This window comes from Tsukamurella conjunctivitidis (assembly GCF_007858475.1).
Classification (GTDB): Bacteria; Actinomycetota; Actinomycetes; order Mycobacteriales; family Mycobacteriaceae; genus Tsukamurella; species Tsukamurella conjunctivitidis.
Genome location: NZ_VIGX01000002.1, coordinates 110670 through 328883 on the forward strand (window position 1 = coordinate 110670; position 218214 = coordinate 328883).

General features: G+C 71.2%; 242 protein-coding genes, 4 tRNA genes and 1 pseudogene (2 of these 247 running past the window's edge). 162 read left to right on the forward strand and 85 right to left on the reverse strand.

Annotation, left to right across the window (positions count from 1 at the left end; translation table 11 throughout):
* From folP to FK530_RS04380, 13 genes are all read left to right on the forward strand, one after another.
* On the forward strand, positions 1-214 hold the 3' end of the coding sequence (gene folP, locus FK530_RS04320) for a dihydropteroate synthase (protein WP_146486293.1). 596 nt of this gene lie to the left of the window's left edge; the window shows 214 of its 810 coding nt (coding positions 597-810); its start codon lies beyond the left edge, outside the window; it ends in the stop codon at positions 212-214.
* Entirely contained in the window at positions 214-594 is a 381-nt protein-coding gene (gene folB, locus FK530_RS04325) for a dihydroneopterin aldolase (protein WP_146485751.1), read from the forward strand. The genes folP and folB overlap by 1 nt, the downstream gene beginning before the upstream one ends.
* Positions 591-1085, forward strand: a complete 495-nt coding sequence (gene folK, locus FK530_RS04330; RefSeq protein ID WP_146485752.1) for a 2-amino-4-hydroxy-6-hydroxymethyldihydropteridine diphosphokinase — start codon at positions 591-593, stop codon at positions 1083-1085. The genes folB and folK overlap by 4 nt, the downstream gene beginning before the upstream one ends.
* Complete coding sequence (locus tag FK530_RS04335; protein ID WP_146485753.1) at positions 1082-1609, forward strand: DUF3180 domain-containing protein; 528 nt, start codon at positions 1082-1084, stop codon at positions 1607-1609. Before folK ends, FK530_RS04335 begins: the two co-directional genes overlap by 4 nt.
* 117 nt (positions 1610-1726) lie before the next feature.
* Positions 1727-2914 (forward strand): DUF6779 domain-containing protein, encoded by a 1188-nt coding sequence (locus FK530_RS04340; RefSeq protein ID WP_146485754.1) that lies wholly within the window; start codon positions 1727-1729, stop codon positions 2912-2914.
* Positions 2915-3025: 111 nt separating this feature from the next.
* Positions 3026-3988 (forward strand): Rossmann-like and DUF2520 domain-containing protein, encoded by a 963-nt coding sequence (locus FK530_RS04345; protein ID WP_146485755.1) that lies wholly within the window; start codon positions 3026-3028, stop codon positions 3986-3988.
* The gene (gene panC, locus FK530_RS04350) at positions 3985-4917 is read left to right on the forward strand and encodes a pantoate--beta-alanine ligase (RefSeq protein ID WP_146485756.1); all 933 of its coding nucleotides are present in this window, start codon (positions 3985-3987) and stop codon (positions 4915-4917) included. Before FK530_RS04345 ends, panC begins: the two co-directional genes overlap by 4 nt.
* Complete coding sequence (panD, locus tag FK530_RS04355; protein WP_146485757.1) at positions 4917-5324, forward strand: aspartate 1-decarboxylase; 408 nt, start codon at positions 4917-4919, stop codon at positions 5322-5324. The genes panC and panD overlap by 1 nt, the downstream gene beginning before the upstream one ends.
* Complete coding sequence (locus FK530_RS04360; protein ID WP_146485758.1) at positions 5324-6157, forward strand: type III pantothenate kinase; 834 nt, start codon at positions 5324-5326, stop codon at positions 6155-6157. The genes panD and FK530_RS04360 overlap by 1 nt, the downstream gene beginning before the upstream one ends.
* 158 nt (positions 6158-6315) lie before the next feature.
* Positions 6316-6690: a rhodanese-like domain-containing protein gene (locus tag FK530_RS04365; protein WP_146485759.1), complete on the forward strand. Its 375-nt coding sequence runs from the start codon at positions 6316-6318 to the stop codon at positions 6688-6690.
* Positions 6691-6825: 135 nt separating this feature from the next.
* Complete coding sequence (locus FK530_RS04370) at positions 6826-8592, forward strand: lysine--tRNA ligase (protein ID WP_231706495.1); 1767 nt, start codon at positions 6826-6828, stop codon at positions 8590-8592.
* Between the two features lie 186 nt (positions 8593-8778).
* Complete coding sequence (locus FK530_RS04375) at positions 8779-9123, forward strand: histone-like nucleoid-structuring protein Lsr2 (RefSeq protein WP_146485760.1); 345 nt, start codon at positions 8779-8781, stop codon at positions 9121-9123.
* A 287-nt stretch (positions 9124-9410) separates the two neighbouring features.
* Positions 9411-11987, forward strand: a complete 2577-nt coding sequence (locus tag FK530_RS04380) for an ATP-dependent Clp protease ATP-binding subunit (protein ID WP_146485761.1) — start codon at positions 9411-9413, stop codon at positions 11985-11987.
* A 33-nt stretch (positions 11988-12020) separates the two neighbouring features.
* On the opposite strand, the gene FK530_RS26570 is transcribed toward FK530_RS04380, so the two are convergent.
* Positions 12021-12353, reverse strand: coding sequence for a potassium channel family protein (locus FK530_RS26570; RefSeq protein ID WP_231706527.1), 333 nt, complete (start codon positions 12351-12353; stop codon positions 12021-12023).
* Positions 12296-12676, reverse strand: coding sequence for a hypothetical protein (locus FK530_RS26575; RefSeq protein ID WP_231706531.1), 381 nt, complete (start codon positions 12674-12676; stop codon positions 12296-12298). Before FK530_RS26575 ends, FK530_RS26570 begins: the two co-directional genes overlap by 58 nt.
* A 161-nt stretch (positions 12677-12837) precedes the next feature.
* On the opposite strand from FK530_RS26575, the gene FK530_RS04390 reads away from it, so the two are divergent.
* The 3 genes from FK530_RS04390 (at position 12838) to hsaB (ending at position 14891) form a co-directional block, all read left to right on the forward strand.
* Positions 12838-13371, forward strand: a complete 534-nt coding sequence (locus FK530_RS04390) for a hypothetical protein (RefSeq protein ID WP_146485762.1) — start codon at positions 12838-12840, stop codon at positions 13369-13371.
* 52 nt (positions 13372-13423) lie between these two features.
* Positions 13424-14212 (forward strand): phytanoyl-CoA dioxygenase family protein, encoded by a 789-nt coding sequence (locus tag FK530_RS04395; RefSeq protein WP_205124174.1) that lies wholly within the window; start codon positions 13424-13426, stop codon positions 14210-14212.
* 127 nt (positions 14213-14339) lie between these two features.
* The gene (gene hsaB, locus FK530_RS04400) at positions 14340-14891 is read left to right on the forward strand and encodes a 3-hydroxy-9,10-secoandrosta-1,3,5(10)-triene-9,17-dione monooxygenase reductase subunit (RefSeq protein ID WP_146485764.1); all 552 of its coding nucleotides are present in this window, start codon (positions 14340-14342) and stop codon (positions 14889-14891) included.
* A 110-nt stretch (positions 14892-15001) separates the two neighbouring features.
* Here hsaB and FK530_RS04405 read toward each other — a convergent pair whose 3' ends face one another.
* Positions 15002-15307: a hypothetical protein gene (locus tag FK530_RS04405; protein ID WP_223120484.1), complete on the reverse strand. Its 306-nt coding sequence runs from the start codon at positions 15305-15307 to the stop codon at positions 15002-15004.
* A 62-nt stretch (positions 15308-15369) separates the two neighbouring features.
* The gene (locus FK530_RS04410; protein WP_146485766.1) at positions 15370-15705 is read right to left on the reverse strand and encodes an antibiotic biosynthesis monooxygenase family protein; all 336 of its coding nucleotides are present in this window, start codon (positions 15703-15705) and stop codon (positions 15370-15372) included.
* A gap of 41 nt (positions 15706-15746) precedes the next feature.
* Between FK530_RS04410 and FK530_RS04415 the strand changes: the two genes are divergently transcribed.
* The 4 genes from FK530_RS04415 to FK530_RS04430 all read left to right on the forward strand — a co-directional run bounded on the left by FK530_RS04415 (position 15747) and on the right by FK530_RS04430 (position 18960).
* Positions 15747-16517, forward strand: coding sequence for an alpha/beta fold hydrolase (locus FK530_RS04415; RefSeq protein ID WP_146485767.1), 771 nt, complete (start codon positions 15747-15749; stop codon positions 16515-16517).
* 2 nt (positions 16518-16519) lie between these two features.
* Positions 16520-17347 (forward strand): Fpg/Nei family DNA glycosylase, encoded by an 828-nt coding sequence (locus FK530_RS04420; RefSeq protein ID WP_146485768.1) that lies wholly within the window; start codon positions 16520-16522, stop codon positions 17345-17347.
* A gap of 76 nt (positions 17348-17423) precedes the next feature.
* Positions 17424-18359, forward strand: coding sequence for an SDR family oxidoreductase (locus tag FK530_RS04425; protein ID WP_146485769.1), 936 nt, complete (start codon positions 17424-17426; stop codon positions 18357-18359).
* A 34-nt stretch (positions 18360-18393) separates the two neighbouring features.
* Positions 18394-18960, forward strand: a complete 567-nt coding sequence (locus FK530_RS04430; protein WP_146485770.1) for a TetR/AcrR family transcriptional regulator — start codon at positions 18394-18396, stop codon at positions 18958-18960.
* A 12-nt stretch (positions 18961-18972) separates the two neighbouring features.
* On the opposite strand, the gene FK530_RS04435 is transcribed toward FK530_RS04430, so the two are convergent.
* Genes FK530_RS04435 through FK530_RS04450 form a run of 4 tightly spaced genes read right to left on the reverse strand, consistent with a single transcriptional unit; the run spans position 18973 to position 22455 of the window.
* Entirely contained in the window at positions 18973-19680 is a 708-nt protein-coding gene (locus tag FK530_RS04435; RefSeq protein WP_146485771.1) for a DsbA family oxidoreductase, read from the reverse strand.
* A 37-nt stretch (positions 19681-19717) separates the two neighbouring features.
* The gene (locus FK530_RS04440) at positions 19718-20557 is read right to left on the reverse strand and encodes an SDR family NAD(P)-dependent oxidoreductase (protein WP_146485772.1); all 840 of its coding nucleotides are present in this window, start codon (positions 20555-20557) and stop codon (positions 19718-19720) included.
* 10 nt (positions 20558-20567) lie between these two features.
* A complete protein-coding gene (locus tag FK530_RS04445; protein WP_146485773.1) occupies positions 20568-21497 on the reverse strand; it encodes an oxygenase MpaB family protein in 930 nt (309 codons plus the stop codon).
* A 46-nt stretch (positions 21498-21543) separates the two neighbouring features.
* Complete coding sequence (locus FK530_RS04450; RefSeq protein WP_231706496.1) at positions 21544-22455, reverse strand: iron-sulfur binding domain-containing protein; 912 nt, start codon at positions 22453-22455, stop codon at positions 21544-21546.
* A gap of 18 nt (positions 22456-22473) precedes the next feature.
* Between FK530_RS04450 and FK530_RS04455 the strand changes: the two genes are divergently transcribed.
* Positions 22474-23127 carry a carbonic anhydrase gene (locus FK530_RS04455; RefSeq protein WP_146485775.1) on the forward strand — a complete coding sequence of 218 codons (654 nt, stop codon included), beginning with the start codon at positions 22474-22476 and terminating at the stop codon, positions 23125-23127.
* Between the two features lie 69 nt (positions 23128-23196).
* Positions 23197-24012 (forward strand): BsuPI-related putative proteinase inhibitor, encoded by an 816-nt coding sequence (locus FK530_RS04460; RefSeq protein ID WP_146485776.1) that lies wholly within the window; start codon positions 23197-23199, stop codon positions 24010-24012.
* Between the two features lie 33 nt (positions 24013-24045).
* On the opposite strand, the gene disA is transcribed toward FK530_RS04460, so the two are convergent.
* From disA to FK530_RS04475, 3 genes are read right to left on the reverse strand one after another with little or no spacing between them, the layout of a single operon-like run.
* Complete coding sequence (gene disA, locus FK530_RS04465; RefSeq protein WP_146485777.1) at positions 24046-25119, reverse strand: DNA integrity scanning diadenylate cyclase DisA; 1074 nt, start codon at positions 25117-25119, stop codon at positions 24046-24048.
* Between the two features lie 16 nt (positions 25120-25135).
* A complete protein-coding gene (radA, locus tag FK530_RS04470; protein WP_146485778.1) occupies positions 25136-26533 on the reverse strand; it encodes a DNA repair protein RadA in 1398 nt (465 codons plus the stop codon).
* Between the two features lie 15 nt (positions 26534-26548).
* Positions 26549-27139 carry a copper chaperone PCu(A)C domain-containing protein gene (locus FK530_RS04475; RefSeq protein ID WP_146485779.1) on the reverse strand — a complete coding sequence of 197 codons (591 nt, stop codon included), beginning with the start codon at positions 27137-27139 and terminating at the stop codon, positions 26549-26551.
* Positions 27140-27421: 282 nt separating this feature from the next.
* On the opposite strand from FK530_RS04475, the gene FK530_RS04480 reads away from it, so the two are divergent.
* Genes FK530_RS04480 through ispF form a run of 3 tightly spaced genes read left to right on the forward strand, consistent with a single transcriptional unit; the run spans position 27422 to position 29039 of the window.
* Positions 27422-27910, forward strand: coding sequence for a CarD family transcriptional regulator (locus FK530_RS04480; protein WP_146485780.1), 489 nt, complete (start codon positions 27422-27424; stop codon positions 27908-27910).
* A complete protein-coding gene (gene ispD / locus FK530_RS04485) occupies positions 27907-28569 on the forward strand; it encodes a 2-C-methyl-D-erythritol 4-phosphate cytidylyltransferase (protein ID WP_146485781.1) in 663 nt (220 codons plus the stop codon). Before FK530_RS04480 ends, ispD begins: the two co-directional genes overlap by 4 nt.
* Entirely contained in the window at positions 28566-29039 is a 474-nt protein-coding gene (gene ispF, locus FK530_RS04490) for a 2-C-methyl-D-erythritol 2,4-cyclodiphosphate synthase (RefSeq protein ID WP_146485782.1), read from the forward strand. The genes ispD and ispF overlap by 4 nt, the downstream gene beginning before the upstream one ends.
* A gap of 138 nt (positions 29040-29177) precedes the next feature.
* Here ispF and FK530_RS04495 read toward each other — a convergent pair whose 3' ends face one another.
* The 3 genes from FK530_RS04495 to rarD form a co-directional block, all read right to left on the reverse strand.
* Positions 29178-29564, reverse strand: a complete 387-nt coding sequence (locus FK530_RS04495; RefSeq protein ID WP_231706497.1) for a hypothetical protein — start codon at positions 29562-29564, stop codon at positions 29178-29180.
* 161 nt (positions 29565-29725) lie between these two features.
* Positions 29726-30223: a hypothetical protein gene (locus tag FK530_RS04500; protein WP_146485783.1), complete on the reverse strand. Its 498-nt coding sequence runs from the start codon at positions 30221-30223 to the stop codon at positions 29726-29728.
* Positions 30224-30405: 182 nt separating this feature from the next.
* Positions 30406-31329 carry an EamA family transporter RarD gene (gene rarD, locus FK530_RS04505; RefSeq protein WP_146485784.1) on the reverse strand — a complete coding sequence of 308 codons (924 nt, stop codon included), beginning with the start codon at positions 31327-31329 and terminating at the stop codon, positions 30406-30408.
* A gap of 85 nt (positions 31330-31414) precedes the next feature.
* On the opposite strand from rarD, the gene cysS reads away from it, so the two are divergent.
* Genes cysS through FK530_RS04520 form a run of 3 tightly spaced genes read left to right on the forward strand, consistent with a single transcriptional unit; the run spans position 31415 to position 34438 of the window.
* The gene (gene cysS, locus FK530_RS04510; RefSeq protein ID WP_146485785.1) at positions 31415-32809 is read left to right on the forward strand and encodes a cysteine--tRNA ligase; all 1395 of its coding nucleotides are present in this window, start codon (positions 31415-31417) and stop codon (positions 32807-32809) included.
* 11 nt (positions 32810-32820) lie between these two features.
* A complete protein-coding gene (gene rlmB / locus FK530_RS04515) occupies positions 32821-33786 on the forward strand; it encodes a 23S rRNA (guanosine(2251)-2'-O)-methyltransferase RlmB (protein WP_146485786.1) in 966 nt (321 codons plus the stop codon).
* Between the two features lie 25 nt (positions 33787-33811).
* Positions 33812-34438 (forward strand): TetR/AcrR family transcriptional regulator, encoded by a 627-nt coding sequence (locus FK530_RS04520; RefSeq protein WP_146485787.1) that lies wholly within the window; start codon positions 33812-33814, stop codon positions 34436-34438.
* On the opposite strand, the gene FK530_RS04525 is transcribed toward FK530_RS04520, so the two are convergent.
* From FK530_RS04525 to FK530_RS04545, 5 genes are all read right to left on the reverse strand, one after another.
* On the reverse strand, positions 34435-35199 hold the full coding sequence (locus FK530_RS04525) for a LamB/YcsF family protein (protein ID WP_146485788.1): 765 nt from the start codon (positions 35197-35199) through the stop codon (positions 34435-34437). The genes FK530_RS04520 and FK530_RS04525 overlap by 4 nt on opposite strands.
* Positions 35196-36095, reverse strand: coding sequence for a metal ABC transporter permease (locus FK530_RS04530; RefSeq protein WP_146485789.1), 900 nt, complete (start codon positions 36093-36095; stop codon positions 35196-35198). Before FK530_RS04530 ends, FK530_RS04525 begins: the two co-directional genes overlap by 4 nt.
* Positions 36095-36847 carry a metal ABC transporter ATP-binding protein gene (locus FK530_RS04535; RefSeq protein ID WP_146485790.1) on the reverse strand — a complete coding sequence of 251 codons (753 nt, stop codon included), beginning with the start codon at positions 36845-36847 and terminating at the stop codon, positions 36095-36097. The genes FK530_RS04530 and FK530_RS04535 overlap by 1 nt, the downstream gene beginning before the upstream one ends.
* Positions 36844-37740: a metal ABC transporter solute-binding protein, Zn/Mn family gene (locus tag FK530_RS04540; RefSeq protein WP_146485791.1), complete on the reverse strand. Its 897-nt coding sequence runs from the start codon at positions 37738-37740 to the stop codon at positions 36844-36846. Before FK530_RS04540 ends, FK530_RS04535 begins: the two co-directional genes overlap by 4 nt.
* Positions 37741-37849: 109 nt before the next feature.
* Positions 37850-38260 carry a nuclear transport factor 2 family protein gene (locus tag FK530_RS04545; protein WP_146485792.1) on the reverse strand — a complete coding sequence of 137 codons (411 nt, stop codon included), beginning with the start codon at positions 38258-38260 and terminating at the stop codon, positions 37850-37852.
* Positions 38261-38329: 69 nt separating this feature from the next.
* Between FK530_RS04545 and FK530_RS04550 the strand changes: the two genes are divergently transcribed.
* Entirely contained in the window at positions 38330-38887 is a 558-nt protein-coding gene (locus FK530_RS04550; RefSeq protein ID WP_146485793.1) for a PadR family transcriptional regulator, read from the forward strand.
* 78 nt (positions 38888-38965) lie between these two features.
* Positions 38966-39778: a hypothetical protein gene (locus tag FK530_RS04555; protein ID WP_146485794.1), complete on the forward strand. Its 813-nt coding sequence runs from the start codon at positions 38966-38968 to the stop codon at positions 39776-39778.
* A 46-nt stretch (positions 39779-39824) separates the two neighbouring features.
* Here the strand turns inward: FK530_RS04555 and FK530_RS04560 are convergent, their stop codons facing one another.
* Positions 39825-40796, reverse strand: a complete 972-nt coding sequence (locus FK530_RS04560; protein ID WP_146485795.1) for a pirin family protein — start codon at positions 40794-40796, stop codon at positions 39825-39827.
* 175 nt (positions 40797-40971) lie between these two features.
* Here FK530_RS04560 and FK530_RS04565 point away from each other — a divergent pair, with 175 nt between their 5' ends.
* From FK530_RS04565 to FK530_RS04580, 4 genes are read left to right on the forward strand one after another with little or no spacing between them, the layout of a single operon-like run.
* Positions 40972-41571 (forward strand): SMI1/KNR4 family protein, encoded by a 600-nt coding sequence (locus tag FK530_RS04565; RefSeq protein ID WP_146485796.1) that lies wholly within the window; start codon positions 40972-40974, stop codon positions 41569-41571.
* Positions 41572-41587: 16 nt separating this feature from the next.
* Positions 41588-42442, forward strand: a complete 855-nt coding sequence (locus FK530_RS04570; RefSeq protein ID WP_146485797.1) for an alpha/beta fold hydrolase — start codon at positions 41588-41590, stop codon at positions 42440-42442.
* A gap of 10 nt (positions 42443-42452) precedes the next feature.
* Positions 42453-43766: a D-inositol-3-phosphate glycosyltransferase gene (gene mshA / locus FK530_RS04575; protein WP_146485798.1), complete on the forward strand. Its 1314-nt coding sequence runs from the start codon at positions 42453-42455 to the stop codon at positions 43764-43766.
* Positions 43763-44308 (forward strand): type III secretion system chaperone family protein, encoded by a 546-nt coding sequence (locus FK530_RS04580; protein ID WP_146485799.1) that lies wholly within the window; start codon positions 43763-43765, stop codon positions 44306-44308. Before mshA ends, FK530_RS04580 begins: the two co-directional genes overlap by 4 nt.
* Here the strand turns inward: FK530_RS04580 and FK530_RS04585 are convergent.
* Positions 44223-45725 carry an MFS transporter gene (locus FK530_RS04585; protein ID WP_231706498.1) on the reverse strand — a complete coding sequence of 501 codons (1503 nt, stop codon included), beginning with the start codon at positions 45723-45725 and terminating at the stop codon, positions 44223-44225. The two genes, FK530_RS04580 and FK530_RS04585, sit on opposite strands and share 86 nt — an antisense overlap.
* Positions 45726-45820: 95 nt before the next feature.
* On the opposite strand from FK530_RS04585, the gene FK530_RS04590 reads away from it, so the two are divergent.
* Genes FK530_RS04590 through nagB form a run of 3 tightly spaced genes read left to right on the forward strand, consistent with a single transcriptional unit; the run spans position 45821 to position 47756 of the window.
* On the forward strand, positions 45821-46414 hold the full coding sequence (locus FK530_RS04590) for a hypothetical protein (protein ID WP_146485800.1): 594 nt from the start codon (positions 45821-45823) through the stop codon (positions 46412-46414).
* A complete protein-coding gene (locus FK530_RS04595) occupies positions 46411-46923 on the forward strand; it encodes a hypothetical protein (RefSeq protein ID WP_146485801.1) in 513 nt (170 codons plus the stop codon). Before FK530_RS04590 ends, FK530_RS04595 begins: the two co-directional genes overlap by 4 nt.
* A 53-nt stretch (positions 46924-46976) precedes the next feature.
* Positions 46977-47756, forward strand: a complete 780-nt coding sequence (gene nagB / locus FK530_RS04600; protein WP_146485802.1) for a glucosamine-6-phosphate deaminase — start codon at positions 46977-46979, stop codon at positions 47754-47756.
* Here the strand turns inward: nagB and FK530_RS04605 are convergent.
* A complete protein-coding gene (locus FK530_RS04605) occupies positions 47753-48412 on the reverse strand; it encodes a TetR/AcrR family transcriptional regulator (protein ID WP_146485803.1) in 660 nt (219 codons plus the stop codon). The two genes, nagB and FK530_RS04605, sit on opposite strands and share 4 nt — an antisense overlap.
* 60 nt (positions 48413-48472) lie before the next feature.
* Between FK530_RS04605 and FK530_RS04610 the strand changes: the two genes are divergently transcribed.
* Positions 48473-49855 carry an MFS transporter gene (locus FK530_RS04610; protein WP_146485804.1) on the forward strand — a complete coding sequence of 461 codons (1383 nt, stop codon included), beginning with the start codon at positions 48473-48475 and terminating at the stop codon, positions 49853-49855.
* Between the two features lie 9 nt (positions 49856-49864).
* Positions 49865-50980: a YbfB/YjiJ family MFS transporter gene (locus tag FK530_RS04615; RefSeq protein WP_146485805.1), complete on the forward strand. Its 1116-nt coding sequence runs from the start codon at positions 49865-49867 to the stop codon at positions 50978-50980.
* A 6-nt stretch (positions 50981-50986) separates the two neighbouring features.
* On the opposite strand, the gene FK530_RS04620 is transcribed toward FK530_RS04615, so the two are convergent.
* The 4 genes from FK530_RS04620 to FK530_RS04635 form a co-directional block, all read right to left on the reverse strand.
* On the reverse strand, positions 50987-51385 hold the full coding sequence (locus FK530_RS04620) for a hypothetical protein (RefSeq protein ID WP_146485806.1): 399 nt from the start codon (positions 51383-51385) through the stop codon (positions 50987-50989).
* Positions 51386-51496: 111 nt separating this feature from the next.
* The gene (locus FK530_RS04625; RefSeq protein WP_146485807.1) at positions 51497-52495 is read right to left on the reverse strand and encodes an aldo/keto reductase; all 999 of its coding nucleotides are present in this window, start codon (positions 52493-52495) and stop codon (positions 51497-51499) included.
* Positions 52496-52999 (reverse strand): MerR family transcriptional regulator, encoded by a 504-nt coding sequence (locus FK530_RS04630; protein ID WP_146485808.1) that lies wholly within the window; start codon positions 52997-52999, stop codon positions 52496-52498. It abuts the gene before it with no gap.
* Positions 53000-53084: 85 nt separating this feature from the next.
* On the reverse strand, positions 53085-53582 hold the full coding sequence (locus FK530_RS04635; protein ID WP_146485809.1) for a mycothiol transferase: 498 nt from the start codon (positions 53580-53582) through the stop codon (positions 53085-53087).
* 5 nt (positions 53583-53587) lie between these two features.
* Here FK530_RS04635 and FK530_RS04640 point away from each other — a divergent pair, with 5 nt between their 5' ends.
* The gene (locus tag FK530_RS04640; RefSeq protein WP_146485810.1) at positions 53588-55486 is read left to right on the forward strand and encodes an HNH endonuclease signature motif containing protein; all 1899 of its coding nucleotides are present in this window, start codon (positions 53588-53590) and stop codon (positions 55484-55486) included.
* Positions 55487-55507: 21 nt separating this feature from the next.
* Here FK530_RS04640 and FK530_RS04645 read toward each other — a convergent pair whose 3' ends face one another.
* Positions 55508-56308 (reverse strand): ABC transporter ATP-binding protein, encoded by an 801-nt coding sequence (locus FK530_RS04645; protein ID WP_146485811.1) that lies wholly within the window; start codon positions 56306-56308, stop codon positions 55508-55510.
* A gap of 35 nt (positions 56309-56343) precedes the next feature.
* Between FK530_RS04645 and FK530_RS04650 the strand changes: the two genes are divergently transcribed.
* A complete protein-coding gene (locus tag FK530_RS04650; protein WP_146485812.1) occupies positions 56344-57102 on the forward strand; it encodes a methyltransferase domain-containing protein in 759 nt (252 codons plus the stop codon).
* A gap of 4 nt (positions 57103-57106) precedes the next feature.
* Here the strand turns inward: FK530_RS04650 and FK530_RS04655 are convergent, their stop codons facing one another.
* Positions 57107-58012: a LysR family transcriptional regulator gene (locus FK530_RS04655; RefSeq protein WP_146485813.1), complete on the reverse strand. Its 906-nt coding sequence runs from the start codon at positions 58010-58012 to the stop codon at positions 57107-57109.
* 29 nt (positions 58013-58041) lie between these two features.
* On the opposite strand from FK530_RS04655, the gene FK530_RS04660 reads away from it, so the two are divergent.
* Entirely contained in the window at positions 58042-59310 is a 1269-nt protein-coding gene (locus FK530_RS04660; RefSeq protein ID WP_146485814.1) for an MFS transporter, read from the forward strand.
* A 14-nt stretch (positions 59311-59324) separates the two neighbouring features.
* Positions 59325-60101 (forward strand): LLM class F420-dependent oxidoreductase, encoded by a 777-nt coding sequence (locus tag FK530_RS04665; protein ID WP_146485815.1) that lies wholly within the window; start codon positions 59325-59327, stop codon positions 60099-60101.
* On the opposite strand, the gene FK530_RS04670 is transcribed toward FK530_RS04665, so the two are convergent.
* Positions 60064-60933 carry a class I SAM-dependent methyltransferase gene (locus FK530_RS04670; RefSeq protein ID WP_146485816.1) on the reverse strand — a complete coding sequence of 290 codons (870 nt, stop codon included), beginning with the start codon at positions 60931-60933 and terminating at the stop codon, positions 60064-60066. The two genes, FK530_RS04665 and FK530_RS04670, sit on opposite strands and share 38 nt — an antisense overlap.
* A 63-nt stretch (positions 60934-60996) precedes the next feature.
* Here FK530_RS04670 and FK530_RS04675 point away from each other — a divergent pair, with 63 nt between their 5' ends.
* The 8 genes from FK530_RS04675 (at position 60997) to FK530_RS04710 (ending at position 67501) form a co-directional block, all read left to right on the forward strand.
* The gene (locus FK530_RS04675) at positions 60997-61566 is read left to right on the forward strand and encodes a TetR/AcrR family transcriptional regulator (RefSeq protein ID WP_146485817.1); all 570 of its coding nucleotides are present in this window, start codon (positions 60997-60999) and stop codon (positions 61564-61566) included.
* Positions 61563-62309 carry a phosphoglyceromutase gene (locus tag FK530_RS04680; protein ID WP_146485818.1) on the forward strand — a complete coding sequence of 249 codons (747 nt, stop codon included), beginning with the start codon at positions 61563-61565 and terminating at the stop codon, positions 62307-62309. Before FK530_RS04675 ends, FK530_RS04680 begins: the two co-directional genes overlap by 4 nt.
* Positions 62310-62406: 97 nt before the next feature.
* The gene (locus FK530_RS04685; protein WP_146485819.1) at positions 62407-62703 is read left to right on the forward strand and encodes a GNAT family N-acetyltransferase; all 297 of its coding nucleotides are present in this window, start codon (positions 62407-62409) and stop codon (positions 62701-62703) included.
* Between the two features lie 63 nt (positions 62704-62766).
* Positions 62767-63963: a sensor histidine kinase gene (locus FK530_RS04690; RefSeq protein ID WP_231706499.1), complete on the forward strand. Its 1197-nt coding sequence runs from the start codon at positions 62767-62769 to the stop codon at positions 63961-63963.
* Positions 63960-64649 carry a response regulator gene (locus FK530_RS04695; protein WP_068523801.1) on the forward strand — a complete coding sequence of 230 codons (690 nt, stop codon included), beginning with the start codon at positions 63960-63962 and terminating at the stop codon, positions 64647-64649. The genes FK530_RS04690 and FK530_RS04695 overlap by 4 nt, the downstream gene beginning before the upstream one ends.
* Before the next feature lie 129 nt (positions 64650-64778).
* On the forward strand, positions 64779-65504 hold the full coding sequence (locus FK530_RS04700) for a FadR/GntR family transcriptional regulator (protein WP_146485820.1): 726 nt from the start codon (positions 64779-64781) through the stop codon (positions 65502-65504).
* Positions 65501-66187: a sterol desaturase family protein gene (locus tag FK530_RS04705; RefSeq protein WP_146485821.1), complete on the forward strand. Its 687-nt coding sequence runs from the start codon at positions 65501-65503 to the stop codon at positions 66185-66187. Before FK530_RS04700 ends, FK530_RS04705 begins: the two co-directional genes overlap by 4 nt.
* Before the next feature lie 69 nt (positions 66188-66256).
* A complete protein-coding gene (locus tag FK530_RS04710) occupies positions 66257-67501 on the forward strand; it encodes a hypothetical protein (protein ID WP_500485383.1) in 1245 nt (414 codons plus the stop codon).
* Positions 67502-67517: 16 nt separating this feature from the next.
* Here FK530_RS04710 and FK530_RS04715 read toward each other — a convergent pair whose 3' ends face one another.
* On the reverse strand, positions 67518-68333 hold the full coding sequence (locus tag FK530_RS04715) for a DUF3109 family protein (RefSeq protein ID WP_146486297.1): 816 nt from the start codon (positions 68331-68333) through the stop codon (positions 67518-67520).
* Positions 68334-68381: 48 nt separating this feature from the next.
* Between FK530_RS04715 and FK530_RS04720 the strand changes: the two genes are divergently transcribed.
* The 9 genes from FK530_RS04720 (at position 68382) to FK530_RS04760 (ending at position 76178) form a co-directional block, all read left to right on the forward strand.
* Positions 68382-69341 (forward strand): Ppx/GppA family phosphatase, encoded by a 960-nt coding sequence (locus FK530_RS04720; protein ID WP_146485823.1) that lies wholly within the window; start codon positions 68382-68384, stop codon positions 69339-69341.
* Between the two features lie 161 nt (positions 69342-69502).
* Complete coding sequence (locus tag FK530_RS04725) at positions 69503-70729, forward strand: Rv0497 family membrane protein (RefSeq protein ID WP_146485824.1); 1227 nt, start codon at positions 69503-69505, stop codon at positions 70727-70729.
* 14 nt (positions 70730-70743) lie between these two features.
* Positions 70744-71595, forward strand: a complete 852-nt coding sequence (locus tag FK530_RS04730; RefSeq protein WP_146485825.1) for a sugar phosphate isomerase/epimerase family protein — start codon at positions 70744-70746, stop codon at positions 71593-71595.
* 40 nt (positions 71596-71635) lie between these two features.
* Entirely contained in the window at positions 71636-72460 is an 825-nt protein-coding gene (locus tag FK530_RS04735) for a thioesterase family protein (RefSeq protein ID WP_146485826.1), read from the forward strand.
* 42 nt (positions 72461-72502) lie between these two features.
* A complete protein-coding gene (proC, locus tag FK530_RS04740) occupies positions 72503-73312 on the forward strand; it encodes a pyrroline-5-carboxylate reductase (protein ID WP_146485827.1) in 810 nt (269 codons plus the stop codon).
* A gap of 128 nt (positions 73313-73440) precedes the next feature.
* Complete coding sequence (locus tag FK530_RS04745; RefSeq protein WP_068523814.1) at positions 73441-73686, forward strand: helix-turn-helix domain-containing protein; 246 nt, start codon at positions 73441-73443, stop codon at positions 73684-73686.
* Between the two features lie 160 nt (positions 73687-73846).
* Positions 73847-73948, forward strand: coding sequence for a 30S ribosomal protein bS22 (locus FK530_RS04750; RefSeq protein WP_003402602.1), 102 nt, complete (start codon positions 73847-73849; stop codon positions 73946-73948).
* Between the two features lie 75 nt (positions 73949-74023).
* Positions 74024-75106 carry an NAD-dependent epimerase/dehydratase family protein gene (locus FK530_RS04755; RefSeq protein ID WP_146485828.1) on the forward strand — a complete coding sequence of 361 codons (1083 nt, stop codon included), beginning with the start codon at positions 74024-74026 and terminating at the stop codon, positions 75104-75106.
* 4 nt (positions 75107-75110) lie between these two features.
* A complete protein-coding gene (locus FK530_RS04760; RefSeq protein WP_146485829.1) occupies positions 75111-76178 on the forward strand; it encodes a lysophospholipid acyltransferase family protein in 1068 nt (355 codons plus the stop codon).
* A gap of 89 nt (positions 76179-76267) precedes the next feature.
* On the opposite strand, the gene FK530_RS04765 is transcribed toward FK530_RS04760, so the two are convergent.
* A complete protein-coding gene (locus tag FK530_RS04765; RefSeq protein WP_146485830.1) occupies positions 76268-77155 on the reverse strand; it encodes an HAD family hydrolase in 888 nt (295 codons plus the stop codon).
* A gap of 88 nt (positions 77156-77243) precedes the next feature.
* Between FK530_RS04765 and FK530_RS04770 the strand changes: the two genes are divergently transcribed.
* The 7 genes from FK530_RS04770 (at position 77244) to mce1N (ending at position 83721) form a co-directional block, all read left to right on the forward strand.
* The gene (locus FK530_RS04770) at positions 77244-77501 is read left to right on the forward strand and encodes a glutaredoxin family protein (RefSeq protein ID WP_146485831.1); all 258 of its coding nucleotides are present in this window, start codon (positions 77244-77246) and stop codon (positions 77499-77501) included.
* Between the two features lie 147 nt (positions 77502-77648).
* Positions 77649-78986: a glutamyl-tRNA reductase gene (locus tag FK530_RS04775; protein ID WP_146485832.1), complete on the forward strand. Its 1338-nt coding sequence runs from the start codon at positions 77649-77651 to the stop codon at positions 78984-78986.
* 1 nt (position 78987) lies between these two features.
* Positions 78988-79929 carry a hydroxymethylbilane synthase gene (gene hemC, locus FK530_RS04780; RefSeq protein ID WP_146485833.1) on the forward strand — a complete coding sequence of 314 codons (942 nt, stop codon included), beginning with the start codon at positions 78988-78990 and terminating at the stop codon, positions 79927-79929.
* A 26-nt stretch (positions 79930-79955) separates the two neighbouring features.
* Complete coding sequence (locus tag FK530_RS04785; protein WP_223120486.1) at positions 79956-81668, forward strand: bifunctional uroporphyrinogen-III C-methyltransferase/uroporphyrinogen-III synthase; 1713 nt, start codon at positions 79956-79958, stop codon at positions 81666-81668.
* A 21-nt stretch (positions 81669-81689) separates the two neighbouring features.
* Positions 81690-82682 (forward strand): porphobilinogen synthase, encoded by a 993-nt coding sequence (gene hemB / locus FK530_RS04790; RefSeq protein ID WP_146485834.1) that lies wholly within the window; start codon positions 81690-81692, stop codon positions 82680-82682.
* On the forward strand, positions 82658-83251 hold the full coding sequence (locus FK530_RS04795) for a hypothetical protein (RefSeq protein ID WP_146485835.1): 594 nt from the start codon (positions 82658-82660) through the stop codon (positions 83249-83251). Before hemB ends, FK530_RS04795 begins: the two co-directional genes overlap by 25 nt.
* Positions 83248-83721 carry a transport-regulating membrane protein Mce1N gene (gene mce1N, locus FK530_RS04800; RefSeq protein ID WP_146485836.1) on the forward strand — a complete coding sequence of 158 codons (474 nt, stop codon included), beginning with the start codon at positions 83248-83250 and terminating at the stop codon, positions 83719-83721. The genes FK530_RS04795 and mce1N overlap by 4 nt, the downstream gene beginning before the upstream one ends.
* Positions 83722-83793: 72 nt before the next feature.
* Here the strand turns inward: mce1N and FK530_RS04805 are convergent, their stop codons facing one another.
* Together FK530_RS04805 and FK530_RS04810 are read right to left on the reverse strand one after the other, a co-directional pair.
* Positions 83794-84648 carry a type IV toxin-antitoxin system AbiEi family antitoxin domain-containing protein gene (locus FK530_RS04805; RefSeq protein ID WP_146485837.1) on the reverse strand — a complete coding sequence of 285 codons (855 nt, stop codon included), beginning with the start codon at positions 84646-84648 and terminating at the stop codon, positions 83794-83796.
* Between the two features lie 177 nt (positions 84649-84825).
* Positions 84826-85302 carry an NUDIX hydrolase gene (locus FK530_RS04810; RefSeq protein ID WP_146485838.1) on the reverse strand — a complete coding sequence of 159 codons (477 nt, stop codon included), beginning with the start codon at positions 85300-85302 and terminating at the stop codon, positions 84826-84828.
* A gap of 40 nt (positions 85303-85342) precedes the next feature.
* On the opposite strand from FK530_RS04810, the gene FK530_RS04815 reads away from it, so the two are divergent.
* The 11 genes from FK530_RS04815 (at position 85343) to FK530_RS04865 (ending at position 96117) form a co-directional block, all read left to right on the forward strand.
* Positions 85343-86467, forward strand: coding sequence for a serine hydrolase domain-containing protein (locus tag FK530_RS04815; RefSeq protein WP_205124175.1), 1125 nt, complete (start codon positions 85343-85345; stop codon positions 86465-86467).
* Between the two features lie 79 nt (positions 86468-86546).
* The gene (locus FK530_RS04820; RefSeq protein WP_146436241.1) at positions 86547-86753 is read left to right on the forward strand and encodes a heavy-metal-associated domain-containing protein; all 207 of its coding nucleotides are present in this window, start codon (positions 86547-86549) and stop codon (positions 86751-86753) included.
* A 48-nt stretch (positions 86754-86801) separates the two neighbouring features.
* On the forward strand, positions 86802-87425 hold the full coding sequence (locus FK530_RS04825; RefSeq protein ID WP_146485840.1) for a CYTH domain-containing protein: 624 nt from the start codon (positions 86802-86804) through the stop codon (positions 87423-87425).
* Positions 87422-88147, forward strand: coding sequence for a carbon-nitrogen hydrolase family protein (locus FK530_RS04830; protein ID WP_146485841.1), 726 nt, complete (start codon positions 87422-87424; stop codon positions 88145-88147). The genes FK530_RS04825 and FK530_RS04830 overlap by 4 nt, the downstream gene beginning before the upstream one ends.
* A gap of 106 nt (positions 88148-88253) precedes the next feature.
* Positions 88254-90419 (forward strand): MMPL family transporter, encoded by a 2166-nt coding sequence (locus FK530_RS04835; protein WP_146485842.1) that lies wholly within the window; start codon positions 88254-88256, stop codon positions 90417-90419.
* Between the two features lie 5 nt (positions 90420-90424).
* Complete coding sequence (locus FK530_RS04840) at positions 90425-91102, forward strand: TetR/AcrR family transcriptional regulator (RefSeq protein ID WP_146485843.1); 678 nt, start codon at positions 90425-90427, stop codon at positions 91100-91102.
* A gap of 150 nt (positions 91103-91252) precedes the next feature.
* Positions 91253-92665, forward strand: coding sequence for a purine-cytosine permease family protein (locus FK530_RS04845; RefSeq protein WP_146485844.1), 1413 nt, complete (start codon positions 91253-91255; stop codon positions 92663-92665).
* A gap of 89 nt (positions 92666-92754) precedes the next feature.
* Positions 92755-93750, forward strand: coding sequence for a methionine ABC transporter ATP-binding protein (locus FK530_RS04850; protein ID WP_146485845.1), 996 nt, complete (start codon positions 92755-92757; stop codon positions 93748-93750).
* Positions 93747-94457 (forward strand): methionine ABC transporter permease, encoded by a 711-nt coding sequence (locus FK530_RS04855; RefSeq protein WP_146485846.1) that lies wholly within the window; start codon positions 93747-93749, stop codon positions 94455-94457. The genes FK530_RS04850 and FK530_RS04855 overlap by 4 nt, the downstream gene beginning before the upstream one ends.
* Entirely contained in the window at positions 94454-95374 is a 921-nt protein-coding gene (locus tag FK530_RS04860) for a MetQ/NlpA family ABC transporter substrate-binding protein (RefSeq protein WP_146485847.1), read from the forward strand. Before FK530_RS04855 ends, FK530_RS04860 begins: the two co-directional genes overlap by 4 nt.
* Before the next feature lie 53 nt (positions 95375-95427).
* On the forward strand, positions 95428-96117 hold the full coding sequence (locus FK530_RS04865) for a hypothetical protein (RefSeq protein WP_146485848.1): 690 nt from the start codon (positions 95428-95430) through the stop codon (positions 96115-96117).
* A 27-nt stretch (positions 96118-96144) separates the two neighbouring features.
* Here the strand turns inward: FK530_RS04865 and FK530_RS04870 are convergent, their stop codons facing one another.
* Positions 96145-98118, reverse strand: coding sequence for an acyl-CoA dehydrogenase family protein (locus FK530_RS04870; protein WP_146485849.1), 1974 nt, complete (start codon positions 98116-98118; stop codon positions 96145-96147).
* A 51-nt stretch (positions 98119-98169) separates the two neighbouring features.
* Entirely contained in the window at positions 98170-98808 is a 639-nt protein-coding gene (locus tag FK530_RS04875; RefSeq protein ID WP_231706500.1) for a pyridoxamine 5'-phosphate oxidase family protein, read from the reverse strand.
* Positions 98809-98886: 78 nt separating this feature from the next.
* On the opposite strand from FK530_RS04875, the gene FK530_RS04880 reads away from it, so the two are divergent.
* On the forward strand, positions 98887-100272 hold the full coding sequence (locus tag FK530_RS04880; RefSeq protein ID WP_158645027.1) for an aminotransferase-like domain-containing protein: 1386 nt from the start codon (positions 98887-98889) through the stop codon (positions 100270-100272).
* Here FK530_RS04880 and FK530_RS04885 read toward each other — a convergent pair.
* Genes FK530_RS04885 through FK530_RS04895 form a run of 3 tightly spaced genes read right to left on the reverse strand, consistent with a single transcriptional unit; the run spans position 100258 to position 104698 of the window.
* Positions 100258-101781 carry a carboxylesterase/lipase family protein gene (locus tag FK530_RS04885; RefSeq protein WP_146485852.1) on the reverse strand — a complete coding sequence of 508 codons (1524 nt, stop codon included), beginning with the start codon at positions 101779-101781 and terminating at the stop codon, positions 100258-100260. The genes FK530_RS04880 and FK530_RS04885 overlap by 15 nt on opposite strands.
* Positions 101778-103274 (reverse strand): carboxylesterase/lipase family protein, encoded by a 1497-nt coding sequence (locus FK530_RS04890; protein WP_146485853.1) that lies wholly within the window; start codon positions 103272-103274, stop codon positions 101778-101780. Before FK530_RS04890 ends, FK530_RS04885 begins: the two co-directional genes overlap by 4 nt.
* A complete protein-coding gene (locus tag FK530_RS04895; protein WP_146485854.1) occupies positions 103271-104698 on the reverse strand; it encodes a WS/DGAT/MGAT family O-acyltransferase in 1428 nt (475 codons plus the stop codon). Before FK530_RS04895 ends, FK530_RS04890 begins: the two co-directional genes overlap by 4 nt.
* Before the next feature lie 201 nt (positions 104699-104899).
* Between FK530_RS04895 and hemL the strand changes: the two genes are divergently transcribed.
* The 6 genes from hemL to ccsB are packed head-to-tail and all read left to right on the forward strand — an operon-like array spanning position 104900 to position 110840.
* Complete coding sequence (gene hemL, locus FK530_RS04900) at positions 104900-106225, forward strand: glutamate-1-semialdehyde 2,1-aminomutase (protein WP_146485855.1); 1326 nt, start codon at positions 104900-104902, stop codon at positions 106223-106225.
* Between the two features lie 8 nt (positions 106226-106233).
* The gene (locus FK530_RS04905) at positions 106234-106875 is read left to right on the forward strand and encodes a histidine phosphatase family protein (RefSeq protein ID WP_146485856.1); all 642 of its coding nucleotides are present in this window, start codon (positions 106234-106236) and stop codon (positions 106873-106875) included.
* Complete coding sequence (locus FK530_RS04910) at positions 106872-107462, forward strand: TlpA disulfide reductase family protein (RefSeq protein WP_146485857.1); 591 nt, start codon at positions 106872-106874, stop codon at positions 107460-107462. The genes FK530_RS04905 and FK530_RS04910 overlap by 4 nt, the downstream gene beginning before the upstream one ends.
* Positions 107462-108247 (forward strand): cytochrome c biogenesis CcdA family protein, encoded by a 786-nt coding sequence (locus tag FK530_RS04915; RefSeq protein WP_146485858.1) that lies wholly within the window; start codon positions 107462-107464, stop codon positions 108245-108247. Before FK530_RS04910 ends, FK530_RS04915 begins: the two co-directional genes overlap by 1 nt.
* Positions 108247-109839, forward strand: a complete 1593-nt coding sequence (gene resB, locus FK530_RS04920) for a cytochrome c biogenesis protein ResB (protein ID WP_146485859.1) — start codon at positions 108247-108249, stop codon at positions 109837-109839. Before FK530_RS04915 ends, resB begins: the two co-directional genes overlap by 1 nt.
* Before the next feature lie 2 nt (positions 109840-109841).
* Positions 109842-110840, forward strand: a complete 999-nt coding sequence (gene ccsB, locus FK530_RS04925) for a c-type cytochrome biogenesis protein CcsB (RefSeq protein WP_191834165.1) — start codon at positions 109842-109844, stop codon at positions 110838-110840.
* 81 nt (positions 110841-110921) lie between these two features.
* Here the strand turns inward: ccsB and FK530_RS04930 are convergent, their stop codons facing one another.
* Positions 110922-111083 (reverse strand): BldC family transcriptional regulator, encoded by a 162-nt coding sequence (locus FK530_RS04930; protein ID WP_074850913.1) that lies wholly within the window; start codon positions 111081-111083, stop codon positions 110922-110924.
* A gap of 176 nt (positions 111084-111259) precedes the next feature.
* On the opposite strand from FK530_RS04930, the gene FK530_RS04935 reads away from it, so the two are divergent.
* Positions 111260-111559, forward strand: a complete 300-nt coding sequence (locus tag FK530_RS04935; protein WP_146485861.1) for a DUF4229 domain-containing protein — start codon at positions 111260-111262, stop codon at positions 111557-111559.
* Complete coding sequence (gene cds1 / locus FK530_RS04940) at positions 111556-112656, forward strand: L-cysteine desulfhydrase Cds1 (protein ID WP_146485862.1); 1101 nt, start codon at positions 111556-111558, stop codon at positions 112654-112656. The genes FK530_RS04935 and cds1 overlap by 4 nt, the downstream gene beginning before the upstream one ends.
* A 34-nt stretch (positions 112657-112690) precedes the next feature.
* On the opposite strand, the gene FK530_RS04945 is transcribed toward cds1, so the two are convergent.
* Positions 112691-113629 carry an SDR family oxidoreductase gene (locus FK530_RS04945; protein ID WP_146485863.1) on the reverse strand — a complete coding sequence of 313 codons (939 nt, stop codon included), beginning with the start codon at positions 113627-113629 and terminating at the stop codon, positions 112691-112693.
* 119 nt (positions 113630-113748) lie between these two features.
* Here FK530_RS04945 and FK530_RS04950 point away from each other — a divergent pair, with 119 nt between their 5' ends.
* A complete protein-coding gene (locus FK530_RS04950; protein WP_146485864.1) occupies positions 113749-114588 on the forward strand; it encodes a helix-turn-helix transcriptional regulator in 840 nt (279 codons plus the stop codon).
* Position 114589: 1 nt separating this feature from the next.
* Here FK530_RS04950 and FK530_RS04955 read toward each other — a convergent pair whose 3' ends face one another.
* The 7 genes from FK530_RS04955 to FK530_RS04985 all read right to left on the reverse strand — a co-directional run bounded on the left by FK530_RS04955 (position 114590) and on the right by FK530_RS04985 (position 120865).
* Positions 114590-115465, reverse strand: coding sequence for a 1,4-dihydroxy-2-naphthoate polyprenyltransferase (locus FK530_RS04955; RefSeq protein WP_146485865.1), 876 nt, complete (start codon positions 115463-115465; stop codon positions 114590-114592).
* 20 nt (positions 115466-115485) lie between these two features.
* Entirely contained in the window at positions 115486-117279 is a 1794-nt protein-coding gene (locus FK530_RS04960; protein ID WP_146485866.1) for an acyl-CoA dehydrogenase, read from the reverse strand.
* Between the two features lie 66 nt (positions 117280-117345).
* Entirely contained in the window at positions 117346-118494 is a 1149-nt protein-coding gene (menE, locus tag FK530_RS04965; RefSeq protein ID WP_146485867.1) for an o-succinylbenzoate--CoA ligase, read from the reverse strand.
* Positions 118491-118844 carry a DUF3349 domain-containing protein gene (locus FK530_RS04970; protein WP_146485868.1) on the reverse strand — a complete coding sequence of 118 codons (354 nt, stop codon included), beginning with the start codon at positions 118842-118844 and terminating at the stop codon, positions 118491-118493. Before FK530_RS04970 ends, menE begins: the two co-directional genes overlap by 4 nt.
* A gap of 136 nt (positions 118845-118980) precedes the next feature.
* Positions 118981-119292 carry a DUF3349 domain-containing protein gene (locus FK530_RS04975; RefSeq protein WP_146485869.1) on the reverse strand — a complete coding sequence of 104 codons (312 nt, stop codon included), beginning with the start codon at positions 119290-119292 and terminating at the stop codon, positions 118981-118983.
* A 7-nt stretch (positions 119293-119299) separates the two neighbouring features.
* The gene (locus FK530_RS04980; RefSeq protein WP_146485870.1) at positions 119300-119602 is read right to left on the reverse strand and encodes a hypothetical protein; all 303 of its coding nucleotides are present in this window, start codon (positions 119600-119602) and stop codon (positions 119300-119302) included.
* A 3-nt stretch (positions 119603-119605) separates the two neighbouring features.
* Positions 119606-120865 carry an inorganic phosphate transporter gene (locus tag FK530_RS04985; RefSeq protein ID WP_146485871.1) on the reverse strand — a complete coding sequence of 420 codons (1260 nt, stop codon included), beginning with the start codon at positions 120863-120865 and terminating at the stop codon, positions 119606-119608.
* 207 nt (positions 120866-121072) lie between these two features.
* On the opposite strand from FK530_RS04985, the gene FK530_RS04990 reads away from it, so the two are divergent.
* Positions 121073-122212, forward strand: coding sequence for a BTAD domain-containing putative transcriptional regulator (locus FK530_RS04990; RefSeq protein ID WP_146485872.1), 1140 nt, complete (start codon positions 121073-121075; stop codon positions 122210-122212).
* Between the two features lie 201 nt (positions 122213-122413).
* Entirely contained in the window at positions 122414-122758 is a 345-nt protein-coding gene (locus tag FK530_RS04995; protein WP_146485873.1) for a VOC family protein, read from the forward strand.
* Positions 122759-122765: 7 nt separating this feature from the next.
* On the opposite strand, the gene FK530_RS05000 is transcribed toward FK530_RS04995, so the two are convergent.
* The 4 genes from FK530_RS05000 to FK530_RS05015 all read right to left on the reverse strand — a co-directional run bounded on the left by FK530_RS05000 (position 122766) and on the right by FK530_RS05015 (position 125722).
* A complete protein-coding gene (locus FK530_RS05000) occupies positions 122766-123209 on the reverse strand; it encodes a hypothetical protein (RefSeq protein ID WP_146485874.1) in 444 nt (147 codons plus the stop codon).
* 227 nt (positions 123210-123436) lie between these two features.
* Positions 123437-124366: a hypothetical protein gene (locus tag FK530_RS05005; protein ID WP_231706501.1), complete on the reverse strand. Its 930-nt coding sequence runs from the start codon at positions 124364-124366 to the stop codon at positions 123437-123439.
* A complete protein-coding gene (locus FK530_RS05010; protein WP_146485875.1) occupies positions 124363-124791 on the reverse strand; it encodes an HIT family protein in 429 nt (142 codons plus the stop codon). Before FK530_RS05010 ends, FK530_RS05005 begins: the two co-directional genes overlap by 4 nt.
* 4 nt (positions 124792-124795) lie before the next feature.
* Positions 124796-125722, reverse strand: coding sequence for a 1,4-dihydroxy-2-naphthoyl-CoA synthase (locus tag FK530_RS05015; RefSeq protein WP_146485876.1), 927 nt, complete (start codon positions 125720-125722; stop codon positions 124796-124798).
* Positions 125723-125746: 24 nt separating this feature from the next.
* On the opposite strand from FK530_RS05015, the gene FK530_RS05020 reads away from it, so the two are divergent.
* A complete protein-coding gene (locus FK530_RS05020; protein WP_146485877.1) occupies positions 125747-126724 on the forward strand; it encodes an o-succinylbenzoate synthase in 978 nt (325 codons plus the stop codon).
* On the opposite strand, the gene FK530_RS05025 is transcribed toward FK530_RS05020, so the two are convergent.
* Positions 126725-127177: a hypothetical protein gene (locus FK530_RS05025; RefSeq protein WP_231706502.1), complete on the reverse strand. Its 453-nt coding sequence runs from the start codon at positions 127175-127177 to the stop codon at positions 126725-126727.
* A 107-nt stretch (positions 127178-127284) separates the two neighbouring features.
* Between FK530_RS05025 and FK530_RS05030 the strand changes: the two genes are divergently transcribed.
* Entirely contained in the window at positions 127285-127761 is a 477-nt protein-coding gene (locus FK530_RS05030) for a hypothetical protein (RefSeq protein WP_146485879.1), read from the forward strand.
* Between the two features lie 4 nt (positions 127762-127765).
* Here the strand turns inward: FK530_RS05030 and FK530_RS05035 are convergent, their stop codons facing one another.
* Complete coding sequence (locus tag FK530_RS05035) at positions 127766-128395, reverse strand: TetR/AcrR family transcriptional regulator (protein WP_158645028.1); 630 nt, start codon at positions 128393-128395, stop codon at positions 127766-127768.
* A gap of 108 nt (positions 128396-128503) precedes the next feature.
* Here FK530_RS05035 and FK530_RS05040 point away from each other — a divergent pair, with 108 nt between their 5' ends.
* On the forward strand, positions 128504-129949 hold the full coding sequence (locus FK530_RS05040) for an amidase (protein ID WP_146485881.1): 1446 nt from the start codon (positions 128504-128506) through the stop codon (positions 129947-129949).
* Position 129950: 1 nt separating this feature from the next.
* Here the strand turns inward: FK530_RS05040 and FK530_RS26260 are convergent, their stop codons facing one another.
* Positions 129951-130121, reverse strand: coding sequence for a DUF8730 family Cys-rich protein (locus FK530_RS26260; RefSeq protein WP_166443252.1), 171 nt, complete (start codon positions 130119-130121; stop codon positions 129951-129953).
* Between the two features lie 10 nt (positions 130122-130131).
* A complete protein-coding gene (locus FK530_RS05045) occupies positions 130132-130497 on the reverse strand; it encodes a carboxymuconolactone decarboxylase family protein (protein WP_146485882.1) in 366 nt (121 codons plus the stop codon).
* A gap of 166 nt (positions 130498-130663) precedes the next feature.
* On the opposite strand from FK530_RS05045, the gene FK530_RS05050 reads away from it, so the two are divergent.
* Both FK530_RS05050 and FK530_RS05055 read left to right on the forward strand, forming a co-directional pair.
* The gene (locus tag FK530_RS05050) at positions 130664-131056 is read left to right on the forward strand and encodes a DUF302 domain-containing protein (protein WP_146485883.1); all 393 of its coding nucleotides are present in this window, start codon (positions 130664-130666) and stop codon (positions 131054-131056) included.
* The gene (locus FK530_RS05055) at positions 131053-131313 is read left to right on the forward strand and encodes a metal-sensitive transcriptional regulator (protein WP_146485884.1); all 261 of its coding nucleotides are present in this window, start codon (positions 131053-131055) and stop codon (positions 131311-131313) included. Before FK530_RS05050 ends, FK530_RS05055 begins: the two co-directional genes overlap by 4 nt.
* A 30-nt stretch (positions 131314-131343) precedes the next feature.
* Here FK530_RS05055 and FK530_RS05060 read toward each other — a convergent pair whose 3' ends face one another.
* Together FK530_RS05060 and FK530_RS05065 are read right to left on the reverse strand one after the other, a co-directional pair.
* Complete coding sequence (locus FK530_RS05060) at positions 131344-132612, reverse strand: saccharopine dehydrogenase family protein (protein ID WP_146485885.1); 1269 nt, start codon at positions 132610-132612, stop codon at positions 131344-131346.
* A gap of 43 nt (positions 132613-132655) precedes the next feature.
* On the reverse strand, positions 132656-133735 hold the full coding sequence (locus FK530_RS05065) for an AbrB family transcriptional regulator (RefSeq protein ID WP_146485886.1): 1080 nt from the start codon (positions 133733-133735) through the stop codon (positions 132656-132658).
* A 74-nt stretch (positions 133736-133809) separates the two neighbouring features.
* Between FK530_RS05065 and FK530_RS05070 the strand changes: the two genes are divergently transcribed.
* Genes FK530_RS05070 through FK530_RS05100 form a run of 7 tightly spaced genes read left to right on the forward strand, consistent with a single transcriptional unit; the run spans position 133810 to position 140120 of the window.
* Positions 133810-134223 (forward strand): MarR family transcriptional regulator, encoded by a 414-nt coding sequence (locus tag FK530_RS05070; RefSeq protein ID WP_146485887.1) that lies wholly within the window; start codon positions 133810-133812, stop codon positions 134221-134223.
* A 21-nt stretch (positions 134224-134244) separates the two neighbouring features.
* Positions 134245-135900: a 2-succinyl-5-enolpyruvyl-6-hydroxy-3-cyclohexene-1-carboxylic-acid synthase gene (menD, locus tag FK530_RS05075; protein WP_146485888.1), complete on the forward strand. Its 1656-nt coding sequence runs from the start codon at positions 134245-134247 to the stop codon at positions 135898-135900.
* Complete coding sequence (locus tag FK530_RS05080; protein WP_146485889.1) at positions 135897-136349, forward strand: DUF3592 domain-containing protein; 453 nt, start codon at positions 135897-135899, stop codon at positions 136347-136349. The genes menD and FK530_RS05080 overlap by 4 nt, the downstream gene beginning before the upstream one ends.
* 38 nt (positions 136350-136387) lie before the next feature.
* Positions 136388-137539 carry a glycosyltransferase family 4 protein gene (locus FK530_RS05085; protein ID WP_146485890.1) on the forward strand — a complete coding sequence of 384 codons (1152 nt, stop codon included), beginning with the start codon at positions 136388-136390 and terminating at the stop codon, positions 137537-137539.
* A gap of 22 nt (positions 137540-137561) precedes the next feature.
* Positions 137562-138251 (forward strand): demethylmenaquinone methyltransferase, encoded by a 690-nt coding sequence (locus FK530_RS05090; protein ID WP_146485891.1) that lies wholly within the window; start codon positions 137562-137564, stop codon positions 138249-138251.
* A gap of 4 nt (positions 138252-138255) precedes the next feature.
* On the forward strand, positions 138256-139248 hold the full coding sequence (locus FK530_RS05095) for a polyprenyl synthetase family protein (protein WP_146485892.1): 993 nt from the start codon (positions 138256-138258) through the stop codon (positions 139246-139248).
* 11 nt (positions 139249-139259) lie between these two features.
* Positions 139260-140120, forward strand: a complete 861-nt coding sequence (locus tag FK530_RS05100) for a M48 family metalloprotease (protein WP_231706503.1) — start codon at positions 139260-139262, stop codon at positions 140118-140120.
* 174 nt (positions 140121-140294) lie between these two features.
* On the opposite strand, the gene FK530_RS05105 is transcribed toward FK530_RS05100, so the two are convergent.
* Positions 140295-140786 (reverse strand): YajQ family cyclic di-GMP-binding protein, encoded by a 492-nt coding sequence (locus FK530_RS05105; RefSeq protein WP_146485893.1) that lies wholly within the window; start codon positions 140784-140786, stop codon positions 140295-140297.
* 93 nt (positions 140787-140879) lie between these two features.
* On the opposite strand from FK530_RS05105, the gene FK530_RS05110 reads away from it, so the two are divergent.
* From FK530_RS05110 to rplA, 11 genes are all read left to right on the forward strand, one after another.
* Positions 140880-140961: transfer RNA gene (locus FK530_RS05110), tRNA-Tyr, on the forward strand.
* 136 nt (positions 140962-141097) lie between these two features.
* Positions 141098-141170 (forward strand) — tRNA-Thr (locus FK530_RS05115).
* Between the two features lie 32 nt (positions 141171-141202).
* Positions 141203-141276: transfer RNA gene (locus FK530_RS05120), tRNA-Met, on the forward strand.
* 34 nt (positions 141277-141310) lie between these two features.
* Positions 141311-141478, forward strand: a complete 168-nt coding sequence (gene rpmG, locus FK530_RS05125) for a 50S ribosomal protein L33 (protein ID WP_013125415.1) — start codon at positions 141311-141313, stop codon at positions 141476-141478.
* A gap of 94 nt (positions 141479-141572) precedes the next feature.
* The gene (gene hadA, locus FK530_RS05130) at positions 141573-142139 is read left to right on the forward strand and encodes a (3R)-hydroxyacyl-ACP dehydratase subunit HadA (RefSeq protein WP_146485894.1); all 567 of its coding nucleotides are present in this window, start codon (positions 141573-141575) and stop codon (positions 142137-142139) included.
* A complete protein-coding gene (hadB, locus tag FK530_RS05135) occupies positions 142126-142551 on the forward strand; it encodes a (3R)-hydroxyacyl-ACP dehydratase subunit HadB (protein WP_068523951.1) in 426 nt (141 codons plus the stop codon). Before hadA ends, hadB begins: the two co-directional genes overlap by 14 nt.
* Positions 142552-142697: 146 nt before the next feature.
* Positions 142698-142770 (forward strand) — tRNA-Trp (locus FK530_RS05140).
* 75 nt (positions 142771-142845) lie between these two features.
* Positions 142846-143235, forward strand: a complete 390-nt coding sequence (secE, locus tag FK530_RS05145) for a preprotein translocase subunit SecE (RefSeq protein ID WP_146485895.1) — start codon at positions 142846-142848, stop codon at positions 143233-143235.
* 42 nt (positions 143236-143277) lie between these two features.
* A complete protein-coding gene (gene nusG / locus FK530_RS05150; RefSeq protein WP_146485896.1) occupies positions 143278-144102 on the forward strand; it encodes a transcription termination/antitermination protein NusG in 825 nt (274 codons plus the stop codon).
* A 62-nt stretch (positions 144103-144164) separates the two neighbouring features.
* Complete coding sequence (rplK, locus tag FK530_RS05155; protein ID WP_068527852.1) at positions 144165-144596, forward strand: 50S ribosomal protein L11; 432 nt, start codon at positions 144165-144167, stop codon at positions 144594-144596.
* Positions 144597-144692: 96 nt separating this feature from the next.
* Positions 144693-145406 carry a 50S ribosomal protein L1 gene (gene rplA / locus FK530_RS05160; RefSeq protein WP_146485897.1) on the forward strand — a complete coding sequence of 238 codons (714 nt, stop codon included), beginning with the start codon at positions 144693-144695 and terminating at the stop codon, positions 145404-145406.
* Between the two features lie 72 nt (positions 145407-145478).
* Here the strand turns inward: rplA and FK530_RS05165 are convergent, their stop codons facing one another.
* A complete protein-coding gene (locus FK530_RS05165; protein WP_146485898.1) occupies positions 145479-145859 on the reverse strand; it encodes a DUF4190 domain-containing protein in 381 nt (126 codons plus the stop codon).
* 155 nt (positions 145860-146014) lie between these two features.
* On the opposite strand from FK530_RS05165, the gene FK530_RS05170 reads away from it, so the two are divergent.
* From FK530_RS05170 to FK530_RS05215, 10 genes and pseudogenes are all read left to right on the forward strand, one after another.
* Positions 146015-146833 (forward strand): DUF2786 domain-containing protein, encoded by an 819-nt coding sequence (locus FK530_RS05170; RefSeq protein ID WP_146485899.1) that lies wholly within the window; start codon positions 146015-146017, stop codon positions 146831-146833.
* Complete coding sequence (locus tag FK530_RS05175; RefSeq protein ID WP_146485900.1) at positions 146830-147555, forward strand: hypothetical protein; 726 nt, start codon at positions 146830-146832, stop codon at positions 147553-147555. The genes FK530_RS05170 and FK530_RS05175 overlap by 4 nt, the downstream gene beginning before the upstream one ends.
* The gene (locus FK530_RS05180; protein ID WP_146485901.1) at positions 147552-148475 is read left to right on the forward strand and encodes a hypothetical protein; all 924 of its coding nucleotides are present in this window, start codon (positions 147552-147554) and stop codon (positions 148473-148475) included. Before FK530_RS05175 ends, FK530_RS05180 begins: the two co-directional genes overlap by 4 nt.
* 5 nt (positions 148476-148480) lie before the next feature.
* Entirely contained in the window at positions 148481-148957 is a 477-nt protein-coding gene (locus FK530_RS05185) for a TIGR04338 family metallohydrolase (RefSeq protein WP_146486301.1), read from the forward strand.
* A 319-nt stretch (positions 148958-149276) separates the two neighbouring features.
* On the forward strand, positions 149277-149807 hold the full coding sequence (gene rplJ, locus FK530_RS05190) for a 50S ribosomal protein L10 (protein ID WP_146485902.1): 531 nt from the start codon (positions 149277-149279) through the stop codon (positions 149805-149807).
* Between the two features lie 99 nt (positions 149808-149906).
* On the forward strand, positions 149907-150299 hold the full coding sequence (gene rplL, locus FK530_RS05195; protein ID WP_146485903.1) for a 50S ribosomal protein L7/L12: 393 nt from the start codon (positions 149907-149909) through the stop codon (positions 150297-150299).
* 188 nt (positions 150300-150487) lie between these two features.
* Positions 150488-151651, forward strand: a complete 1164-nt coding sequence (locus FK530_RS05200; protein WP_146485904.1) for an ABC transporter ATP-binding protein — start codon at positions 150488-150490, stop codon at positions 151649-151651.
* A gap of 435 nt (positions 151652-152086) precedes the next feature.
* A pseudogene (gene rpoB, locus FK530_RS05205) lies at positions 152087-155637 on the forward strand (DNA-directed RNA polymerase subunit beta).
* Positions 155638-155667: 30 nt separating this feature from the next.
* Positions 155668-159624 carry a DNA-directed RNA polymerase subunit beta' gene (locus tag FK530_RS05210; protein ID WP_146485906.1) on the forward strand — a complete coding sequence of 1319 codons (3957 nt, stop codon included), beginning with the start codon at positions 155668-155670 and terminating at the stop codon, positions 159622-159624.
* 615 nt (positions 159625-160239) lie between these two features.
* A complete protein-coding gene (locus FK530_RS05215) occupies positions 160240-160662 on the forward strand; it encodes a DoxX family protein (protein ID WP_146485907.1) in 423 nt (140 codons plus the stop codon).
* Positions 160663-160679: 17 nt separating this feature from the next.
* Here the strand turns inward: FK530_RS05215 and FK530_RS05220 are convergent, their stop codons facing one another.
* The 3 genes from FK530_RS05220 to FK530_RS05230 all read right to left on the reverse strand — a co-directional run bounded on the left by FK530_RS05220 (position 160680) and on the right by FK530_RS05230 (position 162509).
* The gene (locus tag FK530_RS05220; protein WP_146485908.1) at positions 160680-161036 is read right to left on the reverse strand and encodes a GntR family transcriptional regulator; all 357 of its coding nucleotides are present in this window, start codon (positions 161034-161036) and stop codon (positions 160680-160682) included.
* The gene (locus FK530_RS05225) at positions 161033-161950 is read right to left on the reverse strand and encodes a hypothetical protein (protein WP_146485909.1); all 918 of its coding nucleotides are present in this window, start codon (positions 161948-161950) and stop codon (positions 161033-161035) included. Before FK530_RS05225 ends, FK530_RS05220 begins: the two co-directional genes overlap by 4 nt.
* Positions 161951-162134: 184 nt before the next feature.
* The gene (locus FK530_RS05230; protein ID WP_146485910.1) at positions 162135-162509 is read right to left on the reverse strand and encodes a YccF domain-containing protein; all 375 of its coding nucleotides are present in this window, start codon (positions 162507-162509) and stop codon (positions 162135-162137) included.
* 34 nt (positions 162510-162543) lie between these two features.
* Here FK530_RS05230 and FK530_RS05235 point away from each other — a divergent pair, with 34 nt between their 5' ends.
* Positions 162544-162879, forward strand: a complete 336-nt coding sequence (locus FK530_RS05235) for a hypothetical protein (protein ID WP_146485911.1) — start codon at positions 162544-162546, stop codon at positions 162877-162879.
* Positions 162880-162889: 10 nt separating this feature from the next.
* Here the strand turns inward: FK530_RS05235 and FK530_RS05240 are convergent, their stop codons facing one another.
* Complete coding sequence (locus FK530_RS05240; protein WP_146485912.1) at positions 162890-163735, reverse strand: amidohydrolase family protein; 846 nt, start codon at positions 163733-163735, stop codon at positions 162890-162892.
* Positions 163732-164058: an L-rhamnose mutarotase gene (locus tag FK530_RS05245; protein ID WP_205124176.1), complete on the reverse strand. Its 327-nt coding sequence runs from the start codon at positions 164056-164058 to the stop codon at positions 163732-163734. Before FK530_RS05245 ends, FK530_RS05240 begins: the two co-directional genes overlap by 4 nt.
* A gap of 189 nt (positions 164059-164247) precedes the next feature.
* Here FK530_RS05245 and FK530_RS05250 point away from each other — a divergent pair, with 189 nt between their 5' ends.
* Genes FK530_RS05250 through FK530_RS05270 form a run of 5 tightly spaced genes read left to right on the forward strand, consistent with a single transcriptional unit; the run spans position 164248 to position 168874 of the window.
* Positions 164248-165099: a fumarylacetoacetate hydrolase family protein gene (locus FK530_RS05250; protein WP_146485913.1), complete on the forward strand. Its 852-nt coding sequence runs from the start codon at positions 164248-164250 to the stop codon at positions 165097-165099.
* A gap of 1 nt (position 165100) precedes the next feature.
* Positions 165101-166408 (forward strand): enolase C-terminal domain-like protein, encoded by a 1308-nt coding sequence (locus FK530_RS05255; RefSeq protein ID WP_146485914.1) that lies wholly within the window; start codon positions 165101-165103, stop codon positions 166406-166408.
* Positions 166405-167166: an SDR family NAD(P)-dependent oxidoreductase gene (locus tag FK530_RS05260; protein WP_146485915.1), complete on the forward strand. Its 762-nt coding sequence runs from the start codon at positions 166405-166407 to the stop codon at positions 167164-167166. Before FK530_RS05255 ends, FK530_RS05260 begins: the two co-directional genes overlap by 4 nt.
* 5 nt (positions 167167-167171) lie before the next feature.
* Positions 167172-168125 carry an aldo/keto reductase gene (locus FK530_RS05265; RefSeq protein ID WP_166443253.1) on the forward strand — a complete coding sequence of 318 codons (954 nt, stop codon included), beginning with the start codon at positions 167172-167174 and terminating at the stop codon, positions 168123-168125.
* Between the two features lie 35 nt (positions 168126-168160).
* Positions 168161-168874: a FadR/GntR family transcriptional regulator gene (locus FK530_RS05270; RefSeq protein ID WP_223120572.1), complete on the forward strand. Its 714-nt coding sequence runs from the start codon at positions 168161-168163 to the stop codon at positions 168872-168874.
* Here the strand turns inward: FK530_RS05270 and FK530_RS05275 are convergent.
* On the reverse strand, positions 168871-169803 hold the full coding sequence (locus FK530_RS05275; RefSeq protein WP_146485917.1) for a helix-turn-helix transcriptional regulator: 933 nt from the start codon (positions 169801-169803) through the stop codon (positions 168871-168873). The genes FK530_RS05270 and FK530_RS05275 overlap by 4 nt on opposite strands.
* 63 nt (positions 169804-169866) lie before the next feature.
* Between FK530_RS05275 and FK530_RS05280 the strand changes: the two genes are divergently transcribed.
* The 3 genes from FK530_RS05280 to FK530_RS05290 are packed head-to-tail and all read left to right on the forward strand — an operon-like array spanning position 169867 to position 171457.
* A complete protein-coding gene (locus FK530_RS05280) occupies positions 169867-170451 on the forward strand; it encodes a TIGR03086 family metal-binding protein (protein WP_146485918.1) in 585 nt (194 codons plus the stop codon).
* Positions 170448-171053, forward strand: a complete 606-nt coding sequence (locus FK530_RS05285) for a dienelactone hydrolase family protein (protein ID WP_146485919.1) — start codon at positions 170448-170450, stop codon at positions 171051-171053. The genes FK530_RS05280 and FK530_RS05285 overlap by 4 nt, the downstream gene beginning before the upstream one ends.
* A 29-nt stretch (positions 171054-171082) precedes the next feature.
* Positions 171083-171457 (forward strand): VOC family protein, encoded by a 375-nt coding sequence (locus FK530_RS05290; RefSeq protein ID WP_146485920.1) that lies wholly within the window; start codon positions 171083-171085, stop codon positions 171455-171457.
* Positions 171458-171648: 191 nt separating this feature from the next.
* On the opposite strand, the gene FK530_RS05295 is transcribed toward FK530_RS05290, so the two are convergent.
* Positions 171649-174888, reverse strand: coding sequence for a DEAD/DEAH box helicase (locus FK530_RS05295; RefSeq protein ID WP_146485921.1), 3240 nt, complete (start codon positions 174886-174888; stop codon positions 171649-171651).
* Between the two features lie 15 nt (positions 174889-174903).
* Entirely contained in the window at positions 174904-175845 is a 942-nt protein-coding gene (locus FK530_RS05300; protein WP_146485922.1) for a LysR family transcriptional regulator, read from the reverse strand.
* A gap of 121 nt (positions 175846-175966) precedes the next feature.
* Here FK530_RS05300 and FK530_RS05305 point away from each other — a divergent pair, with 121 nt between their 5' ends.
* The 3 genes from FK530_RS05305 to FK530_RS05315 all read left to right on the forward strand — a co-directional run bounded on the left by FK530_RS05305 (position 175967) and on the right by FK530_RS05315 (position 179698).
* Complete coding sequence (locus tag FK530_RS05305) at positions 175967-177340, forward strand: MFS transporter (protein WP_146485923.1); 1374 nt, start codon at positions 175967-175969, stop codon at positions 177338-177340.
* Between the two features lie 5 nt (positions 177341-177345).
* A complete protein-coding gene (locus FK530_RS05310; RefSeq protein ID WP_146486304.1) occupies positions 177346-178065 on the forward strand; it encodes a 3-hydroxybutyrate dehydrogenase in 720 nt (239 codons plus the stop codon).
* 172 nt (positions 178066-178237) lie between these two features.
* Positions 178238-179698 (forward strand): acyltransferase, encoded by a 1461-nt coding sequence (locus tag FK530_RS05315; protein WP_146485924.1) that lies wholly within the window; start codon positions 178238-178240, stop codon positions 179696-179698.
* Here FK530_RS05315 and mftR read toward each other — a convergent pair.
* On the reverse strand, positions 179695-180315 hold the full coding sequence (gene mftR / locus FK530_RS05320; RefSeq protein WP_146485925.1) for a mycofactocin system transcriptional regulator MftR: 621 nt from the start codon (positions 180313-180315) through the stop codon (positions 179695-179697). The genes FK530_RS05315 and mftR overlap by 4 nt on opposite strands.
* A gap of 152 nt (positions 180316-180467) precedes the next feature.
* Between mftR and mftA the strand changes: the two genes are divergently transcribed.
* Genes mftA through mftG form a run of 7 tightly spaced genes read left to right on the forward strand, consistent with a single transcriptional unit; the run spans position 180468 to position 186781 of the window.
* Complete coding sequence (gene mftA / locus FK530_RS05325) at positions 180468-180560, forward strand: mycofactocin precursor MftA (protein WP_114515824.1); 93 nt, start codon at positions 180468-180470, stop codon at positions 180558-180560.
* Positions 180560-180901, forward strand: a complete 342-nt coding sequence (mftB, locus tag FK530_RS05330) for a mycofactocin biosynthesis chaperone MftB (RefSeq protein ID WP_146485926.1) — start codon at positions 180560-180562, stop codon at positions 180899-180901. Before mftA ends, mftB begins: the two co-directional genes overlap by 1 nt.
* A gap of 5 nt (positions 180902-180906) precedes the next feature.
* Complete coding sequence (gene mftC / locus FK530_RS05335; RefSeq protein ID WP_146485927.1) at positions 180907-182145, forward strand: mycofactocin radical SAM maturase; 1239 nt, start codon at positions 180907-180909, stop codon at positions 182143-182145.
* An 18-nt stretch (positions 182146-182163) separates the two neighbouring features.
* A complete protein-coding gene (gene mftD / locus FK530_RS05340; protein ID WP_146485928.1) occupies positions 182164-183381 on the forward strand; it encodes a pre-mycofactocin synthase MftD in 1218 nt (405 codons plus the stop codon).
* A 1-nt stretch (position 183382) separates the two neighbouring features.
* Positions 183383-184099 (forward strand): mycofactocin biosynthesis peptidyl-dipeptidase MftE, encoded by a 717-nt coding sequence (mftE, locus tag FK530_RS05345; protein WP_146485929.1) that lies wholly within the window; start codon positions 183383-183385, stop codon positions 184097-184099.
* A complete protein-coding gene (gene mftF, locus FK530_RS05350; protein ID WP_146485930.1) occupies positions 184096-185508 on the forward strand; it encodes a mycofactocin biosynthesis glycosyltransferase MftF in 1413 nt (470 codons plus the stop codon). Before mftE ends, mftF begins: the two co-directional genes overlap by 4 nt.
* 1 nt (position 185509) lies before the next feature.
* Positions 185510-186781: a mycofactocin system GMC family oxidoreductase MftG gene (gene mftG, locus FK530_RS05355; RefSeq protein WP_146485931.1), complete on the forward strand. Its 1272-nt coding sequence runs from the start codon at positions 185510-185512 to the stop codon at positions 186779-186781.
* Between the two features lie 14 nt (positions 186782-186795).
* On the opposite strand, the gene FK530_RS05360 is transcribed toward mftG, so the two are convergent.
* The 3 genes from FK530_RS05360 to FK530_RS05370 are packed head-to-tail and all read right to left on the reverse strand — an operon-like array spanning position 186796 to position 189336.
* Positions 186796-188430: a dihydroxyacetone kinase family protein gene (locus FK530_RS05360; protein ID WP_146485932.1), complete on the reverse strand. Its 1635-nt coding sequence runs from the start codon at positions 188428-188430 to the stop codon at positions 186796-186798.
* A 10-nt stretch (positions 188431-188440) separates the two neighbouring features.
* Positions 188441-188872, reverse strand: a complete 432-nt coding sequence (locus FK530_RS05365; protein ID WP_146485933.1) for a SixA phosphatase family protein — start codon at positions 188870-188872, stop codon at positions 188441-188443.
* Between the two features lie 11 nt (positions 188873-188883).
* Positions 188884-189336: a SixA phosphatase family protein gene (locus FK530_RS05370; RefSeq protein ID WP_158645029.1), complete on the reverse strand. Its 453-nt coding sequence runs from the start codon at positions 189334-189336 to the stop codon at positions 188884-188886.
* A 40-nt stretch (positions 189337-189376) separates the two neighbouring features.
* Between FK530_RS05370 and FK530_RS05375 the strand changes: the two genes are divergently transcribed.
* From FK530_RS05375 to FK530_RS05385, 3 genes are read left to right on the forward strand one after another with little or no spacing between them, the layout of a single operon-like run.
* Positions 189377-189589: a hypothetical protein gene (locus FK530_RS05375; protein ID WP_146485935.1), complete on the forward strand. Its 213-nt coding sequence runs from the start codon at positions 189377-189379 to the stop codon at positions 189587-189589.
* Between the two features lie 2 nt (positions 189590-189591).
* Complete coding sequence (locus tag FK530_RS05380; protein ID WP_146485936.1) at positions 189592-189948, forward strand: RNA-binding S4 domain-containing protein; 357 nt, start codon at positions 189592-189594, stop codon at positions 189946-189948.
* Positions 189945-190484 (forward strand): GNAT family N-acetyltransferase, encoded by a 540-nt coding sequence (locus tag FK530_RS05385; RefSeq protein ID WP_146485937.1) that lies wholly within the window; start codon positions 189945-189947, stop codon positions 190482-190484. The genes FK530_RS05380 and FK530_RS05385 overlap by 4 nt, the downstream gene beginning before the upstream one ends.
* Here FK530_RS05385 and FK530_RS05390 read toward each other — a convergent pair.
* Genes FK530_RS05390 through FK530_RS05405 form a run of 4 tightly spaced genes read right to left on the reverse strand, consistent with a single transcriptional unit; the run spans position 190379 to position 193655 of the window.
* Complete coding sequence (locus tag FK530_RS05390) at positions 190379-192004, reverse strand: adenylate/guanylate cyclase domain-containing protein (RefSeq protein ID WP_146485938.1); 1626 nt, start codon at positions 192002-192004, stop codon at positions 190379-190381. The genes FK530_RS05385 and FK530_RS05390 overlap by 106 nt on opposite strands.
* A gap of 17 nt (positions 192005-192021) precedes the next feature.
* A complete protein-coding gene (locus FK530_RS05395) occupies positions 192022-192798 on the reverse strand; it encodes an enoyl-CoA hydratase (protein ID WP_146485939.1) in 777 nt (258 codons plus the stop codon).
* A gap of 15 nt (positions 192799-192813) precedes the next feature.
* On the reverse strand, positions 192814-193299 hold the full coding sequence (locus FK530_RS05400) for an SRPBCC family protein (protein WP_146485940.1): 486 nt from the start codon (positions 193297-193299) through the stop codon (positions 192814-192816).
* A complete protein-coding gene (locus FK530_RS05405) occupies positions 193296-193655 on the reverse strand; it encodes an ArsR/SmtB family transcription factor (protein WP_146485941.1) in 360 nt (119 codons plus the stop codon). The genes FK530_RS05400 and FK530_RS05405 overlap by 4 nt, the downstream gene beginning before the upstream one ends.
* Before the next feature lie 223 nt (positions 193656-193878).
* Here FK530_RS05405 and FK530_RS05410 point away from each other — a divergent pair, with 223 nt between their 5' ends.
* From FK530_RS05410 to FK530_RS05425, 4 genes are read left to right on the forward strand one after another with little or no spacing between them, the layout of a single operon-like run.
* On the forward strand, positions 193879-195315 hold the full coding sequence (locus FK530_RS05410; RefSeq protein WP_231706505.1) for an ABC transporter substrate-binding protein/permease: 1437 nt from the start codon (positions 193879-193881) through the stop codon (positions 195313-195315).
* Positions 195312-196067 (forward strand): amino acid ABC transporter ATP-binding protein, encoded by a 756-nt coding sequence (locus FK530_RS05415; RefSeq protein ID WP_146485942.1) that lies wholly within the window; start codon positions 195312-195314, stop codon positions 196065-196067. The genes FK530_RS05410 and FK530_RS05415 overlap by 4 nt, the downstream gene beginning before the upstream one ends.
* Positions 196068-196117: 50 nt before the next feature.
* On the forward strand, positions 196118-196750 hold the full coding sequence (locus FK530_RS05420) for an MSMEG_1061 family FMN-dependent PPOX-type flavoprotein (protein ID WP_146485944.1): 633 nt from the start codon (positions 196118-196120) through the stop codon (positions 196748-196750).
* A gap of 4 nt (positions 196751-196754) precedes the next feature.
* On the forward strand, positions 196755-197585 hold the full coding sequence (locus tag FK530_RS05425) for a PhzF family phenazine biosynthesis protein (RefSeq protein ID WP_146485946.1): 831 nt from the start codon (positions 196755-196757) through the stop codon (positions 197583-197585).
* Positions 197586-197595: 10 nt separating this feature from the next.
* On the opposite strand, the gene nagA is transcribed toward FK530_RS05425, so the two are convergent.
* A complete protein-coding gene (gene nagA / locus FK530_RS05430) occupies positions 197596-198744 on the reverse strand; it encodes an N-acetylglucosamine-6-phosphate deacetylase (protein ID WP_146486306.1) in 1149 nt (382 codons plus the stop codon).
* Between the two features lie 5 nt (positions 198745-198749).
* Entirely contained in the window at positions 198750-199985 is a 1236-nt protein-coding gene (locus FK530_RS05435) for a PTS transporter subunit EIIC (RefSeq protein ID WP_146485947.1), read from the reverse strand.
* 105 nt (positions 199986-200090) lie between these two features.
* Here FK530_RS05435 and FK530_RS05440 point away from each other — a divergent pair, with 105 nt between their 5' ends.
* The 4 genes from FK530_RS05440 (at position 200091) to FK530_RS26580 (ending at position 203031) form a co-directional block, all read left to right on the forward strand.
* Entirely contained in the window at positions 200091-200318 is a 228-nt protein-coding gene (locus tag FK530_RS05440) for a PTS sugar transporter subunit IIB (protein WP_146485949.1), read from the forward strand.
* Positions 200315-200770 carry a PTS sugar transporter subunit IIA gene (locus FK530_RS05445; RefSeq protein WP_146485951.1) on the forward strand — a complete coding sequence of 152 codons (456 nt, stop codon included), beginning with the start codon at positions 200315-200317 and terminating at the stop codon, positions 200768-200770. The genes FK530_RS05440 and FK530_RS05445 overlap by 4 nt, the downstream gene beginning before the upstream one ends.
* 159 nt (positions 200771-200929) lie before the next feature.
* The gene (locus FK530_RS05450; RefSeq protein WP_146485952.1) at positions 200930-202204 is read left to right on the forward strand and encodes a DUF445 domain-containing protein; all 1275 of its coding nucleotides are present in this window, start codon (positions 200930-200932) and stop codon (positions 202202-202204) included.
* A complete protein-coding gene (locus FK530_RS26580; protein ID WP_231706506.1) occupies positions 202201-203031 on the forward strand; it encodes an Abi-alpha family protein in 831 nt (276 codons plus the stop codon). The genes FK530_RS05450 and FK530_RS26580 overlap by 4 nt, the downstream gene beginning before the upstream one ends.
* A 92-nt stretch (positions 203032-203123) precedes the next feature.
* On the opposite strand, the gene FK530_RS05460 is transcribed toward FK530_RS26580, so the two are convergent.
* On the reverse strand, positions 203124-204344 hold the full coding sequence (locus FK530_RS05460; RefSeq protein ID WP_146485954.1) for a DUF418 domain-containing protein: 1221 nt from the start codon (positions 204342-204344) through the stop codon (positions 203124-203126).
* A gap of 53 nt (positions 204345-204397) precedes the next feature.
* Here FK530_RS05460 and FK530_RS05465 point away from each other — a divergent pair, with 53 nt between their 5' ends.
* On the forward strand, positions 204398-205105 hold the full coding sequence (locus tag FK530_RS05465; RefSeq protein ID WP_146485956.1) for a MerR family transcriptional regulator: 708 nt from the start codon (positions 204398-204400) through the stop codon (positions 205103-205105).
* 61 nt (positions 205106-205166) lie between these two features.
* The gene (locus tag FK530_RS05470) at positions 205167-206171 is read left to right on the forward strand and encodes an AurF N-oxygenase family protein (RefSeq protein WP_146485958.1); all 1005 of its coding nucleotides are present in this window, start codon (positions 205167-205169) and stop codon (positions 206169-206171) included.
* A 25-nt stretch (positions 206172-206196) separates the two neighbouring features.
* Here FK530_RS05470 and FK530_RS05475 read toward each other — a convergent pair whose 3' ends face one another.
* Positions 206197-206922 carry a GntR family transcriptional regulator gene (locus FK530_RS05475; RefSeq protein WP_146485959.1) on the reverse strand — a complete coding sequence of 242 codons (726 nt, stop codon included), beginning with the start codon at positions 206920-206922 and terminating at the stop codon, positions 206197-206199.
* A gap of 37 nt (positions 206923-206959) precedes the next feature.
* Positions 206960-207553: an alpha-ketoglutarate-dependent dioxygenase AlkB gene (locus FK530_RS05480; protein WP_146485961.1), complete on the reverse strand. Its 594-nt coding sequence runs from the start codon at positions 207551-207553 to the stop codon at positions 206960-206962.
* Positions 207554-207613: 60 nt separating this feature from the next.
* Here FK530_RS05480 and FK530_RS05485 point away from each other — a divergent pair, with 60 nt between their 5' ends.
* A complete protein-coding gene (locus tag FK530_RS05485; protein ID WP_146485963.1) occupies positions 207614-208600 on the forward strand; it encodes an LLM class F420-dependent oxidoreductase in 987 nt (328 codons plus the stop codon).
* Here FK530_RS05485 and FK530_RS05490 read toward each other — a convergent pair.
* Complete coding sequence (locus FK530_RS05490) at positions 208593-209762, reverse strand: pyridoxal phosphate-dependent aminotransferase (RefSeq protein WP_146485965.1); 1170 nt, start codon at positions 209760-209762, stop codon at positions 208593-208595. The two genes, FK530_RS05485 and FK530_RS05490, sit on opposite strands and share 8 nt — an antisense overlap.
* 38 nt (positions 209763-209800) lie before the next feature.
* Between FK530_RS05490 and FK530_RS05495 the strand changes: the two genes are divergently transcribed.
* Positions 209801-211129: a phytoene desaturase family protein gene (locus FK530_RS05495; protein ID WP_146485966.1), complete on the forward strand. Its 1329-nt coding sequence runs from the start codon at positions 209801-209803 to the stop codon at positions 211127-211129.
* Between the two features lies 1 nt (position 211130).
* Here FK530_RS05495 and FK530_RS26585 read toward each other — a convergent pair whose 3' ends face one another.
* Positions 211131-211517, reverse strand: a complete 387-nt coding sequence (locus tag FK530_RS26585) for a hypothetical protein (protein WP_223120593.1) — start codon at positions 211515-211517, stop codon at positions 211131-211133.
* A 164-nt stretch (positions 211518-211681) separates the two neighbouring features.
* On the opposite strand from FK530_RS26585, the gene FK530_RS05505 reads away from it, so the two are divergent.
* The 4 genes from FK530_RS05505 to FK530_RS05520 all read left to right on the forward strand — a co-directional run bounded on the left by FK530_RS05505 (position 211682) and on the right by FK530_RS05520 (position 215252).
* Positions 211682-211960 carry a hypothetical protein gene (locus FK530_RS05505; protein WP_146485968.1) on the forward strand — a complete coding sequence of 93 codons (279 nt, stop codon included), beginning with the start codon at positions 211682-211684 and terminating at the stop codon, positions 211958-211960.
* Between the two features lie 30 nt (positions 211961-211990).
* On the forward strand, positions 211991-212575 hold the full coding sequence (locus FK530_RS05510) for a TetR/AcrR family transcriptional regulator (protein ID WP_231706507.1): 585 nt from the start codon (positions 211991-211993) through the stop codon (positions 212573-212575).
* Complete coding sequence (locus FK530_RS05515) at positions 212572-213945, forward strand: MFS transporter (RefSeq protein ID WP_146485970.1); 1374 nt, start codon at positions 212572-212574, stop codon at positions 213943-213945. The genes FK530_RS05510 and FK530_RS05515 overlap by 4 nt, the downstream gene beginning before the upstream one ends.
* 86 nt (positions 213946-214031) lie before the next feature.
* Complete coding sequence (locus tag FK530_RS05520; protein ID WP_146485972.1) at positions 214032-215252, forward strand: HNH endonuclease; 1221 nt, start codon at positions 214032-214034, stop codon at positions 215250-215252.
* A gap of 4 nt (positions 215253-215256) precedes the next feature.
* On the opposite strand, the gene FK530_RS05525 is transcribed toward FK530_RS05520, so the two are convergent.
* A complete protein-coding gene (locus tag FK530_RS05525) occupies positions 215257-216924 on the reverse strand; it encodes a DNA repair helicase XPB (protein ID WP_146485973.1) in 1668 nt (555 codons plus the stop codon).
* Positions 216925-217097: 173 nt separating this feature from the next.
* Here FK530_RS05525 and FK530_RS05530 point away from each other — a divergent pair, with 173 nt between their 5' ends.
* Positions 217098-217586 carry a GNAT family N-acetyltransferase gene (locus tag FK530_RS05530; protein WP_205124177.1) on the forward strand — a complete coding sequence of 163 codons (489 nt, stop codon included), beginning with the start codon at positions 217098-217100 and terminating at the stop codon, positions 217584-217586.
* Positions 217587-217627: 41 nt separating this feature from the next.
* On the opposite strand, the gene FK530_RS05535 is transcribed toward FK530_RS05530, so the two are convergent.
* Positions 217628-217861, reverse strand: coding sequence for a hypothetical protein (locus FK530_RS05535; RefSeq protein WP_146485977.1), 234 nt, complete (start codon positions 217859-217861; stop codon positions 217628-217630).
* A 69-nt stretch (positions 217862-217930) separates the two neighbouring features.
* Positions 217931-218214, reverse strand: the end of a protein-coding gene (locus FK530_RS05540) for a YqeB family protein (RefSeq protein ID WP_146485979.1). It continues 400 nt past the right edge of the window; the window shows 284 of its 684 coding nt (coding positions 401-684); its start codon lies beyond the right edge, outside the window; it ends in the stop codon at positions 217931-217933.

The window sequence follows — 218214 nt, forward strand, 5'->3', positions numbered from 1 at the left end:
GGACACCGGCTTCCGGATCCTTGTCGGAGCCTCGCGCAAGCGCTTCCTCGGCGAACTCCTCGGCGGCCGCGAACCCGCGGGCCGCGAGGTGGCGACCGCGGCGGTCTCGGCGCTCGCGGCGCAGGCCGGGGTGTGGGGCGTGCGCGTGCACGACGTGCGGTCGACGGCGGACGCCATCGCCGTGACCGAGGCCTGGCGGAAGGGCGGTGCCTGATGGCGGACCGGATCGAACTCACGGGCCTGCGGGTGCGTGGGAACCACGGCGTCTTCGACCACGAGCGCCGCGACGGGCAGGAGTTCGTCGTCGATCTCGTGCTCTGGGTCGACTCGCGGCCCGCGGCGGCCTCCGACGACCTGAACGACACCGTCGACTACGGGGCCCTCGCGCAGCGCGCCCACGACATCGTCGCGGGGGAGCCGCGCAACCTCATCGAGACCGTCGCCGCGGAGATCGCCGACGAGATCGCCGCCGACGAGAAGGTGTACGCCGTGGAGGTCACGGTGCACAAGCCGTCCGCGCCCATCCCGCTGACGTTCGCCGACGTGGCCGTCATCGCGCGGCGCTCGCGGTCCGGCGCCCGGAGCGTGCAGTGAGCCGCGCGGTCCTGTCCCTCGGCGCCAACCTCGGCGCGGCGGACCTCGCCGTCCGCGCCGCGATCGACGCCCTCGGTCCCGCGCTGGTCCGCGCCTCGGCGCTGTACCGCACCCCGCCCTGGGGCGGGGTCGAGCAGGACGACTTCGTCAACGCCACCGTCCTGGTGGACGATCCGGCGCGCGACGCCGCGGGCTGGCTGGCGTTCGCCCGGGAGCGGGAGGCGCAGGCGCAGCGCGTCCGCGAGGTCCGCTGGGGCCCCCGCACGCTCGACGTCGACGTGATCGCCGTGTGGGAGGACGACGCCGGCGGACCCGTGTTCTCCGACGATCCCGAACTGACGCTGCCGCATCCCCGCGCGCACCAGCGGGCCTTCGTGCTCGTCCCCTGGCTCGACGCCGACCCCGCTGCGGAGCTGCCGGGGCGCGGCGCCGTCGCCGACCTACTGCGGGCCCTGCCCGCCGACGAGACCGCGGAGGTGACGCGCCTGTGAGCGGACCGTCGAACGACCCGAACCGGGAGCCTGAGGAGCCGGGCGGCCCGACCGTGCGCGCCACCGGCTGGATCGAGCTGGTGGTGATCGTGCTGGGCGTCGGGCTCGGCTCCTACCTGCTGGTGCGCAACGTGGTGCCGGTGGTCCCCGTGTGGGCGGGGGCGCTGCTCTACGGCGTCGCCGCGGCGGACCTGTACATCGCGCAGCTCGTGCGCTCGCGGCTGGCCCGGGGCGACGTCGGCTGGGGGCCGGGGCGGATCCACCCGATCGCCGTCGCCCGCGCCGTGGCGCTCGCCAAGGCGTCCGCGTATCTGGGTGCCGTCGCCCTGGGCTTCTTCGGCGGCATGCTCGTCTTCCTCCTCACCGAGGGCGCGAGCCTGACCGCGACCCACGCCGACCGGCCGGGCGCCTGGATCGGGGCCGCCGGGGCGATGCTGCTCCTGGCCGCCGCGCTGTGGCTGGAGCGGTGCTGCCGCACCCCCGACGATCCCGACGACCAGCCCGCCGACACATCGCCAGCCTGAGGAACCAGACCTCAGGTAAAAGGTAAGGTCGCGGATATGACGCAACCACCGATCCCGAGTTCACGAAAGCGTGTCCCGCGACGTTCCTCGGGGGCGGGTCAGTGGATGCTCGGTGCGGTGATCCTGCTATCGGTCCTCGGGACCGGCATGTGGGTGTTCTCGGAGGACCGCCGGTGGGGGCTGGTCTCGCTGATCCTGCTGGTGTGGGGGCTCGTGATCGCCGCCTTCCTCATCGCGCGCTACTCGCGCGACCTGCGCGCCGCCGAGTCGAAGGAGAGCGGCCTCAAGACCGTCTACGGGCTGCAGCTCGAGCGGGAGATCAGCGCGCGCCGCGAGTACGAGCTGCAGGTCGAGCGCGACGTGCGCGCCGAGCTCAAGGAGGAGTCGAACGAGGAGCTGACCGCCCTCAAGGCGGAGGTGCTCGCACTGCGCGCGAACCTCGAGGAGTTGCTCGGCCGCGACCTGGGCCCGTCGTACACCGAGCTCTACGCCGCCGCGGAGCAGCGCGCGCTGGACGCGCAGCGCGCCAAGTCCGTCTTCGAGGACGACGACCGGTTCCGCGCGCAGCAGGACTTCGCCGGCGTTCCCGAGCCCGATGCCGCCGTCGACGACTACTACGGCGCGGCGTCGGTCGCGGGCGAGCCGATCGACGAGGCGACGGTGACCGACGTCCCCGCCGCGCCCGGCCCGGCCGGTCCGTCGGTGCCCTCGGGCCCGTCGGGCGCCGACCGCCCGCAGGAGGAGTCGCCGACCACGGTCTTCCACGTCGTGACCGACGAGCCCCCGGCCGCACCCTCGGCGCCGGCCGCCACCGCGACCGAGGCCGATGCGCAGCCCCCCGTCGACGTGGAGCACGTCGACCACGTCGAGGGGGACGACGAGCCCTTCGTGCCGCTCGCGCCGCAGTCCGGATACCGCTCGCCGCTGCCGCCGCGCCCGTACACGCCGGACGCCCCGCCCAGCGCGCCCGCGGCGGGTGCGCCGTACTCCCCGTTCCAATCCGCACCCCCGCAGGCCCCGCAGTACCAGGGCCCGCAGGCGCCCGCCGCCGACTCCCAGGGAGCCCGGTACCCGGGTGCCGGGCATCAGGCCCAGCACCAGGGCCAGGGGCCGCAGGGCCGGCCGTGGGCGCAGGACCAGCAGCGGACCCCGCCGCAGCAGGCGCCGGAGGATCGGCAGGAGCAGCAGGTCGAGACCGGGCACGCCGGGCAGCACACCTCGGGCAGCACCGTCGCCGATCTCATCGCCCGGATGAACGCCGACACCGAGCGCTCCGGCGGCGGCCGTCGCCGCAAGCCGGAGTGATGATCTAGCTCACACGTCGTTGCCCGCGCGACCAGCACGGGCATAGCCTTTCGGTGACCGTCTGGTACCCGCGACGCGGGACTGGAACGACCCCCTGGGAGGCGTACGCCCATGCCCGAGTTCGCGGACTCGCCTGATGCTGTGGATCAGCTGGCGGGCATCCCCAATCCCCCCACCCCCGCGCGACTGTCCGTGGGCGTGATCTCCGCCGGCCGCGTCGGCACCGCCCTCGGCGCCGCCTTCGAACGGGCCGGCCACATCGTCACCGCGGCGTCCGCACCGTCGGACCGCTCCCGCAACCGAGCGGCGCACCGCCTGCCCGAGGCGCGCGTCGACGCCCCCGCGGTCGTCGCCGAGAAGGCGGAGCTGCTGCTCCTGGCCGTGCCGGACACGGAACTCCCCACCCTGGTCCATGCGCTCGCCGCCCGCGTGAACCCGTCGGCGATCGTGCTGCACACCTCCGGCGCGCTCGGTGTGGGCGTGCTCGCGCCGCTCGCCCGGCTCGGCTGCACCACCATCGCCTTCCACCCCGCCATGACCTTCGTCGACGATCCCGACGACACCGCCCGGCTCGCCGACTGCTGCGTCGGCATCACCGCCGCCGACGAGATCGGCCACGCCGTCGGCCAGGCCCTCGCGCTGGAGATCGGCGCCGAGCCCGTGCGGGTACCCGAATCCGCCCGGCCGCTGTACCACGCGGCGCTCGCGCACGGCGCGAACCACCTGGTCGCCCTCGTCGACGACGCCGTGGTCGCCCTGCGCGCGGCGTTGGCCGCCGGGGCGGGGCTCGACGATCCCGAGTTCCTGGGCGGCGGCTCCGCCGAATCGCTGGCCGAGCGGGTGCTCGCGCCCCTGGCCCGGGCCGCCCTCGAGAACGCCCTCGCCCGCGGACCGTCGGCCCTCACCGGCCCCGCCGCCCGCGGCGACACGGCGGCGGTGACCCGTCACCTGGCCGCGATCGACACCGTCGACCCGGCCATCACCGACGCCTACCGCGCCCAGTCCCGGCGCGCGGCCGCCCAGTCCGGAACCTCAGCCATGATCGACCCAGCCCTCGAGAAGGACAACCGATGAGCGCACCCACCCGCCCGTACACCCCCGGCCAACTGACGGTGCACCACGACCCGGCGCAGCTGACCAAGGTCACCACGGCCCTGAAGTCGACGGGACGGCAGATCGCCTTCGTGCCCACCATGGGCGCGCTCCACGCGGGCCACTTGGAGCTGGTGCACGCCGCCAAGCTGAACGGCGCCGTCGTCGTGGTGTCGATCTTCGTCAACCCGCTGCAGTTCGGCGCGAACGAGGATCTGGACGCCTACCCGCGCACCCTGGACGCGGACGTCGAGAAGCTCCGTGCCGCGGGGGTCGAGCTGGTCTTCGCGCCGTCGGCCGCGGACATGTACCCCAACGGCCCGCGCACGACGATCCAGCCCGGCCCCGCGGGCCTGGGCCTCGAGGCCGACAGCCGGCCGACGCACTTCGCGGGCATGCTGACCGTGGTGAACAAGCTGCTCAACATCGTCCGCCCGCACACGGCCTACTTCGGCGAGAAGGACTACCAGCAGCTCGTGCTGGTGCGGCAGATGGTCACCGATCTGAACATGGACGTCAAGATCGTCGGTGTCCCGACGGTCCGCGAGCCCGACGGCCTCGCGATGAGCTCGCGCAACGTGTACCTGTCGGAGGAGGAGCGGGAGGCCGCGACCGCATTGTCGGCGGCGCTGCTGGCCGGCGCGTACGCCGCGCAGGGCGGCGAGGCCGCGATCCTCGCCGCCGCGAACGACGTCCTCGCCTCCCGCCCGGGCATCCAGGTGCAGTACCTGGAGCTGCGTGCCCCCGACCTGGGCGTCGCGCCGGAGAAGGGCGACGGCCGGTTGCTGGTGGCCGCCAAGCTCGGCGACACCCGTCTGCTCGACAACGTGGGCATCGCCATCGGCACCGGATTCCTCGAGGAGCCGGGAGCGGAGCGAGCGGGCCTCGTCGACGGAGTGGAGGCCCAGTAATGCTGCGCACCATGATGACCAGCAAGATCCACCGCGCCACCGTCACCGAGGCGAACCTGCACTACGTCGGCTCGGTCACCGTCGACGCCGACCTGCTGGACGCCGCGAACCTCCTGGAGGGCGAGCAGGTCGCCATCGTCGACGTGACCAACGGCGCGCGACTGGAGACCTACACCATCGCCGGCGAGCGGGGGAGCGGCGTCATCGGGATCAACGGCGCCGCCGCGCATCTGGTGAACCCGGGCGACATCGTCATCCTCATCGCCTACGGCCAGCTGGACGAGCAGGAGCTGAAGACCTACGCGCCGAGCGTCGTCTTCGTGGACGCCGACAACCGGCCGGTCGAGCTCACCGCCGATGCGGCGCACGTGCCGGACGGCTACGGCCTGGTCACGGGGCGCGTCTAGTGCTGCTGGCGATCGACGCCGGCAACACCTCGGTCACGGTGGGGTTGTTCGCGTCCGCGGAGGGCGAGGACCTGCTCGGCACCTGGCGGCTGCGCAGCGACCCGCGGATGACCTCCGACGAGCTGGCGCTCATCCTGAACGGCTTCCTCACGGGCGCGGGCGTGGATCCCGCGGCGGTCACGGGCGTCAGCGTGCTGTCGACGGTGCCGGAGCTGTTGCGCTCGCTGCGCGCGGTGATGCCCCGCTACTACCCGGCGGCCGAGCACGTGATCCTCGAGCCGGGTGTGAAGACCGGGGTGCCGCTGCTCGTCGACAATCCGCGCGAAGTGGGCACCGACCGTGTCGCCAATGCGGCGGGCGCCTTCGAGCTGATCGGGCGCACGGCCGGGGCGCCCTGCGTCGTCGTCGATTTCGGCACGTCGACGCGGGTGGACGTGGTGAGCGCCAAGGGCGAGTTCCTCGGCGGCGCGATCGCCGCCGGCGTGGGGAGCGCGCTGGACGCGCTCGCCGAGCGGACCGTCGCGCTGCGCCGCGTGGAGCTCGTCGCGCCGCGGTCGGTGATCGGGAAGAACACCGTCGAGGCGCTGCAGTCGGGCATCATCTACGGCTTCGCGGGCATGGTGGACGCGCTCGTCGGCCGGGCGCTCGACGTGGTGCCCGGGGCCCGGGTGGTCGCGACGGGCGGCTTCGATGAGGGCATCGCCACCGAGTGCTCGACCGTGACCGACCGTCGCGCCGACCTCACACTGCAGGGGCTGCGGGCCGTGTACCTGCGGGAGTGCGCCAACCGGGCGCAGCGGGACAAGCGCGCACGGGATTCGCGTCACTCGTGATTCGAACCCTTGCCGCCGGCGGCGGCGGGGTGCTAGCTTCGCTGTCATGAGCCAGGTGCGCAGCTGCATGGAGTGTTGTCGGGTCCGCTAGGAACCCGACCCCCTTTCGCTGCCCGGACGCGCCCCATGGCGCTCCGCCTCCCTCCTGGAGATCCTCGATGCACCCCGTGCACTTCACCCCCGCCGCAGGCCAGATCGTCGTCGACGTGCGGGACCAGTCCGAACGCAACCGCGACGGCATCCTTCCCGGCGCCGTCGCCCTCGATGCGGCCGCCGTCGCCGCCAGGCTCGTTCCCGGCCTCCCGACCAGCCTCGCAGCGGCCGGCCCCGACGCGCAGTGGCTGCTGGTCAGCGGTAACGGCGCCACCGCCGCCGCGATCGCCACCCGCCTCCGGGACCGCGGCGTGCAGGCGTCGTCGGTCGACGGCGGTTTCCGCGCCCTCGCCCTGGGCATCGCGCCCGGCACGGGCCGGGCGGGCTCGTCCGAGGCCTACGAGCGGGCGCTGGCGCAGTTCGCCGCTCACGAGGCCTGAACCGCCCGTAGTGCCGAGCCCGCAGTAGTGCCGGTGCCGACGACGATCATGGACGGAGTGGTTCCGGCCCCCGCATCACCGATCCGGAGCGATCGGAGCCGGGCGGTAGGATCACCACCCGTGAATGCTGCGCCCGTGACTGCACCCCTGGACGACTGGGTCTCCCGCCTCGCGGATGAGGCCGTGGCCTTCGCCGAGCGGAACGGGACCCCGGTGAAGGTGGCGTCCGGCATCTCGCCGTCGGGCCCCATCCACTTGGGCAATCTCCGCGAGGTGATGGTTCCCCACCTCGTGGCCGACGAGCTGCGCCGCCGCGGTCTGCAGGTGGAGCACATCATCTCCTGGGACGACTTCGACCGGTTCCGCAAGGTGCCGAACGTGCCCGGCGTGGACGAGACGTGGTCGCAGCACATCGGTAAACCACTGACGCGCGTGCCGGCGCCGCACGGCTCGGACGCCGAGAACTGGGCCGAGCATTTCCGGCGTGAATTGCAGAGTGCGCTCGAAGAACTCGGCGTCGAGTACCGGGGTATCAGCCAGACGCAGATGTACACCAGTGGTGCGTACATCGATCAGGTGCTGCACGCGATGGCGCAGCGGGGGCGCATCGATTCCATCCTGGAGCGTTATCGGACGCTCGATCGCGGCGATTCGGCGCCGACGCAGGGAAATGCGGAAGAAACGGACGCGGACGCGGCCGATGCGGCTTCGGGCGCGGCGGAGGAAGCGGATGGATCGGGTGATTCCGGTTACTACCCGTACAAGCCCTACTGCTCCGTGTGCGGCACCGATTTCACCACGGTAACGGCGTACGACGACGAATCGACCGATCTCACCTACGTTTGCCGTTGCGGTCATACCGAAACGGTTGTTCTGCGCGAGCACACCGACGGAAAGCTCGTGTGGAAGGTCGATTGGCCCATGCGCTGGGCATTCGAGAAGATCACTTTCGAGCCCTCCGGTGTCGATCACCAATCCCCGGGGTCTTCGTTCGCCGTCGGCAAGGACGTGGCCCCGATCTTCGGCTGGAAGCGGCCGCTGGGCCCGATGTACGCCTTCGTCGGCATCCGCGGGATGGCGAAGATGTCGTCCTCGAAGGGCGGCGTGCCGACGGCCGCGGTCGCGCTGCGCTACCTCGAGCCGCCGCTGCTGCGCTGGCTCTACGGTCGCAAGAAGCCGAACCAGTCCTTCGACGTGGCGCTGGACGGTGAACTGCCCCGCACCTACGACGAGTGGGACGCGCTGGTCCGCAAGACGGCCGGCGACAAGGCGCAGCCCGGCGACATCGCCGCCTACGCGCGCGCCGCATCCGTGCTGGACACGGCGTCGCAGCAGGTGCGGCAGCTCCCGCTGACGCCGCGCCCGATGCCGTACAAGACGCTGGCCTCGGTGGTCGACATCACCACCGGCGACGACGAGCAGACCCTCCGCATCCTCGCTGCGCTGGAGCCCGACCGGCCGCTGGAGGAGCTGTCACCGCTGCGCCCGCGGCTCGATCGCGCCACCGCCTGGGTGGCCGAGCAGATGCCGGCGGAGGAGCGCACCGTCGTCCGGAGCGAGCCGGACACCGAGCTCCTGCGGTCCCTCACGGACGAGCAGCGGGAGGGCCTGCGGTTGCTGCTGGAGGGCTCCGGTGTGCCGGCACCGTCCGGCCTCGGCCGCCTCGAGGACGATTGGTCACTCGCCGGCATCACGCATCAGGTGTACGGCGTCGCCAAGGTGCAGCGCGGTATGGGAGCGGATCAGATCGTCAAGGGCGATAAGGAGCTGGCGGCGGCGCAGCGCGCATTCTTCGTGCTGCTCTACCGCTTGCTCGTCGGCAGTGATACCGGGCCCCGGTTGCCCACTCTCCTGCTCGCCGTCGGCGCGGACCGCGTGCGTTCACTGGTGCGCCCGGAGTAGAGGCGCGATGCGGGGAATTGCACGTCAACCGTGCGATTCGCCGGAATTGCGTCGCATCCGGACGCCCGCCGTTACCCGATCGCGACAATGATCCGCCGCGTTCGAATCGAATCAATGCCATTCGTGTGTATACACTCGATTTCGAACGACGCAATGGACCATTTACTTCGAGAAGGGGCCAATACTATGGCGCGCAAGGTCACCGTTACGCTGGTCGACGACGTGGACGATACGCAGACCGCTGACGAGACCGTGGAATTCGGCCTGGACGGCGTCACGTACGAGATCGACCTGTCGTCGAAGAACGCTGCGAAGCTGCGTGGCTCCCTCGAGGAATGGGTCGCGAACGCTCGTCGGGCCGGCGGTCGCAAGCGCGGCACGCGCGCTCTCGCCGCCCCTCGCGGTCGCACGCCGATCGACCGCTCGCAGAGCGCCGCGATCCGCGACTGGGCCCGCAAGTCCGGCATGAAGGTCAACGACCGCGGCCGGATCAGCCAGGACGTGATCGACGCGTACAACGCGGCGAACTGACCGCTCCTCGACCCCACCCCGGCGCACGATGCGCCGGGGTGGGGTCGTATCCGGGGCCGTTTCGCTCACGGCGGAACGGGGATCAAATCCCGCCGGGGGCGCGTTTGACCTGGTGTATCAGGAACGGAACGGAGGGCGACGGTGCCCGCGGGCCCCGACTGCGGGGCACTGCCGACACCACCGCTGACCGCTCCGAACTACAGTGAGAAGACGTTGATTGCAGACGGCTATCTGCGGGTCCGGCGCGAGCCGGTCCCCGAAGTAACCGGGATGTGAGGAAAATGGCCATGTTCGAGAGGTTCACCGACCGCGCTCGCCGCGTCGTCGTCCTGGCGCAAGAAGAAGCCAGGATGCTCAATCACAACTACATCGGCACCGAGCACATCCTCCTGGGCCTGATCCACGAGGGTGAGGGCGTGGCCGCCAAGGCCCTCGAGTCGCTCGGCATCTCCCTCGAGGGAGTGCGCAGCCAGGTCGAGGAGATCATCGGGCAGGGCCAGCAGGCCCCGTCGGGTCACATCCCCTTCACGCCGCGCGCCAAGAAGGTCCTGGAGCTCTCGCTGCGCGAGGCGCTGCAGCTCGGCCACAACTACATCGGCACCGAGCACATCCTGCTCGGCCTGATCCGCGAGGGCGAGGGCGTCGCCGCCCAGGTCCTGGTGAAGCTGGGCGCCGATCTCAACCGCGTGCGCCAGCAGGTCATCCAGCTGCTCTCCGGCTACCAGGGCAAGGAGGGCGGCGGCGAGCCGGCCGGCGCCGGGGCCCGGACGAGCGGCGGAGGCGAGGCGGGCACCCCGTCGACCTCCCTCGTGCTGGACCAGTTCGGCCGGAACCTGACCGCCGCCGCGGCGCAGGGCAAGCTGGACCCGGTCATCGGCCGGTCCAAGGAGATCGAGCGCATCATGCAGGTGCTCTCGCGGCGCACCAAGAACAACCCGGTGCTGATCGGTGAGCCCGGCGTCGGCAAGACCGCCGTCGTCGAGGGCCTGGCGCAGGCCATCGTGAACGGCAACGTCCCGGAGACGCTCAAGGACAAGCAGCTCTACACGCTGGACCTGGGCTCGCTGGTCGCCGGCTCGCGCTACCGCGGTGACTTCGAGGAGCGCCTGCGCAAGGTGCTCAAGGAGATCGATACCCGCGGCGACATCATCCTGTTCATCGACGAGCTGCACACGCTCGTCGGCGCGGGTGCCGCCGAGGGCGCGATCGACGCCGCGTCGATCCTCAAGCCGAAGCTGGCCCGCGGTGAGCTGCAGACCATCGGCGCGACCACCCTGGACGAGTACCGCAAGTACATCGAGAAGGACGCCGCCCTGGAGCGCCGCTTCCAGCCCGTCCAGGTGGGCGAGCCGAGCGTCGAGCACGCCATCGAGATCCTCAAGGGCCTGCGCGACCGGTACGAGGCGCACCACCGCATCTCCATCACGGACAGCGCGCTGGTCGCCGCCGCCACCCTGGCGGACCGGTACATCAACGACCGCTTCCTCCCGGACAAGGCGATCGACCTGATCGACGAGGCGGGCGCGCGCATGCGCATCCGCCGGATGACCGCGCCGCCGGACCTGCGCGCCTTCGACGACAAGATCGCCGATGCCCGCCGGGAGAAGGAGTCGGCGATCGACGAGCAGGACTTCGAGAAGGCCGCGTCGCTGCGCGACAAGGAGAAGCAGCTCATCGGCGAGCGCGCCGAGCGCGAGAAGCAGTGGCGCGCCGGCGACCTCGACGTCGTCGCGGAGGTCGACGAGGAGCAGATCGCCGAGGTCCTGGGCAACTGGACCGGCATCCCCGTCTTCAAGCTCACCGAGGAGGAGACCACCCGTCTGCTCCGCATGGAGGACGAGCTGCACAAGCGGATCATCGGCCAGGAGGACGCCGTCAAGGCGGTCTCGAAGGCGATCCGCCGTACGCGCGCCGGCCTGAAGGATCCGAAGCGCCCGTCGGGCTCGTTCATCTTCGCCGGCCCGTCCGGCGTCGGTAAGACCGAGCTGTCGAAGGCGCTGGCGAACTTCTTGTTCGGCGAGGACGACGCGCTCATCCAGATCGACATGGGCGAGTTCCACGACCGCTTCACCGCCTCGCGCCTGTTCGGTGCCCCTCCCGGGTACGTGGGCTACGAGGAGGGCGGACAGCTCACCGAGAAGGTGCGCCGCAAGCCCTTCTCCGTGGTGCTCTTCGACGAGATCGAGAAGGCGCACAGCGAGATCTACAACACGCTGCTGCAGGTTCTCGAGGACGGCCGCCTGACCGATGGTCAGGGTCGCACGGTCGACTTCAAGAACACGGTGCTGATCTTCACGTCGAACCTCGGTACGGGGGACATCTCGAAGGCGGTCGGCCTGGGCTTCACGTCCGGCGATTCCGACGGTGCCAACTACGACCGGATGAAGCAGAAGGTCAACGACGAGCTCAAGAAGCACTTCCGGCCCGAGTTCCTCAACCGCATCGACGACATCGTCGTCTTCCACCAGCTCACGCAGGATCAGATCATCGAGATGGTCGACCTCATGCTGAACCGCGTGGGCAATGCGCTGAAGAACAAGGACATGGGGCTCGAGGTCAGCGACCAGGCCAAGTCGCTGCTCGCGAAGCGCGGCTTCGACCCGGTCCTCGGTGCCCGGCCGCTGCGCCGCACCATCCAGCGGGAGATCGAGGACGCGCTGTCCGAGAAGATCCTGTTCGGTGAGATCGCCGCGGGCCAGATCGTCGCGGTCGACGTCGAGGGCTGGGACGGCGAGAGCAAGGGCGAGGACGCGAAGTTCACCTTCGTCGGCAAGCCCAAGCCGCCCACGGCCGATCTGGAGAAGAAGTCGGACGAGGCCCTGCCCGCTCTCGCGGGCGAGAAGACGTCCGGCGAGACCGCCTAGCGTTCGCTCGACGCCGGTCGGTTCGAGGAGCCGTCACCCTGCGGGGTGGCGGCTCTTCGCGTTCCCGGGTTGCGGGCCGGTCCGGTCCGCGGGCGACGGCGGCTCGGTGCCGGCGAGCCTGCCGATCTCCTCCCGCAGGGCGCGCACCTCGGCGGTCAGCTCGTCCACCTCGCGGTCGGTGCGCCGGGCGCTCGCGTCGACCGCTTTGAGCTGGTCGACGACCCAGCTGGTCGCAGTGCCGATCGCGAAGCTGATCAGGCCGATGCCGAAGACCATCAGGCACAGGGCGACGGCCCTGCCCTCGACCGTCACCGGATAGATGTCGCCGTAGCCGACCGTGGTGACGGTGACCGCGGCCCACCACAGGGCATCGCCGTAGCCCGTGACCTTCGTGTCCGGGGCGCCGCGCGGAGCGCGCGCAGCGGACGGAACGGCGGCAGCGCGATGGCGAGCAGATCGATCGGGTGGGTGCGCACGAACCGCCAGCGATCGGTGGAGAGCCGTACCCGGATCAGGTAGTCGGCGAGGAACGCCGCCCAGATCGCTATGTCGCTCCAGTCGACGAGGTGCCGAACGAGGGGCGTCGGGGCCACGTCGAGTACCTGCACCGCGTACACGGCGAGGAAACCGAGGGCCAGGGCGATCATCAACGGGTTCGTCCGGCGTTCCCAGACCTGCCTGCGCGTCACCGGCGAAAGGTACTCCGGGACGGCGGTTCCGCGCCGGAGAACCCGCCGCGCGCGAGGTGATGATTTGCAATACCATCGAATGATCGGATGAGAATGGGTGGTGGGCGGTGCACTGGAAGGTGCGGCGGTGCGCGTCGTGGGTGCTCCTCGCGCTGTGTTCGATGACGGTTTTCGCCACCATGGGCATCATCGTCGACGAGGACGACCTCGGCGGCTCCTCGTTCCTCGTGGGTGTACTCCTGTACCTCGCTGCGGCACTGCTGCACTGCCGCCGGCCGCGCCGGCTCGTGCCGCTCGTCGCGGGGTTCGGCGCGGGCTTCGCGGTGATGTTCCTGGTGATCCTCCTGGCGATCGCCATCGGCCCGCACCACGCCGGTTCGGGCGATCACTGGGGCTGGCGGGACGCCGCACTGGGGATCGGGATGACGCTGTTGATGTCCTTCGGAGCGCTGAACTGGTGCCTCGGCACGAACTCGCTGCGCCGGGCCGCGCGCTGGACCGCGATCCCCCTGCTCAGCGGTACCGCGGCGAGCGTGCTCCCGGTGCCGGTGATCCACGACAACGCGGCGGCCGTCGCGATGGGGGCCGCGCTCCTCGTCATCGTGCTCAGCGACGCCGTCCCCGAGCAGGTGTCGCACCGGCCCGCGCCGGTCGATGCGGGGCAGCCCGGCGGGGCCGACGCCGTGCCGCTGTGAAGGCACGGGAAACCGGTGGCGGCCGGACGGTGCGCGCTGCCAGGCTGGGGGCGTGGTGACCGAGGAGCAGGTGGAGGAGTTCGTCCGGGACGGCTTCGTCGCCGTCCGTGGCGCGTTCAGTGAGGCGACGGCTGCCGCGGCGCGCGACGTGCTGTGGGAGGAGCTCGCGTCCTACGGCCTGGACCGGGACGACCCGTCGACCTGGGACCGGCCGGTGATCCGCCTGGGCGAGCACGACGAGGCGCCGTTCCGGGAGGCGGCCGCGTCGCCGCTGCTGGCGGAGGCTGCGGATCGGCTGGCCGGGCCCGGCGGATGGGTGCCGCGGGTGTCGCTGGGTACGTTCCCCGTGCGCTTTCCGTGCGAGGACGGCCCGGGCGACGACGGCTGGCACCTCGATCCGAGCTTCCCCGGCGACCAGCCGGAGGCCTTCCTGCACTGGAGGATCAACGTGCGCAGCAAGGGCCGGGCTCTGCTCATGCTGTTCCTGTTCTCCGACATCGGCGTCGACGACGCCCCGACCCGGCTGCGCGTGGGCTCGCATCGCGCGATGGCGCCGCTGCTGCGGCCCTACGGCGACGAGGGGACGGAGATGGGTGCACTCATCCCGGAGTTCGCGCAGACCGCGCACCTTCCCGAGGCGGTCGCCACCGGCGCGGCCGGCGACGTCTACCTCTGCCACCCGTTCCTCGTGCACGCCTCGCAGGCGCTGCTGCCCGGGCCCGGGCGGGGCGCGCGGTTCCTCGCGCAGCCCGCGCTGCTGGGGCCGCCCGTCGACCTGGACCGCCCGGACGCGGAGCTCACCCCGGTCGCGCGCGCGATCGCGCTGGGCTGCCGCGGGTAAGGATCACGCCGAGCGCATCGGTGGCGCGGGGCGTCGGCCGTGCGCAGGCTCGGTGCACCCGGCCGCGTGCCGTGCCGGGCGGTGGTGGGGCGCGCACCGTCGGGGACGGCGGGAGTAGGTTGGCAGCATGACCGAGGCCGGATTCGACCAGCGCACGTTCCGACATGTGATGGGGCAGTTCTGCACCGGCGTCACGATCATCGCCACGTCGGACGTCGAGGAGAAGCCGGTCGGCTTCGCGTGCCAGTCCTTCGCCGCGCTGTCGCTGGACCCGCCGCTGGTCCTGTTCTGCCCGATGAAGACCTCGCGCACGTGGAAGCACATCGAGGCGTCCGGGAAGTTCGCCGTCTCGGTGCTGGGGCAGGAGCAGGAGTCGGTGAGCGCCGCCTTCGGTCGCTCGGTGGACGACAAGTTCGACGGCCTGCGGTGGACCCCGTCGCCGCTCGGCAATCCGACGATCGACGGCTCGCTGACGTGGATGGACTGCACCCTCGAGAACGTGCTCGACGGTGGCGATCACCACATCGCGATCGGGCGGGTGCACCACCTGGGCGACGTCGACGACGCGAAGCCGCTGCTGTTCTACCGCGGCGCCTACCTCTCGACGAACCATCCGCAGCAGCACCCCGCCGCCAGCCTCGAATCGTTCCTCACCTGGGACTCCGGCGCCTGGCTCTGACGGCTCCCGGCCTGAGCCGCGCCGCCTGCCGGTGTGAGGCGTGTATTGCCATGAGCAGCCATGCGTCACGCGTATGGCCTCGCAGAAGCTGCACACCGAGCTCTACGGCCCTACTGTCCGTAGGTGTACCGCAGGTCGGCGAAGACGAGGGTGCTGACCCGTCGGGCGACGTGGCGGGTGTACTGCGGCCCCGGGAGGGGTTCCGCGGCGTAGAGGACCCACTGCACGTCGGAGCCCCCGTCGCCGGGCTCGAGGGTGAAGATCACGCGCAGGTCCGGGCGGTCCGGCCATAGCGACGACCATTCGACGCGGGTCGCGTCGTCCAAGGAGAGCACGTGCGGGGCGACCTCGTCGTCCGTCAGGCGCAGCCAGTGCCGGACGGCGCGCGGACCCGGTGCGGCGAGGTCCCGGCACACGACGTGCGGCGGCGCCGGAAGGTTCCGGCGCCGCCTCGCGATCTCGTGCGCGTCCTGCCGAGCTACTGCGCGGCCTTCGCGGCGACGTCGAGGACGACCTCGAACTCGAGCAGGTCGGCGCCGCTGGCGACGGGCTTGCGCCCCTCGCCGCCGTTGGGGTCGCGCTGACCCGCGTGCGCCTCACGTGCCGGCCCGTCGCGCCAGGCGGCGAAGGACTCCTCCGACTCCCACTGGGTGACGACGAAGTAGCGGTCGTCGCCCTTTACGGGGCGTAGGAGCTGGAAGCCGAGGAAGCCGGGCGAGTTCTCCACGGCGTGCGCGCGCTGCGCGAACCGCTTCTCGAGCTCGGGGCCCGCGCCCTCGGGGACGTGGATGGCATTGATCTTCACTACCGACATGACCCGACGATACCGCCGCCCGACCGGGTAGGTTGGGCCGCGTGGATGAGTGTGTGGGCCTGAGAGATTGGGGAGGCCGGGACGGGGCTGCTCCGATCGTGCTGCTGCACGGCCTCATGGGCCGTGGGCGCACCTGGCGCCGCCAGATCCCGTGGCTGCGCCGCTACGGCCGGGTGTTCACCTTCGACGCCGAGTTCCATCGCGGTCCGGGGTTCTCCGTCCCGCCCGACGACATCACCACCGAGCGCTTCGTCGCCGACGTCGCCGAGATCCTCACCTGCCTCGACCAGGGGCCGGCCGTCCTGATCGGCCATTCCATGGGCGGGCTGCACGCCTGGTGCACCGCCGCGGAATACCCAGAACTGGTGCGTGCGCTCGTGGTCGAGGACATGTCGCCCGAGTTCACCGGCCAGTCCACCGACACCTGGGCGCCGTGGTTCGCGAGCTGGCCCGAGCGCTTCGCCTCGCAGGCGGAGTGCGAGGCGCTGTTCGGTCCCGTCGCCGGGCGCTACTTCTACGAGGCCTTCGACGACGGCGCCCTGCACGGCGAGCTCGACGTCTTCCGCGCCATCGCGGACCACTGGGGGCCGCGCGACCATTGGCCGCAGTGGCGCGCGGTCTCAGTCCCCACCCTCCTCATCGAGGCCGAGTTCACCGTCGTGCCGACGGGCGTGGGGGAGCGGATGGTGCGCTCGTTCGCGGGCCCGGACCTGCGCTACCTCAAGGTCGACGGTGCCGGCCACCTCGTCCACGACGACGCCCCCGGCGTGTACCGCGGCGCCGTCGAGGCCTTCCTCTCCGGTCTGGACTGACGGTGCCCGAGGGTGACACCGTCCACAACCTGGCGGACCGGCTCCGCCCGATCCTCGCCGGGAAGGTACTCACCGCCTGCGACATCCGGGTCCCGCGGTACGCCGCCGTCGACCTCACGGGCCGCACGGTCGGCGACGTCACCGCCCGCGGCAAGCACCTCCTCATGGCAGTGGAGGGCGCCGTGATCCACAGCCACCTGAAGATGGAGGGGCAGTGGCACGTGTACCGCCCCGGCGAGCGCTGGCGCAGGCCCGGGCACACGGCCCGCGCGGTGCTCGGCGTCGACGGTGCGCAGGTGGTCGGGTTCTCGCTCGGCACGCTCGAGGTCCTCAGCCCGGCCGAGGCCGACGCTGCGCTGGCCCGCCTCGGTCCCGACCCGCTCGGCCCGGACTGGGACGCCGACCGGGCTGCGTCGAACCTCGCGGCCGAGCCGGACCGCCCCGTCGGCCTGGCGCTACTGGACCAGCGGGTGCTGGCCGGCGTGGGCAACGTCTACCGCAACGAGCTCTGCTTCCTGCGCGGCGTCCATCCCGCGACGCCGGTCGGCGAGTGTGGCGATCCGCGGGACTGGGCCGACGAGGCCGCCCGGCTGCTGCGCGCCAACCTCGGACGGACGCGCCGGGTGACGACGGACGTCGACCGGAACGGTCTGCGCGCGCGGGGCGCCGGGAGCGCGGCGCGCGGGCCCGATCATTTCGTGTACGACCGCGTGCGCCGCCCCTGCCTGCGGTGCGGGACGGCGATCGTCGCGGGTTCCCTCGGCGGTGCGGCCGAGGCCGAGCGGGCGATCTGGTGGTGCCCGCGCTGTCAGGCCAGAGCGACTAACTAACTAGTTGGTTGACACTCGGCGGAGTTCCGGACTAATCTTCCAACTAACCAGTTAGTTGAATCTGAGGGAGAACGAGATGTACCAGGTCGGCGATCAGACGGGCACCACCTTCGTGGTCACCGGTTCGAACAGCGGAACGGGCAAGGAGGCGACGAAGCGCCTCGCGGCCGCGGGCGCGACCGTGATCATGGCGGTCCGCACGCCGGAGAAGGGGGAGAGCGCCCGGCGGGAGACCCTCGCGGAGGTACCCGGTGCGGACCTCAGCGTGCGCCGCCTCGACCTCGCGGACCTGGCCTCCGTGCGCGACTTCGTCGCGGGCATCGAGGCCGACGGCGTCGCGGTCGACGTGCTCGTCAACAACGCGGGTGTCATGGCTCCACCGCGACGGTTCGAGACCGCCGACGGCTTCGAGCTGCAGTTCGGCTCGAATTTCCTCGGTCCCTTCGCGCTGACGAATCTGCTGCTGCCCGTTCTGCTTCGATCGGAGTCGCCCCGCGTCACCACGATGAGCTCCGGCGTCGCGAACTTCGGGAAGATCGACTTCGCCGATCCCCAGTCGACGCGGCGCTATTCGCCGGCGCGCGCCTACGGCCAGTCCAAGCTCGCCGACCTGCTGTTCGCGAATCACCTGGCCGCCGAGAGTGATCGGCGCGGATGGGGCTTGCTCAGCGACGCCGCACACCCCGGCTACACGCACACCAACCTGCAGACCGCGGGCGCGAGCCTCGGCGGCAACGGCGTGCAGGAGTCGTCGATCACCCGCTTCGTCGGGCGCTTCCTGCCCTCGCAGCAGCCCGAGCAGGGCGCCGAGCCCCTGCTCTTCGCGGCCAGCGATCCGCAGGCGCGGAACGGCGAATACTACGGCCCGCAGGGACGATTCGGCCTCGTCGGCCCCGCGGGAATGTCGAAGAAGAACGCCCGGATGCGGGACGCCGACACCGCGGCGAAGCTGTGGCGCTACGCTGCCGAGGTGACCGGAACCGACCTGCCGAGCGATGCCGCCCGCGGCTAGGGGGCAGCGGACGCCCTCCGCCACAGGGCAGCGGATGCCCTCCATCAAAGGGCAGCGCGACGCTGCCGCGACCCGGGCCCGCCTGCTCGACGCCGCGACCGTCGAGTTCGCCGAGCACGGCCTCGCGGGGGCGCGCGTCGACCGCATCGCGGCGGCCGCGGAGGCCAACAAGCAGCTGATCTACGCCTACTTCGGGGGCAAGCGCCAGCTCTTCGACGCCGTCATCGAGTTCCGCGTCGCGGACCTCCTCGAAGCGGTGCCGTTCACGGCCGACGACCTGCCGGGCTACGCCGTGCGGCTGCGCGCGTTCAACCGCGCGCACCCCGAGCTGATGCGACTCGTCCTGTGGCACACCCTCGAATGCCCCGGCGAGCTCGTCGAGCTGGAGTTCACCTCCGGCTCGAACGCCAAGAAGGTCGCTGCGCTGCAGGCCGCGCAGGACGCCGGGACGGTCACCGCCGCGACGCCCGCGCCGACACTGCTCGTCGAGGTTCTCGCACTGGTCCACTGCGACGTGCTGACCGGGGGCAGCGAGGTCGCCGCGGCCGCCCTGGACGACGCGGCGCTCGCCGCCGCGGTGCGGAAGCTGATCGCGCCGTAGGCGGGGTGTACGTCAGTCGCGCGGCGGGAGCTCGCAGCCGTCGGGGCCGCACGCCTCGGCGTCGTCGCCGCCGACCACGGTCAGCGGCTCCTCGCCGCGGGCCCTGGTGAGCGCCTCGGTGAAGACCTCGGCCGGCTGTGCACCGGAGACGGCGTACTTGCCGTCGAAGACGAAGAACGGGACGCCGCCGATGCCGATCCGCTTCGCGGTCTCCTCGTCGGCGCGGACGGCGTCCGCGTAGGCGGACGGATCCTCGAGCACCGCGCGGGCCGCGGCACCGTCGAACCCGGCGGATTCGGCGATCGAGACGAGCCGGTCGCGGCTGCCGAACGCCGGCGCGGCCTCGGCGAAGTTCGCCGCGTAGAGCGCGTCGAGGAGCGCCTCCTGGCGGCCGAGCTCGAGGGCCCAGTGCAACAGGCGGTGCATGTCGAAGCTGTTGCCGCTGTCGCGGCCTTCCACCTGGTAGGGCAGGCCGAGCTGCTGCGCCTGCGCGCCCAGGCCGCGCTCGTTGGCGGCGGCCTGCGCCTCGCTGATGCCGTACTTCGCCGCGATCCGCGGGACCACGGGCTCCGAATCGCCGGCCGTCGGGTCCAGCTCGAACGAGCGGTGGATCACCTCGACCTCGTCGCGCTGCGGGAACGCGGCCAGCGCCTCCTCGAAGCGGGCCTTCCCGATGTAGCAGAAGGGGCAGTTGATATCGGTCCAGACGTCCACGCGCATGGTGGGTGCAACGCGCGCGGACGTCCGGCGATTCCCGTCAGAGCGGGTAGGAGACGCCCGTCAGCTTCTCGGAGACCGCCCACAGTTCGGCCCACTTGGCCCGGTCCTTGGAGGTCTTGGTGGTGGGGCACTTCCCGACCGGGCCGCGGGACTGGAAGAGCTGCGTCGGACCCCACCACGGGTGCGGATCGAGGTCGCGATCGGTGGCGGCCAGGACGAGCGCCTCCGCGGCCTTCTCGGGCGGATTCGAGAGCAGGCTCACCGCGGGGACGAGCACCTTGTCGAGCGGCGTCTCCGTGCGCGCGAACAGTCCGGTGGGCGAGACGCCGGGATGCACGTAGTACGCCTTCTTGTGCGACCCGGCGGCCTCGAACCGGCGCTGGAGCTCGCGTGCGAACATCATGTTCGCGAGCTTGCTCTGCCCGTAGGCCTCGGTGCGCAGGTACTTGCGGTGTTCGTAGTTCGGGTCGTCCATGCGCCAGCGGAAGTTCTGCCGGTGCGCGACCGACGAAACCGCGACGACGCGGTCCGTGATCCGGTCGAGGAGAAGCCCGGTGAGTGCGAAGTGACCGAGGTGGTTGACGCCGAACTGCATCTCGAAGCCCTGCTTCGTGCGCGTGAGCGGCACGTACATCAGTCCGGCGTTGTTGACGAGCACGTCGACCTCGCCCATCCGGTCCGCGAAGCCGCGCACCGAATCCAGGTCGGCGAGGTCGAGCTGCTCGACGGTCACATCGCCATCGATCCCGTCGGCGATGCGCTGCGCGCCCGCGACATCGCGGCACGCCATCACGACACGGCCGCCGGTGGCGGCGAGGCGGCGCGTCACGACCTCGCCGAGGCCTCCGTTCGCGCCGGTCACTACATAGGTTGTCATGCGGGCCAGCCTACGAGGCCGTGGCGGACCGCGCGCCGCGGCCGTACCGCTGCCGGGCCTCCGCGGGCGTGACGACGCCCGCTGGCTCGTCCGCCTGCGCGAAGTGGCGGCGCAGAATGCCGCCCGTCGTCGGCGCGACGAGGCCTCCCAGCCGGACGGTGCCCGCGGCGTGCTGGGCCGTCGCGGCTCGCACCGCCAGGCGCACGGCGAGCGGGTAGGTCGCGTCCAGCACCCCGGGCTGATCGAAGCCGCCCATCTCGCGCATCCACGCCGGCAGGGTCGCGATGGTGGCCGGTGCGATGAGTGAGCTGCCCAGGCGCAGCTTCAGCCCCCGGTCGCGGGTGCGGAGCAGGTAGTGCATGCCGGTGCGGGCCCGCTCGGTGAGCGCGAGCGTCGGCCGGACGCGGTCGAAGTACGCGCGCACCTCGTCGCGCGAGGAGGGCACGTCCGCCGGATCGCAGGTCTGCAGCTCGGCCGCCACGACGCAGTCGCGCCAGTACCGCGCCTCCTCGTCGGGGGAGAGCGGCCCGGGGCCGAACATCTCGTAGCACTTGAGCACCGAGTGCCAGCCGGTCACGTGGATCCACAGCTGCGAGGCGGGGTTGTTGGCGCTGTACCTCTTCCCCGTGACCGGCTCGATGCCGGTGGCCTTGCGGTGCACGTCCATCAGGTGCTCGGACGCCTGGATCGCGGTGCGCGAATCCGCCGTCGCCACGAGCAGGAAGTAGGCCAGCGTCCGGTCGAGCCGGCCGAACGGGTCGGTGTAGATCCCGGCCGAATCCGCGACCGCGGCGGTGAGATCGGGGTCGAAGTGTTCCAGCACCACCGAGCGCTGGAATCCGATGAGGGCGGTGGGCGAGGCCCACACCTTCCACGTGGGCGAGTCGGAACCGAAGAATCCCTGGTCCGTGACGCGCAGAGGGCCGTCTGAGAGCATCATGGCCCGAATCTATCACCAATTCCTACAGGTGTGAATAAAAATCTGGTCAGGCCTCACCCGCGAGCGCGAACCGACCGTCGTTCGTCTGCTCGATGAGGCCGTCGACCAGCAGGGAGTCCAGTGCGCGGTCCCGCTGCGCCGGGTCGCGTTCCCACGCCACGTCGAGCGCGGCGCGGGGGACGGCGCCGTCGGACCCGCGGAGGACGTCGAGGAGCCGGCCCCGCGCCTGCCGGTCCGTGCCCTCGTACTTCTGCACCTTCTTCGGCGCCACCGTGCCCGACGGGGCGCCGGCCGCGAGCCAGGCGCACTCCGCGTGGACCGGGCACTCGCCGCACCGCGGCGACCGTGCCGTGCAGACCAGCGCGCCCAGCTCCATCAGGCCCGCCGACAGGCGCGTCCGGCGGTCCGCGGGCACGGTGCTCAGGGCCGAGACGGCCGCCGCCAGGTCACGTTTCGCCGACGGGCTCGCCGCGTCCGACTCCCCGTCCGCCGCGCGGGCCAGGACCCGTCGGACGTTGATGTCGACCACGGGCACGTCCTGGCCGAAGGCGAAGCAGGCCACCGCCCGGGCGGTGTAGTCGCCCACGCCGGGCAACGACAGGAGCTCGTCGACGTCCGCGGGGACGACACCGTCGAACCGCTCGACGAGGGCCTGCGCGCACGCGTGCAGCCGCATCGCCCGGCGTGGGTAGCCGAGCTTGCCCCAGGCGCGCACGGCGTCGGCACCGGTGGCCGCGGCGAGATCCCCGGGCGTCGGCCAGCGCTCCATCCACGCGCGCCAGACGGGCTCCACCCGCACCACCGGCGTCTGCTGCAACATGACCTCGCTGACCAGGATCGCCCATGCGCCGACGGCGGGCGCGCGCCACGGGAGGTCGCGCTCCGCGGCGTCGAACCAGGCGAGGACCGGTGTGAAATCCGGGACAGAACCGCCTCTGGTGTCTCGCGTGACATGCACGACGTGCATTATGGACCCATGCCCACTTCGACTCCTCCCGGCGCCTGGCGCGCCCTCCGTGACGGCAACCGGCGCTTCGTCGAAGGCACCCCGGAACACCCCAACCAGGGCGCCAGCCGCGTCGCGGAACTGGCGAGCGGCCAGCAGCCCACTGCCGTGCTCTTCGGATGCGGCGACTCCCGCGTGGCGGCCGAGGTCATCTTCGATCAGGGGCTCGGCGACATGTTCGTGGTCCGCACCGCGGGGCACATCATCGACGCCGCGGTCCTCGGCTCCATCGAGTACGCGATCGAGGTGCTCAAGGTGCCGCTCATCGCGATCCTCGGGCACGACAGCTGCGGCGCCGTCGCCGCCACCGTGAACTCGATCGACACCGGCACCATGCCGCCCGGCTACATCCGCGACATCGTCGAGCGGCTCACGCCGTCGGTCCTGGCGGGCCGGCGCGAGGGGCTCTCCGACGTCAACGACATCACCGCGCAGCACGTCATGGAGACCAGCTGGCTGCTCATCGAGCGCTCGCGGATCATCGCCAAGGGCGTCGAGGAGGGCCGCGTCGCGATCGTCGGCCTCACGTACGAGCTGGCCGAGGGCAAGGTGCACCTCCGCGGTTCCGTGGGCGAGATCGGCGAGGCCGCCACGTCGCCCTTCCAGGCCGTCCGCCCGGAGTGATCCGTACCGATTCGTGACACGCCGCCGCAGGTCAGCGGCGTGAGCCCGGGGAAACGCTACCGTTGAAGCGTGCTTGAGCCCCATGGACCCCTGCCGCCCGAGATCTACTGGCGCCGCCGCGTGCTGGCCGCCGGCCTCGCGCTGTTCGCGGTGATCGTCGTGGTGCTCCTCATCGTCTTCGTCGGTGGCGGCAAGGACTCGTCGGAGAACGCGGCCGCCGCCTCGTCGAGCACGCCCGCGACCACGTCGGGCCTGCCCCCGTCGCAGGCGCCCGACGGTGCCGATCCCTCGGCCGGCAACAACGGGGCCGCCGGCGGCGCGGGCGGTGCGAGCGGATCCGGTGCGCCGCAGTCCGGCGCGGCCGGCTCGGGCGCCGCCTCGGCCTCCGCGAGTTCCTCGGGCGGCGGCGTCCCGACGCCCGGCGCCGTAGTCGCAGGCGGGCCGTGCCCCGACGCCAACATCTCCGTGGTCGTCGGCGCCGACAAGGCGACGTACGCGCTCGGCGAGCAGCCGACCTTCGAGGCGACCGTGACGAACGCCGGCCCGGTGCCGTGCGCACGCGACATCGGTTCCGGCCAGCAGCAGCTGATCGTGCTGACCCTCGACGGGAGCAAGCAGCTCTGGACCAACTTCGACTGCACGTTCCAGCCCGGCATCAAGAACGAGGTGCTGCAGCCCGGCCAGCAGCTGCGCTACAAGCTGCAGTGGGCCGGCACCACCTCCGCCCCGGGCTGCCAGGCCCAGCGCGTCCCGGTGGCGCCCGGCGCCTACCAGGTGGTGGCGCAGCTCGGCGCCAAGCGCAGTGCCCCGGTCACCTTCAACATCGTCCGCGCAGCGCCCACGCCGGAGGCCGGGGCCGACGCGGGGGCCGGCACCGGCAACTAGCCGCTGCTCAGAAGGGCGGCAACTAGCCGCTGCTCAGAAGCGCTCGACCGAGGCCTCGGCGAGGCGCGAGAGCCCCTCGCGGGCCTGCCGCGCACCGTCGGACCCGATGCCCGGGACGGCCTGCAGGTCGGCGGCGGAGGCCGCGAGCAGCGTCTGCAGCGAGCCGAACGTGCCGACCAGCGCCTCCACCTGGGAGGCGCGCAGCCGCGGGACCGAGCCGAGCAGCCGGTGGCCGCGGGGCGAGACGGGCTCGTCCTGCGCCTCGACCGTGCCCGAGAAGCCCAGGGCCGCAGCGATGGTGGTGGCGGCGAGCAGGTCGGCGTCGCTGAGCGCGTCGATGCGGACCACGGCGGCGTCCACGGTGTCGCCGTCGCCCAGGTAGTCACGGAGCACCGGTTCGCGCAGCGAGATCGATTCCCCCAGCAGGTCTTCCAGCTGCAGCGCGATCTGCCGGCCCGACGTGCCGAGCTCCAGCACGTGCTGTTCGATCTCGACGGCCAAGCGCCGCACCAGTTCCAGCCGTTGCACCACGTGCGCGACCTCGCGGACGGTGACCACGTCCTCGATCTCGGCGCGGGACAGGTGCGAGAGCACCTCGTCGAGGCGGTGGGCGTACCGCTCGAGCGTGGCGATCGCGAGGTTCGCGCGGGAGAGGATCGGCGCCGCGTCGTCGACCAGGTGTCGCACCCCGCCCACGTAGGCGTGGACGATCGACATCGACGCGCTCACCGAGATCACCGGGAAGCCCGTCTGCATCGCAGCCCGCTCGGCCGAGCGGTGCCGCGTGCCGGACTCCTGTGTGGGGATCGCGGGGTCGGGGACGAGCTGGACGTTCGCGCGCACGATCCGTGTGCCGTCGGTGGACAGGACCACCGCGCCGTCCATCTTCGCGAGCTCGCGCAGGCGCGTGGGGGCGAACTCGACGTCCAGGTGGAAGCCGCCGTCGCAGATCTTCTCGACCGTCTCGTCGTAGCCGAGCACGATGAGGGCGCCCGTGCGGCCGCGGAGGATCCGCTCGATCCCGTCGCGCAGCCCGGTGCCGGGAGCCACCCGTACCACCGTGTCGCGCAGCGGCGCGTTCCCGGCGAACGCGTCTTCGAGGTTCATAGCGGTAGGTTAACGCTCACTTCCTGCCGGTGGGCGCGAGGGAGCCCAGACGCAGTGCGTCGGCGAGAGTGGCCGCCTCGCCGATGTGAATGCCGTCGACCTTCAACCTCTGCCCGTCGGGCGAGGGCGGGACGATGGCGTGCGTGAAGCCGAGACGCGCCGCTTCCGCGAGCCGCCGCTCCAGCCCCGTCACGCGCCGCACCTCGCCCGCCAGCCCGACCTCGCCCAGCACGACGGTGTTGGGGCGCAGCGCCTTCTCGACAGCGCCGGACGCCACGGCCAACGCCAGCGCCAGGTCGGAGGCGGGCTCGGTGATCTTCATCCCGCCGACCGTCGCCGCGTAGACATCCTTCTGCGGCAGGTTCTCGATGCCGCCGTGCTTGGCCAGCACGGCGAGGATCATCGCGACCCGGGCGGAGTCCAGGCCGGAGACGGCCCGGCGGGGCGCGGGCAGGGGCGTGGGCGTCACGAGGGCCTGCAGCTCGCCCAGCATGGGCCGCTTGCCGTCCAGCCCGACGGTGACCGCCGTCCCGGCGGCGGCCTGGTCGCGGTGGTGCAGGAACAGGCCCGACGGGTCCGTGACCTCGACGATGCCGGACTCGCGCTGCTCGAAGCAGCCCACCTCGTCGGACGCGCCGAACCGGTTCTTGATGCCGCGGACCATGCGCAGCGTGGAGTGCTTGTCACCTTCGAAGCTGAGCACGACGTCGACGAGGTGCTCCAGCGATCGGGGACCGGCGACGGCGCCGTCCTTCGTGACGTGCCCGACGAGGATCACGGCGATGCCGGTGGCCTTCGCCAGCGAGGTGAGGGTGGTGGTGATGGCCCGGACCTGGGTGACGCCGCCGTGCACGCCGTCGACGCCGGACGCCGAGAGCGTCTGCACCGAGTCGACCACCATGAGGGTCGGAGCCACTTGCTCGACGTGGCCGAGCACCGTGCCCAGATCGGATTCGGCGGCGAGGTAGAGCTGGTCGGAGAGGGCGCCGGTGCGCTCGGCCCGCAGACGGACCTGGCCCGCGGACTCCTCACCCGTGACGTACAGCGACTTCCCGCGGCCCGTCGTGGCCCAGCGGTGCACGACCTCGAGCAGCAGTGTGGACTTGCCGACGCCGGGCTCGCCGGCCAACAGGATGACCGAGCCGGGGACGATGCCGCCGCCCAGGACCCGGTCCAGCTCGCCGATGCCGACGGGGAGTGCGCGCGTCGAATTCGGGTCGATCCTCGTGATGGGTACCGCGCGGGTCTTCGGGAGCGTCAGCCCGACGTTCGCCGCCGGCCCGGAGCCGGCGGCGAGGACGGGCGCGCCCTCCTCCATCGTGGACCAGGCGCCGCACGACGGGCAGCGTCCGACCCACTTGGCCACGGTGTGGCCGCACTCGGTGCAGGTGTACTGCACCTTGGCTTTTGCCATGGAGTGCCGAAGGGCCTAGTGGCCGCCGGCGCCCTCGCCGGCACCGTGCTCACCGGCGGTGGGGGTGATGCCGGCGGCGGAGGCCGACGCGGCACCCGCGTCGATCGGGACGTCGATCGGCAGCGAGCCGGCCTTCTCCAGGTGGAACCAGAGCTTGTTGGTGAGGCCGGGGCGCCAGGAGGCGTCGACGGGCACGGAGACCGTGAGGCGCGTGACGCCGGAGGCCTTGGTGTCGCTGCCCGCGGGGGCGCTGCCGTACAGCGAGCCGCTCGCGGTGAGCGTGGTGTCGCCGCTGATGGTGGCGAAGCGGCCCTTCTCGTCCGAGATGCCCTTGAGCTTGTCGGCCTGGTGCGGGTTCAGGTTGGTCAGCACGAAGGCGAGCTTGCCCTGGCTGCCCGACACCGGGTACAGCACGTGGACGTCGCTCAGCGTGATCTTCTGATCGACGAAGGTCTGGTTGGCGCCGTTGATCGCGGCCACCTGGTTCGCGGTCTGCGAGATCTGGCCCGAGCCGCAGGCGGACACCGAGAGCAGGGCGCCGGCGGCGAGCAGGGCGCCCGCGACGGTGGTGGCGGTGCGGCGGGTCGAGACGGTGCGTGCGGACACGGTTCCTCCAGTTTCCTCCCCGTGCGCGGCGACACCCGCGTGCGGACGGTGCTGAGTATGTCACCACGCAGCGTAGTAGAAGGCGTGTGGGCGCGTGCCGCCGGGCGGCAACTACGGCCCGAGTACTACGCACCGTCGTGCGCGCCGCCGGTTGCCGGAACCTGCGGAGAACATCCGCGGCTTCGTTTGTCAAGCCCAGGAGGAGTCCTGACCTGCGACGTTGCCTCGCAGCCCGAATTCGCCCCGTGTTATCCTGGTCATATCGAAAGGGGCAAGGATCAGATGATTTTCAAGGTCGGAGACACCGTTGTCTACCCCCATCACGGTGCCGCACTGATCGAAGCTATCGAGATCAAGACCATCGGTGGACGTGAGCGCGAGTACCTCGTGCTCAAGGTCGCACAGGGTGATCTGACGGTCAAGGTTCCCGCTGAGAACGCCGAGGTCGTCGGTGTTCGTGACGTGGTCGGGCAGGAGGGCCTGGACAAGGTCTTCCAGGTGCTGCGCGCGCCGCACACCGAGGAGCCCACGAACTGGTCGCGCCGGTACAAGGCGAACCTCGAGAAGCTCGCATCGGGCGATGTGAACAAGGTGGCCGAGGTCGTTCGCGACCTGTGGCGTCGTGAGCAGGACCGCGGCCTCTCGGCCGGCGAGAAGCGCATGCTGACCAAGGCGCGCCAGATCCTCGTGGGCGAGCTCGCGCTCGCCGAGGCGACGGACGACGGCAGCGCCGAGTCCCGTCTCGACGAGGCGCTGGCGGCGGCCTCCTGACCGTCGTCGCGCTGGTTCCCGCCGCTGGGCTGGGAACACGTCTGGGGTTGAACGTCCCCAAGGCCTTCGTGACTCTGCTGGACCGTTCACTGCTCGAAAGGGCAGTGGACGGTCTTTTCGCGTCCGGGGTCGTGGACGACGTCGTCGTGATGGTGCCGCCGGACATGATCGATCGGGCCCGAGAGCTGGTGCCGCGGGCGCGGGTCGTCGTGGGCGGGGCCGAGCGCACCGACTCGGTGCGGGCGGGCCTCGCCGCCGCGGGCGACGCGGAGCTGGTGCTGGTCCACGACGCCGCGCGGCCGTTGACGCCGGCGCCGATGATCGAGCGGGTCGTCGCCGCGCTCCGCGGCGGGGCGAGCGCGGTCATTCCCGTGCTGCCCGTCGCCGACACCGTCAAGCGCGTCGACGCGGACGGGATCGTCGAGGCCACCGTCGACCGCGCCGACCTGCGTGCCGTGCAGACGCCGCAGGGCTTCACGGCCGGGGCGCTGCGTGCGGCCTACGCCGCCGCGCCGGGCGAGCTCGCGACCGACGACGCCGGACTCGTGGAGCGCGCGGGCGGCACCGTCGTCACCGTCCCGGGCGACCCGCTCGCCATGAAGATCACCACCGCCTTCGACCTGCGGATCGCGCAGGTCCTCGCCGAGGAGACCGCATGATCGTGCCCCGCGTCGGCATCGGTACCGACGTCCATCCCTTCGAGGCCGGACGGCCCTGCTGGATGTTCGGCCTGCTGTTCGACGGTGACGGCTGCTCCGGTCACTCCGACGGGGACGTCGCCGTGCACGCCCTGTGCGACGCACTGCTCTCCGCGGGCGGCCTCGGCGATCTGGGCACCGTCTTCGGGGTGGGGCGCTCGGACAACGTCGGCATCACGGGGGCGGAGATGCTCACCCATGTGCGCGGCCTGCTCCACGAGGCGGGCCTCACCGTCGGCAACGCCGCGGTGCAGCTCATCGGCAACCGGCCCAAGGTCGGGCCGCGGCGCGCTGAGGCGCAGGAGGTGCTCAGCGAGCTGCTCGGCGCCCCGGTCTCCGTCTCCGCCACCACGACCGACGGCCTGGGGCTCACCGGCCGCGGCGAGGGCGTCGCCGCCATGGCGACGGCCCTGGTGTACGCCGCGGGCTGACTCGCCAGCGGGCGGGCGACTGCTGTGCCTGCCATGAGACCGCGGAACGCTGTAACCTGAAGTAGTCCGTTGCGCTGAGCTTCGGAAAGTGAACCCGAGACCCGTCCGGAATGGTCGTGGCGCTCGGGTTTTGCGCTCTCAGACGTCGATGACCGTGGTGATGGCGCATCGTCGCCTCCAATCGCCGCCTTTGGACCATGCCCACGCGACGGCGTCCGGAATCGCGAGCAGCGCCTCGTCGCGTGCTCGCTCGTGGCGATAGTCCAACCACGCCTTACTGCTTGCAGCGTGCGTCGCTTCGATCAACGTCTGCAGGTCGCGCCTGCGGAGAGTCTGGTCCAGCTCGAGGCACAGTCGGGTGTGCCCGTCACGGTGCAAGTCGTCGACCAGTCTTCGGAGGCAGTGCTCGCGGCGCGAGACCTCCGTGCGGCCGTCGGGTGGCGCTCGGTAGATGTGCAACGCAGGCGATATGTCACTGATGGTGCTCAGGATCTTTCGGCGCCGAGAATCCTTCTCTTGCTTCATATGAAGGCGAGGCTGACCGGGAAGTAGCAGTCCTCGAATCGCGCGTCTCGCAGGTGCGAGGTCCTGTGGTGCGAGGACGGCCGCGACAAGGAGGTAGTCCCTGTGCTTGGACTCGTCCACGAAAGCATGACCACCCGCCAGGCAGTCGGGGCGGACGGTGTTCAGCGCCACGAGCGCAGAGATCCCGGGCGCCGGTCGAAGGTGATCCATTGCCCGTCCCGTAGAGCCTCCATGAGAAGACCCGCCGCCTGAGCGCGCCACGTCGAGGCCTTGCGGTCGGGTGGTGCGGCCAGCAGGAGGGCCACCGGGTGGTCAGGATCGTCGGCGTAGGGTGCGAGGGCATCGCGCCAGGACGGGCCGCCCGCGTGCTCGGCGCGCCAGCAGGTGATCGACGCGGACAGCGTTGCGCCGAACGACGCCAGCACCGGCGGTGGGAAGCACTCCGCGAACCGGGCGCGAACCCCGGCGCTCACCGTGCGTCGCAGATGGGGCTTCGCTCCCCGGGCGTAGTCCGCCGCCGAGAGGGCTCCGCGGGCGACGGCCTCGGGTTGGTGCCCGAGGTGGATCCCGTTGCCCGTGGGGCAGGGATAGGTGTGGAGGTCGTTGAGTTGACGTAGCCGGGCGATCCGCCGCGCGGCCTTATGGGATGCGAACGCCACTTTCCCGCAGTCCGAGCAGGGGGCGGTGCCTCCCGGTGTGCGACCACCGGGCTCGGAGCGACGTCTGTTCCGCTTGTAGGTGGTCACCGTCGTCCTCCGCCCCGCGTGGGCACTCGCCCCGTCCGCCCATGGCGTCACCGTAGGGACGGGGTGTGACAGGTTCCGGCTCGAGTAGCTCGCTTCTACGCCGCGAGCCGTCCGGATCGCGCGCGACGCAGCGTGATCACGGTGTCGGCGGTGAGCAGGAGCAGTGCGATCCAGACGATGCCGAAGCCGATCCACCGCTCCGGCGAGACGTGCTCGCCGAGGAAGAGCACCGCACACAGCAATTGCATGACCGGCGTCGCGAACTGGATCAGCCCGACGGTCACGAGTGGGATCCGTCGCGCGGCCGCGGCGAAGAGCAGCAGCGGCACCGCGGTCGCGACGCCGGCGAACGCGAGCAGCGCGGCGTGGCCCGCGCCGTGCCGGGCGAAGTCCAGTCCGCCGCCCCAGAGCGCGATGCCCACCAGGACTACCGCGGCGATCGGCGCGAGGATCGCGGTCTCCAGCGTCAGGCCCTGCAGTGCGTTCAGGTGCGCGCCGACCTTGTTCTTCACCAGCCCGTAGAGGCCGAAGGAGAAGGCGAGCGCCAGGGCGGTCACCGGGAAGGTCCCCGCCACGACCGCGAGGTAGACGAACGCCAGGACACCGATGCCGACGGCGACCCATTGCAGCGGCCGCAGCCGCTCGCGCAACACGACGACGCCGAGCGCCACGGTGACCAGCGGATTGAGGAAGTAGCCGAGCGCCGCATCCGACGTGTGGCCCGACGTGACCGCCACGATGTAGACGATCCAGTTGGTCGAGATGAGCAGCGCAGCGATCGTCACTCCGGCCAGCAGCCGCGGCTGCCGCAGCACCGGCCGGATCCAGCCGAGGTCGCGGAGGATCACCAGCGCGGCGCCGCACAGCACCAGCGTCCAGAGGATGCGGTGGGCGAGGATCTCCCACGGCCCGGTGGGCCTCAGCGCGTCGAAGTACAGGGGGAACAGCCCCCAGAGCAGGTAGGCGGCGACGCCCATGGCGGTGCCGCGGGTCACCTCGGAGACGTCACGTTCGGCCACTGAATGATCCTACCTTTTTGGGTCCGCACCATCGAAGGCCCTGACCTGCGAGGTGCGCGCACCGCGACCCGTAGAATCAGTCGGCGTGACGCTGCGCCTTTACGACTCCCTGACCCGCGAGGTCCGTGACTTCGTGCCCCTCGTGGACGGCAAGGCGGGCATCTACCTCTGCGGCGCGACGGTCCAGGGCGTCCCGCACATCGGCCACATCCGCAGCGGCGTCGCCTTCGACGTGCTGCGGCGCTGGCTGATCGCCAAGGGGCTGGACGTGGCGTTCGTGCGCAACGTGACCGACATCGACGACAAGATCCTGCGCAAGGCCGCCGAGGCGGGCCGCCCCTGGTGGGAGTGGGCCGCGACGCACGAGCGCGAGTTCACCCGCGCCTACGACGCCCTGGGCGTACTGCCGCCCTCCGCGGAGCCGCGCGCGACCGGCTTCATCACCCAGATGGTCGACTACATGGAGCGGATGATCGCGCGCGGCCACGCCTACGCGGCCGCGGGTGACGTCTACTTCTCCGTGCGGAGCCTGCCGAGCTACGGCGAGCTGAGTCGGCAGAAGGTCGACGACGTGCAGCAGGGCGAGACGCTCGCCGAGGGTAAGCGGGACCCGCTGGACTTCACACTGTGGAAGGCCGCGAAGCCGGGCGAGCCGAGCTGGCCGTCGCCGTGGGGCCCCGGCCGGCCGGGCTGGCACCTCGAGTGCTCCGCGATGGCGACGAGCTACCTCGGCGCGCAGTTCGACATCCACTGCGGCGGCATGGACCTGGTCTTCCCGCACCACGAGAACGAGATCGCTCAGGCGCACGGGGCGGGCGACCCGTTCGCGAATTACTGGCTGCACAACGGCTGGGTCACGATGTCGGGCGAGAAGATGAGCAAGTCGCTCGGCAACGTCGTCGCGATCCCCAACCTGCTCACGCAGTACCGCGCCGTCGAGCTGCGGTACTACCTCGGTTCGGCGCACTACCGCTCGATGCAGGAGTACTCGGCGGGCGCGCTGGAGGAGGCCGTCACCGCGTACGGCCGGATCGAGGCCTTCGTGCAGCGCACCGTCGAGCGGGCGGGCGAGGTCCCGGTCGGCGACTGGACCGACGGTTTCGCCGCCGCGCTCGACGACGACCTCGGCGTACCGTCGGCGTTGGCGGAGGTGCACGGTGCCGTGCGGGCCGGCAACGCGGCACTCGAATCGGGTGATCTCGACGAGGCGCGGCGCCTGGCCGGCGCGGTGCGGGCGATGACGTCGATCCTCGGCGTCGACCCGCTGGACCCGCACTGGGTCACGGAGAACGCCGGCGACGGCCAGGCCGTGGACGCCCTCGGCGTGCTGGTGCAGGCCGAGCTCGAGCGGCGCGCCGCCGCGCGGGCGGAGAAGAACTGGGCGGAGGCCGACGCCTCGCGCGATCGGCTGCACGCCGCGGGCATCGAGGTCACCGACGGCGCCGACGGCTCCGCGTGGACACTGAAGAAGAACAAGTAGGAGGCGGACTGATGGCAGGCAATTCGCAGCGCCGCGGCGCGGTCCGCAAGGCGGGCACCAAGAAGGGGCAGGTCCAGGGGTCGGGCGGCGTGCGTCGCCGCGGGCTCGAGGGGCGCGGCGCGACGCCGGCCGCGAAGGACCGCCCGTACCACCCCGCGCACAAGAAGGCGCGGGCCGCGGCGAAGGCGGCGACCACGCCCCAGCGCCGGCCGAAGGTCGCCGGCCGCGCCGCCGACGACGGGCCCGAGTACGTCCTCGGCCGCAACCCGGTCGTCGAGTGCCTCCGCGCAGGCGTCCCGGCGACCGCCCTCTACGTCGCGATCGGCTCGCAGAACGACGAGCGGCTCACCGAGTCCGTGCAGATCGCGGCCGACACCGGCATCGCGATCCTCGAGGTGCAGCGCGGCGAGCTCGACCGGCTGAGCGACAACGGCTTGCACCAGGGCATCGCCCTGCAGATCCCGCCGTACAACTACGCGCACCCGGACGACCTGCTCGCCCGGGCGCAGGACCGCGGCGAGGCTCCGCTCATCGTCGCGTTGGACAACATCACCGACCCCCGCAACCTGGGTGCCGTGATCCGGTCGACGGCCGCGTTCGGCGGTCACGGCGTGGTCATCCCGGGCCGACGGTCCGCCGCGGTCACCGCCGTCACCTGGCGCACCTCCGCCGGGGCCGCGGCCCGCCTTCCCGTCGCGCAAGCGCCGAATCTCAATCGCGCGCTCGCCGACTACGCGGCCGCCGGCCTGCAGGTCGTGGGCCTCGATGCGGGCGGCGACGTGGACCTCGACGACTACCGCGCCGATACCGGCGTCGTCGTGGTCGTCGGGTCCGAGGGCAAGGGCCTGTCGCGACTGGTCCGCGAGAACTGCGACTCGATCCTCTCGATCCCCATCGCCTCGTCGGTCGAGTCGCTCAACGCCTCGGTCGCTGCGGGCGTGGTCCTGGCCGAGTTCGCACGACAGCGCCGTCAGTAAAGATCATCTGCGTTAGCCTGTATGGATGACCTCGCTCGAGGAACGCCAGGAGTCGCGGCGCCGGCAGATGCTCGACGCCGGGATCGCGCTCCTCGGTGGTCCGGAGGCGGGGGCGCTCGGCGTCCGCGCCGTCTGCCGCTCGACCGGCATCACGGAGCGGTACTTCTACGAGGCTTTCGGCACGCGTGACGGCTTCGCGCACGCCGTCTACGACGACATCGCCGGCCGCACCCAGGACGTCCTCGTACAGGGCGTGCGGCGGGCCTACGACGCCGCGGCCGCCGCTGAGGAGCCGGTGACGGCCGTCGCCGTGGCGGAGGCCGCAGTCGTCGCGTTCGTCGAGTTCGTGATCGACCGGCCCGACGTCGGGCGGATCCTGCTGCTCGCCCCCTACCGGGAGTCCGTGCTGGCCGAGCGTGGACTCGGCAGCATGCCCGCGTTCTTCGACGTGGTCGCCGCCGCCATGCCGGGCGTCGTCGACGGGACGACCCGGCGCCTGGTCGCGACGGGCCTGGTCGGAGCGCTGACCACGCTGTTCACCGAGTACATCGCGGGCAGGCTCGACGTCACGCGCCAGCAACTCGTCGACCACTGCGTGCGCCTGATCGCCACCGCGCCGGACCGGTTCGTCGACGAGCCGCGGACCGATTAGGCCGGGGCGGCGAACCGCGCCACGGTGACGCCGGCACCGTCGAGCACCGTGCGCAGGCGCAGCGCCACCGCGACCGCCGCCGGGTTGTCGCCGTGCACGCACACCGAATCCGGTTCGAGCGCCACCTCCGTACCGTCGATCGCCTCGACCGTGCCGTCGCCGACCATCCGCAGGACGCGGGCGGCGATCTCATCGGGGTCGTGCAGCACCGCGCCCTCGCGCGAGCGCGGGACGAGCGCACCGTCGGGCAGGTAGGCGCGGTCGGCGAAGGCCTCGCGCACCGCCCGCAGCCCGCGCTGGGCGGCGAGGCGGAGGAACGCGGAGCCGGGGAGTCCGAGGACCGGCAGGTCCGGCGCGGCGGCGAACACGCCCTCGACGACCGCCTCCGCCTGCACGGAATCAGCGACGATCCGGTTGTAAAGGGCGCCGTGCGGTTTCACGTAGTCGACGGTGCCGCCGACGCTCCGCGCGATCGCCTGCAGCGCGCCGATCTGGTAGATCACGTCGGCGGTGAGGTCCGCCGCCGGCACGTCGATCGAGCGCCGGCCGAAGCCGCGCAAGTCCGCGTAGCCGACCTGCGCGCCGATCGCGACGCCGCGGTCCACGGCCGCCGCGCAGGTCTCCCGCAGCGTCGTCGGGTCGCCGGCGTGGAAGCCGCACGCCACGTTCGCCGAGGTCACCACGTCGAGCAGTGCCGCATCGTCGCCGAGGCGCCAGGCGCCGAAGGACTCGCCGCAGTCGGCGTTGAGGTCGATTCTCACGACCTCGACGGTAGCGCGTGCCGGCAGTCGTGCGGCTCCTCGACCGGTGCGACGGTGCCGCGGCGGCCGCGCTGCCCGAGCAGGCGGCAGACCATGTAGATGAGGAACGAGATCGACGTGACGAAGACGGAGACCGGCAGCGCGGGCGCGAGCGACAGGATGATGCCGCCGACCGCGGAGACCAGCGCGAAGATCAGCGACAGCAGCGTCGCCTTGCCGGGGGAACTGGTGACCCGGGCCGCGGCGGCCGCCGGTGTGATCAGCAGCGACATGACCAGCAGCGCCCCGACGATCTGCACGCCCTGCGCGGCCGCGGCGCCCACGAGCATCGCGAACACCACCGACAGCGTCTTCACTGGCACGCCGTGCGCGGCGGCGACGTCCGGATCCGTGGAGAGGAACAGCAGCGGGCGGTAGATGAACGCGAGGATCAGCAGCACCACGACGGTGGTGATCGCCATGAGCGTCACGCCGCTCATCCCGACAGCCACGATCTGCCCCGTGAGCAGTGCGAACGCGGTGCCCTGCCGGCCCTCGTGCAGGGCGAGGAAGAGCACCGACAGGCCCAGGCCGAAGGCCATGATGACCCCGATCACGGAATCGCGTTCGCGGGCGTAGACGCCGAGCAGGCCGAAGAGCAGGCCCGCGACCAGCGCGCCGAGCAGCGCGCCCGAGCCGACGCTCCACCCCATGAGCAGCGCGAAGGCGGCGCCGGTCAGCGACAGCTCCGAGGTGCCGTGCACGCTGAAGGCCATCTGCCGCGAGACGATGAGAGGACCCATCACCCCGGCGAGCACGCCGAGCAGCGCCGCGGCGAGCAGCGCCTGCTGCACGAAGGGCTGCTGCAGCAGTTCCCAGGTGAGGGAGAAGTTCGTCAGGTTCTCGAGCCGGTCCATCATTCGCCTCCCACCACGACGAGCCGGTCGCGCACGTGCAGCACGTCGACGGGGGTGCGGTACAGCCGGGACAGCCGCTCCGAGGTCATCACCTCGGCCGTGGGGCCCACCTCGAACCGCCCGTCGACCAGGTAGAGCACGCGGTCGCAGTAGGGGAGCACGGGGTTGATCTCGTGGGTGACGAACAGCACGGCGGTGTCGTGCTCGCGCCGCCGGCGCTCGATCAGCGAGACCGCGAGCTGCTGATTGCCCGGGTCCAGCGAGAGCAGGGGCTCGTCGCAGAGCAGGATCGTCGGGTCCGAGGCCAGGGCCTGCGCGACGCGTAGCCGCTGCTGCTCACCGCCGGAGAGGGAGCCGATGGGGGCGTCGGCGAAGGCCTCCGCGTCCACCTGCCGCAGCGCCGCGTCGACGGCGGACCGTCGGGCACCGCGGTTCCGCAGGCCGAGGCCCCAGGCGGCGCCGTCGAAGCCGAGGCCGACCAGGTCGCGCCCGCGTAGGGGCACGGCACCGTCGAGCGCGCGCTGCTGGGGGATGTACCCGATCCGGCCGGTCACCTGCACGGTTCCGGCGGTCAGGTGGCTCTGGCCGAGCAGGATGCGCAGCAGCGAGGTCTTGCCGGCGCCGTTGGGGCCGAGAACCGCGACGAACTCGCCGGGCGCGATGTCGAGGTCGAGCCCGTCCCAGAGGGTGCGGTCGCCGTAGCTCAACCCGGCGTCCCGCAGGCGGATCACCGGGTCCGACGGTGCGCTCACGGGCGCGGCGCGAGTGCGTCGGACAGCGCCTTGACGTTGCCGGCCTGCCACGCGACGTAGTCGTCGACGCCCGCGGGCAGCGACTCGGTGACCTTCACGACGGGCACGCCGGCGGTCTCGGCCGTCTTCGCCAGTGCGGCGGTGACGGGGCTCTCGGTCTGAGAGTTGAGCACGACGGCGCGCACCTGCTTGCCGCTGACCAGCGCGTTCGCGGCGGCGATGTCGGCAGGGGCGGGGTCGGTGCCCGACTCGATGGCCGCCGTGTAGCGGGCCGGCGCGACGTCGTTCAGGCCCGCCAGCGAAAGCAGGTACCCGGCGACGGGTTCGGTGGCGGCGATCTTCACGCCCGGGTTCGCGTGGCCGATGGCGCGCGCCTGCGCGATGACGCCGTCGAGCTTCGTCCCGAACTCCTTCGCGCGGTTCTCGTAGCCCTCGCGGTGCGCGCCGTCCTTGTCGGACAGCGCCTTCGCGACGGCGGTCGCGACCTTCTGCATGGTGGGCAGGTCGTAGAAGACGTGCTCGTTCTCGCCCTGGGGTGCCTGCTGGGCGACCGCGTCGACCTTGGCCGCGGCGGCGCCCTCGGCGGCCTTCTCCATGTAGGCGTCGTAGTGGCCGCCGTTGTAGACGAGCACCGCGGCCTTCTTCACCTTGAGGGTGTCCTGCGCGGAGGGCTCGAACTCGTGCGGGTCGCCGGTGGGGTTCGCGAACAGGGAGGTCACGTCGGCGTCGCCGCCCGCGACGGCCTTCGCGATCGCGCCGTAGACGTCGGTGGACGCCACGACGGCGGGCTTGCCGTCGCCCGAGCCCGAGGAGTCCGTCCCGCACGCGGTGAGGGCGAGGGCCGCGACGGCGACGGCGCCGACGACCCGGGCGAGGCGATGGGGGTGGCGCACGGTCGAGCTCCTCTGACAGCAATGGGAATCGTTGTCATTTAGAGTAGCGGCGTCGTCCTACCACTGTCGAATAGGTGAATGCGCATGTATTGGCGCATTCGGGTCGGCGTCAAGCCCCGGCGCTCTCGGCCTGCGCGGCGGCGGTCGCCTCCTCGGCGATGGCGCCGAACTGCGCGCCCATGGCCGCGGAGAGCGCCTGGGCGGCGGAGAGCGGGCGCACCATGACCATGAAGTCGTCGATCTTGCCCTGGGCGTTCACGTGAATGAAGTCGCAGCCGGTGATCTTCTTGCCGTCCACTGCCGCCTCGAAGACCAGGGCGTGGTCGTCGCCGTCGTTGATCTCGCGCACGTAGCGGAAGTCCTCGAACACGCGCAGCACGCCGCGCAGGATCGCGGCGGTGATGTGCCGGCCCTCGTAGGGCTTGAAGGCGACGGGGCTGGTGAAGGTCACGTCGTCGGCGAGCAGGCCGTCGAAGGCGTCGGCGTCGCGGGCTTCGACGGCGGCACGGAACTCACGCATGACAACTCCTAGTAAATTTGTTGAGTAGGTAGCACGAGTATAGGCAACTAATTGAATAGAATGGAAGGCATGGCGCTGCGGCACGCGATCGAATCGACGCTCCTCGTGCTCGGGGAGGCCTCGGGCTACGACCTCTCCAAGGAGTTCGACGGCGCCCGCGCCAACTTCTGGGTGGCCACGCCGCAGCAGCTCTACCGCGAGCTGGACCGCATGGAGTCCGACGGTGCGATCGCCGCGCGGACCGTCGAACAGGAGAAGCGGCCCACCAAGCGCGTCTTCCGGCTCACCGATGCCGGGTGCGCTGAGCTCGCCGCGTTCACCGCGGCCGCGCCGCGCGCGACGGCGATCCGCGACGAGCTGATGGTGATGGTGCAGGCCGTCGAGGTCGGGGATCCGGCAGCGGTCGCCGGGGCCGTGCGCGCGCACCGCGCGACCTCGGCCGCGAAGCTCGCCTACTACGAGCGCATCGAGCGGACCTGGCTGGGCGGGCGCAGCCGCGACGAGCTCCTCGCCGACCGGCATCTGGGCGGGCCGTACCTCACCCTGCTCCGCGGCCTGCGCTTCGAGCGGGAGAACGTCGACTGGTGCGATCTCGCCCTGCCCGTCCTGGACGCGAGGATCGACTGACGCGCGGTTCCGCTATTCCGGCGTCGAACCGCCCGGGGTGTGTCACACTGCGACAAGCTTCTAGGGGAGGGGCTCGTCATGCAGGAGGACCGGGGACGACGCGCGCCCATCGTCGCGACGGCCGGAGGTGGGGCCGCGCTGTGCGCGCTCCTCGCCGTCTCGGCCTGCGGGGGCGGGGGCGCGACCACGACGACGGAGACGGTCACGGCGGCGCCGGCCGCGTCCTCGGCGGTGAACGCCCCGCCCGCGACGGGCGGCTCGAGCGCGTCGGCCGCAGCGCGGGCGATCGGCGAGGTGCCGGGCAGCGCCGGCGCCGCGAAGGCGTTGCGGCCCTGGCTCGCCGACGTCACCGCCAAGGACCTCGGCGCGCTCACGTCGAAGTGCTGGACCCAGCCGCCGAGCGTCATCGCGGAGATGTACGGCGACGCCGCGAAGATCACCGAGGCCGTGTCGAAGCCCGGTGTGCTGGGCCAATTCGGGCCGACCTGGAAGAGCGCGACCACGACCGTCCAGCTGCGCCCGAGCGAGGTCGCTTCGGCGTACGGCTGCCCCGACGTCTACGCCACCGGCGGCACCGTGCCGCTGGAGAAGGCGCGGTACGCCGTCGTGCGCTACCTGGGCCGGCATGTCGGAAAGCCCGTCGACGCCGCCGACGTCGAGGCGGACTACCCGCTGCTGTGCCAGGTGCGCAGCGGGACGCCGGACCTCTCCGAGGTCACCGGATTCGAGGCGAACCAGGTCGGGGCGCCCCGGGTGGTCCGGACCGAGTCGGCCACCGTGACCTCGGTGACCGCGCAGGTCGCGACCACGTCGGGCATCCGGAAGGCCGCCAACTTCACCCTCGACCAGGGGCCCAACGGCTACTGCATCCGGAACCTGACCATCCGCTGACGGGCGCGGCGCCGTGCCTGACGCCGCTCGACGTCCGGAACGCGGGTCAGCGCACGACGTGCGGCATCAGCGCGTCGGGCGGGATCACGCCGAACTTCCCGGCGTTGTAGTCCTCGAGCGCCTGGATCAGTTCGGCCTTGGTGTTCATCACGAACGGGCCGTACTGCACGACGGTCTCGCGGATCGGGCGCCCGCCCAGGATCAGCACCTCCATCGCGGGGCGGTGCGAGTCCTGCGATGCGTCGGCCGCGACGGTGATCCGGTCGCCCGGGCCGAGCTGTGCGAGCTGGCCCTGGTGGATCGGATGATTCGCCGGCCCGACGGTGCCGCGTCCGCTGAGCACGTAGACGAGCGCATTGAAGTCGCGGTTCCAGGGCAGCGAGGCCTCGGCGCCGGGAGCGATGGTCGCGTGCACGAAGTTGATCGGCGTCCGGGTGGAGCCGGGGCCGGCGTGGCCGTCGACCTCGCCCGCGACGATGCGGATCAGCGCGCCGCCGTCCGGTGTCGTCACGAGGGTGGTCTCGCCGCCCTCGAGGTTCTGGTAGGCGGGCGTCGTGAACTTCTCCGCGGCGGGCAGGTTCACCCACAGCTGGATGCCGTGGAAAGTGCCGCCGGATTCGACGAGCTCGGCCGGCGGGGTCTCGATGTGCAGGATGCCGGAGCCGGCGGTCATCCACTGGGTGGCGCCGTCCTGGATCAGTCCGCCGCCGCCGTGGCTGTCCTGGTGCTGGAACAGGCCGTCGATCATGTAGGTCACGGTCTCGAAGCCGCGGTGCGGGTGCCAGTTCGTGCCCTTGGGCTCGCCGGGCTCGTACTCGACCTCGCCCATCTGGTCCATGTGGATGAACGGGTCGAGGTCGCGCGGGTGCACCCCGGCGAAGGCGCGGACGACGGGAAAACCCTCGCCCTCGTGGCCGCGGGGGCCGGTGGTGATCCGCCGGACGGGGCGCTCCGTGTCCGACGGTGCCGCCGCGGCGATGCGGGGCAGGGTCAGGGTGTCTGCGGTGACGGCGGGCATGTCGTCCTCCTCGGGTGGCTGGTGACGCTGACACTACCATCAACCGGACTGCAGTCCGATTAATTCCTGGAACGCAACTCCGCCCACGATTCGATTTGACGAGACGGGATCGCCACGCGGACCGAAGGTCGCCGCTACTGTAGGTCGAATTAGAGGTCGAACAGAGGATGGCGTGGTGGAATCAGTTGTGGTGGAGGAACTGCGGGAGCTGATCGAAGCTCTGGCGTACGAGCGGGCGCGTACGGCGGAAGAAGAGGGTGAGTCGCTCGACGTCCATCTGCAGTACCAGGACGATGGCGACATCGTCGCGCGCGCCGTGCCCTTGCCTCCTGCGACGGAGTCGGAGATCGCCGAAGCGGAAAGGGCCCTCGGGCGTTCGTATCCCGCGGAGTACGCGGCACTCCTCTCCGTCGCCAACGGCTTCCCCGACTATCTCTTCGGAGAGGTGCTGCTCGGTACGGGCGGAGTCGGCACCGCGGGCGTCGCGGGGATCCCCGAGGGATATCCCGCAACGGTCTGGGGAATCGCGCGGGAGTACATCGATGAGTGGTACGAATCCCACGAGGGACCGCTGGAACACAGCCCCGTCGACCGGGCCGACTGCATCCCCCTCGTCTCCGACGACAACGCGTCTGGTGCGGTGTACGTCGTCGCGACCAGCGGCCCGGGCTGGGAGGGCGGCACCGTCGTCGGTATCAGTGGCGAAGGTATCGAGCGCTACGGGAGCATCCGCGAGTTCCTGCGCGCCCGACTCGCGTTGACGCGGGAGGCGTGACGCTACCCTCGAACTCGTGACTCGATCAGTGGGCTTGGCCGTCTCGTACGACGGCACGGAGATCTTCTACGTCGACTACGCGGAGGGGGCCGATCCGGCGAAGCCGGCGTTCCTGCTGGTCCACGGCTGGTCCGCGAGTTCGGACTCGTGGGGCGCGCCGTTCATCGGCGAGCTGACGGCCGCCGGGCACCGGGTGGTGGCGGTGGACAACCGCGGCCACGGGCGCAGCTCGGTCCCCGACTCCGACCACCCCTATTCGACGGAGCGCTTCGCCGACGACCTCGCCGTCGTCCGCCGCGACCTGGGCCTGACCGACGTCATCCTGGTCGGCTGGTCCTACGGCGGCCTGATCATCGCCGACCACCTCGCGACCCACGGCATCGAGGGGGTCCGCGCCGTCGGCCTCATCGGCGCGATCACGTCCATCGGCGGCTCCAAGGAGTCCGGCCCGTTCCCCGGCGGCGTCACCGGCGAGTCCATGAACGCCGCGCTGCCGGCCGCGCTGTCCGCGCACCCCGGCAAGGCCATCACCGCGCTGGCGAAGCTGCGCATGCTGCCGCACGGCTTCGACCAGGAGGCGCTGGGTCCGGTCGCCCAGCAGCAGTTCGGCATCGCGCTCTCCACGCCCCCCGCGGTGCGCGGCGGGCTGTTCCGGCGCACCGTCGACCACGACGCGGACCTGGCGCGCTGGACGTTCCCGGTGCTGGTCCAGCACGGAAAGGACGACGAGGTGGTGGCGCCGTCGACCGCGGAGCACCACGCGCGGATCCTGCCGAACGCGACGCTGTCCTGGTGGGACGGCGGCGGCCACGCGCCTTTCGTCGTGGACCCCGCCCGCAGTGCCCGCGAGCTCCTCGATCTGCGGGGTTAAGCTGGACGGCGTGCCTACTGGGAAGCTCGCGGCCCCCGTGCCGCGCCGGATCGCGGTGCTGTCGGTGCACACGTCGCCGCTGGCCCAGCCGGGCACCGGCGACGCGGGCGGCATGAACGTCTACATCTGGCAGACGTCCCTCGAGCTCGCGAAGCGCGGGATCGAGGTCGAGATCTTCACCCGCGCCACCGCCTCCTCGGACCAGCCGATCGTCGAGGCCGCGCCGGGCATCCGGGTACGCAACATCGTCGCGGGGCCCTTCGAGGGCCTGGACAAGACGGACCTGCCGGCGCAGCTGTGCGCGTTCGCGGCCGGAGTGCAGCGCGCCGAGGCCCGCGAGGAGCCCGGCTACTTCGACCTCATCCACTCGCACTACTGGCTGTCCGGCCAGGTCGGCTGGCTCGCCCGCGACCGCTGGGGCGTGCCGCTGGTGCACACGGCGCACACCCTCGCCGCCGTGAAGAACGACGCCCTCGCCATCGGCGACACCGCGGAGCCCCAGGCCCGCCTCATCGGCGAGCAGCAGGTCTCCGACGAGGCCGACCGGCTCATCGTCAACACCGAGGTCGAAGCCGGCCAGCTCGCTCGGATCCACGACGTGTCGCCCGACCGCATCGACGTCGTCTACCCGGGCGCCGACCTGAACACCTACGCCCCCGGCGACGGCTCGGCCGCTCGTCGTGAGCTCGGCATCGCACCCGACGAGATCGTGCTCACCTTCGTGGGCCGGATCCAGCCGCACAAGGCGCCCGACCTGCTGCTCCGCGCCGCCGCGCCGCTGATCACGGCGCACCCCGAGCGCCGCATCCGACTGCTGGTGATCGGCGGACCGTCGGGGACGGGCCTGGAGCGGCCCGACGCGCTGATCGCGCTGGCCCGCGAACTCGGCATCGAGCACGCGGTCACCTTCGGGCCGCCGCGCCCGCCCGCGGGCCTCGCCGAGGTCTACCGCGCCTCCGACGTGGTCGTCGTCCCCAGTTACTCCGAGTCCTTCGGCCTCGTCGCCGTGGAGGCGCAGGCCTGCGGCACGCCCGTCGTGGCCGCGAAGGTCGGTGGCCTGCCGGTCGCCGTCGCCGACGGTGTCTCGGGTCGCCTGGTGGACGGGCACGAGCCGCAGGTCTGGACCGCGGTGCTCGACGAACTCACGGCGGATGCGGAACTGCGGCACAGGCTTTCCGACGGTGCCGCGGCGCACGCGCAGCAGTTCTCGTGGGCGCGTACGGCCGACGGGCTGCTCGACAGTTACGGACGGGCGATCGAGGCGCGGCGGGCCGCGGCGCAGACCGTGCGCCGGCGCCGCCGCAGGACGGGAGTGCGGATATGACGTTGACGCCGGAGCAGATCGAGGCTGCGCTGGACGATCGCGAGTTGGACTACGTCCGCCGCGAGGCCTCGGGCAGCGACGTGGCGAACTACATCATCGAGTTGCCGGGGGTGAAGAAGCTCAAGACCACGACGCTGCTCACGCTGGGCGTGCACGGCGCGCGGGTGGAGGCCTTCGTCTGCAGGCACGTCGACGAGAACTTCGAGGGCGTGTACCGCTATCTGCTGCAACGGAACCGGCGGCTCTACGGGGTGTCGTACACCCTGGACAACGCGGGCGACATCTACCTCACCGGACGATTCGCCGAGGTGACCGAGGACGAGCTCGATCGCGTCCTCGGTCAGATCCTCGAGGCCGCCGACGGCGACTTCAACACCCTGCTCGAGCTCGGCTTCTCCACCGCGATCCGCCGCGAGTACGACTGGCGTATCTCTCGCGGCGAACCGCTGTGGAATCTCAAGCCGTTCGAGCACATGTTGGAGGGGTTTCCTCAGTTCGAGCCGAATCCGTTGCCGGAGCGGAAGCCTCGGAAGAAGCAGTAGCGGAGTTCCGCGGGATCGCCAGCGCGACCACGGCGGCGACGGCGGCGACGACGCCCGCGATCACGAACGAGGTGGTGAACGCCGACTCGGCGGGCAGCTCTACCGCGCGCGGCGTGCCGGCGCCCAGGGTGATCGTGGAGCGGGTGAGGACGGTCGCCATCACGGCGGAGGCGACCGCGGTGCCCATCGACCGCATGAGCGAGTTGAGGCCGTTCGCGGCGGCCGACTCGGTCTCCGGGACGTTGCCCATGATGAGGGCGGGCATCGCCGAATAGGCCACGCCCACACCGCCGAAGACGATCATCGAGCCGAGCGACATCTTCCACGTGGCGTCCGTCAGGCCGAGCAGGGAGAAGTAGCCGATCGCCGACATGGCGGCGCCGATCGCGAGCGTCAGCCGCGCGCCGATCCGCTTGGTCAGTAGCGCGGAGACGGGGGACAGCGCCATCATCACGAGTCCGCCCGGCACCATCCACAGGCCCGCGTTCAGCATCGTCAGGCCGAGCCCGTAGCCCGTGGCCTCGGGGATCTGCAGCAGCTGCGGCATCGTCAGCATGAGCGAGAACATCGCGAAGCCGACCATGATCGACGCGAGGTTGGTCAGCAGGATCGGGCGGCGCGCCGAGATCCGCAGGTCCACCAAGGATTCCTGGGTGCGCAGCTCCCACCATCCCCACAGAACGAGCACGCCGGCTCCGCCGATGGCGCAGCCGATCGTGGCCGCGGACGTCCAACCCCAGCTCTGCCCCTTGGTGATCGAGAGCAGCACGGAGACCAGGCCCACGCTGAGGCCGACGGTGCCGACCACGTCGAACTTCCCGGGGTTGAGGTTGGGCGATTCGGGGACCACCACGTACACCAGCCCGAGGGTGATCACGCCGAGCGCGAGCGAGAACCAGAACAGCGTGTGGTAGTCGAAGTGCTCGGAGATATAGGCGCCGAACGGGATACCGATCGCGCCGCCCACGCCGAGCATCGCCGACATGAGCGCGACCGCACCGGGGATCTTCCGGGCGTGCAGCTCGTCGCGCATGAGCGAGATGCCCACCGGAACCAGGCCCATCGCGAAGCCCTGGAACGAGCGGCCCACGACGGTGAGCAGCAGCGTGTGCGAGAGCGCGCAGATGAGCGAGCCGGCGATGAGGCTCAGCAGGCTGGTGAGCAGGATCAGGCGCTTGCCGTACATGTCGCCGAGGCGGCCCGCGATGGGCATGGCGACCGACGAGGCGAGCAGCGTCGAGGTGATGACCCACGAGGCGTTGTCGGCCGTGGTGTCGAGCAGGTGCGGCAGCTGGCCGACGAGCGGTACCACCAGCGACTGCATGAGGGAGGCGAGGAGTCCGCCGAGGCACAGGACGGCGATGAGGATCCCGTCCGACGGGGCCCCGGCGCGGGTCTTTCGGAGCATGTCTGTCATGCCGCAGACGGTAGTTGCAGAATACAACTCAAGCAACCGGTTGCGGCGTGCGTCACCTCCGGCGGGGGTACTGTGACGTGCATTAATGTGGGGTCATGAACCACCGCGATTCGGGCTTTTCGCCCGTCGGCGCGCCGCGTCCCTGGCCCGTTCCCGGAACGCCGCCGGTGGCGCCGCGACCCCGGACCGGCCGTGCCGGGATCTGGGTCGGCGCCGGACTGCTGGTCCTGGCGGTCGTGGTGCCGCTGACGCTCGTGCTCACCGTGGTCGTTCCCGCGTGGGATCTCGACCGCCGGTCCGTCCCCGCCGACGGTGCGCCGCACGGCCTCGTGCTGCCCGCGCACGCCGATTACGCGCTGTACTCGAGCAACTCGCCCGAGTGGGGCGCGTTCGACCCGGCCTGCCGGGCGACCGACGGGGCGGGTGGCGCGATCGACCTCCGGTCGCAGTCCGGGACCACGACCGTCGCGGGCTGGAAGGTGCTGCGTCGCTTCGATACCGGGTCCGGAATGCTCGTCCTCACCTGTGACTCGCCGGACGGAACGTTGCAGCACGTCGAGGTCGGCAGGGCCCCGCGCATCGGCCCGATGATCGGCGGTGTCTTCGGTGCGATCGGCCTCGCCGGGCTGTTCGGCCTCGCCGGGCTCGTCTGCATCGTCGTCACCGTCGTCCGGCGGTCCCGTCGGTGAGCCCCGCGACGAAGATTCGCGCCGGCGCCGCGATGATCCTCGGGGCGGTCGTGGTGCCGATCCTGCTGGTGCTCACGTTCACGCTGCCGCAGTTCCGGCTCGACGCGCACTCGATCCCGCTCGACGGCGCGCCGCACGCCGTGGAGCTGCCCGCCGGTGCGGAGTACGCCGTCCTCGCGGCGACGCGGACGAAGGAGGGCGCGCCGTCGTGCGCGCTGACCGGGCCCGACGGTGCGCCGATCGCGCTGCGTGAGGTGTCCGGGGGTGTCACGGTGGAGAACCGGATGGTGCTACGGGTCTTCGACACGGGAACCGGCGGGGTCACCGCGACCTGCCCGCCGACGCCGGGCTACTCGGAGGTCGTGCTCGGGAAGCGGCCCGATATGGCGCGGCTCCTCGGCGGCATCTTCGGGGCCTTCGGGTTCGCGCTGCTGGTCGGCGGCGCGGGGCTGGTGCTGCTCATCGGTGGCCTTCGGGGCCGTGCGCGCGACGCCGAAAGTTGGTTATGACCAGTTTGGCTGATCTGCGGGTATCCGGAGCTCACACCCCTTAGGATGGCCCCATGGAAATCGTGATCCGCCCGACTCCCGCCGACGTCGCCGTCACCGCCGCCGACATCGTGGCAGACCACGTGCGCCGTGGTCCCGCGGTGCTCGGGCTGGCCACCGGATCCACCCCGCTCGCCACCTATCAGGAGCTCATCCGCCGCCACCGGGACGAGGGTCTCAGCTTCGCCGACTGCGTCTCCTTCAACCTGGACGAGTACGTCGGCCTGCCGAAGGGGCACCCCGAGAGCTATCGCGAGGTGATCCGCAAGGAGTTCACCTCGCACGTCGACATCCCGGACGGCAAGGTCGAGGGGCCCGACGGCACCGCCGCGGACATCGCGTCCGAGGCGCAGCGGTACGAGGACGCGATCAAGGCCGCGGGCGGCGTGGACGTGCAGCTGCTCGGCATCGGCACGGACGGCCACATCGGTTTCAACGAGCCCGTCTCCTCGCTGGCCTCGCGCACCCGGATCAAGACGCTCACCACGCAGACCCGCGAGGACAACGCGCGGTTCTTCGCGTCCATCGACGAGGTGCCCATTCACGTGCTCACGCAAGGCCTCGGCACCATCTCCGAGGCCGGGCACCTGCTGCTGCTCGCCACGGGGGAGGGCAAGGCCGAGGCGATAGCCGCCACCGTCGAGGGGCCCGTCGCCGCGATCAACCCCGCATCGGTGCTCCAGTTCCATCCGCACGTCACCGTCGTCATCGACGAGGCCGCCGCGTCGCGGCTGCGGCTCAAGGACTACTACGTGCACGTGCTCGCCAACAAGCCGGCGAACCAGCCCTTCTAGGACTGCTCGGGCCCGAACAGTCCGGTCATCAACGCCGCGAGGCTCGCGGTGAAATCGTCGACGGTGGCCGGCCGTGCGTCCAGCTCGGCGCTCGCGCGCAGGTTCGGGACCGCATCGCCGGGCATGGCACCGACGATCTCGTCCATGCGATCGTGCGTGAGCGGCGTGCCCTCCGCGCGCTGCCGCAGGTGGGAGAGCACGCTGCCCAGTGTGAGGCTCCACAGTGCGCGATAGGCCGCGAGTGCGGCGGCGCGGTCCCCGGTGATCCGGTGCGCCGCGCCCATCACGGCGTCGGTCAGCAGCAGCGCGCCGCGGCCGATCCGCTGCGGCCGGATGAGCGCCTCGGGCACCCACGGGTGCGCCGTGAGCGCCTCGTAGAGCGTGGTCATCGCCAGCCGGATGCACGCACGCGGCTCCACGGGGAAGCTGATCGCCGCGAAGGGCTCCGCGATGGCGTCGAGCGCCAGCGCGAGCAGGGTCTCCTTGTCATCGACGTGCCGGTACAGGGCCATGGTCGTCACGCCCAGATCTCCCGCGAGTGACTTCATCGTCAGCCCGTCGACGCCGGCCTCGTCGAGCACGGCCAGGGCCCGCTCGACGATCTGATCCCGCGTGATGCTGGGCGGGCGGCCGCGGCGCGGCGTGATCTGACGCATCCCCACATTCTGGCCGAACGGTCTTGTGGACGCTCATGACTGAGGCTACCCTACCTATTTATGTTACTCGATACACAAAAAAGCAGGACGGGAGCCGCGCTCCTGTTGGCGGCGCTGTCGCAGTTCCTCGTCGCCTTCGACGCCTCCGTCACGAACGTCGCGCTGCGGGCCATCCGCGACGACGTGCACTTCAGCCCGCAGGGCCTGTCGTGGGTCGTCAACGCCTACGCCATCGTCTTCGGCGGACTGTTGCTCCTGGCCGGCCGACTGTCCGACCGGTTCGGCCCGCGCGCGCTGCTCCGGTTCGGCTTCGCGCTCTTCACCGTGGCCTCGCTCGGCGCGTACCTGTGTCAGGAGCCGTGGCAGGTGATCGTGGTCCGGGTGCTGCAGGGCGTCGGCGCCGCGGCGATCGCGCCGGCGGCGATCACGTCGATCGCGCTCACCTTCCGCGAGCCGGCGCAGCGCGCGAAGGGCTTCGCCGCGATCGCGATCGGTGCGTCGGTCGGCGGCGCGGTCGGCGTGGTGCTCTCGGGAGTGCTCACCGACGCCTTCGGCTGGCGCACCGTCATCGCCTGCGGTGCCGTCGTCTCCGTGCTCGGCCTGGCGCTCACCCACGCCGCACCGGGGCCGGTGGAGGGCGCGGACCGTCGAACCGATTGGGCCGGAGGCGTCCTCGCCACCGCAGGGCTGACGGTGCTGGCGTACGGCATCGTCGCCGCCACCGACAACGGCTGGGGGAGCGCTCGCACACTGGGGTGGTTCGTGGTCGCGGCGGTGCTGCTCGCGGCGTTCGCGATGGTCGAGCGGCGAACGACGGTGCCGCTGGTCGACTTCCGCATACTCGGCCGGCGCGAGGTGCTGGTGCCGTGCCTGGTCTTCGCGTTCGTGGTCGCCGGGCAGTTCGGGGCCTTCTACTTCGTCTCCCTGTATCTGCAGATGGGCCTGGGGTATTCGGCCACCAAGACGGGACTGATGTTCCTGCCCTTCTCGTTCGGCATCGTCGCGGCGGTGCAGATCGCGACGCGGCTGGTGCCGAGGATCGGTGAGCGCCGCGTGGTGGCGATCGGTACCGCGCTCGCGACCGTCGGCTTCCTGTTGTTCGCGCCGCTTCCCGCGAACGGCGGCTTCCTCACCGCGGTCCTGATCCCGTCGCTGGTCACCTCGGTGGGTATCGGCATGGTCTTCCTGCCGCTGCCGAACATCGCGACCTCGGCGGTGGCGCCGTCGGCTGCGGGGATGGTCTCGGGGGTGCTCAACACCTTCCGGCAGGTCGGCGGGGCCCTCGGGCTGGCGATCCTGGTGACCGTGGCGGCGGCGATGAACGCCGGTGGCGACGTCCTCCCGGGGTATCGCGCTGCGTTGACGGTGAGCGCCGGGCTCGTGGCCGGTGCCTTCGCGATCGCGCTGCTCCTGCCTGCGAAGGGGAAACCGGCTGCTCGTTAGAATGGCGTAGTGAATACGCGGCAGCTCGGTTTCGGTGCCCTGGCCGGGCTCGCGGCCGCGATGGGCCTGGGGCGGTTCGTCTACACGCCGATCCTCCCGCTCATGCAGGAGCAGACGGGCATCTCACCCGGCTCCACGGCGATCGTCGCAACGTTCAACTACCTCGGCTACTTCCTCGGCGCCCTCGCGCTCGCGATCTGGCCGCGCCTGGCCCGCAGCACATCGTTGCTGCGGGCCTCGCTGCTGGCGCTCGTCGCCAGCGAGGTCGCCATGGTGCTCGCGGTGAACGTGCCGCTGTGGTCCGGGGTGCGGCTGATCGCGGGCCTCGCCAGCGCGGTCGTCTTCGTCTACTGCGCGGGAGCCGTCGCCGGCACCGCGGCCGCCGGGGTCGCCTTCTGCGGTGTGGGCGTGGGGATCGCGGCGTCGGGGCTGCTCGTCGTCGGGCTCGGCGAGGTCGTCGGCTGGCGCGCGCTGTGGTGGGTCGCGGCCCTCGCCACCGCGGCCTTCGGGGCGTGCGCGTGGCGGCTCCCGCCCGGTGCGGCCGCCACCGTCGCTCGGCCCGACGGTGCCGCCCCGCCCCGGCCCGGCGTCGCCGGGTGGGCGCTCGGGATCAGCTACTTCCTGGAGGGGCTGGGGTACATCGTGCTCGGCACGTTCCTCGTGGCGGCCGTCGCGGTGGGCGGGCGTCCGTGGGAGGGACCGGCCGCGTGGGTGATCGTCGGCCTGGCGGCCGCGGTCTCGCCGCTGATCTGGGCGCGGCTGCGCCGGTACCGTTCCGCCGAGACCCTGCTGGTGATCGCGCTGCTCCTCCAGGTGATCTCGGCGGTGCTGCCCGCCCTCGTCCGCGGGCCGGCGGCGGCCGCGGTCTCGGCGGTGCTCTTCGGCGGCACCTTCATCGGCGCGGTGATGCTGTCGATGGAGGCGGGCGCGCGGATCGGCATCCCCCGGTCGGCCGCCGTGCTCACCGCCGGATACGGCATCGGTCAGATCGTGGGCCCGCTCGTCGTCGCGCCGATGCTCGGTGACGGCTACGACGCGGCCTTCCTCACCGCGGGCGGCGTGCTCGTGGCCGCGGCCGTCCTGGCCGCGGTCGCGCGGTGGGCGAGTCCGCGCGTTCCCTCCTGATGCCCGTCAGGACGGCGTGAAGCCGAGCGTGGCGGGCACGCCCTTCGCGCGCGGCGCGGTGTAGTAGACGTTCACCGTCTGCCCGGGCAGCACACGAACGGGCAGTACCAGCGCCGCCATGTACACATCGCTGCCGCACCAGACGTTGAGCATGTGATCGCCTGCTTCGACGGTGATCGTGTTCAGCCCCCACGAGGGAATCATCGGGTGGCGATGGACAATCCCGCCGACGGCATAACTGACAGAATTCCATTCCGGGTCCGGAGTGAGATCGAGCGGATCGCGACTCCAGAGGAAGTCCGTGATCGTCTCGAAGATGTTGAGCTTCACCCAGAACCCGCGTCGACCCCGCTGGCAGTGGAGCCGGATCTGCCCCGTCGCGCGCTGCGTCTCCTGCTTCGTCACGTATGGATGCATCGATCTCTCCCGGATTCCCGCAGGGCGGCTCCCCGCTGACATCCACGATCGACCGGACCCCTTGGTGTCTCCTTGCCGGACGGTTGGTCCGAGCGCTGATCAGCGCTGCTGCAGCGTGCGCTGCGGCAGGCGGCTGCCCACGGCGGAGAGCTCGGTCAGACCGGCGAGCTGTGCCGCGCTGAGCACGAGGTCCGCGGCGCCGAGGTTGTCCGCGAGGTGCTTGCGGCGCGTGGTGCCGGGGATCGGTACCACGTCGTCGCCCTGCGCCAGCACCCACGCGAGCGCGACCTGGGCGGCGGTCACCGTCGTACCGTCCGGGCCGGCGCCCGCGGCGGTGAGGTCGGCGGCGATGGCGTCGATGCGGTCGACGAGCCGCAGGTTCGCCTCGAGGTTCTCGCCCTGCCAGCGGGGGATGGTGGTGCGGAAGTCGTCGCCCTGCAGCGCGGCGGCGATCGCGGCGCGGTCCGCGGTCAGGAGCCCGCGTCCGAGCGGGCTGAACGGCACCAGGCCCGCGCCGACCTCGCGGGCGGCCTGCAGCGGACCGTCCTCGACGTCCCGGGTGAAGATCGAGAACTCCGACTGGAGCGCGGCGATCGGGTGTACCGCGGCCGCCTTGCGGATGTCCTCGGCGCTCGCCTCCGAGAGGCCGAGCGCGCGGATCTTGCCCGCGGCGACCTGCTCTGCCATCGCGCCCACGGTCTCCTCGACGGGGACCTGCGGGTCGACGCGGTGCAGGTAGTAGAGGTCGATCACGTCGACGCCGAGCCGGCGCAGGGAACCGTCGACGCATCCGGCGACGCGCTCCGGCCGCCCGTCGAGGCCGACGGGCCTGGCGTTCTCGTCGTTGACGAAGCCGAATTTGGTGGCGAGCACGATCCGGTCGCGGTGGGCCTGTACGAAGGGCGCGAGGAACTCCTCGTTGACACCGTTGCCGTACATGTCGGCGGTGTCGAAGAGCGTCACGCCGGCGTCGAGTGCCGCGTTCAGGGTGGCGCGGGATTCGTCGAGGTCGGGGGTGCCGTAAGCGTGGCTCATGCCCATGCAGCCGAGGCCGAGGGCGGAGACGCGCAGGTCGCCGAGGGAGCGGGTGGGGAGCATTCAGTCCTCCTGGGACGAGTGGGGTTCGAAGGCGTCGGCGGCCTCGCCGGCGCAGGTGCCGAGATCGCCGCCGTAGGTGGCGATCTTGTAGTCGATGACCGCGAGCGAGTACTGCAGCTCCTCGATCTGTGCGAGCGTGCGGGCGCGGTGCGCCGTGAGGAGCGCGAGCCGCGCGGACGCGGTGGCGTCGCCACCGTCGACGAGGTGCACGTACTCCGTGATGTCGGCGATCGGCATGCCCGACAGCCGAAGACGCGTCAGGAAGATGACGCGGGCGATGGCCTCGGGTCCGTACCGCCGGTGCCCGGCGCCGTCGCGGTCGACGGTGACGAGTCCGATCCGTTCGTAGTAGCGCAGCGTGTGGCCGGAGACGCCCGCCAGCTCCGCCAGTTCCGCGACGGTGAGCGGCCCCTCCTGCGCCGGCCCGGCGAGGATCTCGGCGGTGTTCGGTAGCGGTCCGCGGGAGCGGACGACGGCGGCGAGTTCTTCGGTGTGTGCGACCACGTGAGCCACGCTAAGCCTTCGAGTGCACTCGAAGTCAACAGCTATTCGCTGCCGCCGGGCCTCGGCCGCCCGCCGCGGTGGCCGATCACGGTGTCGGCGGCGTCCAGGGCTGGACGAATCCCAGGTCGCCCAGGCCCTCGGCGGCGGCGATGAGCGGGTGGCCGGTGGCGCCGTCGATCTCCTCGCGGAGGATGTCGGCGTGGCCGGCGTGGCGGGCGACCTCCTCGATGACGTGCAGCAGGATCCAGCGCACCGTCCACCCCTTGAAGCCCTCGGGAAACCACGGTGCCGGGCGCGCGGGCGCGACGGCGTCGAGGTCCGCGGTGTCGGCGACGGCCAGGACGCGCGTGGCGGCGGCGTCGTACGCGGCGAGCAGCGCCGACAGGGTCTCGCCGTCGCCGAGCCGGAAGTCGTCGCCCTCCGCCATCGCGTCGAGCCGCGGGTCGCTGAACAGGTCCGGCGCCGCCTCGGCGCGGGCGGACCAGGCGTTCACGGTCAGCGTGACGTGCTTGAGCAGCCCGCCCACGGTGAGCGCACTGCGCGTGAGGGAGAGGCGTGATGCGCTGACAAGTTCTGCCTCCATAAGAAATGTCGCCAGAGAAATACCTTGTCAAGATCTATCCTCGTTCGAACTCGGTCAATAGAATCGAAAGTATGACTCATTCGGATGACGCGTTCACGCTGGGGCGGCGGGTGCTGTCGCCGTTGCCGTCGGTGTTCGACGGTGCGGTGTCCGGGTTGAGTGCTGCCGGTGCGCTCTCGCGGTTGCGGGTGTTGACGGTCGAGCAGAATCGGTTGGAGGCGGAGCGCTCGGCGGTGCTGACCAGGCTGTACGAGTTGCGTGATGATGCGCGGCGGGTGTGCGAGGAGTCCTCGCGGCGGTTCGTCGATGACTGGGACGAGTTGGTGGCGGAGGTCGGCGCCGCGCTCGGGACCGGGCGGGGTGCTGCGGGGGCGGCGCTGCATCGCGGGCTGGATCTGCGGGAGCGGTGCCCGCGGTTGTTCGAACTGTTCGCCGCCGGGACAGTGTCGCTGTCGGTGGTGCGGGAAGTGCTGCGGGCGTCGTCGGCGGTCCTCGACGAGGATGTCGCTGCGGCCTATGACGAGCGGATCGCTGTGTGGCTCGCAGCGCGCTCCGGTGAGGCGGTCACGGCGCGGGCCGTCACGGATGCCGCGAAGGCGATCCTGGTCCGGCTGGATGCGGACGCAGCGCGGCAGACACCTCCCGTGGCGCCGCGGGAGCGGCTCGAGTTCCACGCCCGCGCCGATGGACTGGTCGACCTGGAAGCGGTGATGGGCAAGGATCAGGCGATCCGGTTGTCGGCAGCGGTCGCGCCGGTCGCGCAGTCGGTGTGCGGGGAGGACGGCCGAACTCTGGGACAACGGCAGGTCGCCGCGCTGGTCGCGCTGGCAGAGGGCTACGAGAGCCTTGGGTGTCTGTGCGGGCGCGACGACTGCGATCTGCGGGACGCCCGTCCCCGCACCGGCGCAGTCTCGCAGGAGGTCACCGCGTTGGCGGTGATCGTCCTCAACGAAACCGACCTGGCCGAGGTCACCCCGACCGACGGTGAGGCCGCGAGCGCGAGCGCGAGCCGTACCGGCGCGGACGCATCGTGCGAGCCTGACTTGTTCATGGATTCGGCCGACGCCGAGGCGGATGCCGGCGCGGACGAGTTTGCCGCGATTGATCCGGACGGCGCGCACCAGCCGGTCCCGCGGCCGCAGCCCACTGAACCTCAGAGCACCGGCGCGGTGATTCTCACCGACGATCCAGGGATATCCGGTCTGGTCACCGTCGCGCACGCGCGGGAGTTGATCGCCGCCAGCAGCACCCGGTGGCGGGTCCTCGGGCGCCGTGACCCCGCCACTGGTGAGGTGCACGTGCGGGGTGCCGGCGGGTACCGGCCCACCTGGTACCAGTTGCTGGTGATGCGCCTGACGTACCCCAGCTGCGTCTTCCCCGGCTGCAGCACACCATCGGGCCGCTGTCAGGCCGACCACGTCGCCGAGTACGACCACGACGACCCCGCCACGGGCGGGCCGACCACCGCCGCCGGCAAACACACGCCGGGGAACCTGGTACCGCTGTGCGGATTCCACCACCGCATCAAAACCGAGACCGGCTGGCTCTCCGACATCCTGCCCGACGGCACCGTCGAATGGCGCCACCCCACCGGCGGCATCTACACCGTGCCACCGGGCACCGCCCGGGAGCTGCTGCCCGGACTTGAGAAGATCATCTGGGACGCACCGGAACCCACGCGGCCACCGACACCGAAGAACCCCGGCGGGCTGGCGACCGCCGCCACACGCCGCGCGAAAGCCCGCACGGCGCTCCGCGCCCAGAACCGGCTGCTGCGCCACCGCCGCCACGAACAACGCCGCATCGACGCCGAAATCCGAGCCCGCGACCAGGAGCGTCGCGAAGCCGAAGCTGCGGGCGAGGCCTACGACGGCACTCAGCCGCTCAAACCCCCGCCGTTCTGAGGAGGAATCGTGACGACGTCCTCAGTGGGACCGCGCGGTCCAGCGGCCGTCCTGGCGGGCGATGGTGATCGGGTGGTCGAAGGCGTGGCTGATGGCGTCGGTGGTGAGCACCTGGTCGACCGGCCCCGACGCGGTGATGCGCCCGTCCCGGATGAGCACCGCGTGCGTGGTGGTCACCGGGATCTCCTCGAGGTGGTGGGTGACGAGGATCGAGGCGAGCTCGGGGTGAGCGCGCCGCGCGCCGTCGACCGTGGTCAGCAGACGCTCGCGCGCGGCGAGGTCCAGTCCCGTCGCCGGCTCGTCGAGCAGGAGCAGTGCGGGATCGCCCATCAGCGCGCGGGCGATCAGGGCACGCCCGCGCTCGCCCTGCGAGAGGGTCGGCCACCGCGACTCGATGTGACGCGACATCCCGAGCGTCTCGACGAGCTCCTCCGCCCGGGTGCGCTGCGCGTCGGTGGGGGCCCACCGCGGCGGGAACTCGGGCGTGTTCGTGACGCCCGTGATCACCACGTCGCGCACGGTCAGGGGCACGTCCAGGCGGTGTCGCGGATTGACGTGCCCGATGTGCGTGCGCAGTTCGCGCATGTCGACCCGCCCCAGTCGCTTGCCGAGAACGTCGACGGTGCCGCGAGTCGGGTGCGTGACCGCGCCGCACAGGCCGAGCAGCGTCGACTTGCCGGCGCCGTTCGCGCCCAGCAGGACCCAGTGCTCGCCCCGGCGTACGGTGAGGGAGACGTCGTCGAGGAGGGCACGACCAGTGCGAACCAGGTCCACATGGTCGATGCTCAAGACGTGCGGGTCGTGCGTCGCGGTTTCAGTCACTGTCCACCTCTCCACTCAATTGATTGGATGATTGTATGACTTCGCACCGGTGGGATCCATCCCAGTACCTCCGCTACGGCGACGAGCGCACGCGCCCGTTCCTCGATCTGCTCGCCCGGGTGCCGGGGGATGCACGCACCGTCGTCGATCTCGGGTGCGGTCCCGGCAACGACGTCGCGCCCCTGCGCGCCCGCTGGCCGGAGGCCGCGATCCACGGAGTCGACTCCAGTGAGGAGATGATCGTGCGTGCCCGCGCCGACGTGGCGGACCCGAAGGCCACCTTCGAGACGGGCGACGCCGCGACCTGGCGCCCGACCGGCGAACGGCCCGACGTGATCGTCTCCAACGCCATGTACCAGTGGATCGACCAGCACATCGACCTGCTACCCGCCGTCGCCGACGGTGCCGCCCACGCCTTCGCGTTCCAGGTGCCGGGCAACCAGGACGCTCCCTCCCACGCGCTGCTGGCGAGCGTCGCCGCGGAGTTCGGCGTCACCGACTTCCGTCGCGTCGACGTCCGCGACCCGGCCGAATACCTTGCGGCCCTGCAGCGCCCGGGGTGGGACGTGGACGTCTGGGAGACGACCTACCTGCACGTCCTGCCGGGCGAGCACGCGGTCTTCGAGTGGATCTTCGGCACCGGCGCGCGGCCCGTCCTCTCCCGGCTGGAGGGTGCCGAGCGGGAGGCCTTCGTCGAGCGCTACAAGACCGAGCTGGGGATCGCATACCCGCCGCAGGACTTCGGGACGGTGCTCCCGTTCCGGCGCATCTTCGCCGTCGCCGCCCGACGGTGACCGCTCACTCGGCCTGCGCGAGGGCGTAGTCGCGGAAGGCCCGGACAGCGCGCGGGAGCGCCGTGTCGGGACGCCAGAGCAGCCCCACCTCGCGGGTCGGTGCCGGCCCGGACATCGGTACGAGCACCATCCCGGGCGGCCAGAGCGGATCCTGGTCGACGGGCAGCAGCGCGACGCCGAGCCCCGCCGCGACCAGTCCCGCGACGGTGAAGGACTCGGAGGATTCGAAGGCGATCCGCGGGCGGAAACCCGCTGCGGCGCAGCGCTCCTCGAGGATCCGGCGCAGACCGAACTCGGGGTGCGTCGTGATGAAGTCCGCGTCCGCCGCCTCCGAGAGGTGCACGGACGTGCGCTCCGCCAGAGGGTGGCCCGCGGGGACGGCGAGCGCCAGACGTTGCACCGCCAGCAGGCCGAAGGCCACCGCGCTCGTGGCGGGTCGCGGGGAGACGATGGCGAGATCGGCCTCGTCGGCGAGGACCCGTTCGGTGACGGTGCCGGCGGCGAACTGGGACAGTTCGAAGGTGACCCGCGGCTCGCGGGCGCGGAAGCCGGACACCAACCGGGGGACCAGGGCGACGCCGAAGGAGTGCAGGAAGGAGAGCCGGATCGTGCCCTGCGACGGGCTCCGCAGGTCCGCGATCTGCGCCCGGGCGGCCTCCAGCTCGGCGTGCGCACGCCGAGCGTGGTCGAGGTAGATCTCGCCGCTCGCGTTGAGCACCAGCCGGCCGTGGCGCCGGTCGAACAGCGGCGCGCCCAGTTCGGCCTCCAGGCGCGCGAGGGTGCGCGAGAGTGTGGGCTGAGTGATCCGCAACGCGGCCGCGGCGTCGGTCATGTGCTCGGTCTCGGCCAGCGTGATGAAGCGCACGAGGTCGTCCGAGGTGCTCGGGCCGGGCCTGCCAGCTGCAGTCATGCGTTCTTTCTATCAAGTCCCTCAGGTCCATGCATTTCACACATCGAGGATCCCGGAGCACGGTGGAGACCGTGACCGCCACCGCTGACCCCATCGAGACCGCGCCGCTGCGGGCCGGAACGCCCGCGTACCGTCGGACCACGCTCGCGCTGTTCGTCGCGGGCCTGACCACCTTCGGCTCGATGTACTCGACGCAGGCCGTGCTCCCCGAGCTGACACGGGTGTTCGGGGCGGCGCCGGCGGTCTCGGCGCTCGCGGTCTCGGTGACCACGGGCCTGCTCGCGCTCGCGATCATCCCCGTCAGTGCGCTCTCGGAGCGCTTCGGCCGGACCCGCGTGATGACGGTGTCCGCCGTCGCCGCGGTCGTTCTAGGCCTGGTGATCCCGCTGGCCCCCACGCTGGAGGTGCTGCTGGCGTTCCGTGCATTGCAGGGCATCGCGCTCGCCGGGGTGCCGGCCGTGGCAATGGCGTACCTGGCCGAGGAGGTCGACGGGCGCGATCTCGGCGGGGCGATGGGGCGCTACATCGCGGGCACCACGATCGGCGGCCTGCTCGGCCGCGTCGTGACGGCGGTCGGACTCGACGTGCTGCCCTGGCGTGGCGCCATGGAACTCTTCGCGGTCGCCGCGGCCGTGCTCACCGTGGTCATGATCCGCACCCTGCCGGCGTCCCGGTTCCACGTGCCCGCTCCGGTCTCGGTGCGCACGACGATCGGCGGCATGCTCGGCCACCTGCGCCGGCCCGCGCTCGCGGCGCTGTTCGCGCTGGCCTTCCTGCTCATGGGCGGCTTCGTCAGCGTCTACAACTTCCTCGGTTTCCGCCTGCTCGCCGAGCCCTTCGCCCTCGCGCCCGGCGTCGTGGGGCTGGTCTTCCTGATCTACCTCGCCGGGACCTGGTCGTCCGGGGCGGCGGGGCGGCTCGCCGACCGGATCGGCCGCCGCCGTGTGCTTCTCGCCTCCATCGCGACGATGGGTGCGGGGCTGGCGATCACACTGCCCGACTCGACGCCCGCCGTGCTCGCGGGGATGGTGGTCTTCACCGCCGGCTTCTTCGCGGCGCACAGCGTCGCCAGCGGGTGGGTCGGCCTGCTCGCCACCGCGCACCGCGCGGAGGCCTCGTCCGGCTACCTGTTCTGCTACTACGCGGGCTCCTCGGTCGTCGGCGCGGCGGCAGGGCTCGCCTACGCCGCTTCCGGCTGGCCGGGCATCGCGCTCGCGGTGGGCGTCGGCATCGCCGCGGCGTTCGTGCTGGTCGCGACGGTCCTGCCGCGTTCGGGGAGCGAGGCGCCGCGGGGCTGAGTAGCGTCGTGGGCATGCGCATCGGAGTCCAGCTTCAGCCCCAGCACTTCACCGAGTACCAGCAGCTCCGCGACGCCGTCGCCAAGCTCGAAGAGCTGGGCGTCGACGTGGTCTACAACTGGGACCACTTCTTCCCGCTCTCCGGAGATCCCGACGGCACGCACCTCGAGTGCTGGACGATGCTGGCGGCCTGGGCCGAGCAGACCTCCCGCATCGAGATCGGCGCGCTGGTCACCTGCAACAGCTACCGCAACCCCGACCTGCTCGCCGACATGGCGCGCACCGTCGACCACATCTCGAAGGGTCGCCTGATCCTGGGCATCGGCTCCGGCTGGTTCCAGCGCGACTACGACGAGTACGGCTACGAGTTCGGTACCGCCGGTAGCCGCCTCGACGACCTCGCGACCGCCCTGCCGCGGATCACCGAGCGCTGGAGCAAACTCAATCCCGCACCCACGCGCGACATCCCGATCCTCATCGGCGGCGGCGGCGAGAAGAAGACGCTGCCGCTGGTGGCGCAGTACGCCTCGGTGTGGCACTACTTCGTGGATCTCGAGACCTACCGGCACAAGTCCGCGGTACTCGCGCGGGCCTGCGACCGCATCGGCCGGGACCCGAAGTCCATCGCGCACAACGTCGCCATCCCGCGCGGCATGGGCGTCGACGGTGCCCTGGCCTTCGCGGACCAGCTCGTCGCCGAGGGGGCGACGGAGTTCACCGCCGAGCTCTCCGCCCCCGCGTTCGACTACACCGTCATCGAGGCCCTGCTGCGCTGGCGGGATTCGCAGTAGGCGTGTAGGTCACGACGCCGCTCCACGGGGCGTCGCCGGGCGCGCGGGGATCGGGTTGCGGCTCGGCGGCCAGACGGTGCGCGTCGGGCGTGTCCACACGGCCGAGGGCCACGGCGGCGGGGAACAGCGGCTCGATGTCACACGCGGTCCATCCGCGCCGTTCGACGTGCGCGACGCCGTCGGCGGGCAGGAAGCGCCACGGAGCGCGGCGCAGGATTCCCCGGTTCCGTTCGGCCACCACCGTTCCCACCCCGGCGGCGCTGAGATCGAGGCACCAGCGGTCAACGCCGCCAGCGAGCAGGGTGTCGGCGAGCGCGTCGGCCTCGTCGGGGGAGAGGTACATGACCAGGCCCTCGGCCAGCGCCAGGATCCGGCGGTCCGTGAGTTCGCACAGGAGGGCGGCGAGGCCGTCGCCGCCGAGATCCAGTGGCACGCGCCGCAGCCGGCACCGGGGCGTCTCCGTCGCGAGCACCGCGGCCTTGTGCTCGAGGTTCGCCGGCAGGTCCACCTCGATCCACTCCAGGTCGGCCGGCAGATCCAGCCGGTAGGGCCTGGCGTCGAGACCGGCGCCCAGGTTGAGCACGGTGTCGCAGCCGTCGGCGAGCGCTGCGGCCACGGCGCGGTCGATCAGAACCGTGCGGGCGGTGAGGTACCAGGCGTCGCCCCCACCGGCGGCGGGCGCCGCGCCGTCCGCGATGGCGCGCCCCGTCGGCCCGGCGAGGCGCGCGGCGAACGGGTCGCGGAACAGGGCGTCGGGCCGGGCGGATTCGAGTGCGCGGTGATACGCGACCCAGCGCGCCGTGTCGTCGACGGTGCTGATCGAGTTGTCCATGCCGTCTCCTCTATAGACGTAGAGTCCTCTATGGTTATAGAGGAACAGGGGCGAGGAGGGCAAATGGACGACCGGCGCACGGCGATCTGCGAGGCGGTGCTCGATCTCGCGGCCGCGGGCGGGAACCGCGCGGTGACGCACGGCGCGGTCGACCGGCGGCTGGGACTGCCGAAGGGCTCGACCTCGTACTACTACCGGACCCGGTCCGAGCTGCTGCGGGCGGCGATCGAGCGGCTGCGGGAGCGGTCGCGCGCGGCCTTCGATGCGGCCGTGCCGCGCACCGTCGACCTCGATGCCGCGGCGGATGTGACGGCGCACCAGGTGCACCTCCTGCTCACGGATCGTCGGCGCGACGCCCTCGCCCGGTACGCGCTCGCGCCGGACGCCGCCGCGGAGGGTCTGGCGGAGCCGCTGGCCACCTGCCTCTTCTCCGTCCCGCTCGCCACGGAGCTCTTCCGCGGCCTCGGCGCGCCGGATCCGGCCGCCGCCGCACGTGACCTGGTCAGCCTGCTCGAGGGGCTGCTCTTCGACCGGCTCCACGGCGCCCGATCGCTCGGGCCCGAGAAGGCCGACACCGAGAGCCTCGCGGACCTGCGTGGCCCGATCCGGCGGGCGTTAAACTACGGCGCATGACCTACGGCACCCTGATCCTGCTCCGCCACGGCGAGAGCGAGTGGAACGCGTCCAACCAGTTCACCGGCTGGGTCGATGTGGCGCTGACGGAGAAGGGGCGCGGCGAGGCCGCCCGCGGTGGCGAGCTGCTCAAGGAGGCGGGCCTGCTCCCGGACGTCGTCTACACCTCGCTGCTGCGTCGCGCCATCACCACCGCGAACCTCGCGCTGGACGCCGCCGATCGGCACTGGATCCCCGTGGTCCGCGACTGGCGCCTCAACGAGCGCCACTACGGCGCGCTGCAGGGCCTGAACAAGGCCGAGACCAAGGACAAGTACGGCGACGAGCAGTTCATGCTGTGGCGCCGCAGCTACGACACCCCGCCGCCCGCGATCGACCCGGCGAACGAGTACAGCCAGACCGAGGACCCGCGCTACGCCCACCTGCCGAAGGTGCCGCTCACGGAGTGCCTGCTCGACGTGGTCAAGCGCTTCGTGCCCTACTACCAGGCCGTCATCGAGCCGCAGGTCGCGCAGGGGAGGACGGTGCTCGTCGCCGCGCACGGCAACTCGCTGCGCGCGCTGGTCAAGCACCTCGACGGCATCTCCGACGCCGATATCGCCGGGCTGAACATCCCCACCGGCATCCCGCTGACCTACACGTTCACCGAGGACGGGGCCGTCGCCAACCCGGGCGGCACCTACCTCGACCCCGAGGCCGCCGCCGCGGGCGCCGCGGCGGTCGCCAACCAGGGCGCCAGGTAGCCGAACGATCGACGACGGGGCGGTGCCGAGGAAATCGGTACCGCCCCTTAAGTCTTTCCTCAGGCTCCGGGGCCGCACAGGCGATAGGTTGGAAGACATGGCTGACGTGACTGTGACCCACTCCCCGGAACAGGAGCGCTACGTGCTCACCGTCGACGGCGAGCAGGCGGGCTACCTCGACTACGTGGACGAGGTCGACGTGCGCCTGCTGACCCACACGGTGGTCGACGCGGAGTACGGCGGCAACGGCTACGCGGCGGTGCTCACGAAGGCCGCCCTCGACGACGTCGGCGCGTCGGGGAAGAAGGCCCGCGCGGTGTGCTCGTACGTCGCCGCCTACGTGGACAAGCACCCCGAGTACGCCTCCGTTGTCGAGGTCGCTGCCGACCGGTAACCCGTTGTTCACCAGTCGTTCCCGATGTGAAGAATCGCAGGCGGACCTGGGTACACTGACCGCGTGACTGTGGCCCTCTGTGCGGTGTCCGCCTTGGCGGGCGCCCTCATCGGATGGTTCGCGCGACGCGTTCGGCGGCGGGTGACCACCGCCGTCCCGACCGGCCCCACCCGCATGACCGTGGCCGAACTGCACCGCGCTGTGATCCGCGATTCGCCCACCGGGCTCGTCGTCGTGGACCGGTTCCGTGACGTCATCGCGTGCAACGCCCGCGCCGAGGAGTTCTCCCTCGTTCGTGAGCAGCTCCTCGACGACCGGGTCTGGGTGGCCGCGTCCCAGGTCCTCGAGACCGGGGCGCCGCGCACCGTCGAACTGACCGTCTCCCGACGGTCCGACCGCGCGAGCATCGCCGTTCGCTGCCGGGTGGAGCGCATCCAGGGCGCCGAGCCCGATGAGCAGTACGCGGTGATCTACGCCGACGACGACACCGAGAACCAGCGGATGGAGGCCACCCGCCGCGACTTCGTGGCGAACGTCTCGCACGAGCTCAAGACCCCGGTCGGCGCGATCGGCCTGCTGGCCGAGGCCCTCCTGGAATCCGATGACGACCCGGAAGCGGTGCGGCACTTCGGCTCCCGCGTGCTCGTCGAATCCACGCGCATGGGCAACATGGTCAACGAGCTGATCGCGCTCTCCCGCCTGCAGGGCGCCGAGAAGCTGCCCGACCTCGGCAGCGTCGAGGTCGACGACGTGGTCGGCGAGGCCGTCGCGCGGGCCCAGGTCTCGGCCGAGGCCAACAACATCTCGCTCATCGTCGACGAGCCCTCCGGCCTCGAGATCCGCGGCGACGACACCCTGCTGCTCACCTCGCTGTCGAACCTCATCTCCAATGCGATCGCCTACTCGCCGCAGAACACCCAGGTCTCGATCAGCCGCCGCCTGCGCCCCGCCACCGGGCCCGACGGTGCCGCGTCGGTCGAGATCGCGGTCACCGACCGCGGCATCGGCATCGCCCCCGAAGACCAGGAGCGCGTCTTCGAGCGCTTCTTCCGCGTCGACAAGGCGCGGTCCCGGATGACCGGCGGTACCGGACTCGGTCTCGCCATCGTCAAACACGTCGCCGCGAACCACGGCGGCACCATTAGGCTCTGGAGCAAACCGGGCATGGGCTCGACTTTCACGCTGGTACTGCCGGCGCCGGTCGAACCGGGCACGGGCCCTGCAGAGCGCGACGACCACAGTGAGGATGTACTGCGGTGACACACGTACTGATCGTCGAGGACGAGGAGTCGCTGGCCGACCCCCTGGCGTTCCTGCTGCGCAAGGAGGGCTTCGAGACCACGGTGGTCACGGACGGCGCCGAGGCCCTGCGGCACTTCGACTCCGCCGGCGCCGACATCGTCCTGCTCGACCTCATGCTGCCCGGCATGAGCGGCACCGACGTGTGCAAGCAGTTGCGCGCCCGCTCCTCCGTGCCGGTCATCATGGTGACCGCGCGCGACAGCGAGATCGACAAGGTCGTGGGCCTCGAGCTGGGCGCCGACGACTACGTCACCAAGCCGTACTCGGCGCGCGAGCTCATCGCCCGCATCCGCGCGGTCCTGCGCCGCGGCGCCGACACGGCTGCCGCGGACGGCCTCGACGACGGGGTGCTCGAGGGCGGTCCGGTGCGCATGGACGTCGAGCGGCACGTCGTGACCGTCGGGGGTGAGGCCGTGACGCTGCCGCTCAAGGAGTTCGACCTGCTCGAATACCTGCTGCGCAACAGCGGCCGCGTGCTCACCCGCGGGCAGCTCATCGACCGCGTCTGGGGCGCCGACTACGTGGGCGACACCAAGACCCTCGACGTACACGTCAAACGCCTGCGCAGCAAGATCGAGGCGGACCCGGCCAACCCCAAGCACCTGGTCACCGTCCGCGGCCTCGGCTACAAGCTCGAGCCCTAGCCCCATCCCGACCTGACAGCGTTGGTCCGGGCGTCGTCCTGGCCAGACGTCTGATGCGCACGCTGTGAGGCCGTCACCGTACTGGTAAGACCACTTGACCACCTGGCCGAGGCGGGCTACGGTTCGGGCATGGAACTGAGTGCGATCACCCGGCGGTCGGCCGCCGACGAGGTGCACGATCAGCTGCTGAACCAGCTGGTCAGCGGGGCGGCGCCCGTCGGCTCCCGACTGCCCAGTGAGCGCAAGCTGGCGGAGGTGCTCGGCGTCTCGCGGCCCGTCATCCGGGAGGCGATCGCGCGCCTCGCGACGTCGGGGCACGTCGAGGTGCGGCAGGGCGACGGGGCGATCGTCAACGACGTAACCCGCACTGGCGGGCTCGACCTGCTGCCGCACCTGCTCGTCGCCGCGCCCGACGGTGCCGTCGTCGACCCGTCCGTGGTGCGCAGTGTGCTCGAGGTGCGCGAGTACATCGGACCGTGGATCGCGGAGAAGGCGGCGGCCCGCGCCGCGGATGCCCTGGCGGAACCGCTCACGGCGGCACTGGCCGCGATCGAGGCCGCCCCGACCGGACCTGCCCAGCAGGCCGCCGCGCTCGCCTACTGGGACCACCTCGTGCGCGGTGCCGACTCCATCGCGATGACGCTCATCTTCAACGGCATGCGACGCGTCTACGAGCCGATGCTCGGCGTCGTCGCCGACGCCGTCGCCGCCGCCGAGCCCGCGGACCGCTATCGCGCGCTCACCGCGGCGGTCATCGACGGTGACGCGATCGCCGCCCGTGCCGCGGCGACGACGGTTCTCGGCGGCGCCACCGGCGTCCTCGGTGGATTCCTCGACCGGATGGAGCAGTCATGACCACGACCGATCGCGCGGCCCGCCGCGGCGTCACCCTCGGCGACGCCGCCCGCGAGTTCCTGCGCCACCCCACGCCGTGGATGATCCTCACGTTCCTCATCGGCACCCTTCTCGCCCGGGTACTCGTCGGCGGGGGAGGACTGTCGGACTTGTGGGCCCCGCTGGTCTTCGCTGCGCTGTTCCCGTTCCTGGAGTGGGTGATCCACGTCTTCGTGCTGCATTGGCGGCCGCGCACCGTCGGCCCGATCACGCTCGACACCCTGCTCGCGCGCGACCACCGCCGGCACCACGCGGCACCCCGCGACGTGGACCTGGTGTTCATTCCCACCCGTGCGCTGCCGTGGGTGATCGCCGGCCTGGGTATCGCCGCGCCCCTCGGGGTGGGCGCGCTGCTCGGCGCCCCACTGTCCGCGACGCTGACCTTCATGCTGGTCGAGGCGGTCTTCCTGCTCGGCTACGAGTGGACCCACTACCTCGTGCACACCGACTACAAGCCCCGCGGCCGTGCCTACAAGGCCGTCTGGCGCAGCCATCGCCTGCACCACTTCAAGAACGAGCACTACTGGTTCTCGGTCACCACGTCGGGCACGTCCGACCGGGTGCTGGGGACCTACCCGGACCCCGGCACCGTCGAGACCAGCCCGACGGCCAAGAACCTGCACGGCCTGGACGGGCTCGCTTAGAGCTCCCCACCGTTGGATTGGCGGCGGTTATCGACCCCCCGCACCCTTGTAGCATTCCCGTCCGTGGGGATGTACGACGTCAACTGCGCGATCACCGGGGTGAGTCTGACCTACACCGACGCCGCCATGGTGATCCTCAGTCGTGCGCCCGGCGGCGTCTACCGCCCGGCGGCGCTGCCGATGATCGGCCACTATGACTATTACGGCGGCATCACGCCCGACGACAGCCGTAACACTGAGCTCATCGCCGCTGGAATCGCGCAGGCGACGAAGTCCGGGCGGTACTGGACGGACGACGGGTGGCCGCCTGGAGGCTGGGATCCGTCTATCCATGAGGTCATCAGCAACCTGGTCCGCAACATGTCCGATTGGCTGGGGCTCTACGAGGGGGCGGAACCACCGTCGGATTCCGGCACGATGTTCGACGGCATGCCGCTCGTCTTCGCGCTCGTCGCCCGCCCCGTATGGGACGCGATCGTCGCGGACGGAGAGAGGGAGCTCGACGTCGCCACCGCCTTCGTCGAGGTCTTCGGCGACGAGCCGTTGCCGCACGCGTTGTACGGCTGCGGGGGTGGGGCCCCGAGCTCCGAGCTGACTGCGCTCGCCGCGGTGGACCGATTCCTCACGGCGCGCGGCCTGCGCTGGCAATCCCACGCGGACGGGCTCGCCTTGGACGGGTTCGGGCAGCAGCACACCGACGAGCAGATGCTCGGCTGGCTGGACCGCGCACATACCCGGTTTGCGGATGATCCCGTGGTGCTCGCCGGACTCGACGCCTACGGAGCGATCCTGACCGCCACGATCGCAGAACTCGAGGAGAGCGGCCCACCCGCCTGTTCCGGCTCGGTCGATGCGCCGAGTCCATCGGACGAGGCGAGCCGGTGCGGGGACCCGAGGCCGACCGCGTCGGTCACGTGCGGGGTCCATCACCTGAACGGACTCACCGCGTGGATGCCCACCTGGGCCGTCGAGACGGATCTGCACGCGCCCGACCGCGCTCCTCAGGCCACCCGCTCGGGACTGACCGTGCGGGAGACCGGCGTCTACCTCGTGACCGCCCAGATGCCGTGGGAGGGTGCGGCCGGCGGCGAAAGCCTGATGTGCAAGGTGTACGCCGAGGGCATGCAGATCCTGGAAGCCACACAGATCGCCATGACGTGGGAGAACATCAGCGTCATCTCCGGCCTCGTGCCGCTGACCGCAGGTCAGCGGATCTTCTTGAGTCTCATTCACTCCGGGCCGCGGGCGATCGCCGTGGGCGGGCCGATCCAGGGCGGCGTGCAGGCGAGGCTGGCCATGACCAGGATGGCGTAGCGCCGAGCCGAACTGGTTAGAGCTCCACGTACTTCATGTCGTAGCTCTGCCGCTCCGTCGCCGCCGCGGTCGCGGGGTGAACGGCCACCAGGCGGTCCTGACGCGCCGCGCACTCCCGGGCCAGCGCGGCGTAGGCCTGCTCGCCCAGCAGCTCGGTCAGCTCCGGGGCGTAGCTTTGCCACACCTGCTGCGCGCCCACGTGGGCCTCGGGCGAGCCGCTGCAGTACCACTGCAGGTCCAGGCCGCCCGCGCCCCAACCGCGGCGGTCGTACTCGCCGATCGTGGTGCGCAGGATCTGCTCGCCGTCGGGGCGCTCGATCCACTCCTGGGTGCGCCGGACGGGCAGCTGCCAGCACACGTCGGGCTTGACGGTGAGCGGCTCCACGCCGGTCCGCAGGGCCATGGCGTGCAGGGCGCAGCCCTCGCCGCCCGGGAAGCCGGGCCGGTTGAGGAAGATGCAGGCGCCGTCGTACCGGCGGGTCCGGAGCGCGGGTTCGTCGTCGAGGTCGTCCTCCTCGAGATACCCCTTCTTACCGAGACCCTTGGCGCGGAACTGCCAGTCGTCGTCCGTGAGTTTCGCGACGGCCTTCTTCAGGCGCTTCTTGTCGTCCTTGTCGGAGAGGAAGGCGCCGTGGCTGCAGCAGCCGTCCGTCTCCCGGCCCGGCTCGATCCCGTGGCACGCGGGGGTGCCGAAGACGCACGTCCAGTGGGAGAGCAGCCACGTCAGGTCCGCCGCGATCAGGTGCTGCGGGTCCGCCGGATCGGTGAACTCCAGCCACTCGCGCGGGAAGTCCAGGGGGACTTCCGGCACGGGACGCCGCAGGCCGGGCATCGGAAGGTCGGTCACAGGGGCCACCGTAGTCGGGTCTAGATTGACGGGGTGAGATTGGGAGTCCTCGACATCGGGTCCAATACGGTGCACCTGCTCGTGGTCGACGCCCACTGGGGCGCGCACCCGACGCCGATGAGCTCGACCAAGGCGACGCTGCGGCTGGCGGAGAAGATCGAGCCGAGCGGCCGGCTCAGCCAGGCGGGTGAGGACGCGCTCGTCGACTCGGTCGAGGAGTTCACGAAGATCGCGCGCAGCTCCGGCTGCTCCGAGGTCATGGCCTTCGCCACCTCCGCGGTCCGCGACGCCAGCAACACCGACACCGTGCTCGCGCACGTCAAGCAGGCCACGGGCGTCGACGTCGAGGTGCTCTCCGGCGCCGACGAGTCGCGCCTCACCGCGCTCGCGGTGCGCCGCTGGTACGGCTGGAGCGTGGGGCGCGTGCTCAACATCGACATCGGCGGCGGCTCACTGGAGATGAGCAACGGCGTCGACGAGGAGCCGGACGTCGCGCTGTCGCTGCCGCTCGGCGCCGGCCGGATCACCCGCGAATGGCTGCCCGACGATCCGCCGGGGCGCCGCCGCGTCGCCATGCTGCGCGACTGGCTCGACGCCGAGATAGCCCCCGCCGCCGGACGACTGCAGGCGGCCGGCAGGCCGGACCTGGTCGCGGGGACGTCGAAGACGATGCGCACACTCGCCCGTCTCACGGGCGCGGCGCCCTCGTCCGCCGGGCCGCGCGTCAAGCGCACGCTCACGGCACGCGGCCTGAGCCAGCTCATCGCCTTCATCAGCAGGATGACGGAGTCCGACCGGCGCGAGCTGGACGGTCTCAGTTCCGACCGCGCGGGACAGATCGTCGCCGGTGCGCTGGTGGCCGAGGCCGCGATGCGGGCCATGAAGGTCGAGGAGTTGGACATCTGCCCGTGGGCGCTGCGCGAGGGCGTGATCCTGCGGTATCTGGACACCCAGGCGGGCTTCACCCCGGAGAGCAGCGGTAAAGCGCATTAAAGGCGCGAAGTAACATATCGGACCGCCGCGTGTGCCGCCACGATTGCGCCGCGGTGTACAAGTAGAATCTTCTGAGACCACACAGGGCGTGAGTGGCGGGTGTGACATTTCCGGCACGCGCGGGGCCCACGAGGCCGACGAGCCACAGGACGGTGACGTGCATGAGCGAGGAGCGAAGGATTTCGCTGGCGGAGCTGCTCGCCAGGGAAGGCGGCGCCCCGGCCGCACCCGCGGGCGGACGCCGCCGACGCCACCGCGGCGGCGAGAACTCGATCACCGTGGCCGAGCTGACCGGTGAGATCCCCGTCGTCCGTGACGACACCCCGGCGCCGGGCACCGAGAGCACTCCCGCGCAGCCCACGGCCCCGGCGCCCGCCGCCCCGGCGGCACAGGAGGCCCCGGCACAGCGCGACGTGTACGAGCCCGAGGTCGTTGAGCCCGAGGTCGTCGAGGCGCAGCCCGAGCCGACCGCGCCCACCGCCGAGCAGGCCGCGCCCGCACAGGAGGTCGCGCAGGACGACGACGAGCCGATCACCTCGTCCTTCCTCGCCGCCGCCGTGGCCGATCCCGGTCCGGCGGAGGCGCCCGTTCAGGAGGAGCCCGCGGCACCGGCCGCGGACGAGGCTCCCGCCGAGCGCGAGAGCCGCCGCTCCGGCCTGCTCCGCTGGAACCGCGGCTCGCGGTCCGCGGCGGAGGCGCCGCAGCAGCCGCAGGAGCCCGCCCAGTCGGACGAGCCCGCCGCGCAGGCCGCCGATGCCCCGGTCGCCGATGCCCCGGCGACGGATGCCACGGACGCGCCGGCCGAGGACGGCCGGGACTACGCGTGGTCGCGCTGGGATCAGGCCGAGGCGCCGATCATGGCGACCGCCGACTTCAACACCGCGCAGGTCCGTGAGCGGCAGTCGCGTTTCGCCGAGGTCGAGGCGGACGACACCGTCGACGTGCGGCCCGTCGCCGTGCCCGACGCGGACGTGGCCGCCGACGCGCCCGCCGCCCCCGACACCGCGTCGATGAGCGCCGAGCAGATCGACGACGCGCGCGCCGCCGAGACCCCCGACTTCCTCGCCACGACGGGCGACGTCGAGGACGAGGAGAAGGCCCCGTCGACCGGGAAGGGCCGCGGCTGGCTCGCCCTGGCGGCGGAGGTCGTGCTCGGCCTGGTGGCCGGCGCCGGCCTGTTCTACGGCTTCTTCAAGCTCTGGAACTGGGGCGGCGGCAAGGCGACCATCGCGCTGACCGTCGTGCTCGCGTTCATCGTGATCATCGGCATCGTGACGTTCACGCACTACCTGCGCAAGACCACCGACTACCTCACCTTGGGGCTCGCCCTGTTCGTGGGCCTGGTGATCACCTTCGGCCCGCTGTTGATGGCTCTCGGCTCGAACTGAGTACCCTCGGCGACGTGAGCGGTATACCGGTCGGACTGTCGACGGCCTCGGTCTACCCCGAGAAGCTCGAGGACGCCTTCCGCTACGCCGCCGAGACCGGGTACGACGGTGTCGAGCTCATGGTCTGGCACGAGGGCGCCAGCCAGGACATCGCGAACGTTGCCGGGCTGTCCATGCGGTACGACGTGCCGGTGCTGTCCGTCCACGCGCCCTGCCTGCTCATCAGCCAGCGCGTGTGGGGACCGGACCCCATGGCCAAGCTCGGCCGCGCCGTCACGGCCGCGGAGGACCTCGGCGCGGACACCGTCGTCGTGCACCCGCCCTTCCGGTGGCAGCGCCGCTACGCCGAGAACTTCGTCGACCTGGTCAGCGAGCTCGAGGACGACAGCCACGTCGCGATCGCCGTCGAGAACATGTTCCCGATGCGGCTCGACGCCTTCTTCGGCCGCCGCGGCGAGTCCGCGAAGCGGCTGGGGCGCCGCGGCCACCCCGGCACCGCGGTCTCGGCGTTCGCACCGTCGATCGACCCGACCGATGTGGGGTACGCGAATTACACCCTGGATCTCTCGCACACCGCGACCGCGGGCGTCGACGCCCTCGAGCTGATGGACCGCATGGGCGACGGGCTGCGACACCTGCACCTCACCGACGGCCTCGGCGCGGCCGTCGACGAGCACCTTGTGCCCGGTCACGGCACCCAACCCGCCGCAGAGGTGTGCCGCCGGCTCGCCGCGTCGGGCTTCGACGGGCACGTGATCCTCGAGATCGCGACGGGCTCGGCGAAGACCCCCGAGGAGCGACGTGCGATGCTCACGGAGGCGCTGGAATTCGCGCGGGAGCACCTGCGCGTCGACCCGGCCGCCTGACGTCGGGCACCGCTGGTGCCCCGGTAAGGAGAGCGCACAGATGGCTTTGTTCGCGGACCTCGTCTCCGTCGCGAAGGCCCCCGGCGGGTACACCGCCGACATCGATCCCACCTGGACGGTGGGGACCAAGGTGCACGGCGGCGCGCTGCTCGCCGTGATCGCCGCGGCCGGGCAGGCCGCCTACCTCGACGACGGGGGCGACCCCGACGCGACGCCCGTCGTGATCTCGGCCGAGTACCTCGGCGCGCCCGAACCGGGGCATCTCGAGCTGCGGACCGAGGTGCGCAAGCGCGGCCGCACGACCTCCTTCGTCAACGTGGAGGCCGTGCAGGGCGACCGGGTCTACGTGCAGGCCGCGATCACGCTGGCGCGCCGTGACGAGGGGGAGGAGCGGTACGCGGAGCCGTTGCCGCTCGACGCGATGCCGCCGACCCCGCCGCCGACGGCGCTCGCGTGGGACCCGGAGCACCCGGCGGCGAAGATCTTCAAGGTCGGCCGCGTGGCCGAGGTCCACTACGACGCGGAGACGCTGCCCGTCATCGAGGGCCGCACCGGTCCGGCCGAGACGCGCGGCTGGGTGCGGCTGCGCGAGGAGCCGCTGTCGGGCCTGTTCGCGCTGCTCGCCACCGACATCTCGCTGCCCGTGGTCGCGAATCTCGGCGGCGTCGGCTGGGCGCCCACGATCACGCTGACCGCCTCGGTGCGGCGCGAGCCCGTCGACGGCTGGCTGCGGTTCCGCGCGTCCGCGCCCGTCGTCGGGCAGCGGTGGTTCGAGGAGGACCACGTCCTCGTCGACGAGTCCGGGCACGTCGTCGCCACATCGCGGCAGCTGGCGATGATGCCGGCGCCGCGGCCCGAGAAGTAGCGCAGCCCGAAGTAGTCCCGAACAGGATCGAGGAGCACTGACATGGATGGTCGTATCGCGCTGATCGGCGGCGGACGGATCGGTGAGGCCCTGCTGGGCGGCCTCATCGCCGCCGGGCACGAGCCCGGCGCGCTCGTGGTCGCGGAGCCCCACGCGGGCCGCGGTGGTGAGCTCGCCGAGCGCTACGGGGTGTCGACGGTGACCACCGTCGCCGAGGCGGTCGACGGGGCGGACCTCGTGGTGATCGCCGTCAAGCCCGACGTGGTGACCGCGATCCTGCCCGACGTGGCCTCCGCACTGCGGCCCGGCGCGGTGGTGTCCTCGGTGGCCGCGGGCGTCCCCACCACCGTCTACGAGGCCGCCCTGCCCGCCGGGACGCCCGTCGTGCGGGTCATGCCCAACACGGCGATGCTCGTCGGGAGGTCGATGAGCGGGATCTCGGGCGGCCGGGAGGCGACCGAGGGGCACGTGACGCTCGTGCGCGAGGTCATGGACGCCGTGGGGAAGACCCTCGTCGTGCCCGAGGCGAAGCTCGACGCGCTCACCGCGCTGTCCGGCTCGGGGCCCGCGTACGCCTTCCTCGTCGCCGAGGCGATGATCGACGCCGGCGTCGATCTGGGGCTCACCCGGGACCAGGCGACGACCCTCGCCACGCACACGATCGCGGGCGCAGGTGCACTAATGGTTGAGACTTCCACGTCGCCCGTCGAGCTCCGGGCGGCGGTGACTTCTCCGGGCGGTACGACGGCGGCCGCGATCCGCGAACTGGAGAAAAATGGTCTCCGACCTGCGTTTTACGCAGCGACGAGGGCCTGCGCGGAACGATCGGCCGAGCTCGGGAAGCTCGCGTAGAAGCTTCGGTTAGCTCACTCCCGTCGCATTATTCCCATTGGTACCGCTAAGCTGCTCGAAGCACGTGCGTGTCAGGTCCGCCGGAGGGGAAGCCGGCGGCGCGACATGTGCCGGAGGTTAGGGATTACATGGCGTCTGCAAACAAGAACACCAAGCCCGCCGAGATCGGTGCCGGAGCTCAGGCTCCCCAGGCAGCCGGCTCGTCGTTCCTGACGGTGGCCGAGGTCGCCACCCTCATGCGGGTGTCGAAGATGACGGTCTACCGCCTGGTGCACAACGGGGAGCTCCCCGCGGTGCGCGTGGGCCGGTCCTTCCGGGTCCACGAGAAGGCGGTCCACGACTACCTGCAGACCTCGTTCTTCGACGCGGGCTAGGCCCGCCGGAGGACGTCAGTCGCGGCGGCGGCACGGGCGGATTTCGCCTGGGTCGCTGCGACGGGTAAAGTAGAAGCCTGCTGCGTGGACGCGGGGGCTCTTCCGTACCCGGCCGCCGCGCACCGAACATGGCAATTCGATAGAGAGACGTGAGGAACCCATGGGTTCAGTGATCAAGAAGCGCCGCAAGCGCATGTCGAAGAAGAAGCACCGCAAGCTGCTCCGCCGCACCCGGGTGCAGCGTAGGAAGCTCGGCAAGTAGGCCTTCTGGTCACACTTTCATGAGAGCCCGCCCAGGACATGGGCGGGCTTTCGTGTTTCCGGTTACCCTTCAGTAATGGGTGAGTCGGTCGTCAGCGCGCCGCGCGTCGTCATGGTGACGGGCGCCTCCACGTTCGTGGGCGGCTACCTCGTGCGCCGGCTCGCGCAGCGCCCCGACATCGAGCGCGTGATCGGCGTCGACGCCGTGCCGCCGACCAAGGCGCTCCACCGCCGCATGGAGCCCGCGGAGTTCCTCCGCGTCGACTACCGCAGCCACATCTTCGGCAAGATCATGGCGACCAACGAGGTCGACACGGTCGTGCACTGCTCCACCTCGGTCACGGACAACCACTTCCCGTCCGCGTCCACCAAGGACGCGATCGTCTTCGGCTCCATGCGGGTCTTCGCCGCGTGCCAGAAGTCGGAGACGGTCAAGCGGGTGATCATGCGCTCGGCGACGCAGGTCTACGGCTCGCGGTCGCGCAACCCCGCGCTGATCACCGAGGACCTGGTCGGCGGCGCCGCGGCCAGCGGGCACCCGCGCGATCTGCTCGACGCCGAGGCCTACGCCCGCAGCATGGCACGCCGCCGCACCGACATCGATCTCACGGTGCTCCGCCTCGCGCCCATCCTCGGCCCCAACATCGAGACGCTGCTCGGCTCGCTGTTCGAGCGGCCCGTCGTGCCCTCGATCATCGGCCGCGACGCGAGGCTGCAACTGCTGCACCAGGACGACGCTCTGGGCGCGCTGGAGCACGCCGTCGTGGCCGGGAAACCGGGCACCTACAACATCGCCGGCGACGGCGCGATCTCGATGTCGCAGGCCATCCGGTTGTCCGGCCGCGTGCCGCTGCCCGTCGTGAAGCCCGCGTTCGGGCCGGCCGTCGCCGCCATCCGCGGCCGGGGCCGCGGCACGACGGACAAGGTGCAGCTCGCGTATCTCAGCTTCGGCAACGCCTTCGACACCACGCGCATGCGCAAGGAGCTCGGCTTCGAGCCGCGCTTCACCACGCGGCAGGCGATGGAAGACGCCGCACGCCACGGCCGCGCAGAACCTACAATCGGTGTGGATTCTTTTCTGAGCGCCGAGCAGCGGGTGGCCTCGCTGGCCCGGAGGTTCGCAGGAATCGGTTCCGAGTACGGCACGGCTGGACGGTAGACGCATGACCAACGCTTCAGGCTCACAGCACGCGAAGGTGCTGCAGTTGCCCGTGTCCATCGACACCGCTCGCACCGAGGGGCGCGAGCGCGCGCAGCAGCGCCACCCGTCGGCGCTGACCGGCACCCCGGCACCGTCGGCCCCGCGTCGCGAGGCCACGGTGCACGCCCTCAACCCCGACTACATCGCCGCCGCGCAGCCCGCCGAGCCCGGCCCGGGCTGGCGCGAGCGCGCCGCGGAATCGGTGGTCGACGGTGCCGCCTTCGTCCGCGAGCGGCTCACCGGCGACTACGACATCGACCCCTTCGGCTTCGACCCGCACCTGACGGACGCGGTCTTCCTGCCCGCGCTGCGGCCCGTCTACGACAAGTGGTTCCGCGTCGACACCACCGGCGCCGACAACCTGCCCCGCGAGGGCGGGGCGCTGCTCGTGGCGAACCACTCCGGTGTGATCCCGCTCGACGGGCTGATGTCGGCCGTCGCGGTGCACGACAACCACCCCGACCAGCGCCACCTGCGGCTGCTCGCCGCCGACCTGGCCTTCGAGTACCCGTTCATCGGTGAGGTCGCGCGGAAGATGGGCGCCACCGTCGCCTGCAACGCCGATGCCGAGGCGCTGCTCACCCGCGGCGAGCTCGTCGCCGTATGGCCCGAGGGCTTCAAGGGCATCGGCAAGCTCTACCGCGACCGGTACAAGCTGCAGCGCTTCGGTCGCGGCGGCTTCGTGACCGCGGCGATCCGCGCCCAGGTGCCGATCATCCCCGTGTCCATCGTCGGCGCGGAGGAGACCTACCCGATGCTGGCCGACGTGAAGCCCGTCGCGCGTCTGCTCGGCCTGCCCTACGCGCCGATCACGCCGCTGTTCCCCTGGTTCGGCCCGCTCGGCATGGTCCCGCTGCCGTCGAAGTGGCACATCGAGTTCGGCGAGCCCATCGCTACGGACCGCTTCACCGAGGCCGACGCCGACGATCCCATGGTCGTCTTCGAGCTCACCGACAACGTCCGCGAGACCATCCAGCAGTCGCTGTACCGCATTCTCGCCCGCCGGAAGAACATCTTCCAGGACTTCTAGGCCGACGGTGCGCCGCCTCGATCGGGGGGCGGCGCTGCTCGGCTGCGCCGGTCCGCACCGTCGCACCCGGGAACCGGCGGCAGGAGAACCTAGTCGTCGCTGAAGTGCTTGATCAGCGCTGCCGCGCCGCCGATGGCGACACCGACGCCGAGGGCGGTGGGGACGCCGATCTTGGCGGCCTTGCGGCCGGTGCGGTAGTCGCGGATCTCCCAGCCCCGCACCCGCGCGACGTCGCGCAGGTCCGAATCCGGATTGATCGCGACGGCGGTCCCGACCAGCGAGAGCATCGGCACGTCGTTGTGGGAGTCGCTGTAGGCGGTGCAGCGCTTGAGGTTGAGGCCCTCACGGATCGCCAGCGACCGGACGGCGTGCGCCTTGCCCAGGCCGTGCAGGATGTCGCCGACGAGCTTGCCGGTGAACACGCCGTCCTGCGATTCCGCGACGGTGCCCAGCGCGCCGGTGAGGCCGAGCCGGTCGGCGATGGTCTGCGCCAGCTCGACGGGGGTGGCGGTCACCAGCCACACCTGCTGCCCGGCGTCGAGGTGCATCTGTGCCAGAGCGCGGGTGCCCGGCCAGATCTTGTCGGCGATGATCTCGTCGTAGATCTCCTCGCCGACGGCCTTGAGCTCCTCCGTGGACCGCCCGGCGATGAAGGACAGCGCCTTCTCGCGGCCGGCGGCCACGTCCTCGCTGTTCTCCTTGCCGGTGAGCCGGAACTTGGCCTGGGCCCACACCGCCGACGCGAGATCGGAGTAGGAGAAGTAGTTGCGCGCGGCGAGGCCGCGGGCGAAGTGCACGATCGACGCGCCCTGCACCATCGTGTTGTCGACGTCGAAGAAGGCGGCCGCCGTCAGGTCCGGCGGTACCTGCCCGTCCTCGCGGCCCTCCTTCTCGAGCAGAAGGGAATGTGCGGCGTCGGCGCTCGCCTCGCCCGCCGCACTCTGCCGACGTTCGTCGGCGCTGGCCTGGTCGGACAAGAGCACCTCCCCACTCGCGTGACCCACGTACGTGATGTCCCCCCAACCTTAGCGGCGCGCGGCTGCGCCGGGGTGGGACACTCGGCACATGGCCGTGATCACTCTGCTCACCAGGGAGGGGTGCGGGATGTGCGCCCGTGCCCACGACCAGCTCACCGAGCTGGTCGACGAACTCCGCGCCGCGGACCGCCCCGTCGACTACCGGCAGCTGGACGTCGACGCGCCCGGCAACACCGAGTTGCGCGGCGAGTACGGCGACATGCTGCCGGTGGTCCTGCTCGATGGGGAGCAGCACAGCTATTGGGAAGCGGACATTCCGCAGCTGCGGGCCGATATCCTGGGGTGAACGACCTCTGCGGGTGACTCGGCGTCACCCGCACGGGTGAGGTGAGGCTGTGCGCGTTTTCCCATTTCAGGGGATGCGGAGTACCGTGCCTTAACGGGAAACTACGGACTGTAGTTTCCACGTGAGATCTTCGAAGGAGCAGCGAGGGTGTCGGTTCTGCTGTTCGGCGCGTCGCACCGCAGCGCGCCGGTGTCGGTTCTGGAGAAACTGGCGATCACCGAGACCGATCGTCCCAAGGTGCTGGCGCAGCTCATGGAGTCGCCCCACATCGACGAGGTCATGGTGGTCACCACCTGCAACCGCGTCGAGATCTACGCCGTCGTCGAGGCCTTCCACCCCGCGCTGGAAGCGGTCTCCGACGTCCTCTCCGCCCGCTCCGGCCTCACCATCAACGAGCTCAGCAAGCACGCCTTCGTGCGCTACTCCGAGGCCGCCGTACAGCACCTCTTCTCCGTCGCCAGCGGCCTCGACTCGATGGTCGTCGGCGAGCAGCAGATCCTCGGGCAGATCCGCGGTGCCTACGCCGCCTCCGACGAGCACCAGGTCGCGGGCCGCGTCGTCCACGACCTCGCGCAGCGCGCCCTGCACGTGGGCAAGCGCGTGCACACCGACACCGGTATCGACAAGGCCGGTGCCTCCGTCGTCTCCGTCGCCCTCGACCGCGCGCAGGCCATCCTCGGCGCGCAGGGCGGCTCGCTGCAGCGCGCCGTCGTCGTCGGTGCCGGCGCCATGGGCGGCCTCGGCGTCGCGCACCTGGCCCGCGCGGGCGCGACGGACGTCACCGTCGCCAACCGCACGCAGGACAAGGCCGACCGGCTCGCGCAGGCCGCGCTCGACGGTGGCGTCGCCGCCGCGCGGGGCGTGGCGATGGACGATCTCGTCGTCGCGCTCGCCGACGCCGATGTGCTGATCGCCTGTACGGGCGCCGTCGGCAGCGTCGTCAGCCTCGCCGACGTGCACTCCGCGCTGGCGCAGCGCACCGTCGACACCGATCTCGTGGTGTGCGATCTGGGCCTGCCCCGCGACGTCGACCCGGCGGTCTCCGGGCTGCCGGGCGTCACCGTCATCGACATCGACGCCCTCTCCCGCGAGCCGGGCACGCAGGCCGCCGAGGAGGACGCCGAGAAGGCGCGCCGCATCGTCTCCGACGAGCTCGCCGAGTACCTGTCCGCGCAGCGCTCCGCCGAGGTCACTCCGACCGTGACTGCGCTGCGCCGCCGTGCCGCTGAGGTGGTGGAAGCCGAACTGCTGCGGCTGGATTCGCGCCTGCCGAGCCTCGAGGGCACGGACCGGGACGAGGTGGCGCAGACGGTGCGCCGCGTCGTCGACAAGCTCCTGCACGCCCCCACGGTGCGCGTCAAGCAACTGGCCGCCACGCCGGGCGGCGACTCCTACGCGGAGGCGCTGCGCGAGCTCTTCGAACTGAAGCCGGGCGCCACGGGCGCCGTGTCCGCGACCGAAGGATCCGACGACCGAAGTGTCTGAAGTGACCACGCCCTCCGTCCCGAACCCGATCCGCATCGGCACCCGCGGCTCGCTCCTGGCCACCACGCAGGCCGGCACCGTGCGCGACGCGCTGATCGCGGCGGGCCACCCCGCCGAGCTCGTCATCGTGACCACGCCGGGCGACCTGAGCGCCGCGCCGGTCGAGCAGATCGGCGTCGGCGTCTTCACCTCGGCACTGCGCGACGCCCTCGCGAACCGCGAGGTCGACGTGGCCGTGCACTCGTACAAGGACCTGCCGACCGCGCCCGACGACCGGCTCTCGATGCCCGCCGTGCCGCCCCGCGAGGACTCGCGGGACGCGCTGGTGGCGCGTGACGGCATGGTGCTGGGGGAGCTGCCGGCGGGGTCCGTGGTGGGCACGTCCAGCCCGCGGCGGGGCAGCCAGCTTACTGCACTGGGTCTGGGTTTGGAAATCCGCCCCCTACGAGGCAACCTTGACTCTCGGTTACGCAAAGTAGCGGACGGTGAACTCGACGCGATCGTGGTCGCCCTCGCCGGACTCAAGCGGATCGGTCGCCACAACGAGGTGACGGAAGCGCTCGATCCGGTGCAGATGCTGCCGGCGCCCGCACAGGGCGCACTCGCGGTGGAGTGCCGACGCGACGATGCGGAACTGCATTCCGTGCTCTCCGGTCTGGACGATCCGGTCACGCGCGCGGCGGTCACCGCCGAGCGTGCCCTCCTCGCCGAACTGGAGGCAGGGTGTACCGCGCCCGTCGGTGCGATCGCGGAAGTCGTCGAGTCCCTCGACGACGACGGTCGGATCTTCGAGGAGCTGTCGTTGCGCGGCATCGCGCTGGCGGCGGACGGCTCCGACTCGGTCCGGGCCTCTGTGGTCGGTCCGGTGGGCGAGGCCGGCGCGTTGGGCATCGCGCTGGCACGGGAGCTGCTCGACCTGGGCGCACGCGACCTGCTCGCGTAGCACCCGCAACTACTGGGAGCCGATACATGAGCCGCACTGCACAGTCCGCGAAGGCCGACACGGCAGCCGACACCGACACGGTGTCCACCCGCGTCGCCGCGAAGACGACCAAGCCCGCCCGAGGCCGGGCGACGGCACCGGGACGCATCACCTTCGTGGGATCCGGTCCGGGAGACCCGGGGCTTCTCACCCTGCGTGCAGAGCAGACTATCGCGGGCGCACGGACCGTCTACACCGACCCCGACGTTCCGCAGACCGTCCTCGACATGGTGGGCACCGCACTGCCGGTCGAGCCCGTCGAGACCGACGAGGACGCGGCCGACGCGACCACCGCCAAGGGCCGCAAGGGCGAGCCCGCGGTGCGCAATCCCGCCACCGTCGCGCCCGCCCTCGGCGAGCCCGCCGAGGTCGCCAAGACCCTGCTCGCGCAGGCCCGCCACGGCCTCGACGTCGTGCGCCTCGTCGCCGGCGACCCGCTGTCCTCGGACGCGGTGCTGGCCGAGGTCAACGCCGTCGCCCGCACGCAGATCGCCTTCGAGATCGTCCCCGGCCTCGCGCCCGCGACCGCCGTCCCCACCTACGCCGGCATGGCGCTGGGCTCGGCGCACACCGAGGCCGACGTGCGCGGCGAGGTCGACTGGGCGGCGCTGGCTGCGGCACCGTCGCCCCTGGTGCTGAGCGCGACCGCCGAGCACCTCGCCGACACCGCCTCCGCGCTGGTCGAGAACGGCCTCGCGCCGCAGACCCCGGTCGCCGTGACCGCGCAGGGCTCCACCTGCAAGCAGAAGACCGTCGAGGCCACGCTCGCCACGCTGAACGAAGCCGGGGCGGGCCTGCCCGGGCCGCTCGTGGTCACCGTCGGCAAGGTCGTGGGCCAGCGGAACAAGCTCTCCTGGTGGGAGTCGCGCGCCCTGTACGGCTGGACCGTCCTCGTGCCCCGCACCAAGGACCAGGCCGCCGAGATGTCGAACCGCCTGCGCGCCCACGGCTCCATCCCGATGGAGGTCCCGACCATCGCGGTCGAGCCGCCGCGGAGCCCCGCGCAGATGGAGCGCGCGGTCAAGGGCCTCGTCGACGGCCGCTACCAGTGGGTCGTCTTCACCTCCACGAACGCCGTGCGCGCGGTGTGGGAGAAGTTCATCGAGTTCGGCCTGGACGCCCGCGCCTTCTCCGGCGTGAAGATCGCCTGCGTCGGCGAGCAGACCGCCGCCAAGGTCCGCGCCTTCGGCATCGAGCCGGAGCTGCTGCCCACGGGCGAACAGTCCAGCCTGGGCATGCTCGAGGTCTTCCCGCCCTTCGACGACGTCTTCGACCCGGTCAACCGGGTCCTGCTGCCGCGCGCCGACATCGCCACCGAGACCCTCGCCGAGGGCCTGCGCGATCGCGGCTGGGAGATCGACGACGTGACCGCGTACCGCACGGTGCGCGCCGCGCCGCCGCCCGCCTCGACCCGCGAGATGATCAAGTCCGGCGACTTCGACGCGGTCTGCTTCACCTCCAGCTCGACGGTGCGCAACCTGGTCGGCATCGCCGGCAAGCCGCACGCCCGCACCATCGTCGCGTGCATCGGCCCGAAGACGGCCGAGACCGCGATCGAGTTCGGCCTGCGGGTGGACGTGCAGCCGGAGACCGCCTCGGTCGAGGATCTCGTGGAGGCCCTGGCCGCCCACGCGTCCCGGCTCCGCGCGGAGGGCGCCCTGCCCCCGCCGCGGAAGAAGCCGCGCCGCTCGCGGTCCTAACGCTTACGTAAGCTGGGAGACATGACTTTCCCGCAGGTTCGTCCGCGCCGGCTGCGCTCCACACCCGCCGTCCGGCGGCTCGTCGCCGAGGTCTCGGTGGAGCCGCGGCAGCTGGTGCTGCCGATGTTCGTGCGTGACGGCATCGACGCTCCGCTGGAGATCTCATCGATGCCCGGCGTCGTCCAGCACACCGTCGACTCGCTGCGCGCCGCGGCCGAGGAGGCGGTCTCCGCGGGCGTGGGCGGGATCATGCTGTTCGGGGTGCCCGACGACGCCGACAAGGACGCCGAGGGCAGCGCCGCGTGGAAGCCCGACGGGGTGCTCAACCGCGGCCTGCGGGCCCTGCGGGACGACCTGGGCGACACCACGGTGATCATGGCCGACACCTGCCTGGACGAGTTCACCTCGCACGGCCACTGCGGCGTCCTCGACGCCCACGGCCGCGTGGACAACGACGCCACGCTGGAGCGGTACGCCCTCATGGGCGTCGCGCAGGCGGACGCCGGGGCCCACATGCTCGGACCGTCGGGGATGATGGACGGCCAGATCGGCGTGCTCCGCTCCGCGCTGGATTCCGCGGGCCACCAGGACGTCTCGCTGCTCGCCTACACCGCGAAGTACGCCTCGCCCTTCTACGGCCCGTTCCGCGAGGCGGTCGGCTCCTCGCTGCAGGGTGACCGCCGGACGTACCAGCAGGACGCGGCGAACCGCCGGGAGTCGCTGCGCGAGCTCGAGCTCGACCTCGCGGAGGGTGCCGACATCGTGATGGTCAAGCCCGCCATGAGCTACCTCGACGTGCTGGCCGACGTGGCCGCCGCCTCGCCGGTCCCCGTTGCCGCGTACCAGATCTCGGGGGAGTACTCGATGATCACCGCCGCGGCGCAGAACGGCTGGATCGACCGCGACGCCGCGATCCGCGAGTCCCTGCTGTCGATCCGCCGCGCGGGGGCCGACATCGTGCTGACCTACTGGGCCACCGAGGCTGCAACGTGGTTGAACCGGGGGACCTGGTGAACATGCAGCACCAGGGCCCCGTCTGGCCCGGTCCCGGCCCCCAGCCGCCCACGTGGCCCGCGCCGCCGCCCGTGCCGAAGCCCGAGCGCGGCCCGCGGCCCGATGACGTGAAGCTCTCCGTGCAGCTGTGGATCTTCGTGATCATCACCTCGGTAACGTCCTTCGTGGCGTTGGCCTTCGTCATCCGCGATTCGGATTGGATGCGGCAGCAGTACGACAGCGCGCGTGAGAGCGGCGCGGCGAAACTGCCCGATGGACGCGACATGTCGTTCGCTGAGTTCCAGACGGGTACCTTTCTGCTCCTCGTCCTGGTCGGGGTGGGAATCGCCGCGGTGGCCGCACTTCTGGTCTACCTGATGTGGCGGGGGCAGAGTTGGGCGAGGCTGGCATTGCAGTTCGTCGCCGCCTTCGTGCTCGTGCAGGGTGTGCAGTCCTTCTTCTCGCACGAGGCCACGGTCGCGGTACCGGCGATCCTCGCGGCCATCGCGGTGGTGGGGGCGATCATCACGGCGAACAGTCGAGAGGCGATGGAGTACTTCAATCCTGGCCTGACGGCGGCAGGCCGGTGACGCCGCTGTACGCCGAGCGGGGCCTGTCCCGCATCTGGCTGGTGCTCGTGCCCGTAGCCACGGTGGGGATGATCCTCACCCAGTGGCTGCTCGCAGGCCGGACGTCCGAGTGGTGGATCTGGCTGCTCCTGGGCCTCGCGACGCAGGGCTTCGTGTGGCTGCAGGTCACCGCGGGCCGCACGCACGTCTCGATGGCGCTCACCCCCGAGGAACTGCGTTGCGGTGAGGAGAGCATCCCGGTCGCCGAGATCGCACGGATCCTGCCGGGGAAGGCGCCCGACCACCCGCGCAAGGCGAAGCCGGAGGACTTCCCCGCGTGGTCGTCGGCGCGGGCGATGGGGCGGCTGCGGACCGTCCCCCGGCGCCGCTACGGCATGGGCATCCAGCTCGTCGACGGCTCGACCGTGCAGGCCTGGGCCCGCAACGACTACGCGCTGCGCGCGGCCCTCGAACCGCTGCTCGCCCGCTAGCAGCTCCCGAGTTTCGGGTTCTGCGGACCCTCGCGGCCGGATCCGGTGCCCGGCGCCCCAAGGACCCGACGTTCAGAATCGCATGCGTCCGCCGTGGCGGCCACTGCGCACGATCGCCACGATGTCGCGGTACACCGCGTCCCAGTCGAAGAGCACGTCGGCGTAATCGAGGCGCAGAACCCGGTAGTCGCCGATGACCGCCGCGCGGTCGCGCCGGTAGTCGACTCTGCGCTGCGCGCCGCTGTGATGGCTCGCGCTGTCGCACTCGATGATGAGCTTGTCGCCGACGAGCAGGTCGACGCGGCCGACGCCCCGGAGAATCACCTGGCTGCGCACGCGGATCCCGGCGCACATGAGGCGGTAGCGGACCAGCGACTCCGTCCCGGAGCCCGCGAGCGGATCCAGCAGCCCGAGAACGCGCAGGACGCGCTGCGGTGCACCGTCGAAGACCTCGGCCAGGGCGTCGACGGTGTACGGGCGCGGCATTCGCAACGTCGAGTCGAGCACCGCGACGAGCTGTTCGGCGCTCAGGAAGTTCGCCGCGCACTGCACGGCGATCGGCAGCGGGTCGACCGCCCGCATCGGCGTGCGCAACGGGCGGTGCCCGCGGCACGAGCGCACCGGTCGGAGTGTGACCGGCCTGTGCTCCGGCCACCGCAGGTGCGTCCGCCGCTCACCCGGTGGGACCCACACCCCCGGCGTGTACCCGAGCGCCGAGAGGCAGGTGATCGCGGCGCCGGAGCGGACCGCGGCGACGACCACGGGGTCTGCGGTGGCGGTGGCGTACCAGCCGCGGCGCACGGGCACGAGGATCCCGTGCCGGCGCAGGGCGTCGATCTCGGCCGGGTCCGCGCCGATTCGCAGCAGGTGGCGTCGCGAGAGCACGCCGCCGTTCTCCGCCGCGGCCATCGGGATCTGTGGGTCCATGCCGTCGATCCTGCTTCGCGGCACCGCCCGTCGGGCCGCGCCGGAGGGCCGCCTGTGGAGAAGACAGGTTATGTACGCGAAGTTGTGGAGGAAGCCGCTCCTGAACGTCGGGTCCTCCTGCCCTACGCAGGCGATTCATGCCGCCGACGCCGGCAGGACCCGATTTTCGGGACGCGGTCAGAGCCAGGCGGGGTGGGTGTCGCCGCGGAGCGCGGCGAGGCCCCGGTGCACCCGCTCGGTCTGCCGGGGCGACATCGTCGGCAGGGCCTGGGGGTGGAACCAGCCGACCTCGAGGGACTCGTCGTCGGCGACGTGCGCCTCGCCGGAGACGTACCGGCACAGGAACAGCATCGTGAGGTACTGCGCCGCATCGCCGTTCGGGTAGCGGACGGGCTCGTCGGTGCGCAGGGCGAGCAGGTCGATCACCGCGGCCTCCACGCCAGCCTCCTCCCGGATCTCGCGGACGATCGCCTCCGCGGGCTGTTCGCCGGGCTCGAGGATCCCCGCGATCGACGCCCACTCGCCGGTGTCGGCGCGCCGGCCGAGCAGGACCTCCCCGGCGTCGTTCACCACCACGGCCGCGACGCCGGGCAGCCACAGCAGGTCGGTGCCGATCTTCTCGCGAATGCTGCGGACGTACTCCGGGATGGGCATGCTTGTCAGGGTACGTAAGGATCCGACCCGGGAGGCGCCCGTGCTGCACGAACTGATCGAGCGGGAGATCGCACAGGGGCCGCTCCCCGGCGCCGTCGCGGCGTTCGACGATCCGTCGGGGGCCGAGGTCGCCGTCGGGGGTGAGCGGGCCCCGGGCGTGCCGATGACGCGCGACACCGTCTTCCGCATCGCGTCCATCGGCAAGCCGATCCTCGCCGCGGCCGCCCTGGTGCACGTCGAGCGCGGCACCGTCGGCATCGACGATCCGGTGACGCGCTGGCTGCCCGAGCTCGCCGAGCCGCGCGTCCTCCGCGACCCGAGCGGCCCGCTCGACGACACCGTGCCCGCCGTACGCCCGACCACCGTGCGGCACCTGCTCTCGTTCACCGGTGGGCTGGGCATGATCTCCGACTTCTCCGCGCCGCTGATGGAGGCGCTGTTCGGGACGCTGCACCAGGGCCCCGCCGATCCGCTCGGCACGCCCCCGCCCGACGAGTGGATCGCGGCCGCCGCGCGCCTACCGCTCGCGCACCAGCCGGGAGAGGGATGGACCTACAACACCGGTGCCGACATCCTCGGTGTGCTGCTCGCCCGCGCGACGGGCGGCTCCCTCGGCGACGTTCTCGCCGATGCGGTCCTCGCGCCACTGGGCATGTCCGACACCGCCTTCCAGGCGACCGGGTCGATGCCCTCCCGGCTGGGCGACGCCGTCATGACGACGCCGGAGGGCCTCGTGATCGTCGACCCCGCCGACGGCGCCTTCCTCTCCCCGCCGGTCTTCGAGTCCGGGGGAGGAGGGCTGCTCTCGACGCTCGACGACCTGCTCCGGTTCGGCCGGATGCTGCGCGGCCGAGGCGAATCCGACGGTGTGCGCGTGCTGAGTCCGGAGTCCGTCGCGGCGATGACCGCGGTGCAGGTACCGCCGCAGGAGGGGAACGTCTTCCTCGACGGTGCCGGGTGGGGCTACGGGGGCGGGGTCGACGTCGACCCCGTGCATCCGTGGAGCGTGCCCGGGCGGTACGGCTGGGTGGGCGGCTCCGGCACGGCGTTCTACTACTTCCCCGAGACCGGCCGGATCGCGGTGTGGCTCGGCCAGCTGCAGCTCGCGGGCCCGGCGGAGGGCGGGCCGATCGAGCGGTTCTGCACGGCCGCGGTGGCGAATTGATACCCCTAGGGGGTATCGTGGTGTCGACGGTGCGCGGGACCATGGAGGCCCCGGGGCCGTCCGAGACAAGGAGCGAGAAATGGCAGTGGAGAGCACCTACACCGTGACCGGCATGACCTGCGGGCACTGCGCGTCCTCGGTACGCGAGGAGATCTCGGAGATCGGCGGCGTGACCGGTGTGGACGTGAACGTCGAGACCGGCGCCGTGACCGTCGCCAGCGAGGCGGAGCTGTCGCGCGACGCGGTCGAGGCCGCTGTCAAGGAGGCCGGCTACACGCTGGTCTGAGCGGTCCGCTTCCCGCGGATCGCCGCCCCGACCGGCTACGGTGGGGGCATGTCTGAGCAGGGTTTCGGGGACTTCGAGTTCGAGCGCAAGTTCTTCGTGCGCGAGGTCCCCGAGGCCGCTGCTCTCGACCCCGCGCCCACGCTGATCGTGCAGGCGTATCTTTTCGCCGCCGACGGCTACGCCGTCCGGGTGCGCGTGCAGGGGCCGGCCCCGTCGGAGCTCATCGACGATCCGGGTGCGCTCGTCGACGCCCTCGACGGCGTGACCACCGGCACCATGACGGCCAAGGGGCCCGCCGTGAGCGGCACCCGGTACGAGGCCGAACGCGAGCTCGACGCCCTGGTCGCGGGTCAGATCGTGCGCCGCGCCGAGCATGTCGTCGCCAAGGTGCGCTACTCGATGTGGCTCGGCGAGGACGGCTGGATCATCGACGACTTCCTGGGCGCCAACGCCCCGCTGGTGATGGCGGAGGTCGAGCGCGGCGGGCCCGTCGTGGACCTCGCGATCCCCGACTTCTGCGCCACCGAGGTCTCCGAGGACGACCGCTTCCGCAACGAGTACCTCGCGCACGTTCCCTTCGGCGGCTGGGCCGAGGCCTACGCCCGTGAACTCGCCCTCCTGGGGCCGCGCTTCGTGCACAGCCTGGGCGAGAACCGCCTCGGCGGCGTGTGACCACGTCGCAGACCGACGGAGTGACCGTCGCCGTCGTCCAGTTCGTCGCGTCTGTCGGTGATGTTTCCGGCAACATCGCTCGGAGCGAGTGGATCGCGCGCGAGGCGATCGCCGGCGGTGCGCACCTCATCGTCTTCCCCGAGCTCTCGCTCACCGGCTACCATCTCGACCTCGCCGACGACGAGTGGTTCGTACCGGGCGACGACCGGCTGCTCGGACTGCGCCGCGAGGCCGCTGATGCGGGCGCTCTGGTCGTGGTGGGTGCGCCCGTGATATACCGCGGCACAAGGCATCTCTCATCTCTCGTTCTCGGCGGGCCTTCAGATGTGGTCGCGGCGAAGACACACCTGCATGGCGGCGAGGTGGACGTCTTCGTTGCGGCGGAGGAGGTCGTGGTCGCGCCGCTTCGGGGCCGGAAGCTCGGATTCGCGGTCTGCCTGGACACCGCCTTCGGTTCCCACGCCGACGCGGTCCGAGCGGTGGGGGCGGACGCCTACATCGCATCGGTGCTGTACACGCAGGGCGAGGAGGAGAAGCACGACGCGCGGATGGCGCGCCGGGCGCGGGACACGGGGATGGCCGTCGTATCGGCGAACCTCGGCGGCCTCCCGAACGGAGCCCGGTCGGCGGGCCGCTCGGGAGTGTGGACCTCGGCGGGGCTGCCGGTCGCCTCCGCTGCTGGGCGGGGCGACGAGGTCGTCCTCGCGGCGCTGCCCCACTAGCGGTCCTTTCCCGGGGTGATCGGGATCTCCTTCCCGGGGCGGTTGACGCGACGTGTATTAACACTGTTAACTTAACGTCGTTAATACAACCGGAAGGGGATGCACGATGATCGACGCACTCACCCGCTTCGTCGCGCGCCGTGCGAAGGCCGTGCTGCTGCTCGCCGTGATCCTGTTGGCAGGCCTCGGGCTCGCGGGCGCCGGCGTCGCCGACAAGCTGCAGGCCGGCGGCTACGTCGACCCGCAGGCCGAGGCGATGCAGACCTACAACCGCATGGCCGACGACTTCCATCGCGGCGGCCTGCCGCTGGTCCTCGCCGTCTCCGTCCCCGAGGGGCAGGAGGCGGCCGCCGGTGCGTACGGCCGCGGCCTCGTCGACCGGCTCAAGGCCGACGGCCGCGTCGAGAGCGTCGTCGACGGCTTCAGTACGCCCACCCCCATGCTGGTCAGCGAGGACAAGCGCACCGCGCTCATCGTCGCCGCGATCGCGGGCGGCGAATCGCAGGCCCCGCTCAACGCGAAGGCCATCGTCGGCGAGCTGCCGTCGCCGCCGTCGCCGGTCACGGTGACCGCCGGCGGCCAGGCGTACAGCTACGCGCAGATCAACGACCAGTCCTCGCGCGACCTGCTGATCGCGGAGGCCGTCGCCATCCCCATCACCTTCCTCGTGCTGGTGTGGGTCTTCGGCGGCCTGGTGGCGGCGGCGATCCCGGTGCTCATCGGCATCGCGGCGATCATCGCGACCACCGGCATCCTGCGCGCCTTCACCGCGTTCACCGACGTCTCGATCTTCGCGCTGAACCTCACCACGGCCATGGGGCTGGCCCTCGCGATCGACTACACGCTGCTGGTGATCTCCCGCTACCGCGAGGAGGTCGCGGCGGGCGCGGACAGGCCGGAAGCCCTGCGCCGCACCATGAACACCGCCGGCCGCACCGTGCTGTTCTCGGCCGTGATCGTGGGCCTCTCGCTGGCCGCCATGGCCATCTTCCCGATGTACTTCCTGCGGTCCTTCGCGTACGCCGGCGTGGCCGTGGTCGCCTTCGCCGCGCTGGCCACGCTGGTGCTGACGCCCGCGATCCTCACGGTGCTCGGCGATCGCGTGGACGCCCTGACGATCGGCCGGCGCGGCGAGGAGACGGCGCCGCAGGACAGCCTGTTCTACCGCTTCACCCGGGGCGTGCTGCGCCGCGCCGTGCCCATCGGCCTCGCTCTCATCGCGCTCCTACTGATCCTCGGGTCTCCTTTCCTCAGTATCCATTTCGGCTTCCCCGACGACCGGGTGCTGCCGAAGACCGCGACCTCGCACCAGGTGGGCGACACCATCCGCTCGGACTTCGCCGAGGACGCCTCCGGGCAGGTCAGTGTGGTCCTCACCGAGACGGTCGACGACGGTGCGGTGGCCGACTACGCCGTGCGTCTCTCGCAGGTCCCGGACACCGGGGCGGTGGTGGCCCCGTCGGGCACGTACTTCGGCGGGCAGCGTGTCGCCGAGGGCGACCCGACGGCCCGCGCGGCGAACGGCACTGCGCTGCTGCTGGTCTCGTCGAAGCTCGACCCGCTCTCGACCGCGGCCTCCGACCAGCTCGACCGCCTGCGCGGGGTGGCGGCGCCCGCGCCGCCGTCGTTCGGCGGCTCCGCGCAGCTCAACCGCGACTCGGTCGAGTCGATCCTGGACACGCTGCCGACCGTGCTCATCGTGATCGCGGTGACCACCTTCATCCTGCTGTTCCTGCTCACCGGCAGCCTGGTCCTGCCGCTCAAAGCACTGGTGATGAACGTGATCTCACTCTCCGCCGTGTTCGGCGCGCTGGTCGCGATCTTCCAGTGGGGCTGGCTCGGCGGACTCGACACGACGGTGACCGGCGCGATCATCGCCAACATGCCGGTTCTGATGTTCTGCATCGCCTTCGGCCTGTCGATGGACTACGAGGTCTTCCTGCTCTCCCGGATCAAGGAGTTCTGGGACCACTCGGAGACCAAGGATCACGCCGCCAACGACGAGGCCGTCGCCATGGGCATCACCCGCACCGGCCGCGTCGTGACCGCCGCGGCGTTGCTGATGGCGATCGTCTTCGCCGCCATCGGTTTCGCCGGCGTCTCCTTCATGAAGATGTTCGGCGTGGGCATGATGATCGCGGTGCTGCTCGACGCCACGCTGATCCGCATGCTGCTCGTGCCCGCCTTCATGCGGGTGGCGGGTGTGTGGAACTGGTGGGCGCCCGCGCCGATGAAGCGGCTGTACGACCGCGTCGGTCTGCGAGAATCGTAGGCACTATGGAGCAGGGACGGCGGCGGCGCAACAAGCGCGGCGACGGGGAGCGGCTGGCGGCCGACATCCTCGACGCCGCCACCGATCTGCTCATCGAGACCGGCAGCGCCGAGGCGGTCTCGATCCGCGCGGTGGCGCAGCGCGCGGGGGTCACGCCCCCGTCGATCTACCTGCACTACCCCGACAAGGACGCCCTCCTTACCGCTGTCGTCGCACGGTATCTCGGCCAGCTCGACGACGCGCTGGCCGAGGCCGAGGCGGGGGCGCCGACCCCGCTCGATGCGGCACGGGCCCAGGGGCTCGCCTTCGTGCGGTTCGCGCTCGCCACACCCGAGCTGTACCGCCTCGCCACGATGACCCCGTCCGATGCGGCTTCCGACGTCGATATGGTCCTGAACACCGCCGCGTTCACCCACCTCGAGCAGAACGTGCGAGACCTCCAGAGCGAGGGCTACTACCCGCCCGGCGACCCGCGGCCGATCGCGCTGCGGATGCTGACGATCGTGCACGGCGTCGCGTCGCTGCTCGTCGCCAAGCCCTTCCTGCCGTGGGGCGATCCGATGGAGTACGCCGACCGGGTGATCAGCGGGGCCTGCCTCGGGATCGCCCTGACCGCGGGCATGGACACCCTGCCCGACGGTGCCGAGGCCCTCCGCATGGTCCGGGAGCTCCGCGCCGACTGATCCGCGCCCCCGGCGCCGAGTGCCGTCACCAGGTCTTTCGTGACTGCAAGAGCCTTGACAACATTTTGTATAGACAGCACTATACGAATGTCCCGGGGTGACCCGCGTCACTGCACAGCGCAGTTCCCGCTGGAGAACGAAGGACCCCCGATGCCGACGACCACCGCCAAGGCGCCGCTGCGGGAACGCCGCACGATCGACGTCGTGCCCGATGCGGAGCGGCACGGCACGCCGCGCAGTCAGTTCACGCTGTGGTTCGGCGCCAACCTCCAGATCACCGCCATCGTCGACGGTGCCCTCGCCGTCGTCTTCGGCGCGGACGCGGTGTGGGCGATCGTCGGCGTCCTGATCGGCAACGTGCTCGGGGGCGCCGTGATGGCGCTGCACGCCGCACAGGGCCCGCGGCTGGGGCTTCCGCAGATGATCTCCAGCAGGGCGCAGTTCGGGGTCAAGGGCGCCGCGGTGCCGCTGGTGCTGGTGATCCTCATGTATCTCGGGTTCGCGGCCACCGGGACGGTGCTCTCCGGGCAGGCGATCAACCGGCTGATCGGGGTGGACGAGCCGGCCGTGGGGATCGTGATCTTCGGGGCTCTCACCGCGGTCGTCGCGGTGGTCGGCTACCGGCTCATCCACATCGTCGGACGGATCGCGACGGTGGTCGGGATCGTCGGCATCGGATACCTGATGGTGCGACTGTGCTCCGCGTACGACGTCGGCGCAGTGGTGGGGGTCAAGGGCTTCGACGTCGTGACCTTCCTCCTCGCGATCTCCCTCGGAGCGGGCTGGCAGCTGACGTTCGGCCCGTACGTCGCGGACTACTCGCGGTACCTGCCGCGGTCGACTCCGGAGCGGACCACCTTCTGGGCGACCTTCGCGGGCAGCGTGATCGGCTCGCAGATCTCGATGACCTTCGGTGCCCTCGTCGCCGCCTGCGCGTCGAAGGCGTTCCTGAGCAACCAGGTCGGATTCCTGGGCGACCTCGCGGGGCCGGCGGCGGCCGCCGCCGTCGTGTACTCGGTGATCGTGGTGGGCAAGCTGACGGTCAACGTCCTCAACGCCTACGGCGGGTTCATGTCGGTCCTCACCACGGTCACGGCCTTCGGCGGCGGTTCGCGGATCTCCGCTCTCGCCCGCACGCTGTACATCGTGGGCTTCGTCGCCGTTTCCGTGATCATCGCGATCGCGGCGAGCGCGGACTTCCTGGAGAACTTCAAGAACTTCGTCCTGGTGCTGCTCATGGTGTTCACGCCGTGGAGCGCGATCAACCTGATCGACTACTACGTGATCTCGCGGGAGCGCATCGACATCCCGGCGTTGTACGACCCGGCCGGGCGGTACGGGGCGTGGCAATGGGCCGCGCTGGCCGCCTACGCCGCGGGCATCGTCATCCAGATCCCGTTCCTCGCGCAGAAGTTGTACACCGGACCGATCACCGGTCTGCTCGGCGGCGCGGACATCTCGTGGATCGTCGGACTCCTCGGGACCGCGGCGATCTACTACCCGCTCGCCAAGCGCACGTCCCGCGCGCCGGACGCGATGATCTACGCCTCCGCCGAGGCCTGATCCGGCGCACCCCCGAATCAGGCTGACCGCAACCGCTGCGCCCGGGGCCGCCGTGCCGCACTGTGTTCCTCACATCGCGAGGAGGACAGATGATCGAGGTGCGGAACCTCACCAAGACCTACGGGTCCGGCGCCGCGGCGGCACACGTGCTGCGGGACGTGGGCTTCACGGTGGCGGCGGGCGAGATCTTCGCCGTCGTCGGCCCCAGCGGCGCCGGGAAGTCGACTCTCGCGCAATGTCTCAACCTGCTGGAGCGACCGACGAGCGGCACCGTCGTGATCGGCGGCCAGGACCTCACTGCGCTGGGGGAGGCGCAGCTGCGGGCAGCCCGCCGCCGGATCGGCACGGTCTTCCAGTCCTCGAGCCTGCTGCGCCGCCGCACCGCGGCCGAGAACGTCGCGCTGCCGCTGGAGTACCTGGGCGTCACGAAAGGGGAGACGAGGGCCCGCGTGGCCGAGCTGCTCGACCGGGTGGGGCTGGCGGACAGGGCCGGCCACTACCCGCACCAGCTCTCCGGCGGGCAGCGGCAGCGCGTGGGGATCGCCCGGGCGCTGGCGCTGCGCCCCAAGGTCCTGCTCTCGGACGAGGCGACCTCGGGTCTCGATCCGGAGGCCACCGCGCAGTACCTCGACCTGCTGCGGGACGTGCGCGATGAGCTCGACCTGGCCGTCGTGCTCATCACCCACGAGATGGACACGATCGTCCGCGTCGCCGACAGCGCGGCCCGTCTCGACCACGGCGTCCTCGCCGAGCAGGGCGTCCTCGTCGACCTGCTCACCGATCCGGAATCGGTGCTCGGCGAGGCCCTTCGCTCGGCCGGGCCCGCGGCCGCGGCACCGTCGGGCCAGTCGACGGTACGCCTGACCTACGACACCGCGGTGCCCGCCGACTGGCTCAGCCGGGTCACGCTCGAAACGGGGACCGCGGTCGCGCTGCTCTCGGCGTCGGTGCGGGCCGTGGGCGGCGTCACCGTCGGGGCCGTCACGATCGGCGTGGACGACGGTGACCGCGCCCGCGTGCTCGCGGCCGCACGCGGCCTGGGGCTCCGCATCGACGCCGACGCCCGCGAGGCGGTGGCCGCATGACCCAGCTCGCCTCCGGGATCACCGTGCCACTCAACGAGATCCCCGATCTGGTGCTGCCCGCGCTGCGCGACACGGTGATCATGGTGGGCCTCGTCATGGTGATCGTACTGGTCGTCGGGGTTCCGCTGGGCGCCCTGGTGCACAATCTCGCGCCCGGCGGGCTGCTCGCGAAACCGGCGCTGCACCAACCCCTCACCTGGGTGATCAGCATCGGCCGGTCGCTGCCCTTCCTGGTGCTCATGACGGCGATCATCCCGTTCACGCGATTCCTCACCGGCACCAACATCGGCATCGCCGCCGCGGTGGTGCCGATGTCGATCGCCGGCATCGCCTTCTTCGCCCGCATCGTAGAGAACAGCCTGCGGGCCCTGCCGCCCGACGTCGTGACCGTGGCCAAGGCGTCCGGCGGTAGCAACACACAGATCATCTGGGGCGCACAGATCCCCGAGGCGCTGCCCGGCATCGTCGGCGGCCTCACCATCAACACCATCGCCATGATCGAGTACTCGACGATCGCCGGGACCATCGGTGCCGGCGGTCTCGGGTACGTCGCCGTGACCTACGGCTACCAGCGATTCGATCACGGCGTCATGATCGCCACCATCCTCGTCCTCGTCGTCGTGGTGTCCGCGATCCAGCTCGTCGGCGACGCGCTCGTCCGACACCTCACCCCCGAACAGACCGTTCTCCGAAAGGCCCTCGCATGAGCGACACGCAGACCCCCACCCCCGCGACGCCTTCCGCGGACGACGATCACGGTTTCACGACCCGCGGATCGCGGCGGCCCCTGATCGTCGGTGCCGTCGTCCTGGTGGCGCTCGTGGTCGCCGCGTTCGTGGGATGGCGCGCCTTCGGCGGAGCGGATGCGAAGACCGCCAACGAGACCGCCGGCGCCACCCTGCTGGTCGCCACCACGGAGGGCAACGCCGCGGAGCAGGCCCTCATCGAGTTCGTCGCGAAGGAGGTCGCGCCCAAGCACGGGATCACCGTGGCGTTCAAGGGTTTGGCCGATTCCACGACCATCAACCGGGCCGTGAGTGAGGGGGAGGTGGCGGCGACCGTCTACCAGCACAAGCTGTGGCTGGGGCAGGTGCTGCAGGCCAATCCCGACTTCCGTGAGGAGGCCGCGACGCCCGTCTTCCGCTGGGGCTTCGGGCTGTTCTCCGACAAGTACACCGACCCGCGGCAGCTGCCGCAGAACGCCAGGGTCTCGCTGTACTCCGACCCCGCGAACGAGGCGCAGGGGCTGTGGTTCCTGGAGCGGGCGGGGCTGATCACGCTCGAGCCCGGCGTGAACAAGTGGCAGGCCACCGTCAAGGACATCGCCTCGAACCCGAAGAACCTGCAGTTCACGCTGCTCGACTTCGCCGCACAGACCCGGGCCCTGCCCGACCTGGACGCCGCCGTCGGGTACACCGAGTACTACCTCGCCGCGGGTGTCCCGATCAGCAAGGAGATCTTCGCCCCGGCCGCGCCCGACGAGTTCGCGGGCCAGCTGACCATCGGCAGCAGGTGGAAGGACACCGAGAACATCACGAACCTCGTCGCGGCCTTCAAGGATCCTGCCGTGCAGGAGTTCCTGCGCACGGACCCGCGAGTGAAGGACATCCTGCTGCCGTTGTGACGGCGGAACGGCGCCGGCCGCCCCGGCGTTTGCGATCCCATAGGATCGCGGGCATGAACGTCGAGACGTGGGGCCTGATCACCAGGATCATCGCGATCATCTCCATCGGCACCCTGGTCGGACAGGCGTCCGCGCGGCTGTTCGGGCTGATCAAGAAGCCCTTCTTCCAGATCCTCGCGAGCGTCCTCGAATGCTCGGCGCTGCTCGCCTCACTCCTGGTCACGTTGTCGATGATCGCGGTGGCGTCCGGGAAGTTCGACGGGGAGCGGCTCGAGAACTCCGTGGGCACCCTGCAGGACGCGCTCTACCTCGATCTGGAGTACATGGCGCGCAGCGCCGCTCTGCTCGGGATGGTCGTCGCGATGTTCTACCTGGTCACGGACGGGGCGCCGCGGTGGCGCACCGCTCTCGTCCTCGTGGCCGGCTCGGTCGGTGCGTTCTGGCTGTTCGCCTACCTCAGCGGTATCGCCGCGATGTTCGTCATCGTGCTCGACCTGGACCCGGCGCAGGCCCGCGTCGTCAACGCGCTGATCGCGGTCTTCCAGCTCGCCGGCCCGGTGGTCGTGGTCCTCGTCGCACTGCTACGGCTCACCGCGGTGCGTACCCGCGTGCAGTCCGGGCTGCAGCGGATCCACGTGCCGTTCGCGTCCCAGTGGGGTGCGCCCGAGGCCGCCCCGGGCGCCGCCGTCGGCGGCGCGGTGGACAGCGGTTCGCACCGGTCGAAGCACCGCGCGGCCCGGTGACCGGGCCGCGCGACACCGTCGAACCCGCTAGTGGACGGCGACGCTGTTGGCCGGATCCAGCATCGGGACGTCCAGCGCGGCGGCGGGGATGCCGAAGGCGTCGACCAGCGACTCGGCGATCGGGCGGGCCTTGCCGCACAGCTCGTTGACGCCGCGCCGGATCGCCTTGGCGCGCTCCACGGAGACCTGGCGGTGCATGAGGTACCAGCCCAGGTCGCGCTCGAGCAGGGAGTAGACGTACAGGTTGCGCATCAGCTTGAGCGCGTCGCGCGTGGCGCGGTCCTTGACGTCCGTGATGACGTCGACGAAGGCCTCCAGCACGATCCGCTCGATGTGCGCCTCGCCGACCTTGATCAGGTGGTCCTGCGTCTCCGTGAAGACCTCGAGCGGATCGGCGTCCTCCTCCTTCGCGCGACGCATCCGGGCGGCGGCGGTGCGCAGCAGGTGATCCTCCCGACCGCGGAGCAGGCGCAGCTGCGTACCGGGGTGGGTGAGCTCGCTCTCCTCGGTGTCCTCGTTCGAGTCGTCGAGCAGTGTCTGCACCACCTGGCGGGCGGCGGTCTTCTCCAGCACCACGTCGCGCGCCATCTCGGCGACGAAACGCACCCAGCCGACGGCGTCGAGGCCCTGGACGTCGGCGGCGTAGGCGGTCAGCTGCTCCTTCGCGACGAGCTGCGTGAGCACGAGATTGTCGCCCTCGAAGGTGGTGAAGACGTCGATGTCGCCGCGCAGCAGCGGAAGCCGGTTCTCCGAGAGGTAGCCGGCGCCGCCGCAGGCCTCGCGGGCCGCGCTGATCGCGTCCGAGGCGAGGCGCGTGTGGCCGGCCTTGATCGCGGCGGCCTTGCCCTCGATCTCGCGGGCGTAGGCGGGATCGACCTCGTCGGGGTCGCCGGTCTGCAGCTCGTGCAGCTCGGCGGTGAGCTCGTTCTGCGCGAGGGCGAAGGCGTAGGCCCGCGCGACCAGCGGCAGCAGCCGGCGCTGGTGCGTGCGGTAGTCGAGCAGCAGTAGCTCGTTGTCGCCGCCCGGCGCGTCGAACTGGCGGCGCACCAGCGCGTACTTGGTCGCCAGGGTGATGCCGAGGCGGCCGGCGGCACCCGCTGCGGCGCCCACGGTCACGCGGCCGCGGATCAGCGTGCCGAGCATCGTGAAGAAGCGCTTGTTGTCGGATTCGATGGGGCTGGAATAGGTTCCGTCCGCCGCGACGTCCGCGTAGCGGTTCAGCAGCTCACGCCGCGGGATGCGCACGCGGTCGAAGACGATGCGGCCGTTGTCCACACCGGGCAGTCCGCCCTTGTAGCCGCAGTCCGAGGTGGTGACGCCCGGCAGATCGTCGCCGTTCTCGTCGCGGATCGGCACCACGAAACAGTGCACGCCGCGGCCCGTCGGCTCCTCGCCGGGGCCGGCGGTGATGAGCTGCGCGAACACCGAGGCCCACCGCGCGTGCTTGCCGGCGCCGCCGATGTAGTCCTTGCGCGCGCTCGAGGTGGGGGAGTGGATCTCGAACTCGTCGGTCTCCGGCAGGTAGGTGGCGGTGGTCTCCAGCTCCTGCACGTTGGAGCCGTGCCCCGTCTCCGTCATGGCGAAACAGCCGAGCACGTCCAGGTCGATGAGGCCCTTCACGTAGGTCTCGTGGTGGTAGTCGGTGCCGAGGTTCTCCACCGCGCCGCCGAACAGGCCCCACTGCACCCCCGCCTTGACCATGAGCGAGAGGTCGCCGTAGCCGAGCGTCTCGATCGCGGTGACCGCCGCGCCCACGTCGCCCGTGCCGCCGTGATCCTCCTTGAACCCGTCGGCCGGGAAGCCGAGCGGCACCATCGCCTTCATCTGGCCGAGCATCAGCTCGCGGTACTCGTCCAGGCTCAGCCCGGCCTGCGGGACCACGTTCCCGTCCTGGATCTGCGCGCGGACGACGTCCCTCGTGGCGGCCCACCTGCCGTCGAGGATGGCGCGCAGCGCTGCGGTCAGTTCGGGCGACGATGCCGGTGAGGTCGGAGCAGTCATGATTCCAACCGTACCGAGCGAGGGCGATTCATGCCGGTTCCGAGGCCTGCATCACGAGCTCGCGACGCTGTGCTCCTCCGGCGCGCTCGCGCGCAACGCGGCCCGCACCGAATCGGGCACCGGGAGGTCCAGGCCGGGCGTGGGCTCGATGCGCGCATAACCCGTGCGCAGCGGCAGCACGCCCGACCATCCGCCCTCGGTCGACGCGGCTCCACCGCTGCGGGACTTGACGACCCAGTTGTCGGCGGTGATCGGCAGGGCGAGCACCGCCGTCGCGGCGAGCTCCTTGCGGCTGTTCACCCGCACCTCCGCGCTGCGGCCCGGCAGGAGCGCGTCGAGAAAGGCGTCCAGGAGTTCCTCGGCGCCCGCGGAGACCCGATCGAGGGTGCCGCGCAGGACGGCGGAGCGGTAGTTCATCGAATGGTCGAACGCGGTGTCCGCCACGACCAGGGCGTCCACGTGGGTCACCGTCAGCGTGACGGGTGCGCCCGCGGCGACGTGGCGCAGCGCGCCCGCCCCGGTCGATCCGTGCACAACGATGCGGTCCCCTGCCCGGGCGTAGGCGATCGGGATCGACCAGGGCAGGCCGTCGGCCACCGTCGACAGCACGGCGACCATGCCCTCGTCGAGGATCTCGTCGAGCAGGCGCCGGTCGCCGCCCCGCTCGGGGTATCGGGTGAGCTTGTCCATGCCGACCATTCTCGGTCGAATACCGGAGCATCAGAAGGTCCGGAAAGTGTTCAATCGATGATCCACTATTCTGGGGGCGTGCCGCGCCCGCCCGCTCATCTCCCCGATTTCTGGGCCGCCGCCGCCCACGAGGGCACGACGCTCTCCAGCGCGGGGATCGTCGACGTGGTCCTCGACGGGCTGGACCGCGGCGCGCTGCACCCCGGCGACCGGCTCCCGTCGACCCGGGCACTCGCCGCCGGTCTGGGCGTCGCCCGGAACACCGTCGTCACCGCCTACGACACCCTGGCGGCGATGGGCGCGACGAATCCGTTGCCCGGCAGCGGCACCCGGATCGCCGAGGGCACCGATCGGCTCGCCCACGCGATGCTCGCAGCGCCCGCACCTGCGCCGGGGCGGGCGGCGGCACCGTCGGACGGGGGCATCGTGAGCCTGGAACCGGGCGTCCCCGATGTCGGCCTCATCGACGAGCGGCGGTGGCGCCGGTCCTGGCGGCACGCCACCGCCCTGCCGCCCGCGGCCACCGTCGTGCCGCACTTGACCGCCCTGCAGGAGGCCCTGGCCGCGCACCTGCGGCGCCGGCGGGCGGTGCGGGCCGCCCCCGCCGACCTGCGGCTCTTCCCCGGCGTCAACCCGGCGCTGTCCGCGATCGCCACGTGGTTCGCGGCGCCGATCGCGGTGGAGACCCCCGGCTACCGGCGCGCCTTCGACGCCTTCCGGGCCACCGGGAACGAGGTCATCGGGGTCCCCGTGGACGCCGAAGGCATGCTGGTCGGCCGGCTGCCGCGCCGGCGGTGCCTCGTCTACACGACGCCCGCGCACCAGTACCCGACGGGCGTCCGGCTGTCCATGGCGCGCCGGCTCGACCTCGTGGACTGGGCGCGCGCCACCGACAGCCTGCTCATCGAGGACGACTACGACGGCGAGTTCTCCTTCGACGTGGCCCCGCTGCCCGCGCTCCAGACCCTCGCGCCGGACCACGTCGCCTACCTCGGCACCGCCTCCAAGGCGCTGAGCCCGCAGCTGCGGATCGCCTGGGCCGCGCTGCCCGCATCCGCCCGCGATGTGCCGAACGCGGGGCACGGCTCGGGCGCGGGCGTGGACGGCGCCGCGGCGTCGATGCTCGCCCACTTCCTCGCGACCGGCGCGTGGGACGCCCACGTCGCCCGCGCGGGCCGCACCTACGGCGCGCGGCGTGCGGCCGTGCGCCGCGCGCTGGCCCGGCACCTCCCCGACGCGACGGTCCTCGGTGCCGACGCCGGCCTGCACCTGACGGTCGACCTCGGGTCCGTCGCCGCCCTTCGGGCCGCCGTCGCGGCCCTCGCCCGCGAGCGCTACCGCGTCGCGACGGTCGCGGCGCACGCCCTGACGGACGGCGACGTCGCCGACACCGCGCTCCTGCTGTCCTACGCCCTGCTGCCAGAGACCCGGGCGGACGCGGTGATCGGCCTACTGCGGCAGTGAATCGCCCGCCGGATCGGCGACCGGCACGGCCGTGCCGGGCAGGCCCGAGGCGGCCCACGCCCGGCGCCGCGCACCGTCGGGGTCGTCCTCGACGGTGGTCCGCGTCCCGATGACGAGCGTGCTCCGGGCGGCGCCGTCGTAGGCCGGCCAGGTGGAGAGCGGCCGTCCCGTGCGGGCGAACGCGAGCCAGTGGTCCTGCACCTGCGTCTCGACCCTGCGCGCGGCGGCCCGCTCGCCGGTCGCCACCAGGCCCAGTCGCCCGCTGAAGACGCCGAACACGGCGAGCAGTTCACTCGCGTGGGTCGCGCCGAAGCGCAGCAGCCGCAGCGCCGTGGGCGCGTAGTCGTAGCGGTACATGAAGGTGGGCGCGAATCGGCTGTGCGCCTCCGCGATCGGCACCGACGGTGCCCAGAACCACTGATCGCCCAGGAGCGTGGGCCATGCCGCGCGGAGGTCGGGGTAGACCGCGCGCAGCCCGCTCAGCTGGTCCGCGGTGGCACCCAGCGCACGGAGCATCGTCTCCTCGCTCGGCTTCGCGAGATCGCCCTTGCGAGTGAACAACGTGCCCTCGTCCCGGTTGGTGCCGATGATCAGCGGCACCGGTGCGCCCCGGCCGCCGGCGATCGCCGCGAGGGGGTCCTCCGGCAGGAAGTCACCGTCGACAGTGGGACCGAAGGGCACGACGCCCGGCTCGTCCTGCTCCAGCGAACGGACCAGGCGGTGCGCGGTGCGGGAGATCGTGGTCGCGTCGGTGCCGAGCTGTGCGGAACCGCCGAGCAGGTCCACGAAGGCCCGCCCGCGCGACCGGGCGAGATCGCGATCGACGGTGAGCGTGGGCGCCGAGCTCTGCGCGATCGCCCGATGGAACAGGCCGCGGGCGGCGGGAGTGGCGAGCAGGGTGGTGACGGCGTTGCCGCCGGCGCTCTCGCCGAAGATCGTGACGTTGCCCGGGTCGCCGCCGAAGGTGGCGATGTTGCGCTGCACCCACTCGAGGGCCGCGACCTGATCCCGCAGGGCGAGGTTGCCGTCGATCGGACGGTCCGCAGTGGAGAACTCCGTCAGATCGAGGCAGCCCAGGGCGGCCAACCGGTAGTTGATCGAGACGAAGACCACGTCGCCGCGCTCGACCAGTGAGTTCCCCAGGTACAGCGGCGTTCCCGAGCTGCCCATCAGATACGCGCCGCCGTGGATGAAGACCATCACCGGGCGCGGCGCGCCGCCGGATGCCGTGGGCGCGACGACGTTGAGCGTCAGGCAGTCCTCGTCGACGGGCTGGTACCTGCGGAACCCGACCGGGGTGCTCCGCGGGTGCTGGACGGCCGCGTTCCGGAAATCGTCCGCCGCGCGGACCCCGGACCAGGCGGCGACGGGCTGCGGCGCCCGCCAGCGCAGCGCGCCCACCGGCGGCGCCGCGAACGGGATGCCCCGCCAGGAGCGCACCCGGCCACGCCGTACGCCGCGCACGGCACCCGATTCGGTCTCGACGACGGTGTCCCTCTCGCCGGTCATGCCCCGGTCCGCCCGTCCGTGAACCGCTCCCAGGCCCTGCGGATCTCGGGCGACGGGTCGTAGACGACGCGGTTGCGGTCGTCGATCACCAGCGTCGCGCGGGAGGTGCCGTTGTAGGTCGGCCACTCGCTCGCGGGATGACCGGTGCGCGCGAAGGTGATCCAGTCGCGCTGCATGCCGTCGGAGACCCGCATCGCGACGCGGCGATCGCCCAGCGCGCCGAGCACCCAGCCCGTGGTCCCGTGGTAGACGCCGAAGACCGCCATGAGCTCCGAGGCGTGCGTCGCACCGTAGCCCAGCAGGTCGAGCGTCTTGGGGGAGAAGTCGTAGCGGTAGAAGTACGTCGGCGCGTGCTTGGCGTGCGCCTGCGCGATGCGCAGCGACGGAGCCCAGAACATGAAGTCGCCGACGATCCGGTTCAGGGAAGCGGTACCGGGGAAGCCGGGATACGCCTCGGACAGCGGCGCGAACCGATCGAGTCCCGCTCCGACGGTGTGCGCGACTCGCTCCGCCGAGGGCCTGCCCATCCCCGGCATCTTCGTGAACAGCGTCGCCTCGGTGCGGTTGGTGCCGATGATGAGCGGCACGTCCGCGCCCCGGCCGGCGGCGATCGCCACCTCGGGATCCTCCGGGAGGTAGTCACCGTCGACCGTGGGGCCGTACGGGATCACGCCCAGTTGCTCGCGGTTGAGCTCGCCCATGAGCCGGTTCCCGGCCCGCCCCAGTTCCTCCGAGGTGGCCGCATCGATCCGCTCGGGCCCGCCGAGCATCTCGACGAAGCGCTTGCCCCAGCCGCGGGCGGTGACCGCGTCGACCGTCAGGCCGGGGGCCGAGCTCTGTGCGATCGCGCGGTGGAACAGGCCGCGGGCGGCGGGAGTGGCCAGCAGGGTGGTGACGGCGTTGCCGCCGGCGCTCTCGCCGAAGATCGTGACGTTGCCCGGGTCGCCGCCGAAGACGGCGATGTTGCGCTGCACCCACTCGAGGGCCGCGACCTGATCCCGCAGGCCGAGGTTGCCGTCGATGGGGCGGTCGTCGGTGGAGAACTCCGTCAGGTCGAGGTACCCGAGGGCGCCGAGGCGGTAGTTGATCGAGACGAAGACCACGTCGCCGCGCTCGACCAGCGAATTGCCGTAGTAGAGCGGCGTGGCCGAGCTGCCCATGAGGTAGGCGCCGCCGTGCAGGAAGACCATGACGGGCCGCGGCGCGGTGGCCGGGCGCGCCGGGGTCACCACGTTGAGGGTGAGCGCGTCCTCGCTGGTCGGCTGATACTCGCGGAACCCGACCAACGTGTACTTCTTGTTCTGCGGCGCCGCCGCGCTGAACTCCGTCGCGGCGCGCACGCCCGCCCAGGGCTCGACCGGCTGCGGCGCCCTGTAGCGCAGCGGCCCTACCGGTGGCTGTGCGTACGGGATCCCGCGGAAGGCGTGCACCGTCCGCTGGTCGCGGCCGGAGATCTCGCCACTGTCGATTCGTACCCGCGGGCCGTCGGTCATTGCTCTGCGCTCTCCTCGTTCCCGGCCGCGTCGACGGCCGCGACCAGTGCGGCGATATCGCGCTCGAAGGCGCGGACGATCGGCCACGGGTCGGGCACCTGCTTCTTGCAGGCGATCACACCGATGTTCAGTGTGCCCTCCTGGGAGAAGACCGTCACATTGAGGCCCGCGCCGTGGAAGACCGGGCCGAGCGGGTACATCGAGTGGATCCGCGCGCCCAGGAAGTACAGCGGGATATCGGGCCCGGGGACGTTGGAGATCACGAGGTTGTAGACCACCGGGTGCAGCTCGGGCAGGTTCCTGTCGCCGTAGATCCGGGCACCCATCTGCATGATCGACGCCGGCGCGAACTGTGCCCACGAGCGCAGCAGGTTGTCGTCGAGCTCGCCGTGGTGCTCCTTGCTCGTCGCGACGCGCTCCCGGATCGCCTCCAGCCGCTCGACGGGTCCGTCGACGTCCGTGGTCATCCGGGTGAACATGCCCGTGACCTTGTTCGTGCCCTCGGTGAGCGTCGCGCCGATCTCGGCCTGGTGCACCGAGACGGGGATCATCGCGACCAGCGGCTGCTCCGGCAACTCGCCGCGGTCGTGCAGGAACTCGCGCATCGCGCCGGAGCAGGCCGCGAGCACCACGTCGTTGACCTTGACGCCGAAGTGGTCCTTGATCTTCTTGACGTCCGCCAGCGGCACCGCGGCGAAGGCGATGGCGCGGTGGCCCGTGATCGAGCTGTTGAGCGAGGTGCGGGGCGCGCTGAACGGGGCCGGCATCGCGGCGCCGCGGCGCGAGCGGGTCCACCACTTGACCGGGACGGGGAGGGTGCGCGGCAGCAGCGAGACCAGTGACAGGGGCCGGAGCAGGACGTTCTTCGCGCCGTCGGCGGCGAGCGCGAGCACGGGCGCGCCGCCGGTGGACTTGTCCACCATCGCAGGGTCGAGAGCGGGCGGCTCCGGCGTCAGCGCGCACAACTGGGCCATCAGGCCCGCTCCGGTCACGCCGTCGACGCCGGCGTGGTGCATGCGCATCATGATCGCGATCCGCCCGTCGGCCAGTCCCTCGATGACCCACATCTCCCACAGCGGCTTGCTGCGGTCGAGGGGCAGGCCCGCGACGTGGGCGCACAGCTCGGCGAGTTCGGTCTGCCCGCCGGGCGCGGGGACGGCGACGCGGTGCACGTGCGCCTCGATGTCGAAGGACTCGTCCTCGACCCACACCGGGTGGTCGAGGTTGACCACGGAGTCGTGCAGCTTGCGCCGGAAGGCCGGCATCGCGGTGATCCGCCGCGCCAGCTCACCGCGCAGGTCCTCGAACCGGTACCCGCCCTCGACGGTGCCGGGATCCAGCTCCAGGATCCCGCTCACGTGCATCAGCTGGGATCGGGACTCGAGGTACAGGAACGAGGCGTCCAGTCCGCTGAGTCGTTCCATGCTGTTCCCCCAGGTTGTCCGTGGTGATGTCGGCCGGTGGCGATGTCTGGCTCGGGTGAGTGAAACCTGTTCCACTATAGGTGGTGGGTGGAGCGGGCGTGCGCGGTCCGCGACGCGAGCGCGGCGCCGCTGAGGCGCGGAAGCGGTCTTCTCCTACACCCTGTAGTTGACGACTTGCCCTCGTTTGGGAGACTGGAGGTCGTGAGTTCTCCCCTTACCCCCGGTAGCGACACTGCGGCCCCGGCCAGCGCGGCCCTGTTCGACCGCGCCGCCCGCTCCATCCCCGGCGGGGTGAACTCCCCGGTGCGCGCCTTCTCCGCCGTCGGTGGCACCCCGCGCTTCATCGTCTCGGCGTCCGGCTCGCAGCTGGTCGACGCCGACGGCAAGCGCTACGTCGATCTCGTCTCCAGCTGGGGGCCGATGATCCTCGGGCACGCACACCCCGCCGTCGTCGACGCCGTGCAGCGCGCCGCCACCACCGGCCTGAGCTTCGGCGCCCCCACCGAGGCGGAGATCGCGCTCGCCGAGGAGATCATCGCCCGCGTCGCCCCCGTCGAACGGGTCCGCCTGGTCAACTCCGGCACCGAGGCCACCATGAGCGCCGTGCGCCTGGCCCGCGGCGTCACCGGCCGCGCCAAGATCATCAAGTTCGCCGGCTGCTACCACGGCCACGTCGACGCCCTGCTCGCCGACGCCGGCTCCGGCGTCGCCACCCTGGGCCTGCCGACGAGTCCCGGCGTGACCGGCGCGCAGGCGCAGGACACCCTCGTCCTGCCCTACAACGACCTGGACGCCGTGCGCGCGGCCTTCGCGCAGTACCCGGGGCAGATCGCCGCCGTCATCACCGAGGCCGCCGCCGGCAACATGGGCGCCGTCCCGCCGCTCCCGGGCTTCAACGAGGGCCTGCGCGAGATCACCCGCGCCGACGGTGCCCTCCTCATCCTCGACGAGGTCATGACCGGCTTCCGCGTGAGCAAGGCCGGCTGGTACGGCCTCGAGCCCGTCGACGCCGACCTGTTCACCTTCGGCAAGGTCATGTCGGGCGGGCTCCCCGCCGCGGCCTTCGGCGGCTCGGCCGAGGTCATGGGGCATCTCGCGCCGCTCGGCCCCGTCTACCAGGCCGGCACGCTGTCGGGGAACCCCGTGGCCGTGGCCGCGGGCCTGGCGACCCTGCAGCACGCCACCGACGAGGTGTACGCCAAGCTCAACGCCAACTCGATCCGCCTCGGCGGGCTCATCGGCGACGCGCTCACCGCCGAGGGCGTCCGGCATCACGTCCAGTACGCCGGCAACCTCGTCTCCGTCTTCTTCACCGACGGGCCGGTCGCGGACTACGCGCAGGCCAAGGCCGCCGAGACCTTCCGGTTCGCGCCCTTCTTCCACGCGCTGCTCGAGCAGGGGATCTACCCGCCGCCCAGCGCCTTCGAGGCCTGGTTCGTCTCCGCCGCGCTCACCGACGACGACTTCGCATCCATCGAGGCGGCTCTGCCCGCCGCCGCCCGCGCGGCCGCCGCGGCGACCGAGTAGAAGGCCCCATGACTGCCAACACCGAGACGACGATCGTGCACGTGATGCGGCACGGCGAGGTGCACAACCCCGACGGCATCCTCTACGGCCGCCTGCCCGGCTTCCGCCTGTCCGAGAAGGGCCGGGCCCAGGCGCAGACGGTGGCCGATGCGCTCGCGGACCACGACATCACCGCTGTCTTCGCCTCGCCGCTGCAGCGCGCGCAGGAGACCGCGACGCCCATCGCCGCCTCGCACGGGCTGCCGATCATCACGGACGAGGAGCTGATCGAGGCGGGGAACCAGTTCGAGGGGCTGCGGGTGGCCGTCGGCGACGGTGCGCTGCGCCAGCCCAAGCACTGGCCCAAGCTGCGCGACCCGTTCACGCCGTCGTGGGGCGAGCCCTACCTGCAGATCGCCCACCGCATGGTCGGCGTCGTCGACATCGCCCGCGACCGGGCCCGCGGCCACGAGGCCGTCCTGGTGAGCCACCAGCTGCCCGTCGTGACGCTGCGCCGCCACCTCGAGGGCAAGCGGCTGTGGCACGACCCGCGCAACCGGCAGTGCTCGCTCGCTTCGCTCACCAGCCTCGTCTACGACGGCGACGAGCTCGTGGACATCGTGTACTCCGAGCCGGCGGGCGCCACCGACCCGCTGGTGCGCGGCGCGTGAGGCCGGCCCGCCGCGTCGCCGCGCTGCTCGTCGCAGGCGCGGTCGCGTTCGGCGCATCCGGCTGCGTGCAGCTCTCCGATCAGGCCGCCAAGGGCGGCGTGATCGCTCCCGGCGGCAAGGTCCGGCAGTTCTACGAGCCCGGGCAGCGCAGCACCGTCGAGAACCTGTCGGGGCGCAGCGTGACCGACCCGAACACCACGATCAAGCTCGCCGACTACGCCGGCAAGGTCGTCGTCATCAACGTCTGGGGCAGCTGGTGCGCCCCGTGCCGCATCGAATCGCCCGAGCTCGAGCGGACCTTCGTCGCCACCAAGGACAAGGGCGTGCAGTTCCTCGGCATCAACGTGCGGGAGACCGCCGGCGACGACGCCGCCCGCGATTTCATCGGCTCGCAGGGGCTGACCTACCCGTCGATCTACGACCCGCCCGGGAAGACCCTACTGGCCATCGGTGAGCAGTACCCGACCACCGTCGTCCCGATGACCTTCGTGCTCGACCGGCAGCACCGCGTGGCCGCCTCCTACCTCACCACCGTCGGCGAGAAGGAACTGACCGACACCGTCGAGAAGGTTCTGGGGGAGGGCTGATGGGGGACGCCTTCGCCACCGCCGCCGTCTCCGGCCCGCTGCTGCTCGCGCTCGGCGCGTGCCTGCTCGCCGGGCTGGTCTCGTTCGCCTCGCCGTGCATCGTCCCGCTCGTCCCGGGCTACCTGTCGTACCTGGCGGGGCTCGTCGGGGCCGAGGCGCCCGCTGCCACCGTCGACGAGGCGAAGGCGGGCGTGCGCGCCGGACGCTGGCGCGTCATGGGCGCCGCGATGCTCTTCGTCGCCGGCTTCACCGTCGTCTTCCTGCTGATGACGATGTCCGTCTTCGGGCTCGCCACGTCGATCCGGCTCAACGCCGACACCCTCATGCGGATCGGGGGCGTCATCACCATCGTCATGGGCCTCGCCTTCATCGGCCTCGTCCCGGTGCTCGAGCGCGACGTCCGGTTCGCGCCGCGGCAGTGGACCACCCTGGCCGGCGCGCCCCTGCTCGGCGGCGTCTTCGCGCTGGGCTGGACCCCGTGCATCGGCCCCACGCTGGCCGGGATCCTGTCCATCGTCGTCGGCACCGACGCCGAGCCGGCCCGCGGCGCGATCCTCATCGTCGCCTACTGCGTCGGCCTCGGCCTGCCCTTCATCGTCCTGGCACTCGGGTCGACGGTGGCCGTCCGCGCCGTCGGCTGGCTGCGCCGCAACTCGCGCCGCATCCAGATCTTCGGCGGCGTGCTGATGATCGCCGTCGGCGTCGCGCTGGTCACCGGCTACTGGGCCGAGTTCATCGACCTCGTGCGCCGCATGTTCGTCTCCAACACGGTGATGCCGATCTGATGAGTACTCCTGTCAAGCAATCCTTCCCGCGCCGCGTGATCGCCACGATCCGCAACACCTGGCGATCGCTCACGTCCATGAAGACCGCGCTGGTGCTGCTGTTCCTGCTCGCCGTCGCCGCCATGCCCGGCGCGCTGCTGCCGCAGCGCGACGTCGACTCCGCCGCCACCGCGAAGTGGATCGACGACCACGGCACGCTCGGCGAGATCATGGACAAGCTCCAGTTCTTCGGCGTCTTCAAGTCGGTGTGGTTCACCTCCATCTACGCGCTGTTGTTCGTCTCGCTCGTCGGCTGCATCGTGCCGCGCTGCTTCGAGCACTTCCGCGCGCTCCGGACCCCGCCCGTCTCGACTCCGCGGAACCTGTCGCGGCTGCCGCGGCACACGACCCGCGAGAGCGACGAGGACCCCGAGGCCGCCGCACGGACCGTGCTCGGCGGCCTGCGCGGATGGCGCAAGATCAGCCGGCCCGGCGGCGCGAACGAGCCCGAGGGCACTGTCACCGTCTCCGCCGAGAAGGGCTACCTCCGCGAGGCCGGCAACCTGGTCTTCCACATCTCGCTGGTGGGCATCCTCATCGCGATCGGCGTCGGGCAGCAGTTCTCCTACGAGGGCTCGCGCATCGTCATCGCGGGGGACGAGGGCTTCTGCAACACCTCGTCGAACTACGACAACTTCCGCGCCGGCAACCTCGTCGACGGGACCGGGCTCGCGCCCTTCTGTCTCAAGGCCGACGAGGTGCAGGCCACCTTCCTGCCGAACGCGCAGCCGGACATGTTCCGGACCCTGGCCTCGTACCAGGACAGCGAGGGCCTGCGGGACGACACCTGGAAGAAGTACGCGATCGAGGTCAACAAGCCGCTCCGCATGGAGGGCGTGCGGGTCTACATGCTGGGCCACGGTTACGCCGGCACGTTCACGGTGACCTACCCGAACGGCGCCGTCCGCACGCAGACCATGCAGTTCGCGCCGCAGGACAAGATCAACTTCCTCTCCTCGGGCGCGCTGCGCTTCGACCCGCCCGCCGAGCTGTACCGCACGGAGGACGAGCGGCGCACCAAGCAGATCGGGATCGAGGGGCTGCTGGCCCCCACCAAGCAACTCGACGGGACGCTGCTCACCTCGCGCTTCCCCGCGCCGAACGATCCGGCCGTCGCGATCGACATCTACCAGGGCGACACCGGCCTCGACACCGGCAAACCGCAGAACATCTTCTCGCTCAGCCGCGACCAGATCGACTCCAAGCGGCTGGAGAAGAAGGCCCGCGTGAACCTGAGCGTCGGGCAGTCGACCACCATCGAGGACGGCACCCAGGTCCGCTTCGACGGCGTCACCAACTTCGCGGCCCTGCAGGTCAGCCACAATCCGGCGCAGAACTGGACGCTGGTCTTCGCGATCGGGATGCTGGGCGGGCTCATCGTCTCGCTCACCGTGCGGCGCCGGCGGGTGTTCGTGCGGCTGACCCCGCGCGAGCACGGCGGTACCGTGATGGAGATCGCCGGGCTGGCCCGCACCGACGAGGCCGGATGGACCGAGGACTTCGAAGCACTGGCCGACCGCCTGGTCGGCCCCGACGGTGAGAAAGTGGCGTGACCATGGGAACCGAGACGAACGTCGACCTGGCGAACTTCGCCGACGTGCTGTTCACCAGTGCGACCGGGATCTACGCCCTCGCGCTGGTGCTGATGGTCGTCGAGCTGGCGACGTCGCGGGTGGACGCCACGACCGCGCGAGACCGCAAGCGGGAACTCGTCGCCGCGGGCGGCGGCCCGATCGCCACCGACACCACCCCGGGGCGGGTCGTCGACGACGGCCCCCGGCGCACGAAGTCGGAGCGCATCGGCCGCATGGGCTACGCCCTCGTGGTCGCGGGCCTGCTCGTGCACGTCGCTTCGATCGTGCTGCGCGGCGTCGCCACCGGCCGCATGCCCTGGGGCAACATGTACGAGTTCATGTCCATCATGTGCGCGGGGGCGGTTCTGGCCTCACTGGTGCTGCTGCGTAAGCCCGAGTCGCGTCCGATCCTCGGCTTCGTGCTGGTCCCGATCCTGATCTTCATGTTCGTCGCGGAGGGCGTGCTGTACACGACCGCCGGTCCCGTGGTGCCCTCGCTGAAGTCCTACTGGCTCGCGATCCACGTCTCGATCGTGTCGATCGGCGCCGGCATCTTCCTCGTCTCCGGCGTCGCCAGTCTGCTCTACCTCATCCGCCGCCGGTTCGAGCTGCCCGACGGTTCCGTCACCGTCACCTCCGGCATCGGCGGCCGGCTGCTGCAGGCCATCCCGAACACGCAGGTGCTCGATCGCGTGGCGTACGGCACCGTGATCGTCGCCTTCCCGCTGTTCAGCGCGGGCGTCATCTGCGGCGCGGTCTGGGCCGAGGCGGCATGGGGCCGGCCGTGGGGCTGGGACCCGAAGGAGACCACCTCGTTCATCGCGTGGGTCCTCTACGCCGCGTACCTGCACGCGCGCGCGACGTCGGTGTGGCGCAAGGCCGCGCCCTACCTGAACCTGCTCGGCTTCGCCGTGATCGTCTTCAACCTGTTCATCATCAACTACTTCGCGACGGGCAGCCTGCACTCCTACGCCGGCTGAGTTCGCGCCGGGTACCCGCGTACGCAAAGGGCGCCGCCCCGCCGAGGAACTCGGTGGAGCGGCGCCCTTCGCCGTTCGGGGCTACGCCGTGGTGTTCTGGTTCAGCAAAGCAAAGACTTCCGATGCGCGGAAGCGACGATGCCCGCCGGGCGTGCGGACGGAGCCGAGGAGGCCCGCGCCGGCCCACCGGGTGACCGTTTTGGGGTTCACGTTGAACAGCGCAGCCACCTGGCCTGGGGTCATGAGGCGCTCGGGCTGACGGGGCGCAGCGGCCCGCGGGTCCGCTGCGCGCTGGGCGAGGTTCGAGTGTGCCGTGGTCATGATGCCCAGTATGCAGTGATTTGCCCGAGTACTCGAACCTCTATCCGAGTGTCAAGTATTGGTAAAGTCGCATTTCGGACGGGGGTAGGCTCGTCCCCATGACCGATACGAGTACGGCTAAGCGGACGCTCGCACGCGACCTTGTTTTGTATACGGCGTTCCGCCTGGGGCTCGTCGTTGTCGTCTTCGGACTGCTCTACGGGATCGGCATGCTGTTCCTCGACGAGGTGCCGCCGATTCCGGTGTTCCTGTTCGCGCTCGTGATCTCGCTGCCGCTCTCGATGGTGCTCGGCAAGAAGCTGCGCACCCGGGTGAACGAGAGCGCCGCCGTGATCGACGATGCGCGCAAGGCGAAGCGGGACGACTTCCGGCAGCGGCTGCAGGGCGTGGACGAGTGACGACCATCGTCCACGACCGCTCGGCGGACCGGTCATGGGTCGACAACGCCGTCCGTCTCATCGAGGCCGACGCGCGCCGCAGCGCCGACACGCACCTGTTGCGCTTCCCGCTGGCGGGGTGGGCGCGGGACGCGGGGATCGACCTGTACCTCAAGGACGAGACCACCCACATCACGGGCAGCCTGAAGCACCGTCTGGCCCGTTCCCTGTTCCTCTACTCCCTGTGCAACGGGTGGGTGCGCGAGGGCACCACGGTGATCGAGGCGTCCTCCGGCTCGACCGCGGTGTCCGAGGCCTACTTCGCGAAGCTGCTGGGCCTGCCCTTCGTCGCGGTGATGACGAAGTCCACCTCGGCGGCCAAGGTGGCGCTGATCGAGCGCGAGGGCGGCACCTGCCACTTCGTCGACCGCGCCGACGAGGTGTACACCGAGGCCGCCCGGCTCGCCCACGAGCGCGGCGGTCACTACATGGACCAGTTCACGCACGCCGAGCGGGCCACGGACTGGCGCGGCAACAACAACATCGCCGAGTCGATCTTCTCCCAGCTCTCGCTCGAGGAGCACCCGGAGCCGGCGTGGATCGTGGTCGGCGCGGGCACGGGCGGCACGTCGGCGACGATCGGCCGCTACATCCGGTATCGGCGGCACGCGACGCGGCTGTGCGTCGTCGACCCCGAGAACTCGAGCTTCCTCCCGGGCTTCGAGGCGGGCGACTGCTCGCTGGAGACGGGGCAGTCGTCGCGGATCGAGGGCATCGGCCGGCCGCGCGTGGAACCCTCCTTCATCCCCGAGATCGTCGACCGGATGGTGGGCGTGCCCGACGCCGGCTCGATCGCGGCGGCGCGGATCGCCTCCGCGCTGCTCGGCCGCCGGGTGGGCGGCTCCACCGGCACCAATCTGTGGGGCTCCTTCGGCGTGATCGCCGAGATGGTCCGGGACGGGCGGTCCGGCAGCATCGTGACCCTCCTCGCCGACGACGGTGACCGCTACCTCGACACCTACTTCGACGACGCGTGGGTGCAGTCGAAGGGCTTCGACCTCATCCCGCCCACGCTCACCGTCGAGCGCTTCCTCGCCGACGGGTCCTGGCGGGAGTAGGGACGACGGTCCGCCGCCCGCGGTCGACGGGAGGTCAGTCCGCGAATGCGACCCCGGTCATGCTCTCCGAGATCCGCCACATGCGACGGGCCTCCTCCTCGCTGCGGATCCTGCTGTACAGGGGCTGTTCGGCGGGCGGGCCCCCGAGGTGCATGAAGCCCTTGGGTCCGTACAACCGGCCCGCCGCGTCCGGTGCCGTCGCGGCCAGGAGGGCGGGGAGGGCGGCGGTCTCCGCGGTACCGACCACGAGCCCCAGTGCCGACAACCGGCGGATGACCCGCACCCCCAGCGTGTCACCGTCGCGGCCGATCTCCGGTCGCGCCGCCAGGAGGCTGGTCGGGGCGACGCCGGGGTGGGACAGGTTGCTGGTGATACCCCAGCCCCGCTCCCGGCTCACCCGGTCCAGTTCGAGGCCGAACAGGCCGAAGGCGATCTTGGACTGGCTGTAGGCGCCGGAGCCGTTGTAGGACCGCTCCCAGTTCAGGTCGTCCCAGTTGATCGATCTCTCGTTGGCGGCGATGCTGATCTGCGACGTGACGCGGGCCCGCGACGCGCGGAGCAGCGGCAACAGGTGCGCGACCAACGCGACATGGCCGAGGTGGTTGGTCCCGAACTGGAGCTCGAAGCCGTCGACGGTCGTCTGCCGGGTGGGCGGGGTCATCACGCCGGCGTTGTTGATGAGCAGATCGATGGGGCGGCCGTCGTCGAGCAGCGTGCGGCCGAGCGCCGCCACGGATGCGAGGGACGACAGGTCGAGGGGGTGCGTGGAGACGGTCGCCGCCGGCGCCGCGGCGCCGATCGCGGCGACCGCCGCCTCGGCCTTCGCGGCGTTCCGCGCGGGCAGGACGACGTCCGCGCCGGCCGCGGCGAGGCGGCGCGCGATGCCGAGGCCGATGCCGTCGGTGCCGCCGGTCACGACGGCGCGCTTGCCGGTGAGATCGGGAAGGGGGAGGTCGATCGGTGCTCGGTTCATGGCTGTCAGCCTCGCAGTGCTGCGGAAGCTCATCCAGGGACCGCCGATCCCCGGATGAGAGCGCCCAGCGCGCGTCGCGATCGGTCCGGCCCCAGTACCGTCGTCGGCAGGAGGTGCGGATGATCGACCGGGAAGGGCTCGCGGAGTTCCTCCGCCGGCGGCGGGAGGCCCTGCAGCCGGAGGACGTGGGGCTCCCGCGGGGGCAGCGGCGGCGGACGCAGGGCCTGCGGCGGGAGGAGGTCGCGGCGCTGTGCCACATGTCGGTCGACTACTACACCCGGCTCGAACGGCAGCGCGGCCCGCACCCGTCGCCGCAGATGATCGCGGCCATCGCGCAGGGCCTGCACCTGAGCCTCGACGAGCGCGACCACCTCTTCCGGTTGGCGGGGCAACACGCGCCGCCCCGGGGCGCGACCGGCGATCACATCGGTCCGGGGTTGGCCCGCGTGCTGGATCGCCTGTCCGACACCCCGGCGGAGATCGTCACCGAGCTGGGGGAGACCCTGCGGCAGACGCCGCTCTCGGTGGCCCTGACGGGCGACACCACGGGCTACACCGGCCCCGAGCGCAGCGTCGGATACCGGTGGTTCACCGACCCGGCGAGCCGCGCGATCCACCATCCGGATGACCACGCGTTCCTGTCATCGATGTTCGTCTCGGGCCTGCGCGGGGTGGCGGCGCTCCGCGGGCCCGGCTCCCGCGCGGCGGAGTACGCGGAGCTGCTGCTCGAGCGCAGCGCGGAGTTCGCGGCGCTGTGGGAGGCGCATCCGGTGGGGATCCGCCCGAACGCGGTGAAGCGCTTCATCCATCCGGAGGTGGGGGCGCTCGAGCTGGACTGCCAGCACCTCGTGGACCCGGAGCAGTCGCACCTGCTGCTCGTGTACACCGCGCAGCCCGGTTCGGAGAGTTACGAAAAGCTGCAGTTGCTCTCCGTCGTGGGTGCCGCGGCACGCGGCTGACTCACGCGCCCAGGAACAGGCCGATCGCGGCGCCGATGGACCAGACGAGCATGGCGAGGCCGGTCTGGGCGAGGGCGGGGATCAGGGCGGGGCCCTGGCCGCCGCGGCTCACCGGCAGCGCCGCGAGCACGGCGAGCGGGGCCGAGGCGAGCGACAGGAGCGCCCACGGGGTGGCGACGGCCGCGAGGGCCAGGCCCAGCACCGTCGGGACGGCGACGAGGACGGAGAACAGCACGCGGGTGCGCGCGTCGCCCAGCCGGACGGCGAGGGTGATCTTGCCGGACTCACGGTCGGTGGGGATGTCGCGCAGGTTGTTGGCGACGAGCACCGCCGAGCTGTACGAGCCCACGGCGCACGCCGCGAGCACGCCGGACGCGTCGATCCGCCCGGCCTGCACGAACTCGGTGCCGAGCACCGCGACCAGCCCGAAGAAGACGAAGACCGCGATCTCGCCGAAGCCGAGGTAGCCGTAGGGCTTCTTCCCGCCCGTGTAGAACCACGCCCCGGCCACGCACCCCAGCCCCACGAGGATCAGCCACGGCGCTGAGGTCAGCGACAGCACCACACCCGCGATCCCGCCGACCCCGAAGCACGCGAACGCCGCCCGCTTCACCGCCGCGGGCGAGGCGAGCCCCGACCCGACGAGCCGCAGCGGGCCCACCCGGTCGTCGTCGGTGCCGCGGATACCGTCGGAGTAGTCGTTCGCGAAGTTCACGCCGAGGATCAGCGACAGCGAGACGACGAGCGCGAGCAGCGCCTTCCACCAGACCGCCTCGCCCAGGAACCCCGCCGCCCCCGTCCCCGCGATCACCGGGGCGATCGCGTTCGGGAGCGTGCGGGGGCGGGCCCCTTCGAGCCACTGCGCTGCGGTTGCCATGCACCCAGCCTATGCAGTCGCTACAGGACGGAGGTGTCCAGGTCGAGCGTGGTGCGGTCGAGCTTCGCCAGCAGGTCGAACTCGGTGTGCGCCTTGGGCAGCTCGTAGACGAAGAAGTACTGCGTCGCCGCCCGCTTGCCGCGGTAGAAGGCGTCCTCGCGCGCGGCGCCGTCCTCGGCGTAGGTCGCGAGCGCCTGGTCGAGCCACAGCCACGCCACCACGACGTGGCCGAGGCCGTCGAGGTAGGAGGTCGCGTTCGCCAGCGACAGCGCCGGATCCCCGGTACCGCCGAGCGCCATCGTGACCTCGACCGCGCGCTGCGACGCCGCCCGGAGCGCGGCGGCGTGCGGCGCCAGCTCCTCGTGCTTCTCGGCGCGGGCGGCGGTCGCCTCGATCCGGCCCAGCAGCGCGCCGAAGGACGCACCGCCGTGCTGCGGCACCTTGCGGCCCAGCAGGTCCAGGCCGTGGATCGCCTTGGCGCCCTCGTGGATCGCGTTGAGCCGGTTGTCCCGGTACAGCTGCTCGACGTTGTAGTCCCGCGTGTAGCCGTAGCCGCCGTGGATCTGGATGGCGTGGTCGTTGGCGCGCGTCGCCCACTCGCTCGGCCAGCTCTTGATGATCGGCGTGAGGAAGTCGAGCAGCTGGCCCGCCGCCGTGCGCTCCTCCTCCGTGGGCGCGGTGTGGGCGTCGTCGACGAGGCGCGCGCCGAACAGCGCGAGGGCGAACCCGCCCTCCACGTAGCTCTTCTGCGCCAGCAGCATCCGGCGCACGTCGGGGTGCTCGATGATCGGGACCTGCGGACCCGTCGGGGCCGTCACGGGGCGGCCCTGCACGCGGGTCTTGGCGTACTCCAGCGACTGCAGGTAGCCGGTGTAGCCGATCGCGGACGAGGCCAGGCCGACCGCCACGCGCGCCTCGTTCATCATCTGGAACATCTGTACGAGGCCGCGGTTCTCCGCGCCGACCAGGTAGCCCGTGGCGTTCTCGAGCGACAGCAGGCAGTTGGTGGTGCCCTTGTTGCCCATCTTGTGGTTCAGGCTCACGAGGTTCACGGCGTTGCGGTCCCCGACCGACTGATCGTCGTTCACCAGGTACTTCGGCACGATGAACAGCGAGATGCCCTTGACGCCGTCCGGCGCGCCGGGGACCTTCGCGAGCACCAGGTGCACGATGTTCTCGGTCATCTCGTGGTCGCCGCCGGTGATCCACATCTTGGTGCCGGTGATGGCGTAGCTGCCGTCCTCGCGGGGCTCGGCCCTGGCGCTGATGTCGGCGAGCGCGGAGCCGGCGTCGGGCTCGGAGAGGCACATCGTGCCGGTGAACCGGCCCTCGATCATCGGCTCGAGGAACAGTCGCTTCTGCTCGTCGGTGCCGAAGGAGCGGATCACGTTGCCGTTGCCCAGCGTCAGGCCCGAGTAGACGGTGGTCGAGACATTGGCGGCCTGCATCCAGGCGAACGCCGCCTTGCTGATCAGTGAGGGGAGGCCGATGCCGCCCTCGTCGGCGGGCAGCTCGGCGAACGTGAAACCCGCCTCGTTGATCGCGTCGAGCCCGGCCTTGGTCTCGGGCAGCGTCTTCGCGGTGCCGTCGGGCTGGATCGTCGGCTCATTGGCGTCGGCGTCCTTGTAGTGGTTCGACAGCTTCTGCACCGCGATATCGGCGGCCAGGTCGAGCGCGGCGTCGAAGGTCTCCTTCGAGTGGTCCGCGAAGGCGTCGCGCTTGGTCAGCTCCTCCGCGTTCAGCCACTCGTAGAGCAGGAAGTCGACGTCGCGGGGATTGAGCAGCGGGGTCTGCGCTGCGATGTTCTGCTTCACGGTTCTCCGATCCGGGCTGTTTCTGCGGAGCTATCTTACTCGGCGGTAACCTTACCGGAGATTCCTTCAGTCGTGAATATTTGTGACCTGCGCCGCCAGCGCCCGGCGGTCGATCTTGCCCGGCCCGCGCCGCGGCAACTCGTCGACCAGGTACAGCGCCCGCGGCGCCGCCGTCCGGTCCAACTCGGCCTCCACGGCCGCGCGCAGCAGCTCGACGGTGACCTCCGCGCCCGGGGCCGGAACGACCGCGGCCGCCACCCGCTGGCCGAGCCGCGGATCGGGCTGCGCGAAGACGGCGACCTCGGCCACGCCGGGTACCCGGGCGAGCACGGCCTCCACGACCTGCGGGAGCACCGTCAGGCCGCCGGTCGAGATGGCCTCGTCGAGCCGGCCCGTGACGGCGAGGACGCCGTCGGTGAGCGTGCCCGCGTCGTCGGTGCGGAACCGGCCGGGCTCGGCGAAGGCGGGATGGTCGGGCAGGTTCCGGTAGCCGAGGGCCACCGTCGGGCCACCCAGGACGACACGGGATTCCGGACCGTCCAGGCGGATCCCGACGCCCGGGAGGGGCACACCGTCGTACACGCAGCCGCCGGCGGTCTCGCTCATGCCGTACGTGCGGACCATGCGGATGCCGGCGGCCAGGGCGGCCTCGCGGACCGGGGCGGGGCAGGCGGCGCCGCCGATGAGCACCCCGTCGAACCGGGCGAGTGCCTCCGTCGCCGCCGGATCGGCGAGGACCTTCACGAGCTGCGTCGGCACCAGGGAGACGTACCGGCGGTCCGCGGTCATCCGCGCGTGGACAGCGGCGAGGGCCGCGGGGTCGAAGCCCGCGCGCACGTCGAGCTGCGCCGGCGCGTGGCCGGCGGCGAGGGAGCGCAGCATGACCTGCACCCCCGCGACGTGGTGCGGCGGCATCGCGAGCAGCCACTGCCCGGGACCACCGAGCCGCTGGTGGGTCCCGGTGGCGCTGGCCTCGAGATTGGCGCGGGTGAGCATCGCGCCCTTCGGAGTGCCCGTCGTGCCGGACGTCGCGACGACGAGGGCCACGCGCTCGTCGATGGGGGTGCCCGCGGCGAGCGCGCCGGTGAGCCGCTCCGCCTCGCGCGGATCGTGCGCGGGCACGGGCAGCCACGCGGGCGCCGTGCCCTCCAGCAGGGCGGTCAGCTGCGGCAGGGCGGATGCGACGGTGTCGATCCGCAGCGGTTCGAGGTTCACTCGCCGTGCGATTTGGGACAGCCGTCGGGGTTGAGCGGTGCGTCGTCGAAGGGCCAGCCCTTGAGCTCGAGGCGCTCGCGGACGCGGGCGATGTCCTTCTCGAGCGGCATCTCGTGCGTGTGGCCGCTGATCGCGACACCCGCGTCGATGCGGGTGATCGGTTCGAGCCCCTCGGGCGAGAGGTGCGCGTCGTCGATCAGCTCGCGCGTGACCTCGCGGAGCTCCTCCTTGGTGAGCTGCCGGTCGAGCAGCGCGAGGAGCGGCTGGTAGTCGGTGCTGGGCACGCCGTCGGGATACCCGGCGCGCAGCCAATCGACGATCCTGGTCAGGAAGCCCGGATTTGAACTCATGAAGACCCCACCTCCGTTGCGAGGGTGCGCCTCTGCGGGCGCGGTTGTGCCGCCGGTACGGGAACGGCCCCCTATCCGGTCTCCAGGATAGGGGGCCGCACCCGGCTCGGGTGAGCGACAGCGAAGCGAACGTGTGTCAGTTGGCGAAACCGGTGAGCGGCCAGCCGCCCGCGGCCAGCTTGCTCGCGACGTGGCGCAGGTCCTCGTCGCTGGGCTCGGCCTGGGTCACCTTGGTGATCGCGGCCTCGATCTCGTCCTTGTGGACCTCGTCGGGGCGCTGGGCCAGGATGCGGCCGATCACCGCGTCGACCTCGGTCTCCGACAGCTGCTTGGTGAGCAGGGCGAGCAGGGGGAAGTAGTCCTTCGGCGGCACGCCCTCGGGGTAACCGGCACGCAGCCAGTCGAGGACCTGCTGGAGGACGCCGTCCTGGGTGTTCTCGGTGGTCATCTGGGGCCTACGCCTTCTTCTCGAACCACGGGTAGATGTTGTCGAAGGTGAGCTCGTACTTGAAGCCCGACGCGACGATCATCGCGATGCCGAGCACGACGGCGGCGATGACGATGACGAAGGCGATCGCGGCCAGCACGTTGCCGAGGGGGTTCGGCTGGTGGACGGTGCCGTCCTCCTGCTCGTGGCCGTTGCCGATCGCGAGGCCGCGGACGCCGACGGCGAACAGGGCGGGCAGGCCGGCGCCGAGGACGAGGCCCACGAGGAGCACCTTCCAGACCGCGTTGAGGGCGAGGGAGATGGTTTCCATGTCTTAGACCTTCGCAATCTTCTCGTCGGCGGTCGGCGCGACCGCGTTGGTCTCGTCGTCCCACTCGGCGTTGACGTTGTTGGAGTCGACCTTCTGCTGCTGCGCGCGCCAGTACATGTAGCCGGAGAGGGCGCAGAGGATGGCGAAGGCGACGATCGGGCCGGCGAGACCGGGGATCTTCGCCGCGACGAACCACATGATCGCGCCGACGATCGCGGCGGCGGGCAGGGTGATCAGCCAGGCGGCGACCATGCGCACCGCGACGTTCCAGCGGACCTTGGCGCCCGGCTTGCCGACGCCCGAGCCCAGGATGGAGCCGGTGGCGACGTGCGTGGTGGAGAGGGCGAAGCCGAGGTGGCTCGAGGTGAGGATGATCGTGGCGGACGACGCCTCGGCGGCCATGCCCTGCGGCGAGCTGATCTCGATCAGGCCCTTGCCCAGGGTGCGGATGATGCGCCAGCCGCCCAGGAAGGTGCCCAGGGCGATCGCGGCCGCGGCGGAGAACTTCACCCACAGCGGGACGCCGTGCGTGTCGTTCCAGAACAGGAAGCCGCCGCTCGACTCGGGGGAGCCGGCGCTGTAGCCGATGAGCGCGAGGGTGATGACACCCATCGTCTTCTGCGCGTCGTTGGTGCCGTGCGCGAGGGAGACGAGCGAGGCGGTGCCGATCTGGCCCCAGCGGAAGCCCTCCTCGGTGAACCGCTCGGCGACGCCGGCGACGATCTTGAAGATGAGGTAGGTGCCGGCCGCGGCCACGAGGCCCGCGACGACCGGGGCGAACAGCGCCGGGAGGACGACCTTGCCGATGACGCCGTCGAGCTTGCCGTGGCCGATCCACACCACACCGCTCAGGCCGAGAGCCGCGATGGTGGCACCGATCATGCCGCCGAACAGCGCGTGCGAGCTGGAGCTGGGCAGGCCGAGCAGCCAGGTCAGCAGGTTCCAGACGATGCCGCCGATGAGGCCCGCGAGCACGATGATCAGCAGTGCGCGGCCGTGATTGGCAGTGAACTCCGCCTTGGGCGAGCCGTCCTTGTTCTGGATCTTGATCACCGCGTTGGTCACGGTGAGCGCGACCTCGACGGACAGGAAGGCGCCGACCAGGTTCAGGATCGCCGACAGGCTGACGGCGGTCTTGGGCTTGAGGGCGCCTGTCGCGATGGATGTGGCCATCGCATTGCCCGTGTCGTGAAAGCCGTTGGTGAAGTCGAAGGCGAGGGCCGTCACGATCACCAACAGCAGGATGATGAGTTCGCTGTTCATGGTGAAAATAGTGAGGCCGGAAGGGGTGTTCCACCAAACGGGTGAGACGTGGCCGACATCCCCCTGACCTGCAGGTTCTCGACCGTCCGGCGAGCGTTCACCCAATGTTCATTCAGGGCGCTCTCAGAATCCGCAGGTCATGTCCGGTTTGGGCTGTTTCCGAGGTCTTCCGCGGGCCGACTGATGCGCCGTGACTACTATTTGCGCATGGCGTCTTTGGATATCCGCGTGTTGGGCCAGGTCTCGCTCTCCGTGGACGGCGCACCGAACGAGGTCTCGGGCGTGAAGCCGCGATCCGTGCTCGCGCTGCTCGTGATGAACCGCGGCCGCGCGGTCACCGTGGACTCGCTCAGCGAGCAGGTGTGGGACGGGAACCCGCCCGCCTCGGCGCGCGCCAGCCTGCAGGTCTTCGTCAGCGGATTGCGCAAGGCGCTGCGCGGCCCGGGTGCCGGGTCGGGCCTCGACGCCCTGCTGGTGACCTCGGGCTCCACCTATCGCCTCGACCTCGAGCCGGAGCAGTCCGACGTGGGCCGGTTCGACGCGGCCCGCCGACGGGGCGCGGAACTCGCCGCGGCCGGCCGCTACGACCAGGCCTCGCTGGCGTTCGCGACCGCGCTCTCGGAGTTCCGCGGCGACGCCGTCGCCGACCTGCGGGGCCTGCAGTTCGCCGACAACTTCGCGATCGGCATGGCGGAGGAGCGGGCGGCGGTGCAGTCCGCGATGTACGACGCGGAGATCGCCGCCGGGCGCGCCGCATCGGTGATCGGCGAGCTCCGCCGCCTCGTCTCCGAACATCCGCTGCAGGAGCCGCTGTGGGGGCAGCTGATCACGGCGCTGTACGTGACCGGGCGTCAGGCCGATGCGCTGGAGGCATCGCGGGAGCTGCGCCGCACCCTCGCCGACGAGCTCGGCGCCGATCCCACGCCCGCACTCGTCGAGCTCGAGGGCAAGGTGCTGCGGCAGGAGCAGCTGGCGTTCACCGCCGCGCGCCCGGCGGCGCAGCCGGGCGACGGCCGCGCCTTCGAGAAGACCGAGACCGATGTCACCGTCCCCGGAGCCGGCCCGCGCGGCACGCTGACGGCATCCGACGGCACCGAGTACCCGGTGCACGGCGAGGTCCGCCTCGGCCGCCTGCCCGACAACGACATCAGCATCGACGACACCAAGGTCTCCCGCGAGCACGCCGTCATCACCGGCTCCGTCAGCGGCTTCGCCGTCCGGGACCTGCAGTCCTCCAACGGGACCTATGTCGGCGAGCGCCGCGTCTCCGGCCAGCTGCCCCTGTCCGACGGTGACGAACTCACCCTGGGCCGCACGACCTACGTCTTCCGCGTGATCGAGGACTGATCCGCCGGCTATGAAATCGTGTCCACTGGTGACAGAACGGACATTGGTGGAAGTCGGCGATGAGATGTCGGCGTGTCGTCGCCGACACGCACCGAGGCCTGAAAGCTGGTCGCGCTGCCGACATCTTTCGAAGCGTTCTGCGAGGAGTTCGTTCCACGGCGTCGCACAACGCTTCGAAAGATGTGCGGCTACGGTGGGCGGATGATCAACGGGGCGCACATCATCCACTACTCCGCCGACGCGGACGCCGACCGCGCGTTCCTGCGCGATGTCCTCGGTGTCGAGGGGGTGGACGCGGGGCAGGGCTGGCTGATCCTGCCGCTCCCCGCGTCGGAGGTCGCCGTCCATCCCACCGACGGTCCGCCGAAGCAGGAGCTCTACCTGATGTGCGACGACGTCGAGGCGGAGGTTGCGGCGCTGCGGGCGAAGGGCGTCGAGACCGCGCCGATCAGCGATCAGGGGTGGGGCCTGCTGACCTCGCTCACGCTCCCGGGCGGCGGCGCGATCGGGCTGTACCAGCCGCGCCACCAGCGCGCGCACGGCTGACGGGCCCTCAGGCCGAGTAGTGGCCGATCGCCTTCCCGACGGTGCCGGGCCCGCCGACGGTGAAGGTCACCTTCTTCTCGCCGATCAGCGTGGTGAAGGAGCCGTCCGGGCGGGCCTTGACCTCGCCGCCGTACCGCTTGCCGTCGTTCCACCAGCTCAGCGTGCGGGTCGCGATCTGTGCGCGCGTGCCGGGGTTGTCGACGCACGGCGCCGTCGGACCGCCGAGGCCGCCCTTGATGCAGTCGGGGCGCACGGTGATCCAGCCCTTCGCGTCGACGGTGCCGGTGTAGTGCACCGAGGGGAAGGGCATGGGGTCGGCGAAACCGGGTGTCGTCACCCAACCGTCGAAGCGGACGACGGTGTCGGCGGAGGCGGTGGCGGGGAGGGCGCCCAGTGCGAGCGCGGCGCAGGCGCCGGCGGCCAGGGCGATGCGGGTGGTGCGGGCGGTCATTCGATCACTGCTCCTCGGGGTCGACGGTGCGGCTCTGACACCCGACTATCGACAGCACGCAAGCCATTCGTTACCGGTAGTTTGCATCGGTCCTGCGATTCTGGCGTGTGCCCCCGGACGAGCGATTCAGAGCTCGCCGGGCAGCGGGGACTTCGCCCAGTGCAGCGCGAAATCGGCGACCTGTTCCCAGCCGGGCTCGCCGCACGTGAAGGTGGCTCCGGGTGGTGTCACTTTCGTGTTTCGTCCGCCGGCTCACGCTGTGCAGCGTGAGGCTCAACCTCGCCGTCGACGACCTCTGCCACTGTCGCGGCGAACGTCGGATTCAGGTCGAAGTCGTGGTCGAATTGACCGGACAGGTTGCTGGCGAGAGTGTCGGCGAGACGGTGCCCCATAGGACGGAACGTGACGTATGTGAGCCCGCCGGATATCACGCCGCCAACCACGGGGACCGCTTTGGTGATGGTCTTCTCCACAGTCTTCTTGGTCACCTGCTTGCCAACCAGTGCGCCGACCTTCTTGACTAGTGGGTACCAGGCTGTCTTCGTCAGCGCCTGCCCTGCGACCTTCTTGCCGATGTTGGCGCCAGCGACCTTGGATGTGCTCGTCACCAGCGCTGCTGCACCGGCCGCTCCGAACATCGCTCCGAGGTATGCGATGACTCGGATCTGGGCTTCCTCTGAGAGGTCGGAACCGCCGCCGTCGAACAAGTCGTCCTCCCCGAACAGGTACGCGATCTGTTGGGCGAGGTTGATCGCGAACCCGAAGTATTGGGCCACGTCCGCACTGCCAGCGGCCACCATCACCATAGGATTGCCAGGGAGTCCTGCGGCGAACGATGCCATTGATGTCTTCGTCACGCTGTTCTTGATGATCGAGTCGGCCTTTCGGCGGAGCGAACCGACCGTGTAGACCTCCTGCGGACCGTTCCGTAGAATGACATCGATGTGCGGAGAATCTCCGAAGTGTTTGGTGAGAAACGCTTCTCGATCGACGCGCACTACGGGGAGGTGCGCGACGGCGCCAATGGTCTGCAGCACCGTCGCGTAGAGCTTGTCCTGTGTCTGTTCCGGCATAGCGCAACCGTAGTGGTGCTCGATCTTCCGCACCTCAGAATTGGCATCGAGGATGCGCTCCAGGAGCAAGGCCGGATCGGTCATGACGACAGATCCTCGAGCCCGGCGCGCAGGGCGGCGACGGCATCGTCGGAGCTGCGTGGCCGTCGCACGGCCATGCGGGAGAGCCACCGCAGCTTGTCGCCGGAGAAGCGCGGGATCACGTGCAGGTGCACGTGATCGACGGTCTGCATCGCGACCCGGCCGTCGTTCACGACGAGGTTGACGCCGTCCGCGTCGAGCGGACCCGCCTGCGCGGCCCGGCCCAGCCGGTGGCCGAGCGCGAACATCGCGGTCCCGTGCGCACCGTCGAGCCCGGACAGCCTGGCGGCGTGGGCCTTCGGCACCACCAGCGTGTGGCCGGGGCTGAGCGGGCGGACGTCGAGGAAGGCGATCATCTCCTCGGTCTCGGCGACGACCGCCGCGGGCGAGGAGCCCGCGACGATCGCGCAGAACACGCAGTCGGTCACGGACTCAGTAGTAGTAGGGGAAGGGGGACCAATCCGGGGCGCGCTTCTCCAGGAAGGAATCCCGGCCCTCGACGGCCTCGTCGGTCATGTAGGCCAGGCGGGTGGCCTCGCCGGCGAAGAGCTGCTGACCGACGAGCCCGTCGTCGGGGAGGTTGAAGGCGTACTTGAGCATCCGCTGCGCCTGCGGGCTCTTGCCGAGGATCTTCGCGGACCACTCGAGCGCGACGTTCTCCAGCTCGTCGTGGTCCACGACGCGGTTCACCGCGCCCATGCGGTGCATGTCCTCGGCGCTGTACACATCGCCCAGGAAGAAGATCTCGCGCGCGAACTTGTTGCCCACCTGCTTGGCCAGGTAGGCGCTGCCGTAGCCGGCGTCGAAGCTGCCCACGTCGGCGTCGGTCTGCTTGAACTTGGCGTGCTCGCGCGAGGCGAGCGTCAGGTCGCAGGTCACGTGCAGCGAGTGCCCGCCGCCCGCGGCCCAGCCGTTGACCAGCGCGATCACCACCTTCGGCATGAACCGGATGAGGCGCTGCACCTCGAGGATGTGCAGGCGGCCGCCCTCGGCCTTGACGCGGGCCTCGTCGACGCCGTCCGCGGTCGCGGCCTCGACGTCGGAGTCGTGGCTCGTCGCGTACTGGTAGCCGGAGCGGCCGCGGATGCGCTGATCGCCGCCCGAGCAGAACGACCACACGCCGTCCTTCGGCGCCGGGCCGTTGCCGGTGAGCAGCACCGCGCCGACATCGGCGGACCGCCGCGCGTGGTCGAGCGCGCGGTACAGCTCGTCGACGGTGTGCGGGCGGAAGGCGTTGCGCACCTCCGGCCGGTCGAAGGCCACGCGCACGGTGCCCTGCGTGATGTGCCGGTGGTACGTGATGTCGGTCAGGTCCTCGAATCCGGGGACCGGCTGCCACAGCTCGGGGTTGAAAGTCACGGCTCCGACTCTACTGTTGGGGGCGTGGTGGACGTCGACGAACTGGTGGCCGCGGCCCGCGTGGTGCAGTTGCCCATGCGGGTGCGCTTCCGTGGGATCACGACCCGCGAGGCGCTGGTCTTCGAGGGGCCGGCGGGGTGGGGCGAGTTCGGGCCCTTCCCCGAGTACGGCGACGCCGAGGCCGCGCACTGGTTGCGCGCCGGCATCGAGGCCGCCTACGAGGGCCTGCCCGCGCCGCTGCGGACGCGGGTCGAGGTCAACGCGACGGTGCCCGCCGTCCCCGCCGACGGCGTGTCCGCGGTGCTCGCGCAGTTCCCCGGCTGCCGCACCGCGAAGGTGAAGGTCGCGGAGAAGGGGCAGACCCTCGAGGACGACCTCGCCCGCGTCGCGGCCGTGCGGAAGGCCATGCCGGACGGTGCGATCCGCGTCGACGCCAACGGCGGGTGGACGGTGCCGCAGGCGCACGAGGCGATCACCCGGCTCGTCGCCGACGGTCCGCTCGACTACGCCGAACAGCCCTGCGCGAGCGTGGAGGAGCTCGCCGAGGTGCGCCGGCTCGTGGACGGCGCGTGCGATATCGCCGCCGACGAATCCATCCGTCGCGCAACCGATCCGATGCGCGTCGCGGAGCTCGGTGCCGCCGACGTCGCGGTGGTCAAGGTCGCGCCGATCGGCGGCGTGCGGGCGGTGCTCGCCGTCGCCGACGCGCTGAGAGCCGCTGCGGGCGTGCGGGTCACCGTGTCCTCCGCCCTGGACACCGCGGTCGGACTCTCCGCGGGCATCGTCGCCGCGGCGTGCATCGAGGACGGCAACGCCGCGGGGCTGGGGACCGGGGGCTTCTTCACCGCCGACCTCGGCGAGCACCCCCTCGTCGACGGTGCGCTCGCGGTGCGCACCGTCGCGCCGACCGCGGAACGGCTCGCCGCGGTCGAGGTCTTCGGTGAGAGGCGGGACTGGTGGCTGGACCGGCTGCGCCGGTGCCACGCGCTGCTGGCGCGGTAGCTACTTCCAGGGCGCGTGGGCCCAGCCGAGGAGGCGGTGCGGGCGGGGGTTCGGGGCGTCGATGACCTGGATCTGGCTGCCGTCGCCGTAGCCCCGCTTGAGTCCCTGGACGGCGCCGCTGAGGTACTTCCCGCCACCGAGCGAGATGTCCACGTGGTAGCCGTAGTCGCTCTGGGTGAAGACGAGGGCCCCGCGCGGCGCGGGGAGGTTCGCATGGCCGAGCCCCTTCGCCTCCAGCGCCTCGTAGAAGGACCGGGCGTGGTCGCGGGGAATCCCGGTCGCAGTGGTCTTCCCGTAGGCGAAGTCGACGAAGTCCTCGCAGCCGTACTCGCCGAAGGTGTCGGTGCCCACCAGGGTCATTCCCCGGGCGATCGCGGCCTCCACGTCGGCGGCGTGCACGGGCGGCGCGGCGGCGAACGCGATCATCAGCGCGGAGAGTGCGGCCAGCGTCATGCGTCTCATCCTCTTCTTTCTAGTACTACCGAGCGCTGGGCGGTCGCGAATGCGCGATCGAGAAAGCGGCTGCGCACCTGTCGGTGGTCCCGTCTAGGGTGCGGGGCATGGAGAACCTGATGACCGAGCTCGGCGCGGCGATGACGGGCGAGCCGGGGGAGCGCAAGCAGAAGCTCGAGGCCACGTGGGCGCGGATCGAGCCCGCGGATCACGCGGCGCGGTGCATCGCAGCGCACTACATCGCGGACGTGCAGGAGGAGCTGGACGCCGAGGTCGAGTGGGACGAGGTCGCCCTGGCCGAGTCGGCGCACGTCTCGGACGCGGAGCTCCAAGCGATCCATCCGTCACTGAGCGTGGCCGGCTTCATGCCCTCGCTGCACCTCAACCTCGCGGAGGGCTACCGCCGCCAGGGACGTTTCACCGACGCGGCGGACCGGCTGCAGACCAGCCGGGAGTTCGACTTCGCGCTCGATTCCGCGATCGATCCGGCCTACGCCACGGGGATCCGCGAGGCGCAGGAGCGGATGGCGGCGCGCATCGCCGCGGGTGACCGCGAGGGTTCCCTCGGGCCGTCGCCCAGTTGATCGATTAGTCGGCCCGGTCCCGCAGCGCGCGGGCGGCGTCCTCGTGTCCCTGCTCGAACAGGGCGCCGATCAGCATGGTGCGCAGCGCCCGTTTCTTGATGGCGATGTCGGCGGCGTCGGGGAGTGCGGAGTCCAGCACGGTGAAGCCGTTGATCAGCGCGACCACGCCGCGGGCCGTCGCGGGGTCGATCGCGGCGCCGGCCAGCGCTGCCGCGCCCTGGGCCACCGCGTCCGCCGCCCGGAGGTACTCCTCCACGAGCACCCGCGAGGCGGGGTCACGGGCGGCGCGCAGATAGGCCTCGAGGAGCGCGAGGGATTCGTTGCCCCGCGCTTCCGAGGAGGCGGCGAAGGCCGCGATCACCTCGTCGGGGCTCGCCGAGGTGTTCTCCAGGAACGCCGACAGCACGTCGAGGCGCTCGAACTCCTCCGCGACGAAGGTGCGCATGGCCTCGTGGGTGAGGTCGTCGATGGACGCGAAGAAGTAGCCGATCGAGGTCGTGGGCAGTCCCGCGCGGGCGGTGACGGCGCGGTGGGTGACCGAGGCGTACCCGGATTCGCCGACCTGCTCGACCGTCGCGTCGAGGAGCGCACGCCTTCGTTCGAGGGTGCTCCGCCGGTGTTTGCGCTCCTCCACGCCCCGCAGTGTAGGCCGCGGGAGAAGTCTGTACAAACCTACAGACTCGGGCTATCGTCGATCTCTGTAAGTTTGTACAGACTCGGCGTCCGCGCCGGAGGAGCTGCCATGACCACCGAGATCACCGCCGCCTCGACCCGCGTCCACGCCTTCCGCGACGACGCCCTCGGCACCCTCGACGCCACCGGCGTCGCCGAGGCGATCGCCGCCGGCGAGCTCGGCGTCGCCGAGGCCGCGGCGGCCGCCGCCGAGCGGATCCGCACCGTCGACCCCGCGACCCGCGCGGTGCGCTGGTGGCTCCCCGAGGGCGGCGCGGGGGCGCAGGGTGCGACGGACGCGGCGTTCCACGGCGTCCCGTCGGCGATCAAGGAGAACACCGCCTTCGCGGGCCTGCCCACCACGATGGGCTCGGCGGCCCTGCCGGACACCCCGGCGAAGCGGTCCGGTCCGGTGGCGGAGCAGTTCGTCGCGACCGGCGTGAACGTGCTGGTCTCGACGGTGATGCCCGAGTTCGGGATGACCGCGAGCGCGGAGTTCGCCGACCGCGCGCCGGCCCGCAACCCCTGGAACACCGACTACACCGTCGGCGGCTCGTCGTCGGGCTCGGCGGCGCTGGTGGCCTCCGGCGCCCTCCCGATCGCCCACGGCAACGACGGCGGCGGCTCCATCCGCATCCCCGCGGCGCTGAACGGCCTCGTCGGGCTCAAGAGCACCCGCGGCCGGCTCGCCGAGCTGCCCGCACTGAAGGTGCTGCCCGTCAACGTGGTCTGCGAGGGCGTGCTCACCCGCACCGTCCGCGACACCGCGCGGTACTTCGCGGCGGCGGAGCGGCACCGTCGCAATCCCGCGCTGCCGCCCGTCGGGCACGTGCGCGGCCCCGGCCGGCGCCGCCGGATCGGGCTGGTCACCGAATCGGTCACCGAGTTCGGCATCGCCGCCGAGTGCCTCGCGCCCGTCCGTTCGCTCGCCGACGAGTTGGCCGGGCAGGGGCACGAGATCGTCGAGCTCACGATGGCCGACCTGCGCATCGACGGCGGGTTCGTCGACGACTTCCTGCGCTACTGGGGTCTGCTCGCGGGGCTCGAGGTGGCCACCACGGCCGTCGAGGCCAAGGGGCGCAGCTCCTTCCGCGCACTGGATCCCGTGACCCGCAGCCTGCTGTGGTCGGGCGTGCGCGGCGCACCGTCGATCCCGGGGGCGATCGCGCGCCTGCGCGCGGTGACCGGGAACTACGAGCGGATGTTCGTCGAGCGGGGCGTCGACGCGATGCTCTCGCCCACGATGACGAGCACGACGCCGCGGATCGGCCACCTCGACCCGACCCTGCCCTTCGACGAGTTCATGGCCCGGACCATCGCGATGGTGGGGATCACGCCGCTCAACAACGTCTCGGGCGGCCCGGCGATCTCCGTGCCGTGCGGGAGCGACGAGGCCGGGCTCCCGATGGGTGCCCAGTTCGCCGGTCCGGCGGGCACCGAGGCGGCGCTGCTCGAACTCGCCTACGAGGTGGAGGCGCTGCGGCCCTTCGCGCGGATCGACGCCCAGCGGGCGTAGGTCAGCGGCGGAACCAGCCGCGCTTGGCCGGCTGCTCGGAGGCCGCCCCCGTGGCCGCGTGCCCGTCGCACCAGTCCTCGGGGCGGACGGTGGCGCGGACCGCGTCGACGTGGGAGCCGCAGCCGGTCCAGGTGGTCTTGCCGCACACGCGGCACGTGATCGCACTGCACATGGGCCGGACCTTACGCGCTCGCGCCGGCGACGAAACCGCGGAAGGTCTCGAACGCCCGCGCGCCGTGGATCGTTGCGGGTCCGCCGTGCATGAGGAAAGTGACGCCGATGGCCTCCGCCGCCTCCTGCTCGGTGGCCCCCGCACGCGCCGCGGCCTGGCCGTGCGAAGCGATGCAGCCGTCGCAGCCCTCGACAACGCCGATGGCGAAGGCGATGAGCTCCTTGGTCTTCCTGTCGAGCGCGCCGTCCGCGAACGCGGCACTGCTCAGCGCGCCGAAGCCGGCGTAGACGTCCGGGATCGCGCGGCGCAGGTCGCGGTGCTGGGGCTGGAGCGCACGCAGGGTCGCGGCGCCGTCGGCGGTGGGGGTCTGGGTCATGACGGCCCTTCTGGAGTGGGGAATCGGTGGTCAGTCGCGGGCGAAGCCGGTCTTCGACGGGAGTAACCCCCTAGGGGGATGCGAACGACCCGAACCTAGCATCCCCCCTGGGGGTTATGTAATACTGGTCGGGACACCGCTGGTGACGGACGAAAGGAACGAGCGCATGGCGGAATTCACGATGCGTGCGACGATCGACGCGCCCTACGACGAGGCGGTGGCGCGCGTGCGCGCGGGTCTCGCCGACGTCGGCTTCGGCGTGCTGACCGAGATCGATCTGACGGCCACGCTCAAGGCGAAGCTGGGCGTGGACGTCGAGCCCCGCGTGATCCTCGGCGCGTGCCGCCCGCAGTTGGCCCACGAGGCCCTCGGCCTCGACCCGCGCGTCGCGGCGCTCCTGCCGTGCAACGTGGTGGTCTCGGCCGACGGCGACGGTGCGCTCGTCGAGGTGATGGACCCGGACGTGATGCCCGAGTTCACCGGCACCGCGGCGCTGTCCGGCGTCGCCGCCGACGCGCGCGAGCGGCTCGGCCGGATGCTCGACGGGGTCCGCGCGTGAGGCTCCCGGACGAGGCTGCCAAGCCCGTCGTCACCCGGCTCAAGCGCGCGCACGGCCACCTCGCGACGGTGATCCGGATGCTCGAGGAGGGGGAGGAGTGCGAGGACGTGCTCACCCAGCTGGCGGCCGTGAACAAGGCGCTGGGGCGCAGCGGGTACGCCCTCGTCGCCACGGGACTGCAGCACTGCATCGCCACCGAGGGCCCCGAGAACGTGGACCAGAAGAAGCTGGAGAAGCTCTTCCTCGCGCTCGCGTGACGTGCCGGCCGCGCGAGCGCGAGGAGCGCGCTAGCGCAGCTCGTCGACGGTGACGGTGAAGTCCTGGGCGCGCAGGCGATCGGCGAGCACATCGCCGAGCGCGACAGCGGGGGTGAGCACGCCCGCGTACGCGGGCAGGGGTGCGCCGCCGCGGGCGGCGTCGCCGTCGAGCGCGAGCGCCAGGCTCGACTCGCCCAGCATGACGGCGGTGCCGCTGTACCCCGGGTCGAGCTTCGCGCCGATGGTCGAACGGTACCGGCGGCCGCCGGTGGTGCGGGTGTAGACGTCCGCGATGAACGAGCCCTTGGCCTGCGAGGCCTCGCTCGGCCCCTCGCCGGGCGAGGGGAGCACGCGGTCGAGGACCGGGCGCAGGGGCTTGATCGCCAGCGCCGCCATGCCCACGGCGAGGGCGCCCTGCACGGCGCGTGCCGCCACCGCCGAGACGATGCCCGGGCCGGGCACGGCCATCGTCTCGCGGTAGCTGAACGTCGGCCCGTAGGCGAAGTCGAGCAGGCCGTTCGAGCGGCGCACGACGCGGGTGTTGTAGCTGGCCATGAAGAACGGGGCGAGCGTGCCGGAGAGCGACGGGTCGACGTCCTTACCGCTCACGGTGCCCAGGTCGCTGCCGGGCCGGGCGTCGGTCTCGCGGCTGTGGTCGACGCTCAGCGAGTGCGGGCGCCCGGCCACGCGGCGGGCGTCGCGGTCGGCGCTCACCTCATCGGCGAGGCCGATCGCGGAGGCGATGGTGCCGCCGCTCGCTCCGCCGCGGATCGAGCGGATGACCAGCGTCGTGGAGCCGAGTGTGCCGGCACCGTCGGCCTTGGCCTTCTCGTAGACGAGGAACGTGCCGAGGTCGGAGGGGATGGAGTCGAAACCGCAGGAGTGCACGATCTTCGTCCCTTTGGCGACGGCCTGCTCGTGGAACTTGTCGATGGAGCGGCGCGCGAAGAGCACCTCGCCGGTGAGGTCGGTGTAGTGCGTGCCGGCGTTGACGCACGCGCCCACCACCGTCTCGCCGTACCGGGCGTAGGGCCCGACGGTGCTGCACAGGACCGTCGTGCGGGCGACCATCGCGTCGAGGGTGGAGGGCTTGTCGACGTCGGCGACGACGATGCCGAAGTCCGTCGCCTTCTCGCCCAGGCTCGCGCGGAGCTTCTCCAGCTTGGCCTCGGTGCGGCCGGCGAGGGCGATGCGCACGCCGTCGGGCGCGTGCTTCGCGAGGTGGCGCGCCGTGAGCTCGCCGACGAAGCCCGTCGCGCCGAAGACGATGATGTCGAATTCCCTGGTACCCGCAGTCATGCCGCGATGTTAGCAGTGTTCGCGCGGAGGCGCATGGCCCGCGTCACACGCCGGTCGGCACGCGGGCGTCGTCCTCGCGCCGGGCGCGGAAGCGCTGGAAGGCGCGGGCCGCGGCGGGGGCGAGGAAGAGCATCAGCAGGACGCGGATGAGCTGCGCCGCGACGACGAAGGTGATGTCGACATTGGACGACGCGGCCACCGCGAGCACCGCGTAGATGCCGCCGGGTGTCGTCGCGAGGTAGCCGTCGAGCGCCGAGACGCCGGTCATGGCGGACAGGGCGAAACCGAGCCCGGCGCAGCCGACCCCGACGCCGACGATGAGCAGGATCGCCCACGGCAGCAGCCGCGCCATCGACCGCAGGGACGCGCGCGTGAAGCCGACCCCCGCCTGCCAGCCGATGACGAGGTAACCCCCGGCGACCAGGACCCACGGCACCGTCGCGCCCGCGGCGACACCCGAGAGCGACAGTGCGGCGGAGGCGACGAGCGGGCCGAGGAGGCCGCCGGCGGGCAGCCTCGTGGCCAGCCCGACGGCCAGGCCGCCGCCTACGCACACCGCGGTGAAACCGAGGTCGAACCACCACTGCCGCGCCGGGCCGGAGGCGACCGAGGAGACGCCCGGCGTGTGCGGGTACAGCGCCGCGACCAGCGGCAGGGAGACGGTGACCAGGGCGACGCGCAGGTACTGGACGACCGCGACGACCTTCTCATCGCCGCCGAGTTCCCGCGCGATCGCGACGAGCCCCGACGCGCCTCCGGCGACGAGGGCCAGCGAGCCGGTGATCGAATCCGTGTCGCGGTGCCTCCCCAGCAGCGCACCCGCGCCCACCGACAGCAGCAACGTGGCGAACCCGACGAGCAGCGCCGCCGGCCAGCGCGAGCCCAGCGCCGCGACGGTGTGCGCCTGCATGAGCGTGCCGATGTACGCGCCGAGGACGCCCTGTGCGACCAGCTGCGCCGGGCGGGGAATCGGGCCGGGCGCGCGGCCCAGCAGCGCGGCGATCACCGCGCAGACGAGGGCGGCGAACAGTGGAGCGCTGGGGACGCCGAGGGCGGTGAGTGCGGCCGAGGCTAGGCAGGAGGCGACGGCCAGGCCGGTCCATCTGGTCCACTCGCTTCGCATAGCAACAAGTATCTGCTTGTCGAACACGTCACGCAACTCGCGAAACGCGCGAAAGTATGAAGTAAACTCTTGGTATGTCCGATGTCAGCGAACTCCGCTACGGCGTCCACTCCCTGAGCCGGGAGATCCGCGCCCACCGCCGCCCGGGTCCGCTCACCGAGACCCAGTACCTCGTCCTCGGCAGCCTCGACCGCGGCGGCCCGGCCACGCCCGCCGAGCTCGGCGAGGCGCACCACGTCCGCGCGCAGACCCTTACGCCCGCGCTCAACGCCCTCGCGGACGCCGGCCTCGTGCGTCGCCGCCGGGACGAGGCGGACCGTCGTCGGCAGTACGTGGAGTTGACCGCCGAGGGGCGCGCCGTGATCGCGGAGGACCGCGCCGTGCGCAACGCCTGGCTGGAGACGGCCATGGCCGAACGGCTCACCGACCTCGAACGCGGGGTGCTGCTGCTGGCCGGTCCGGTCCTGGCGAAGCTGGCCGACGGCTGATGCGGTCGTAAGGTGGTCCGCATGCAGAAGCCGCCGAACCCGTCCACGCTCCAGGCGCGCGTGATCGTGGACGAGCTGGTGCGCGGCGGCGTCAGCGACGTGGTGCTGTGCCCCGGCTCGCGCAACGCGCCGCTCGCCTTCGCCGCCCACGCCGCCGACCGGCGGGGCGAGCTGCGGCTGCACGTACGCATCGACGAGCGCACCGCAGGCTTCCTCGCCGTCGGCCTCGCGGCCGCGGCCCGCCGCCCGGTGGCGATCATCATGACCTCCGGCACGGCCGTCGCGAACCTCGCGCCCGCCGTCTACGAGGCCAATTACGCCCGTGTCCCGCTGCTGGTGGTGAGCGCGAACCGGCCGTACGAGTTGCTCGGCTCGGGCGCCAACCAGACCGTCGAGCAGTTCGGCATCTTCGGCACCCAGGTGCGCGCCTCCCTCTCCCTCGGGCTCGCCGAGCCGGGGCTCGACCGCAACTCCCAGTGGCGCAGCGCCGTCTGCCGCGCGTTGTCCGCCGCCCGCGGCGCCCGCACCGGCAACGCCGGCCCGGTGCAGTTCGACATCCCGCTGCGCGAGCCGCTCGTGCCCGACGACCCGTCGCCCGAGTTCGCCCACGGCCGGCCCGACGGCGGGCCGTGGACCGTCGCGCCCGTCGCCACCCTCGACGTGCCGCTGCCGATCGACCTGACGCCCGACACCGTCGTGATCTCCGGGCACGGCGCCGGGGAGAACCCCGCACTCGCCGGGCTGCCGACGGTGGCCGAGCCGACCGCGCCGCAGCCGGAGAACCCGCTGCACCCGTGGGCCCTCCCGGCGCTCAAGCCGCGGCAGGCCATCATCTGCGGGCGCCCGACCCTGCACCGCGAGGTGAGTGCCCTGCTGGCCGACCCCGAGGTGACCGTCTACGCCGTCACGACCGGCCCGCGCTGGCCTGACGTCTCCGGCAACGTCGCCGCGACGGGCACGCGCGTGCTGCCGGTGGGCGAGCCCGACGGTGCCTGGCTCGCCCGGTGCGCGGACGCGGACGCCGCGGCGCGCGGCGCCGTGGCCGACGGACTGGACGCCGAGCCCGTGACCGGCCTGCACGTGGCCCGCGCGGTGTGTGCGGCGCTGCGCACCGGGGACCAGCTGGTGGTGGGGGCCTCGAACCCCGTCCGTGACGTCGCCCTCGCCGGCGACGTCCCGGACGGCGTGCGCGTGCTGTCCAACCGCGGCGTCGCGGGCATCGACGGCACCGTCAGTACCGCCGTCGGGGCCGCCCTCGCCTTCCCGGAGCGGCGGACCGTCGCGCTGATGGGCGACCTGACCTTCGTGCACGACGCCTCCGGCCTGCTCATCGGCCCCGACGAGCCGCGGCCGGCGAACCTCACGATCGTCGTCGCCAACGACAACGGGGGCGGCATCTTCAACCTGCTCGAGCAGGGCGAGGAGCGGTACTCCGGGGCGGAGTACGACGGTGCCGCCGCCCGCGTCTTCGGCACGCCCCACGGCACCGACATCGCCTCCCTGTGCGCGGCCTACGGCGTCGAGTACGTGCGCGCCGGCCTGGCCGACCTCGCGGAGGCGACCCGCGCCGACGGCCTGCGGGTGGTGGAGGTGCGCACCGAGCGCACCGGCCTGCGCGCGCTGCACGCGGGGATTCGGGCGCGGATCAGCGCGGCGGCCTCGGGGGAGGGCGCATGAGCCGGACCGCGCTGCGCCGCGTGCAGATCGTGCTGCTGTGCACGGCGATCCTCATCACGGGGCTGTGCGTGGTGCTCGTCGCGGCCGCCGTGCGCGACGACCGCACCATCGACGCCGACCGCGGCACCGCGACCGCGGAGGTGCTCTCCGCCGGGCCCCGCCGCTCGACGATCAGCTTCTACACGACCGACGGCGTCAACCACAATCCGCCGCTCGGCGTTCTCTACCCCAGCGAGCTGAACGTCGGCGACCGCATCCAGGTCGAGTACAGCCGGTCGGACCCCGAGCTCGTCCGCGTGGCCGGACGGTCCGCGACCGTCGCGGTGCTCCCCGCGGCGTCGGTCGCCGCGGGGACGTGGCTGGTGGTGGGGGCGATCATGGTGCTCATCGCCCTCGGCTACCACCGGGGTGAGAGTTCACCTGACGTTCCGCGCACCGTCGACCCGTAGGGAACCTCACGGTCACCGCCCCGGTTCACACTTGCCCCGTGCGTATCGCGATCGTGGCCGAGTCCTTCCTGCCGAACGTCAACGGGGTCACCAACTCGGTCCTCCGGGTGCTCGAGCACTGCCGCCGCACGGGAGCGGAGGCGATCGTCATCGCCCCGGACGCGGTCGCGGGGGAGGCGCCGGCGCCCGCCGAGCACCTCGGTTTCCCGGTCCATCGGGTGCCCGCGCGGATGCTGCCGAAGATCTCGTCGCTGCCGATCGGGCAGCCGAACATGCTGATGGTCGACGTGCTGCGCGAGTTCCGGCCCGACGTGGTGCACCTGGCCTCGCCCTACTTCCTGGGCGCGGGCGGACTCGCCGCGGCCAAGCGCCTCGGCATCCCCGTGGTCGCGATCTTCCAGACCGACGTCGCCGGGTTCGCCGGCTCCTACGGCCTCGGCCCGCTCGAGCGCGCCGCCTGGTGGTGGACGCGGCGGATGCACAAGCAGTGCGACCTGACGCTGGCGCCGTCGAGCGCCTCCGTCGCCGACCTCGAGGCGCACCGCATCCCGCGCGTGAAGACCTGGGCCCGCGGCGTCGACGCCGAGCGCTTCGCCCCGTCGCACCGGTCCGCCGCGCTGCGCGCGCAGTGGCTGGGGGAGCGTCCCGACCGGCTCGTGGTCGGCTTCGTCGGCCGGCTCGCCGCGGAGAAGCACGTCGAGCGGCTCGCCGGACTCGCGCACCGCGACGACGTGCAGCTCGTCATCGTCGGCGACGGTCCGGAGCGGGCCCGGCTCGAGTCGCTCCTGCCCGGCGCGGTGTTCACCGGGCAGCTCGGTGGTTCCGAGCTCGGCGCCGCCTACGCCTCGCTCGACGTCTTCGTACACGCCGGTGAGCACGAGACCTTCTGCCAGGCGGTGCAGGAGGCGCTCGCGTCGGGCGTCCCGTCGATCGCGCCCGATCAGGGCGGGCCGCGCGATCTCGTCGCGCACTGCCGCAACGGCTACCTGCTGCCGACCGCCGAGTTCGCCGATCTGCTCCCCGGCGTCATCGACACCCTCGCCGATCCGGCGCTGCGCGCCCGCTTCGGGGAGGCCGCCCGCAAGTCGGTGCTGGCCCGCACCTGGCCCGCCCTGTGCGACCAGCTGTTCGGACACTACGCCGACGTGATCGCCGGGCCTCCCGGCGTCTTCGTGGGACGGGCCGTCTGAGCTTTCGTGTAGCTTTCGGGTCATGGCAAGGGCCTCCCTCGACAAGAAACCGGGCGACGTCGCGTCGATGTTCGACGGTGTCGCGCGCCGGTACGACCGGACCAACACGCTCATGACGGGCGGGCTGGATCGGTACTGGCGCGCTCGCACCCGCCGTGCGCTCGCGTTGACGCCGGGGGACCGCGTGCTCGACCTGGCCGCCGGCACCGGCGTCTCGACCGTCGACCTGGCCCGCTCCGGCGCGTGGGTCGCCGCCTGCGACTTCTCGACGGGGATGCTGCAGGCCGGCGCCTTCCGCCGGGTGCCGATGGTCGCGGGCGACGCGATGGCGCTGCCGCTGGCCGACGATTCCTTCGACGCCGCCACGATCTCCTTCGGCCTGCGCAACGTGCAGGACACCGTCGCGGGGCTGCGGGAGATGGCGCGCGTGGTGCGGCCCGGCGGCCGGCTCGTGGTGTGCGAATTCTCCACCCCGACCAACGGCGCCTTCCGCGCGCTGTACGAGAAGGTCGCGCTCGAGGCGATCCAACTGGTGGCGAAGGGCTCGTCGAACCCGGAGGCGTACGAGTACCTCGCCGAGTCGATCCGGAACTGGCCCGCGCAGCCCGAGCTCGCGGACCTCCTCCGTGAGGCGGGCTGGGGCGACGTGGCCTGGACGAACCTGACCGGCGGCATCGTCGCGCTGCACACCGCAACCCGCCCGCTAGGCTGAACACGTGGAGAAGACGGTAGCCGGGGTCTCGCTGGGATCCGACGAGTTCGCGGCGGGGATCCGCGCGGACCTCGCCCGCGTCGAGCAGGTCATCGCCGACGGCATCGCCGAGGCCGACGGGTGCGTGATCGAGGAGGCCCTGCACCTCTTCAAGGCGGGCGGCAAGCGCTTCCGCCCCATGTTCACGGTCCTCTCCGGCCGCATCGGCGGCACCCCGTCCGATCAGGTGATCACGGCCGCCGCGGCGATGGAGCTGACCCACCTCGCGACCCTCTACCACGACGACGTGATGGACGAGGCGGACACCCGCCGCGGCGCACCGTCGGCGAACGCGCGGTGGGGCAACTCGATCGCGATCCTGGCGGGCGACTACCTGTTCGCGAAGGCATCGGGCTACGGCGCCGACCTGGGGCCGCGGGCCGTCGGCGTGATCGCGACGTGCTTCGGCGAGCTGGTCACGGGCCAGATGCTCGAGCTCAAAGGCGCCGGCGAGGGCGATCCGGTGCAGCACTACCTCGACACGATCTGGGGCAAGACCGGCAGCCTGATCGCCACCTGCGGCCTGCTGGGCGCGCTGCACGGCGGCGCCACCGAGGAGACGGCGCAGCGGATGTACCGCATCGGCGCCGCGATCGGCATGGCCTTCCAGATCAGCGACGACATCATCGACATCAGCTCGATCGCGCAGGACTCCGGTAAGACACCGGGCACCGACCTGCGTGAGGGCGTCTTCACCCTGCCCGTCCTGTACGCCCTGCGCGACGAGGGCCCGGAGGCCGATCGGCTGCGGGAGATCCTCGTCGGCCCCGTCACCGACGATGCGCTGGTCGACGAGGCCATCGAGCTGCTGGGCCGCTCGGCCGGGATGAAGGAGGCGCAGGCCGTGCTCGCCCGCTACGCCGACGAGGCCCGTACCGAACTGGCGGAGCTGCCCGAGTCGGAGCCCCGCGCCTCGCTCGAGTCCCTGGTCACCTTCACGGTCGCCCGCCTGGGCTGAGGTCGCCTTCCGTGCAGGGCCGGAGGAGTCGGACCGGCAACCAGATCCGCACCGCGCTGCTGCTGGCGCTGGTCGCAGGTTTCGTGATGGCCACCGGCGCGGTCTTCGGCCAGACGGCCTTCGTGCTCTCGATCGTGCTCGCCGCGGGCGTCTGCGCCTACCTGTACGTGAGCGGTCCGCAGCTGCCGCTGCGCGCGATGCACGCGCGCAGCGTCTCCGAGCTGCAGCAACCCGCGTTGTTCCGGCTGGTCCGCGAGCTGTCGACGTCCGCACGGCTGCCGATGCCCGCGATCTACGTCTCGCCGACCGGCGCGCCCACCGCCTTCGCCACCGGTCACGGGCCGACCCATGCCGCGGTATGCGTGACGATCGGCCTGCTCGAGCTGCTCTCGGAGGACGAGCTGCGGGCGGTCCTGGCGCACCAACTCGCGCGGATCGGCTCCCGGGACACGCTGACCGCCTCCGTCGCCGGGGCTCTCGGAGCGGTGATCTGCGGTTTCGCGGGCTTCGGCTATCTGCTCGGCTTCGGTGACGGCGGCGCGCGACGCAGCCGGGTCGTCGACGCGATGCTGTCGGTACTCGCGCCCATCGCCGGCGCCCTGATCCGCCTCGGCGTCTCGCGGACCGTCGACTACCGCGCCGACCACGCCGCGGCCCTGCTCACCGGCGCGCCGTCCACCCTGGTCGGCGCCCTCCGGAAGGTGTCCGACGGTGCCGCCCGCGCGCCCCTGCCTCCCGAACCCGAGATCGCCGTGCACGCCAACACCATGCTGGTCTGCCCCTTCCGCGACAGTGACCGGCTGGGACGGATCTTCCGCACCCAGCCGCCCGTCGACAGCCGCGTCGAGCGCCTGGACGCGCTCACCGCGTAGCCCGACGGTCCGCCGTCGGGTGCGGCGCGGCGCGGGGGACGAGCCGCGGCGCGGGGGACGACGCCGCATCGCACCTCATCCGGGCGTGACGAAATCCGCCGCACCCCTCCTCCGTGAGGAAACCCACAGCTGCGCCCGCACCCTCGGCCGAGGCGCACCGTCGGGCAGGAAGAGCTAGCGGTAGTTGACGAACTGCACCGCGATGTCGAGGTCGGCGCCCTTGAGCAGCGACTGGACGGCCTGCAGGTCGTCGCGCGACTTGCTGGAGACGCGCAGCTCCTCGCCCTGGATCTGGGCCTTGACGGACTTGGGGCCCTCGTCGCGGATGAGCTTGCTGATCTTCTTGGCGTTCTCGGAGGTGATGCCCTCGACGAGCGTGCCGGTGATCTTGTACGTCTTGCCGGAGGCGACGGGGTCACCGGCGTCGAAGGCCTTGAGCGAGAGGCCGCGCTTGATCAGCTTCTCCTGGAACACCTCGAGGCCGGCCTTGGCGCGCTCCTCGGCGTCGGAGGTGATGACGATCTTGTCCTCGCCCGAGGCCTCGACGGTGGTGTTGGTGCCGCGGAAGTCGTACCGCTGGCTGAGTTCCTTCGACGCCTGGTTGAGGGCGTTCGCGACCTCCTGGCGATCGATCTTGCTCACGACATCGAACGACGAATCGGCCATCTCGGCTGGACTCCTAATCAGTTGACCTGCGGGTTTGCGCGCCCCCCACGGGGGCGTTGTAGTCTATCGTCCGCTGCCTTCACGGGCGGCAAAGGCACGTTGCCCGAGCGGCCAATGGGAGCGGACTGTAAATCCGTCGGCTATGCCTACGTAGGTTCGAATCCTACACGTGCCACCTGCTGCGGCCCCCGGTGTTCATCACCGGGGGTCGCAGCGATTAGCGAGTTGACCTGCGGATTTGGATGATGTCCGCCGCGGTGTGTAATCTCGTTGAGGCTCTTGGAGCGCCGGAGACGGTGCCCTGAGGACACGCCCCCTTAGCTCAGTCGGCAGAGCGTTTCCATGGTAAGGAAAAGGTCGACGGTTCGATTCCGTCAGGGGGCTCGCTAGACCAGTGCAATGTGCTGATAGCTCAGGGCGGTGTAGCTCAGCTGGTTAGAGCGCACGACTCATAATCGTGAGGTCGGGGGATCGAGCCCCCCCACCGCTACAACTGACAAGAGATTTGCGAAAGAGGGACCGTCGTGGCTTCATCGACAGATGTCCGCCCCAAGATCACCTTGGCGTGCGAGGTGTGCAAGCACCGCAACTACATCACCAAGAAGAACCGTCGCAACGATCCCGATCGCCTCGAGCTGAAGAAGTTCTGCCCGAACTGCGGATCGCACCAGGCGCACCGAGAGTCGCGCTGACGTAGACGTCGACGAAGGGGAGGGCATCCGAGGAGGATGCCCTCCCTTTTGGCATACTGCCCTTCAGCCCATTCACGATAGGTAGGTTCGACACGTGAGCAAGGACATCGATGTGCCGGGTGGACCGGTCACCGAGCAGCTCAGCCCCGAAGAAGTCGCGGAGCGCACGCGCGCTGCGGTCGGCTACAACTACGAGTACGACCAGAAGTACTACGTCAGCCGCGAGAAGGTCCGCGAGTTCGCGAACGCCTCCCAGCTGACCGATCCGGTGCATCACGACGTGGAGGCCGCGCGCGCGGCCGGGTACGCCGACATCGTGGCGCCCCCGATCATGTTCTCCCTGATCGGGATCATCGCTCACCGCCCGCTGTTCGAGAACGCGATCGTCGGCTACGGCCGCCGTCCCGTCGTGCAGTCGGCGCAGGAGGTCAAGTTCCACGCGCCGATCGTCGCCGGGATGACGCTCACGACGCACGTGCACTTCGACGCGTTCCGGCAGGCTGCGGGCGCCGACCTGATCGTGACCCGCAACGAGATCTCCGACCAGGACGGCAACCACCTCGTCACGTCCTGGACCACCCTGGCCGGCCGGTCGGGCGAGGACGAGGACGCCGCGTTCGTCGGCGCTATGGAAAAGGTGATGATGTATGGCGCTTCGTAACTTCGCGGACGTGACGGTGGGCGAGGAGCTCCCGGAGCGCACCTTCGAGCTGACCCGCGGCGACCTGGTGAACTACGCCGGCGTGACGGGCGACCCGAACCCCATCCACTGGTCCGATCACATCGTGAAGCTCGCCGGCATGGAGGACGTCGTCGCGCAGGGCATGCTCACGATGAGCCTGGGCTCGAACTACATCACCGAGTGGCTGGGTGATCCGGGCGCGCTCAAGGAGTACAGCGTGCGCTTCACCGCGCCGGTCTTCGTTCCGGCCGATCAGAAGGCGGAGCTCCTGTACTCAGGCAAGATCAAGTCGCTCGACGAGGAGACCAAGACGGGTGTCGTCTTCCTGACGGTCAAGCAGGGCGAGCGCAAGATCTTCGGCAAGCCGGTCGCCACCGTCCAGTTCGCCTGACGGTCCGCGGTCCGTCGGGCCGCATGACCGGTGCGTTTTGAGGTGCGGCACCGATGTGCCGTACACTGAACTGTCCGCACCAAACGGCGGGCGTGCGAAAGCGCGCCCATCGAAGGGTGCGGGTGCAGGGCCGCGAGGTCCCGCAAAGGGGTGTAGCTCAGTTGGTAGAGCAGCGGTCTCCAAAACCGCAGGTCGCAGGTTCGAGTCCTGTCGCCCCTGCATAGCGCGGGCCCCGGCCCGGCTGTCGAAATCGGCGGGCCGACGCCCGCTGGAAGATCCAGCGGAGGGAAGTGCGTGAGCGACGAGAAGGACGACGCGACCACCGGCGAGACCGCCGGCGACAGCGCCGCCGAAGACGCCCAGCAGGCCCGCCCGTCCGGTAAGCGCTCCAGCGGCCGTCGTGGCCGCACCGCGCTGGCCGAGGCCCCGGAGCCCGGTACGGCGGTCGAAGCCGGTGCCGCGAAGAAGTCCGCGGACGCGAAGCGCTCGCGCAACCCGTTCGCCGCCATCTGGTTGTTCATCCGCCAGGTCGTCGCGGAGCTGCGGAAGGTCATCTGGCCGACCCGGAGCCAGATGATCAACTACACGATCATCGTGCTGGTCTTCGTGGTGGTCCTCACCGCGCTGATCAGCCTCCTCGACCTCGGCTTCGCGAAGCTGATGTTGTGGGCGTTCGGCAAGTAGCCGGACGACACGAGTAGACGAGACGGAAGGAACTTCGGCGCTGTGAGCACCCCGGAGCACAACGAGGCAGAGCTGGACGTCCAGGCGGACGTGCAGGTCGATGACGCTGCCGCGGCGACCGAGGTGTCGGCCGAGGACGAAGCCCTGATCGAGGTCGAGGAGAGCGTCCTCGGCGCGGACGAGCCCGGCGACGGCGCCGAGATCGTCGCCGAGGAGGAGCCCGAGGAGATCGACCCCGTCGAGGAGCTCAAGGCGCAGCTGCGCACCGCTCCCGGCGACTGGTACGTCATCCACACCTACGCGGGCTACGAGAACAAGGTCAAGGCCAACCTCGAGACCCGTGTCCAGAACCTCGACGTCGGCGACTACATCTTCCAGGTGGAGGTCCCCACCGAAGAGGTCACCGAGATCAAGAACGGCCAGCAGAAGCGGGTCAACCGCAAGGTGCTGCCGGGCTACATCCTGGTGCGTATGGACCTCAACGACGAGTCCTGGGGCGCGGTGCGCAACACCCCCGGCGTCACCGGCTTCGTCGGCCTGACCAGCAAGCCGTCGCCGCTCACGATGAACGAGGTCGTGAAGTTCCTGCTCCCCGAGAGCGCGCGGACCAAGCCTGCCAAGGACAAGGGCGCCGCGGCCGACGGTGCCGCCGCCGCATCCGGTGCGTCGGTCTCGCAGGGCCCCGCGGTCGAGGTCGACTTCGAGGTCGGCGAGTCGGTCACCGTCATGGACGGCCCGTTCGCCACCCTGCCCGCGTCCATCAGCGAGATCAACGCCGAGCAGCGCAAGCTCAAGGTGCTGGTGTCGATCTTCGGCCGTGAGACGCCCGTCGAGCTCGCCTTCAACCAGGTCGAGAAGATCTCCTAGCGAGACACCCATGCTTCCCGCGCCGGTGCAAGGGCGCGGGGTGAAGAAAAAGGAAACTGAGGATGCCCCCGAAGAAGAAGAAGGTCGCCGGGCTCATCAAGCTGCAGATCCAGGCCGGGCAGGCCAACCCTGCTCCGCCCGTGGGTCCCGCGCTTGGTCAGCACGGCGTCAACATCATGGAGTTCTGCAAGGCGTACAACGCCGCGACCGAGTCGCAGCGTGGCAACGTCATCCCCGTCGAGATCACGGTCTACGAGGACCGTTCTTTCGACTTCAAGCTGAAGACTCCTCCGGCCGCCAAGCTGCTGCTCAAGGCAGCCGGCGTGCAGAAGGGCTCGGGAGAGCCGCACAAGAACAAGGTCGCCAAGGTGACCTGGGATCAGGTGCGCGAGATCGCCGAGACCAAGAAGGAAGACCTGAACGCGAACGACGTCGACCAGGCCGCGAAGATCATCGCCGGCACTGCTCGCTCGATGGGCATCACCGTCGAGTAAGTCGCCGGGACGCCCTGGTGCGTCCCGTGGGAGGGCCGGCTCGGCCCGCGGAACCACTCACTGCCCACTAGCCGGGCAAGAAACGAAAGAGTTTTCATGAGCAAGAACAGCAAGGCCTACAAGGCCGCTGCCGAGAAGGTCGACAAGGACAAGCTGTACAGCCCGCTCGAGGCCGTCACGCTCGCCAAGGAGACCTCCTCCACCAAGCAGGACGCCACCGTCGAGGTCGCCATGCGCCTCGGTGTCGACCCCCGCAAGGCCGACCAGATGGTGCGCGGCACCGTCAACCTGCCGAACGGCACCGGTAAGACGGCCCGCGTGATCGTCTTCGCCGTCGGCGACAAGGCCGAAGAGGCCAAGGCCGCGGGCGCCGACGAGGTGGGCGCCGAGGACCTGATCGAGAAGATCCAGGGCGGCTGGCTCGAGTTCGACGCCGCGATCGCCACCCCGGACCAGATGGCCAAGGTCGGTCGCATCGCTCGCGTGCTCGGCCCCCGCGGCCTCATGCCGAACCCGAAGACCGGCACCGTCACCCCCGACGTGACCAAGGCCGTGGGCGACATCAAGGGCGGCAAGATCACGTTCCGCGTCGACAAGGCGTCGAACCTGCACTTCGTGATCGGCAAGGCGTCCTTCGACGCCAAGCAGCTGGTGGAGAACTACGGCGCCGCGCTGGACGAGGTCCTGCGCGCGAAGCCGTCGGCGGCCAAGGGCCGGTACCTGAAGAAGGTCACCGTCTCGACGACCACCGGACCGGGCATCCCGGTGGACCCGCAGCGTGTGAACAACCTCACCGAGGACGAGGCGTAAGCCTCCCTCATCAGGGTCTGACGAAGCCCCCGGTCGCTCTCCGAGCGGCCGGGGGCTTCGTCGTCTTCGGGATCAGATCAGCGCGGCGCTGGAGCTCGCGACGAGGAACACGAAGAGGAAGAAGCCCACGTAGGCGACGATCGCGAGCAGCGTCAGAGCGGTGAAGGCGCCACCGATGATCATGCCGACCATCGCGAGCGTGTTCTTGTAGCCGCGGTCCCGGGACTGCCGGTGCGCGATCCAGCTCACGAGCAGGCCCACGGGGTAGCAGCCCACGAGGCTCAGGACGAGGCCGACGATGCCCATCGCCTGGTCCGGGTCCTGCAGGTCCTGCGGCGCGGGGTGGCCCGGGTAGGGCTGGTATCCCGGGTACGGCTGGTAACCCGGGTACGACGGTGGCTGCCCGTACGGCTCGTAGGGGTCGTAGCCGTACGGCTCGTTGGGCGTCGGCATCGTGAACATCCCCCTTGTCGTGTTGAAGTTCGGTGTGCGGCAAGCGTAACCGAGCGCGCTGAACGGCGGCTTGCGGTGGGCCTGGCGGAGGGCGCCGCGGGGCGCCGGATCGCTGCCGCGCGAACCTGTCACCGGCCGCCGGTATCGTCGCGCGCATGGACGACGACAGGCTGCTCGCCCGGATCGGGGCGCTGCTGCGGCAGGCGGAGGGCACCGACAACGAGCACGAGGCGGCCACGTTCACCGAGGCGGCGCAGCGCCTCGCGACGGCCGCATCGATCGACCTCGCCGTCGCCCGGGCGCATCAGCGCGGTGCCGAGCGGGCGCGCGCCGTCCCGGAGCAGCGCACCGTGCGGATCGGGGAGGCGGGCCGGCGCGGCCTGCGCACCTTCGTCGAACTGTTCGTCGCGATCGCCCAGTCCAACGACGTCCGGTGTGACGTGGCCTCCAACTCCACCTTCGTCTTCGCCTACGGCTTCGCGGAGGACGTCGACGCCTGCGAGGCGCTGTACGCGTCGCTGGTGATCCAGATGGTCCGAGCGTCGGACGCCTATCTCCGCTCGGGTGCGCACAAGTCGGAGACGGTGCAGCAGCTCTACGAGGACCGGCGCACCCGCCGGCGGTGGGTGGAGACCAAGCCGGTCTCGGGGGTCACCGCGCGGATCAACTTCCAGTCGGCCTTCGCGGCCCGCATCGGGGCGCGACTCGCCGAGGCCCGCGCCGAGGCCACGACGCAGGCCACCGAGCGGGGCGAGCCCGGCACCGCGGTCGCGCTCCGCGACAAGGAACTCGAACTGACCTCCTTCTACGAGGAGGAGTCCACCGCGCGGGGCCGGTGGCGTGGGTCCGCCGCGTCGGCCGGGTACTCCGACGGGGCCCGGCGCGCCGGTGACCGCGCCGGGCGGTCCGCGCGCCTGGGCGCCCATGCCGAGCTCGGCGGCAGCCGCGGCGCGCTGGAGCAGGGCGCGCCGTGAACCCGTACCCGCCGCCGCCCCCACCGCCGGCGCCGGCGCGCGGTAACGCAGGGCTGTGGTGGGTGATCGGCGGAGCGATCGTCGCCGTCGTGCTGGTCGCTGCTCTGGCGACGGCGCTGCTGGTGCGGGAGGCCGGTGACGCGTCGACGGCGGCGGGTGCCTCGTCCGCAGCATCGGGGACGGCGAGCGCCTGCGGGCTCCCGGGATCCGGCTCGACCACGCCGATCACCGACCGCGTGGTGGCCGGGCCGCTCTCCTTCCCGGTGTCCGCGGCACCCGGGTGGACGCCGCAGCGCTACCAGCTGTTCTCGCCCGGCGCCCAGGCGGCGGGCCTGCGGACCGGGGTGCCCGGTCACAAGTGGGACGCACACGTCGAGGTCGGGCTCACGACCTTCGCGCCCAGGGCCCCGGTCCTGGAGGCGGCGCGACGGATCATCCCGTGCATCGTCGCGAGCAGCCGGTACGACGCGTACCGTCCCCGGCTCGAGGGACTCACCGAACCGGAGGCGATCACCGTCGACGGGACGCCCGCCGCCCGGGTCGTCGGGCGCATCCTCGTCAGCCGGGAGGGCCTCGCGATCCCGGGCGACGTGGTTACTGTTGTGGTGATCGGCTCGGCGCCCCAGGCGTACTTCGAGTCGGACACCCCGATCGGGGACACCGCGCTCGCGGCGGTGGCCCAGCAGGTCTTCGAGCAGCTCAAGGTGGCGAGGGACGTATGAGCAACCCGCAGGATCCGAACGGGCAGCAGCCCGATCCGTACGCACAGCCCGACCCGTACGCGCAGGGTGGCTACCAGTACGGGTACGGGCAGCAGCCCGATCCGTACGGGCAGCAGGCCGACCCGTACGCACAGCGGCCGTACCAGCAGGGGTATCCGCAGCAGGGCTATCAGTATCCGGGGCAGTACCCCGGCCAACCGCAGGGGCAGCCGCCGCAGAAGCCCAACCGCACGGGCCTGTACGCCGCGATCGGCATCGCGGTGGTAGTGGTGATCGCCGTGGCCGTCGCCGCCGTGCTGCTCGTCGTGAACTCGGGCTCCGGTGAGGACCGGACCGCTGCGTCGACCGCCGGGCCGAGTTCGGTCACGCCCAGCACCGGCGGCGACTGCGGCGTGCCCGGGAGCGGTATGGCCTCGCCGATCACCGACCGGGTCGCGTCGGGCCCGCTGTCCTTCCCCGTGGCGGCCGCGCCGGGCTGGGAGCAGGAGAGTTACACCGTGTACGCGCAGAGCATCGCCGCCGCGGGCCTGCAGAAGTCGATGGGCGACGGTCAGCCGTGGCAGGCCGGCGCCGAGGTCGGCCAGACCAACTTCAACTCCAAGCTCGACCCCAAGGACGCCGCCTCGCGGATGATCCAGTGCATCGCCGACGGCGCCGGCTACCAGAACGTCACGTCCAAGCGGGTCGAGCAGTCGGCGGCCGAGTCGATCACCGTCGACGGGGTCCCGGCCGCGAAGGTCACCGGCAAGATCCTGGTCACGGGGGAGAAGCTGTCCGTCGCCGGCGACGACATCACCGTGATCGTGATCGCCTCCGCCCCGCAGACCTACGCGATGCTGGTCATCCCGATCGGTCGCGACGACATGGCCGCGACGGGCAAGGCGATCATCGAGCAGCTCAAGGTCGCCAAGGATGTGTAGCCGCGCTGGCTAGGGACGCGCAGCGCGCGGCGGTGTACCGCGCGGAGGAGCTGGTCCGCGGCCTGTTCGCGCACGCCGGGGCGGGACGCACCGTCGACGTGCTCGGGGTGCCGCTCACGCTCCCGCCGGAGGCCCGGTTCGCCTCCGTCGACTCGGTGCAGGCGTACGCCGACCGCGTCCTCGGCCGCGGTGCGGTGCGGGTGCGGGCGCGGGCGGGTGCGGCGGGCGCGCACTACGAGAACGGCCCCGCGGGCCCGGTCGTGGCGGTGCCGGCCGGGCGCGACGGTGCGTGGGCCCTGCGTGAGCTCGTGATCCTGCACGAGCTGGCGCATCACGTCGTCGCCGGGCAGGGGATGGACGGTGCCGCGCACGGCCCGTCGTTCACCCGCGCCTTCGTGGACCTCGCGGCGCAGGTCATGGGCCCCGAGGCGGGTCTGGCGCTGCGCATCGTCTACACCGAGTCCGGCGTCGCCGTCGGCTGACCCGGCTCCCCGGTGGGGACTCGACGCCGCGCGGGAGAGGACCTCCTCGCCGCTCGGGCACAGACACCGTCGCACCACGATTTGGCGACGGACCAGCGCTCGCGTACTCTGGTCCCTTGGAAACCGGTGTTCCACCGGTTCGTTCCACCGAAGACCGTCGGTCGTCGGGCGCGAGCCCGATCGAAGGTCCGGCCCCGAGCCGGCGACCCACGCAGGAGGACGAGGATTCTTCATGAACCCCGTGCGCCCTGCGCCGGGGTTCTCGTCGTTTCGGGCCCGAACCTTCTCCGTCGGATGACACGTAGAGAGGAGGCGAAGTATGGCAAACGCCGAGAAGGTCGCAGCAGTCGCTGAGATCGCCGAGAAGTTCTCGAAGTCCACGGCCACCGTGGTCACCGAGTACCGCGGGCTGTCGGTCGGTTCCATCACCGAGCTGCGTCGTTCGCTCGGAGCTGGTGCCACCTACTCCGTCGCCAAGAACACCCTGGTCAAGCTCGCCGCCAAGGATGCTGGCGTCGAGGGCCTGGACGAGCTGTTCGAGGGCCCGACCGCGATCGCCTTCATCGAGGGTGAGCCGGTCGAGGCCGCCAAGGCGATCAAGAAGTTCGCCAAGGACAACAAGGCCCTGGTCATCAAGGGCGGCTACATGGACGGCAAGGCGCTGTCCGTGGCCGAGGTCGAGCGCATCGCCGATCTCGAGTCGCGCGAGGTGCTCCTGGCCAAGCTCGCCGGTGCCATGAAGGGCAACTTGGCGAAGGCCGCTGGCCTGTTCAACGCTCCCGCCTCGCAGGTGGCCCGCCTGGCCGTCGCGCTGCAGGAGAAGAAGGCGGCCGACGAGGCTGCCGCGTAAGACCGCTGATCCAGCGAACCCCCGCGCGCACCGCTCGCGGGAACCATCACCACCTTGCCTCGCGGATCAGCGAGCAAGACTGAACGGAAGGACGCCACCATGGCGAAGCTCACCACCGACGAGCTGCTTGATGCTTTCAAGGAGCTGACCCTGCTCGAGCTCAGCGAGTTCGTGAAGGCCTTCGAGGAGACCTTCGAGGTCACCGCCGCTGCTCCGGTCGCCGTCGCGGCTGCCGGTGCGGCCCCCGCCGCCGGCGGCGCCGACGCCGCCGCCGAGCAGGACGAGTTCGACGTCATCCTCGACGGTGCCGGCGACAAGAAGATCCAGGTCATCAAGGTCGTCCGCGAGCTGGTTTCGGGCCTCGGCCTGAAGGAGGCCAAGGACCTCGTCGAGGGCGCCCCCAAGGCGATCCTGGAGAAGGTCGACAAGGAGGCCGCCGACGCCGCCAAGGCCAAGCTCGAGGAGGCCGGCGCTTCGGTTTCGGTCAAGTAATAACCGAACCGCACGTCAGTGCTGCAACCGCCCCGTCGCCCAGTGCGACGGGGCGGTTCTCGTATCCGACGGTGCCGCGGGGCGCCGAATAGAACAGGTCCGGTACCGCGACCAGCGGCGACTGGGGTACTGTGCTCCCAGCGGTCTGTGGTGCGAGCCACACCTGGAAGCGACGAAAGGTCTCGACAGTGGGTGTCGAAGTAACTACCAAGAACCTGACGAAGTCGTTCGGGTCCCAGAACATCTGGTCCGACGTCTCGCTGACCCTGCCGGCGGGCGAGGTCTCGGTTCTGCTCGGCCCGTCGGGTACCGGTAAGTCGGTGTTCCTGAAGTCGCTGATCGGTCTGCTCCGCCCCGAGGAGGGCGAGATCATCATCGACGGCACGGACATCCTCACGTGTACGTCCTCGGAGCTGTACGAGATCCGCAAGATGTTCGGCGTGCTGTTCCAGGACGGCGCCCTGTTCGGCTCGATGAACCTGTACGACAACACGGCCTTCCCGCTTCGTGAGCACACGAAGAAGAAGGAGAGCGAGATCCGTCAGATCACGATGGAGAAGCTCGAGATGGTGGGTCTGATCGGCGCGGAGGACAAGCTCCCCGGTGAGATCTCCGGTGGTATGCGAAAGCGCGCCGGCCTGGCCCGCGCGCTGGTGATGGATCCGCAGATCATGCTCGTCGACGAGCCGGACTCCGGCCTCGACCCCGTGCGTACCACCTACACCAGCCAGCTGCTGATGGACATCAACGCGCAGATCGACTGCACCACGCTGATCGTCTCGCACAACATCAACATCGCGCGCACGGTGCCCGACAACATGGGCATGCTCTTCCTCAAGCACCTCGTCATGTTCGGCCCCCGCGAGGTGCTGCTCACCTCCGAGGAGCCGGTGGTCAAGCAGTTCCTCTCCGGCTCGATGATCGGCCCGATCGGCATGTCCGAGGAGAAGGACTCGGCGCAGATGGAGGCGGAGATGGCGCGCGTCGCCGCCGGCCACTCCGACGGTGGCGTCGACGTGCCGGACGAGATCGCCCCGCAGATGCAGCCCACGCCCGGCATGCCGCCCCGCAAGGGCGAGCAGCGACGCAAGGCCCGCGTCCGCCAGATCCTGCCGACGCTGCCGGAGAAGGCGCAGATCGCCATCCGCAAGGACCTCGGCGACGACCCGGCCGACTACGCCACGACCGCGCCCGCGGTCGCCGCGCAGCAGTACCAGCAGGCCCCCGAGACGGCCCCCGTCTCGATCCAGAAGGAGTACGCGGGCGACGAGGCCCCGACCTCGGCCTACCAGGTCACCCAGGCGGACGAGAACCCGACCGACCACCTGCCGAAGGTGGACGACGGGCGCTGATCGCACCGTCGCAGGAACCGGCTGACACCGGCCCGGGAGCGCTTCCCGGGCCGGTGTCGTCGTCTCCGGCCGCACGTCGGCCCCGATATTCGAAGGAAATCGGCGGTTTCGCTTGACGTTCGCGCGGTTTCGGGTCACAGTTATCGGCAGGACGCGATCCGCTCGTGTCCACGTGAGAGCATCCTCGGGTGCCTCCGGCCCGCACGGCAGCCAGCCCGCGGCCGGGGCCGACGGCAGGGCCGACCGACGATGCCGGTGTTCGAAGAACGGCGCGCGTCATGCTTGCGCGCAAGCCCGGTGGGGCTTAGTCTGGACTGCCCCTTGCGGGGCGGTCATTCCTCTGTTAATGTTGGACGTTGCGCTGGCTGCCTCCTGCCCATCTGAATATTCGCCCTTCGTAGGGGCCGTACTCTGCGGGTTGCCGTCAGCACAGTTTTGGCAACGTTACTAGTCACAGCAGAGGACGCATCTTGGCAGTCTCCGTCTCCAGCCAGACTCAGAACGATCAGAACGACGCCGTGGTGCCCGGAGCGCCCAAGCGCGTGTCGTTCGCGAAGATCTCCGAGCCCCTCCCCGTACCGGGCCTGCTCGACCTGCAGATCGACTCGTTCGAGTGGCTCGTCGGTACGCCCGCTTGGCGGGAGAAGGCCGCAGCGCGCGGCGAGGCACAGCCCACCGGCGGTCTGGAGGACATCCTCGCTGAGCTGTCGCCGATCGAGGACTTCTCGGGCTCGATGTCTCTCTCCTTCTCCGATCCGCGCTTCGACGAGGTCAAGGCCTCGATCGAGGAGTGCAAGGACAAGGACATGACGTACGCGGCGCCGCTGTTCGTCACCGCCGAGTTCATCAACAACAACACCGGCGAGATCAAGTCGCAGACCGTCTTCATGGGCGATTTCCCCATGATGACGGACAAGGGCACGTTCATCATCAACGGCACCGAGCGCGTCGTCGTCTCGCAGCTCGTCCGCAGCCCGGGCGTGTACTTCGACGAGACCATCGACAAGTCGACCGAGAAGCCGTTGCACAGCGTCAAGGTCATCCCGGCCCGCGGCGCGTGGCTCGAGTTCGACGTGGACAAGCGCGACACCGTCGGCGTCCGCATCGACCGCAAGCGCCGCCAGCCCGTCACCGTGCTGCTCAAGGCCCTCGGCTGGACCAGCGAGCAGATCCTCGAGCGCTTCGGCTTCTCGGAGATCATGCGCTCCACCCTGGAGAAGGACAACACGGCCGGCACCGACGAGGCGCTGCTCGACATCTACCGCAAGCTGCGCCCGGGCGAGCCGCCCACGAAGGAGTCGGCGCAGACCCTGCTGGAGAACCTGTTCTTCAAGGAGAAGCGCTACGACCTGGCCCGCGTCGGCCGGTACAAGCTGAACAAGAAGCTCGGTCTCCCGGCGAACTCCGACGGCACGCAGCCGCTGGTGCTCACCGAGGAGGACATCGTCGCGACGATCGAGTACCTCGTGCGCCTGCACGAGGCACCGTCGGAGCAGCTGACCTACATGACCGTGCCGGACGGCGACGAGGTCCCCGTCGAGGTCGACGACATCGACCACTTCGGTAACCGCCGCCTGCGCACCGTCGGCGAGCTGATCCAGAACCAGCTCCGCGTGGGCCTGTCCCGCATGGAGCGCGTCGTCCGCGAGCGGATGACCACGCAGGACGTCGAGGCGATCACCCCGCAGACCCTGATCAACATCCGCCCGGTTTCGGCGGCGATCAAGGAGTTCTTCGGCACCTCGCAGCTCTCGCAGTTCATGGACCAGAACAACCCGCTGTCGGGCCTGACCCACAAGCGCCGCCTGTCGGCGCTCGGCCCGGGCGGCCTGTCGCGCGAGCGCGCGGGCCTCGAGGTCCGCGACGTCCACCCGTCGCACTACGGCCGCATGTGCCCGATCGAGACCCCTGAGGGCCCGAACATCGGCCTGATCGGCTCGCTCTCGGTGTACGCGCGGGTCAACCCGTTCGGCTTCATCGAGACCCCGTACCGCAAGGTCGAGGACGGCCAGACCACCGACGAGATCGTCTACATGACGGCCGACGAGGAGGACCGGTACTACATCGCGCAGGCCAACGCGGCCACCGACGCGAAGGGACGCCTCACGGACGAGAAGGTGCTCGTGCGTAAGCGCGGCTCCGAGGTCGAGTTCGTCCCGGTCTCCGCCGTGGAGTACATGGACATCTCGCCGCGCCAGATGGTCTCGGTCGCGACCGCGATGATCCCGTTCCTCGAGCACGACGACGCCAACCGTGCCCTCATGGGCGCGAACATGCAGCGTCAGGCCGTGCCGCTGGTCCGTTCCGAGTCGCCGCTGGTCGGCACCGGTATGGAGCTGCGCGCCGCGGTCGACGCCGGCGACGTCGTCATCACGGAGAAGCCGGGCGTCGTGGAGGAGGTCTCGGCCGACTTCATCACCATCATGGCCGACGAGGGCACCCGCAAGACCTACAAGCTGCGCAAGTTCGCGCGCAGCAACCAGGGCACCTGCGCGAACCAGCGTCCGATCGTGAACGCCGGCCAGCGCGTCGAGGCGGGCCAGGTCCTGGCCGACGGCCCCTGCACCGACAACGGTGAGATGGCGCTCGGCAAGAACCTGCTCGTGGCGATCATGCCGTGGGAGGGCCACAACTACGAGGACGCGATCATCCTCTCGCAGCGCCTGGTGGAGGAGGACGTGCTGACGTCCATCCACATCGAGGAGCACGAGATCGATGCCCGCGACACGAAGCTGGGCGCCGAGGAGATCACCCGGGACATCCCGAACGTCTCCGATGAGGTGCTGGCCGATCTCGACGAGCGCGGCATCATCCGCATCGGCGCCGAGGTCCGCGACGGCGACATCCTGGTCGGCAAGGTCACGCCGAAGGGCGAGACCGAGCTGACCCCGGAGGAGCGCCTGCTCCGCGCGATCTTCGGTGAGAAGGCGCGCGAGGTCCGCGACACCTCGCTCAAGGTGCCCCACGGCGAGACCGGCAAGGTCATCGGCGTCCGCGTCTTCTCGCGCGACGACGACGACGAGCTGGCCCCCGGCGTGAACGAGCTGGTCCGCGTCTACGTGGCCCAGAAGCGCAAGGTCCAGGACGGCGACAAGCTGGCCGGCCGCCACGGCAACAAGGGCGTCATCGGCAAGATCCTCCCCGCCGAGGACATGCCCTTCCTGCCCGACGGCACCCCGGTCGACATCATCCTGAACACGCACGGCGTGCCCCGTCGTATGAACATCGGCCAGATCCTGGAGACGCACCTCGGGTGGGTCGCCAAGACCGGCTGGGACGTGCGCGACGAGAACGGGAACATCCCGGACTGGGCGTCGCAGCTCCCCGAGGAGATGTACAGCCAGCCCAAGGACACCAACACCGCCACCCCCGTCTTCGACGGTGCGCGGGACGAGGAGCTGGCCGGCCTGCTCGGCTCGACGCTCCCCAACCGCGACGGCGACGTGATGGTGCAGGCCGACGGCAAGGCGACGCTGTTCGACGGCCGTTCGGGTGAGCCCTTCCCGTACCCGGTGGCCATCGGCTACATGTACATCCTGAAGCTGCACCACCTGGTCGACGAGAAGATCCACGCCCGTTCGACCGGCCCGTACTCGATGATCACGCAGCAGCCGCTGGGTGGTAAGGCGCAGTTCGGTGGCCAGCGTTTCGGCGAGATGGAGTGCTGGGCCATGCAGGCCTACGGCGCCGCCTACACGCTGCAGGAGCTGCTCACCATCAAGTCGGACGACGTGGTCGGCCGCGTGAAGGTGTACGAGGCGATCGTCAAGGGCGAGAACATCCCCGAGCCGGGCATCCCCGAGTCGTTCAAGGTGCTCCTCAAGGAGCTCCAGTCGCTCTGCCTGAACGTGGAGGTGCTGTCGTCCGACGGTGCCGCCATCGAGATGGCCGACGGCGACGACGAGGACCTCGAGCGCGCTGCTGCCAACCTCGGCATCAACCTCTCGCGCAACGAGAACGCCTCCGCCGAAGACCTCGCGAACTAGCCCACGCCAACCGAACGAATTAGGAGAGAAGTGCTCGACGTCAACTTCTTCGACGAACTGAAGATCGGTCTGGCGACCGCCGATGACATCCGTAACTGGAGCTACGGCGAGGTCAAGAAGCCCGAGACCATCAACTACCGCACGCTCAAGCCCGAGAAGGACGGCCTCTTCTGCGAGAAGATCTTCGGCCCGACTCGCGACTGGGAGTGCTACTGCGGCAAGTACAAGCGTGTCCGCTTCAAGGGCATCATCTGCGAGCGCTGCGGCGTCGAGGTCACTCGCGCCAAGGTGCGTCGTGAGCGGATGGGCCACATCGAGCTGGCCGCTCCCGTCACCCACATCTGGTACTTCAAGGGCGTCCCGTCGCGCCTGGGCTACCTGCTGGACCTGGCGCCCAAGGATCTCGAGAAGATCATCTACTTCGCCGCCTACGTGATCACGGAGGTCGACGAGGAGCAGCGCCACAACGAGCAGTCCACGCTCGAGGCCGAGATCACCTCCGAGAAGAAGGTGCTCGAGGACCAGCGCGATGTGGACCTCGAGAACCGCGCCAAGAAGCTGGAGGACGACCTGGCCGTCCTCGAGGCCGAGGGTGCCAAGGCCGACCAGCGCCGCAAGGTGAAGGACGGCGGCGAGCGGGAGATGCGGCAGATCCGCGACCGCGCGCAGCGCGCCATCGACGAGCTCGACGAGATCTGGTCGACCTTCGTCAAGCTCGCGCCGAAGGACATGATCGTCGACGAGAAGCTCTACCGTGAGCTGCAGGACCGCTACGGCGAGTACTTCAAGGGCGCCATGGGCGCCGAGGCGATCAAGAAGCTCATCGAGAACTTCGACATCGACGCCGAGGCCGAGTCGCTGCGCGAGACGATCCGCTCGGGCAAGGGGCAGAAGAAGCTCCGCGCCCTCAAGCGCCTCAAGGTCGTCGCGGCGTTCCAGCAGTCGGGCAACTCGCCGCTGGGCATGGTCCTCGACGCGGTGCCGGTGATCCCGCCGGAGCTGCGCCCGATGGTCCAGCTCGACGGTGGCCGCTTCGCCACGTCCGACCTGAACGACCTGTACCGCCGCGTGATCAACCGCAACAACCGCCTCAAGCGACTGATCGATCTGGGTGCGCCCGAGATCATCGTCAACAACGAGAAGCGGATGCTGCAGGAGTCCGTCGACGCGCTGTTCGACAACGGCCGCCGCGGCCGTCCGGTCACCGGACCGGGCAACCGCCCGCTCAAGTCGCTGTCCGATCTGCTCAAGGGCAAGCAGGGCCGGTTCCGCCAGAACCTGCTCGGCAAGCGCGTGGACTACTCGGGCCGTTCGGTCATCGTCGTGGGCCCGCAGCTCAAGCTGCACCAGTGCGGTCTACCGAAGCTGATGGCGCTCGAGCTGTTCAAGCCCTTCGTGATGAAGCGCCTGGTGGATCTCAACCACGCGCAGAACATCAAGTCGGCCAAGCGGATGGTCGAGCGGCAGCGCCCGCAGGTGTGGGACGTCCTCGAAGAGGTCATCGCCGAGCACCCCGTGCTGCTCAACCGTGCCCCCACGCTGCACCGCCTGGGTATCCAGGCCTTCGAGCCGCAGCTCGTCGAGGGCAAGGCGATCCAGCTGCACCCGCTCGTCTGTGAGGCCTTCAACGCCGACTTCGACGGTGACCAGATGGCCGTGCACCTCCCGCTGTCCGCGGAGGCGCAGGCCGAGGCCCGCATCCTGATGCTGTCCTCGAACAACATCCTGTCGCCGGCGTCGGGCCGCCCGCTCGCCATGCCCCGTCTGGACATGGTGACCGGTCTGTACCACCTGACGACGCTCAAGCCCGAGGCGACCGGCCACTTCACGGCCGCCGCCGAGGACCAGCCCGAGACCGGCGTGTACTCGTCCCCGGCCGAGGCCATCATGGCCGTCGACCTGGGCGAGCTGTCGATCCAGGCGCCGATCAAGGTGCGGCTCACGCAGCAGCGCCCGTCGGCCGAGGTCGAGGCGGAGCTGTTCGACGGTGCGTGGACCCGCGGTCAGGCCTGGACGGCCGAGACCACCCTGGGCCGCGTGCTGTTCAACGAGCTGCTCCCGGCGGACTACCCGTTCATCGACGAGCAGATGCCGAAGAAGCGTCAGGCCGTGATCATCAACGACCTGGCCGAGCGGTACCCGATGATCGTGGTCGCGCAGACCGTCGACAAGCTCAAGGACGCCGGCTTCTACTGGGCCACGCGTTCGGGCGTCACGGTCTCGATGTCCGACGTTCTCGTTCCGCCGAGCAAGAAGGGCATCCTCGATCACTACGAGGAGCGCGCCGACGGCATCGAGCGCAAGTACGCCCGCGGTGCCCTCACCTCGGGTGAGCGCCGCGACGCGCTGGTCGAGATCTGGAAGCAGGCCACGGACGAGGTCGGTAAGGCCATCGACGACTTCTACCCCGACGACAACCCGATCACGATGATCCCGAAGTCGGGTGCGACCGGCAACATGACCCAGGTGCGGAACCTGGCCGGCATGAAGGGCCTGGTGACGAACCCGAAGGGTGAGTTCATCCCGCGCCCGATCAAGTCGTCCTTCCGTGAGGGCCTGACGGTGCTCGAGTACTTCATCAACACCCACGGTGCTCGTAAGGGTCTGGCCGATACGGCTCTGCGTACCGCCGACTCGGGCTACCTGACCCGTCGTCTGGTGGACGTCTCGCAGGACGTCATCGTCCGCGAGACCGACTGCGGCACCAGCCGCGGCATCGTCGTGCCGCTGGCCGAGGTGCAGGCCGATGGCTCGCTCATCCGCGATGCGCACGTCGAGACCTCGGCGTACGCCCGCACGCTGGCCGAGGACGCGAAGGACTCCGGCGGCAACGTCGTCGTCGAGCGCGGCCACGACCTGGGCGACCCGCAGATCGAGGCGCTGCTCGCCGCCGGCGTCGCGGAGGTGAAGGTGCGCTCCGTGCTCACCTGCACCACCGGCACCGGCGTCTGCGCCACCTGCTACGGCCGCTCGATGGCGACCGGCCAGCTCGTCGACATCGGCGAGGCCGTCGGTATCGTCGCCGCGCAGTCGATCGGTGAGCCCGGTACGCAGCTGACCATGCGTACCTTCCACCAGGGTGGCGTCGGTGACGACATCACCGGCGGTCTGCCGCGAGTCACCGAGCTGTTCGAGGCCCGTGTCCCCAAGGGCAAGGCCCCGATCGCCGAGGTCTCGGGCCGGATCCGCCTGGAGGACGACGACCGGTTCTACACGATCACCATCACGCCGGACGACGGCGGCGAAGAGGTCGTGTACGACAAGATCAGCAAGCGCCAGCGTCTCCGCGTGTTCAAGCACGAGGACGGCAGCGAGCGCCTGCTGGCCGACGGTGACCACGTGCAGGTGGGCCAGCAGCTCCTCGAGGGCGCTGCCGATCCGCACGAGGTGCTGCGCGTCATGGGCCCGCGTCAGGTGCAGGTGCACCTGGTCAACGAGGTCCAGGAGGTGTACCGGTCGCAGGGTGTGTCGATCCACGACAAGCACATCGAGACGATCGTTCGCCAGATGCTGCGTCGCGTGACGATCATCGACTCGGGTTCGACGGAGTTCCTGCCCGGCTCGCTCACCGAGCGCGCCGAGTTCGAGGCCGCGAACCGTCGCGTCGTGGCCGAGGGCGGCGAGCCCGCGGCCGGCCGTCCGGTGCTCATGGGCATCACCAAGGCCTCGCTCGCGACCGATTCGTGGCTGTCGGCGGCCTCCTTCCAGGAGACCACCCGCGTGCTCACGGACGCCGCGATCAACACCCGCTCCGACAAGCTGGTGGGCCTCAAGGAGAACGTCATCATCGGTAAGCTCATCCCGGCCGGTACGGGCATCAACAAGTACCGGAACATCCAGGTGCAGCCGACCGAGGAGGCCCGCGCGGCCGCGTACTCGGTGCCGACCTTCGACGATCAGTACTACGGTCCGGAGGGTGCCTTCGGCGCCCCGTCCGGCGCCGCGGTGCCGCTCGACGACTACGGCTTCTCCGACGGTTACCGGTGAGCTGAGTAGCTGACAACGGCCCCCGCCCTGCGCAAGCAGGTCGGGGGCCGTTCTCATGTCCGACGGTGTGCGGTGGGCCGGGCTGTGCGGAGGCATCGCCGCTCGCTTAGACCTCCTCACCTCGCCTAACGGCTCGGCTCGTCCGATGCGCTCGACGGCGATGCCTCCGCCCATCCCTCGTCCGACGTTCGGCTTCCCCACGCTGCTGCGATCGGCGGCTCATTCGGCGGCTCGACTTCCCACGCTGCTGTGATCGGGCGGCTGGTCCGGCGGTCGGCCGCTGACGCTGCCAATAGTGGTGAACGCTGCCGGTAGTCGGCAGCGTTGGCGGGTATCGGCAGCGGATTGTGCGGCGGACCGAGCCTGGATCGATCGGCTGCTGATCGCGGCCCGCGATCTCGCCGCCGACACCGGCTGCAACCGGTCTCGTCGCGGTCGGCCCCCACGCGGCGCCGGTTCCCCACGAGACGCCGAGCCCTCGCACGCCGAACGCCGACTCCCCAACGAGACGCCGCCCGCAGCGCCCGCACCTACCTGTTGACCCGCCCACCGCAGTGTGTGTACGGTGTGAACATTCTGATGTTCACGCCGTGAACACCGAGCTGAGGAGACGCCATGACCGCCGCGATCGCCACCGATTCCACCGCCGAACCCCGCGCCGCCCGCTCGAAGTCCTGGATCGCGGGCATGGTGCTCACCGTGCTGATCTGGGCGTTCCTGGTCTTCGACGTGGTCGGCAAACTGACCAAGCCGCAGGCCGTCATCGACGGCACCCTGAAGCTCGGCTTCCAGGAGAAGCACATCCTGGTGATCGGGCTGGTGCTGCTGGTCGGCGTCGTGCTGTGGACGATCCCGCGCACCGCGGTGATCGGAGCCATCTACCTCACCGGCTACCTCGGCGGCGCGGTGGCGATCAACCTGCGCGCCGAGCAGCCGATCGCCGGCTTCGTGCTCTCCGGCGCGTACGTCGGCGTGCTGATCTGGGTCGCGATGATCCTGCGCCGCCCCGACCTGCGCCGCGCGATCCTCGGCCGCTGACAGGCGGCTGGTACGGCCTACAACGCCGAACGGATGGCCTCGAGGATGGCCGCGTCGTCGACGCCGAGGGCGCGGGCACCGTCGATGTACCGCTGAGCACCTTCCGCAAGTAGCTCGCCGACGGGGCGCGCCGAGGCGAGTACGCGCGTGGCCTGGCCGCGGCGGGTCTCGATCATGCCTCCGTGCTCTAGCTCGCGGTAGGCGCGGGCGACGGTGCCCGTCGCGATCCCGAGGTCTTTCGCCAGCTGCCGCACCGACGGCAGTTTCGCGCCGACCTCGAAAGCGCCGGCCTCGATCGCATCGGTGATCTGCTTGCGGATCTGTTCGTACGGCGGCGTCGGGTCGCTGGTGTCGACCGTGATCGTGACGCTCATCCGATGCTCGCAGTTCGTCGTGTGGTGGTGGGGCGCGACGCCAGCAGCGCTGCTCCGGCCACGAACAGGGCCGCCCATGCCAGTTGTGACCACTGCAGTGCGGTCCCGACCGCCGACCACCAGGTCGGCGCAGCGCATGCGGGCGCCGGATAGTTGAGAATGGTGGCGATGGCTAGGGTGCACGCCGATCCGACGCTGGCAAGGCACGCGAGCAGCATCCCGAGCGCCGATCGAATGGTGGCGCGTCGGAGGGCGTCGTCTTCCTCGGAGGCCAGGAGGTCGACGTCGGGGCGTGGCCGCTTGACGGACGTCAGCACCGCGCATGCCGCCACCAGCGCGACGACGACGATGTATGCGAGCGTCATCCCGGCGCTGGAAGAATGCAGAGTTTCTCGGACTCCGGCCCGGGCTTCCCATGAGATGACGTTGTCGCCTGGCGTTTGGCCATCGCAGGAGAAGATGAACATGCCGCGCGGGTTCGTGAATCTGAGCAACGTGACCGCGACAATGGTCGTGACGGCGGCGCTCGCAAGTGTGAGTGCCGACAGCGGAGCGGAAACGTAGCGGGCCGTTAGTCGCGGGTTGAGGGTTGCTGTTCGCTTCTCTGCGACCGGCGTGTAGGCGTTGCGCTCTCCGAGGGCGATGCAAGCGAGGTATCCGATGGCGAAGCCTGACGGTACGCCGATAGTGAGTGGCGCCAGATCGTCGAATCCGATCGCGAGTATCCAGATCGATGGCGCGATCACCGCCGATAGTGTGCCGACGATCAGGCCGACGATTCTCCATCGCACGAGTTTCCGGTACATCAGGGCGACCTGGGGGAATCGTCCCGAGATTGCCAGGCGGTCGAACGATCGCGTCACAGCGATCACCACACCGATCACGATGGCAGTGCTCAATAGCGGGAACAGCATGCTCGACTCCTGTGTCGGTGTGCCAATGACTTGATACAGAAGACGGTAGATGAAACCGCATCAGTGTGTCAACTACTTGATACGGATACGGAGCTCGACCTGTGCCCGGCGACCCTCGGCCGCTGAATCACTCGCCGGCATGCCCGCTGAGGAGCGCACCTCAGCGCCCACGCCGAGTCGCTCCCTACGAAGTCGGGACGATCTCGGAGCCCAGAGGCAGCAGCGAGAGCCGGATCATCTTGAAGTTCGCGACGGCCAGCGGGATGCCGATGATGGTCAGGCACAGCGCGATCCCGGTGAGGATGTGCCCGATGGCCAGCCAGATCCCGGCGACGAGCAGCCAGATGATGTTGCCCACCAGCGACGCGGCGCCGGCGCCGGGGCGATCGACCACCGTCCGCCCGAAGGGCCACAGCGCGTAGTTGGCGATGCGGAACGACGCCAGCCCGAACGGGATGGTCACGATCAGCAGGCAGCAGATGATCCCGGCGACCGCGTACCCGACGGCCATCCAGAACCCGCACAGCACCAACCAGATGACGTTGAGGATCAGCTTCACCACCCCAGTATGCCGACGCGGTTACCGTGGTGGCATGAACCTGTTCCAGCGCACGGCCAAGCTGTTCAACGCCGCGTTCACGCCCCTGCTGTCCCTTCCGGTGATCGGGCCGGCGCTGGGGAAATCGATGGTCACCATCAGCTACACCGGCCGCAAGTCCGGCAAGCGCTTCTCGCTGCCCGTCGCCTACCAGCGCCGCGGCGACGAGGTGGTCATCGGCGTCGCCATGCCGGAGCAGAAGCAGTGGTGGCGCAACTTCCTCGGCGAGGGCGCCGACCTGACGCTCCACTTCCCCGACGGTGACCGCACGGGCCGCGGCGTCGCCACCAGCGGCGCCGACGGCACAGTCGTGCGGGTGGACCTGGCCTGAGACCGCCCCGTCAGGCCGGGAGCCGGTAGACGCGCCGCGCGGTGCCGCCGAGCACGGCCTCCCGCTCGGCGGGCGAGGCACCGTCGAGCAGGTCGACGGTGAGCCCGAGCACCTGCGCGTAGGAGGCCTGCAGCAGGCAGACCGGCCAGTCGGAGCCGAACATGACCCGATCCGCCCCGAAGACGTCGAGCACGTGCCGCGCGTACGGCTCGATGAGGGAGCGGCTCCACGGCTGCGGCGGGCACTCGGTCACCAGGCCCGACAGCTTGCACACGACATGGGGGAGCGCCGCCATCGCGGTGATCCACGCGGCCCACGGCTCCCATTCGCCCGCACCGATGTTCGGCTTCCCGGCGTGATCGATGACGAACGACGTGCCGGGCATCAGTCGCGCGGCCTCGAGCGCCGCGGCGCGCTGCGGCGCGCGGACCAGGAGATCGACGGCGAGCCGGCGCTCGGCCGCGGTCGCGAGCCCGCGGAGCACGGACGGCCGCACGAGCCAGCGTGGGTCGGGCTCGTCCTGCGCGAGGTGCCGCAGGCCCCGCAGGCGCGCGCCGCCGGGCGCGGCGGCGAGCTGCTCCAGCCGCGCGCCGCACCGCGCCGAGCTCAGGTCCACCCATCCGACGACTGCGCCCGTCGGCCCGGCCGCGGCGAGGAGGTCGTGCGTCTCCGCGGACGAGTTCAGCGCCTGCACCGCGATCGTCGCGCCCACCTCGACGGGGCCCGTGGCCGCCGTCGCCGCCGCGAGATCGGCGACGGTGAAGTCGCGCCGGATGGCCTCCAGGCCCGGCGCGCCGAGCCAGCCGTGATCCTGCCGCGCGCGATCCCAGAGGTGGTGATGGGCGTCGACGATCATGCCGGCCCGAGGGGGAGCGCCCAGACCAGGGGAATGCCGTGGTCGTCGCCGGAGTAGTCGTCCGGTACGTCGAGCAGCTCCGCCATCCTGGCCTGCCACGGCACGTTCGCCGGATGATCCGCCAGCCGGCGTCGCATGGCGCGGTAGTCGTCGACCTTGACGAGGTGGAAGAGCTCGCGCCCGTCGCGCCAGATCCGCCAGGAGCGGACGCCGGCGGCGCGGAGCGCACCGTCGAGGTCCGCGGGGATCGCGGCGTGCACGCGGTCGTACTCCTCCTCGGCACCGGCCTTGAGTCGCGTGTGCAGGGCGATCGTCTCCGGCACGATTCCTCCGATCACTCTTCCGGCATCTGCGGCCAGCCTACGTCCTCGAGGGCTCAGGTGCACCAGGTTGACCAACAGACCTCCGATGTTTAAAGTCAACGCGTGTGACTCATGACACAGCGCCCGGCGCTGTCGTGAGAGCCGCCCGGGACCGCTCGGGCCGATCGATCCAACGCGGGAAGGACGTCGATGAGACTGCGACGAGTCGGAGAGGCGGGCGCCGAACGCCCGATCGTGTCCACGGGGGACGGGCGATGGTTCGACGCCTCCGCCGTGGTCCCCGACTACCACCCGGGGACCCTCGGCGACGCGCAGCGGCTGCTCACGGAGGCCCTCGACGCCGGCCGGCTCCCGGAGTTCGATCCCACCGGGCTCCGCGTCGGCGCCCCCGTCGCCCGGCCGGGCAAGATCGTCTGCATCGGCGTCAACTACCTCGCCCACGCGCAGGAGACGCAGCACGAGGAGCCCGCCGAGCCCGTGATGTTCCTCAAGACCTCGGCGACGATCGTCGGCCCGCACGACGAGGTGCTGATCCCGCGCGGCTCGTCCGCCACCGACTACGAGGTGGAGCTGGCCGCCGTGATCGGCAGCACCGCACGGTATCTCGACGATGCCGAGCAGGGGCTCGCGTGCGTCGCCGGGTACACCGTCTCCGACGACGTCTCCGAGCGCGACTTCCAGATGAACCGCGGCGGCACCTGGGACAAGGGCAAGAACTGCGAGACCTTCAACCCGCTCGGCCCAGAGCTGGTCACCGCCGACGAGGTGCCCGACCCACAGCGGCTCGACATCTCGCTCACCGTCAACGGTGAGGTGCGCCAGCAGGCGAACACGGCGCAGATGATCTTCGGCGTCGGCGAGATCATCCGGTACCTGAGCCGATTCATGGTTCTCGAGCCCGGCGACGTGGTCAACACCGGCACGCCCGCCGGGGTCGCCTTCGGCTACCCGGACCCGAAGCCCTACCTGCGTCGCGGCGACGTGATCGAGACCCGCATCGACCTGCTCGGCGGCCATCGTTCCGTCCTCGGGGAGGCTTGAGATGCCGGGCGTCTTCACCGGTTTCCGCACGCTCGACGTGCGGTTCCCCACCTCGGCCGAGCTCGACGGGTCCGACGCGATGAACGTCGACCCCGACTACTCCGCGGCATACCTGATCCTCGAGACCGACGCCGGCGACGGCCTTGAGGGACACGGCTTCGTCTTCACCATCGGCCGCGGCAACGACGTGCAGCGCGCCGCGATCGAGGCCCTGGCGCCCTACGTCCTCGGGCGCGACGTCGACGCCGTCCTCGGCGACCTCGGCGGCACGTACCGCGAACTCGTCTACGACGCGCAGCTGCGCTGGCTCGGCCCCGAGAAGGGCGTGATGCACATGGCGATCGGCGCCGTGGTCAACGCCCTCTGGGACCTCCGTGCCAAGCGCGCGGGCCTGCCGCTGTGGCAGCTCCTCGCCGGGCTGAGCCCGCAGGAGATCGTCGACCTCGTCGACTTCCGCTACCTCACCGACGCCCTCACGCCCGACGAGGCCCTCGCCCTCCTCACAGCCGCCGAACCGGGCCGGGCGGAGCGCGCCGCGGCCCTCCGGGCGGACGGCTACCCCGCCTACACCACCTCGCCCGGCTGGCTCGGCTACTCGGACGAGAAGCTCGCGCGGCTCGCGAAAGAGGCCGTGGCGGAGGGGTTCACGCAGATCAAGCTCAAGGTCGGCGCCGATGTCGACGACGACGTCCGACGGTTCGCCCTCGCCCGCTCGGTGGTCGGCGACGACGTGCGGATCGCCGTCGACGCGAACCAGCGGTGGGACGTCGACGAGGCGATCGCGGCGATCGACCGGCTGCGCGAATTCGATCCGTGGTGGGTCGAGGAACCCACGGCGCCGGATGATGTGCTCGCACACGCCGCGATCCGCCGCCGCGCGGCGCCGGTCCGCATCGCCACCGGCGAGCACGCCCACAGCCGGGTGTTGTTCAAACAGTTCCTCCAGGCCGAGGCGCTCGACGTCCTGCAGCTCGACTCCACCCGCGTCGCCGGCGTCAACGAGAACATCGCGATCCTGTTGCTGGCGGCGAAGTTCGGGATCCCGGTGTGCCCGCACGCGGGTGGCGTCGGCCTGTGCGAGCTGGTGCAGCACCTCGCCATGTTCGACTACGTCGCGGTCTCCGGGACGATCGCGGACCGCACGATCGAGTACGTCGACCATCTCCACGAGCACTTCCTCGACCCGGTGCGCATCGTGAACGGCGCCTACGCGGCACCCTCGGCGCCCGGCTTCTCGGCGCAGATCCGGCCGGAGACGCTCGTGCGGTTCGGCTTCCCCGACGGGGAGGCCTGGAAGGGGGCATCATGAGCAACGCAGACGAATTCGCCGGATTCCGGGCCGTCGTGACCGGAGGCTCCTCGGGGATCGGGCGCCGGACGACGGAGGAGCTCATGGACCGCGGAGCGGTCGTGGCCGTGCTCGACCTGCAGCCCGGCGACGCCCCGCCCGGCTCCCTCGGCATCGCGTGCGACGTCGCCGACGACGACTCGGTCGCGACCGCCGTCGCCGCCGCGGCCGACCGTCTCGGCGGGATCGACGGACTGGTCAACAACGCCGGGATCGGGGCGCAGGGCACCGTCGAGGCGGGATCGCTCGACGACTGGCGGAAGGTGCTGGACGTCAATGTCCTCGGCACGGTGCGGACGACCCGAGCGGCGCTGCCGCACTTGCGCCGGTCGCCCAACCCGGCGGTGGTCAACACCTGCTCGATCGCCGCGACCGCGGGCCTGCCCGCCCGCGCGCTCTACAGCGCGTCGAAGGGCGCGATCGAATCGATGACCCGCGCGATGGCGGCCGACCATGTGCGCGAGGGGATCCGGTTCAACTGCGTCAACCCCGGCACCGTCGACACCCCGTGGGTGCGCCGGCTGCTCGACGCGGCCGCCGATCCCGAGGCCGAGGCCGAGCAGCTGCGCCGGCGTCAACCCACCGGACGGCTGGTCACGGCGGCCGAGGTCGCGGGCGCGATCTGCTACCTGCTCGGCCCCGCCGCGTCCGCCACCACGGGCACCTCGCTCGCCGTCGACGGTGGCATGAGCGGCCTCCGACTCCCGCCGCCGCGGTGACATCCGTGCACGGGACCCGCTCGTTCGGTCGCGGAGGGCTGCGCGTGGGGCCGCTCTCCTTCGGCGCCGCGGCGATCGGGAACCTGTTCACCGCCGTCGACGACGCGGCGGCGACGGAAGCGGTGCGCGCCGCCGCCGGAGCGGGCATCGACTACTTCGACACCGCCCCGCACTACGGGCTCGGGCTGTCCGAGCGCAGGCTCGGTGCGGCCCTGGGCGATCGGGGGGACGTGGTGATCTCCACCAAGGTGGGCCGCCTGCTCCGTCCGGCGGCGGGCGCACCGTCGGCCGACTCCGAGGGCTTCGCGGTCGACGCGGACGTCGAGCGGGTGTGGGACTTCAGTCGCGACGGTGTACTGCGGTCCATCGAGGCGAGTCTGGAGCGGCTGGGCCGCGACCGGATCGACGTCGTCTACGTCCACGACCCCGACGAGCACTTCGCGGCGGCGATGGACGGCGCCTTCCCGGCGCTCGACGAGCTGCGCAGGCAGGGCGTCATCGCGTCCTACGGCGCCGGGATGAACCAGTCGGCGATGCTCACCCGCTTCGTCCGCGAGACCGACCTCGACGCGGTCCTGATCGCCGGCCGGTACACGGTGCTCGACCGCAGCGCGGCCGACGACCTGCTGCCGGCCTGCCTCGAGCGCGACGTCTCGGTGGCCGCCGGCGGCGTCTTCAACTCGGGCGTCTCCGCCTCGGTCGAGCCGCGCCCGGGCGCCACCTACGACTACGCGCCCGCCCCGCCCACCGTCCTGGACCGGGCGCGCCGGCTCGCGGCGGTGTGCCGCGCGCACGGCACCACGCTGCCGCACGCCGCCGTGCACTTCCCGTTGCGCCACCCCGCCGTGCGGACGGTGCTGCTCGGCATGCGGTCCGCGGAAGAGGTCCGCACCGACCTCGACCTGCTGGCCGCGCCCCCGCCCGACGCGCTGTGGGCCGACCTCGAGGCCGCGTTGTGAGGCCGCCGGCGCCCTCCCGCCGTTACGATCGATCGATGTCGACCAACGAGGGTGCCGGGCGGATCTCGCGGACGGACGACGCGATTCTCAAGCTCAAGGAGATGATCACCGCCGGCGAGCTGCCCGCCGGGAGCCGCCTGCCCCGCGAGGCCGATCTCGCCGCGCGCCTCGGCCTCTCGCGCAACTCGCTCCGGGAGGCGATCCGCGCGCTGGCGATGCTGCGGATCCTGGACGTCCGCCAGGGCGACGGCACCTACGTCACGAGCCTCGAACCCACCCTGCTGCTCGACACGATGGGCTTCGTCGTCGACTTCCAGCAGGAGGACTCGGTGCTGCACTTCTTCGAGGTGCGCCGCATTCTCGAGCCGGCGGCCACCGCGATGGCCACCCACCGCATCACCGAGGAGGCGCTCGCGGTCCTGGAGGGCACCCTGTCGCTCGGCGGGCCCGACGCCTCCGTGGAAACCCTGGTGCAGCAGGACATCCTGTTCCACCAGACCATCGCGGAGGCGTCCGGCAATCCGGTGCTGCGGGCCCTCATCGCGGGCCTGTCCGCCCCCACTCTGCGCGCCCGGGTGTGGCGCGGGAACGAGCAGGAGGACGCCCGCGCGCGGACGATCGCCGAGCACCGGCAGATCTACGAGGCGCTGGTCGCGGGGCAGGCCGACGTGGCCTGCGCCTGCGCGACGGTGCACATCGCCGGTGTGGAGGCCTGGATCCGGCGCGCGATGGCCGACGGCGCCTCCTAGTCCGTCCCGAGCGCCTCCGTCCCCAGCGCCTCGGTCGCCGCGGCGAGCCGGGCGGTGAGCGCCGCGCGCACCGCGGGCGGCCCCAGCACCTCGATGTATGGCAGCACGCCCCATAGCGTCCACACCGCGCGCCCGAAGTCGCTGAAGCCGAGGGTGCCGGCACCGTCGGGCCCGGGCGGCGTGACGATGGAACCGAACCCGGACAGCTTGGTCCAGCCGTACTCGTCGGCCCGCAGGTCGACGGTGATCGCCTCGTGCCCGGAGCGGAACGACGCGCGGGAGCGCTCGAACTCGGCCGCGAGGTCCACCTCCGCGGGGCGCTGCGCGGGCTCGGCGAGCACCGTGACCTCCTCGAACCGCGACGTCCGATAGGTGCGCCGCTCGCCGTCCCGCAGCGCCATGAGATACCAGGCCTGCCCCGCGTGGACCAGCCCGACGGGGTCCAGCGTGCGCTCGGCGGCGTCGCCCCCGCGGGGCCGGTACACGGCCCGCACCCGCAGCCCGTCGATGACGGCGCGCTGCAGCTCGCCGAGGTGCGGGTCCGGTTCGGGGGCGCGGGCGAAACCGTCGGGGCGCACGTGGATCCGCTGGGCGGCCGCCGCCGCTTCCCGACGGTGCGCCTCCGGCAGCGCCGCCGCCACCTTGCGCATCGCGCCCGCGAACGCGGGGGAGTCCGGCGCGCCGGCCAGCAGGGCCTTCGCCTCGTCGAGGGTGAGGCCCGTGAGGTCGGTGCGGTAGCCGGGGAGCAGGCTGATCCCGCCCCCGCGGCCGCGATCGGTGTAGACGGGGACGCCCGCGACGCCGAGCGCCTCGACGTCGCGCAGCACCGTGCGGGTGGACACCTCCAGCTCCGCGGCGATCTGCGCGGCCGTCATGGTGCCGCGGTGGCGCAGCAGCATGAGGACGGAGAGGAGACGGTCGGCGCGCATGGATCCCAGACTGCCAGGAAAACATGACAGAAGGCGTCATGTTAGGGCTGTTGAATCGTTCTCATGACCGATACAGCCACTGATCCCCGCCCCTCCTACGCCGCCGTCTCCGCCTGGATGCAGTCCCTGCTCGCGGGCGTCACGGAGGACCAGCTCGACAAGCCCACCCCGTGCGACGAGTTCGACGTCCGCACCCTCGCGCGGCACCTCAACGCCGTCGGCATGCGCTCCGTCGCGCTGGCCGAGGTCGCCACCGTCGAGGGGCAGCCCTTCCTCGCGGACGAGTACGACGCCGCCACCTACGGCGCGCTGCGCGAGCGCGCCCTCGCCGCCTGGGACGCCGCCCCGCTGGAGCGCGAGGTCACCGTCCCGTGGGGCGTCGTCCCCGGCTTCGCCGCGCTGGGCATGTACATCAACGAGACCCTCGTCCACGGCTGGGATCTCGCCGTCGCCACCGGCCAGAACCCCGAGTTCCCCGAGGCCGCGCTGCCCGAGGGCGTGCTCTCCGTGGTCAAGCAGGTGCTGCCCGCCGAGTTCCGCGGCGGCGACGTCCCGTTCGGCCCCGTCGTCGAGCCGCGCGAGGGCGCCGGCCCCACCGAGCGCCTCGCCAACTGGAACGGCCGGAGCTCCGTAGGTTGGCGCGCATGAGTACCGTCGCGCTGTTCCATTCCGTGCTCGGCGTGCGAGAGGGTGTCCGGCTCGCCGCGGACCGGCTCCGCGCCGCGGGACACACCGTGCGCGTGGTCGACCAGTACGAGGGCCGCGTCTTCGACTCGTACGACGAGGCCTCCGCCTTCGCGGAGGGCATCGGCTACCCGGCGCTCATGGCGTCCGCGCTCGCCGCGGTCGAGGGCCTCCCGGACGATCTGGTGGTCATGGGCTTCTCCAACGGCGGCGGCATGTCCACCTACGTCGCCTGCAACCGGCCCGTGAGCCGCGCGGTGCTCTGCTCGGGGGCCCTCCCGCTGGACATGATCGGGCAGGAACGCTGGCCGCAGGGCGTTCCGGCGCAGCTGCACTACGCGCTGGACGATCCCTTCCTGCAGCCCGGCTCGGTCGAGTCGGTGCTGCGCTCCGTCGGTGCGGCGGGCGCCGTCGGCGAGTTCGTCCAGTACCCGGGGGCGGGCCACCTGTTCACCGACCCCTCACTCCCGGACGAGTTCGACGGTGCCTCCGCGGAGGCCTTCTGGGAGGCAGTCCTGCGGTTCGTGAGCGCGGCGGATTCCGGTGACCGTGAGCCATTGACATGAACGCGGGTTGAGGTCCTAGCGTTTGCGGTATGAGCATCGAACTGAACCACACCATCGTGGCCGCCACCGACAACCTCGAGACCGCGCGGTTCCTCACCGAGCTGCTCGGTCTCGAGCCGCCGACGGACGTCGGCGGCGGCCACTTCCACCAGGTGCGCCTCGCCAACGACGTCGTCCTCGACGTCATGACCGTCCCCGCGCCGATCCACCCGCAGCACTACGCCTTCCTCGTCTCCGAGCAGGAGTTCGACGAGATCTTCGCGCGGATCACCGAGCGCGGCCTCGACTTCTGGGCGCAGCCCGACGGTTCCGGCGCCGGGGAGATCAACCACCGGTTCGGCGGGCGCGGCGTCTACTTCCGCTCCCCCGACGGCCACGCCCTCGAGGCGCTGACCGCCGCCTGAGCGGGCCGTCGGAAAGGTCGTGCGCGCCACGTCGTCCGGCGTGATGCTCGACGCATGACGACGACCCCGACGGTCCGCGTGGACCCGGCGACAGCGCCCCTGCTGACGGCCCTGGTGGAGGATCCCGCCGCGTTCGCGCGGGCGATCGGATCGCCGATCCCCGACGGCTGGCCGGATCCCGCCCGAGGCGCTCAGTCCTCGAACAGCGCCCGGATGTCGGAGGCGGCCAGGCGCGCGTCGAAGCCGCCCTCGCCGCCCACGACGGACTCGAACAGTGCGGCCTTGCGCTCCTTGAGCGCCATCACCTTGTCCTCGATGGTGTCCGCGGACACCAGCCGGTAGACCATCACGCTGCGGGTCTGCCCGATGCGGTGCGCGCGGTCGATGGCCTGGGCCTCCGCCGCCGGGTTCCACCACGGGTCGAGCAGGAAGCAGTAGTCGGCCTGCACCAGGTTGAGGCCGAAGCCGCCGGCCTTGAGCGAGATCAGGAAGACCTGCACCTCGCCGGAGGTGAACTTCTCGATCGCCGCGGCGCGATCCGTCGTCGAGCCGTCGAGGTAGGCGTACTCGACGCCCTCCTCGTCCAGCCGCTCGGCGGCCTTGCGCAGGAACCCGGTGAACTGGCTGAACACCAGCACCGCGTGCTTCTCCTCGAGCAACTCGTCCAGCTTGTCGGTGAGGTAGTCGAGCTTGGCGACGTCCTCGACCGCGAGCTCCTCGTCGATGAGCGACGGGTCGAGCGCCAGCCGCCGCAGCATGGTGAGCGACCGCAGGATCTCGAAGCGGTTCCCCTCGAAGTCGTCCAGCAGGCCCAGCAGCTTCGCCCGCTGATCGGCCAGCACGCGGTCGTACGTGTGCCGGTGCTCCTCCGAGAGCTCCACCTGCACCACGGATTCCGTCTTCTCGGGCAGGTCCTTCGCCACGAGATCCTTGGTGCGCCGCAGCATGAACGGCCGCACGCGGCGCCGCAGCCGCGCGAGGCGGTCGTCGTCGCCGCCGCGCTCGATGGGGCGCCGGTACTCCTCGGCGAACCACGACCGCCCCGGGAACAGCCCCGGCACCGTCAGCGCGGTGAGTGCCCAGAGCTCCTCGAGGTGGTTCTCCATCGGGGTGCCGGTCACGGCGAGGGTGAACGGGCGGTCCAGCAGGGAGACCGCGGCGAAGGCCTTGGAGCGGGGGTTCTTCACGAACTGCGCCTCGTCGAGGATCACGCCGGCCCACGTGACGCCCGCGTACTCCTCGGCGTCCAGTCGTAGCAGCGTGTACGAGGTGAGCACGACGTCCGCGCCGCGCACGACCGACGCGATCGAGGCCCCCGACTTCCGCGAGGTCTCCGAGATCACCGCCACCGACAGGTGCGGCGCGAACCGCTTGCACTCCGCCGCCCAGTTGCCGACGACGGATGTCGGCGCGACCACCAGGAACGGGCCGGGGTCGCGGTCGCCGGCCCGCTCGTGCGCCCGGCAGATCAACGCCAGCGTCTGGACGGTCTTGCCGAGGCCCATGTCGTCGGCGAGGATGCCGCCGAAGTCGTTGTCGTAGAGGAACGACAGCCAGTCCAGGCCGTCGCGCTGGTAGGGCCGGAGCTCGGCCGCGAGGGTCGACGGTGCCTCCTGCCGCGCCAGGTCGCCCGCCGTGAGGGCGCCGACCCGGCGGGACCAGTCACCGTCGAAATCCGTGGCGTCGGCGAGATCGGCGAGGTCGTCGACGAGGCCCGCCTGGAACCTACTGATCCGCAGACCCCGATCGTCGGACCCGGGGCCGCCGGCTCGCGCCCCGCGCCGGGCGCCGCGCGCGGGCAGGTCCCGCGCCTCGCCGATCAGCTCGCGGAGGCGGTCGAAGCGCTCGCCGTCGATGCGCGCGAGGACACCGCCGGGCGTCACGAGGGTGTCGTGGCCCGCGGCGACCGCGGTGAAGACGTCGCGGAACGGGACCTCTTCGCCGTCGACCTCCACGGCGACCTCGAGGTCGAACCAGTCCGTCGACGCGTTGTCGGCATCGCCCCGCACCCGCACGGACACCGACGCCGAACTCTCGGCCCAGCGGAACCCGGGATCATCGGTGACCTCGACGAGCACGGACGGCACCGACCGCAGCACCGGGGCCACCTCGGCGAGCCAGACCGCGGCCTCGGTACCCCGGTAGAAGCCCTGCGAGTGGTCCACGCCCACGCTCGCCTCGCGCAGCGCCACGGCCATCGCGCGGGTGATCCGCTGCTGCCCGACCGCGTCCGCCAGGCCCGCGGGCTCGCGCCCGAGCACGAAGTCCCGGGCCTCGCCGCCCACGGTGTAGCGCCACTTCCAGTCGACCTCGAGCTCCGCCGCCTCGGGGAAGTAGCGGGCGGTGCAGAGCAGCTCGGGGCCCGACACCTCCACCTCCCCGACCAGCTGATCCGGGTCGCGCACGGGGGCCACCGCCGCCAAGTAGGGCAGGTACTTCTCGCGCAATTCCGGCACCGCGGCGGCGGGCACCCGTACGGGCGTGAAGCGGCGCAGCGCCGTGGTGTGGCGCGCGGACAGCGGCGGATCGAGCGGGGCGAGCCGCAGTACGTCGCCGTCCTGCTGGAAGACGCCGAGGGCGCGGTGCGCGCCGAGCAGCCCGCCGGTGAAGGGCTGCGGGCCGTCGCCGAAATCGACCTCCCGGTCCAGTTCGACGCTGCCGTCGACCGCTCGGGTGACGAGGCCGAGCCGCGTCGGCGGGCCCAGCACGACGGTGCCCTTCGCCTTCTTGCTCAGCAGCGGAACGCCCGCGTCGCGGACGGCGCGCAACTGCTCCCAGAGCAGCGGGGTGTCGATCATGCCCAGGTCGGCCCAGGCGTCCACGCCGTACAGCGACCAGGTGATGAGCTGCGCGAGCGGCGCGAGGACGTCGCGCTGCGCCGGCGCGACCCGGGGCGCGGTGGCGATGGTGCGCCACCGCACGTCGCCGGCGACCCACGAACCGTCGCGCATGCCGGGCGTCGCGAGCCGCACCTGGAGGCGCTGGCCGGAGACGACGCCGCGCTCGTCGACGTCGAACTGCAGGGCGACGGGCAGCACGGCGGCGCCGGCCCGCGGTGCCTCCGGGAGCAGGGCGGCGAGTTGCTGCTCCCAGGGGTCCGGCTGCTCGACCACGCTCTCCTCGACGTCCTCGGCGGTGAGTTCGAGGAGCAGCGCGGCGCCGTGCTTGCAGTTGAGGGCGACGGGGCACGTGCACAGGCTGCGCACGGGCCGCCAGCCGGAGCCGCCGGGCTCGACCCAGACCTGGGTGTCGTACTCGCGGGTTCCCGCGACGGCGCCCGTGACGAGGCGCTTCTCGTCGTCCCATTCGAGGTCGCCGATGAGGCCGGTGCCCACGTACTCGCCCGCGCGACGCACGGTCGGCCCCCCGAAGAAGCCGATCAGGTCCTCGGGGGTGAACGAGGGCCCTCCGCCGGCAGTCGATGCGCTCATGGTCAAGCGGACAGTCTAGCGCGGATCGGTGAACTCCCGCAGTGGCCTCCGGTGGGGGAGCGGAAGTCCCAGGAGGGCGGCACGCATCGACGCGGTCCGGGACCGCAGCGCGTCGACGACGGCCGCCACCTCGCGCCGCTGCGCCGCCTCGGGGCGCACCACCATCCAGTACTCGAGCTGCACCGAGACGTCGTCGGGCAGCACCCGCACCAGGTCGGGGCGGGAGTCGGCGAGGAAGCACGGGAGCAGGCCCAGCCCGGCCCCGGCGCAGGTGGCCTCGACGTGCACGAGCACGTTCGTCGAGCTGAGGCGGTCGGTCATGTCGGGGACGAGTACCCGGGCGAGGTCGAGGTCGTCGACCGTGAGCATCGAGTCGATGAAGTACACCAGCGGCCGCCCCGCCAGGTCGCGCGGGCGCTGCGGCGTCCCCTCGGCCGCGAGGTAGTCGCGGGACCCGTACAGGCCGAGCCGGTACGGCGCGAGCAGCTCCGGCTCCACCCGGTAGGTGTCGGGGCGGCCCACCACGATCTCGACGTCCACCCCGGACCGGGTCGACGGTGCGCGGCGCGTCACCGTCAGCAGGTCGACCGACAGCCGCGGGTGGGCCCGCCCGAGTAGCGCGATGGCGGGTGCCACGACCCGGGCGCTGATGCCGTCGGTCGCGGCGATGCGCACCTTGCCGTGCAGGTCGTGGTCGGTGTCGGCGTCCAGGCCGTGGAGCACCGCCTCGATCCGCTCGGCGGCGGCGACGCCCGACCTGCCTAACTCGGTGAGCTCCCAGCCCGCCGCGCCGCGGGCGAGCAGCGGCCCGCCGAGCGCCTGCTCGAGCGCCGCGACCCGGCGCGAGGCGGTCGTGTGGTTGATGCCCAGGACGTCGGCGGCGGCCGTGTAGCGGCCGGTTCGGGCGACGGCCAGGAGGGTGAGCAGGCCGTCGGCGCTCGGCTCACGAGTGTGCATGAATGCAGATCCGATCCGCGAATGTGGGCATTGTGTGTGCGATTTTATCCATACATACTGCGTTGAGCATGGCGCACGTCACACCTGACCGTCGTCGTGATCCGTCGCACAAGGAGTGGGTATGACGCAGACCGACCAGCAGGAGTCCCTCGAACGCCCCGGGGGCCTGCGCAAGATCGTCGCCGCGTCGATGGCCGGCACGGTCGTCGAGTGGTACGAGTTCTTCCTCTACGGGATCGCCGCCACGGTGGTCTTCAACAAGATCTTCTTCAAGGCGGGCGCGAGCGAGTACGACGCCATCATCGCCGCCTTCGTCACCTACGCGGTGGGCTTCGCCGCCCGGCCGATCGGCGGCATCGTCTTCGGTCACCTCGGCGACAAGCTGGGCCGCAAGAAGCTCCTGCAGGTCTCCATCCTCATGGTCGGTGTCGCCACCTTCCTCATGGGCTGCCTGCCCACCTTCGACCAGATCGGCTACTGGGCGCCCTTCCTCCTGGTGGTGCTGCGCTTCATCCAGGGCTTCGCGGTGGGCGGCGAGTGGGGCGGCGCGGTACTGCTCGTCGCCGAGCACAGCCCGAACGCCCGCCGCGGTTTCTGGGCGTCGTGGCCCCAGGCCGGCGTGCCGGGCGGCAACCTGGCCGCCACCGTCGTGCTGCTGATCCTGACCAACGCGCTGTCCGAGGCGGACTTCCTGGCCTGGGGCTGGCGCGTCGCCTTCTGGCTCTCCGCGGTCATCGTGCTGGTGGGGTACTACATCCGCACCCAGGTCGACGAGTCGCCGCTGTTCAAGGAGGCCCAGCAGGAGATCGAGAAGGAGAAGGCCGTCTCCTACGGCGTGGTCGAGGTCGTCAAGCGCTACCCGCGCGGCGTGCTCTCGGCCATGGGCCTGCGCTTCGGCGAGAACATCTTCTACTACCTCGTGGTCACCTTCTCGATCACGTACCTCAAGACCGTGGTCAAGATGGACACCTCCGACATCCTGATGTGGCTGCTCATCGCGCACGCCGTCCACTTCGCGGTGATGCCGCTCGCGGGTGCGCTCACCGACCGCGTCGGCCGCCGTCCCGTGTACTGGGCGGGCGCCGCGCTGGCCGCGACGTGGGGCTTCTTCGCCTTCCCCATGTTCGACACGGGCCACGGCGTCGTGGTCGTCGCCGCGGTGACGATCGGCCTCATGTTCCACGCGCTGATGTACGCGCCGCAGCCCGCGATCATGGCGGAGTCCTTCCCGACCCGCATGCGCTACTCGGGCGTCTCGGTCGCCGCGCAGGTCACCTCGGTCGTCGCCGGCTCCCTGGCGCCGATCATCGCGACCAAGCTGCTCAAGGACTTCCACTCGTCGGTCCCCGTCGCGGTGTACCTCGCGCTCGCCTGCGCCATCACCTTCGCCGCGGTCTTCTTCGTCCGCGAGACCAAGGGCATCGACCTCGCCACGATCGACGCCCAGGACCGCGCGGCCCTGAAGGCGGAGCAGGCGGCCGGGGCGCGGTCGTGAGGGCGATGGTGACGGGCGGCGCCGCCGGGATCGGGGCGGCCGTCGCGCGTCGCCTCGCCGCCGACGGTGCCGTCGTCACCGTCGTCGACCGGGACGGCGCCGCGGCGGCGGATCTGGCCGCGGAGATCGGCGGGTCCGCCCTCGAACTCGACCTCACCGACACCGCCGCCCTGGCGGAACTGCGCCTCGACGTCGACGTCCTGGTGAACAACGCCGGAGTGCAGCACGTCGCGCCGATCGAGGACTTCGACCCGGCGTGGTTCCACCGGATCCTCACGCTGATGCTCGAGGCGCCCTTCCTCCTCACGCGGGCCGCGCTTCCCGGCATGTACGAGCGCGGCTTCGGCCGGATCGTGCACCTGTCCTCGGTGCACGGGCTGCGCGCTTCGAAGTACAAGGCCGCCTACGTCGCCGCGAAACACGGCGTGGAGGGGCTGTCGAAGGTCACCGCGCTGGAGGGCGGCGAGCACGGCGTCACCAGCAACTGCGTCAACCCCGGCTACGTGCGCACCGCGCTGGTCGCGAAGCAGATCGCCGAGCAGGCCGCGGCGCACGGCATCACCGAGCAGCAGGTCACCGACGAGGTCTTCCTCGCCCGCCCGGCCATCAAGCGCCTCATCGAGCCCGACGAGGTCGCGGGCCTGGTCGCGTGGCTGTGCAGCCCGGCCGCGGCGATGGTCACCGGCGCCTCGTACACGATGGACGGCGGCTGGACCGCGAACTGAGTGGTCCGCCGGTGTCCGCCCTCGGCTGCGGACCCTGCCCCTGGCAGTCTCCTGGGAGTCCGCTTCCCGAGTTGGAGGGGTGCAACTCCACCGGTTACCGTACGAAGCGGCCTGTGACCAGGTATTGCCGTGCTGTAGTTGGGATTGTTGATCAGTGGGTGTGGACCAGACGATGAGCGAACGCGGCGTCGAGCCGACGCCTGAACCCGCGATGGCGGCGCCCACTCTCGCGGAGCCCGCGCCGCCGACCGAGCCGGCGAACGGAACGGAGCCCGCGGCACCGTCGAAGCCCAAGCGCGGCGGCGGCCACCTCTTCGAGCTCGACATCGTCCGGATCGTGACCTTCGCCGGCGTCATCTTCGACCACTGCGTCTCCGGCACGACGTTCCCGTTCAGCGTCGCCTCCAACGCGGTGCAGACGATCTTCCACTACACGCGCAACGCCTTCTTCGCGCTCACCGGCTTCGTGCTGGTCTACCAGTACCGCGACCGCAAGCTCGACCCGATCGACTTCTGGCGGCGCCGCTACAAGGCGGTGGGCCTGCCGTTCCTGACCTGGAGCGTCTTCTACTGGCTCTACCACATGTACGTGATGTGGCCGCCGGCGTTCTCCAACGTCACCCGCACCTTCGAGACCTGGGAGTCGACGAAGGCCGCGCTCAAGGTCCTCGGCTACGACCTGCTCACCGGCGACGCCTGGTACCACCTCTACTTCGTCTTCGTGACGATGCAGGTGTACCTGATCTTCCCGTTCCTGCTGAAGTTCCTCCGCTGGACGATGGGCTACCACAAGTACCTGCTGGCGGCGAGCTTCGTCTTCCATCTGGTCCTGCTGCACTACATGACCACCGCGCGCCCCGAGATGTTCAATTACGGGCTGCTCGCGAAGCTGTGGAACCACCTGCCGGCGACGATCTTCCCGTACCAGTTCTTCACGCTGCTCGGCTGCGTCGCGGCCATGCACCTCGGCGAAGTGCGGGCCTGGATGTCGCGCTTCCGCGGGCGGGTCATCACCGTCGCGATCGGTGTCGTGATCGCCACCCTGATCATGTACGGCTACAAGACCAGCATGGTCGGCATGTTCCCGACGGACGCCGCGAACGTCTTCCGCCCCTACGCCGCGGTGATGTTCGTGATGATCATCCTGGCCCTGTACGCGGCCGGCACCTACTGGTCGGACTACCGCACCGCGGGCTCGTTCTGGGACAGGTTCCTCAAGACCGCGTCCGACCGGTCCTTCGGCATCTTCCTCGTGCACGCCTTCGCGCTGCAGGAGTTGGCGCCCACGATCCAGCGCTTCCGGTTCGACGTCTACGCCCCGATCCTCACGATCTGCACCTTCGTCGTGACCGCCTTCTTCACCGTCGCGATCAGTGAGGTGCTGCGCCGCACGCCGGTGAGTCTGTGGACCACCGGCCGCACGATGATCCCGATGGCGCAGCAGAGCCTGCGGGTCTCGCTGGCCATCGGCGCCGCGATGATCGTGGTCGGTGCGATCTGCTACTGGCCGCTGGACGTCCCCGCCGGCGCCGTCTCGGTCACGCTCGGCATCGTCCTGCTGGTGTGGCAGGGCCTGGGCCGGACGGTCTTCGCCGGCCCCGCCGGCGCGCGGCCGCTGCCCGCGAAGGTCTAGCGCGCGTTCCCGGCCGACGGCGCGTCGGCGGCGGCGATGAGGAGTTCGCAGCCGCTGCGGAGGAGTTCCTCGAGGTCCGCTTCCGGCCGCCGGAGCCACTGGTCGTAGGCGGCGAGCGCGACGCCGAGCGCCATCCACGCGAGCGTCTGCGGAGTGTGGTCCTCCGCGGAGAGATCGAGGCGGCGCGCGACGTGCTCGGCGATCACCTGCCGCCAGTCCGCGTACATGAGCATCGAATGCGCCTGCAGCGCGGGCACGGTCAGGAGTAGGTGCATCCGGCGGCGGTGGTGCTCGCGCTCGGACTCGGGCACCTGGTTGAAGGCGACGATCGCGTCCCGCAGCTCGGTGCCGAGCGTGCCGGTCCCGTCCGCCTCGTCCAGGAGCCCGCGCAGCCCGTCCAGGTGATCGTCGAACTCGCCCCACGCGAGCGAGTTCTTCGACGGGTAGTAGCGGAACAGCGTTCTCCGGGCGATCCCCGCCGCGGCCGCGATGTCGTCGACGCTCGTCTCGTCGAATCCGTTCTCGATGAACAGGTCGATGGCGATGCCGCTGAGGTGGCCGCGCGTCGTCGCGGAGGGGCGCCCGCCGAGCGGTCCGCTACGTCCGCGAGGGGCCATCGTCGCTGCCTACTTTCTGCGCGTTCCCGCCGGTCGGGGACTGTTCGCGATCGTACGTCAGGACTGATTCCGCCGAATCCCTATGATTTTGCACTGAGTGCCATTACTGTGTGACGGGAACCACAACGGCAAGCCTGAGGAGGTTGGTTCACATGTCCGACAAGGAGACTGCGACGCAGGACGAGCTCGTGACGGAATCGTTGGTGGAGGAAGTATCCATCGACGGCATGTGCGGCGTGTACTGATGACGACCGCGCACGCGCCGGCTCCCGGCGGCCTTGTGGCCGCCGGGGCCGACGCCCCCACCGTGTCCTTCGACCCCGACGCCGCCTGGGCGGTCGACCCCCGCGTCGCGGTCCGCCCCGAGCCCTTCGGCGCGCTGCTCTACCACTTCGGCACCCGGAAGCTCTCGTTCCTCAAGAACCTCGTCGTCGTCGACGTGGTGCGGTCCCTGCACGAGCATCGAAGCGCCGCAGCCGCGCTCGACGCCGCGGGCATCGCCGCCGACGACCGCCCCCCGTACCTCAGCGCGCTCGACGCGCTCGCCCGATCCGGGATGATCGTCCCGGCCGCCGACCAGGAGTGAGAGACATGACCACCCTCGCAAGGCCCCGCCCCGCCCCCGTCGGCCGCCTCGTCGACCAGTTCGAACGCGGCCTCGACGCCCCGATCTGCCTCACCTGGGAGCTGACCTACGCCTGCAACCTCGCGTGCGTGCACTGCCTCTCCAGCTCCGGCAAGCGCGACCCCCGCGAGCTCAGCACCGAGCAGTGCAAAGCGATCATCGACGAGCTGCAGCGCATGCAGGTCTTCTACGTCAACATCGGCGGCGGCGAGCCCACCGTCCGCCCCGACTTCTGGGAGCTCGTCGACTACGCCACCGCGCACCAGGTCGGCGTGAAGTTCTCCACCAACGGCCTGCGCATCGATGAGAAGGTCGCGCGGCGGCTCGCCGCCTCCGACTACGTCGACGTGCAGATCTCGCTCGACGGTGCCACCGCCGAGGTCAACGACGCCGTGCGCGGCCCCGGCTCCTTCGCCATGGCGATCACGGCCCTCGAGAACCTCGCCGCAGCGGGCTTCCGCGACGCCAAGATCAGTGTCGTTATGACCCGGCAGAACGTCGCCCAACTCGACGATTTCAAGGCCCTCGCCGACCGCTACGGCGCCACCCTGCGCATCACCCGCCTCCGACCGTCGGGCCGCGGCGCCGACGTCTGGGACGACCTTCACCCCCTGCCCGAGCAGCAACGCGAGCTCTACGACTGGCTCGTCGCCCACGGCGACGGCGTGCTCACCGGGGACTCGTTCTTCCACCTCTCCGCGTTCGGCGGGAACGACGGTGCCGGGGGCCTCCCCGGACTCAACCTCTGCGGCGCGGGCCGCGTCGTCTGCCTCATCGATCCGGTCGGCGACGTCTACGCCTGCCCGTTCGCGATCCACGAGAACTTCTTGGCGGGCAACGTCACCGGCGACGGCGGCTTCCAGGAGGTGTGGCAGCGCTCCGAGCTGTTCCGCTCCCTCCGCGAGCCGCAGAGCGCCGGCGCGTGCACGCAGTGCAGCTTCTTCGACTCCTGCCGCGGCGGCTGCATGGCCGCCAAGTTCTTCACCGGCCTGCCGATGGACGGGCCGGATCCGGAGTGCGTGCAGGGCTACGGCGAGCCGCTGCTCGCGGGCGAGCGCAGCAAGCCCACCGCCAACAAGGACCACTCCCGCGGCGTGCCGCTCACGCTCATGACCCGCCCGCCGTCGCGCGACTGCGACGAGAACCCGCTCGCCGGGTTCGCCCCTACCACCGCCACCGGCTGCTCCGCATCCGGCTGCTCCTGAAACCCGAGGAACGCCACCATGTCCCGACTCTCCGCGCTCGCCGAGCACAATCCGTGGCGCCGCAACCCCTGGTTCGAGACCGTCCACGAGGCGCAGAACCGCGCCCGCAAGCGCCTGCCGCGCACGGTCTACTCGTCCCTCGTGGCGGGTACCCAGGGCGGCATCACCGTCGCCGATAACACCAAGGCCTTCGAGGAACTGGGCTTCGCCCCGCACGTCGTGGGGGCCAAGGCCGAGCGCAACCTCGCCACCAAGGTGATGGGGCAGGAGCTGTCCTTCCCGGTGATGATCTCCCCGACGGGCGTCCAGGCCGTCGACCCCGACGGCGAGGTCGCCGTCGCCCGTGCCGCCGCCGCCCGCGGCACGGCGATGGGCCTGTCCAGCTTCGCCAGTAAGCCGGTGGAGGAGGTGACGGAGGTCAACGGACAGATCTTCTTCCAGATCTACTGGCTCGGCAGCCGCGACGACATCCTCGCCCGCGCGCAGCGTGCCAAGGAGGCGGGGTGCCAGGGCCTCATCGTCACCACCGACTGGGTGTTCAATATCGGCCGGGACTGGGGAAGCCCCGAGATCCCCGAGAAGGTGGACCTCAAGGCCCTCGCGCGGCTCGCCCCCGAGATCGCGACGAAGCCCCGCTACGCCCTCGACTGGATCCGCGACGGACGGATCATCGTGCCCGACCTCACCGCACCCAACCTGGTCGACCGCGGCGAGACCGGCCCCACCTTCTTCGGCGCGTACTACCAGTGGATGAACACCCCGCCGCCCACCTGGGAGGACCTGGAGTGGCTGCGCGAACAGTGGGGCGGCGAATTCATGGTCAAGGGCATCACCCGGCTTGACGACGCGAAGCGCGCCGTCGAGATCGGCGCCACCGCCATCTCCGTGTCCAACCACGGCGGCAACAACCTCGACGGCACGCCCGCCTCGATCCGCGCGCTCGGCCCCATCGCCGCCGCCGTGGGCGCCGACCTCGACGTCCTGCTCGACGGCGGCATCCGCCGCGGCAGCGACGTGGTCAAGGCCCTCGCCCTCGGCGCGAAGGCCGTCATGATCGGCCGCGCCTACCTCTGGGGTCTCGCCGCCAATGGGCAGGCGGGCGTCGAGAACGTCCTCGACCTGCTGCGCATGGGCGTCGACTCGACCCTCATGGGCCTGGGCCGCGGCGACGTCGCCGAGCTCAGCCGGGACGACTTGATCATCCCCGAGGGCTTCGACCGCGTCCTCGGCGCGTGAGATGACCGAGCTCGCCGCGCTGACCTGGCCGGAGGTGCCTCCGGCCGGGCCGGTGCTGGTCGTGCCCGTCGGCTCTGTCGAACAGCACGGCCCGCACCTTCCCCTGGACACCGACACCCGCGTCGCCGCCGTGATCGCACGCCGAGCCGTCGAGCGGTGCGCCACCGCGCCCGGCGCCGACGGTGCCGTCGTCCTCGCCCCGGCGCTGCCCTACGGCGCCTCCGGCGAGCACGAGGCCTTCCCGGGGACGATCTCGATCGGCACGGCCGCGCTGGAACGGGTGCTGGTGGAGGTGGGGCGCAGCGCATCCCGGTGGGCGGCGCGGATCGCGCTCGTCAACGGGCACGGCGGCAACCTCGACGCCCTGCGCGCCGCGGTGGCACTGCTCCGCTCCGAGGGCCGCGACGCCGCGTGGTTCCCGTGCGTCTTCCCGGGCGGCGACGCCCATGCGGGGGAGACCGAGACGTCCGTGCTGCTCGCCGAGGACCCGGAGGCGGTGCGCGAGGACCGGCTCGCGCCGGGGGAGACGGCACCGATCGGCGCGCTCCTCGACCGGCTTCGCGCCGAGGGCGTGGCCGCGGTCGCGCCGACCGGCGTCCTCGGCGATCCGACCACGGCCACCGCGGAGCGCGGCGCGGCGCTGCTCGACGGTGCCGTCGACCGCCTCGTGGGCGCGCTCGGCCGGTGGGCCGTCGACGACGACGGGCGGCTGCGATGACCGCGCCCGAATCCGCCGTCCTGCCGAGGGGATTCACCGTCCGGCTCGACCCGGCGTGCCTGCGGCCCGGCCCGCGACACCTGCTCGGCGGCTCCCCGATGCGACTGCTCACCCTGTCGCCGGCCGCCGTGGATCTCATCGACCGCGCCGGCACCGTCACCGTCGACGACGCCGCGACCGCGCGGCTCGCCCGGCGGCTGCTGGATTCCGGCGTCGCGGCGCCGGTCCCCGCGGCGCAGAACGGAACCGGCGACATCACCGTCGTGGTACCCGTCCGCGACGACCAGGCCGGGGTCGACCGCCTGCTGCGGGCGGTGCGCGGCCTGCCGGTCGTGGTCGTCGACGACGGCTCCGCGGTCCCGATCCGCGTGCCCGACGACCCCGCGGTGCGGCTGCTGCGCCTGCCGGAGAACCGCGGACCGGCCCACGCCCGCAACCGCGGAGCCGCGCTCGCGGACACCGGCCTCGTCGCCTTCCTCGATGCGGACACCGTGCCCCGGCCTGGCTGGGCCGACGTGCTCCGCGCGCGGTTCGCCGACCCGACGGTGGCGGTCGCCGCGCCCCGCATCGTCGGCCTCGAGGACGCGCCGTGGACGCGGCCCGTCGCGCGGTACGCGGGCCTGCATTCGAGCCTCGACCTGGGCCCGCGGCCCGGCGCCGCGCGACCGGGGAACCCCGTGGCCTACGTGCCGTCGGCGGCGATGCTGGTGCGGCGTGGCGCCTTCGAGGCCATCGGCGGCTTCGATCCCGATCTGCGGGTCGCCGAGGACGTCGACCTGTGCTGGCGTCTCGCCGACGCCGGATGGACGGTGCGCTACGAGCCCGCCGCCCGCGTGGGGCACGACCACCGGACCACCGCGCGGGCGCTGTTGAACCGCCGCCGCTTCTACGGCACCGGTGCGAGCGAACTGGCCCATCGGCACGGCCCGCACGCCGCGCCCGTGGTCACCTCGATCCCCTCGGCGCTCGCCGCCGCGGGCGTCCTCTCCGGGACGCGCGTCGGGGCCGCCGGCGCGGTGGCGACCTACGCTTGGATGTTCGCGCGGCTGCGCGGCCGCCTGGGCCAGGTGCCCGGCGCCGACGCGGTCGCGGCCCGGATCGTCGCCCGCGCAGCCTGGTTCGGCGTGCACCAGGGCCTCGCGGCGCTGCTGCGGCACTACTGGCCGGCGACCGCGGCGGCGGCGCTGCTCTCGCGCCGCGTCCGGTGCCGGGTGGTGATCGCGGCCGCGGTGGAACCCGTCGTGACGTGGGTGGCGGCGGTGCACCGGGAACCGTTGGCACCGCACCCGGACCCGGTGACGTGGGCCGTGCTGCACCGCCTCGACGACCTCGCATACGGCCTCGGCGTCTGGCAGGGAGCCCTGGCGCGTCGCGACCTCGGGGCCCTGCGGCCCAGGGTCACCGGCTGACATGGCGGGCGGCGCGCGGCGCACCGCGGACGCGGTCGTGGTCGGCGCGGGCAGCGCCGGCCTCGCGGTCGCGCACGCCCTGAGCCACGACTGGGACGTCGTGCTCCTGGAGGGCGGCCCCCTCGCCGCTCCCTCCGCCGCGACGCGGCGCCTCACCACCCTGCCCCTCGGCGGCGACCGCGCCCGCCGGTACGCCGAGGCCCGCGGCCGAGTGGTTGTGCGGGGCAGGGGACTGGGTGGCTCGGCCGCCGTCAACGGGGGCTACTTCCTCCGCGGGCACAGCGACGACTACGCCGACTGGCCGTGGCCGCAGGAGCGGATCGCCGCGACGTTCGACCGCCTGGACGGCGGAGCCGCCGGCGGCGGCACCATGCGCGTCTCGGCGTACCGGGACGCCGAACTGGGATCGGTGGCGGCCGGGTTCGAGTCCCATTGGCGTACACGCGGGATCGACTCGGCGCGCACCGCGCCGTGGGCGGGTACGGGACTCCATCGCGTCCGTGCCAACCGGCAGGCCGGCGCGCGCTGGACCGTGGCCGACGTCTTCCCGCCCCGCGCCGACGGCACCGGCCTCCTCCGCGCCACCGCGACCGCACTGATCGAAGCCCGGGGCGCGATCGTGGGCGTGCACACGACGGTGGGACGGATCGACGCCCCCGAGATCATCCTCGCGGCGGGCACGCTGGGATCGGGCGCGCTGCTCGCGCCGTGGACGGGACCACTGACCACGCTGGAGCACCCGGAACGCGTCGTCCGCTTCGCGCCGCGCACCCCGTTGCCGCCGGTCCCGCTCCTGCAGGCCGTGCTGCACACCGACGACGGGCTCGAATTCCGCTGCTATTCGGACGACTTCGCGTTCTACATCCCGGGTGTGGAGCGACGCGGGGTGCCGATCGGGGTCGCCGACATGAGCCGCCCGGCGCGGGGCGTCCTCACGGCGAACGGAGCCCTCGACCTCGGCGAGCCCGACGAGGAGTCCAGAGCACGGCTGGCGCGCGGCGTCGACGACGTCGTGGCCATGCTGCGTTCTCCCGCGTTCGCCGATCTCGTGGAACCCGGGTCGATCGCGGTCGACCCCGTGATCGGCATGTCCTCGCACACGTGGGGCACGCTCCCCCTCGGGGAGCGCACCGATGCCGGCGGGCGGGTCGACGGGCTCGACGGCGTGCGGGTCGTCGACGGCTCGGTGCTCCCGGCGCTCCTGCGGAGCGGCCCGCACGCGAGCATCCTCGCCGCGGCGTCGCTGATCGCCGACACGATCCGCGCCGAATGATCCGGAGCGGGGAGCTACCGGCCGGCCGCCGCGGCCTCGAACAGCCACGACATCACGAGCGCACCGGGATCCGGCACGCCCTTCACCGCGTCGCCCAGGTAGCTGGCCCGGCCGCGCGAGGCCGCGCTGTCAGCGGTCGCCGCGACACCCTGCGCGGCCGCCGCGGCGGCGTCCGCGAGCGAGCCGCCGCCGTCGAGCACGTCGGCGGCGGGGGAGAGCGCGTCGACGACGGTCTTGTCGCCGACCCGCGCGCCGCCCAGCTCGACCACCGCGTCGAGCCCGGCGCGCACGCCGGCGGCGAAGCCGGCACCGTCGGCCTGCAGGGCCCGTCCGAGTTCGGTGAAGAAGGTCCCGAAGACGGCGCCGGAGGTGCCGCCCGCGCGGACCAGGTACGACGTCGCCAGGGCCTCGAGGACCGCGCCGTCGGTGCCGCGCAGGGGCAGCGGGAAGTGGCCGAGCGCGGCGGCCATGTTGGTGCCGAAGTCGCCGTCGCCGGCCCTGCGGTCGAGCTCGGTGAGTTCGTCGACGGACCGCTGCACGCGCCCCACGAAGTCGGAGAGCCAGACGTTCGGCTCGCCGGTGTCCGCGGCATCGTCGGGGAGGGCCTGCGCGAGCGGGTCGAGGTTCGACGGTGCCGTGGCCGCGTGCGGCCAGGCCGGCGCGGAGGTCGGGGCGTCCCACAGTGCGATCAGCTCGTCGTCCAGGGGGACGACGGTGATCGACGCGCCGGCCATGTCGAGGGCCGTCACGAACCGGCCGACGAGGGAGCGCGTGACCTCGATGCCGCGCTCGGCCAGCTGCTTGACGGTCTCGGCGAAGAGCACCCCGGTCTCGAGGTCGGTGACGGCGCCGAGGTTGTTGACCACCACCAGGGCGCGGTCGCCGGAGCCGAGGCCGGTGCCGGGCAGGATCCGCGCGAGGAGGTCGGTGACGATCTCCTCGGCGGCGGTGACGGGCCGCTCGTCGCGGGCGCGCTCGCCGTGGATGCCGACGCCGAAGGCCATCTGCCCCGCGGGCAGATCGAACGACGGGCCATCGGCGCCGGGAACGTTGCACGCGGAGACGGAGACGGCCATGGAACGGGCGCGGGCCGCGGTGCGGCGCCCCACCGCGGCGACCTCCGCGAGCGGGTGCCCGCGGTCGGCGGCCGCGCCGCAGATCTTCTCCACGACGATCGTGGCGGCGGTCCCGCGCCGGCCCGGGCCGGAGGTGTCCTCGGTGGCGACGTCGTCGTCGACTAGGACGACCTCGGTGGCGACGGCGGGCGCGTCCCCGTCCGGCGCGGCGACGAGGCGGCGCGCCACGGCGAAGTTCATCACGTCGCCGGTGTAGTTCTTCACCACGTGGACGACGCCGGCGCCGGTGTCCACGGAGCGGGTCGCGGCCGCGACCTGCACGGCGTTCGGGGAGGTGAAGATCAGGCCGGGGCACGCCGCGTCGAGCAGGCCGGCGCCGATGAGCCCGACGTGCATGGGCTCGTGGCCGGAGCCGCCGCCGGAGATCACGGCGACGCCGGAGCCGCGGGGGGTGCGGCGGGCGACGAAGCCCGCGTCGTGCCAGGCGGCGTCGGGGTGGGCCGCGAGCACGCCCCGCAGCCCGTCGGTGAAGAGGGATCCGGCGGAGTTCTCGAACCGTGCGCGATGGGTCACGGCACCCACGTTAGCGAGGGATGTGCAACTCCGCGTGCCCTTCCCGGACCACGGTGAACGCCGAGGTGGGGAACTTGGCGAAGGTGAAGGTCGGGTCGAGGATCTGGGCCGCCTCGGCGAGCCCCGGGTCGTGCCCGACGACGAGCACCGTCGCCGCGTCGCCGCGTTCCCGCTCCACCAGCTCGAGGATCTCCTCGCCGCTGGCGCCGTACAGCGCGGGCAGGTGTCGGACCGGGGCGTCGACGGCCGCCTGCTCCAGCGTCGCGCGGGCGCGCGTCGCCGTCGAGCACAGCACCAGGTCCACGTCGTGCCCGAACCGGCGGATCGCCTTACCCGCGAGGCCGGCCTGCCGGACGCCGCGCGGCGCGAGCGGCCGATCGTGATCCTTCACCTTGTCGGGGTACGCGGACTTTCCGTGCCGCAGCAGGATCAGGGTGTCCATGAAAGGACACCCTACGGGGTAAACCAGGACAGCATCCGCCCCGAACCGGGCGCCGCCGGGCCGTCGTCGAGGTCCAGCAGCACGACGGTGCCCGGCGCGAAGCCGGGCAGCTCGGCGCCCGGGTCGAGCTGCGCCGCCGCCTCCGGCAGCCCGGGGAAGTGCGCCACCACCAGCAGCACGCCGACGTCGCCGGGGACGCCGTTGATCTCGTCCAGCACCCGTCGGCCCGGGCACTCGTAGAGCTCCTCGGTCGCGGTCATGGGGCAGTGCAGCTCCATCGCGTGGAAGGTCTCGACGGTGCGGCGGGCGGCGGAGACCAGCGCGTGCGCGGGCGTCAGGCCCTGCGCGGCGAGCCAGGCCGCGGACCGTCGGGCCTGGTCGCGGCCGTTCACGCTGATGGATCGGGCCTCGTCGGGGATCGACATGCCCGCCTCGCCGTGTCGCATGAGCGCCAGCACCGTCATGCCCCGATCTTGCCCTGCCGGGAATGCGTACATTGGTGACATGGCAGGAAAAGAGCTCGATCCCGCGCGCAAGAAGGCCGCGCTGGACGTTGTGAAGCAGCACCCGGGAATGGTCGCCGCCATGGCCGCGCCCGCGGTGGTGATCGTCGCGGTCGGCTGGGTCTTCGGCGGAGCGGGCCTCGGCCTGCTGCTGCTGGTGGCCTTCGGCGTGCTCGGCGCCGTCGGGCTGTCGCGGCTGCTGCGCGCACGCTAGCGGTGCGCGTCGACGCCTGGCTGTGGGCCGTGCGGCTGACCAAGACCCGGTCGGCCGCCGCCACCGCGTGCCGCGGCGGGCACGTCCGGGTCAACGGTGCCACCGCCAAGCCCGCACAGCACATCGTGGTGGGCGACGAGGTGCGGCTGCGGCTGGGCGGCCGGGAGCGGATCGTCGAGGTCGCCACCCTGATCCCCAAGCGCGTCGGCGCGCCCGTCGCCGCCACGTGCTACATCGACAACAGCCCGCCGCCCCCGCCGCGGGAGATCGTGCTGTCCATGCCGCAGCGCGACCGCGGCGCGGGCCGGCCCACCAAGCGCGAGCGGCGCGAGACCGACCGACTCCTGGGGCGCGAATGACGATCTCGACCGAACCCGCGGTACGGCGTGCCGGCTCCGGGGACGCCGCCGCCGTCGCCGCGCTCGCGGCCCGCACCTTCCCTTTGGCCTGCCCGCCGACCCTGGCCCCCGAGCACATCGCCGACTTCGTCGCGGCGCACCTGTCCGAGGCCGAGTTCGACAGGCACCTCGCCGATCCCGCGCACCACGTCCTCGTCGTCGACGGTGCGGACGGCCCCGTCGGCTACGCCCTGGTGCTGCACGGCGTGCACGACGAAGGGCCCGCCGCGTTGCGCGGCGCACCGTCGGCCTACCTGTCCAAGCTCTACGTCGACCCGGATCACCACGGCGGCGGGGTGGCCCGCGCCCTCCTCGACGCGGTGCGCGCCGGCGCCGCGGGGCTGCCGGTGTGGCTGGGCGTCAACGCCGACAACGCCCGCGCCAAGCGCTTCTACGCCAAGTCGGGCTTCGTGACGGCGGGGGTGCGCGAGTTCACCGTCGGCGGTACGACCTTCGTCGACGACGTGCTCGTCCTGGACGCCACCGCGGGCGCGTAGAGGCGCGTCAGCTCGTCACGTCCGCGCAGCTCCAGCTCGTCGGTGAACCGCCAGTGCTGCGATTCCGCCTCCCGGGCGCCCATGATCGCGGGCTCGGAGGCGACCGGGAGCGAGGTGTCGCGCTTGGCGACCTCGGACAGCCGCGCGGACTCGTTGACGGGATCGCCGATCACCGTGAACTCGTAGCGCTCGATGGCGCCGACGTTCCCCGCGACCACCACGCCGTAGGAGACGCCGATCCCGGCGCGCAGGTCCGGGACGGCGGCGGGCAGCCGGTCCGCGATCAGCCGGGACGCGCGCAGCGCCCCGCCGGCCGGGTCCGGGTGGGGGAGCGGCGCGCCGAAGACGGCGAGCACCGCGTCGCCCTCGAACTTGTTGACCAGGCCGTCGTTCTCCTCGACGGCGGTCACGATCACCTCGAAGAACCGGTTGAGCAGCTCGACGACCTCGGTGGCCGGCCGCTGCCGCGCCAGCGCCGTGGAGCCCACGACGTCGACGAACAGGACGCCCACGACCTGCTCGGAGCCGCCCAGCTGCACGCCGAGGCCCAGCGCCGACTCGGCGACGTCGCGGCCCACGTGCCGGCCGAACAGGTCCCGCAGCCGCTCCCGCTCGGCGAGCCCGGCGGTCATCTCGTTGAAGCCGGCCTGCAGCTCGCCCATGTCCGAGCCGTCGAAGATCCGCACGGCCACGTCGGTCTCGCCGTCGCGGACCCGGCGGATCGCGGCGCCCAGGACGCGCAGCGGAGCGGCCAGGGCGTCGATGTTGAGCAGCGAGATGAGGGGCCCGGTCAGGAGGGCGATCGCCGCCAGCGCGGCGACGGCGACGAAGATGTCGAGCTTGGTGGTGTCGTCGCGGAAGGTGCCGAAGAGCACGACCAGGAAGATGCCCAGGATCGGTACGCCGGAGCCGATCGCCCACGCCGTGGCGGCCCGCATCCGCAGCCGCCCCTTGCGCGGCGCGCGGTATCCGGCCTCGAGGGCCTGGGCCGCCGCGGGCCGCAGTGCGAACTCCGTGATCTGATAGGAGATCGCGCAGACGACCACCCCGGACAGGCCCGTGACCAGCGCGATCTTCGGGATGAGATCGGGGTCGATGGTGCCGTAGCCCACGGTCATCACGACGGTGCCGATGCCCCAGAGCAGCGCCTGCAGGGCGGTCAGGCGCCAGGGCCCCACGATGGCGGCCTTCGCCTGCCCGGCGGTCGGCTCCTCCCGCCGGATCGACCAGCGCAGCGAGCGGACCAGCCGGACGGTGCCGATCGTCGCGCCGAGGACGAAGGCGATCCCGATGTAGAGCGGGACCACCAGGTAGTTCATCCACCAGGCGTCCCACGGGATCGACGGTTCGGGGATGCCGACGGTGGCGAGCGCGATGGCCAGGCCCACGCCGATCAGGTTCGCGACGATCACGCCGATCGTGATCACCAGCTGGACCCGCACCCGGGTGAGCCGCGAGCTGTCGTCGGCGGACCCCAGCAGGATCGACCCGTAGTCGGCGCGCAGCCGAGGCAGCTTCATGCTGCCAAGTTACCGGGTCATCGCGTCCAGACGGGGTCCCGTTTGTCCAGGAAGGCCGACATCCCCTCCTGCGCGTCCGGGATCATCGCGTTGGTCGCCATCACCTCGGCCATCGCCGTGTAGGCGTCGGGTTCGGTGCGGTCGATCTGGTCGTAGAAGGCGCGTTTGCCGATCGCCAGCGTCGCGCCGCTCGATTCGGCGATGCGGTGCGCGAGGTCGGCGACCGTGGTCTCGAGCATGTCCGCGGGGACGGCGGCGTTGATCAGGCCCCACTCGACCGCGGTCTCGGCGTTGATCATCTCGCCGGTGAGCAGCATCTGCATCGCGCGTTTGCGGCCGACGGCACGCGTGAGCGGGATCATCGGCGTCGAGCAGAAGAGCCCGATCTTCACGCCCGGCGTCGAGAACCGTGCCTCGGACGCGGCGATCGCCAGGTCGCAGGTCGCGACGAGCTGGCAGCCCGCCGCCAGCGCCATGCCCTGCACCTGCGCGATCACCGGCTGACGGGTGCGATGCACCGCGGCCATGAGATCGGTGCAGGCGGCGAAGATCTCGCGCTCCTCGTCGAGGGTGCGGCCCACCATCTCGCGCAGGTCGTGCCCCGCTGAGAACGCCGGCCCCTCGGCGCGGATCACGACGACCCGCACCGCGGGGTCGACGTCGAAGCTCTCGAGCGCGGCGGTGGCCGCCCGCATGGTGGCGAGCGAGAGGGGATTGCGCCGACCGGCGGCGCCGAGGGTGAGCACCCCCAGGCCGTCGGCGACGTGCGTGCGAATCGGTGCGGCGTCCGTCATACCCGACGGTAACCACTACACCTCGCCGGACGCGAGGAGTTCGTCGAGCTTGGCGTAACCGTCGACGATGCCGGTCTCCATACCGCTGGCGAGCATCCCGTCGCGGCTCTCGAAGCTGTCCAGGAGCGAGACGGCACGCAGCAGAGTGCGGCCGTCGCCCAGGTCCTCGAAGGTCATGGTCTCCAGTGAGACACCGTCGGGCATGTCGTCGTACGTGAAGGTCTGCACGATGCGGTCCTCGCGGACGTCGTGGAAGCTGCCGTGGAAGGCGTAGCGCTCGTCGCCGCGCGTGCTGACGTACGCCCAGCTGCCGCCGGTGCGGGCGTCCCAGTGCACGATCTCGGTGTCGATGTCCGACGGTCCCACCCACCGGGTGTAGATCTCGGGATCGGTGTGGGCGCGGAACAACTGGGCCGGTGTCGCCCGGAATTCGCGCGTGATGGTGACGGTGGGGAGGGTGCTGGAGGCCTCGATGCCGGCCTCGGCGTTGACGATGGTCATGATGCTGCTCCTTCGGTGCGGGTGGTGTTCGGGTTCTCGTCTGCGTTCATGTCGGCCAGGACCGCGTCGAGGCGCTGGTAGCGCTGCTCGGCGCGGCGCCGGTACCGCTCGATCCACCCGTTCATGAGGTCGAAGACCTCGGCTTCCAGGTGGGCGGGCCGCGCCTGGGCGCGGCGGGTCCTGCTGATCAGGCCGGCGTTCTCGAGCACGGTCAGGTGCTTCGAGACGGCCTGGATGCTCACGTCGTAGCGCTCCGCGATCTCCGTCAGCGTGGCGTCGCCGTCGGCGAGGCGGGCGACGATGTCGCGGCGCGTGGGGTCCGCCAGCGCCGCGAACGCCTTGGACAGGTCGTCGATGTCGTCGTTCGTGGTCCACCTCCTTCGTGTTCAACCAATCTGTTGAATACGACGGTACGCTCTCGTGCGCCGTTGTTCAACCCCTTGGTTGAGAAAGATTCGAGCGGGACGGTCGGCCCGCGCCGGGGCCGCTGCGATGCTAAGAACGACGCATGGATGCGGCCACCCCTCACGATGACGCCCGCGCCGGTCTCGACGTCGATCGGACCGCGGAGGCGGCCCGGTGACGGCGGCGCGGCGCCTCCTTCTCGCACTGCTCGCGATCCTCCTCGTCGCGGCGCCGATGCCCGTACAGGCCGACCCGGTACCGCCGGCGGGGGGAGTGCTGCGCGTGGGCACCGAAGGCGTCTACCAGGTGTACAGCTACCACGACGACGCCGGGAAGCTCACCGGCTACGACGTCGAGATGATCACCGCGATCGCCGAGAAGGCCGGCATGCGTGTGGAATTCGTGGAGACGCCGTGGGACTCGATGTTCTCGGCGCTGGAGGCGAATCGTCTGGACCTGGTGGCGAACCAGGTGGCCGCGAACCCCGCTCGCGCGGCGAAGTACGACCTGTCCGACCCGTACAGCACGGCGAGCGGATCGATCCTGGTCCGCAAGGGCGACGATTCGGTGAAGTCCCTCGACGACATCCGTGGCAAGCTCGCCGCCCAGAGTTCCACGAGCAGTTGGTCCGGCGTCGCGGAGAAGGCGGGCGCGCGGATCGAGCCGGTCGCCGGGTTCACCGAGGCGGCCACGCTCCTCGCGCAGGGCCGGGTCGACGTGGTGGTCAACGACACGGGCGTGATCCGCAACTACCTCGCGGTCAACCACGCGGCACCGGTGAAGATCGCCGCCGAGACTCCCGACAAGTCCGAGTCGGTGTTCGCGGCCCGCAAGGGATCCGGGCTCATGCCGGCGATCAACCGAGGCCTCGCCGACATCCGGGCCGACGGCACCGCCGAGCGGATCGCGCAGAAGTACTTCGGCACCGGCAGTGCCGCGCCGAAGCAGTCCAGCACCTGGGACCTGGTGCGGCGCAGCCTGGTCCCGCTGCTCGAGGCGATGGTCACGAAGACCCTTCCGCTCACCGCGATCAGCTTCGCGATCGGACTGGTGATCGCGCTCGCCGTCGCGCTCGCCCGGATGTCCGCGCGGCGGCTGCCCCGGGCGCTGGCGACCGTCTACATCTCGGTCATCCGCGGCACGCCGCTGCTGGTGCAGCTGGTCATCATCTTCTACGGCCTGCCCGCCCTCGGCCTCGTCTTCGATCCCTTCTTCGCGGCGGTGATCGCCTTCTCGCTCAACGTGGGCGGCTACGCCGCGGAGATCATCCGCGCCGCGATCGGCGCGGTCCCGAGGGGGCAGTGGGAGGCCGCCACCACGATCGGCATGGACTACGGCACCTCGCTGCGCCGGATCATCCTGCCCCAGGCCGCCCGCACCGCCACCCCGCCGCTGGCGAACACGCTGCTCTCGCTCGTCAAGGACACCTCCCTGGCGTCCACCATCCTCGTGACCGAGGTGTTCCGGCAGGCGCAGATCGCGGCGGCGCCCACGTTCGACTTCCTCGTCATGTACGTGGTCGCCGCCTGCTACTACTGGGTGGTCTGCCAGATACTGAGCGTGCTGCAGTCCCACTTCGAGAACCGATTCGAAAGGTACGTGGCGCGATGAGCGACCTGATCTCGGTGCGCGGACTCACCAAGTCCTTCGGCGAGGTGGACGTCCTGCGTGGCATCGACTTCGCCGTTCCGGAAGGCACGGTCACGGTCATCATCGGGCCGTCCGGCTCGGGCAAGACGACGGTGCTCCGCGCGCTCAACGCACTCGAACTGCCCGACGGTGGCGTCGTCACCGTCGGGGAGGCGACCGTGGACTTCGGGGCCGGGGCGCCCGGCAAGGCGGAGCTCAAGCGCTATCGCGCGCAGAGCGCGATGGTCTTCCAGTCGCACAACCTCTTCCCGCACTTCACGGCGCTGCGGAACGTGACCGAGGGGCCGACCGTCGTGCAGAAGCGCCCACCGGCCGAGGTGGAGGCCGAGGCGCTCGATCTGCTCGCGCGCGTCGGACTGAAGGACCACGCCGACAAGTACCCGCACCAGCTCTCCGGCGGCCAGCAGCAGCGCGTGGGGATCGCGCGGGCGCTGGCGCTGCGGCCGCGCGTCGTGCTGTTCGACGAGCCGACCTCGGCGCTCGATCCCGAGTTGGTCGGTGACGTGCTGACCGTGATGCGCGACCTGGCCACCGAGGGGCGCACGATGGTGGTCGTGACCCACGAGATGGCCTTCGCCCGCGAGGTCGCCGACCAGGTGCTCTTCGTCGACCGGGGCACCGTGCTCGAGGCCGGTCGCCCCGCCGACGTGATCGGCGCACCGCAGCACGAGCGCACGCGCGAGTTCCTCGACCGCATCCTGCGCCCCCTGTAGGGCGGAAACCGGGTCGCGGCGCCACGGTGCAGGTCTCTACGCTCGATGACATGGAGCACGTGCGCAGACCGGTGACCACCGAGGCCGAACTGCGAGCGGTGGTGCCGGAGCCGATCCCGCGGATCCGCGACAAGGCCCTGCCCGAGCTGCACGAGGTGCATCGGCTCTTCCTCGCCGCGGCGCGGCTCTACTTCGTCGCGACGGCGGGGCCCGGCGGCCTCGACGTCTCCCCGAAGGGCGACCCCGCGGGCGCCGTCCTCGTCCTGGACGACCGCACCGTCGCGCTGCCCGACCGGCCCGGCAACCGTCGCGTCGACGGGCTGCGGAACCTGCTCGAGGACCCGCACATCGCGATCGAGTTCGTCATCCCGGGGCGCGGCGACACGTTGCGCGTCAACGGGACCGCGACGGTCCTGGCGGATGCGCCCTACGCGCCGCGGATGGCGGTGGGGGACCGGCTGCCGCAGCTCATCGTGGAGGTCGCGATCGAGGAGGTCTTCTTCCATTGCAGCAAGGCCTTCCTGCGTTCGGAGTCCTGGGATCCGTCGACATGGGTGAGCCCCGACGACGACCGCGGCGTGCCGAGGCGCGCCGTCATCGCCAAAACCCTGGAGCGCCCCGAGGACTCGCTGGAGGAACTGGATCGGTACTACGGCGCCGGTTACGGGCGTGAGTTGTACTAGGACCATGCATCGCTTCCGTCAGGTCGACGTCTTCTCCTCCGAGCCGCTGCGGGGCAACCCGGTGGCGGTGGTGCACGATGCCGACGACCTCTCCGACGACCGGATGGCGGCGTTCGCGCGCTGGACCAACCTCAGCGAGACCACCTTCCTCCTGCGCCCGACCGATCCCGCCGCGGACTACCGGTTGCGGATCTTCACCCCCGGAGGAGAACTGCCGTTCGCGGGGCATCCGACGCTCGGCAGCGCGTACGCCTGGCTCGAGGACGGCGGCGTCCCGGCGTCGGACGGTGTCGTGGTGCAGGAGTGCGCGGCCGGCCTGGTCCGGCTGCGCCGCGGTGACGAGCTCGCCTTCGCGGCGCCACCGCTGCGCCGCAGCGGCCCGGCGGACGCGGACACCGTGAGCCGGATCGCGGCCGGCCTGCGGATCCCGGCCACGGAGATCCTCGCCGCCGAATGGGTGGACAACGGCCCCGGCTGGGTTGCGGCGCGGTTGCGGGACGCGGACGCGGTGCTGGCGCTGACACCGGATTTCGCCGGGATGGGCGAGCTGAACATCGGCGCCGTCGGGCCGTATCCGCCCGGCGGCGAGGCCGACGTCGAGGTGCGGGCGTTCTGCCCGGACCTCGCGGTGCCGGAGGATCCGGTCACTGGATCGCTCAATGCGGGGCTCGCGCAGTGGCTCATCGGTGCCGGTGTCCTGCCTGCGCGCTACGTCGCCTCCCAGGGAACGGTGCTCGGCCGCCGCGGTCGTGTGCACGTCGAGTCCGCGGACGGCGAGATCTGGATCGGTGGCGCGACCGGCACCACCATCACCGGGAACGTCGCGCTCGGCTGAGCGCTGCGTCTCAGCGGGCCTCGGCGCCGCCCCGGATCACGCGGAGCAGCTCCAGGTCGGTGGAGAGTTCCAGCACGTCGGCGCGCAGCCCCGCGGAGAGTTCCCCGCGGTCCCGCAGGCCCAGGAGGCGGGCGGGCGTGGTGGCGCCGGCGCGCGCGGCGTCGGCGAGCGGCACGCCCGAGTGCCGGACGGCGCGCACCACCACGTCGAGCACCGACGAGGTGCCGCCCGCGATGGCGCCCGGCGTCCCGTCGGGCGTGGTCAGGCGGGCGACGCCATCCCCGACGGTGACGTCCAGCGGCCCCAGCGAGTAGTCGCCGTCGGGCATGCCGGCGGCCTGCATGGCGTCGGAGACCAGGGCGATGTGGTCGGGCCCGACGGTGGCGAAGACCATCGCGACGGTGCCCGCGGCGAGGTGCACGCCGTCGCCGATGATCTCGGCGACGGCGCGGCCCTCGCCCGCGACCGTGAGTGCTGCGCCCACGGCGCCCGGGTGCCGGTGGTGCATCGGGTGCATGCCGTTGAACAGGTGCGTGATGCTCACCGGACCCGTCGGCGCGGTGAGGCCCGCGACGACGGTGTCGTAGTCGCCCGCGGTGTGCCCCACGGAGACGACGGCGCCGGCGTCGGAGAGCTGCCGGGCCAGCTCGGCGAAGTGCGGGGTCTCCGCGGCGACGGTCATCGACCGGATCCGCCCGCCCGCGGCGTCGAGGAGCGTCGCCAGGAGCGCGGGGTCGCCGTCGACAATGTACCGCGGGTCCTGCGCGCCGCACACCTCCTGGGCGAGGAACGGGCCCTCGAGGTGCAGGCCGGCGACGGTGCCGTCGTCGACCAGCGGCGACAGGGTGGCTATCCGTTCCAGCAGCTTCTCCGCGGCCGCCGAGACCAGCGAGGCGAGCAGGGTCGTGGTGCCGCGGCCGAGGTGGTGCGCGGCGGCCGCGCGGGCCCCGTCGGCGTCGGAGTCGGGGAAGCCGTACCCGCCGCCTCCGTGGCAGTGCACGTCGATCATGCCGGGCAGGTACACGCGGTCCGACGGTGCCGGCAACGTCGTGGACGGGAACGCGGACGCCGGGCCGACCTCGGCGATGAGGCCGTCGGCGAGCACGACGACACCGTCGTCGATCGCCCCGGCGGGCGTGACGACGGTGCCGCGGAGCATGTCGGTCAAGCGGTGGCCTCCGCTTCCAGATCCTCGTCCTCGCGACCGGGGGTCTTGAGGTTGCGTCGTTTGATGATGAACGTGAACGAGAAGTAGTAGATCACGGCGTAGACGAGGCCCATCGGGATGAGCCACAGCGGATTCGTCGCCTTGCCGAAGTTGAGCACGTAGTCGATCGCGCCGGCCGAGAACGTGAAGCCGTGATGGATGTCCAGCCAGTTCGCTATCAGGAGCGAGCTGCCGGTGAGCAGTGCGTGGATCAGCAGCAGCGGCCAGGCGACGAAGATGAACGAGAACTCGAGCGGTTCCGTGATGCCGGTGAGAAAGCTCGTCAACGCGACCGACAGCATGATCCCGCCGACGACCGTGCGGTTCTCGGGCTTCGCGCAGCGGTAGATCGCGAGCGCCGCGGCGGGCAGGCCGAACATCATGATCGGGAAGAATCCCGTCATGAAGGTGCCGGCCGTGGGATCGCCCTGCAGGAAGCGCGCGATGTCGCCGTGCACGATGTCGCCGTTCGGCGCCGTGAAGTCGCCGAGGATGAACCAGACCACCGAATTGATGATGTGGTGCAGTCCCAGCGGCAGCAGCAGGCGGTTGACGGTGCCGAAGACGCCGCCGCCGACGACCGAGTGCTCGGCGACCCAGTTGCCCAGCCCGGTGAGCGCCCAGTTGAAGAGCGGGTAGGCGAAGGACATGAGCACGCCCACCACGATCGCGCCGGACGCGGTGAGGATCGGGACCAGGCGGCGGCCGGAGAAGAAGCCGATGTAGTCGGGCAGCTTCGTCTTGTAGTACCGCTGCCACAGCATCGCCGACATGATGCCGATGACGATGCCGCCGAGCACGCCGTAGTCGACGACCGCGGGATCGCCGGCCTTGTCGACCTTGCCGGCGAGCACCACGGGGGACATGGCCTTCTCGACGGCCTGGAAGGAGAGGTAGCCGACCAGGGCGGCGAGCGCCGTGGATCCGTCGGCCTTCTTGGCCCAGCCGATCGCGATGCCGACGGCGAACAGGATCGGGAGGTTGCCGATCAGGGCGTTGCCGGCGCCGCCGATCACCGCGGCGACGGTCTTCATCGACGACCACCGGCCGAGGAGATCGTCCTGGCCGAGCCGCAGCAGGAGGCCCGCCGCGGGCAGCACCGCGATGGGCAGCATCAGGCTGCGGCCGAGTTTCTGGAGACCGCTCAGATCGAGCCGTCGTGCTGATATACCGGATCCGGATGAGGAACTCATTTTTCGCTCCTGTCGAGGGACGAGTCCACTAGGGTGACGACAGGTTATAACCAGTTCGGCCCGGTGTGAGCCGGTTTCCCCGAACCTCTCCGAAAGGCGGCAGACATGTCGAAGGCGCAGGACATCGTGAACGGGCTCGGCGGGGCCGACAACATCGACGAGGTGGAGGGGTGCATCACCCGTCTGCGCTGCGAGGTCAAGGACACCGCGCTCGTCGACCAGGCGGCGCTGAAGAAGCTCTCGCACGGCGTGATGGTCGCGGGTTCGGCGGTCCAGGTGGTCGTGGGCCCGACGGCCGACGCGCTCGCCGAGGAAGTGCAGGACCTCCTGTGACCGATGTGCTGGCGCCCGTCGCCGGGCGGCTCCTCCCGCTCTCGGCCGTGCCCGATCAGGTTTTCGCCGGAGAGATGGTGGGGTCGGGCGTCGCGATCGAGCCCTCGGTCCCCGCCGACGGTGCCGACGCCGTCGTGGTCGCCCCGGTGGCCGGGACGGTGCTCAAGTTGCATCCGCATGCCGTGATCATCCTGGCGAGCAATGGCGTCGGCGTGCTGGTGCATATCGGAATCGATACAGTGAATCTGAATGGCGAAGGCTTTACCGTTTTGGCCACCGAGAAGGCGACTGTGTCGGCCGGTGATTCATTGATCGCGTTCTCCCCGTCGGGGATTCGCGAGCGTGGGCTCAGTGCGATCTGCCCCGTCGTGATTATGGATTCCAAACCCGGGTCCGTGACGAATCTTGAAGAACGCGATGTGGAGTCGGGAGATCTGATCTTTACTGTCTGAACGCGGCGCAGCGGCGGCGTGTTCATCTGGTCACAGTGATCGAATGGAGGCGTAATCCTCTCACTATCTTGAGTACCGTGAGCGCGAATGTTGTGAGACGGGGAAAGGTGGACGACCTGTGGTGAGCTCGACGGGACGCCTCGGTGAGGGGGCCGCACGATGGATGCGAACCTGATCCAGCACCTCATCACCGTTCCGCTGTTCACCGGCATCATCGGCTACATCACCAACTGGACCGGCATCCTCATGCTGTTCGAGCCCAAGCGCTTCTACGGCGTCAAGGTCCCCGGAATGGCCACCCTGTATCCGCTGCTTCCGCGTCGCGTCCAGGTGATCCCGGCGATCCAGCCGGACGGTCGCGTCGGCTGGCAGGGCATCGTGCCCTCGCGCGCGGAGAAGATGGCGAGCATCGCCGTCGACAAGAGTCTCAACAAGGTGGGCAGCATCGCCGAGTTCTACGAGGTGATGGATCCGGAGCACGTCTCCGAGGTGCTCACCAGGGCGTCGTTGCCGATGATCCCGTCCATCGTCGAGAGCGTGATGCAGCGCGAGAATCCGCGCCTGTGGTACTCGCTGCCCGAGGATGTCAAGCTCCTCGTCTACCGCCGCGTCTCGGCGTCGCTGCCGAAGGACGTCCGGAAGATCACGTCGACCATCGGCGAGAACATCGACGACTACATCGATGCCAAGCTGCTCGTGATCCGGTACCTGACGAACAACCCGTCGGTGCTCAAGGACATCTTCTACAACATGGGCCGCAAGGAACTGAAGTTCATGCAGAACTTCGGCTTCTACTTCGGCTTCCCCATGGGCTTCCTGCTCGTCGCGCTGCTGCACTTCTTCCCGTACTGGTGGCTGCTGCCGCTGGGCGGGATCGTGATCGGCTACGTGGTGAACTACATCGGCATCCTCATGATCTTCGAGCCCATCCATCCCACCTGGTGGGTGCCGTGGAAGCAGGGCCTGTTCCTCAAGCGGAAGAAGGAGATCGGCGAGCAGTACGCGATGGTGATGGCCGACAAGGTGATCACCATCGAGAACATCTGCGACGAGTTGCTGCACGGGCCGCGGTCCGACCGCACCCGGGCGACCGTCGAGTCCGTGCTGCGCGATTCGATCGACAACGCGGCCGGATGGGCGCGCGGCTTCGTCAAGCTGTCGGTGGGCTCCGAGGCCTACGACCGGGTGCCGCAGCTGGTCGGCGCGGAGGCGCTCAAGGTCGCGCAGGCGACGGTCAGCGAGCCGCAGTTCGTCGCCGAGCAGCAGACCAAGGTCCGCGAGTTCGTGATCGAGCGGATGAGCAAGCTCAGCCCGGAGGACCTCAGTGAGCTGCTCCGGTCGGCGATCAAGCAGGATGAGTGGCTGTTGTTCCTGCACGGCGCGGTTCTCGGCTCGTTCGCCGGGTTCCTCCATCTAGCGATTTTCGGGGTGTGACAGACGTGAGCGAGAAGTCCCGTTCCTCAGCGGGTGCGAGTGACCAGGGCGCCGACGAGAACCGCGACCTCGCGGTCCGCGACGGGGGAGAGGTCGCCGCGTCGGAGAAGCAGGAGTCCGGCGGGCTCCTCGGCCGGCTCGGTCGGGTGTCGAACTCCGCCTTCAGCGTGACCCGGGAGATCGGCGGATCCGCGCAGCGTCTCACCCAGCAGTTCGTGAGCGAGGCCGGCCACCTCGTGGACGTCGCACTCACCACCGAGGTGGCGCCGCGCATCGTCGTGCACGGCGAGGTCGTGGACGACGAGGACGAGCGCGAGCCCGAGCCCGTCGCCACGCCCGACGAGCTGCGCAAGATGGGCGACCGCCTGCTCGCGCAGTCCGCGGAGCCCGCCGGCGCCCAGACACCGCACCCGGCCTACGAGCACATCCTCGCGCAGCTGTGCCCCGACGAGGCCCGCATCCTGCGGCTGCTCTTCAACGACGGCGCGCAGCCCGCCATCGACGTGCGCACGAACCGGCCCTTCGGCGTGGGCGCGGAGACGGTGGCCGCGGGACTGTCGATGATCCCCGAGGTCGCCGGGTGCCGGAATCCGGACCGGATCGCCTCGTACCTGGGCAACCTGCACCGGCTCGGCCTGATCTGGTTCTCCAAGGAGCAGGTCGACGTGCGGCGCTACGAGCTGCTCCAAGTGCAGCCCCAGCTCATCGACGCCATCAGCAGCGCCGGCCGGTACGCCAAGACCATCCGGCGCCGGATCGAGATCACGCCCTTCGGTCGCGACTTCTACGGCACCTGCTTCTCGCCGTCGTCCGGCTTCGCGGACTAGCGCGCGGACCGGCTTGCGCGCGACGGCGCGGGTTCAGCTCCCGGCGGACGATGCTGGAGGAGAACGGCCTCGCGCGTGATGCGTGACCAGCTTCAGCGCGGGTAGGCGAGGCGGCGGAGCAGGACTTCGGCGGGCCCACGGCGTCCCGCGCGTTCGAGCCGCACCGCGAGGACGACCGACACGGCCCAGACGGCGATCGCCAGCAGCGCCGCCGACCAGCTGCTCAGGTACTGGCCGAGGCCGAGGCCCCACGCCGCGAGCAGCGGCGAGAAGACCACCGACTGCGCGAGGTAGCCGCTCATCGAGCGCTTGCCGAGAGCCTGTACCGCACCGGACAGCGGGCCGGCGCCGGTGCGCTCGAGCCGGACCGCGAGCAGACCGAACACGGCCACGTACCCGAGCCCGCCGAACAGGCCGCCCAGCGTGTGCAGCGCCAGGAAGCCCCAGTCCGCGGTCGGGCCGAGTGCCATGACGTCCAGGTTCTGCAGCGCGAGCAGCAGTCCGGTGCCCCAGCCGACCGTGATCCCGACGACGGCGCACCGTCGTAGCAGAGCGACGTGCGCCGACGGCGCGTCCAGGACGCGGTGCCGGGCCGCGAGCATGCCGAGGAGGACCGCGACGGGGACGATCGTCCCGAGGAACACCGTCGGCAGCATGGTGCTCGCCCACGTGGTGATGCGCTCGGTCATCGCGTCCCAGTACCCGGGGATCGCGTTCGCGTCCGTGAGGTGCGGGGTCGGGGTCGGGGTGCCCTCCCGGGCGACCGCCTGTGCGCCGACGAGGGTGAGCGCCGAGAACGCGGCGGACCCGAGAACGAGGATCCCGGCCCAGATGGCGAGCGTTCGGTCCGATCGCCGGAGGAACAGCCAGACGAGGACGAGCCCGGTGATCGCGTACGCCCCGAGGATGTCGCCGTACCAGAGCAGCGCGGCGTGGGCGAAGCCGAAGACCAGCATCCACCAGTGCCGGCGGCGCAGCAGGCGCCGCGCGTCCGCCGGTGCGGTACCCGCGGTGACCTGGCGGTTGTACAGCTGGACGATGCCGTAGCCGAAGAGGAAGGCGAACATCGGGTAGACCCGGCTGTCGATCCCGGTCAGCGCGAGCGTCTGGACCGCGCGATCGGCGACGGAACCGTCGGCGCTGTGGGCGCCGACGCCCGTCGGGCGTCCCCACAGGAAGTAGGGGACGTTCGCGACCGCGATCAGCGCGAGCATCGCTCCGCGGGCGAGATCGGGGGCGATGCTGCGGCGCCCGATGACCGGGGTCGGCGCGGCGACGGCGGGGCGTGCGTCGCCCGTCGGGGTGGAGGTCATGCTGCGACGGTAAAGGGTGTCCCAAGGGCAGGGTCAAGACGTAGGCTCGCCGCATGGGCTGGAGCACGCGTGAGCTGGCGGAGACGGCCGGGACCACGGTCAAAGCGATCCGGCACTACCACGCGCTCGGCCTGCTCGACGAGCCGGAGCGGAAGTCCAACGGCTACAAACAGTACGGCGTCCCTCACTTGGTGCGGGTGCTGCGGATCACGAGGATGAAAGAGCTCGGCGTGCCGCTCGCGGCGATGCGCACCGACGCGCCGGAGGAGGACCTGCCCACCGCGGTCCGCCGCCTCGACGGCGAACTCGCCGAGCGGATCGCGCGACTGCAGCGCATCCGGGCGGAGCTCGCGACCGCGCTCGTGCACAACGCGCCGCTCGACACCCCCGCCGCCTTCCACGCCGTCGCCGACTCCCTCTCCGACCGCGACCGCGCGCTCGCGACGGTCTTCGGCGGGGTCTTCGACGATGCCGCGCTCAACGACATCGGCGTGCTCATGGCGGAGACCTCCGACGTCGACGAACTGTTCGACGCTCTGCCCGCCGACGCCGACGAGGCGGAGATCGAGTTTCTCGCAAGCAGACTCGCCGCGATGGTCCGGGAACAGCACGCGCGGTTCCCGTGGATGGCCGACCGCGACACCACCGCGATCCGCGGGGGTCGCATCGCGCAGGAGGCCCTCGGCGCCGCGTTCATCGAGTTGTACAACCCGGCCCAGATGAAGGCGCTGATCCGGGTGTCGGCGCTGCTGGCGGAGTGATCGGCCTGGACAGTTCTGTGGTAGACAGTTCTTAACAGAGTGTCTATCTCACGAGGTGATCATGGTTGACATCGCTCACACCGGCGTCGACGACACGCGCATCAGTGGCGCGCGCGCCGACTTCCACCGCACCCTGACCGACCTGTCGAGCGCCTCGGTCGCGCGCAACTTCGACCCGTACCTGGACATCGCCTGGGACTCCCCGGAGCTCGCGATCGACCCGACGGACCCGCGGTGGGTGCTGCACCCCGAGCTCGACTACATCGGTCGGAGCCCCTGGTACCAGGCGCAGCCGCTGGAGAAGCGGATCGCCATGGGCATCTGGCGGCAGGCGAACCTCGTGAAGGCGGGCCTGCAGTTCGAGCAGGTGCTCATCGCCGCGCTGATGCAGTACTCGTTCGTGCAGCGCAACGGATCCCCGGAGTTCCGCTACGCCACCCACGAGGCGCGCGAGGAGTGCAACCACACCCTCATGTTCCAGGAGTTCGTCAACCGGACGGGGCAGAAGGTTCCGGGTGCGCCGCGGTGGTTCCGCGCGGTGATGCCACGCCTGACCCGCGCCGCGGTCTGGGCGCCGCCGGGATTCTTCGTCGGCGTGCTCGGCGGCGAGGAGCCGATCGATCACATGCAGAAGCACCAGCTGCGCGCCGCGGACACCCAGCATCCCGCCATGACCGCGATCATCGCGATCCACGTGGCGGAGGAGGCGCGCCACATCTCCTTCGCGCACCAGCTCCTCGAGTACCAGGTGCCCAAGATGAGCCGCGTGCAGCGCGGAATCCTCTCGATCGTCACGCCGCTGGTCATGTGGGCGCTCAACAACGTGATCATGGTGCCGCCCAAGCAGTTCTGGGAGACCTTCGACGTGCCCGACGAGGTGCGCCGGGAGATCTTCTGGCGCGACCCGGCCACCCGCCGCATGCGGGCGGAAGTCTTCGGCGACGTGCGCGCGCTGGCCGAGCGCATCGGCCTGATGAACCCGGTCTCCCGCCGCGTCTGGTCGGCGCTGGGCATCGGCGGGCGCGCGTCCCGGTTCCGGGGAGAGCCGCAGTACGAGGCGATCTGACGGCGCGGGCGGTCACGGTGTGCGGTCAATGCACCTCCGCGGCCTCCGTGACCGTCATCTGCACCTGGTAGCGGTCCGAGCGGTACCAGGAGTAGCTGTGCTCCACGCGGGTCGCGCCCGCGAAGGCCACCCGGTCGAAGGCGAGGATCGGTGCCCCGGAGGGAACCCCGAGCAGGCGTGCGATCTCGCCGTCGGCGGAGATGGCGCCGATGGACTGCTCGGCCCGATCGATCGCCTGCCCGTACTCGGTGCGCAGCAACTGGTAGATCGACCGGGTCAGGTCGTGCGAGTCCATCGCCGGTGCGACGGACTGCGGGTACCAGGCGTCGTCGATGGAGATCGGCACGCCGTCGGCGAGACGCAGCCGCTTCACGTGGTAGGCCCTGTCCGCCGCGCGGATCTGCAGCGCGGACGTGGTCGACGGTGGCGGCACCCGCAGCTCGGTCTGCAGGACCACGGTCGACGGATTGCGGCCGAGTCGGCGCATGTCCTCGTGGAAGGACGCGAGGTGCAGCCGCGACCGGGCGGGGCGATCCGCCACGAACGTGCCCTTACCGCGGATCCGGACGAGGGTGCCCTCCGCGACGAGCTGGCGCAGCGCCTCGCGCACGGTGATCCGGGAGACGCCGTACTCCTCGCACAGCTGGCGCTCGCTCGGGAGGGCCGCACCGGGCACGAGGTCGTCGGCGCAGCGCTGCTCGAGGAGCGCCCGCAGCTGCTCGTGTTTCGGAATCGGGCCGTCCGCGATCATGAGGTCATCCTGTCACACCAGGTCATGACCAGTGGGGCTAACGGACGCCGGCCACTCGGAACTGCACGCTGATCCGTGGACCGGCGTGCGGCACCTTGGGCACCGCGTGCTCCCAGGTGCGCTGCGCCGAGCCGCCCATGGCCAGGAGGTCGCCGTGGCCGATCGACAGCCGCGTGCTCGCACCGCCGCCGCGCGGGCGCATCAGGAACGGGCGGGTGGCGCCCAGGGAGACGATGGCGACGATCGTGTCGTGCGTCGACCCGCGGCCGATGGTGTCGCCGTGCCAGGCCACCGAATCCGCGCCGTCGCGGTACAGGCACAGCCCGACCGAGGTGAAGGGCTCGCGCAGATCGTCCCAGTACAGCTCCGTGAGCCGGTCCCGGGTGCGGGCGAGCTCGGGATGCGGCAGGGCCGCGCCCGTGTCGTAGTAGCGCAGCAGCCGGGGCACGGGCAGCGTCCGCTCGTACATCCGGCGGCGCTCCTCGACCCAGGGCACGTCCCGGCTCAGCGCCGCGAACAACTCGTCCGCCCCGGGCTGCCACCCCGCGCGCACGTCCAGCCACGCCCCGTCGGCCAGTTCCCGGCGGTGCGGGGCGAGGGGGACGGCACCGTCGAACAGCGATTCCTGCATCGTCGGCGACGATACGAGGTCCGACTGACAAGTTCGGGGCGGCCTCCGTAGGGTTGAGACGTGCGATTCGGACTCTTCCTCCCGCAAGGCTGGCGCTTCGACCTCGTCGGCATCGATCCCGCGGACCACTGGTCCGTCATGAACGGCCTCGCGCAGCGGGCCGACGCCGGCCCCTGGGACTCGGTGTGGGTGTACGACCACTTCCACACCACCCCGGTCCCGAGCCGCGAGGCCACGCACGAGGCGTGGACGCTGATGTCCGCCCTCGCCGCGACGACGAACCGCGTGAAGCTCGGTCAGATGTGCACCGCCATGGGCTACCGCAACCCCGCTTACCTGGCGAAGGTGGCCGCCACCGTCGACCTGATCTCCGGCGGCCGGACGCAGATGGGCATCGGCGGCGGCTGGTACGAGCACGAATGGCGGGCCTACGGCTACGGCTTCCCGTCCGCGGGGGAGCGGCTCGGCCGCCTCGACGAGGGCGTGCAGATCCTCAAACAGGCCTGGACCGAGGGGTCAGCCACGCTCGACGGGAAGTACTACCAGGTCGACGGTGCGATCTGCGAGCCCCGGCCGCTGCAGGAGGGCGGGATCCCGCTGTGGGTCGCGGGCGGTGGGGAGAAGAAGACGCTGCGCATCGCCGCGCAGTACGCCGACTACACCAACTTCGACGGCACCTTCGAGGGATTCGCCCACAAGTCCGAGGTGCTGCGCAAGCACTGCGCCGACGTGGGCCGCGACTTCGACGCCATCACCCGCTCGGCGAACTACAACATCGCGATCGGCGAGGCCGCCCGCGACGTGCAGACCCGGCTCGACGAGACCCGCAACCGGCTCCTGGAGCACGCGCCGGAGGAGGCCGTCGACGCCACCATGGGCAGCTTCCTGGGCATGCCGGGCGTGGGCACCCCGGGCGACATCATCGCGAATCTCAAGCGGCTCGAAGAGGAGGGCATGACCTACGCGATCTGCTACTTCCCCGAGATCGCCTACGACACCTCGGGGCTCGAGCTGTTCGAGCGCGAGGTGATCCCGGCGTTCAGCTGATACCGGCGCGCAGCCGGCCGAGCCGCTGTGCGCCCTCGGTGAGCACCTCGTCGCGCTTGGCGAAGGCGAAGCGCAGGAGGTGGCCCCACCGCGCCTGATCGTCGGCGAGGGCGCCGACCGGGACCGCGGCCACGCCGATCCGCCCCGGCATCTCGCGGCACAGGGCGCCCGCGTCGTCGAAGCCGAGCCCGCGGGCGTCGGCCACGACGAAATAGGTGCCCTCGGACGGGTGCACGGTGAAGCCGGTCTCGCGCAGCGCCGTGGTCAACAGGTCGCGTTTGGCCTGCAGGTCGGGCGCGAGCTTCTCCAGCCAGGAGGCCTCGTGCTCGAGGGCGTGCGCGACCGCGTGCTGCAGCGGTGCCGCGCCCGTGAACGTGAGCCACTGCTTCGCGGCGCGGCAGGCGTCGGCGAGCTCGCGCGGCGCGGTGATCCAGCCGACCTTCCAGCCCGTGACGTTGAAAGCCTTGGCGGCGCCCGAGATCCGGACCGTGCGCTCCCGCATGCCCTCGAAAGCGGCGAGTGGACGGTGTACCCGGCCGTCGAAGAGCAGGTATTCGTAGACCTCGTCGGTGAAGCACAGCAGATCCCGCTCGACGCAGAGGTCCGCGATCGATTGCAGGTCCGCGTCGGAGAGCACCGTGCCGGTGGGATTGTGCGGCGAGTTCACGATGATCGCCGCGGTCCTGTCGGTGACCGCTTCTCGGAGCATCGCGGGGTCGAGGCGGTAGCGCCCGTCGGCCTCGACGAGCGGCACGACGACGCGCTGCGCGCCGGCGAGCGCGACGGTCGCGGCGTAGGAGTCGTAGAAGGGCTCGATGAGGATGACCTCCTGACCGGGCTCGACCAGGCCCAGTACCGCCGCCGCGATCCCCTCGGAGGCGCCGACGGTGACCAGCACCTCGCCGTCCGGGTCGTAGTGCAGGCCGTAGTCGCGCTCGACCTGCGCGGAGACCGCACGCCGCAGCTCCGGCAGGCCGTCGCCGGGCGGGTATTGGTTCATCCCGGCGTCGATCGCGCGCTTCGCGGCCTCCAGCATCCCGGCGGGTCCGTCGGTGTCGGGGAAGCCCTGGCCCAGGTTGACGGCGCCCGTCGCCGCGGCGAGGGACGAGATCTCCGCGAAGATCGTCGACGTGAAGGGCTGCAGGCGTCGGACGGTGCGCATGCCCGCAGCCTAGTGGCCCGCGGGGCTACCGTGGGGGCATGACCTCCGCCGTCGTCGTCGGATCCGGCCCCAACGGGCTCACCGCTGCCGCGTCCCTGGCCCGCGCCGGCCTGGAGGTGACGGTGCTCGAGGCCTCGGCGAGCATCGGTGGCTCCTGCCGGTCGGACACCCTGCGCGGCACCGTCATGGACCGGTTCTCGACGGGGCATCCCCTCGCCTACGCCTCGCCGGCGCTGCGCGAGGTGGGCGTGGACATCGAGTGGGGCACGGCCGAGATCGACGTGGCGCACCCGCTCTCGTCCGATCCCGACGACGCCGTGGGGACGCTCGCCGACGTTCCGGACTGCGGGCCCGACATGATGCCGGCCTTCTTCGGGCCGCTGACCGACATGCCGCGGTATCCGGCGGCGGCCGTGCGCTGGGGTCCGCGGTTCCTGCTGCCCGCCTTCGCGACGGCGGCCGCGCTCGGCCGGGTCGGCGGCGCCGTCTTCGCCGGGGTCGCAGCGCATTCGATCACCCCGCAACACCTGCCGATGACGTCGTCGATCGGGTACCTGCTCTCCGGGGTACGGCCCTGGCCCGTGCCGATCGGTGGCTCGCAACGGATCTCGGACGCGCTCGCCGCGATCGTGACCGCGCACGGCGGGAGCATCCGGACGGGGGAGCGGGTCACGGCGCTGCCGGACGCCGACCTCGTCCTGTTCGACACGGGGCTGCCCGCCGCATGCGAGCTGCTCGGCGAGCGCGCGCCCGGGTGGCTGCGGCGCCGCGTGCGGCAGTGGCGGTTCGGTCCTGCGGCGTACAAGGTGGATCTGGTCCTGGACGGCGGAATCCCGTGGGTGCACGAGGAACTCCGACGGTCCGCCTTCGTCCACCTGGGCGGCACCGCGCGGGAGATCGCCCGCAAGGAGCTGATGGTCAACCGGGGGCGCATGCCCGAGCGGCCGGTGATCATCCTCTCGCAGCAGTACCTCGCCGATGCGTCGCGCTGCGCCGGTTCGCTTGCGCCGGTGTCCATGTACGCGCACTGCCCCAACGGCTTCCCCGGCGATCTCACCGAGTCGATCGTCGCCGAGGTCGAGCGGCACGCGCCGGGCGTGCGCGAGCGCATCGTCGAGGTGCGGTCGGTCGGGCCCGCGGAGCTGCAGGCCGGGAACGCGAACCTCGTCGGCGGCGACATCGCCGCCGGCGCCGCGGTTCCCGCGCAGCTGATCCGCCGCCCGAAGCTCGTGGACCCCTACCGGCTCACCGACCGGGTCTTCCTGTGTTCCTCCGCCGCCGGCGCGCCGGGCGTGCACGGCATGGTGGGCATGCACGCCGCGGCGTCGGCGCTCCGGTCGCTGGAAGGCCTCGCGCCGGCGGGGTAGGTCAGCGGGGCTTCGTCGGGGTCGGGGCCGCGCCGCCGGTGCCGTAGGGATCGTCGCCCGCGCCGTGGTTCGGGTTGGTGCAGATCGTGCCCTCGTCCGGTCCGCCGGTGCACGGCACGTCGTACTCGCTGCCGGGGCCCGTGGGCTTGGGCGGGCGGGGCGTCGTGGTCGGCGCGGTGTGCGTCGGCTGGATGGTGACGGTCTTCGTCGGCTGCACGGTGTGCGCCGGCGGATCCTGGTGCTGCGCCGTCGTTCCGGCGGTGCTGGTCGCGCTGGACGGGGGAGGGAGGCTGGGGCCGGTCTCGGCCTGGTCTCCGGAACAACCCGCGCTGAGCGCGAGCATCGCGGCGATTCCCGCGGCCGCGGCGAGGGGCTTGCTGAACAACATGATGTGTCTTCTCCGTTCTGGGGATTCCCGCTCGGGTGGACACCCCCAGGGTAGACCGTTCAGTAATGCCACCGGGTGCCGGTAGAAATACTCGCTGGACCCCTCGGGCCCCGTCGCCCAGGATCGTGGAAGAAGCTGCGAACGGACGAAAGAGGCGGGTGACCATGCGATTCCACGACTACCTGGCGGAGCTGGTAGCGCGGTTCGGCGAGTTCCGGCGCGCGCACGTCGAGATGTACGAGCGGCACCAGATCCTGCTCGAGCCGTGGACGCACGACATCCTGCACTGGGGCGCCGATGGCACGCTGCACGGCAGCATCGTGGCCGGCCGGGCGCGGCCGCCCGTGAGTCGCGGCGGATGGTGCCCCTGCCGTCCCCTCGACGTGGCCGGCGACGCGGAACCGGTCTCCGGTGTCGACGGGCGCTGCCCGGAGGAGTTGTAATTAGTAGTTAGTAACTACTAATCTACCGGGGTGGCCACCCGGATGAGCGGACCCGAGCGCAGGGCGCAGGTGTTGGAGATCGCCGCGCGCGAGTTCGGCGCGCACGGACTGCACGGCGCGTCGATCGAGGAGGTCGCCCGGGAGGCGGGGATCACGCAGGCCTACGTCTTCCGGATGTTCGGGACGAAGAAGGCGCTGTTCCTCGAGCTCGTGACCGATGCCTTCGCCGGGCTCATCGAGGCCATGGCGCGGGCGGGCGACGGCACCGTCGGGATCGAGGCGCTCGCGCGGATGGGCGCCGAGTACTACGAGAACCTCGCCGACGACACCGGGCTGCGGCTCCAACTCCAGGGATTCGCGGCGTGCGGCGACCCCGAGGTCCGCGACGTCGTCCGCGGCTGCTTCGCGCGCCTGTGGGACACCGCCGCGGACGGCACCGGGCTCGATCCCGTCACCGTCAAGACCTTCCTGGCCTTCGGCATGCTGCTCAACGCGGGTGCCGCACTCGGCGTCGCCGAGGTCGATGAGCCCTGGGCCGACGGGGTCCGCACACTCGTCCGTCCCGGTCTGTTCGACCACATCACCACCACGACGAACGGTCCGGCGACGCCGTGAACCGGCTGTCCGGCGCGCTGGTCACCGTCGCCCTCTGTGCGGCGGTGATCGGGAGCGTCGGCGCGCCCCTCATCACCGCGGTGGCGCGGACCGCGCACGTCTCGCTCGGCGCCGCGCAGTGGACACTGACGATCACCCTGTTCGCCGGCGCGATCGCCGGGCCGGTGCTCGGCCGCCTCGGCGCCGGTCCGCTGCGTCGCCGCACCATCCTCGGCACGCTGGCCCTGGTCGCCGCGGGCGGCGTGCTGACGGTGTTGCCGCTGCCGTTCGGCGCGCTGCTGCTCGGGCGCGCGCTGCAGGGTGTCGGCATCGCCCTGGTGCCGCTGCTGGTCAGCGTGGCGCGCAGCGCACTCCCGCCGGAGCGGGCGACGAGCACCATCGCTTCGCTGTCCGTCGCGTCGACCGTCGGCATCGGCGTGGGCTACCCGCTGATCGGCCTCGTCGAGCAGGCGCTCGGCCTCCGCGCCGCCTACGGGACCGGGCTCGGGATCACGCTCGTGGCCCTCGCGATCGCGTGGCGGGCGGTCCCCGTCGACGAGCCCGGGCCGCGCCCGCGGATCGACGTGCCCGGGGCGCTGCTGCTCGGGGCGGGCACCCTCGGTGTCCTGCTGCTGGTCGCGGAGCCTGGGCTGTGGAGCCGATGGGCCGTGGTGGTCGGCGTGCTCGCCGGCACCGTCGTGCTGCTCGGCGCGTGGGTGGCGGTCGAACTGCGCGTCGCCTCGCCGTTGGTGGACCTGCGGCTCGTAGCGCGCCCGACGGTGCTCGCCGCGAACCTCGCGATGCTCGTCGCCGGGATCGGGATGTACCTGCTGTTCAGCGATCTCACGCGGTACGTCCAGGTGCCCGCGGGAGCGGCGTACGGCTTCGCGCTGCCCGGCGTCGCGGCGGGCGCCGCGCTCATCCCGTTCTCGGTGCTGGGCTTCGTCGCGGGCAGGGGAGCGCCGCGCGTCACGGCGCGGCTCGGCCCGCGCGGGACGTTCGGGGTGTCGGCGGGCATGGTCGTCGTGGCGGCGGGGGTGTTCGTCGCGGGCCGGGACAGCCTCGTCGTCGTGCTGGTCGCGCTGGCGGTCCTGGGCCTGGGCGTCGGCGGCGCCTCCGCGGTGATGCCCCGGCTCGTGCTCGACGGGACGCCTCAGTCCGAGACCGCCAGCGTCATGGCGGTCAACCAGATCGCCCGGGCCGTGGGCTTTTCCATCGGCAGCGCGCTCGCCGGCTTCCTCCTCGCCCGCGCCACCCCCGACGGTGCGCTCCTGCCCAGGCAGGGCGGGTACGTCGCCGTCGCCCTGTGGTCGACGGTGCCCGCGGTTCTCGCCGTCGCGGTGGTGGCTGTCGGGCGGGTGCGGGGGCGGAGCCCGGCGCCGCGCTCGTAGCGGCGCGGGCTCGGCGAAACAGGGAATCGTTCGAGAACATTGTGCGATCTCGAAAACTTGTCGGTGGGTCGGCGTAGCGTCCTGGTATGGACGAAAACATTGCAGTAGAGGAGGACCCGCCTCCCGAGGGAAGGTCGGTGGCCGAGCGGTTGCGTTCGAGTCATGTGCGGCGGTGTCGACTTGCGCTCGAACAGTACGCGCTCGCTGCTGATCTGTTGCGGGAGCGGGTGTGTGAGCGGATCGCGGCCGGGTTGGCGCAGGATCGGTGGCAGCAGGGCGTGGCCGCGGAGGTCGGGCTGGCGTTGCACATGTCGCCGCATACGGCCGCGAGGTTCCTGGCGCGGGCGGTGGAGTTGGAACGCAACATGCCCCACGCCCGCGCCCGACTGTATGACGGTGATCTGGCGCCGGAGGTGATACCCACCCTGGTCGCAGGCTTGGTGCATCTGGATCCGTCGCAGCGCTGCGCAGCGGATGGGCTGCTGTGTGCGGATCCGGCGGTGTTGGCGGGGTTGGGGCTCAAGCAGATCGCCGCCCGCGTGGAGCAGGTCGCCTACCGGCTCGATAAGCAGGTGACAGTCGACCGCAACGCCGCCGCGGAGAAGGACCGCACCGTCACCATCCGGCCGCTGCCGGAGGGGATGGCGCGGGTGTCGCTGCTGCTGCCGGTGGCGCAGGGCGTCGGCGTCTACGCGGCCCTGCGCAAGCACGCCGACACCCTCATCGGCATCGGCGAGGACATCCGCACGCGCGGGCAGATCATGGCCGACACCGCGTTCGCGCGGATCACCGGCCGCGACGCCACCTCAGGGCAACCGGTCACGGTGAACCTGACGATCCCCGCGACGGTGCTCCTCGGCGGCCAGCCCGGGACCGGGCACCTCGACGGCGGCGGCACCATGTCCGCGGAGATCGCCCGCAACCTGGTCGGGAGGGCCACCGCCGCTGGCGTCGCCTGGGTCACACGGCTCTACGTCGCGGAGTCGGGTGCGGTGGTCGCGATGGACTCACGGCAACGCTGCTTCCCCGACGGACTCGCCGAGATGATCCGCGCCCGGGACCGGTACTGCCGCACCCCGTACTGCGACGCACCGATCGCCCACACCGACCACGTCGTCCCTCACGCGAAAGGCGGCGCGACAACCCTCGACAACGGCCAAGGCCTGTGCGCCGCGTGCAACTACGCCAAGGAAGCCGCCGGCTGGCGAAGCACCGTCATCCCGGACCCGAGCGGGCGGCACACCGTCGAAACCCGCACCCCCACCGGGCATCTGCACCGATCCACAGCGCCGCCGCAGGCGGCGTGAGGTGTCAGCCGGCCTCGCCGATCGCGGGGCCGAGGATGTCGTCGGCGTCGACGATGCGGTAGGCGTAGCCCTGCTCGGCGAGGAATCGCTGGCGGTGGGCGGCGTAGTCGGCGTCGAGGGTGTCGCGCGAGACCACCGAGTAGAAGTGCGCCGTGCCACCGTCGTGCTTGGGGCGGAGCAGTCGGCCGAGGCGCTGCGCCTCCTCCTGTCGCGAGCCGAAGGTGCCCGAGACCTGCACGGCCACCGACGCTTCCGGGAGGTCGATGGAGAAGTTCGCGACCTTGCTCACCACCAGCGTGGAGATCTCGCCCGCGCGGAACCGGTCGAACAGGGCTTCGCGCTCCTTGTTCTTCACCGACCCGGTGATGACGGGGGCGTCGAGCTCGCGGCCCAACTCCTCCAGTTGATCGAGGTAGGCGCCGATCACGAGCGTCGGGGCGCCCTTGTGCCGCTCCAGGATCGACTTCACGACGGCGATCTTGGTGTGCGCGGTGGAGCACATCTGGTACCGCTCGTCGGGCTCGGCCGTCGCGTACTGCATGCGCTGGTTCTCGGTGAGCGTGACCCGCACCTCGACGCAGTCGGCGGGCGCGATCCAGCCCTGCGCCTCGATGTCCTTCCACGGTGCGTCGTAACGCTTCGGGCCGATCAGCGAGAAGACGTCACCCTCGCGGCCGTCCTCGCGCACGAGGGTGGCGGTGAGTCCCAATCGCCTGCGGGACTGCAGGTCCGCCGTCATCCGGAAGACGGGCGCGGGCAGCAGGTGGACCTCGTCGTAGATCATCAGGCCCCAGTCGCGCGAGTCGAAGAGGTCGAGGTTCTTGTACTCGCCCTTCGACTTCCGCGTGAGCACCTGGTAGGTGGCGATGGTGACCGGGCGGATCTCCTTCTTCTCGCCCGAGTACTCGCCGATCTCCTCCTCGGTGAGGGACGTGCGGGCCAGCAGCTCGCGCTTCCACTGCCGCCCCGCGACGGTGTTCGTCACCAGGATGAGCGTCGTGGCCTGCGCCCGCGCCATCGCCGCCGCGCCCACCATCGTCTTGCCCGCGCCGCAGGGGAGCACGACGACGCCGGAGCCGCCCAGCCAGAACGAGTCGGCCGCGACCTTCTGGTAGTCGCGCAGCTCCCACGGGTTCGATTCCGTGTCCAGCGTGATCGGGTGGGACTCGCCGTCGACGTAGCCGGCGAGGTCCTCCGCGGGCCAGCCCACCTTGAGCAGCAGCTGCTTGAGGTGGCCCCGCTCCGACGGGTGCACCACCACGGTGTCGTCATCGATGCGGGCGCCCACCATCGGGGCGATCTTCTTGTGCCGGAGCACCTCCTCCAGCACCGCCCGGTCGAGGCTCACCAGCGTGAGGCCGTGCGCGGGGTGCTTGACCAGCTGCAGCCGGCCGTAGCGGCTCATCGTGTCGACGACGTCCACCAGCAGCGGCTGCGGCACCGGGTAGCGCGAGTAGTTCACCAGAGCGTCGACCACCTGCTCCGCGTCGTGGCCCGCGGCCCGCGCGTTCCACAGCGCCAGCGGGGTCACGCGGTAGGTGTGCACGTGCTCGGGCGCACGCTCCAGCTCGGCGAAGGGCGCGATCGCGGCGCGCGCGGCGCCGGCCTGGTCGTGGTCGACCTCGAGGAGGAGCGTCTTGTCGGACTGGACGATGAGGGGTCCGTCGGTCATCTATCCATTGTGCCGCGCCGGGCGGAACTCCTGCCCGTCGCCGCGCGGGGCCGCAATCACGGGGCGGGCATCGACCATCTCGCGCGCCGTGTCGTTAGCGGGCGACACGATCTGGTAGGCAAGCAGGTATGCACGTCGCAGGGGACAGATGCATCGTCGCGAGTGGTGAGCGAGTGAGCTTGGGCTGGTTCTTGCCCGACGATTTTGCCGCTGTCCACGCTTTCGCTTCCGACCCGCGCGTGTGCGAGTTCATGACGTGGGGGCCGAACAGCTCCGCTGACACTCACCGCTTCCTCACCGAGCGGCTGACTCCCTCGGCGAATGACTACCAGCTCGCTGTGATCGTGCGGGGCGCGGTGATCGGTAGCGCAGCAGTGTGGGTGACGGACGCGCAGAACCAAGTAGGAGAGCTGGGCTACTCACTGTCTCCCGCTGCGTGGGGGAATGGCTATGCGACCGAGGTGGCGAGGCTTTTGATCGGGATCGGACGTGATCGCCTCGGGCTGGTCAGGATCGCGGCGACGTGCGATGTGGACAACCTGGCGTCGTCGAAGGTGTTGGACAAGGTCGGAATGGTCCGCGAGGGAACGCTCCGTTCCTTCAAGGTGGTGCGCGGTGAGCGTCGCGACCATCACGTGTACGCGATCATCACGCCGCAATAGAGGCGGTATCCACACCGCGATTCGTTCCCTCGCGCCGGAGATCAGTGCTTGCCTGTGGGCGGAGGTTCGTGGTCGCTGCTGCCGACGTGGTGAATGGATGACCGCGTGGTTCGCCACTCGTCTTCTTCGCCGAGCGTCCACTTGCGGAAGCCGGGGGTGAAGCCGCCCGACCACTCGCCGCGCTTCTGCCGGCGGCGTACGACGACCATGAGGATGATCGGAACGAACGTCACCGCGAACGCGAAGACGATGACAACTGCGGCTCCTGCATCCATGTATTCAGTATGACGCACCGCTGCTACGGTGCGTTCATGACGGACGAAGTCCCGGGCAGGGTTCGTCGGTCATCTATCCATTGTGCCGCGCCGGGCGGAACTCCTGCTCGTCACCGCGGTCGCGGACCACGACGCCCGCCTCGCGCTGAGGCGCAGGCGCAGGTCGCGGGCGGTGGGTGCGCGCTTCTCCGCGCGGGCCACGGCCCGCTCACGCAGCAGCTCCGCGGCCTCGGGCGGCGCGTCGCCGCGGCCCTGGACGAACTGCACGTAGTCGGCCTCGTACGGGTCCGCGTCGCCGCGCCACGGGTAGGCGGCATCGGTGAGGGCCCGTGCGATCGCTGCCGTGGACACCC

Excerpts from the sequence above, each read along its gene's own strand:
- FK530_RS04605 (WP_146485803.1), bottom strand. The coding sequence starts at position 48,412 with ATGCGTCAGATCACGCCGCGCCGCGGCCGCCCGCCCAGCATCACGCGG.
- FK530_RS04560 (WP_146485795.1), bottom strand. The coding sequence starts at position 40,796 with ATGCCCGCCGTCACCGCAGACACCCTGACCCTGCCCCGCATCGCCGCG.
- FK530_RS04990 (WP_146485872.1), top strand. The coding sequence starts at position 121,073 with ATGGCGTCTTTGGATATCCGCGTGTTGGGCCAGGTCTCGCTCTCCGTG.
- FK530_RS04915 (WP_146485858.1), top strand. The coding sequence starts at position 107,462 with ATGGGGGACGCCTTCGCCACCGCCGCCGTCTCCGGCCCGCTGCTGCTC.
- FK530_RS05375 (WP_146485935.1), top strand. The coding sequence starts at position 189,377 with ATGGCAGGAAAAGAGCTCGATCCCGCGCGCAAGAAGGCCGCGCTGGAC.
- FK530_RS05505 (WP_146485968.1), top strand. The coding sequence starts at position 211,682 with ATGCGATTCCACGACTACCTGGCGGAGCTGGTAGCGCGGTTCGGCGAG.
- FK530_RS04890 (WP_146485853.1), bottom strand. The coding sequence starts at position 103,274 with ATGACCGACGGCCCGCGGGTACGAATCGACAGTGGCGAGATCTCCGGC.
- FK530_RS04885 (WP_146485852.1), bottom strand. The coding sequence starts at position 101,781 with ATGACCGGCGAGAGGGACACCGTCGTCGAGACCGAATCGGGTGCCGTG.
- ispF (WP_146485782.1), top strand. The coding sequence starts at position 28,566 with ATGATCGTGCCCCGCGTCGGCATCGGTACCGACGTCCATCCCTTCGAG.
- FK530_RS05460 (WP_146485954.1), bottom strand. The coding sequence starts at position 204,344 with ATGACCTCCACCCCGACGGGCGACGCACGCCCCGCCGTCGCCGCGCCG.
- FK530_RS05370 (WP_158645029.1), bottom strand. The coding sequence starts at position 189,336 with ATGACGGTGCTGGCGCTCATGCGACACGGCGAGGCGGGCATGTCGATC.
- FK530_RS05300 (WP_146485922.1), bottom strand. The coding sequence starts at position 175,845 with ATGCACACTCGTGAGCCGAGCGCCGACGGCCTGCTCACCCTCCTGGCC.
- rplA (WP_146485897.1), top strand. The coding sequence starts at position 144,693 with ATGAGCAAGAACAGCAAGGCCTACAAGGCCGCTGCCGAGAAGGTCGAC.
- FK530_RS05285 (WP_146485919.1), top strand. The coding sequence starts at position 170,448 with ATGAGTACCGTCGCGCTGTTCCATTCCGTGCTCGGCGTGCGAGAGGGT.
- FK530_RS05465 (WP_146485956.1), top strand. The coding sequence starts at position 204,398 with ATGGGCTGGAGCACGCGTGAGCTGGCGGAGACGGCCGGGACCACGGTC.
- FK530_RS04425 (WP_146485769.1), top strand. The coding sequence starts at position 17,424 with ATGTACCAGGTCGGCGATCAGACGGGCACCACCTTCGTGGTCACCGGT.
- mftC (WP_146485927.1), top strand. The coding sequence starts at position 180,907 with ATGACCACCCTCGCAAGGCCCCGCCCCGCCCCCGTCGGCCGCCTCGTC.
- FK530_RS05180 (WP_146485901.1), top strand. The coding sequence starts at position 147,552 with ATGAGCAACCCGCAGGATCCGAACGGGCAGCAGCCCGATCCGTACGCA.
- FK530_RS05395 (WP_146485939.1), bottom strand. The coding sequence starts at position 192,798 with ATGACGGACGCCGCACCGATTCGCACGCACGTCGCCGACGGCCTGGGG.
- FK530_RS05070 (WP_146485887.1), top strand. The coding sequence starts at position 133,810 with ATGTCCGATGTCAGCGAACTCCGCTACGGCGTCCACTCCCTGAGCCGG.
- FK530_RS04945 (WP_146485863.1), bottom strand. The coding sequence starts at position 113,629 with ATGAACCGAGCACCGATCGACCTCCCCCTTCCCGATCTCACCGGCAAG.
- mftG (WP_146485931.1), top strand. The coding sequence starts at position 185,510 with ATGGCGGGCGGCGCGCGGCGCACCGCGGACGCGGTCGTGGTCGGCGCG.
- menD (WP_146485888.1), top strand. The coding sequence starts at position 134,245 with ATGCAGAAGCCGCCGAACCCGTCCACGCTCCAGGCGCGCGTGATCGTG.
- FK530_RS04755 (WP_146485828.1), top strand. The coding sequence starts at position 74,024 with ATGGGTGAGTCGGTCGTCAGCGCGCCGCGCGTCGTCATGGTGACGGGC.
- mftA (WP_114515824.1), top strand. The coding sequence starts at position 180,468 with ATGTCCGACAAGGAGACTGCGACGCAGGACGAGCTCGTGACGGAATCG.
- FK530_RS04665 (WP_146485815.1), top strand. The coding sequence starts at position 59,325 with ATGCGCATCGGAGTCCAGCTTCAGCCCCAGCACTTCACCGAGTACCAG.
- FK530_RS05065 (WP_146485886.1), bottom strand. The coding sequence starts at position 133,735 with ATGCGAAGCGAGTGGACCAGATGGACCGGCCTGGCCGTCGCCTCCTGC.
- FK530_RS05220 (WP_146485908.1), bottom strand. The coding sequence starts at position 161,036 with ATGAGCGTCACGATCACGGTCGACACCAGCGACCCGACGCCGCCGTAC.
- FK530_RS04865 (WP_146485848.1), top strand. The coding sequence starts at position 95,428 with ATGAACGTCGAGACGTGGGGCCTGATCACCAGGATCATCGCGATCATC.
- FK530_RS05260 (WP_146485915.1), top strand. The coding sequence starts at position 166,405 with ATGAGCAACGCAGACGAATTCGCCGGATTCCGGGCCGTCGTGACCGGA.
- FK530_RS05255 (WP_146485914.1), top strand. The coding sequence starts at position 165,101 with ATGCCGGGCGTCTTCACCGGTTTCCGCACGCTCGACGTGCGGTTCCCC.
- FK530_RS04345 (WP_146485755.1), top strand. The coding sequence starts at position 3,026 with ATGCCCGAGTTCGCGGACTCGCCTGATGCTGTGGATCAGCTGGCGGGC.
- FK530_RS05050 (WP_146485883.1), top strand. The coding sequence starts at position 130,664 with ATGGCGGAATTCACGATGCGTGCGACGATCGACGCGCCCTACGACGAG.
- FK530_RS04975 (WP_146485869.1), bottom strand. The coding sequence starts at position 119,292 with ATGACCACCGAGAACACCCAGGACGGCGTCCTCCAGCAGGTCCTCGAC.
- FK530_RS04725 (WP_146485824.1), top strand. The coding sequence starts at position 69,503 with ATGAGCGAGGAGCGAAGGATTTCGCTGGCGGAGCTGCTCGCCAGGGAA.
- FK530_RS04680 (WP_146485818.1), top strand. The coding sequence starts at position 61,563 with ATGACCTACGGCACCCTGATCCTGCTCCGCCACGGCGAGAGCGAGTGG.
- radA (WP_146485778.1), bottom strand. The coding sequence starts at position 26,533 with ATGGCAAAAGCCAAGGTGCAGTACACCTGCACCGAGTGCGGCCACACC.
- FK530_RS05435 (WP_146485947.1), bottom strand. The coding sequence starts at position 199,985 with ATGAGTTCCTCATCCGGATCCGGTATATCAGCACGACGGCTCGATCTG.
- FK530_RS04905 (WP_146485856.1), top strand. The coding sequence starts at position 106,234 with ATGACTGCCAACACCGAGACGACGATCGTGCACGTGATGCGGCACGGC.
- FK530_RS05535 (WP_146485977.1), bottom strand. The coding sequence starts at position 217,861 with ATGGATGCAGGAGCCGCAGTTGTCATCGTCTTCGCGTTCGCGGTGACG.
- FK530_RS04455 (WP_146485775.1), top strand. The coding sequence starts at position 22,474 with ATGCCCACTTCGACTCCTCCCGGCGCCTGGCGCGCCCTCCGTGACGGC.
- mftR (WP_146485925.1), bottom strand. The coding sequence starts at position 180,315 with ATGGCCCCTCGCGGACGTAGCGGACCGCTCGGCGGGCGCCCCTCCGCG.
- FK530_RS05060 (WP_146485885.1), bottom strand. The coding sequence starts at position 132,612 with ATGACTGCGGGTACCAGGGAATTCGACATCATCGTCTTCGGCGCGACG.
- FK530_RS04700 (WP_146485820.1), top strand. The coding sequence starts at position 64,779 with ATGGAACTGAGTGCGATCACCCGGCGGTCGGCCGCCGACGAGGTGCAC.
- FK530_RS05240 (WP_146485912.1), bottom strand. The coding sequence starts at position 163,735 with ATGATCGTCGACGCCCATCACCACCTCTGGGATCGCGCGCGGCAGGAT.
- FK530_RS04745 (WP_068523814.1), top strand. The coding sequence starts at position 73,441 with ATGGCGTCTGCAAACAAGAACACCAAGCCCGCCGAGATCGGTGCCGGA.
- FK530_RS04380 (WP_146485761.1), top strand. The coding sequence starts at position 9,411 with ATGTTCGAGAGGTTCACCGACCGCGCTCGCCGCGTCGTCGTCCTGGCG.
- FK530_RS04820 (WP_146436241.1), top strand. The coding sequence starts at position 86,547 with ATGGCAGTGGAGAGCACCTACACCGTGACCGGCATGACCTGCGGGCAC.
- FK530_RS04685 (WP_146485819.1), top strand. The coding sequence starts at position 62,407 with ATGGCTGACGTGACTGTGACCCACTCCCCGGAACAGGAGCGCTACGTG.
- FK530_RS05105 (WP_146485893.1), bottom strand. The coding sequence starts at position 140,786 with ATGGCCGATTCGTCGTTCGATGTCGTGAGCAAGATCGATCGCCAGGAG.
- FK530_RS04935 (WP_146485861.1), top strand. The coding sequence starts at position 111,260 with ATGACCGATACGAGTACGGCTAAGCGGACGCTCGCACGCGACCTTGTT.
- hsaB (WP_146485764.1), top strand. The coding sequence starts at position 14,340 with ATGACCGAGGCCGGATTCGACCAGCGCACGTTCCGACATGTGATGGGG.
- FK530_RS05005 (WP_231706501.1), bottom strand. The coding sequence starts at position 124,366 with ATGACCGATCCGGCCTTGCTCCTGGAGCGCATCCTCGATGCCAATTCT.
- FK530_RS05490 (WP_146485965.1), bottom strand. The coding sequence starts at position 209,762 with ATGCGCACCGTCCGACGCCTGCAGCCCTTCACGTCGACGATCTTCGCG.
- FK530_RS05390 (WP_146485938.1), bottom strand. The coding sequence starts at position 192,004 with ATGAAGCTGCCTCGGCTGCGCGCCGACTACGGGTCGATCCTGCTGGGG.
- resB (WP_146485859.1), top strand. The coding sequence starts at position 108,247 with ATGAGTACTCCTGTCAAGCAATCCTTCCCGCGCCGCGTGATCGCCACG.
- FK530_RS05225 (WP_146485909.1), bottom strand. The coding sequence starts at position 161,950 with ATGCTGTTCCCGCTATTGAGCACTGCCATCGTGATCGGTGTGGTGATC.
- FK530_RS04710 (WP_500485383.1), top strand. The coding sequence starts at position 66,257 with ATGTACGACGTCAACTGCGCGATCACCGGGGTGAGTCTGACCTACACC.
- mftF (WP_146485930.1), top strand. The coding sequence starts at position 184,096 with ATGACCGCGCCCGAATCCGCCGTCCTGCCGAGGGGATTCACCGTCCGG.
- FK530_RS05275 (WP_146485917.1), bottom strand. The coding sequence starts at position 169,803 with ATGCGCGCCGACCGTCTCCTCTCCGTCCTCATGCTGCTGCGCCACCGC.
- FK530_RS05295 (WP_146485921.1), bottom strand. The coding sequence starts at position 174,888 with ATGAGCGCATCGACTGCCGGCGGAGGGCCCTCGTTCACCCCCGAGGAC.
- FK530_RS04855 (WP_146485846.1), top strand. The coding sequence starts at position 93,747 with ATGACCCAGCTCGCCTCCGGGATCACCGTGCCACTCAACGAGATCCCC.
- FK530_RS05420 (WP_146485944.1), top strand. The coding sequence starts at position 196,118 with ATGGAGCACGTGCGCAGACCGGTGACCACCGAGGCCGAACTGCGAGCG.
- FK530_RS04390 (WP_146485762.1), top strand. The coding sequence starts at position 12,838 with ATGACGGTTTTCGCCACCATGGGCATCATCGTCGACGAGGACGACCTC.
- FK530_RS05425 (WP_146485946.1), top strand. The coding sequence starts at position 196,755 with ATGCATCGCTTCCGTCAGGTCGACGTCTTCTCCTCCGAGCCGCTGCGG.
- panC (WP_146485756.1), top strand. The coding sequence starts at position 3,985 with ATGAGCGCACCCACCCGCCCGTACACCCCCGGCCAACTGACGGTGCAC.
- FK530_RS04875 (WP_231706500.1), bottom strand. The coding sequence starts at position 98,808 with ATGGACAAGCTCACCCGATACCCCGAGCGGGGCGGCGACCGGCGCCTG.
- panD (WP_146485757.1), top strand. The coding sequence starts at position 4,917 with ATGCTGCGCACCATGATGACCAGCAAGATCCACCGCGCCACCGTCACC.
- FK530_RS04735 (WP_146485826.1), top strand. The coding sequence starts at position 71,636 with ATGGCTTTGTTCGCGGACCTCGTCTCCGTCGCGAAGGCCCCCGGCGGG.
- FK530_RS04625 (WP_146485807.1), bottom strand. The coding sequence starts at position 52,495 with ATGCTCCCCACCCGCTCCCTCGGCGACCTGCGCGTCTCCGCCCTCGGC.
- FK530_RS04660 (WP_146485814.1), top strand. The coding sequence starts at position 58,042 with ATGCATTTCACACATCGAGGATCCCGGAGCACGGTGGAGACCGTGACC.
- FK530_RS05290 (WP_146485920.1), top strand. The coding sequence starts at position 171,083 with ATGAGCATCGAACTGAACCACACCATCGTGGCCGCCACCGACAACCTC.
- FK530_RS04995 (WP_146485873.1), top strand. The coding sequence starts at position 122,414 with ATGATCAACGGGGCGCACATCATCCACTACTCCGCCGACGCGGACGCC.
- FK530_RS04650 (WP_146485812.1), top strand. The coding sequence starts at position 56,344 with ATGACTTCGCACCGGTGGGATCCATCCCAGTACCTCCGCTACGGCGAC.
- FK530_RS04550 (WP_146485793.1), top strand. The coding sequence starts at position 38,330 with ATGGCGCTGCGGCACGCGATCGAATCGACGCTCCTCGTGCTCGGGGAG.
- FK530_RS04750 (WP_003402602.1), top strand. The coding sequence starts at position 73,847 with ATGGGTTCAGTGATCAAGAAGCGCCGCAAGCGCATGTCGAAGAAGAAG.
- FK530_RS04640 (WP_146485810.1), top strand. The coding sequence starts at position 53,588 with ATGTCGCCAGAGAAATACCTTGTCAAGATCTATCCTCGTTCGAACTCG.
- FK530_RS04410 (WP_146485766.1), bottom strand. The coding sequence starts at position 15,705 with ATGTCGGTAGTGAAGATCAATGCCATCCACGTCCCCGAGGGCGCGGGC.
- FK530_RS04810 (WP_146485838.1), bottom strand. The coding sequence starts at position 85,302 with ATGCCCATCCCGGAGTACGTCCGCAGCATTCGCGAGAAGATCGGCACC.
- FK530_RS04930 (WP_074850913.1), bottom strand. The coding sequence starts at position 111,083 with ATGACCCCAGGCCAGGTGGCTGCGCTGTTCAACGTGAACCCCAAAACG.
- FK530_RS04555 (WP_146485794.1), top strand. The coding sequence starts at position 38,966 with ATGCAGGAGGACCGGGGACGACGCGCGCCCATCGTCGCGACGGCCGGA.
- FK530_RS04675 (WP_146485817.1), top strand. The coding sequence starts at position 60,997 with ATGGACGACCGGCGCACGGCGATCTGCGAGGCGGTGCTCGATCTCGCG.
- FK530_RS04760 (WP_146485829.1), top strand. The coding sequence starts at position 75,111 with ATGACCAACGCTTCAGGCTCACAGCACGCGAAGGTGCTGCAGTTGCCC.
- FK530_RS04970 (WP_146485868.1), bottom strand. The coding sequence starts at position 118,844 with ATGAGTTCAAATCCGGGCTTCCTGACCAGGATCGTCGATTGGCTGCGC.
- FK530_RS05475 (WP_146485959.1), bottom strand. The coding sequence starts at position 206,922 with ATGATCGCGGACGGCCCGATTCCGAAACACGAGCAGCTGCGGGCGCTC.
- FK530_RS05400 (WP_146485940.1), bottom strand. The coding sequence starts at position 193,299 with ATGACCATCGTCAACGCCGAGGCCGGCATCGAGGCCTCCAGCACCCTC.
- FK530_RS05165 (WP_146485898.1), bottom strand. The coding sequence starts at position 145,859 with ATGCCGACGCCCAACGAGCCGTACGGCTACGACCCCTACGAGCCGTAC.
- FK530_RS04860 (WP_146485847.1), top strand. The coding sequence starts at position 94,454 with ATGAGCGACACGCAGACCCCCACCCCCGCGACGCCTTCCGCGGACGAC.
- FK530_RS05000 (WP_146485874.1), bottom strand. The coding sequence starts at position 123,209 with ATGACCGCCCGCACCACCCGCATCGCCCTGGCCGCCGGCGCCTGCGCC.
- FK530_RS04870 (WP_146485849.1), bottom strand. The coding sequence starts at position 98,118 with ATGACTGCTCCGACCTCACCGGCATCGTCGCCCGAACTGACCGCAGCG.
- FK530_RS05250 (WP_146485913.1), top strand. The coding sequence starts at position 164,248 with ATGAGACTGCGACGAGTCGGAGAGGCGGGCGCCGAACGCCCGATCGTG.
- FK530_RS05235 (WP_146485911.1), top strand. The coding sequence starts at position 162,544 with ATGAACCTGTTCCAGCGCACGGCCAAGCTGTTCAACGCCGCGTTCACG.
- proC (WP_146485827.1), top strand. The coding sequence starts at position 72,503 with ATGGATGGTCGTATCGCGCTGATCGGCGGCGGACGGATCGGTGAGGCC.
- FK530_RS04840 (WP_146485843.1), top strand. The coding sequence starts at position 90,425 with ATGGAGCAGGGACGGCGGCGGCGCAACAAGCGCGGCGACGGGGAGCGG.
- FK530_RS05365 (WP_146485933.1), bottom strand. The coding sequence starts at position 188,872 with ATGGACACCCTGATCCTGCTGCGGCACGGAAAGTCCGCGTACCCCGAC.
- FK530_RS04440 (WP_146485772.1), bottom strand. The coding sequence starts at position 20,557 with ATGACAACCTATGTAGTGACCGGCGCGAACGGAGGCCTCGGCGAGGTC.
- FK530_RS04635 (WP_146485809.1), bottom strand. The coding sequence starts at position 53,582 with ATGGAGGCAGAACTTGTCAGCGCATCACGCCTCTCCCTCACGCGCAGT.
- hemB (WP_146485834.1), top strand. The coding sequence starts at position 81,690 with ATGACTTTCCCGCAGGTTCGTCCGCGCCGGCTGCGCTCCACACCCGCC.
- FK530_RS04705 (WP_146485821.1), top strand. The coding sequence starts at position 65,501 with ATGACCACGACCGATCGCGCGGCCCGCCGCGGCGTCACCCTCGGCGAC.
- FK530_RS04480 (WP_146485780.1), top strand. The coding sequence starts at position 27,422 with ATGATTTTCAAGGTCGGAGACACCGTTGTCTACCCCCATCACGGTGCC.
- FK530_RS05270 (WP_223120572.1), top strand. The coding sequence starts at position 168,161 with ATGTCGACCAACGAGGGTGCCGGGCGGATCTCGCGGACGGACGACGCG.
- rplK (WP_068527852.1), top strand. The coding sequence starts at position 144,165 with ATGCCCCCGAAGAAGAAGAAGGTCGCCGGGCTCATCAAGCTGCAGATC.
- FK530_RS04435 (WP_146485771.1), bottom strand. The coding sequence starts at position 19,680 with ATGCGCGTGGACGTCTGGACCGATATCAACTGCCCCTTCTGCTACATC.
- FK530_RS04980 (WP_146485870.1), bottom strand. The coding sequence starts at position 119,602 with ATGGAAACCATCTCCCTCGCCCTCAACGCGGTCTGGAAGGTGCTCCTC.
- FK530_RS05480 (WP_146485961.1), bottom strand. The coding sequence starts at position 207,553 with ATGCAGGAATCGCTGTTCGACGGTGCCGTCCCCCTCGCCCCGCACCGC.
- FK530_RS04430 (WP_146485770.1), top strand. The coding sequence starts at position 18,394 with ATGCCCTCCATCAAAGGGCAGCGCGACGCTGCCGCGACCCGGGCCCGC.
- FK530_RS26260 (WP_166443252.1), bottom strand. The coding sequence starts at position 130,121 with ATGTGCAGTGCGATCACGTGCCGCGTGTGCGGCAAGACCACCTGGACC.
- rlmB (WP_146485786.1), top strand. The coding sequence starts at position 32,821 with ATGGCAGGCAATTCGCAGCGCCGCGGCGCGGTCCGCAAGGCGGGCACC.
- FK530_RS05315 (WP_146485924.1), top strand. The coding sequence starts at position 178,238 with ATGAGCGAACGCGGCGTCGAGCCGACGCCTGAACCCGCGATGGCGGCG.
- FK530_RS04580 (WP_146485799.1), top strand. The coding sequence starts at position 43,763 with ATGACGTTGACGCCGGAGCAGATCGAGGCTGCGCTGGACGATCGCGAG.
- rplL (WP_146485903.1), top strand. The coding sequence starts at position 149,907 with ATGGCGAAGCTCACCACCGACGAGCTGCTTGATGCTTTCAAGGAGCTG.
- mftD (WP_146485928.1), top strand. The coding sequence starts at position 182,164 with ATGTCCCGACTCTCCGCGCTCGCCGAGCACAATCCGTGGCGCCGCAAC.
- FK530_RS05440 (WP_146485949.1), top strand. The coding sequence starts at position 200,091 with ATGTCGAAGGCGCAGGACATCGTGAACGGGCTCGGCGGGGCCGACAAC.
- FK530_RS04365 (WP_146485759.1), top strand. The coding sequence starts at position 6,316 with ATGCACCCCGTGCACTTCACCCCCGCCGCAGGCCAGATCGTCGTCGAC.
- FK530_RS04445 (WP_146485773.1), bottom strand. The coding sequence starts at position 21,497 with ATGATGCTCTCAGACGGCCCTCTGCGCGTCACGGACCAGGGATTCTTC.
- FK530_RS04375 (WP_146485760.1), top strand. The coding sequence starts at position 8,779 with ATGGCGCGCAAGGTCACCGTTACGCTGGTCGACGACGTGGACGATACG.
- FK530_RS04825 (WP_146485840.1), top strand. The coding sequence starts at position 86,802 with ATGTCTGAGCAGGGTTTCGGGGACTTCGAGTTCGAGCGCAAGTTCTTC.
- FK530_RS04805 (WP_146485837.1), bottom strand. The coding sequence starts at position 84,648 with ATGGACCCACAGATCCCGATGGCCGCGGCGGAGAACGGCGGCGTGCTC.
- FK530_RS04670 (WP_146485816.1), bottom strand. The coding sequence starts at position 60,933 with ATGGACAACTCGATCAGCACCGTCGACGACACGGCGCGCTGGGTCGCG.
- FK530_RS26585 (WP_223120593.1), bottom strand. The coding sequence starts at position 211,517 with ATGTTGTTCAGCAAGCCCCTCGCCGCGGCCGCGGGAATCGCCGCGATG.
- FK530_RS05385 (WP_146485937.1), top strand. The coding sequence starts at position 189,945 with ATGACGATCTCGACCGAACCCGCGGTACGGCGTGCCGGCTCCGGGGAC.
- nagA (WP_146486306.1), bottom strand. The coding sequence starts at position 198,744 with ATGCTCCGCGGCACCGTCGTCACGCCCGCCGGGGCGATCGACGACGGT.
- FK530_RS05520 (WP_146485972.1), top strand. The coding sequence starts at position 214,032 with ATGGACGAAAACATTGCAGTAGAGGAGGACCCGCCTCCCGAGGGAAGG.
- FK530_RS05450 (WP_146485952.1), top strand. The coding sequence starts at position 200,930 with ATGGATGCGAACCTGATCCAGCACCTCATCACCGTTCCGCTGTTCACC.
- FK530_RS05045 (WP_146485882.1), bottom strand. The coding sequence starts at position 130,497 with ATGACCCAGACCCCCACCGCCGACGGCGCCGCGACCCTGCGTGCGCTC.
- FK530_RS04950 (WP_146485864.1), top strand. The coding sequence starts at position 113,749 with ATGATCGACCGGGAAGGGCTCGCGGAGTTCCTCCGCCGGCGGCGGGAG.
- FK530_RS04590 (WP_146485800.1), top strand. The coding sequence starts at position 45,821 with ATGAACCACCGCGATTCGGGCTTTTCGCCCGTCGGCGCGCCGCGTCCC.
- FK530_RS05280 (WP_146485918.1), top strand. The coding sequence starts at position 169,867 with ATGACCGATACAGCCACTGATCCCCGCCCCTCCTACGCCGCCGTCTCC.
- FK530_RS05025 (WP_231706502.1), bottom strand. The coding sequence starts at position 127,177 with ATGACGCTGGCCGCACTCTCCGCGCTGATGATCGCGTTCGCCGCCGCG.
- FK530_RS05305 (WP_146485923.1), top strand. The coding sequence starts at position 175,967 with ATGACGCAGACCGACCAGCAGGAGTCCCTCGAACGCCCCGGGGGCCTG.
- FK530_RS04520 (WP_146485787.1), top strand. The coding sequence starts at position 33,812 with ATGACCTCGCTCGAGGAACGCCAGGAGTCGCGGCGCCGGCAGATGCTC.
- FK530_RS04955 (WP_146485865.1), bottom strand. The coding sequence starts at position 115,465 with ATGGCAACCGCAGCGCAGTGGCTCGAAGGGGCCCGCCCCCGCACGCTC.
- FK530_RS05495 (WP_146485966.1), top strand. The coding sequence starts at position 209,801 with ATGACCTCCGCCGTCGTCGTCGGATCCGGCCCCAACGGGCTCACCGCT.
- mftE (WP_146485929.1), top strand. The coding sequence starts at position 183,383 with ATGACCGAGCTCGCCGCGCTGACCTGGCCGGAGGTGCCTCCGGCCGGG.
- FK530_RS04715 (WP_146486297.1), bottom strand. The coding sequence starts at position 68,333 with ATGCCCGGCCTGCGGCGTCCCGTGCCGGAAGTCCCCCTGGACTTCCCG.
- ccsB (WP_191834165.1), top strand. The coding sequence starts at position 109,842 with ATGGGAACCGAGACGAACGTCGACCTGGCGAACTTCGCCGACGTGCTG.
- FK530_RS04850 (WP_146485845.1), top strand. The coding sequence starts at position 92,755 with ATGATCGAGGTGCGGAACCTCACCAAGACCTACGGGTCCGGCGCCGCG.
- FK530_RS05090 (WP_146485891.1), top strand. The coding sequence starts at position 137,562 with ATGGCAAGGGCCTCCCTCGACAAGAAACCGGGCGACGTCGCGTCGATG.
- FK530_RS05470 (WP_146485958.1), top strand. The coding sequence starts at position 205,167 with ATGGTTGACATCGCTCACACCGGCGTCGACGACACGCGCATCAGTGGC.
- hadB (WP_068523951.1), top strand. The coding sequence starts at position 142,126 with ATGGCGCTTCGTAACTTCGCGGACGTGACGGTGGGCGAGGAGCTCCCG.
- FK530_RS04530 (WP_146485789.1), bottom strand. The coding sequence starts at position 36,095 with ATGGACCGGCTCGAGAACCTGACGAACTTCTCCCTCACCTGGGAACTG.
- disA (WP_146485777.1), bottom strand. The coding sequence starts at position 25,119 with ATGAACCTCGAAGACGCGTTCGCCGGGAACGCGCCGCTGCGCGACACG.
- FK530_RS05525 (WP_146485973.1), bottom strand. The coding sequence starts at position 216,924 with ATGACCGACGGACCCCTCATCGTCCAGTCCGACAAGACGCTCCTCCTC.
- FK530_RS05080 (WP_146485889.1), top strand. The coding sequence starts at position 135,897 with ATGAGCCGGACCGCGCTGCGCCGCGTGCAGATCGTGCTGCTGTGCACG.
- FK530_RS05310 (WP_146486304.1), top strand. The coding sequence starts at position 177,346 with ATGGTGACGGGCGGCGCCGCCGGGATCGGGGCGGCCGTCGCGCGTCGC.
- FK530_RS04985 (WP_146485871.1), bottom strand. The coding sequence starts at position 120,865 with ATGAACAGCGAACTCATCATCCTGCTGTTGGTGATCGTGACGGCCCTC.
- FK530_RS04545 (WP_146485792.1), bottom strand. The coding sequence starts at position 38,260 with ATGCGTGAGTTCCGTGCCGCCGTCGAAGCCCGCGACGCCGACGCCTTC.
- FK530_RS04495 (WP_231706497.1), bottom strand. The coding sequence starts at position 29,564 with ATGAAGCAAGAGAAGGATTCTCGGCGCCGAAAGATCCTGAGCACCATC.
- FK530_RS04835 (WP_146485842.1), top strand. The coding sequence starts at position 88,254 with ATGATCGACGCACTCACCCGCTTCGTCGCGCGCCGTGCGAAGGCCGTG.
- FK530_RS04785 (WP_223120486.1), top strand. The coding sequence starts at position 79,956 with ATGAGCCGCACTGCACAGTCCGCGAAGGCCGACACGGCAGCCGACACC.
- FK530_RS04770 (WP_146485831.1), top strand. The coding sequence starts at position 77,244 with ATGGCCGTGATCACTCTGCTCACCAGGGAGGGGTGCGGGATGTGCGCC.
- rplJ (WP_146485902.1), top strand. The coding sequence starts at position 149,277 with ATGGCAAACGCCGAGAAGGTCGCAGCAGTCGCTGAGATCGCCGAGAAG.
- nagB (WP_146485802.1), top strand. The coding sequence starts at position 46,977 with ATGGAAATCGTGATCCGCCCGACTCCCGCCGACGTCGCCGTCACCGCC.
- FK530_RS05415 (WP_146485942.1), top strand. The coding sequence starts at position 195,312 with ATGAGCGACCTGATCTCGGTGCGCGGACTCACCAAGTCCTTCGGCGAG.
- folB (WP_146485751.1), top strand. The coding sequence starts at position 214 with ATGGCGGACCGGATCGAACTCACGGGCCTGCGGGTGCGTGGGAACCAC.
- FK530_RS04845 (WP_146485844.1), top strand. The coding sequence starts at position 91,253 with ATGCCGACGACCACCGCCAAGGCGCCGCTGCGGGAACGCCGCACGATC.
- FK530_RS05215 (WP_146485907.1), top strand. The coding sequence starts at position 160,240 with ATGACCGCCGCGATCGCCACCGATTCCACCGCCGAACCCCGCGCCGCC.
- FK530_RS04610 (WP_146485804.1), top strand. The coding sequence starts at position 48,473 with ATGTTACTCGATACACAAAAAAGCAGGACGGGAGCCGCGCTCCTGTTG.
- FK530_RS05170 (WP_146485899.1), top strand. The coding sequence starts at position 146,015 with ATGGACGACGACAGGCTGCTCGCCCGGATCGGGGCGCTGCTGCGGCAG.
- FK530_RS04585 (WP_231706498.1), bottom strand. The coding sequence starts at position 45,725 with ATGACAGACATGCTCCGAAAGACCCGCGCCGGGGCCCCGTCGGACGGG.
- FK530_RS04895 (WP_146485854.1), bottom strand. The coding sequence starts at position 104,698 with ATGGAACGACTCAGCGGACTGGACGCCTCGTTCCTGTACCTCGAGTCC.
- FK530_RS04655 (WP_146485813.1), bottom strand. The coding sequence starts at position 58,012 with ATGACTGCAGCTGGCAGGCCCGGCCCGAGCACCTCGGACGACCTCGTG.
- FK530_RS05040 (WP_146485881.1), top strand. The coding sequence starts at position 128,504 with ATGACCACCGAGATCACCGCCGCCTCGACCCGCGTCCACGCCTTCCGC.
- FK530_RS05030 (WP_146485879.1), top strand. The coding sequence starts at position 127,285 with ATGGAGAACCTGATGACCGAGCTCGGCGCGGCGATGACGGGCGAGCCG.
- mftB (WP_146485926.1), top strand. The coding sequence starts at position 180,560 with ATGACGACCGCGCACGCGCCGGCTCCCGGCGGCCTTGTGGCCGCCGGG.